General features: G+C 36.3%; 232 protein-coding genes, 2 tRNA genes, 1 other RNA gene, 3 pseudogenes, 2 riboswitches and 1 other annotated feature (2 of these 241 cut by a window edge). Of the genes and pseudogenes, 97 read left to right on the top strand and 141 right to left on the bottom strand.

Annotated features, from left to right (window positions below):
• The 7 genes from ABC346_RS04955 to ABC346_RS04925 all read left to right on the top strand — a co-directional run.
• Positions 1-736, top strand: the 3' portion of a protein-coding gene (locus ABC346_RS04955) for an NADH-dependent flavin oxidoreductase (protein WP_413233811.1). 386 nt of this gene lie to the left of the window's left edge; only the last 736 of its 1122 coding nucleotides appear in the window; its start codon lies off the left edge, out of view; its stop codon occupies positions 734-736.
• Positions 737-1306: 570 nt separating this feature from the next.
• Positions 1307-1717, top strand: coding sequence for a hypothetical protein (locus ABC346_RS04950; protein ID WP_413233810.1), 411 nt, complete (start codon positions 1307-1309; stop codon positions 1715-1717).
• A 96-nt stretch (positions 1718-1813) separates the two neighbouring features.
• Positions 1814-2122, top strand: coding sequence for a DUF3784 domain-containing protein (locus ABC346_RS04945; protein WP_413233809.1), 309 nt, complete (start codon positions 1814-1816; stop codon positions 2120-2122).
• A 113-nt stretch (positions 2123-2235) separates the two neighbouring features.
• Complete coding sequence (locus ABC346_RS04940; RefSeq protein WP_413233808.1) at positions 2236-3060, top strand: DUF4037 domain-containing protein; 825 nt, start codon at positions 2236-2238, stop codon at positions 3058-3060.
• 542 nt (positions 3061-3602) lie between these two features.
• The gene (locus ABC346_RS04935; protein WP_413233807.1) at positions 3603-3929 is read left to right on the top strand and encodes a PadR family transcriptional regulator; all 327 of its coding nucleotides are present in this window, start codon (positions 3603-3605) and stop codon (positions 3927-3929) included.
• Positions 3926-4273 carry a DUF1048 domain-containing protein gene (locus ABC346_RS04930; protein WP_413233806.1) on the top strand — a complete coding sequence of 116 codons (348 nt, stop codon included), beginning with the start codon at positions 3926-3928 and terminating at the stop codon, positions 4271-4273. Before ABC346_RS04935 ends, ABC346_RS04930 begins: the two co-directional genes overlap by 4 nt.
• A gap of 14 nt (positions 4274-4287) precedes the next feature.
• Positions 4288-4623 carry a DUF1048 domain-containing protein gene (locus ABC346_RS04925; protein ID WP_413233805.1) on the top strand — a complete coding sequence of 112 codons (336 nt, stop codon included), beginning with the start codon at positions 4288-4290 and terminating at the stop codon, positions 4621-4623.
• Between the two features lie 272 nt (positions 4624-4895).
• Here the strand turns inward: ABC346_RS04925 and ABC346_RS04920 are convergent, their stop codons facing one another.
• Positions 4896-5600, bottom strand: coding sequence for a CPBP family intramembrane glutamic endopeptidase (locus tag ABC346_RS04920; protein ID WP_413233804.1), 705 nt, complete (start codon positions 5598-5600; stop codon positions 4896-4898).
• Between the two features lie 85 nt (positions 5601-5685).
• Between ABC346_RS04920 and ABC346_RS04915 the strand changes: the two genes are divergently transcribed.
• The 7 genes and pseudogenes from ABC346_RS04915 to ABC346_RS04885 all read left to right on the top strand — a co-directional run.
• Positions 5686-6441 (top strand): MerR family transcriptional regulator, encoded by a 756-nt coding sequence (locus tag ABC346_RS04915; protein ID WP_413233803.1) that lies wholly within the window; start codon positions 5686-5688, stop codon positions 6439-6441.
• 141 nt (positions 6442-6582) lie between these two features.
• A complete protein-coding gene (locus ABC346_RS04910) occupies positions 6583-7074 on the top strand; it encodes a GNAT family N-acetyltransferase (RefSeq protein ID WP_413233802.1) in 492 nt (163 codons plus the stop codon).
• 124 nt (positions 7075-7198) lie between these two features.
• Positions 7199-8332: a hypothetical protein gene (locus tag ABC346_RS04905; RefSeq protein WP_413233801.1), complete on the top strand. Its 1134-nt coding sequence runs from the start codon at positions 7199-7201 to the stop codon at positions 8330-8332.
• 184 nt (positions 8333-8516) lie between these two features.
• Positions 8517-8969, top strand: coding sequence for a DinB family protein (locus tag ABC346_RS04900; protein ID WP_413233800.1), 453 nt, complete (start codon positions 8517-8519; stop codon positions 8967-8969).
• Between the two features lie 11 nt (positions 8970-8980).
• A complete protein-coding gene (locus ABC346_RS04895; protein ID WP_413233799.1) occupies positions 8981-9520 on the top strand; it encodes an alpha/beta fold hydrolase in 540 nt (179 codons plus the stop codon).
• 129 nt (positions 9521-9649) lie between these two features.
• The gene (locus tag ABC346_RS04890; RefSeq protein ID WP_413233798.1) at positions 9650-10492 is read left to right on the top strand and encodes an AraC family transcriptional regulator; all 843 of its coding nucleotides are present in this window, start codon (positions 9650-9652) and stop codon (positions 10490-10492) included.
• A gap of 27 nt (positions 10493-10519) precedes the next feature.
• A pseudogene (locus tag ABC346_RS04885) lies at positions 10520-10600 on the top strand (VOC family protein); the annotation flags it as partial.
• A gap of 371 nt (positions 10601-10971) precedes the next feature.
• On the opposite strand, the gene ABC346_RS04880 reads toward ABC346_RS04885, so the two are convergent.
• From ABC346_RS04880 to ABC346_RS04860, 5 genes are all read right to left on the bottom strand, one after another.
• A complete protein-coding gene (locus ABC346_RS04880) occupies positions 10972-11334 on the bottom strand; it encodes a YybH family protein (protein ID WP_413233797.1) in 363 nt (120 codons plus the stop codon).
• 215 nt (positions 11335-11549) lie between these two features.
• Positions 11550-12221, bottom strand: a complete 672-nt coding sequence (locus ABC346_RS04875) for a methionine ABC transporter permease (RefSeq protein WP_413233796.1) — start codon at positions 12219-12221, stop codon at positions 11550-11552.
• Positions 12196-13233, bottom strand: coding sequence for a methionine ABC transporter ATP-binding protein (locus tag ABC346_RS04870; protein ID WP_413233795.1), 1038 nt, complete (start codon positions 13231-13233; stop codon positions 12196-12198). Before ABC346_RS04870 ends, ABC346_RS04875 begins: the two co-directional genes overlap by 26 nt.
• 40 nt (positions 13234-13273) lie before the next feature.
• Complete coding sequence (locus ABC346_RS04865) at positions 13274-14095, bottom strand: MetQ/NlpA family ABC transporter substrate-binding protein (protein WP_413233794.1); 822 nt, start codon at positions 14093-14095, stop codon at positions 13274-13276.
• Positions 14092-15306 carry an iron-containing alcohol dehydrogenase family protein gene (locus tag ABC346_RS04860; RefSeq protein WP_413233793.1) on the bottom strand — a complete coding sequence of 405 codons (1215 nt, stop codon included), beginning with the start codon at positions 15304-15306 and terminating at the stop codon, positions 14092-14094. Before ABC346_RS04860 ends, ABC346_RS04865 begins: the two co-directional genes overlap by 4 nt.
• Before the next feature lie 26 nt (positions 15307-15332).
• A riboswitch (SAM riboswitch) is annotated at positions 15333-15452 on the bottom strand.
• Positions 15453-15896: 444 nt separating this feature from the next.
• Between ABC346_RS04860 and ABC346_RS04855 the strand changes: the two genes are divergently transcribed.
• Complete coding sequence (locus tag ABC346_RS04855) at positions 15897-18110, top strand: glycoside hydrolase family 84 protein (RefSeq protein WP_413233792.1); 2214 nt, start codon at positions 15897-15899, stop codon at positions 18108-18110.
• A gap of 64 nt (positions 18111-18174) precedes the next feature.
• On the opposite strand, the gene ABC346_RS04850 is transcribed toward ABC346_RS04855, so the two are convergent.
• On the bottom strand, positions 18175-19275 hold the full coding sequence (locus tag ABC346_RS04850) for a type I restriction endonuclease (RefSeq protein ID WP_413233791.1): 1101 nt from the start codon (positions 19273-19275) through the stop codon (positions 18175-18177).
• 217 nt (positions 19276-19492) lie between these two features.
• Here ABC346_RS04850 and ABC346_RS04845 point away from each other — a divergent pair, with 217 nt between their 5' ends.
• The 3 genes from ABC346_RS04845 (at position 19493) to ABC346_RS04835 (ending at position 20642) form a co-directional block, all read left to right on the top strand.
• Positions 19493-19771 (top strand): helix-turn-helix domain-containing protein, encoded by a 279-nt coding sequence (locus tag ABC346_RS04845; protein ID WP_413233790.1) that lies wholly within the window; start codon positions 19493-19495, stop codon positions 19769-19771.
• Between the two features lie 29 nt (positions 19772-19800).
• A complete protein-coding gene (locus ABC346_RS04840; RefSeq protein ID WP_413233789.1) occupies positions 19801-20229 on the top strand; it encodes a competence protein ComK in 429 nt (142 codons plus the stop codon).
• A gap of 83 nt (positions 20230-20312) precedes the next feature.
• Positions 20313-20642 carry a hypothetical protein gene (locus ABC346_RS04835; RefSeq protein ID WP_413233788.1) on the top strand — a complete coding sequence of 110 codons (330 nt, stop codon included), beginning with the start codon at positions 20313-20315 and terminating at the stop codon, positions 20640-20642.
• A 364-nt stretch (positions 20643-21006) separates the two neighbouring features.
• Here the strand turns inward: ABC346_RS04835 and ABC346_RS04830 are convergent, their stop codons facing one another.
• Positions 21007-21438 carry an SRPBCC family protein gene (locus ABC346_RS04830; protein ID WP_413233787.1) on the bottom strand — a complete coding sequence of 144 codons (432 nt, stop codon included), beginning with the start codon at positions 21436-21438 and terminating at the stop codon, positions 21007-21009.
• A gap of 1005 nt (positions 21439-22443) precedes the next feature.
• Positions 22444-22543, top strand: a riboswitch (purine riboswitch).
• A gap of 71 nt (positions 22544-22614) precedes the next feature.
• Between ABC346_RS04830 and ABC346_RS04825 the strand changes: the two genes are divergently transcribed.
• Positions 22615-23793, top strand: coding sequence for an MFS transporter (locus ABC346_RS04825; protein WP_413233786.1), 1179 nt, complete (start codon positions 22615-22617; stop codon positions 23791-23793).
• A gap of 196 nt (positions 23794-23989) precedes the next feature.
• On the opposite strand, the gene ABC346_RS04820 is transcribed toward ABC346_RS04825, so the two are convergent.
• From ABC346_RS04820 to ABC346_RS04805, 4 genes are all read right to left on the bottom strand, one after another.
• Complete coding sequence (locus ABC346_RS04820; protein WP_413233785.1) at positions 23990-25894, bottom strand: AAA family ATPase; 1905 nt, start codon at positions 25892-25894, stop codon at positions 23990-23992.
• Positions 25875-27482 (bottom strand): ATP-binding protein, encoded by a 1608-nt coding sequence (locus tag ABC346_RS04815; protein ID WP_413233784.1) that lies wholly within the window; start codon positions 27480-27482, stop codon positions 25875-25877. Before ABC346_RS04815 ends, ABC346_RS04820 begins: the two co-directional genes overlap by 20 nt.
• A gap of 96 nt (positions 27483-27578) precedes the next feature.
• Positions 27579-28532, bottom strand: coding sequence for an alpha/beta fold hydrolase (locus tag ABC346_RS04810; RefSeq protein ID WP_413233783.1), 954 nt, complete (start codon positions 28530-28532; stop codon positions 27579-27581).
• A 129-nt stretch (positions 28533-28661) separates the two neighbouring features.
• Complete coding sequence (locus ABC346_RS04805; RefSeq protein ID WP_413233782.1) at positions 28662-29000, bottom strand: winged helix-turn-helix transcriptional regulator; 339 nt, start codon at positions 28998-29000, stop codon at positions 28662-28664.
• A gap of 102 nt (positions 29001-29102) precedes the next feature.
• On the opposite strand from ABC346_RS04805, the gene ABC346_RS04800 reads away from it, so the two are divergent.
• A complete protein-coding gene (locus tag ABC346_RS04800; protein WP_413236510.1) occupies positions 29103-29486 on the top strand; it encodes a RidA family protein in 384 nt (127 codons plus the stop codon).
• Between the two features lie 97 nt (positions 29487-29583).
• Here the strand turns inward: ABC346_RS04800 and ABC346_RS04795 are convergent, their stop codons facing one another.
• On the bottom strand, positions 29584-30603 hold the full coding sequence (locus ABC346_RS04795; RefSeq protein WP_413233781.1) for an alpha/beta fold hydrolase: 1020 nt from the start codon (positions 30601-30603) through the stop codon (positions 29584-29586).
• Positions 30604-30737: 134 nt separating this feature from the next.
• Here ABC346_RS04795 and ABC346_RS04790 point away from each other — a divergent pair, with 134 nt between their 5' ends.
• Positions 30738-31634, top strand: a complete 897-nt coding sequence (locus tag ABC346_RS04790; RefSeq protein ID WP_413233780.1) for a LysR family transcriptional regulator — start codon at positions 30738-30740, stop codon at positions 31632-31634.
• A gap of 107 nt (positions 31635-31741) precedes the next feature.
• Here the strand turns inward: ABC346_RS04790 and ABC346_RS04785 are convergent, their stop codons facing one another.
• The 7 genes from ABC346_RS04785 to ABC346_RS04755 form a co-directional block, all read right to left on the bottom strand.
• Positions 31742-32434: a poly-gamma-glutamate hydrolase family protein gene (locus tag ABC346_RS04785; protein WP_413233779.1), complete on the bottom strand. Its 693-nt coding sequence runs from the start codon at positions 32432-32434 to the stop codon at positions 31742-31744.
• 186 nt (positions 32435-32620) lie between these two features.
• Positions 32621-33385 (bottom strand): MerR family transcriptional regulator, encoded by a 765-nt coding sequence (locus tag ABC346_RS04780; RefSeq protein ID WP_413233778.1) that lies wholly within the window; start codon positions 33383-33385, stop codon positions 32621-32623.
• Between the two features lie 13 nt (positions 33386-33398).
• Positions 33399-34394, bottom strand: coding sequence for an alpha/beta fold hydrolase (locus tag ABC346_RS04775; protein WP_413233777.1), 996 nt, complete (start codon positions 34392-34394; stop codon positions 33399-33401).
• 287 nt (positions 34395-34681) lie between these two features.
• Positions 34682-35455: an ABC transporter permease gene (locus tag ABC346_RS04770; protein ID WP_413233776.1), complete on the bottom strand. Its 774-nt coding sequence runs from the start codon at positions 35453-35455 to the stop codon at positions 34682-34684.
• Complete coding sequence (locus ABC346_RS04765) at positions 35452-36390, bottom strand: ATP-binding cassette domain-containing protein (RefSeq protein ID WP_413233775.1); 939 nt, start codon at positions 36388-36390, stop codon at positions 35452-35454. The genes ABC346_RS04770 and ABC346_RS04765 overlap by 4 nt, the downstream gene beginning before the upstream one ends.
• 279 nt (positions 36391-36669) lie before the next feature.
• Positions 36670-37272: a TetR/AcrR family transcriptional regulator gene (locus ABC346_RS04760; RefSeq protein ID WP_017798610.1), complete on the bottom strand. Its 603-nt coding sequence runs from the start codon at positions 37270-37272 to the stop codon at positions 36670-36672.
• A 129-nt stretch (positions 37273-37401) separates the two neighbouring features.
• The gene (locus ABC346_RS04755; RefSeq protein WP_413236509.1) at positions 37402-37659 is read right to left on the bottom strand and encodes a MerR family transcriptional regulator; all 258 of its coding nucleotides are present in this window, start codon (positions 37657-37659) and stop codon (positions 37402-37404) included.
• A 166-nt stretch (positions 37660-37825) separates the two neighbouring features.
• Between ABC346_RS04755 and ABC346_RS04750 the strand changes: the two genes are divergently transcribed.
• Complete coding sequence (locus ABC346_RS04750; protein WP_413233774.1) at positions 37826-38512, top strand: type 1 glutamine amidotransferase domain-containing protein; 687 nt, start codon at positions 37826-37828, stop codon at positions 38510-38512.
• A gap of 60 nt (positions 38513-38572) precedes the next feature.
• Here ABC346_RS04750 and ABC346_RS04745 read toward each other — a convergent pair whose 3' ends face one another.
• The 3 genes from ABC346_RS04745 to ABC346_RS04735 form a co-directional block, all read right to left on the bottom strand.
• The gene (locus ABC346_RS04745; RefSeq protein WP_413233773.1) at positions 38573-39697 is read right to left on the bottom strand and encodes a 5-methyltetrahydropteroyltriglutamate--homocysteine S-methyltransferase; all 1125 of its coding nucleotides are present in this window, start codon (positions 39695-39697) and stop codon (positions 38573-38575) included.
• A 105-nt stretch (positions 39698-39802) separates the two neighbouring features.
• Positions 39803-40711, bottom strand: a complete 909-nt coding sequence (locus ABC346_RS04740) for a LysR family transcriptional regulator (RefSeq protein WP_413233772.1) — start codon at positions 40709-40711, stop codon at positions 39803-39805.
• 53 nt (positions 40712-40764) lie between these two features.
• A complete protein-coding gene (locus tag ABC346_RS04735) occupies positions 40765-41124 on the bottom strand; it encodes a MerR family transcriptional regulator (protein ID WP_272029916.1) in 360 nt (119 codons plus the stop codon).
• 117 nt (positions 41125-41241) lie between these two features.
• Between ABC346_RS04735 and ABC346_RS04730 the strand changes: the two genes are divergently transcribed.
• Complete coding sequence (locus ABC346_RS04730; RefSeq protein WP_413233771.1) at positions 41242-41880, top strand: nitroreductase family protein; 639 nt, start codon at positions 41242-41244, stop codon at positions 41878-41880.
• Between the two features lie 199 nt (positions 41881-42079).
• On the opposite strand, the pseudogene ABC346_RS04725 reads toward ABC346_RS04730, so the two are convergent.
• From ABC346_RS04725 to rlmH (ABC346_RS04710), 4 genes and pseudogenes are all read right to left on the bottom strand, one after another.
• Positions 42080-42406, bottom strand: a pseudogene (locus ABC346_RS04725) (GNAT family N-acetyltransferase); the annotation flags it as partial.
• A gap of 15 nt (positions 42407-42421) precedes the next feature.
• The gene (locus tag ABC346_RS04720; RefSeq protein WP_413233770.1) at positions 42422-42607 is read right to left on the bottom strand and encodes a hypothetical protein; all 186 of its coding nucleotides are present in this window, start codon (positions 42605-42607) and stop codon (positions 42422-42424) included.
• Positions 42608-42880: 273 nt separating this feature from the next.
• Positions 42881-45991 carry a DEAD/DEAH box helicase gene (locus ABC346_RS04715; RefSeq protein ID WP_413233769.1) on the bottom strand — a complete coding sequence of 1037 codons (3111 nt, stop codon included), beginning with the start codon at positions 45989-45991 and terminating at the stop codon, positions 42881-42883.
• A gap of 60 nt (positions 45992-46051) precedes the next feature.
• Positions 46052-46505: pseudogene (gene rlmH / locus ABC346_RS04710) on the bottom strand (23S rRNA (pseudouridine(1915)-N(3))-methyltransferase RlmH).
• Positions 46506-46663: 158 nt separating this feature from the next.
• On the opposite strand from rlmH (ABC346_RS04710), the gene ABC346_RS04705 reads away from it, so the two are divergent.
• The 4 genes from ABC346_RS04705 to ABC346_RS04690 all read left to right on the top strand — a co-directional run bounded on the left by ABC346_RS04705 (position 46664) and on the right by ABC346_RS04690 (position 50667).
• Positions 46664-47293 (top strand): DUF3885 domain-containing protein, encoded by a 630-nt coding sequence (locus tag ABC346_RS04705; protein WP_413233768.1) that lies wholly within the window; start codon positions 46664-46666, stop codon positions 47291-47293.
• A 267-nt stretch (positions 47294-47560) separates the two neighbouring features.
• The gene (locus tag ABC346_RS04700) at positions 47561-48148 is read left to right on the top strand and encodes an RNA polymerase sigma factor (RefSeq protein ID WP_413233767.1); all 588 of its coding nucleotides are present in this window, start codon (positions 47561-47563) and stop codon (positions 48146-48148) included.
• Entirely contained in the window at positions 48108-48434 is a 327-nt protein-coding gene (locus ABC346_RS04695; RefSeq protein ID WP_413233766.1) for a hypothetical protein, read from the top strand. The genes ABC346_RS04700 and ABC346_RS04695 overlap by 41 nt, the downstream gene beginning before the upstream one ends.
• Positions 48424-50667 carry a hypothetical protein gene (locus tag ABC346_RS04690; protein WP_413233765.1) on the top strand — a complete coding sequence of 748 codons (2244 nt, stop codon included), beginning with the start codon at positions 48424-48426 and terminating at the stop codon, positions 50665-50667. The genes ABC346_RS04695 and ABC346_RS04690 overlap by 11 nt, the downstream gene beginning before the upstream one ends.
• A gap of 154 nt (positions 50668-50821) precedes the next feature.
• Here ABC346_RS04690 and ABC346_RS04685 read toward each other — a convergent pair whose 3' ends face one another.
• The 7 genes from ABC346_RS04685 to ABC346_RS04655 all read right to left on the bottom strand — a co-directional run bounded on the left by ABC346_RS04685 (position 50822) and on the right by ABC346_RS04655 (position 57701).
• Positions 50822-52183 (bottom strand): serine hydrolase domain-containing protein, encoded by a 1362-nt coding sequence (locus tag ABC346_RS04685; protein ID WP_413233764.1) that lies wholly within the window; start codon positions 52181-52183, stop codon positions 50822-50824.
• Positions 52184-52590: 407 nt separating this feature from the next.
• The gene (locus ABC346_RS04680) at positions 52591-52947 is read right to left on the bottom strand and encodes a hypothetical protein (RefSeq protein ID WP_413233763.1); all 357 of its coding nucleotides are present in this window, start codon (positions 52945-52947) and stop codon (positions 52591-52593) included.
• A gap of 364 nt (positions 52948-53311) precedes the next feature.
• The gene (locus ABC346_RS04675; protein WP_413233762.1) at positions 53312-53722 is read right to left on the bottom strand and encodes an immunity protein YezG family protein; all 411 of its coding nucleotides are present in this window, start codon (positions 53720-53722) and stop codon (positions 53312-53314) included.
• A 152-nt stretch (positions 53723-53874) separates the two neighbouring features.
• Entirely contained in the window at positions 53875-54621 is a 747-nt protein-coding gene (locus ABC346_RS04670) for a DNA/RNA non-specific endonuclease (RefSeq protein ID WP_413233761.1), read from the bottom strand.
• A gap of 375 nt (positions 54622-54996) precedes the next feature.
• Positions 54997-55230: a hypothetical protein gene (locus ABC346_RS04665; protein ID WP_413233760.1), complete on the bottom strand. Its 234-nt coding sequence runs from the start codon at positions 55228-55230 to the stop codon at positions 54997-54999.
• Positions 55230-57389: a T7SS effector LXG polymorphic toxin gene (locus ABC346_RS04660; protein ID WP_413233759.1), complete on the bottom strand. Its 2160-nt coding sequence runs from the start codon at positions 57387-57389 to the stop codon at positions 55230-55232. Before ABC346_RS04660 ends, ABC346_RS04665 begins: the two co-directional genes overlap by 1 nt.
• Positions 57390-57419: 30 nt before the next feature.
• Positions 57420-57701: a YwqI/YxiC family protein gene (locus ABC346_RS04655; protein ID WP_413233758.1), complete on the bottom strand. Its 282-nt coding sequence runs from the start codon at positions 57699-57701 to the stop codon at positions 57420-57422.
• A 450-nt stretch (positions 57702-58151) separates the two neighbouring features.
• Here ABC346_RS04655 and ABC346_RS04650 point away from each other — a divergent pair, with 450 nt between their 5' ends.
• Complete coding sequence (locus ABC346_RS04650; protein ID WP_413233757.1) at positions 58152-59321, top strand: DUF418 domain-containing protein; 1170 nt, start codon at positions 58152-58154, stop codon at positions 59319-59321.
• A 126-nt stretch (positions 59322-59447) separates the two neighbouring features.
• On the opposite strand, the gene ABC346_RS04645 is transcribed toward ABC346_RS04650, so the two are convergent.
• The 14 genes from ABC346_RS04645 to ABC346_RS04580 form a co-directional block, all read right to left on the bottom strand.
• Entirely contained in the window at positions 59448-60464 is a 1017-nt protein-coding gene (locus ABC346_RS04645; protein WP_413233756.1) for an oxidoreductase, read from the bottom strand.
• 355 nt (positions 60465-60819) lie between these two features.
• The gene (locus ABC346_RS04640) at positions 60820-61734 is read right to left on the bottom strand and encodes a PTS system mannose/fructose/sorbose family transporter subunit IID (RefSeq protein ID WP_413233755.1); all 915 of its coding nucleotides are present in this window, start codon (positions 61732-61734) and stop codon (positions 60820-60822) included.
• A 16-nt stretch (positions 61735-61750) separates the two neighbouring features.
• Positions 61751-62557 (bottom strand): PTS mannose/fructose/sorbose transporter subunit IIC, encoded by an 807-nt coding sequence (locus ABC346_RS04635; protein ID WP_413233754.1) that lies wholly within the window; start codon positions 62555-62557, stop codon positions 61751-61753.
• Positions 62558-62593: 36 nt separating this feature from the next.
• On the bottom strand, positions 62594-63562 hold the full coding sequence (locus tag ABC346_RS04630; RefSeq protein ID WP_413233753.1) for a mannose/fructose/sorbose PTS transporter subunit IIA: 969 nt from the start codon (positions 63560-63562) through the stop codon (positions 62594-62596).
• A gap of 479 nt (positions 63563-64041) precedes the next feature.
• Positions 64042-64410, bottom strand: coding sequence for a DUF956 family protein (locus ABC346_RS04625; RefSeq protein WP_017798636.1), 369 nt, complete (start codon positions 64408-64410; stop codon positions 64042-64044).
• Between the two features lie 152 nt (positions 64411-64562).
• Positions 64563-65399 (bottom strand): alpha/beta hydrolase, encoded by an 837-nt coding sequence (locus ABC346_RS04620; RefSeq protein ID WP_413233752.1) that lies wholly within the window; start codon positions 65397-65399, stop codon positions 64563-64565.
• A 24-nt stretch (positions 65400-65423) separates the two neighbouring features.
• Positions 65424-65705: a hypothetical protein gene (locus tag ABC346_RS04615; RefSeq protein WP_413233751.1), complete on the bottom strand. Its 282-nt coding sequence runs from the start codon at positions 65703-65705 to the stop codon at positions 65424-65426.
• 81 nt (positions 65706-65786) lie between these two features.
• Positions 65787-66437, bottom strand: coding sequence for a hypothetical protein (locus tag ABC346_RS04610; RefSeq protein WP_413233750.1), 651 nt, complete (start codon positions 66435-66437; stop codon positions 65787-65789).
• 344 nt (positions 66438-66781) lie between these two features.
• Positions 66782-67039 (bottom strand): hypothetical protein, encoded by a 258-nt coding sequence (locus ABC346_RS04605; protein WP_413233749.1) that lies wholly within the window; start codon positions 67037-67039, stop codon positions 66782-66784.
• Between the two features lie 164 nt (positions 67040-67203).
• Positions 67204-67632, bottom strand: coding sequence for a recombinase family protein (locus ABC346_RS04600; RefSeq protein ID WP_413233748.1), 429 nt, complete (start codon positions 67630-67632; stop codon positions 67204-67206).
• 306 nt (positions 67633-67938) lie between these two features.
• On the bottom strand, positions 67939-68886 hold the full coding sequence (locus ABC346_RS04595; RefSeq protein ID WP_413233747.1) for an SAVED domain-containing protein: 948 nt from the start codon (positions 68884-68886) through the stop codon (positions 67939-67941).
• Positions 68883-69365 carry a Mov34/MPN/PAD-1 family protein gene (locus ABC346_RS04590; RefSeq protein ID WP_413233746.1) on the bottom strand — a complete coding sequence of 161 codons (483 nt, stop codon included), beginning with the start codon at positions 69363-69365 and terminating at the stop codon, positions 68883-68885. Before ABC346_RS04590 ends, ABC346_RS04595 begins: the two co-directional genes overlap by 4 nt.
• Positions 69352-71058: a ThiF family adenylyltransferase gene (locus ABC346_RS04585; protein ID WP_413233745.1), complete on the bottom strand. Its 1707-nt coding sequence runs from the start codon at positions 71056-71058 to the stop codon at positions 69352-69354. The genes ABC346_RS04590 and ABC346_RS04585 overlap by 14 nt, the downstream gene beginning before the upstream one ends.
• Positions 71059-71061: 3 nt before the next feature.
• The gene (locus tag ABC346_RS04580) at positions 71062-72138 is read right to left on the bottom strand and encodes a cyclic GMP-AMP synthase DncV-like nucleotidyltransferase (protein ID WP_413233744.1); all 1077 of its coding nucleotides are present in this window, start codon (positions 72136-72138) and stop codon (positions 71062-71064) included.
• 189 nt (positions 72139-72327) lie between these two features.
• On the opposite strand from ABC346_RS04580, the gene ABC346_RS04575 reads away from it, so the two are divergent.
• Positions 72328-72873 carry a GNAT family N-acetyltransferase gene (locus ABC346_RS04575; protein ID WP_413233743.1) on the top strand — a complete coding sequence of 182 codons (546 nt, stop codon included), beginning with the start codon at positions 72328-72330 and terminating at the stop codon, positions 72871-72873.
• 13 nt (positions 72874-72886) lie between these two features.
• Positions 72887-73639, top strand: coding sequence for a helix-turn-helix domain-containing protein (locus ABC346_RS04570; RefSeq protein WP_413233742.1), 753 nt, complete (start codon positions 72887-72889; stop codon positions 73637-73639).
• 119 nt (positions 73640-73758) lie between these two features.
• On the opposite strand, the gene rlmH (ABC346_RS04565) is transcribed toward ABC346_RS04570, so the two are convergent.
• Positions 73759-74238 (bottom strand): 23S rRNA (pseudouridine(1915)-N(3))-methyltransferase RlmH, encoded by a 480-nt coding sequence (gene rlmH / locus ABC346_RS04565; protein ID WP_413233741.1) that lies wholly within the window; start codon positions 74236-74238, stop codon positions 73759-73761.
• A gap of 183 nt (positions 74239-74421) precedes the next feature.
• Here rlmH (ABC346_RS04565) and ABC346_RS04560 point away from each other — a divergent pair, with 183 nt between their 5' ends.
• Together ABC346_RS04560 and ABC346_RS04555 are read left to right on the top strand one after the other, a co-directional pair.
• Positions 74422-74937, top strand: coding sequence for a TetR/AcrR family transcriptional regulator (locus tag ABC346_RS04560; RefSeq protein ID WP_413233740.1), 516 nt, complete (start codon positions 74422-74424; stop codon positions 74935-74937).
• A gap of 410 nt (positions 74938-75347) precedes the next feature.
• Positions 75348-76301: an SDR family oxidoreductase gene (locus ABC346_RS04555; protein WP_413233739.1), complete on the top strand. Its 954-nt coding sequence runs from the start codon at positions 75348-75350 to the stop codon at positions 76299-76301.
• Between the two features lie 209 nt (positions 76302-76510).
• Here ABC346_RS04555 and ABC346_RS04550 read toward each other — a convergent pair whose 3' ends face one another.
• The 3 genes from ABC346_RS04550 to ABC346_RS04540 form a co-directional block, all read right to left on the bottom strand.
• Entirely contained in the window at positions 76511-77269 is a 759-nt protein-coding gene (locus ABC346_RS04550; RefSeq protein ID WP_413233738.1) for a putative hydro-lyase, read from the bottom strand.
• A gap of 193 nt (positions 77270-77462) precedes the next feature.
• Positions 77463-77942 carry a hypothetical protein gene (locus tag ABC346_RS04545; RefSeq protein WP_413233737.1) on the bottom strand — a complete coding sequence of 160 codons (480 nt, stop codon included), beginning with the start codon at positions 77940-77942 and terminating at the stop codon, positions 77463-77465.
• Between the two features lie 180 nt (positions 77943-78122).
• The gene (locus tag ABC346_RS04540; protein ID WP_413233736.1) at positions 78123-79157 is read right to left on the bottom strand and encodes an LCP family protein; all 1035 of its coding nucleotides are present in this window, start codon (positions 79155-79157) and stop codon (positions 78123-78125) included.
• A 383-nt stretch (positions 79158-79540) separates the two neighbouring features.
• On the opposite strand from ABC346_RS04540, the gene ABC346_RS04535 reads away from it, so the two are divergent.
• The 4 genes from ABC346_RS04535 to ABC346_RS04520 all read left to right on the top strand — a co-directional run bounded on the left by ABC346_RS04535 (position 79541) and on the right by ABC346_RS04520 (position 81925).
• Entirely contained in the window at positions 79541-79981 is a 441-nt protein-coding gene (locus ABC346_RS04535) for a hypothetical protein (RefSeq protein ID WP_413233735.1), read from the top strand.
• 506 nt (positions 79982-80487) lie between these two features.
• Complete coding sequence (locus tag ABC346_RS04530; protein ID WP_413233734.1) at positions 80488-80679, top strand: hypothetical protein; 192 nt, start codon at positions 80488-80490, stop codon at positions 80677-80679.
• 10 nt (positions 80680-80689) lie between these two features.
• Positions 80690-81121, top strand: a complete 432-nt coding sequence (locus ABC346_RS04525) for a hypothetical protein (protein ID WP_413233733.1) — start codon at positions 80690-80692, stop codon at positions 81119-81121.
• Positions 81122-81568: 447 nt separating this feature from the next.
• The gene (locus ABC346_RS04520; RefSeq protein ID WP_413236508.1) at positions 81569-81925 is read left to right on the top strand and encodes a DUF2200 domain-containing protein; all 357 of its coding nucleotides are present in this window, start codon (positions 81569-81571) and stop codon (positions 81923-81925) included.
• A 260-nt stretch (positions 81926-82185) separates the two neighbouring features.
• On the opposite strand, the gene ABC346_RS04515 is transcribed toward ABC346_RS04520, so the two are convergent.
• Positions 82186-83100, bottom strand: a complete 915-nt coding sequence (locus ABC346_RS04515; RefSeq protein ID WP_413233732.1) for a helix-turn-helix transcriptional regulator — start codon at positions 83098-83100, stop codon at positions 82186-82188.
• Positions 83101-83182: 82 nt separating this feature from the next.
• Between ABC346_RS04515 and ABC346_RS04510 the strand changes: the two genes are divergently transcribed.
• Positions 83183-83638 (top strand): VOC family protein, encoded by a 456-nt coding sequence (locus ABC346_RS04510; RefSeq protein ID WP_413233731.1) that lies wholly within the window; start codon positions 83183-83185, stop codon positions 83636-83638.
• Positions 83639-83707: 69 nt separating this feature from the next.
• Here ABC346_RS04510 and ABC346_RS04505 read toward each other — a convergent pair whose 3' ends face one another.
• The 4 genes from ABC346_RS04505 to ABC346_RS04490 all read right to left on the bottom strand — a co-directional run bounded on the left by ABC346_RS04505 (position 83708) and on the right by ABC346_RS04490 (position 88711).
• Positions 83708-84661: an ABC transporter permease gene (locus ABC346_RS04505; RefSeq protein WP_413233730.1), complete on the bottom strand. Its 954-nt coding sequence runs from the start codon at positions 84659-84661 to the stop codon at positions 83708-83710.
• Positions 84662-85711 (bottom strand): ABC transporter permease, encoded by a 1050-nt coding sequence (locus ABC346_RS04500; protein ID WP_413233729.1) that lies wholly within the window; start codon positions 85709-85711, stop codon positions 84662-84664. It abuts the gene before it with no gap.
• On the bottom strand, positions 85698-87242 hold the full coding sequence (locus ABC346_RS04495; RefSeq protein ID WP_413233728.1) for an ABC transporter ATP-binding protein: 1545 nt from the start codon (positions 87240-87242) through the stop codon (positions 85698-85700). Before ABC346_RS04495 ends, ABC346_RS04500 begins: the two co-directional genes overlap by 14 nt.
• Positions 87243-87592: 350 nt before the next feature.
• Positions 87593-88711 (bottom strand): BMP family lipoprotein, encoded by a 1119-nt coding sequence (locus ABC346_RS04490; protein ID WP_413233727.1) that lies wholly within the window; start codon positions 88709-88711, stop codon positions 87593-87595.
• A gap of 425 nt (positions 88712-89136) precedes the next feature.
• On the opposite strand from ABC346_RS04490, the gene ABC346_RS04485 reads away from it, so the two are divergent.
• The gene (locus tag ABC346_RS04485; RefSeq protein ID WP_413233726.1) at positions 89137-89478 is read left to right on the top strand and encodes a hypothetical protein; all 342 of its coding nucleotides are present in this window, start codon (positions 89137-89139) and stop codon (positions 89476-89478) included.
• Between the two features lie 74 nt (positions 89479-89552).
• Here ABC346_RS04485 and ABC346_RS04480 read toward each other — a convergent pair whose 3' ends face one another.
• Positions 89553-90092: a GNAT family N-acetyltransferase gene (locus ABC346_RS04480; protein ID WP_413233725.1), complete on the bottom strand. Its 540-nt coding sequence runs from the start codon at positions 90090-90092 to the stop codon at positions 89553-89555.
• A gap of 311 nt (positions 90093-90403) precedes the next feature.
• Entirely contained in the window at positions 90404-91462 is a 1059-nt protein-coding gene (locus ABC346_RS04475; protein WP_413233724.1) for an ABC transporter substrate-binding protein, read from the bottom strand.
• A 331-nt stretch (positions 91463-91793) separates the two neighbouring features.
• Between ABC346_RS04475 and ABC346_RS04470 the strand changes: the two genes are divergently transcribed.
• Positions 91794-91958, top strand: a complete 165-nt coding sequence (locus tag ABC346_RS04470; RefSeq protein WP_413233723.1) for a DUF2197 domain-containing protein — start codon at positions 91794-91796, stop codon at positions 91956-91958.
• A gap of 94 nt (positions 91959-92052) precedes the next feature.
• Here the strand turns inward: ABC346_RS04470 and ABC346_RS04465 are convergent, their stop codons facing one another.
• On the bottom strand, positions 92053-92238 hold the full coding sequence (locus ABC346_RS04465; protein WP_413233722.1) for a hypothetical protein: 186 nt from the start codon (positions 92236-92238) through the stop codon (positions 92053-92055).
• Positions 92239-92297: 59 nt separating this feature from the next.
• On the opposite strand from ABC346_RS04465, the gene ABC346_RS04460 reads away from it, so the two are divergent.
• Together ABC346_RS04460 and ABC346_RS04455 are read left to right on the top strand one after the other, a co-directional pair.
• Positions 92298-92540, top strand: a complete 243-nt coding sequence (locus tag ABC346_RS04460) for a hypothetical protein (protein ID WP_413233721.1) — start codon at positions 92298-92300, stop codon at positions 92538-92540.
• A gap of 292 nt (positions 92541-92832) precedes the next feature.
• Complete coding sequence (locus ABC346_RS04455) at positions 92833-93726, top strand: serine hydrolase domain-containing protein (RefSeq protein WP_413233720.1); 894 nt, start codon at positions 92833-92835, stop codon at positions 93724-93726.
• On the opposite strand, the gene ABC346_RS04450 is transcribed toward ABC346_RS04455, so the two are convergent.
• Positions 93719-94312, bottom strand: a complete 594-nt coding sequence (locus ABC346_RS04450) for a TetR/AcrR family transcriptional regulator (RefSeq protein ID WP_413233719.1) — start codon at positions 94310-94312, stop codon at positions 93719-93721. The genes ABC346_RS04455 and ABC346_RS04450 overlap by 8 nt on opposite strands.
• A gap of 155 nt (positions 94313-94467) precedes the next feature.
• On the opposite strand from ABC346_RS04450, the gene ABC346_RS04445 reads away from it, so the two are divergent.
• A complete protein-coding gene (locus ABC346_RS04445) occupies positions 94468-95208 on the top strand; it encodes a glucose 1-dehydrogenase (protein WP_413233718.1) in 741 nt (246 codons plus the stop codon).
• A 473-nt stretch (positions 95209-95681) separates the two neighbouring features.
• Positions 95682-97082 (top strand): right-handed parallel beta-helix repeat-containing protein, encoded by a 1401-nt coding sequence (locus ABC346_RS04440; protein ID WP_413233717.1) that lies wholly within the window; start codon positions 95682-95684, stop codon positions 97080-97082.
• Positions 97083-97148: 66 nt separating this feature from the next.
• On the opposite strand, the gene map is transcribed toward ABC346_RS04440, so the two are convergent.
• The 3 genes from map to ABC346_RS04425 all read right to left on the bottom strand — a co-directional run bounded on the left by map (position 97149) and on the right by ABC346_RS04425 (position 98401).
• Positions 97149-97889, bottom strand: a complete 741-nt coding sequence (gene map, locus ABC346_RS04435) for a type I methionyl aminopeptidase (RefSeq protein WP_413233716.1) — start codon at positions 97887-97889, stop codon at positions 97149-97151.
• 72 nt (positions 97890-97961) lie between these two features.
• A complete protein-coding gene (locus tag ABC346_RS04430; protein ID WP_413233715.1) occupies positions 97962-98168 on the bottom strand; it encodes a hypothetical protein in 207 nt (68 codons plus the stop codon).
• A gap of 65 nt (positions 98169-98233) precedes the next feature.
• Positions 98234-98401 carry a hypothetical protein gene (locus tag ABC346_RS04425; RefSeq protein ID WP_413233714.1) on the bottom strand — a complete coding sequence of 56 codons (168 nt, stop codon included), beginning with the start codon at positions 98399-98401 and terminating at the stop codon, positions 98234-98236.
• A 235-nt stretch (positions 98402-98636) separates the two neighbouring features.
• Here ABC346_RS04425 and ABC346_RS04420 point away from each other — a divergent pair, with 235 nt between their 5' ends.
• The 9 genes from ABC346_RS04420 (at position 98637) to ABC346_RS04380 (ending at position 108385) form a co-directional block, all read left to right on the top strand.
• Positions 98637-99446 carry a helix-turn-helix domain-containing protein gene (locus ABC346_RS04420; RefSeq protein ID WP_413233713.1) on the top strand — a complete coding sequence of 270 codons (810 nt, stop codon included), beginning with the start codon at positions 98637-98639 and terminating at the stop codon, positions 99444-99446.
• Positions 99447-99617: 171 nt separating this feature from the next.
• Positions 99618-100769, top strand: a complete 1152-nt coding sequence (locus ABC346_RS04415) for a Gfo/Idh/MocA family protein (RefSeq protein WP_413233712.1) — start codon at positions 99618-99620, stop codon at positions 100767-100769.
• Between the two features lie 14 nt (positions 100770-100783).
• Positions 100784-101962, top strand: a complete 1179-nt coding sequence (locus tag ABC346_RS04410) for a dihydrodipicolinate synthase family protein (RefSeq protein WP_413233711.1) — start codon at positions 100784-100786, stop codon at positions 101960-101962.
• Entirely contained in the window at positions 101959-102783 is an 825-nt protein-coding gene (locus ABC346_RS04405; RefSeq protein ID WP_413233710.1) for a sugar phosphate isomerase/epimerase family protein, read from the top strand. The genes ABC346_RS04410 and ABC346_RS04405 overlap by 4 nt, the downstream gene beginning before the upstream one ends.
• A 141-nt stretch (positions 102784-102924) precedes the next feature.
• Positions 102925-104016 (top strand): Gfo/Idh/MocA family protein, encoded by a 1092-nt coding sequence (locus ABC346_RS04400; RefSeq protein WP_413233709.1) that lies wholly within the window; start codon positions 102925-102927, stop codon positions 104014-104016.
• Positions 104013-105206, top strand: a complete 1194-nt coding sequence (locus ABC346_RS04395; RefSeq protein WP_413233708.1) for a Gfo/Idh/MocA family protein — start codon at positions 104013-104015, stop codon at positions 105204-105206. The genes ABC346_RS04400 and ABC346_RS04395 overlap by 4 nt, the downstream gene beginning before the upstream one ends.
• 331 nt (positions 105207-105537) lie before the next feature.
• Positions 105538-106560, top strand: a complete 1023-nt coding sequence (locus ABC346_RS04390; protein WP_413233707.1) for a TRAP transporter substrate-binding protein — start codon at positions 105538-105540, stop codon at positions 106558-106560.
• Positions 106561-106580: 20 nt separating this feature from the next.
• Positions 106581-107087, top strand: a complete 507-nt coding sequence (locus tag ABC346_RS04385; protein WP_413233706.1) for a TRAP transporter small permease — start codon at positions 106581-106583, stop codon at positions 107085-107087.
• The gene (locus ABC346_RS04380; protein ID WP_413233705.1) at positions 107078-108385 is read left to right on the top strand and encodes a TRAP transporter large permease; all 1308 of its coding nucleotides are present in this window, start codon (positions 107078-107080) and stop codon (positions 108383-108385) included. Before ABC346_RS04385 ends, ABC346_RS04380 begins: the two co-directional genes overlap by 10 nt.
• A gap of 124 nt (positions 108386-108509) precedes the next feature.
• Here the strand turns inward: ABC346_RS04380 and ABC346_RS04375 are convergent, their stop codons facing one another.
• A complete protein-coding gene (locus tag ABC346_RS04375) occupies positions 108510-109532 on the bottom strand; it encodes a YeiH family protein (RefSeq protein WP_413233704.1) in 1023 nt (340 codons plus the stop codon).
• 110 nt (positions 109533-109642) lie between these two features.
• Here ABC346_RS04375 and ABC346_RS04370 point away from each other — a divergent pair, with 110 nt between their 5' ends.
• The 3 genes from ABC346_RS04370 (at position 109643) to ABC346_RS04360 (ending at position 114067) form a co-directional block, all read left to right on the top strand.
• On the top strand, positions 109643-110518 hold the full coding sequence (locus tag ABC346_RS04370; RefSeq protein WP_413233703.1) for a LysR substrate-binding domain-containing protein: 876 nt from the start codon (positions 109643-109645) through the stop codon (positions 110516-110518).
• Between the two features lie 153 nt (positions 110519-110671).
• Complete coding sequence (locus ABC346_RS04365) at positions 110672-112273, top strand: FMN-binding glutamate synthase family protein (RefSeq protein WP_413233702.1); 1602 nt, start codon at positions 110672-110674, stop codon at positions 112271-112273.
• A gap of 72 nt (positions 112274-112345) precedes the next feature.
• Positions 112346-114067 (top strand): pyruvate oxidase, encoded by a 1722-nt coding sequence (locus ABC346_RS04360; RefSeq protein WP_413233701.1) that lies wholly within the window; start codon positions 112346-112348, stop codon positions 114065-114067.
• Between the two features lie 515 nt (positions 114068-114582).
• On the opposite strand, the gene ABC346_RS04355 is transcribed toward ABC346_RS04360, so the two are convergent.
• The 3 genes from ABC346_RS04355 to ABC346_RS04345 form a co-directional block, all read right to left on the bottom strand.
• Positions 114583-114813, bottom strand: a complete 231-nt coding sequence (locus ABC346_RS04355; protein WP_413233700.1) for a type 1 periplasmic-binding domain-containing protein — start codon at positions 114811-114813, stop codon at positions 114583-114585.
• Between the two features lie 537 nt (positions 114814-115350).
• Complete coding sequence (locus ABC346_RS04350; RefSeq protein WP_413233699.1) at positions 115351-115704, bottom strand: hypothetical protein; 354 nt, start codon at positions 115702-115704, stop codon at positions 115351-115353.
• A 205-nt stretch (positions 115705-115909) separates the two neighbouring features.
• Complete coding sequence (locus ABC346_RS04345; RefSeq protein ID WP_413233698.1) at positions 115910-116284, bottom strand: hypothetical protein; 375 nt, start codon at positions 116282-116284, stop codon at positions 115910-115912.
• Between the two features lie 320 nt (positions 116285-116604).
• Between ABC346_RS04345 and ABC346_RS04340 the strand changes: the two genes are divergently transcribed.
• Positions 116605-117879 carry a tetratricopeptide repeat protein gene (locus ABC346_RS04340; RefSeq protein WP_413233697.1) on the top strand — a complete coding sequence of 425 codons (1275 nt, stop codon included), beginning with the start codon at positions 116605-116607 and terminating at the stop codon, positions 117877-117879.
• A gap of 201 nt (positions 117880-118080) precedes the next feature.
• On the opposite strand, the gene hprK is transcribed toward ABC346_RS04340, so the two are convergent.
• From hprK to ABC346_RS04285, 11 genes are all read right to left on the bottom strand, one after another.
• On the bottom strand, positions 118081-119001 hold the full coding sequence (gene hprK / locus ABC346_RS04335) for an HPr(Ser) kinase/phosphatase (RefSeq protein ID WP_413233696.1): 921 nt from the start codon (positions 118999-119001) through the stop codon (positions 118081-118083).
• A gap of 106 nt (positions 119002-119107) precedes the next feature.
• Complete coding sequence (locus tag ABC346_RS04330) at positions 119108-120307, bottom strand: GTP-binding protein (RefSeq protein WP_413233695.1); 1200 nt, start codon at positions 120305-120307, stop codon at positions 119108-119110.
• A gap of 127 nt (positions 120308-120434) precedes the next feature.
• On the bottom strand, positions 120435-121610 hold the full coding sequence (locus ABC346_RS04325) for a GTP-binding protein (protein WP_413233694.1): 1176 nt from the start codon (positions 121608-121610) through the stop codon (positions 120435-120437).
• Positions 121611-121622: 12 nt separating this feature from the next.
• Complete coding sequence (locus tag ABC346_RS04320) at positions 121623-122435, bottom strand: FAD-dependent oxidoreductase (RefSeq protein WP_413233693.1); 813 nt, start codon at positions 122433-122435, stop codon at positions 121623-121625.
• Between the two features lie 81 nt (positions 122436-122516).
• Positions 122517-122786: an FAD/NAD(P)-binding protein gene (locus tag ABC346_RS04315; protein WP_413233692.1), complete on the bottom strand. Its 270-nt coding sequence runs from the start codon at positions 122784-122786 to the stop codon at positions 122517-122519.
• A gap of 26 nt (positions 122787-122812) precedes the next feature.
• Complete coding sequence (gene rpsN / locus ABC346_RS04310; protein WP_011067830.1) at positions 122813-123082, bottom strand: 30S ribosomal protein S14; 270 nt, start codon at positions 123080-123082, stop codon at positions 122813-122815.
• 22 nt (positions 123083-123104) lie between these two features.
• Positions 123105-123650, bottom strand: coding sequence for a dCTP deaminase (gene dcd, locus ABC346_RS04305; RefSeq protein ID WP_413233691.1), 546 nt, complete (start codon positions 123648-123650; stop codon positions 123105-123107).
• Positions 123651-123670: 20 nt separating this feature from the next.
• Positions 123671-125332: a nucleoside recognition domain-containing protein gene (locus ABC346_RS04300; RefSeq protein WP_413233690.1), complete on the bottom strand. Its 1662-nt coding sequence runs from the start codon at positions 125330-125332 to the stop codon at positions 123671-123673.
• On the bottom strand, positions 125322-126437 hold the full coding sequence (locus ABC346_RS04295; protein ID WP_413233689.1) for an NAD(P)/FAD-dependent oxidoreductase: 1116 nt from the start codon (positions 126435-126437) through the stop codon (positions 125322-125324). Before ABC346_RS04295 ends, ABC346_RS04300 begins: the two co-directional genes overlap by 11 nt.
• A gap of 53 nt (positions 126438-126490) precedes the next feature.
• The gene (locus ABC346_RS04290; RefSeq protein WP_413233688.1) at positions 126491-127462 is read right to left on the bottom strand and encodes a CobW family GTP-binding protein; all 972 of its coding nucleotides are present in this window, start codon (positions 127460-127462) and stop codon (positions 126491-126493) included.
• 120 nt (positions 127463-127582) lie between these two features.
• Positions 127583-127876, bottom strand: coding sequence for a hypothetical protein (locus tag ABC346_RS04285; RefSeq protein WP_413233687.1), 294 nt, complete (start codon positions 127874-127876; stop codon positions 127583-127585).
• A gap of 182 nt (positions 127877-128058) precedes the next feature.
• On the opposite strand from ABC346_RS04285, the gene ABC346_RS04280 reads away from it, so the two are divergent.
• Positions 128059-128322 (top strand): hypothetical protein, encoded by a 264-nt coding sequence (locus ABC346_RS04280; protein WP_413233686.1) that lies wholly within the window; start codon positions 128059-128061, stop codon positions 128320-128322.
• A 19-nt stretch (positions 128323-128341) separates the two neighbouring features.
• Positions 128342-128530: a DUF6366 family protein gene (locus ABC346_RS04275; protein WP_413233685.1), complete on the top strand. Its 189-nt coding sequence runs from the start codon at positions 128342-128344 to the stop codon at positions 128528-128530.
• A gap of 44 nt (positions 128531-128574) precedes the next feature.
• On the opposite strand, the gene ABC346_RS04270 is transcribed toward ABC346_RS04275, so the two are convergent.
• On the bottom strand, positions 128575-129795 hold the full coding sequence (locus ABC346_RS04270) for a hemolysin family protein (RefSeq protein ID WP_413233684.1): 1221 nt from the start codon (positions 129793-129795) through the stop codon (positions 128575-128577).
• Between the two features lie 204 nt (positions 129796-129999).
• Here ABC346_RS04270 and ABC346_RS04265 point away from each other — a divergent pair, with 204 nt between their 5' ends.
• A complete protein-coding gene (locus ABC346_RS04265; protein ID WP_413233683.1) occupies positions 130000-130179 on the top strand; it encodes a hypothetical protein in 180 nt (59 codons plus the stop codon).
• Positions 130180-130300: 121 nt separating this feature from the next.
• Here ABC346_RS04265 and ABC346_RS04260 read toward each other — a convergent pair whose 3' ends face one another.
• The gene (locus tag ABC346_RS04260; RefSeq protein ID WP_413233682.1) at positions 130301-131473 is read right to left on the bottom strand and encodes a TraB/GumN family protein; all 1173 of its coding nucleotides are present in this window, start codon (positions 131471-131473) and stop codon (positions 130301-130303) included.
• A 296-nt stretch (positions 131474-131769) separates the two neighbouring features.
• On the opposite strand from ABC346_RS04260, the gene ABC346_RS04255 reads away from it, so the two are divergent.
• Positions 131770-132318, top strand: coding sequence for a GNAT family N-acetyltransferase (locus tag ABC346_RS04255; protein WP_413233681.1), 549 nt, complete (start codon positions 131770-131772; stop codon positions 132316-132318).
• Positions 132319-132328: 10 nt separating this feature from the next.
• Here ABC346_RS04255 and ABC346_RS04250 read toward each other — a convergent pair whose 3' ends face one another.
• Complete coding sequence (locus ABC346_RS04250) at positions 132329-132673, bottom strand: YqzG/YhdC family protein (RefSeq protein WP_413233680.1); 345 nt, start codon at positions 132671-132673, stop codon at positions 132329-132331.
• A gap of 188 nt (positions 132674-132861) precedes the next feature.
• Positions 132862-134580, bottom strand: a complete 1719-nt coding sequence (locus ABC346_RS04245) for an ABC transporter ATP-binding protein (RefSeq protein ID WP_413233679.1) — start codon at positions 134578-134580, stop codon at positions 132862-132864.
• 215 nt (positions 134581-134795) lie between these two features.
• On the opposite strand from ABC346_RS04245, the gene ABC346_RS04240 reads away from it, so the two are divergent.
• The 3 genes from ABC346_RS04240 (at position 134796) to ABC346_RS04230 (ending at position 137248) form a co-directional block, all read left to right on the top strand.
• Positions 134796-136034 (top strand): Zn-dependent hydrolase, encoded by a 1239-nt coding sequence (locus ABC346_RS04240; protein ID WP_413233678.1) that lies wholly within the window; start codon positions 134796-134798, stop codon positions 136032-136034.
• Positions 136035-136193: 159 nt separating this feature from the next.
• Entirely contained in the window at positions 136194-136562 is a 369-nt protein-coding gene (locus ABC346_RS04235) for a DoxX family protein (RefSeq protein ID WP_413233677.1), read from the top strand.
• A 323-nt stretch (positions 136563-136885) separates the two neighbouring features.
• Positions 136886-137248 (top strand): cupin, encoded by a 363-nt coding sequence (locus ABC346_RS04230; protein ID WP_413233676.1) that lies wholly within the window; start codon positions 136886-136888, stop codon positions 137246-137248.
• 135 nt (positions 137249-137383) lie between these two features.
• Here the strand turns inward: ABC346_RS04230 and ABC346_RS04225 are convergent, their stop codons facing one another.
• From ABC346_RS04225 to yycF, 6 genes are all read right to left on the bottom strand, one after another.
• Entirely contained in the window at positions 137384-138586 is a 1203-nt protein-coding gene (locus ABC346_RS04225) for a S1C family serine protease (RefSeq protein WP_413233675.1), read from the bottom strand.
• An 84-nt stretch (positions 138587-138670) separates the two neighbouring features.
• A complete protein-coding gene (locus tag ABC346_RS04220; protein WP_413233674.1) occupies positions 138671-139456 on the bottom strand; it encodes an MBL fold metallo-hydrolase in 786 nt (261 codons plus the stop codon).
• Positions 139453-140400, bottom strand: a complete 948-nt coding sequence (locus ABC346_RS04215; protein ID WP_413233673.1) for a two-component system regulatory protein YycI — start codon at positions 140398-140400, stop codon at positions 139453-139455. Before ABC346_RS04215 ends, ABC346_RS04220 begins: the two co-directional genes overlap by 4 nt.
• 2 nt (positions 140401-140402) lie before the next feature.
• Entirely contained in the window at positions 140403-141710 is a 1308-nt protein-coding gene (gene yycH / locus ABC346_RS04210) for a two-component system activity regulator YycH (RefSeq protein ID WP_413233672.1), read from the bottom strand.
• Positions 141707-143545 (bottom strand): cell wall metabolism sensor histidine kinase WalK, encoded by a 1839-nt coding sequence (walK, locus tag ABC346_RS04205; RefSeq protein ID WP_413233671.1) that lies wholly within the window; start codon positions 143543-143545, stop codon positions 141707-141709. The genes yycH and walK overlap by 4 nt, the downstream gene beginning before the upstream one ends.
• Before the next feature lie 6 nt (positions 143546-143551).
• Complete coding sequence (gene yycF / locus ABC346_RS04200) at positions 143552-144253, bottom strand: response regulator YycF (protein ID WP_011067850.1); 702 nt, start codon at positions 144251-144253, stop codon at positions 143552-143554.
• Between the two features lie 505 nt (positions 144254-144758).
• On the opposite strand from yycF, the gene ABC346_RS04195 reads away from it, so the two are divergent.
• A complete protein-coding gene (locus ABC346_RS04195) occupies positions 144759-146864 on the top strand; it encodes an LPXTG cell wall anchor domain-containing protein (protein WP_413233670.1) in 2106 nt (701 codons plus the stop codon).
• Positions 146865-147004: 140 nt separating this feature from the next.
• Here the strand turns inward: ABC346_RS04195 and ABC346_RS04190 are convergent, their stop codons facing one another.
• From ABC346_RS04190 to ABC346_RS04150, 9 genes are all read right to left on the bottom strand, one after another.
• Entirely contained in the window at positions 147005-148294 is a 1290-nt protein-coding gene (locus ABC346_RS04190; RefSeq protein WP_413233669.1) for an adenylosuccinate synthase, read from the bottom strand.
• 323 nt (positions 148295-148617) lie between these two features.
• Positions 148618-149511, bottom strand: coding sequence for a glycine betaine ABC transporter substrate-binding protein (locus ABC346_RS04185; RefSeq protein ID WP_413233668.1), 894 nt, complete (start codon positions 149509-149511; stop codon positions 148618-148620).
• A 78-nt stretch (positions 149512-149589) separates the two neighbouring features.
• Positions 149590-150450, bottom strand: coding sequence for an ABC transporter permease (locus ABC346_RS04180; protein ID WP_413233667.1), 861 nt, complete (start codon positions 150448-150450; stop codon positions 149590-149592).
• A complete protein-coding gene (locus ABC346_RS04175) occupies positions 150443-151642 on the bottom strand; it encodes a quaternary amine ABC transporter ATP-binding protein (RefSeq protein ID WP_413233666.1) in 1200 nt (399 codons plus the stop codon). The genes ABC346_RS04180 and ABC346_RS04175 overlap by 8 nt, the downstream gene beginning before the upstream one ends.
• 344 nt (positions 151643-151986) lie before the next feature.
• The gene (locus ABC346_RS04170; RefSeq protein ID WP_413233665.1) at positions 151987-152568 is read right to left on the bottom strand and encodes a DUF2812 domain-containing protein; all 582 of its coding nucleotides are present in this window, start codon (positions 152566-152568) and stop codon (positions 151987-151989) included.
• Between the two features lie 211 nt (positions 152569-152779).
• Complete coding sequence (gene dnaB, locus ABC346_RS04165) at positions 152780-154144, bottom strand: replicative DNA helicase (protein ID WP_413233664.1); 1365 nt, start codon at positions 154142-154144, stop codon at positions 152780-152782.
• A 191-nt stretch (positions 154145-154335) separates the two neighbouring features.
• Positions 154336-154782: a 50S ribosomal protein L9 gene (rplI, locus tag ABC346_RS04160; RefSeq protein WP_413233663.1), complete on the bottom strand. Its 447-nt coding sequence runs from the start codon at positions 154780-154782 to the stop codon at positions 154336-154338.
• On the bottom strand, positions 154779-156755 hold the full coding sequence (locus ABC346_RS04155) for a DHH family phosphoesterase (protein WP_413233662.1): 1977 nt from the start codon (positions 156753-156755) through the stop codon (positions 154779-154781). Before ABC346_RS04155 ends, rplI begins: the two co-directional genes overlap by 4 nt.
• A 39-nt stretch (positions 156756-156794) precedes the next feature.
• Positions 156795-157727 (bottom strand): YybS family protein, encoded by a 933-nt coding sequence (locus ABC346_RS04150; protein ID WP_413233661.1) that lies wholly within the window; start codon positions 157725-157727, stop codon positions 156795-156797.
• Between the two features lie 256 nt (positions 157728-157983).
• Between ABC346_RS04150 and ABC346_RS04145 the strand changes: the two genes are divergently transcribed.
• The gene (locus ABC346_RS04145) at positions 157984-158469 is read left to right on the top strand and encodes a DUF1189 family protein (protein ID WP_413233660.1); all 486 of its coding nucleotides are present in this window, start codon (positions 157984-157986) and stop codon (positions 158467-158469) included.
• Between the two features lie 107 nt (positions 158470-158576).
• On the opposite strand, the gene ABC346_RS04140 is transcribed toward ABC346_RS04145, so the two are convergent.
• From ABC346_RS04140 to ABC346_RS04035, 22 genes are all read right to left on the bottom strand, one after another.
• Positions 158577-158768, bottom strand: coding sequence for an NUDIX hydrolase (locus tag ABC346_RS04140; RefSeq protein WP_413233659.1), 192 nt, complete (start codon positions 158766-158768; stop codon positions 158577-158579).
• The gene (locus ABC346_RS04135; RefSeq protein ID WP_413236507.1) at positions 158768-158950 is read right to left on the bottom strand and encodes an NUDIX domain-containing protein; all 183 of its coding nucleotides are present in this window, start codon (positions 158948-158950) and stop codon (positions 158768-158770) included. Before ABC346_RS04135 ends, ABC346_RS04140 begins: the two co-directional genes overlap by 1 nt.
• Before the next feature lie 139 nt (positions 158951-159089).
• Complete coding sequence (locus ABC346_RS04130) at positions 159090-159590, bottom strand: GNAT family N-acetyltransferase (protein WP_413233658.1); 501 nt, start codon at positions 159588-159590, stop codon at positions 159090-159092.
• A 320-nt stretch (positions 159591-159910) separates the two neighbouring features.
• Positions 159911-160234, bottom strand: coding sequence for a hypothetical protein (locus ABC346_RS04125; RefSeq protein ID WP_413233657.1), 324 nt, complete (start codon positions 160232-160234; stop codon positions 159911-159913).
• 105 nt (positions 160235-160339) lie between these two features.
• On the bottom strand, positions 160340-161584 hold the full coding sequence (locus ABC346_RS04120; protein ID WP_413233656.1) for an MFS transporter: 1245 nt from the start codon (positions 161582-161584) through the stop codon (positions 160340-160342).
• A gap of 179 nt (positions 161585-161763) precedes the next feature.
• Positions 161764-162765, bottom strand: coding sequence for a winged helix-turn-helix domain-containing protein (locus tag ABC346_RS04115; protein ID WP_413233655.1), 1002 nt, complete (start codon positions 162763-162765; stop codon positions 161764-161766).
• Positions 162766-162891: 126 nt separating this feature from the next.
• The gene (locus ABC346_RS04110; protein WP_413233654.1) at positions 162892-163878 is read right to left on the bottom strand and encodes a Gfo/Idh/MocA family protein; all 987 of its coding nucleotides are present in this window, start codon (positions 163876-163878) and stop codon (positions 162892-162894) included.
• Positions 163879-163902: 24 nt separating this feature from the next.
• On the bottom strand, positions 163903-164985 hold the full coding sequence (locus ABC346_RS04105) for a Gfo/Idh/MocA family protein (RefSeq protein WP_413233653.1): 1083 nt from the start codon (positions 164983-164985) through the stop codon (positions 163903-163905).
• A 23-nt stretch (positions 164986-165008) separates the two neighbouring features.
• Entirely contained in the window at positions 165009-165830 is an 822-nt protein-coding gene (locus ABC346_RS04100) for a carbohydrate ABC transporter permease (RefSeq protein WP_413233652.1), read from the bottom strand.
• A 13-nt stretch (positions 165831-165843) separates the two neighbouring features.
• Positions 165844-167169 carry a carbohydrate ABC transporter permease gene (locus ABC346_RS04095; RefSeq protein ID WP_413233651.1) on the bottom strand — a complete coding sequence of 442 codons (1326 nt, stop codon included), beginning with the start codon at positions 167167-167169 and terminating at the stop codon, positions 165844-165846.
• Positions 167170-167242: 73 nt separating this feature from the next.
• Positions 167243-168559, bottom strand: a complete 1317-nt coding sequence (locus ABC346_RS04090; RefSeq protein WP_413233650.1) for an ABC transporter substrate-binding protein — start codon at positions 168557-168559, stop codon at positions 167243-167245.
• A 125-nt stretch (positions 168560-168684) separates the two neighbouring features.
• A complete protein-coding gene (locus ABC346_RS04085; protein WP_413236506.1) occupies positions 168685-169437 on the bottom strand; it encodes an SDR family oxidoreductase in 753 nt (250 codons plus the stop codon).
• A 7-nt stretch (positions 169438-169444) separates the two neighbouring features.
• Complete coding sequence (locus tag ABC346_RS04080) at positions 169445-170428, bottom strand: LacI family DNA-binding transcriptional regulator (RefSeq protein ID WP_413233649.1); 984 nt, start codon at positions 170426-170428, stop codon at positions 169445-169447.
• 208 nt (positions 170429-170636) lie between these two features.
• A complete protein-coding gene (locus tag ABC346_RS04075; RefSeq protein ID WP_413233648.1) occupies positions 170637-171497 on the bottom strand; it encodes a MurR/RpiR family transcriptional regulator in 861 nt (286 codons plus the stop codon).
• 99 nt (positions 171498-171596) lie between these two features.
• Positions 171597-172961, bottom strand: a complete 1365-nt coding sequence (locus tag ABC346_RS04070) for an aspartate aminotransferase family protein (protein ID WP_413233647.1) — start codon at positions 172959-172961, stop codon at positions 171597-171599.
• A gap of 361 nt (positions 172962-173322) precedes the next feature.
• Positions 173323-173553: a 30S ribosomal protein S18 gene (gene rpsR / locus ABC346_RS04065; protein WP_095314025.1), complete on the bottom strand. Its 231-nt coding sequence runs from the start codon at positions 173551-173553 to the stop codon at positions 173323-173325.
• 66 nt (positions 173554-173619) lie between these two features.
• On the bottom strand, positions 173620-174105 hold the full coding sequence (gene ssb, locus ABC346_RS04060) for a single-stranded DNA-binding protein (RefSeq protein WP_413233646.1): 486 nt from the start codon (positions 174103-174105) through the stop codon (positions 173620-173622).
• A gap of 15 nt (positions 174106-174120) precedes the next feature.
• Positions 174121-174408, bottom strand: coding sequence for a 30S ribosomal protein S6 (gene rpsF / locus ABC346_RS04055; protein ID WP_413233645.1), 288 nt, complete (start codon positions 174406-174408; stop codon positions 174121-174123).
• A 190-nt stretch (positions 174409-174598) separates the two neighbouring features.
• A complete protein-coding gene (ychF, locus tag ABC346_RS04050; protein ID WP_413233644.1) occupies positions 174599-175699 on the bottom strand; it encodes a redox-regulated ATPase YchF in 1101 nt (366 codons plus the stop codon).
• Between the two features lie 217 nt (positions 175700-175916).
• Positions 175917-176120 carry a DUF951 domain-containing protein gene (locus ABC346_RS04045; protein ID WP_413233643.1) on the bottom strand — a complete coding sequence of 68 codons (204 nt, stop codon included), beginning with the start codon at positions 176118-176120 and terminating at the stop codon, positions 175917-175919.
• A 43-nt stretch (positions 176121-176163) separates the two neighbouring features.
• Positions 176164-177135: a mechanosensitive ion channel family protein gene (locus tag ABC346_RS04040; RefSeq protein WP_413233642.1), complete on the bottom strand. Its 972-nt coding sequence runs from the start codon at positions 177133-177135 to the stop codon at positions 176164-176166.
• Between the two features lie 26 nt (positions 177136-177161).
• On the bottom strand, positions 177162-178190 hold the full coding sequence (locus ABC346_RS04035; RefSeq protein WP_413233641.1) for a YkvI family membrane protein: 1029 nt from the start codon (positions 178188-178190) through the stop codon (positions 177162-177164).
• 84 nt (positions 178191-178274) lie between these two features.
• Between ABC346_RS04035 and yyaC the strand changes: the two genes are divergently transcribed.
• Positions 178275-178898, top strand: a complete 624-nt coding sequence (gene yyaC, locus ABC346_RS04030) for a spore protease YyaC (RefSeq protein WP_413233640.1) — start codon at positions 178275-178277, stop codon at positions 178896-178898.
• Between the two features lie 280 nt (positions 178899-179178).
• On the opposite strand, the gene ABC346_RS04025 is transcribed toward yyaC, so the two are convergent.
• From ABC346_RS04025 to rpmH, 12 genes are all read right to left on the bottom strand, one after another.
• The gene (locus tag ABC346_RS04025) at positions 179179-179883 is read right to left on the bottom strand and encodes a DUF554 domain-containing protein (protein WP_413233639.1); all 705 of its coding nucleotides are present in this window, start codon (positions 179881-179883) and stop codon (positions 179179-179181) included.
• Between the two features lie 484 nt (positions 179884-180367).
• On the bottom strand, positions 180368-181192 hold the full coding sequence (locus ABC346_RS04020; protein ID WP_413233638.1) for a ParB/RepB/Spo0J family partition protein: 825 nt from the start codon (positions 181190-181192) through the stop codon (positions 180368-180370).
• Positions 181173-181946: a ParA family protein gene (locus tag ABC346_RS04015; RefSeq protein ID WP_413233637.1), complete on the bottom strand. Its 774-nt coding sequence runs from the start codon at positions 181944-181946 to the stop codon at positions 181173-181175. Before ABC346_RS04015 ends, ABC346_RS04020 begins: the two co-directional genes overlap by 20 nt.
• A gap of 157 nt (positions 181947-182103) precedes the next feature.
• On the bottom strand, positions 182104-182976 hold the full coding sequence (gene noc, locus ABC346_RS04010; RefSeq protein ID WP_413233636.1) for a nucleoid occlusion protein: 873 nt from the start codon (positions 182974-182976) through the stop codon (positions 182104-182106).
• A gap of 205 nt (positions 182977-183181) precedes the next feature.
• Complete coding sequence (gene rsmG, locus ABC346_RS04005; RefSeq protein ID WP_413233635.1) at positions 183182-183898, bottom strand: 16S rRNA (guanine(527)-N(7))-methyltransferase RsmG; 717 nt, start codon at positions 183896-183898, stop codon at positions 183182-183184.
• Positions 183899-183976: 78 nt separating this feature from the next.
• A complete protein-coding gene (mnmG, locus tag ABC346_RS04000) occupies positions 183977-185866 on the bottom strand; it encodes a tRNA uridine-5-carboxymethylaminomethyl(34) synthesis enzyme MnmG (RefSeq protein WP_413233634.1) in 1890 nt (629 codons plus the stop codon).
• A 34-nt stretch (positions 185867-185900) separates the two neighbouring features.
• Entirely contained in the window at positions 185901-187280 is a 1380-nt protein-coding gene (gene mnmE, locus ABC346_RS03995) for a tRNA uridine-5-carboxymethylaminomethyl(34) synthesis GTPase MnmE (protein WP_413233633.1), read from the bottom strand.
• Positions 187281-187663: 383 nt separating this feature from the next.
• Entirely contained in the window at positions 187664-187855 is a 192-nt protein-coding gene (locus ABC346_RS03990) for a YozQ family protein (RefSeq protein ID WP_413233632.1), read from the bottom strand.
• Positions 187856-188046: 191 nt separating this feature from the next.
• A complete protein-coding gene (gene jag / locus ABC346_RS03985; RefSeq protein ID WP_413233631.1) occupies positions 188047-188664 on the bottom strand; it encodes an RNA-binding cell elongation regulator Jag/EloR in 618 nt (205 codons plus the stop codon).
• 15 nt (positions 188665-188679) lie between these two features.
• Positions 188680-189438 carry a membrane protein insertase YidC gene (gene yidC / locus ABC346_RS03980; protein WP_413233630.1) on the bottom strand — a complete coding sequence of 253 codons (759 nt, stop codon included), beginning with the start codon at positions 189436-189438 and terminating at the stop codon, positions 188680-188682.
• 79 nt (positions 189439-189517) lie between these two features.
• Entirely contained in the window at positions 189518-189868 is a 351-nt protein-coding gene (gene rnpA / locus ABC346_RS03975; RefSeq protein WP_413233629.1) for a ribonuclease P protein component, read from the bottom strand.
• A 129-nt stretch (positions 189869-189997) separates the two neighbouring features.
• A complete protein-coding gene (rpmH, locus tag ABC346_RS03970; RefSeq protein WP_011067894.1) occupies positions 189998-190132 on the bottom strand; it encodes a 50S ribosomal protein L34 in 135 nt (44 codons plus the stop codon).
• Positions 190133-190730: 598 nt separating this feature from the next.
• Here rpmH and dnaA point away from each other — a divergent pair.
• From dnaA to ABC346_RS03930, 9 genes are all read left to right on the top strand, one after another.
• The gene (dnaA, locus tag ABC346_RS03965) at positions 190731-192074 is read left to right on the top strand and encodes a chromosomal replication initiator protein DnaA (RefSeq protein ID WP_413233628.1); all 1344 of its coding nucleotides are present in this window, start codon (positions 190731-190733) and stop codon (positions 192072-192074) included.
• Between the two features lie 41 nt (positions 192075-192115).
• Positions 192116-192217 (top strand): hypothetical protein, encoded by a 102-nt coding sequence (locus ABC346_RS21240; protein WP_487247433.1) that lies wholly within the window; start codon positions 192116-192118, stop codon positions 192215-192217.
• A 43-nt stretch (positions 192218-192260) separates the two neighbouring features.
• On the top strand, positions 192261-193397 hold the full coding sequence (gene dnaN, locus ABC346_RS03960) for a DNA polymerase III subunit beta (protein ID WP_413233627.1): 1137 nt from the start codon (positions 192261-192263) through the stop codon (positions 193395-193397).
• A 290-nt stretch (positions 193398-193687) separates the two neighbouring features.
• Positions 193688-193909 carry a S4 domain-containing protein YaaA gene (yaaA, locus tag ABC346_RS03955; RefSeq protein WP_413233626.1) on the top strand — a complete coding sequence of 74 codons (222 nt, stop codon included), beginning with the start codon at positions 193688-193690 and terminating at the stop codon, positions 193907-193909.
• A 2-nt stretch (positions 193910-193911) separates the two neighbouring features.
• Positions 193912-195021, top strand: coding sequence for a DNA replication/repair protein RecF (gene recF / locus ABC346_RS03950; protein ID WP_413233625.1), 1110 nt, complete (start codon positions 193912-193914; stop codon positions 195019-195021).
• Between the two features lie 34 nt (positions 195022-195055).
• Entirely contained in the window at positions 195056-195337 is a 282-nt protein-coding gene (gene remB, locus ABC346_RS03945; RefSeq protein WP_413233624.1) for an extracellular matrix regulator RemB, read from the top strand.
• A 372-nt stretch (positions 195338-195709) separates the two neighbouring features.
• A complete protein-coding gene (gene gyrB, locus ABC346_RS03940) occupies positions 195710-197635 on the top strand; it encodes a DNA topoisomerase (ATP-hydrolyzing) subunit B (RefSeq protein ID WP_413233623.1) in 1926 nt (641 codons plus the stop codon).
• Between the two features lie 98 nt (positions 197636-197733).
• Entirely contained in the window at positions 197734-200253 is a 2520-nt protein-coding gene (gyrA, locus tag ABC346_RS03935; protein ID WP_413233622.1) for a DNA gyrase subunit A, read from the top strand.
• 73 nt (positions 200254-200326) lie between these two features.
• On the top strand, positions 200327-201439 hold the full coding sequence (locus ABC346_RS03930) for an HD-GYP domain-containing protein (protein ID WP_413233621.1): 1113 nt from the start codon (positions 200327-200329) through the stop codon (positions 201437-201439).
• Positions 201440-201486: 47 nt separating this feature from the next.
• Here ABC346_RS03930 and ABC346_RS03925 read toward each other — a convergent pair whose 3' ends face one another.
• Positions 201487-202443 carry a YaaC family protein gene (locus tag ABC346_RS03925; RefSeq protein ID WP_413233620.1) on the bottom strand — a complete coding sequence of 319 codons (957 nt, stop codon included), beginning with the start codon at positions 202441-202443 and terminating at the stop codon, positions 201487-201489.
• A gap of 240 nt (positions 202444-202683) precedes the next feature.
• Here ABC346_RS03925 and guaB point away from each other — a divergent pair, with 240 nt between their 5' ends.
• The 6 genes from guaB to ABC346_RS03895 all read left to right on the top strand — a co-directional run bounded on the left by guaB (position 202684) and on the right by ABC346_RS03895 (position 209364).
• Positions 202684-204153 carry an IMP dehydrogenase gene (gene guaB, locus ABC346_RS03920; protein ID WP_413233619.1) on the top strand — a complete coding sequence of 490 codons (1470 nt, stop codon included), beginning with the start codon at positions 202684-202686 and terminating at the stop codon, positions 204151-204153.
• A 271-nt stretch (positions 204154-204424) separates the two neighbouring features.
• Positions 204425-205768, top strand: a complete 1344-nt coding sequence (locus tag ABC346_RS03915; protein WP_413233618.1) for a serine hydrolase — start codon at positions 204425-204427, stop codon at positions 205766-205768.
• A 102-nt stretch (positions 205769-205870) separates the two neighbouring features.
• Positions 205871-206096, top strand: a binding site (T-box leader).
• Positions 206097-206184: 88 nt separating this feature from the next.
• Positions 206185-207459 (top strand): serine--tRNA ligase, encoded by a 1275-nt coding sequence (serS, locus tag ABC346_RS03910; RefSeq protein ID WP_413233617.1) that lies wholly within the window; start codon positions 206185-206187, stop codon positions 207457-207459.
• A gap of 152 nt (positions 207460-207611) precedes the next feature.
• Positions 207612-207704 (top strand) — tRNA-Ser (locus ABC346_RS03905).
• Between the two features lie 543 nt (positions 207705-208247).
• Positions 208248-209060 (top strand): pyrroline-5-carboxylate reductase, encoded by an 813-nt coding sequence (proC, locus tag ABC346_RS03900; RefSeq protein WP_413233616.1) that lies wholly within the window; start codon positions 208248-208250, stop codon positions 209058-209060.
• 13 nt (positions 209061-209073) lie between these two features.
• Complete coding sequence (locus tag ABC346_RS03895; protein WP_413233615.1) at positions 209074-209364, top strand: TIGR04104 family putative zinc finger protein; 291 nt, start codon at positions 209074-209076, stop codon at positions 209362-209364.
• A gap of 41 nt (positions 209365-209405) precedes the next feature.
• Here the strand turns inward: ABC346_RS03895 and ABC346_RS03890 are convergent, their stop codons facing one another.
• Entirely contained in the window at positions 209406-210092 is a 687-nt protein-coding gene (locus tag ABC346_RS03890) for a deoxynucleoside kinase (RefSeq protein ID WP_413233614.1), read from the bottom strand.
• Positions 210093-210112: 20 nt separating this feature from the next.
• A complete protein-coding gene (locus tag ABC346_RS03885) occupies positions 210113-210763 on the bottom strand; it encodes a deoxynucleoside kinase (protein WP_413233613.1) in 651 nt (216 codons plus the stop codon).
• Positions 210764-210945: 182 nt separating this feature from the next.
• Here ABC346_RS03885 and ABC346_RS03880 point away from each other — a divergent pair, with 182 nt between their 5' ends.
• Together ABC346_RS03880 and ABC346_RS03875 are read left to right on the top strand one after the other, a co-directional pair.
• Entirely contained in the window at positions 210946-212166 is a 1221-nt protein-coding gene (locus ABC346_RS03880; protein ID WP_413236505.1) for a Bcr/CflA family efflux MFS transporter, read from the top strand.
• 84 nt (positions 212167-212250) lie between these two features.
• Positions 212251-212323 (top strand) — tRNA-Arg (locus ABC346_RS03875).
• A 158-nt stretch (positions 212324-212481) separates the two neighbouring features.
• Here ABC346_RS03875 and ABC346_RS03870 read toward each other — a convergent pair.
• The 3 genes from ABC346_RS03870 to ABC346_RS03860 all read right to left on the bottom strand — a co-directional run bounded on the left by ABC346_RS03870 (position 212482) and on the right by ABC346_RS03860 (position 215476).
• Complete coding sequence (locus tag ABC346_RS03870) at positions 212482-212670, bottom strand: hypothetical protein (RefSeq protein ID WP_413233612.1); 189 nt, start codon at positions 212668-212670, stop codon at positions 212482-212484.
• A gap of 819 nt (positions 212671-213489) precedes the next feature.
• Positions 213490-214791: a hemolysin family protein gene (locus tag ABC346_RS03865; RefSeq protein ID WP_413233611.1), complete on the bottom strand. Its 1302-nt coding sequence runs from the start codon at positions 214789-214791 to the stop codon at positions 213490-213492.
• A gap of 67 nt (positions 214792-214858) precedes the next feature.
• Complete coding sequence (locus ABC346_RS03860) at positions 214859-215476, bottom strand: DedA family protein (protein WP_413233610.1); 618 nt, start codon at positions 215474-215476, stop codon at positions 214859-214861.
• 594 nt (positions 215477-216070) lie between these two features.
• Between ABC346_RS03860 and ABC346_RS03855 the strand changes: the two genes are divergently transcribed.
• The 3 genes from ABC346_RS03855 to ABC346_RS03845 all read left to right on the top strand — a co-directional run bounded on the left by ABC346_RS03855 (position 216071) and on the right by ABC346_RS03845 (position 219872).
• The gene (locus ABC346_RS03855; RefSeq protein ID WP_413233609.1) at positions 216071-217297 is read left to right on the top strand and encodes a dicarboxylate/amino acid:cation symporter; all 1227 of its coding nucleotides are present in this window, start codon (positions 216071-216073) and stop codon (positions 217295-217297) included.
• Positions 217298-217488: 191 nt separating this feature from the next.
• On the top strand, positions 217489-219204 hold the full coding sequence (acsA, locus tag ABC346_RS03850; protein ID WP_413233608.1) for an acetate--CoA ligase: 1716 nt from the start codon (positions 217489-217491) through the stop codon (positions 219202-219204).
• Between the two features lie 149 nt (positions 219205-219353).
• A complete protein-coding gene (locus ABC346_RS03845) occupies positions 219354-219872 on the top strand; it encodes a type 1 glutamine amidotransferase domain-containing protein (RefSeq protein WP_413233607.1) in 519 nt (172 codons plus the stop codon).
• 53 nt (positions 219873-219925) lie between these two features.
• Here the strand turns inward: ABC346_RS03845 and ABC346_RS03840 are convergent, their stop codons facing one another.
• Both ABC346_RS03840 and ABC346_RS03835 read right to left on the bottom strand, forming a co-directional pair.
• On the bottom strand, positions 219926-221215 hold the full coding sequence (locus ABC346_RS03840; protein WP_413233606.1) for a LysM peptidoglycan-binding domain-containing protein: 1290 nt from the start codon (positions 221213-221215) through the stop codon (positions 219926-219928).
• A 61-nt stretch (positions 221216-221276) separates the two neighbouring features.
• Positions 221277-221810 (bottom strand): cysteine hydrolase family protein, encoded by a 534-nt coding sequence (locus tag ABC346_RS03835; protein WP_413233605.1) that lies wholly within the window; start codon positions 221808-221810, stop codon positions 221277-221279.
• An 80-nt stretch (positions 221811-221890) separates the two neighbouring features.
• Here ABC346_RS03835 and tadA point away from each other — a divergent pair, with 80 nt between their 5' ends.
• From tadA to ABC346_RS03820, 3 genes are all read left to right on the top strand, one after another.
• The gene (gene tadA, locus ABC346_RS03830; RefSeq protein WP_413233604.1) at positions 221891-222391 is read left to right on the top strand and encodes a tRNA adenosine(34) deaminase TadA; all 501 of its coding nucleotides are present in this window, start codon (positions 221891-221893) and stop codon (positions 222389-222391) included.
• A 228-nt stretch (positions 222392-222619) separates the two neighbouring features.
• Positions 222620-222885: signal recognition particle sRNA large type (ffs, locus tag ABC346_RS03825), an RNA gene on the top strand.
• Positions 222886-223004: 119 nt separating this feature from the next.
• On the top strand, positions 223005-223922 hold the full coding sequence (locus tag ABC346_RS03820; RefSeq protein WP_413233603.1) for a glycine betaine ABC transporter substrate-binding protein: 918 nt from the start codon (positions 223005-223007) through the stop codon (positions 223920-223922).
• A gap of 3 nt (positions 223923-223925) precedes the next feature.
• Here the strand turns inward: ABC346_RS03820 and ABC346_RS03815 are convergent, their stop codons facing one another.
• Entirely contained in the window at positions 223926-224210 is a 285-nt protein-coding gene (locus ABC346_RS03815; protein ID WP_413233602.1) for a hypothetical protein, read from the bottom strand.
• 123 nt (positions 224211-224333) lie between these two features.
• Between ABC346_RS03815 and ABC346_RS03810 the strand changes: the two genes are divergently transcribed.
• The 8 genes from ABC346_RS03810 to ABC346_RS03775 form a co-directional block, all read left to right on the top strand.
• Positions 224334-225365 (top strand): NADH:flavin oxidoreductase/NADH oxidase, encoded by a 1032-nt coding sequence (locus ABC346_RS03810; protein WP_413233601.1) that lies wholly within the window; start codon positions 224334-224336, stop codon positions 225363-225365.
• A gap of 198 nt (positions 225366-225563) precedes the next feature.
• A complete protein-coding gene (gene dnaX, locus ABC346_RS03805; RefSeq protein ID WP_413233600.1) occupies positions 225564-227273 on the top strand; it encodes a DNA polymerase III subunit gamma/tau in 1710 nt (569 codons plus the stop codon).
• Positions 227274-227308: 35 nt separating this feature from the next.
• Complete coding sequence (locus tag ABC346_RS03800; protein ID WP_413233599.1) at positions 227309-227623, top strand: YbaB/EbfC family nucleoid-associated protein; 315 nt, start codon at positions 227309-227311, stop codon at positions 227621-227623.
• Between the two features lie 172 nt (positions 227624-227795).
• Positions 227796-228392, top strand: a complete 597-nt coding sequence (recR, locus tag ABC346_RS03795; protein WP_017798792.1) for a recombination mediator RecR — start codon at positions 227796-227798, stop codon at positions 228390-228392.
• A 33-nt stretch (positions 228393-228425) separates the two neighbouring features.
• Positions 228426-228638: a YaaL family protein gene (locus ABC346_RS03790; protein ID WP_413233598.1), complete on the top strand. Its 213-nt coding sequence runs from the start codon at positions 228426-228428 to the stop codon at positions 228636-228638.
• 172 nt (positions 228639-228810) lie between these two features.
• Positions 228811-229074 (top strand): pro-sigmaK processing inhibitor BofA family protein, encoded by a 264-nt coding sequence (locus ABC346_RS03785; RefSeq protein ID WP_413233597.1) that lies wholly within the window; start codon positions 228811-228813, stop codon positions 229072-229074.
• Between the two features lie 70 nt (positions 229075-229144).
• Complete coding sequence (locus ABC346_RS03780; RefSeq protein ID WP_017798795.1) at positions 229145-229342, top strand: sigma factor G inhibitor Gin; 198 nt, start codon at positions 229145-229147, stop codon at positions 229340-229342.
• 137 nt (positions 229343-229479) lie between these two features.
• Positions 229480-230686: the 5' portion of an aminotransferase class I/II-fold pyridoxal phosphate-dependent enzyme gene (locus ABC346_RS03775; protein ID WP_413233596.1), read on the top strand. The gene runs 215 nt beyond the window's last position; the window shows 1207 of its 1422 coding nt (coding positions 1-1207); the start codon lies at positions 229480-229482; its stop codon lies off the right edge, out of view.

Here is a 230686-nt window from a genome sequence, read left to right as displayed (position 1 = left end):
CGCAAATAACGAAGCTGCAGAGCCACGTCCTTTGAGAGAATCAGAAGTGGAGGAAATAATTGAAGCTTTTGGTGAAACGACACGTAGAGCTATTGAAGCAGGCTATGATGGCGTTGAGATTCACGGGGCTAATGGCTACTTAATCCAACAATTCTTTTCCCCATATTCCAACCGTCGTGAAGATCGGTTTGGAGGAAATTTGGAAAAGCGGATGACTTTCCCACTTGCTGTAATTGATAAAGTACAAAGCGTTGTGGCCGAGTATGCGGATGAATCCTTTATTGTAGGTTACCGCTTTTCACCAGAGGAGCCAGAAACACCAGGAATTACGATGGATGAAACACTTCAACTCGTCGATGTTATAGCAGATAAGAATTTAGACTATCTACATGTCTCCTTAATGGACTTCTTTTCCAATGCTAGAAGGGGTGTAGAAGATGTAAATAAGATGCGAATTAGCTATCTACTAGAAACGATCGATAATCGTGTACCATTAATCGGTGTTGGTTCGATCTATACAGCAGATGATGCCAAGAAAGCCTTTGATACAGGTATCCCGCTTCTCGCATTAGGAAGAGAGATTATCATCGATCCTGATTGGGTCCAGAAGGTCGCTGATGGAAGAGATAATGAAATTATTACCGAAATTAATAAAGAAAAACAAGAAGAATTAGTAGTCCCAGATTCACTTTGGAAAGTGATTATCCATACACCTGGATGGTTTCCTGGAATATAATAAAAGAACAAAGTCCGTTCCCTACAATGTTGTAGGGAATGGCTTTTTTAGTTTAGGAGAAGAAACAAGCGCATATGTAATATTGCTATAAGAAAACTGAAAATGTAGCTGCCAGTGAAAAACAAATGAGATGTTATACTATTGTTAGTGTATAAGGTTTTCGTGGATGGTGGCTCACTCCCTTTTAATGTAATAGAAAGGGAGTGAGAGGATGACAGTGTTTGAAACTCTTATGTTTTCTGTGGCGTTTGCCAGTTTGATTGTCGTAGTGCTGTCTTTTAATCAAAAAAATAACCACCCTATAGCCTGACCAGCAGTTAGTGATGGTTATTTTTTCTATCCGTTGCGGAGTCGCTCCCATTAAAGAGAATTGCGAGAAAAAACACTGTGATTACTAAACTAAATAGTACTCATCCACAATTCCAAGCTACAATATGCTGGTTCGCAGTATATTAGTGTAAAGAAAAAGCTTGCGACTATTTGCTTTGAATTCGTATGTATAGGTTGATACATCAACAATATTATCTTATCAAAGTGTATATGAAACAACTGTGTTGTGATGAAAGGAGGATGAAGCAATTGTTCATGGTTATTACTTTAATTTTCATTTTGACATTTATATATATTTTGCTGAAACAAGAAACAAAATGGGTGAAAATCTCTGTTTTTATGTATTTCTTGCTTCTATCTATTGTTTTTATGAGTGGACTTTTTTATATTCTGTCAGCCTATAATTTAAATGATAATCCTGTTGAAGGCGGATTTAATAAACAGTTTAACTGGGTGTATTATTTCTTGCACCTTTTCTTCATTCCACTATTTATTTTAATCGGATACAAATTATTTAAATTTACTAATAATACATTTAATAAAATATGGATAAAAATTGCCATGTATATATTTTGGATTGCTTTGTTATTAGGTGTCGGATATGTATCATCCTTTATATTTATATTGGTTTTTTATGGATTTGCACCATAATTAGCTACTTTCCATTAATGGGCCTACCGGGCCTACCATACATAGGGTACGAATGTAGAACAATCTATTGGAACATTTTATATTAGGAGGATAAAAATGATGGTAATGATGTTGGTCATTGGGTTATTTATAGTGTTTGGAATTTTTCTAATCAATGGCAAAGGCTCTTTCTTAATTGCAGGCTATAACACAATGCCTCCAGAAGAAAAGGAAAATTATGATACAGTCGCCCTTTGCAAGTTTATGGGGAAAATGATGTTCGCATTATCATTTTGTATGTTGTTATGGGCACTTAGTGATGCATATGAAGTTAACTGGTTGTTCTATATCGGTATTGCTTTATTTATAGTTATCGTTGTATTTATGCTTATTTACATTAATACTGGAAATAGATTTGAAAAATAGAATAGGTTACAGTTCAACATTTGAATATGAATTTTGAAAAGTAAATGGGACCTTTCTTGCTTTATCATGACTGAATAAGGACAAATAAATAATTTGATAGGGAGTTATCACGAATGGACTTATTTAAGAAAGCAATTGATATGTCTAAGATATATACAGAAAATACAAAAGTGGAAGCCATTATTTTGGCTGGATCAGTATCAAGAAACTTGCAAGATGATTATTCAGATATAGAACTGCATATTTTCTGGTCCTCCTCTCCAACAGATGAGGACCGCCAGTATCCCATCAAAAAAGTTAAGGGTACAATTTTATCGTATCATCCCTATGAAGAGGAAGAATGGTCTGAAGCTTATTTGAATCAAGATGGTATTAAGTTTGAGATAAGTAGCTTTTTGTCCACAACAGTTGAACGTTTTATTTCCGATGTGATGGATAATTATAGAACTGATTTAGAAAAGCAATGTCTTGTAGCATCAATTCATGATGGCATTAGCCTCTTCGGTAAAGAAAAGATTAATCAGCTTAAAAATAAAGTGGTAAAATACCCGTCAGGGCTTTCCAAGCAAATGATTTCGAAAAATCTCTGGTTAAGCAATGGATGGAATAACCGAAAAGCACTTTTAAGCCGGAAAGATTGGCTGATGCTCTATAATGTAATTTGTGGAGTACAAAAGAAACTGTTTGGTGTTTTATTTGGTCTTAATCATATGTATGTTCATCATCCTGATTATAAGTGGATGCAATACAATATAAAATCTATGCAGATTAAACCAGAAAATCTTTATGAAAGAATGACAAAAATTTTGATTGGTAACCCGAAAAATGCTATAGACGAATTAGAAGTTTTGATTGCAGAGGTTATAATGTTAGTTGAAGAATATAATCCTGAACTAAATATTAGTAATCAGAAAAATCATATTGGTTATACGAAATAGTTCTGACTCAAAATAATCGTATTGATTATGCAATACTCTCACTTATACAGGAACGTTTAAAATCTTTTTGACAATACTATAGAAAATACTTAGCTAAAAACCAAACTCTTTCTCAAAAGACTCCTATAAGACTTATTTTGTATAGGAGTCTTCTTGTTTCTACATTTGTCTTGCATGATATAATTTCTCACTGAAAGTTTTTCAACTATCTTTTTTAGATTTGCGATACAAATAGACAATTAATATATAACAATCACAAATACAGAACCATATACCAAATAACTTAAGATGATTGGCAGATATTGAGTAAGCGTCAACTTTACCACCTCAAATGTTCTAAAAAGAATTCTTTTCCACTAAAATATAAATTATTTATTTAATGATACAATTATTCGTTGTTATAACCTACATTCTCCCGATAATTATTTTATTGACCCTGGCACAAGAAATAATTCTTGCCAACCCCACTACTATGTTATACTATATACCAGTAATAAGTAATACTTATTATCAGTCATACAGAATAGAGAGGAGTGGCTATATTGGAAAATCTAACAGCTATGCTAAAAGGCGTGCTTGAAGGCTGCGTTCTTGAAATTATCAGCCACAAACAAACCTATGGTTACGAAATTACCCGGCAATTGAATGCACTTGGCTTTACAGATGTTGTAGACGGAACGGTGTACACGATTCTGGTTCGGCTTGAGAAGAATAAACTTGTCGACACCGAAAAAAAACCATCCGACATGGGACCACCTAGAAAGTTTTTTATGCTTAACGACGCAGGTCGTGAGGAACTACGGAAGTTTTGGGATAAATGGGAGTTTGTATCAACAAAAATTAACGCATTAAAGGAGGGAAAACAATGAACTTTTGGGAGAAAATTACGGGTAGCGACATGACGAAAGAAATGAAAAACTTTGAATCTCGAGCTAAAAATTTGCCATCTGACTATCAAGCTGCATGGGAAGAAATTAAAGCCAATCTTTGGCCGCACACAGATTTCACCGGACGTAACCTCATGCCAATACTTGACGGCGTGCTTGGCCTGCTCGAAGAAACAGCTTCGGAAGGGCAGAGTGTACAGGAGGCTTTGGGTGACGATATCAACGCTTTCTGTTCAGCGCTAATCGGTGAAGAAGGGGCAAAATCTTATCGCGACAAGTGGCGCAATCAACTCAACAATAATATCGCCAAAAAATTAGGCAAATAGGAGGGTGAATGAAGATGAGAATACAAGATATCATCGAAGGCAAAAAAGAGTGGCGAGCACACATGGCACGTGTAAAAGCACTACCGAAAGATTATCAAATTGTCTATAAAGAGATTCAAAAATACCTCTATAAAGTCGGCCCTGTTGAGCTAACCAATGGAATTGGTTTACTCTCTGGAATTATCGATCTTTTTGAAGAAGGCGCTAGCTTAGGAAAAAATGTGCTCGAAGTGACAGGAGAAGATGTAGCAGCTTTCTGCGACGAACTAATCAAAGATTCAAAGACTTACGCTGATATCTACCAGGAATCTGTTAACCAAAAAGTTAACGAAGCCATGAAAGAAGATTAGTATGTAAATTATCCTGATAATGTGCAATTGTGTATTATCTTCTTAATTTTGTATGCGTAGTTTATCGTAACCTTAAATGGTATAAAATCCTTCCTTTCCTATAGTGATTACACTCTTAAGTACGATATTACCGCATATCATCTCCATACTTCTAGATTATTAATAGCATAATCGAACTGGAGAGTTTCTACCTCCAATAATTGCAATCCACATGCAAACCAGGCGCAAACCCAAATTTTGGTGTGCGCCTCTCCTATTTTCTAAAATTATTATTATGCAGTCGCTGTCAAAAGAATTGCCAATCCGTTAAAAAGGGCATGAATAATCATTGCAGGATAAATAGACTTTGTTTTTTCATATGTCCATGCAAAAATCAGCCCCGACAAAAACGTGTATGGCAAGGAATTGAATGTTGGAATATGTACGAGCATGAAAATGAATGAGCTAATCAACATCCCCGCTAACAGGCCATACTTGGTTCTAATCCATCGATATAGAAATCCACGATAAAAAATTTCCTCATAAATGGGCGAAATAATGGCAGCTGATACAAAAGCAATCACGATATTCATCGTAGTTAATCTGGTTTGTAAACTGTCTGTCTTACTATTGTCCGTTCCAGAATTGAATATCAACTCCATGATATAAATTAGCAAAATGCTACCGATAATTAGTACTAATGTCCATCCGATTATCGGACCCCAATAAGATTTTTTAAATCGCTGAAAACCTACTTCCTTCCAAGAAAGGTTTTTTGGTCTAATCGCAATAAAATAAACGCCAAGCGTGAAGATAATCGACATAATCAAGCCGATTAACGTTCCCGAATACAACTCATTTTGAAAAATTTCAGTTAAATATTGCATCAACAGATATTCAATAAAAAATGGGATGAGTACTAAAACCAGCGTCAACAGCAATATTAATTCCTTCCAAGACCATGCACTTTGATTAAAATAAGATTTTTCAATTTTCATGAATTACCACTTCCTTTTTTATGCTATATTAAGTGTAATTGGTGACGTTGCGTAACCTGCAACAATTATTTTTGGAGGGATTAGGGTGAATTTTTATTCAACAGGGGAAGTTGCGAAAATGTTAGGAGTTTCGGTGCGGTCATTGCGCTATTATGACCAAATCGGATTAATAAGTCCAAACAAGAAAGATGATTATGGCAAACGATTTTATAGTGATGAGGATTTATTAACACTAAAGAAAATAACAATATTGAAAATGTCGAATTTATCACTAGACAATATTAAAAAAATACTTTCCGATATTACGATTGAGCAGTTACTTTATGTCCATAAAGATTACTTACAGCAAAAGATTGAGGAGCTTAACGCATCCGTTCATCATACGAACTCCCTTCTCAATATTATAAAGTTAGAAGGGGATTTAAAGTGGGAGCAATTAATCCCTTTGATACAAGAAAAACAAGCTAAGAACCGTACCGATGAGGATTGGAATCAATTTATTGATGATCAAGAACAGGAAACCTTGAAGGAGAAACTTCCAAAGTTAGAACAAGATAGTCCACAAGTAAAACAATGGATTAATCTGATTAGAAGAATTGAACTGTGTTTGAAACGGGGAGATATCCCAGCGTCTGAGGAAGGTCAGATTATTGCGGAAGATACGTTGATATTATCGGATGAACTATTTGCAGGAAATGAAGAACTGAGTGAAAAATTTTTTGAAATACGGAAGTCACCTGAAAAATCACAATCAATGAACCTCTATCCGGTAAAGGACGAAGTATTGGATTTTTTGGAGGAGGCAATGCAAGTCTTTCAAGATAAAGTGTTGGTGGACTGAGTAAGGGTTGCAAATTCAACGTTACAACAGGAGAGCAACAATCAAGTATTACATAAGGGCTATCTACACTAGAGTCATAATAAGCTAACTTCAAATCATCGAACTGGAATGCAAGAAAATAATTAAAAGGGGCATTTGTATATGTCTGCTGTGACACTTAAAGAGGTATTACAAACGGAAAAAACTATTTTAAAGAATCTTTACTCCTTGTATCTTCATGACCTCTCAAACTTCACTCCCATGATAGAAATTGGAGCAAATGGTTTTTTTGAATTCGAAGATTTGGAAAAGTTTTGGGAAGTAGATGGGCTTTCTCCATATTTTATACAATTAGATGATAGTATTATAGGTTTTATATTACTCTTAGAGCGACCTTTTCTAAAAAAAGAATACGACTTGGGAGTAAATGATATTTTTATACTTAATAAATACAGAGGGAAAGGAATTGGAAAGCAAGTCATTAAAAAAATATTTAAAGAAAGACAGGGAAAGTATTTTGTAATTGAACTTATTGAAAATAAGAGCGCCGTTTCATTCTGGAAAAAAGTATATGGTGAATGCAATATTCATTATGAAGAAAGACAAGACATAATTGATGGTGATCCATGTTTCATTCAAACATTTAAAATTTAATAGAGCGCCGCACGATATACAGATTCATTAACACAATTAATATGAGATAAACAGAAGAAATTCAATTTTCTCAGCACGAATATAATAAAGAATGGTATGCGAATAGAAAAGAGGTACTAATAATATGATAGAAATGCAAACAAAGAATGATAGAAAGCTCACAAATCAACTTTCAAAGTGGGCAATTGGTTTTCACATCGGTCTTATATCCGTTTTTTCTATCATTGGACTTGGATTTATCACCTTAGCGGTATTATCAATGGCGAATCAGTACACAAGCGTGTTTTTTATCGCAGGTATTTTGTTTATTTGTCTAGGCTGGTTTTGCTATAAAAACCTTCGAAAATACCTCGATTATGTTTTCAAAATAGAATTAAGACAGAAAGGATATTATGCGTATTTTAAAGATAAAAAGAAAAATGAAGAAAGTGAAGTATTTTTGACTTATGATCAGATGGAATATGTATTAATAGGGATGGATTACAAACTTATCCCAAGACATAAGTATCGACTAGGCGAGTGGACCGCTCGGCTTATTCCCCATAGGGCAGCAAAATTTATGTTCTTTGGCAAGAATTCGAACGATCAGGATAAAGTTCTTTCTTTTACTCATCTCGATCTTGCGACAACTAATGCTTGGATTGACATACTTCAGTCCAATAATGTGACGATATATCACACCGACATGGCTTTAAGCGCAACACCTCACACTACTGCTGGAATAGAATCAGTGCCCAAACATCCATATGAGGGTTCCCTTTTATTCAGGCCTGGGACTGAAGCTGAAGGTATCGACAATATTTTGTTTACAGATTCTCAAAAAAAGGTTTTGGAACAAAAAACAATCACCAATCGAAAAAAAGGCTTTTACTTAATTTTACTTCTTACTTTCCTGCAAATAATCATGATTTATTTCTGGTTCCCTACATGGGACATGGAAGCAGGTATATTTAGTGATGATTCAGGTGTATTTATGGCAGGGTGTTTTACTGTCATGGCTACATTCGCCATCTACATTTATAAGACAAAAGTTAAGTGGTATGAGCCAATTATAGATATGTTAATTCTCGGGGCTGGAATATGGCTAGGTACCATAATTGCACCTGTAACCCACCCCGACTTTCCATCAGCTGTAAAGGGCTACTCGATGACTATTATCATCATCATACTTATTGGATTTTACCTATTGAAATTATTTGATTGGAGGGATAAGAGAAAGAAAGAGAGGGCGATTAATAGACAAAAAAATGCCAGTTAATAAAACACCTGCAAATTAATATTGTGTCCTTGTGACCAAATAGTAGATTAGTGCATTCATTCTAGTGTTTATGTATTGACTATGTGTTTCCCCGAATATATAAACACCTAAATAAAGGAAAGTCGGTTAATGTTTTTAGGTTTTAATCTATTGGTATTCATACGAAATTTAGGAGGACTAACTTATGCAAAAAGTAGTTGAAAGAATAAATTATTGGATAGAAAAATTACCAGAAGAGTACGATTCTATGTTTGAAAAAGATATTTCTAATCGACCATTACCTCATAAATGGTCTAAAAAAGAAATTCTAGGGCATTTATGTGATTCTGCCATAAATAATATTGAGAGGTTTATAAAAATTCAATATGAAGAACAAGTATATGTTATTCAATCGTATAATCAAGACCAATGGGTAATGCTTCAGAATTATCAAGATAGACCAGTAGATGAAATAGTAACCCTTTTCCAGACATTAAATAAACAAATTGTTACTATCGTTCAAAATATTCCCGACGAAAAACTATCCAACCTTTGTGATATAGGGAATAATCAACATAAGACACTTGATTGGCTTATTCAAGATTATATTGTGCATATGGAACACCATATTCACAATCAAATTTTAATAAAAAAGTAGGAACTTAAAATATGAAGATAAATAAAAATAAGAAATTTAGACCTATGATAGTTCTACGGAATATTTTTTTAGCTATAGTAGTGGCATTTCTTATTTGGATACTTTTTAGCAACATAATGATGGCATATGAACAAAAACAGTACCCACCAGTTGGTGAATTAGTGGAGGTTAGTGATGAAAACATGCACATTTATTTAAGGGGTGATGGCGAGCATACGATAGTTTTATTAAGTGGTCTTGGAACTGCAGCACCCACATTGGATTTTGAACCTTTGGTAAATGAACTATCAAAGAATAATAAGGTAGTAGTGATAGAACCGTTTGGATACGGATGGAGTGAAATAACCGACAAGGAACAAACAGTGGAAAACATAGTAGAGGAAATAAGAATGGCTCTAAAAACCGCTAACATAGATGGACCATACATATTAATGCCTCATTCAATTTCTGGCATTTATACAATGTATTTTGCTAATAATTATCCAGAGGAAATTAAAGCGATCATCGGAATCGGACAGAAGATGAAGGAAGATTATTTTATTTTGGCGTAGTACCTATTATGAGAGGTCAAGGACTGGGGGCAAACATCCACAAAATAATACCCCTGCAAAAATGGTTCAAATTTTGTCGGGATCGGATTTCTCTACTTGCTAAAATGAGATAGATGGGAGGTCATTGAGGTGGATTCGATTCAAAACATGAACAAAGCGTTAGCCTATATTGAGGCCAATCTTGACGATGAAATAGACTTTCAGTTAGTGGCGAGAATTGCGTGTTGTTCGGAACATCAATTCAATCGATTGTTTTCTTTCTTAGCTGGAATTGGCTTAGCGGAGTATATTCGGAATAGACGTCTTACTTTGGCCGCGATGGAACTGCAGTCCAATGATGTTAAAGTAATTGATCTGGCTGTGAAATACAGATATAGTTCACCAGATTCTTTTTCGAGATCCTTTCAAAGTTTACACGGAATAACTCCCTCAATGGCAAAGGAAAACGGCAATCTTCTAAAAGCGTATCCGCCAATGACCTTCCAATTAACAATCAAAGGCGGTGGCGAGATGAATTTTCACTTTGTGATAAAGAAAGCTTTCAAAATTGTTGGAATCAAGGAGACAGTAGACACAACGGACGGCGAATTTTATCCTGAGATTTGGAATGAACTTGAGAATGATGACCTTCTAAACAAGCTGAAATCCTTATCAAATACGGATTTCCCAGAGATTCTGCATGTGAGTGCAAATATTACAGCCAACAGCCGGGATTATTATATTTCGGTTGCAACAACAAAGGATGCTCCACAAGAGTTTACGACGTTAGAGATTCCGGCAGTGACTTGGGTTATTTTCAAAACTTCAGGTCCACAGCCTGAAACTATGTTGAAGACCTGGGAGCGAATTTATGCGGAGTGGTTACCTTCGTCAGGTTATGAACTAGCTGAATCAATCGAATTTATCCGCGATTTGAATGATCCAAAAGATTTATCGGCAAATGAAATCTGGATTCCTGTGAAAAAGAGATAGGTAACTACAAGAAAAGGTGTGAGAATGATGAAACTAAATCATTTAAATCTGACAATGACTGATGTTTCAGCTTCTCGCGAGTTTTTAGAAAAGTATTTTGGGGTTATTAATTAGTAACACAAAGAAAAGAATAGCGGCCTACAAAAACGTTGGCTGCTATTCTTTTTTTCTTTTCTTTCTCCTTTGTTGTTCAATTGAAAAGAAAAATAAAGCCACAACAACTAGTAAACTTAAAAAGAATAGTAAGATACCATTCCAACTACCGTTAAATAAATTTATATTTATGGAAGTTGATATAAACATTAGCAAAATAATAAACATTAAAATTTGATCGGTCCTCAATTAATCACCTTGTCCTTTCTTATTTCTTAAATAGTTTCAACAATACAATTGCTAATAAAAATGTAAACTCATATTCAATAGATGAATCCATGTTTCCTTTATCTATTGTTCTACCATTGCACTTGATAATGTTTTCCTTATAACCTACTTAAATGTTCATGTATTAATCTCCACTCACCATCATGCAATGTAAAAACATTAGTCGCCCTCCCACTACCAGATACAAACTCTCCAAGGTAATATCCTTCGTAATGATATGTATAAATACAAGTAGCGACTTGATCACTAGCAGCAATCCATTGGACGTCTGTAGCAGAGTAAACTTCTTCTTTAATAGTATTCCAGGAATTCATAAAGTAGCTACCGATTTGTTCATTGGAAATACAATTTTGATCAGTAAACCAGTATAATGCTTGAGGGTGTAGTACTGCTTTTACATTATTAAAATCATGTGAGTTAGTGGCTTCAATATATTTATCTAGCGCTTCAATATATCCCATTGCTCATCACCTCTCCTTTAGTCATAGTATACCATTTCTCCTACCAACTTCACCCTACACCTCCAATTCTACCGAGGTGAACACCGAGATACGAAAATATACGATTAACATATTTATACTTTCTTTCTGACCCATACCAAAAAACACCTCCTTTTGGTTCTCTCATTCTTAATCGAAATGAGCGTCCAAAAAGAGGTATGTTGAGTCAAATTATATTAATCTTTTTTCAATCGTGCAGCAAAGTAATTGCCGAGTGATTGTAATCCTTGTACTAAAATAATCAGCAGAATAACGGTTACGTACATCACATCTACTTCATATCGTAAGTGACCATATCGATATGCGAGGTCACCGAGGCCTCCACCGCCAACTAAGCCCGCCATGGCAGATGCTCCGATTAGTCCAATAATCGCAATTGTTAATCCAAGTACAATAGCAGAGCGAGATTCCCGTACAAGTACATGCCAGACGATATGTCTCGTCTTAATCCCCATCGCTTCATATGCTTCAATGACACCGCGGTTTACTTCCAGTAAGGCAGACTCCATTAACCGAGCGATATAAGGAGCCGTATAAACGACTAATGGTACGATAACCCCTTTGACTCCAATTGACGTTCCGACAATGAATTTTGTAAAAGGGAGAATGAAGAATAATAGAATAATAAACGGCACCGAACGAATAATATTGATCACGATATTCAGCACATTATAGACGAACTTATTACTGAGCGCTTTCCCCGGTCTCGTTAAAACAAGCAGAATTCCCAGCGGTAACCCAATCAAGACGGAAATAGCAAGAGAAATACCGACCATCTGAAATGTTTGAATCGTCGACGTCCATAAATCTGAACCCCATGCATCAAGAAACGCGTTGATTTTCTCCATCGAACGTCACTCCTTCCACATGTACTTGTTGATCTTGTAAAAACTGGAATGCATCATTTATCTCCGCTTGTTCTCCTTTGAAGTGAACAAGCAGCTGACCGAATGCTTCTTCCTTAATTCGTGTAATACTGCCGGACAAGATGTTTGGATAGATATCATACTTTTTCGTTACGAGCGCAAGTGCCGGATCTCCTGATGATTCGCCGAAGAACGATAATTTGGCTACTTGCCCATTCTCACTCAAGCGATCGATTAAATCATCCGGAATATCATGCGAGAATAAACTATTCACAAAACGCTTCGTTGTCCGTTGCTGTGGTGAGATAAAAATATCTTTGGTATTGCCTTCCTCAATCACTTCGCCATTTTCCATGACTGCGACCCGATCGCAAATTCGCTGGATGACATTCATCTCATGCGTAATGAGCAAGATCGTAATCCCGAGTTCCTTATTGATTCGTAACAATAGATCTAAAATCGCTTCCGTTGTATCTGGATCGAGTGCACTTGTCGCTTCATCACTTAACAGAACTTCTGGCTCATGAGACAATGCCCGCGCAATAGCCACTCGTTGCTTTTGCCCACCGGAGAGCTCTGACGGGTATGCATCATGCTTGTCGGCTAAGCCAACGATATCCAAGTATTTCTGTACGCGGTCCTTTACTGCCTGTTTATCGAGGCCAGTTAGTTTCAGCGGAATCGCGATATTCTCGTAGACCGTTGCTGTTTTTAATAGATTGAACCCCTGAAAAATCATTCCGATATGACTTCTGGTTTCCCGGAGTTTTCCTGATTTCAACGTGGTTAATTCTACATCATTCACTTTGACCGATCCTTTGTCAGGCTGTTCCAGTAAATTTACACAACGAATCAATGTACTCTTCCCTGCACCACTATAGCCGATAACCCCATAGATTTCCCCTTTTTCAACGGATACAGAAACATTTTTCAATGCCTGAATATCTCCTTGTTTTCCTGAAAAAGTCTTTGTGATGTTCGTTAATTCAATCATTTGTTTATGCTCCTTCCGTTGCGCTCATTTCCTTACTCTCTTACCAAGAAGGAATGAGCGATCCACCAAATTCCTCTTCGATGAATGTTTTGACTTCTTCACTGCGATAAATATCTGCTAGTTTCTGGATGATTTCATCGTCTTCATTTTCTGCCCTCACCGCAGCATGATTAATGTAAGGAGAATCTTTCGGCTCAATAAAAATAGAGTCTTCCGTAGGGGTAAATCCAGCTTCGATAGCAAAATTTGTATTAATCGCAGCTGCATCCAATTCCTCTAACTGACGTGCAATCTGTGCAGGATCTAGTTCCACAAATTCATAGTTGCCGTTATTCTTTTCAATATCACGAACAGTAGAATTAATTCCTGTCTCCGGATCCAACTCAATTAAACCAGCTTGTTCAAATAGTAAAAGTGCACGACCGCTATTGGTAGGGTCACTAGGCAGTCCAATCGTTGCTCCCTCTGGCAATTCAGACACATCACCAACGTCTAATGAATAAATCCCCATCGGGAAAGTAACCGTATCAAAAGATTTCACTAAATCTAGGTTTCTATCTTCTTTAATAGCATTAAAATAAGGTTCCGTTTGGAAGATATTTAAATCAATCTCCCCTTCATCCAAAGCAACGTTTGGCATTACATAATCCGTGAACACCTTTGACTCGATTTCGATGCCTTCCTCTTCGGCTAGTTCCGTTACTTTTCCAAGAATCTCTTCATGTGGTCCTGCCGTAACCCCGATAACTAATTTTTCATCATCATACAATCCTTCACTTGCCCCGCTAGAATCTTCACTGCCACACGCAACCAAAAATGCTATTGCTAAACATACGATCGCTGTTAATAATCCTTTTTTCATGATGTTTTCTCTCCTCTTTTTTCCGTGTAATAGGCTTGATTATATTTCTCTACTTGCTGTAACGCATCTGCTAATGATTCCGCTGTAACTTCTTTATTCATAAAATGAATCGACTCTTGCGGCAGAATTACTTTCTGAATGATTTTCTCCATGAGCTCCTCATTGGTTATATCAATTCCGATACCCTGTAAACTAGACGGCAATTTCCATTGATCGTAAAAATCAAGTAAACGCAAAAGCTCATCCACTTTGTTTTCGAATGCTAGCTGGCCAAGGATTCCGTATGCCACAAGCTCTCCGTGCAAGAAGTCTTTTGCCTCGCTTGCTTCCGTTAATCCATTATGCAGTGAATGCGCTCCTGCAATTCTCCCTGCTTTATCACCAAATCCGCCTACCATTCCGCCCGTGATGATAATTGCTTCTATAACGCGGATGAATGCAGGTGTTACTTGTTTATCGCTGACAGCATCCAGTGCAGCTTTTCCGTCCTTCAGTAATACATCTCGACAAATACCTGCGGAGAATTGCGAAACTTTCACCGGCACAGGCGCTTCTTCATTCGGATAAAAACTCTCGATCAAAGCATCCGCTTCATAAAACTTTGCCAGCGTGTCGCCTATCCCCGCTCTTAAGTATTCGATAGGAGCCTGGGCAATAATCGCCGGTTCTACTAAAACAAGCGTCGTTGCTAACGGTAAATCCGTGTAATGTGTAAATGCTCCTTCATTGTCATAAAAGACACTGAGTGGCGTCCATGCAGCACAAGTAGCAGCAATTGTCGGGATTAAAATTGATTTAACATCTGCTTTCACAGCTGCAGCCTTCGTAATATCCAGCGCAGTCCCGCCACCAATACCAATCACCGCTTCAATAGAATCTTGATGAAGCTGTTCTGCTATTTCCTCTGCTTTTTCAACCGTGGTATGACCGTCAATAAAGATGATATGCGCTTCTACTTGATTCACTATCGATAAAGGTAAATACGGCTTTGCCGCCTGCCATGATTTCTTCCCTGCGATAACTTGTATATGCTCAACGGACAGTTCTTCAAGGAGTACAGGAATTTCCTCTAAGACATCAGAACCAATCCGATAATGACCAGGAGCTCCTTTTACAATCGATGTAGACATAAACCCTTCCTCTTTTCTCATGTTGTGAATTTTTTGGGAAACTAAAAATGCCTCCCGATTTGAATTCGAGAGGCATAACATAACAATATATAAGTCATTCATCACCTCTCTTATTTCTCAAAATACCATCCGTATTTTGCAGGATTTAGCACCTTTTCAACATTGGAAATAAAATGAACGGTTGCCGGGCGTCACAGGGCCAGTCCCTCAGCCACTCTCAATAAGAGATATTAGCGTATTTAATTTTAATTATCATACTATTACGGTTTTTATTAATTGTCAATAAGGGATTTGGGTTTTTTGAGTAAACGGGCAGCAAAAAACTACTATTCTTATACTGAGTATATTTTCTTAAAATTCAGTAAATATATTGACATAGGAAATTATAACTTTTAAGATAGACTCATATATAAATGAGAGCGCTTTATTATAGCGGGAATCGGATTCAGCCATTGGGGGACGTGTTCTACAAAAACTAGTGAAGTCACAGATAATCCTATTACATTTTAACAAATAGGATCATCGCTTCTAAACCTCGGGAGGTGTATTCTCCGCAACAATTCTAAGAAATAAACCAGGAGAAGCAGGAAAGCCATTCAAATCTAATTTTTCGATCCTTTACGCCTTTTTGAACTTGTACGACTAATACAAAAAAGAAGGGAATAAAGAAAATGAAAAAACAACTGTTATGGTATTCACCTATTATCGCTATGTTACTGTTTAGTTTTACAATAGAACCGTTCTCCTCACACATAAACGCGGAAAGTAAAAACACGGAAGTAGAATACGAATTTTACCCAACGCCCCAGAGTGTCGAATACATGGAAGGTGAGCTAACCCTCAACAAGGATATTCAAGTTGTTTATGATGACACGATTGATGATGCCACAAAGAAAAAAGTAACCGAAATATTCGCCACCAATAACCTGCCCATACCGGAAATCACAGATGAACCTTCCGAAGATACCATTACTCTTTTTGTCGGAACCGTAGAATCTGGTGGGCCAGCAGCAAAGAATGCGGAGGATACACTTAATTCGAATAATATGGACTTTGAGCAAATCGATGCTTATCAATTGAGAATTGACCATAATACGATCACAGTGATTGGAAAAGATACCGATGCTGCATTTTATGGGATTGCCTCGCTCGAAAAAATTCTCAACCAGCGTTCTGATAATCAAATTAAACACTTAGAAATTAACGATTATGCGAATACGAAAGTGAGAGGATTTATCGAAGGTTATTACGGCATACCCTGGAGTAATGATGATCGTAAATCTTTGATGGAATTCGGTGGACAATTCAAGGCGAATTCCTATGTCTTCGCTCCGAAAGACGATCCATATCATAGGGAACAATGGGAAGAACCCTATCCTGAAGATATGTTAGAAGAGATTGGCGAATTGGCAGAAGTTGGGCGTGAGAGTAAAACGCAATTTGTTTGGACCATCTCCCCGCTTGGCGAAGTTGCTGAAATTGCCCGTGAAGAAGGCGAAGAAGCTGCCATGGCATTACTCGATGAAAACACAGAAAAAATGCTTACGAAATTCGATCAATTATACGACGTAGGTGTGCGACAGTTTGGCGTTTTAGGTGACGATGTTGGTTCGCTGCCATTAGATTATGTCGCTGAACTGATGAATTCTGTTTCAGAATGGGCTGAGCAAAAAGGTGATGTGAGGGATACACTGTATACGCCTGCAGCCTATAATTCTGCTTGGGCTTGGGATGGCGGAGAAGAATTAAATAGACTCGAAGAAGCCTTTGACGAGAACATCCACATTCTTTGGACGGGGGAAAATACCGTCGCTCCGGTCGAGCAATATACCATCGACCGCTTTAAACATCGTGATAATAATGGTGTGGTACGTCGCGATCCACTTTTTTGGCTAAATTGGCCGGTGAATGACATTGATATGACTCGTGTGTTCCTTGGAAAAGGAGACATGCTGGAACCCGGTATAGAAAATCTTGCAGGAGTAGTAACCAACCCAATGCAAGAAGCTCAGGCCTCAAAGGTTGCGATTTTTGCCGTTGCGGACTATGCATGGAACACAGAATCCTTTGATGCTCCAACTAGCTGGGAAGACAGCATGAAGTATATTGAACCAGACGCAACAGATGCGTTCCATACGCTAACCCAACATATGGCGCATGCAGAGCCGCAGAATGGACTGGAAGCAAATGAAAGCGAACATATCAAACACTTACTAGAAGAAACATTGTCTCGCATCGATAACGATCAACCGCTTGGAGATGTTGCACCTGAACTACTAGATGAACTGAGTCTCATTGCAGCGGCAGGAGACGAATTTTTAGGAGAATCCAAAAACGAAGCATTGAAAGAGGAACTCGAGCCATTTGTCCACTCACTTCAAGATATGGTTCTAGCAAACATCGAGTATATCCAATTTTATCAAGACTTAGAGAATGAGGATATAGAAAGCGCGAAGGAACACTATATATCTGGTACGGTTTTACGAGATCAGAGCTTGAGTCATGAACGCCCAATGTTGGGTGAAGAAGATACCGTCTACGCTAAACCTGCCGGTAAAAAGCTACAACCATTTACAGATGATATAGAAGACTATGTTATCCAAAAAGCAAAAGAATTGATGGATGTAGGGGTGATGAAAGCATTCGTCGATCAATATGCTGAAATAGGGAAAATTGAACAAGGAGAAGACGTACGTTTATTGCAAACCCACCTGACTTCCATCGAACATTATGTAAAAGAAGAATCCTACAACAAAGCGATAAAACACATGGAATCCTTTAAAAGATTAGTAGACACATTCCTAGAAGAAGGAAAAATCGATCAACAAGCAGCAGCCCAATTAACGGAACTAGCTGATGTGTTAATCGAAAAGTGGATAAATTAGGCATGTGTTTATGAAGAACAAAGAGGTAGTGGCCGATTGAGCTACTACCTTTATTGATCAAGGATTATTGATATTGCTTAGCAACACTCACAATCTCTTCCTTGTATAAAAGTATATCATTTACACTTTTTAATTTATGTGTGGTTTTTAATTCATCATTCAATTGAATATATTTATTATTTGTATTAAAACCTAATCTACATATCCATTTACGTATATTATCATCTAAAAGCACATTAAAGTAACTCTTATTATCTCGGTAGTAGACTCTATTGGCCTCTATATTCTCTTGAAGCATTAATTTAATTAAAACATAACCTTCAATCTCTTCTTCTGTCGTAACAACAATGGGTTCATCTGCTACTTTTTCAAGTTCCTCAATTACCTCTGCTTCAGTCGATGAAGCAACCTCCACATCTACTTTTTCGGCCAAGCTAGCATCATTTCCATCCGTTGAACTTAATGCCTTTTGTAGCTTATCATTAACTTTTTCATTAACAAATTGATTAAGTGACTTTTTTACAATATCTCTAAAATTATCAATCACTTTTTTTGTCTTTACCCCTTGGTATACATCATTTAAGACAAACTTTATAAATTCTTCGCTAGGTTCTTCCCATTGTTGCGTCAAGAAATTCTTGATTTCATTAGAATACTTTAAATCAGATGCAGTCGTTAATACATTTTCTACATCAAAAAAATTCTTCCTGAATTTAGCTAATTCTAAAAAATGATTCTCTCTTATTTCTAGTAAATTAAATATAAAAAATGGCTTTTCATCCATCTTATTCGATTCCTCTAAGTCAGTATAGAACTTATATTCAATTCCATTCGTTAATATAGCAAACTTTGCTTTAGTGGTCCCGAAATATCGAAATAACTGTGAATCATGCTTATGTAATTTTTCGTGGACACTTTTAGCTTCAATTAAAATTACCGGATTTCCATGTTCCATTATTGCATAATCAATTTTTTCCCCTTTTTTAATGCCAACATCCGCTATAAATTCAGGTACAAATTCTTCAGGATTAAAAACATCATAACCTAGCGCTTGTATTAAAGGCATAATTAATGAAGTTTTCGTTGCTTCCTCTGTTTGAATGTTATCTTTAATCCTTTCAATTCTACTTGAGAGTGTCTTAATTTGTTGAATAAAACTATCCATATAACCCCTCCTTTTTTCCTATAAAAAATATATTATAGTAAAATTATAACAAATATAAATAATCTGTAAAATCATAATTTATAAATAATTTAATAACTACTTATCTTTTAAAGTTCAATATTCCTTTTTATTCTTTCATTCTTAAATAGGGTCTTGCGGGACGTGTTCTTTCCCTTTGCTGAACAGGATAATTTTTCTTAAAAAAGGAAGATTATACTTGCGATTTAATGAAGAATTACGTAAAACAATGGGAATACGAATGCGAAACGCTAGAGAAGAAAAAGGATTAACACAGGAACAAGTAGCGGAAATTAGTGATTCTGATGACAAACACATCGGAAAAGTAGAAAGAGGAGAGAAAACACCTTTAATATCAACCATGTATGGATTTTGGAAAGCAACTGATATAGATATGAACCAGCTCTTTCATGAATTACAAGAACTCGAGAACCAATTAGAGAAACAACAATCACTAGAAGAAGAGGATTTAGAATAACTTCATCTACTTTTAATGGTATTTCTTCTATGACTATGGCTATTTACCCTGCATATAGACCTGATGTTTCTTCTATTATTCTCGAGCAACGAAAATCAATAGAGCATAAGAAAACCCCTCTTCAACTCATTAAAGAAGGTTGTTTATATCATTATTCCACTTATGAAGGCAGAAAAGCTGCCACTTATTATCATACTGGTTTCAAACAAAAAGTACCTATTGTCATCAGCGTCGCCCAACAAATTATTGCTTTCCCCACCCGTGCTACTACGAATAATGAGTGTAGCTGGATCTTCTATCATCATGTTCAATCCATTCAACCGCAAACTACTCATGACCAAAGAAAATCGATTATCACATTCCGTAATGGAATCCAACTCCCTATTAGCATACCTGCCTCGTTTTTAAAACAGCAAATGACAAGGAGTTTAGCTTGTTACTACAGTTTACACAAATAATAATTTAGTCAGAAATTTCTTATTATTTATTGCGCAATTTCATATAAAGAGAGACAATAGTACTAGAAAAGAGGAGTGAGAAGATGAAAAATGAAAATAATATCGCCATTCCAGCAGAACTATTACAGGATAGAAAAGTAGAGATTACCTTTTTCTCAGAGATAAAAAAGAATCTAGGAATCCTTGGTTTATCTGAACAGACCGATGCTTATATATTACACCTGTATCGCTTGTTCTATAACGATTCAAAAGGTAAGTTTGAGCCAATTCAGCAATTAGAGGCATTTCAATTTCAAACAGAGTCACAGATGTATCAATTTATCGATAATCTACCAAATATCAGTGCCTTAGATATGATACTCCTCATGAATCCGAGTGCACCACCTAGGGAGCCGTTTTCGTTTTTGATGTAACTTTATAGTTAAATAGATAAATCTCATACTTCTCAAATAAAATTGTAAAGCCGGTAATATTTTACTACGTGTAAAATTCACCGGCTTTTGCTTTGAAAGTCTCGTCTCTGGATAAAATAGTTTTAAGAGTTATTCTTCAAAAATCAATATTAAGTCTTTTGGTAACAAATAATTCTTCATTTGTCGTTCCAACATCGTATTTAAACATCAAATCTGTTAATTGCTGACCCTCAATCCGTGTCAGGTTAATCATTAGTGTCCTTAATGGAGGAGACCTTTTCTTGCAAGTTATTATCCTTACTTTTGTACTCTTTGGGAGAATGCCTGAACCTTAGAATTACTATCCTCTGCCTTTCAATGATAACTAGAACTTTCGTTTTTGATAAGGCATACCTACTTCTTCTTCGCAATACTGTTTAAGGCTATACAGAAAAATAGCCCAATTATAATTACAAATGCGATAACATGTGGTAACATCCTTCCAATTCATCTGCCGAAATGTGATTGATGTCTTCCCATTATTTTCCTCGATATCAAAAGAAATAGTCGTACCTATCCATTCTGCATCTCCAGAATCAACACATTGCCACACAATTTTTTTATCGGTAACAAGCTCATCAATTCTCATCTTTGTTAAGTCATTTTCACCAAATCGGAACTCATTTATAAAACCTATATGATTATTAACTTTTAATTCACTTGTCCATATTTCCGAAAGGCCTTTCTCAGTAGTCAATGTTTCGTACACTAGCTCCGCTGGAACATTCACACTTTGTAGATGCTCAATATTCGCCATATCTCATTCTCCTTCATTTGAAGAATTTCAAATCCACTTTTATTTTACCTCATTACAGATAATTTGGTCTTATCGATTGCTATTTTTCGGATAACCTCCCTGTAGCTATTGCCTTCCTTTTTCACATTAAGTCAGTGTCAGTATTTTACAAATATCCTCACTCATCCCAAATGATCGAACTTTATTTAAAATGATCAATCTTTATTTAAAAGCCAGTCTTCGGCAACCGGGAGCGATAAATGAATAAGAAAGCCTTTTTTATAGGTAATGATGTAAGAATTTATAGGAAATTGTGTCTGATACTGGTTTAAAAATGATGTTGGAGAAGTAAAGAAGTAAAAAGATGTGTATAAGCATTGATTTCGTGCTATAATTAACATAGAAAGATTAAAAGTGCATAATATAATAAAGACCGCCCATGCTGATACATGGAACGGTCACAATAGACTGAACCCCGACAAGAGGGGTAGGTAGCTTAGGAAAATAATCCCTCACATACCGGCTAAAGTGCATGAGGGATTATTTTTTATGGTTATTATCAGAAACGATGAACGCTATTAACATCCCGAAGGATATCATGAGCGTTAGCGCACTAACAATGTCCATAGGCAAACACCTCCCTCCCTGGAAGTCTAATTAAGACTAACGGCAGATCGACAGTGCTACCAAACCCCTCATGCGAAGCCAATCTATTATTTTTTATTGTATCATAGTTTAATATAAAGTTAAGCTTTTACTAAATAGCACATCTTAAACAATCGGGGGCCGCTCGACAAGTTCTGTTATAAACGCTTTGGAGCATGAAATACAGGGAATTATCTAGCGGACAATCCTAACTTTACAACCGAGGATAGGAATGACGGAACCATGTATCTCGAAACCATCCTGTGAATACTCCTGCATGCGTCATGGAGAATGTTCAATTAAATGGAGTATCTTCCTAAATTATTAGAAATATCTCCCACTTGAAAACTCCCCAAAAACCTAGTAAACTATTCAAGTGTTCATTAAAATCTAATAGCACACTGTATAACCTCAAGAATATGGCTTGGGGGTCTCTACCAGGAACCATAAAATCCTGATTACAGAAAATGAGTCGATCATTTTTTGTAATCAGGATTTTTTTGTTTTCTAGTAGAAATTATTATTTTTATCAGAAAGGACGATAAACAGAATATGAATATAAAAGTATTTATATTAGCATTATCCACGGTTGCCGTTGGACTGGTGGAACTGATTGTTGGAGGAATACTCCCTACGATTGCAGAGGATTTAAATACCTCTATTAGTTCTGCCGGACAACTTATTACCGTGTTCGCACTTATTTATGCCATCTCCGGTCCAGTATTACTTGTTCTTACGAGCAAATTCGAACGTAAAAAAGTATATCTAATCTCCTTAAGTGTCTTCTTCGTCAGTAATATCATGACGTATTTCAGCCCTGATTTTACATTTATGATGATTGCAAGGGTCATAAGTGCAATGAGTACGGCTCTGATTGTTGTACTATCGTTAACGATTGCTGCGAAGATTGTTGCACCGGAACACCGAGCAAAGGCGCTTGGCCTTATCTATATGGGAATTAGTTCATCGCTTGTTATGGGTGTGCCACTTGGAATTCTCATTTCCGATAACTTCGGTTGGCGCGTGATTTTCCTTGGCATCGCGATTTTATCTGTGATTTCTTTTGTGCTTATTTCCATCTTTTTGGAGAAAATCCCAGGAGGGAAGACAGTCCCGCTTAAACAACAGTTAAAAGCGGTAGCTAGCTTAAAAATTGGCAGTGCCCATCTAGCAACCGTATTTATGCTGGCGGGACACTATACGCTATATGCGTACTTTACACCATTTTTAGAAACAGAACTCAATATGAATGCGTATTGGGTAAGTATTTGTTATCTATTATTTGGAATTGCAGCCGTAAGCGGAGGAGCATTCGGAGGATTCTTATCAGATTCGATCGGACCGAAGAAAAGTATCCTATTCGTCATCACGACGTTTGCTGCGATGTTATTCTTATTGCCATTCACGACCTTCTCTCTTGTTCTATTCATCCCAGTGATGATGGTTTGGGGAGCACTAAGCTGGAGCCTATCTCCACCACAACAAAGCTATTTAATTGATACCGATCCAGAAACATCCGACATTCAGCAAAGCTTCAACAACTCGGCATTGCAAATCGGTATTTCAATCGGATCAGCAACTGGCGGACTCGTATTAAACCAGACAGGAACCGTTACTAATGCGGCTTACTTCGGTTGCGCGCTAGTAATTGTATCGTTGTTGTTTGCTGTCTTTTCTTTAACTCGGAAGAAAAAGGGTGAAGATGAGGCGGTTGTGGTTATAAGTAATTGATATAAAGTGGTCTATACATTTTTGTACATCGTAAACATAACCGTCCGATACAAATTCTCCTTAAAGTTAGAGAGAGTTATTTCTATCTTTAAGGAGAATAACATTGTTTATGAGTTTTATAAAAACGATATCGTATCCTTGATTAACTTTCCATTATATGTTCTTTACTAATAGATTTTTTTGTATCTTAAAATCGTTAAAAATTCAAACCATTTGATAAATAAATTAATTTAATTATTTCTTCAACCTTTTCTTTAATATCAAGTTGATTATAATGTAGAACACTCCACTCTTCACACATTTTAATAGCTATTATATTTTTATCTTTAGCTATACTGCTAGCCAGTTTAGTGTATTCTTGATCATTTAACAAAGTACCATCTTCTCTTCTATACAAACTAGCAACAAATTCATCAAAGGAATCAAATTCCCCAAAAGAATCAGTCGGTTCAACATCCATAATAATATTTTCCCTTTTCTTTTTTCCTTTATCATCTTCTACCATAATATACCTTTTAACAAAATCCTTACTCGATAAAATCGAAAGTAGAAGTTCCTGAGGGATATAGTTTTCTATCTCTCTTCCTTGTGTAACCCATAGTTTTAAACTATGATGGTTCTGTGTTGGATTTCTTTCTCTTAGTTCATTTACTTGGTCAATTCTGTCACCAATATTTTTAACTCGTGTTTTTAATTCATCATTTTCTTGGGTTTTATCTGAATCACATATTATTACTGCATTCCTACCTAAATGAATCATATCTATACGCTCAGCAGGGTTAAAAATATCATAATTTGATAAGTTCGAACCCCCATATATTACAAAACTATAATGCTTACCTTCCCTTAATTTATGTGGTCCTGAACATAAATCCTGTATCCATTTTTTCAAATATACTCTATCACTTGGTCCTTCAACCCATATAATCATATTACTTTGTAACAACTGGGAGGCTCTAATGCCTAAATCATCCAGAAGAGAATGCTTCTGAATTACAGTATTACACGATGATATAACGGAAGGTGAACTGTTCTTTCGATGGACTTGATGTAGACTCCAATCGTCATCTATTTGATCTATTAATATAGAAGAATGAGTAGATATAAAAAATGTATGATTAGGGAACTTTACCTTTATAATATCTAATAATTTTACTAACCCATCAGGATGTAAATTGCTTTCTGGTTCTTCCATAAAGATATTTAAGTCTCTATCTTTATTAATATATAAATAAGAGAGAATCATAAAAAACTGTGAAACTCCAGTACCGAGTTGTTCTAAATAAGCACAAATTTTTTTTGAACCTCTCTCAATAAAAAACCTTACTTCATCCTTAGTGACATCAAGTTCTAACTCATTTTCTCCCAAAATATCTATTAAACACTCTTCAATTAGTTCTCTGTATTGTCTAAACTCGGTCGCTCTATCTTTATCATTATGCAAATTAATGATATTATTTATGATATTGCTACCATCGAAATCTGATTCTTTCATAGCAGAAGCTTCTCGACTATAGTGTCTTATTGGATCAATAAAAACCATACTACTTAAAGTTTTATACCATAATTTAAGTGTGTCAGATAAGTATGGCATACTAGAACGAATATCAATATATTGATCATCTGTTGAACTGTATATCTTTGGTTTATCAGTATAACTCTCAAGTAATGGTATTTGATCGTTATACATGACTGATAAAGAAGCTTTACTGCTCTTGACTTTATGTTGAGATTTTAGATGTATGTTTTCCCTTTCTTGAGTTAAGAGAGGTTTTTCAGAGAACCAAGTGTCTTCTTGGTCTATACTAAAAAACAAATCACATACTATATCTTCATTATTGTCAGCCCAAGTATCTCTTTTTGGAATATTGTAATCCAAGTTATTTATTAAATCATAATTTGTATAATCGACCATATCACTTGTAACATTAGAAAGAACCTTTTCTTTTAAATAAAACAAATATTTGAAAAGGTTGGATTTACCTGAATTATTTGGACCAATAAATAGATTTATTCTTTTTAGATTAACAATCTTTATGCCTTGTTCTGCATCAAAAGAACGCCATCCCTTTAAGTAAATATCACTTAGTTTCATATCCATTGACCTTTCTTCTTTGTATCCAACCTTTAATTATTTCACTAGTATCATACCCTTTAGGAATACCTCCACTCCATGCTTTATGAAACTGTACATCATTACTTCTTGGCCATGGAGACGGCTGGTCAAATAATACTTTACCTGGTAATAATACTGCATCACCTGTTACTAACGCTTCTCTATCTCTTAAGCTAGGGAAAATGTTAGATTGACTCCCTATAGTATCAGGTAATATTCTTTTCACTTTATTTTGATCTATATCACTTGTTAAGCGTAAAACTATAAATGTACCGCATTGAGACAATACAGTAGGAGAAACATTAGAAGGCCTTTGTGTTACCACTACTAAACTCAATCCATATTTCCTTCCTTCTTTTGCAACCTTTTCTATTCTCTGTAAACATAAAGTATAATCTGATGAAGATTCTTCTGGTATATAAGAATGTGCTTCTTCTAAAACTAATGCTAGAGGGAGATTCTCCGGGTCCATATCCCAATATCTAAAGTCAAAACAAAGTCTACTTAAAATTCCTACACATACCGACCTTACTTCAGCAGGGAGACCGCTTAAATCTAACAATGTTATATAGGTTGGATTCGTTTCCATTAATCCTAGCATTTTATCAAAATATGCAGCTAGACTTATCTCTATATCGATATCTCTTCTCAAGAAAGAATATCGGGTATCTTCATTTATACTATTTATCTTCAACAATAATTTATTCCATGGATCCTTTTTACTTTGTGTTGTCTCTGCTTCTTCTCTCTTTTTCACTTTTAAAATTAAATCATTTATATTAAAGAAAACTGGACTATCTACAGAGATTTTTCCCTTCTCTTCTTCAGGGACCTGTGCTCTTTTTAAATCTTCGATAAAAGTCTTTATAACCATTTTTTGTGTCGATCCTGCACTTGGATAATATATAGATATAAATTCCTCCAAATCAAAAAACCAATATGGTAATGAAAAATCTTCCCACTTAATTGAGTTGACTTTTTCTATCCATGGTTCTCCTTCAAATGCATGTGTATATTCATTATGTATATCAAAAACTAAAACCCGGGGATAAGGGTAATCTCTCAAAATTGACTGTAAAATAGTTGAAACTGTACTACTTTTACCACTACCTGTAGTCCCAAGAATTGCTGTATGACGTCCAAGCATTTTATCTAGGTCAATATATACATCACCAGCTCCACTTATAGAACGTTTACCAACTTTAAAAAATTTTTTATTATGGCTATCTATGCCCATAATTCTATTAACTTGTTCTCCGTTAAGTAAATAAACATCACATGCAATAGTAGGTAATTGTTCTACCCCCCTAGAAAATTCCCCATACACATCTATACTCCCAACTACAGAAAGTTCTACTAGTTTTATTTCTTCGTTTGCTTTATTTTCATCAATTGTTACCCTGTTTATTGAACAAATTGTATCACCATGCATTCCTCCACAATTCACAAAAGCCCCCACTTCCACATTTAAGTCAGGATTTGAAGTTTGTAGTATTTCAGCTTTTGCAAGTATGCTACTTCCATCTACACTTCGAACTTTTCCAAAGGCTTGTTTAGGTATTCTAAAAACCATTCTTAACCTCCTCCTTTTATTTAAGTATGACTTTTTACCTCCTAATCTTGTTTCTACTTATATCATCGTCATTTAAATCTACACATTAAAGTTTTTTTAATTAAGTACTTCCACCAACACTTCCATAAACCGCTCCTGCTCTTCTACAAACGGAGAATGCGCCGAATGCTCAAATGTATACATCTGTTTCGATGGAGCTTCAATCCTTTCGTAAAATCGCTTCGCTTCCTTATAGGAGGTTTGATAATCATACACGCCATGCACAATATATACAGGAACGTCAAAAGAAGGTGCCATTTCTGCCGCATCTGCATTAGCCAATGTTTCGCCTAACGCATTGTAACTCGCGAACATTCCCTTTAGTATATTCAGACGATCATTCCACGAATACTGCTTGCAAGCAATGATGTCTTTCACCCCTTGCCAGCTGGAATATCCCTCTCGTTTTGTGCCGCCGCCATATTTATTAAGATATCTTCCTAGTAATTTGCGATACTCCTGACTCTTATAGTACTCTTTATTGAATTTGACCGAACGAATATGTTTTTCTGCTTTTTCATCGGTTCGTTCAATCGCTGTCTCCAGTAAGAAATCATACGTATCCCTATTCGATTCATAATGTCTTCCCAGCTGTCCGATACCAATATACGCTTTGAATTGTTCCGGTCGTCGACTTGCCATGATACTGGCAACCAATGACCCCCAAGAGTGTCCGCACAAGTAAATTTTGTCTTGATTAAATTTCCGTTTTAAATGATTTACTATTACTAGACCATCAGCTACGATTCTCTCTAATGTGATCTCCCCTTGGGTAGACGCATTATACGACATGCCCGTACCTCTTTGTTCCCAGTAACACACGGTAAAATGATTCGCCCACGCTAGCCCTTCTTGTTTCACATTTGCATATTGCGGAAATCCAGGACCACCATGCACAAACAATAGAACCGGATTATTAAAATCCGTAGACTCGATAAACATCCCGCTCTTATGCCCGGCTGTATCTATATACTCTTTCGTTACATGGACGTTTTTATCTGTTGTATTCAACTAATCTCCCCCTAGATTGATTAGATTCTTATACACTCTTATTTGTATTTCTATATTCCTATTATCTTCGCAATCAAAACTAACAAACTATTGCTACATTTGATGTAAATTTTATCGTTTCCTATCAAACTAACTAGTCTGATGCTTTTCGCCCCAATCACATAACTGCTCCAACGCAGGTAATAAAGATTCCGCTTTTTCTGTAAGACTGTATTCTACCTTTGGTGGAACTTGTGGGTACTCTTTTCTTATGATCATTCCGTCTGCTTCCAATTCTTTCAACTGGGCGCTTAATACCTTGAATGTAATCGTACCTATTCTTCTTTTTATTTCATTGAAACGAGCGGGTTTTCCTTCTGCCAGCAAGTAAAGGATTAGCATTTTCCACTTGCCGCCAATTACCGATAATGTGTAGCCAAAAGGCGTTTCTTTTACATCTCCCCGTCCTTCATAATCCGCCATGCTCATGTGTGATCACTATCCTTTCTGATAGTACCTATCCTTAAAGTGCGTACTGTTTATTCGATTGTATTCATTTTATACTTAGCTTAATCTCAAGTAAAGGAGAGAATCACCATGATTAAAACGTACAACCACGATTTATGGGATCACGGAATATCTCAAGGATACAGTGTAAATGGCACCATCTACATTTCTGGGCAATTTTCACATGATAGCAACGGGGAATTTATTGGAGCTGGAAATATTGAAGAACAAACGAAGCAAACGCTTGAAAATCTCGATCGTGTCTTAGCAGAATTTGGGGTCACTAAGTCCAATCTCGCTTATGTAGAAATCTATTTAACCAATGCAGAAGAACATGGCGCGCAAGTCATTCCTATGTTCAAAGAATATATGGGGAATCATCGCCCAGCAGGAAGTCTCCTCGGTGTCACCTTCTTGGCGTCTGCAGAGCAACTAGTTGAAATAAGTGCTGTGGCACATACGGACTGAATCTCCAAACAAAAGTATCCTGCAGACTGTATATAATGTCTACAGGATACTTTTTATTTATTTTCATTTTCGAAAGAGGGATAACAATCGTTGGAATCTATCCATCCACATCAAGTGCCAACAAGTTTCTAAGGCTATCATCAATAAATCTATTATCCGCATGATTAATACCTCGCCCAGCAAAATGTCCCCAAATTGACTGAATGGGGCGAAGGGCTGCATGGGGCATCCGTTCTGCTTCATAACGATTATCCTCTACCGTACAAAAGAGATCCGTGCTCCCCGGCATAATGTAGGCATGGGCTTTAATGCCTTGAAGTGCCTGATCGAAATCGCCGTTATAGGTTGGGTCTGAGCTAATATCTGCATGTTGTCCTGTCCACAACATAGCGAGGACGTCATGCGGGTTCATTTTCATAAAGCTAGCTTCCCAGACGCCAGCGACAAAATCTACTAATGAGTTATAACCCATATCACGATAAAGTTCTTCTCGATAAAATGACTGTGATACGCCCCATCCTGCATACACATAGCCAACCGCCCGCATATCCGCCGAAGTTAGCTGGTCCAGTTTATTTGCATCGAGTCCTTTGGTGGCTAAGAGTGTCGCTTTCATCCCGTCCAGCACTACAAATGTATGAGGCCAGGTCTTGGCACTGCCTGCAAACGGAGCAATTCGTTCTACCATATTTGGATAGCTCGCTCCCCATTGAAATGATTGAATGCCGCCCATGGACCATCCGACGACGAGCGCGACTTTTTGAATACCAAATTTCTCGGTCAACAATCGATGCTGAAATGTCACATTTTCATAGATAGTAATCTGTGGAAAGTTGGCTTTGTCAAACGGGGATGGCGTATTACTCGGAGACGACGACAAACCGTTTCCAAGTAAATTAGGAACTATAATAAAATATTTTTCTGGATCTAATGCCATACCCTTTCCAATTAACCATTCATTCTGAACATGTTGATCACCAAAAGCGGTTGGATAGACGATCACATTGTCCTTTTTTTCATTTAAGCTTCCATACGTTTTATAAGCTAGAATTGCATTCGGCAATGTCACTCCTGATAACAATCTGACGTCACCCAATTTAAAAATTTCATAATCCATTGAATTGTCATCCCCTTCAAAATTAAGCATCATTTACTTCTTGTATTTAGTATATTCCTGTGCTACGCTCAAAAAAAGTGAATAAAAATCAAAGCAACTTTCAAAATTATTGAAAGCTAAAGGAGAAGAGTGCGATGGAATTGAGGCAATTGAACACGTTTCAGATGGTTGCATCCACGTTAAATTTCAGTCGAGCAGCGGAAGCATTGAATTATGTTCCTTCCAACGTCACGATGCAGATAAAAGCATTGGAGGAGGATCTTGGTGTACGGCTTTTTGATCGCTTGGGAAAACAGCTCGTTCTCACACCTGCTGGTAAACGATTTCTCATTCATGTCCAAGATGTGCTAAACAAGTTAGAAGAAGCACGTAGCGATGTTCTCGATACGGAAAATCTAACGGGTACGTTAACCATCAGCGCCAATGAAGTTCTCTGCGCCTACCGACTTCCCGACGTATTTCAATTATTTCGATCGCGTAATCCAGACGTACGCCTTATCTTTCGCTCTGTTCCAAATCAACAACTCAAGCAATCCCTTTACGATGGAGATGCGGATATCGTCTTTATATTAGATGAATCCACACGTTCAACTGGACTGAAAATCGAACCATTGCTGGAGGAAAATTTCCGTCTTTTTGCAGCTCCAGATCATCCACTCACGAAACAAACTAAGCTGAATTTGGAAGATTTTCATGGAGAAGTGTTTTTGACGAACGAAAAAGGCTGTACCTACCGAACCATGTTTGATCGAGGATTTGAACAAGAGGGTATTGATAGTATTACATATTTAGAGTTTCAAAACGCTGAAGCTATTAAGCAGTGCGCCATTTCAGGCATCGGTATTGCATTTCTACCTGAAATAACAACAAGAGCGGAAGTAGAACGAGGCGAACTCGTAGCTCTTCCATGGAACATCCCTGACTTACACGTGTACACACAGATGTTATGGCATAAAAATAAGTGGGTTTCTCCAATGATGGCCTCTTTTATAGAAATTGTAAGGGAAGTAATCAAGAAAGAAGATGAATAAAACTTTATTTAGGCGGTAACGGTTATAGAATATATGGCAGTACAACATGAACAACCACTTTTACATTCGGTGGTTGTTTTTTCCGAATAGCTAAGTAAATAGAACGTTCATAGCATCTCCAAATAATGATTGGTTCCTTCCTCTAGACTTTCCACCAATTCATCATATACATCCGTTGTATCTTCTGACCGATCACCATTTACAAAGAGAGAGTCACGTAATCCTGCCGTCAGCTCTAGCTGTACACCTTCTCCTAATTGTGTATCATTGACAATATTATCTTCACTCATCCCTGATATGTGACTAGGTGCATCTTCAACGGCGAAACCACGGTGCTGAAGGGCATCACGTATTGCGTCCCTATACGCTTCATTTCTACCGCCTAAGAATATCATCGATTCTTCCCCTTGGTATCCATGAATAGATAAGGCACTTACAGATTCTTGAACCATATTTCGTCCGATCGGTTCATCAAAAAGTGTGGATTCGATATGCAAAATCATGTTGCCTTTTGGCTTTATTCCTTCAAAGAGATAATAAGAAAGATCCATCCTGTCTGCCAATCCTTTTGCTACCTCTGAAGTTCCCGGTTCAATCCCTCCACCATGGATGGCTATTACAGTAATGTCGCTATCCCGCTGCGAATAATTGATTTCATAGTCTTCATGTAGTTCTTCATGTTCCTTCAATTCCTCATAGGAAGAATACCTCGAACTCAAATAAGATGTTCCTCCGTACAGAAATAAAAATAAGATGGCAGGTACGAAAACGATATACATAAATCTCTTATATTTTTTCATCGTAATCTCCTTGTTAATTACTAATTTTTTCCATTATAACAAATAAATTAATAATGTTAAGAAAAATGGTACCTGTCACATTGGGAGTTCAAAGGTATCAAGTGCCACCAACCACGCCTAGACGGAATGAAACTCTACTTTAATTTTTTACTAATTTTTCAATTTCTCCATCCATATAACGTAGTGTCAATCCTTTCTTCCCTCATAATATGATTTAAGAATATCTTCTAAATAAGGTTCTGCTTCATCAAGTAAGTCTTTTTCACCTTTATTCCATCTTTCCCGATGCTTATCTACTTGGAGAAAAGCATTCGTAACCTCTGATTTTCCTTTAGTCACTTTTTCAACCATATCAATCCACTCTTCAGCTAATTCAAATGCAAGACTAGAGTCTACAGGTACACCAGCACCTTTATATGAAACCGCCTTTATGGATAATTTTCGAAAAGTATTATAAAAACTGAAAACAAGTTGTTGAGAATCAAATACATCATTAAATATGGTTAACTGATCCTCTGAAAAAGGGTAGTTACTCCAAATGGAAATATCCACTTTATTTATACCCATCATAATTTTAGATAATAAATCCCAAGGAGGGGAATATCCCATTTCAATCAATCGTTTTGAAGTGGTTACTGCATCTATTTTCCCTTGAGTCTCTTCTAACTGTGAATATAAATAAATTTCTTGTTTAGATAATACATCTAGTAATGATTCTTCTTGGTCATTATAATTGATTTCTTCTTTTATCTGTTTAAGAGAAAATCCTAAATTACGGTAAAAAGTAATTTGTTCTAAAATACGTAATTCCTTAACAGTATAAAAACGTCGATTGTTTTCATCCCGACCTGCAGGTTTTAATACCCCTTCATTATCATAGTATTGAATAGTTCGCCTTGTTAACCCTGATATGTTTGAAATATCATTTACGTAATAGCGTTCCTTTTTCACAACTTTAGCTCCTTTATTTATTCATATTTATATCTACTTCATGTAAAAAATCTACTATGTTTTTAGCTAACTTTTCTGGGTATTCACCATTAATTGCATGAGAGGCATTTGAGAACATTACCATATGACTTAATGGATGTTGCAAGTTTTCTAATCCTACATCCATCGATTCTTGTGAATGATGCATCGTTGAGTCTTCAGCTAAAATACCCAGTACAGGCATTTTTAATTCCTTCAATTGTTCTTCTGTTATTTTCTCCGGTAAAGGAAGTTTACTTTTATAAGTTCGCATACTTGTTTCTATAAGCTTACTTATTGGTTCACTTCCATCTGTTTCTGCTCCACCTGCGATATAACTTAACATTTTTTCTCGGATTGATTGTGGAACTGCTGGAATGGAAGCCGGAATAGAGGCTAAGATCATCTTTAAAGGGATGGGTCCAAAAACGTATACTGGATCAATTAATGATAAAGATGCAATTTTTGTAGACTCATATAATGTGACATTTACTGCATTCCAACCACCAAATGATAATCCTGCAAGATGAATCGTTTCTTCAGGCAAATGTTCAATAACGTTGTTTAACCAAACAGCTTGATCATTAGCAGTTACTATACTTTTTGTTTGAACACTTAATCCTGGTTCTCCTAAAAGATCGATTGTGTATATGGTCCTATCTTCCATGAGATCTTTCAAATTTGGTTCCCACATGGGAGTAGGTGCTGATTTCCCTGGTAACAGTAATAATGGAATTTTTGATTCTGTACCTTCTTCTGAAAATTTATAAACCTTCACCTTTCCAAATTCAGTTTCTACCCAAAATTCTTTCGTCGGGTTGGGCAAATCTTTCATGGCAGTATCGTATGCTTGAGCAAACTCTCTTTCCCCTTCATCAGTTATAAAACCTCCCAACTTATCATCATCTCGAAATAATAATCCAATTATCGTTAGCACAACAAAAGATATTCCAACAATTATGATTAGTGATTTTATCCACTTCCTTTTCATAAACTCAACTCCATCATATATTTTCCTCCTATCATAATCTATTACGTAACGTTATATGCAAGTAGTGGAGAAATCTATTTTCTGCCCTAAAGGAAAAATAATGGGGGAAGTAAAAAACAAAATAATACTTTTTAGTTTAGTAATGAAATATCTTATAACACTCTAAAGTCAGCAAAATTCTTTAAAACGTTAATTACACAAATTCAGCACCTTTCAAATAACTGAAAGGTGCTGTTTAACGTTGCGTTGAAACAATTTCTAAGGTTAACTAACAAATCTGTATTTTGCTACTCACTTTTCTGCCTTTGAAATAAAATCGACGCTGCTATAAACGAAACAATAAGCAACCCACCAAACCAAGCAATCGTCAACCAGTGATTATTATCAATTGGAGTAGCGATTAAAAGGCCACGCAATGTTTCAATCAGTGGCGTCATTGGTTGATGTTCGGCAAAGGCATGGAGCCAAGCGGGCATCGTCTCTGTGGGCACAAAGGCACTACTAAGATAGGGTAAAAATAACATTGGAAATGCGAAGGAATTAGCTACTTCAACATTCTTGGTCATCAATCCAAAGACAACAAATAACCAGTTAATCGAAACCATATAAAGCGTTAAAACACCAATCACACCAAGCCAGTCTAGCCATCCGGCCTCGGGACGAAAACCAATTAACATAGCAACACCAAAAACAACTGCGGTGGCAATAACATTCCGGAGATACCCCCCGATCACATGACCAACCAATAAAGAGGAGGGGTGTAAAGGCATGCTTCGGAATCGTTCAAATAATCCTCCACTCATATCTTTTGTCACACTAACAGTGATTAGTGAACTCCCAAATCCAGCACAAGTGATAATGACACCTGGAACAACATAGTTCACATAGTCCGTACCTGTTTGAATAGCTCCACCAAATATATAAACAAATAAAAGCATAATCGCAACGGGTAGAGCTATTGCCATTAACAACGATTCCCCTTCTCGGAAAATATGTTTTAAACTGCGCTTTGACATCGTCCACCCATCTCGTATCGCCCATATCCATTTTGCCTCACTCATGTACTAACAACTCCGCTCTTATTTTGATTTGTCATTGTCATAAAAACATCCTCCAATGTTGGTTGACGAATATGAATCGTATCCGGTTCTATTCCATTTTCAAATAATGTATTTAAAAGTTCGCGCAACTCGTGAGATGAACGCATCGGTACGGATATAAGTAGTTCTTCCTGATTCATTTGACCAGAAATATATTTCTCAGCATGATAAAGAGTATCGAGATCCAAAAACGTTAATTCTATTTTTTCTTCTCCAATCACACTCTTTAATTCTTCAGCAGTTCCTTCTTTGACGATTTTTCCATTATCAATAATAGCGACTTTATCGGCAAGCTGATCCGCTTCTTCCAAATATTGTGTCGTTAAAAAGATGGTCACACCTTGGTGTGCCAGAGATTTTATAAAGCTCCACATATTGTTACGACTACGAGGATCTAAACCGGTTGTTGGCTCATCTAAAAAAATTACTTCAGGCGATGCAAGTAAACCAATCGCAATATCTAATCGACGACGCATCCCACCAGAATACGTCTTTACTTTCCTTTTCGATGCATCCTGTAAATCAAAATAGTCAAGAAGCTCTGCTGTTCGTTTTTGTACGAGTTTTTTATCTAGATGATTCAGCCTTCCCATCATCAGTAGGTTTTCCTCCCCCGTTAACAAATCATCCACAGCCACGTATTGTCCCGTTAGACTAATCAATTTTTTAACAGAATTTGCATCACGTTTTGTATCATAACCAGCTATTGTCGCTGTACCTCCATCCCCATGAATTAATGTTGATAAGATCCGAACGGTTGTCGTTTTTCCAGCCCCGTTTTCACCAAGTAACGCAAATATTGACCCACGTTGTACATCAAAACTCAAATCATCTAGCACCATTTGTTTACCGTACATTTTCTTTAAATTTCGAACCGAAATAACATTATCTTTCATCACTTAACCTCCTTATGATTGATTTATTCAGTCAATATAAACGTTAAAAAAATAAAACAAGTAATTAATTATATTGATTGACTTTATCAGTCAATATAATAACCACTATCTACCTCTTTGTCAATAACCTGCTCGTCCGTTTTTTCCTTTTGCTCCATAGGAGGTCTCGTAAAGTTTCCAACTCCGTGGTCGCGATCAGGATCAAATCATTCGTCCCTACTTCCAAATAAATTAAAAAATCCTGAAGCTCAGGATTTTCGTTTCTTTCATATAAGTTTTTTATCGTAAAGTAATCATTCGAGATAAGAGAGTCACCTTTTGTTCAATATTATCGTTCCACCAGTCCGGATCGTCCGCCATAATGCCGGAAATAACACTTAAAAAAAGCTCGACTAATTCCTCTGTATTGCCTTCAATAATTTCTCCTACTTGTTGCCCCTCTTTAAAAATCGGGATAAAAAATTCTATATAAACTTCTCCCACATTTGTATATAGTTCATGGATATGACTTGGAACACCTTTACTATTTTCTAGATGTTGAATGACACGAAACACCTGATTACTACCCGATGTTAGAGCAAATTTGGTAAACGTATGTATTTTTTCTATAGGAGAAAGACTATTATCATCTTTAAGTTTCTCTAGGAAATCTTGTGTCTCTCCTAAAGCAACAGCCCACTCAAGGCTTTCGTACAATACATCTTCCTTCGATTGAAAATAATGATAAACAAGCCCGTGACTAATACCGGCCTCTTTGGCAATCATACTAATCTTCGTCAGCTTGACCCCGTTCTCGGCAAACACCTTTATCGCAGCTTTCATAATTTGTATTTTACGTTCTTCACGAATCGTCTCTAACTTGGTATCACTAAAACGAGGCATTATCTCCAATCTCCTTCACCATAATCATTTTCAATGACTATCATAACAGATATTGCTGCGTATAAGAAAGTTTGATTTACGTTATTAAAATGGTCTCCAATGTATTTAAGCAAGCCCTCAACGTTTTATTTAATTCGACGTTAATTGCCTCTCCAATTTATCATCAATCTCATTAATATATTCCGTATACTCCTCGACCTTTTCTCTAAGCACCCGTTTATGTTCCAGTAAAATATTCTCTAGGCTCTCATCATTAAAGTGATTCACATCGATATTCTGTTTGATTTTACTAATCGGTACATTCAGCCTTCGCAAACAGGCAATCAGCTTAATTAATTCGATATTTTGCTCGTTATATACGCGATTATTTTGTTCATCTCGTTCGATATTTTTTATCAGACCATGTTTTTCATAATATCTTAGTTTACTTTGGATATATTAACTTCCTGTGATACAAATTCAATATCATATTGCTTCATAAGCATTTCACTTCCTTTAAACCATAGTTTAAGCGTTACAATGCAAATATACAAAAGTTAAGGAGGTTTATATAATGAAAAAAGTACTCATTGCAGTGACGAGTGTCGCAAAATATCCAAATCTTGAACGCCCTACCGGATTATGGCTAGGAGAAGCTGTACATTTTGCTGATGAAATGTACAACAAAGGATACGAAATTGACTACGTCAGCCCTGAAGGCGGCTATACTCCAATTGATCCAGAAAGCTTAAAACCTGATTTCATGAGTGAGTTAGATTGGAAATATTATCAGGATAAATCCTTTATGAACAAATTAGGCAATACCTTTAAACCATCCGAAATTAATGCTGCGGATTACGAAGTGATTTATTATGCAGGTGGTCACGGTGTTATTTGGGACTTCAAAGACAATCAAGAGCTTCAAACCATCTCAAGTGAAATTTACAATTCCAATGGTATCGTATCCTCTGTATGTCATGGCGCTATTGGCTTACTAAATATTCCTGGTAGCGATAACCAATACTTGATTGACGGTAAAAATGTCACTGGGTTTACCAATAGTGAAGAGGAAGCAGTAGGTTTAGCTGACCATGTACCTTATCTAACGGAAGATGCGTTGAAAGAACGAGGCGCCAATTTCAAAGGAGAAACGGACTGGTCTTCATTTGCCGTCGTGGACGATCGCTTAGTAACCGGACAAAACCCGCAATCTGTTAAAGCTGTAGCCGAGCAGGTATTACGTATTTTAAACGATAAATAAATGTACAGGAAAAAACATGAGTGGTAGTTGATATCACTCATGTTTTTTATATTTTACGATTTAATTATTCCACACATCTTCCGCAATCTTGATGATGTGTTTGATTTTATTCCATTGTTGCTCTTCTGTAATAATGTTGCCTTCTTCCGTACTGGAGAATCCACACTGCGGACTTAAAGATAAGTTTTCTAACGGAATCGACTTGCTCGCTTCGGCGATTTTTGCTTTAATCTTATCCGGATCTTCTAATTCTGGGAATTTAGAAGTGACTAACCCTAAAACAACCGTTTGTTCCCGCTGCGTAAAGCTCTTCAACGGCTCAAAATCACCCGAACGATTATCATCGTACTCTAAGAAAAGTCCATCTACATGTAAATTCGCAAATATCGCATCGGAAATTTGATCATACCCGCCGCTAGTAATATAAGTGGATTTAAAGTTTCCACGGCAAATATGCATGGTAATTATCATATCCACTGGTTTTTCCGAAATCACATCATTGATACAACGTACTCTTTCATCGATAATATCCTGCAATTCCTGCCCAGTTTTTTCAACAACTGCCTGAATACGCTCTTCCGAAACAAAATCAATCCACGACGTATCATCTAACTGCAAGTAGCGACATCCTGCATCATAGAAAGCTTGGATTGCTTGCTTATATGCTTCTACCGTGTCCGCATATAATCGCTCGGTGTTTCCATTGTAATACTCATCACCTTGCATTCTCGTGAATAACATATTCGGACTAGGGATAGAAAATTTGGCAACTTGACTGCCATCCCCATATTTATCTACCGCTTCTTTCAAAAATGTAAAATGCTCGACCATCGGATGCTGACCAAACGCGACTTTGCCCGCTACTTTAATCGCATTATTCTTGGTTTGGGCACCTTTAAAGTTACTAATATATTCCGTTTCAAAAAGTTCCACACCATCTAACCCAGCTAAGAAATCTAAATGCCACCATGCACGTCTGAACTCGCCATCGGTGATGGAATGAAGTCCTACGTCAATTTGCTTTTTAACGAGTTTTTCAATTTCTTGATCTTCTATCGCTTTTAAAGCATCTTTTTCCAGTTTTCCGTCCAAATAGGCTTGTCTTGCCTCTTTAATCGGTTCCGTTCGTAAAAAACTACCTACATGATCCGCTTTAAATGGAGCTTTTACCAGTGTTTGAGTCATCGCGTATCCCTCTCCCGTATGTTTGATTAGGAGGTAGTGTATCATAGAAACACACATATAATGTAACACTCAAAAACTATCGTCCGCTATAGCTTTAAACTATACCTAAGACTGATCTTCCGCAATAGTTTCTTTTAAATGCTGAATATACGTGTTGGCCAATTGTCCAATCGGTACATTCTTATGCGTAATATAGCCGACATTAATGCGTTCATCCAGCATCAACGGAATCGCGACAATATCATTATTCAATTCATGACTAATAACCCCTGTCGAAATCGTATAACCATTCAACCCGATAAGTAAATTAAACAACGTCGCACGATCGCTTACCTTAATATTTTTCGGCCTAGTGAGCGTACTCAAAATCTCTTCCGAAAAATAAAACGAATTATAATCACCCTGTTCAAACGACAAATAAGGATAGGGAACTAAATCTTCTAATGTCACATATTCTTGCTCAACAAGCGGATTTCTATTGCTCACAAACACATGTGGTTTTGCCTCAAACAACTTATGAAATAGTAAATTTCCTTCTCTTAAAAACTTATAAATCACCTTCTCATTAAACTCATTCACATATAAAATACCAATTTCACTACGCAGCTTTTGTACATCATCAATGATTTCATATGTCTTCGTTTCCCGTAACATGAATTCATATTCCTCTGGATCATAGTCTTCCAGCAGTCGTACAAACGCGCTCACCGCAAATGAATAATGCTGCGCGGATACAGAGAAATGCTGCTTAGGCAATTGTTTGTTAGCATAACGATTCTCCAACAACTCCGCCTGCTCCACAACTTGCCTGGCATACCGTAAAAACTCGGAGCCTTCTTGTGTAATCGCAATTCCCTTATTCGTTCGTGAAAAAATGGTTATCCCGACTTCCTTCTCCAGCTCCTTTAGCGCGTTCGAAAGACTCGGCTGACTAATAAACAAATTCTGTGCTGCCTTACTAATGGAACGACTTCTTGCCACTTCAATTACATATCTCAATTGCAGTAGTGTCATATTGGACCTTCCTTTGGGATTGTTGTTTTGGGTGCTAGTGAGTAGAAAGTATCTTAACACTCTGTTTGGAACTCTGCTTTTCCTTCCAAAATTTCATTCAAAAACTTTTTTGACCTTGTTAGTTGTTCTCGAATAGCATCAATTTCTCTGATTTTTTGTTCAAGCATTACCATCTTTTCATCGTACGATAAGTTAATCTGTTGATTTACCATTAAACTTAACTCCTCTATGGAAAAATCCGCAGACAAAATTGCCTTTACATCTTCTAGATACTCAATGATTTTCTCCGAATAAACACGATAATTATTTACATCTCGTTTTATATATCTCTCAGGAATGATGTTTTTACGTTCATAAAATCTTAATGTCGATATTGGCAAATCAGTTAATTTCGAAACCTCATTTATTTTCATCACATGACCTCTTTTACTATTGCTATGAACCTAAGTTCATAGTTCATAATGTGATTATGATAACCAAAGACATACAAAATGTCAAAATAATCTAACGTTATCAAAAGGAGAGATTTTATGTTTACTAATATTCTTAACAACGATTTCGTCGATATAGTCAAAGGGCGACGTTCTGTTCGTCATTATGATGAGAACGTTAAAATATCGAGAGAAGAATTAAACGAGATTATTTCAGAAGCCAGCTTAGCTCCGTCCTCTGCAAATATGCAATCTTGGCGTGTAGTTGTGGTGGATACTCCCGAAGGAAAGGAAAAACTAAAACCGCTTGTACGTTTCAATACATTACAAAACGATACTTCTTCAGCCATGTTATTAATTTTTGGTGATACTGAAAGCTATTTATATGCAGAAGAAATATATAATACAGCTGTCCAACAAGGAAAAATGCCAGCCGAAGTGCGAGATAGTCAACTCGAAACTATTCTGTCCTTGTTTCCAACTCTCCCAAAAGAAATGAAAGTGGAAATTGCAAAAATCGATAGCAGTCTGTTCGCAATGCAGTTAATGTTAGTAGCCCGTGCCCACGGTTACGATACGAACCCTATGGCAGGATTTGAAGCAGATCAGTTAGCAAAAGCATTTGATTTAGACGAAGAACGATATGCTCCAGTAATGATGATTTCAATTGGAAAAGCCAAAGTTGAGGGATATGAGTCAGTAAGGTTAGGGGCTGATCAAATTTCGTTTTGGCGGTAGGGGGAAAGAGGGCCAAGGAGATAGTTCAACAGACAGCTATGATTTGGTTTCAGTAACGTCTAGAGGAACAGTGGTGGGGCTTGTTTGTAAGTATTCCAATCCACCAAATATCATATTCTGCTCCTTCTATTTTGAATCATATACCCATTATTAAAAGAGCGCATTCTTTATCAATATGCGCTCTTCCTGATGCTAATTCTTAATTAAGCTTCTTACTCATGATTACACTTCTATAATTCGTTACTCCCCAATCAACGTATTCAATCATACGATATCCTCTTTTGGTATAAAAATTTCTTAAGTGGCTTGCACCTTCAGCAGTATCTAATGCTAATTCATCAACGCCCTCATCTTTGGCCTTCGACTCAATTATACTTAACATTTTTGCACCTAATCCAATAGATTGATAAGAAGGTAGCACACCAAACTGCTCTACAGCCCCAACACCTTTCGTTTCATACCATGTACTTCCTTTTTTAATTCCTGGTTTAGAATATGTAATCGTAGATATGATTTCATCATTTTTAAGACCAACTAAGCATTATGCTCCTAAGATTCTTTTACGAGTAATACTAGAATCTTGGTGCGTTGCAAGGTAACGAAAGCCCATTTCATCGAGCTGTTTATACGCAGAATTTAATACATACGTTAATTCATCAATATTATCTTCATCCACTTCAAAAGTACGAATAACAATATCACCGTAGGATAATAACTGTTTGTTCAAAAAATCGCTCCTATTTTATGAATATTAAAGATACCAGCAACTAACTTTGAAGCTCCTGAAAATTGTCACATTGTTAGACTTAAAGTCGATGGATCTATCATAGTAGAAAGTTGATTTAGCTTTACATTATTAATTTAAGTTAATTAGTATATGATGTTTTAGGTTTAAAACACGTAAAAAGTTTCAGTAATCTTATTTAGTTTACTTGTCCCGATAAATAACAAAAATAAAGTTAACGATCTAATTCGATCCTCAGCTCTCGCCTAAAATAGTTTAATAGACATTAGTGAAGTACCGGCACCTATTATATTCATCAATAATCGAAATCGTTTTATTTGCCACTTCACTACCAAGTGAAGCATACAATTTATTATCGCCTATCACATAGAATTCTTCTTTAGCACGTGTAGCTGCAACATTCATCATATTTGGATCGGAAACAGCCCAGCTTGCTGCTCCTCTGCTATTATAGTCAGCCCCAAGAACAAAATAGACAATTTTTGCTTCTTTTCCTTGAAAAGTATGCACAGTTCCAATGTTTGTTGTTTTCCCATTATCTCGTTTTGTGAAGTGAATTTGATCTAAAACTCTAGCAAGTTTGTAAGCAACATTTCTAAACGGGGATATAACATAGATTTCATCCGCTAAATCCGGATCTTCCTGTAAACGTTTATCAATCAGTTCCTTCAGTAAGTCAGCTTGTTCTTTAACAAATTTATCATTTGCTTGTCCTATTGAATCATACCAATGTGATTTCCCTTGTGACTCCTCTTTCCTTTTACCTTGAACCATCAACCCATCATATGATATTTCATTGGAAATGGTAAACATCGGATAGTTCGAACGTCTATGCACCCAAAGCGGTATACCAATCCATTCATCATCATTTCTTTGGTAACCATACTGACTTGTGGCATCCACTATTGTTTGAGTAGACGCATCAGCAGAAACAAATTTTTCATCAACATTGTGATATCTTCCAATCAAAGTCAGAACATTTGAATCTAACGTCAACACTGGTTTTATTTGTGAGGGATCCCCAACAACCATAACCTTTTTGCTTCTAAATATTGCACCAACACTAGCTTGTGGTAGTGCTTGACCAGCCTCATCTATGAATAGATTACCTATTGAATCTTCACTAACATTTTTAAACATTCGTCCAAAACTAGCAAAAGTAGTGCTGACAACAGGAATAGTGAAATTTAACCATTGCCATGATTCTGAAATTAACTGATGTCCATTCTTCTTTCCTACATATTCAGACTGTTTATTCCAAATAATCCTTGCAGCTTTCAAATTCTTCCTGTTTTCATAGAGAAATTGCTTTCTAACTTTTAATGCAGAAATAAATAACTCTGATTGTAAAATACGGAACTGTTTAGTAAACCATGGATTAGACTTTTGAAGTTCATCATAGGATAATGAAAAATCCAATTCCTTTATACTTTTATGAGATTTAAGTTTTTCCAATACCGTTATTTCGTGATGCACTTTTTTTAAATCATTATGTTGAGTAGTGATCCATCGATCGAAATCAACTTTTGCGTTCTTAATTTGTTTTTGAAAATACCCACTTTTTGTAGCATTTTCCTTTAACTTATTTTCGATTTGCATGCAGTCATTCAATAATTTAGTTTTCTGTTGAGAAAGATGGTTTAAATGATTATTTACTTTATTTAGTTTTTTAAAATGCTCTTCAACCTTTGATTTATTAAATAATTTCTGAAACCATAAAAAACTTGGTTTTTGTGAAGTAACTACATCAAAATTCCTTAAAGCTTGAGCTTGTACATTAGTTAAATCTTCAAGTTCAATAGAGGCCTTTGATAAATCTTCTTGCAAATTTACACTTTCTTGCCTCAGTCTTTGAAGTTCACCCTTCATCTTTTTTTTCTGTGAAATCATATTTGTCCGTTTCTTTTTTTCTTCTTGTCCAAAAGCAATGGTTAACTCTTTATGCTTGATTTTTAAATTCTGAAGTAAATACATTTTCTCACTAAATTTTTGAATTTTTTCTCTTTCAATTTTTAATTCATCATAAAGACGTGCGAATTCTTGATATACATCTGTATTTGCTTGATAATTTTCTTCTAAATCTTTTTCTATTGCCTCAATGTTTAAGAGTAACTTGTTAATGTTTGTTGACGCTCCACCTTCTAACGAGAATATACCCCAATTTTCCTCATTTAAAAGTTCACCTCTTATTTCACGATTCTTTCCAAAACCTTCTCCAGTTAATTTAGAATTAGAAACATCTTTGAAATAATTCGCTTCGGATAGTTGCTTTTGTAAATCGTCAGCAACCTTCTCAATCTTTGGCAACTCCTTAACAATGTTTTGAACTGCGCCATTGTTTGAACTTGCAACAATTATATTCTTATCTGAGATAGGATTAGGTAAAACTCCAAGCTTAGCACTTTGCCAATAAACTAGACTACCTTGAATATTTCTATTAGAGAGCTTTGAAATTTGTACTGCCTGTTGTACTACTAAATCAGCAAAAATATCTTTCAATAGCGTTGTTTTCCCAGTTCCTGGTGGACCATTAACACTACGAATATCATTTTTATCATTTAAAGCTAAATTTACCGCAACCTGTTGCATGAATGAAAGTGCAAATTTAGGATTACTTGGAAAACGACCTAAAGGATAAGATTTTGGTTGTAAAACCGTTTCAAAAATATGTGAGTTAAAATTAGATGACTCTCTATTACCATCTAGATTTCGTCTATCTCCCGAAAAACCTTTAAAATATCGATTTAAATTTTTATTAATGATTGTCTTTGCTTTGTTCAAATCTTTAATAAAAAAAGAATGTAGGTTTATATCGCCTTTTTCCAAGTTTTTCACAAATGCATAGCGAGAGCTTTCTTCGGAAAAATGATACTCTTCTAAAAGTTCAGCAAATGTAGTATTGAAATCCTCTGCAAATCTTCTGTTCAGATCTTCTCTAAATGAGTTTTCGAATTTTAAAAATTCTGCTGGCAGCTCAACATATTGTCTGATATAACCACTCATCGTAAAGAACAATTTGTCAGCTATAAAATTTAATTGATTATCAAAATATAGAGAGAAAGTGAATTTGTCAGAGTTACTAACCTCCTCGTCGGATTTATCAATTTTGTATTTCTTCCTTAATATATCAACAACTTCTTGAAAATTAAAAATACCAAAATATAATACTAAGCCCGATTTCTTAAAGAGCTCATCCGAGACATTTTGTTTTTCTTTTTGTTTGGTTAAAAATTCTGCAAAAAACTTTTTCCAGTCCTCTTCCTTTTTACGTAATGGCTTTAGTGATTTTTCTTTCTTATTAATAGAACCTTCGGATAGTTGCTCTATTGTAACCCAAGCATTTAAAATATCTTGTTTTTTGTTCATCTTCTCCCCCCAATAAAATACATTTATGTAAGAACGTATTTACTTATGATAATGTTCTCCTCAGTTTATCCGAAAACTCCGATAAACCTGCTCCAACAATAACAACCGCATTAACTGGTGAGGATATGTCATCTTGGAAAAAGACAATGCTAGGTCACTGTGTTTAACGTTCTTACTAATTCCTAACGATGCGCCAATCACAAATACAACTTTGCTTTTGCCATATGTCGCAAGCTCGTCCAATTTCTTTGCTCGGACCCTAACATCTTTCCTTCAATCTCTCATGTAATCACTAACGCATACGGTCAAATATGAGATAGAATTCGCTCGCCTTCTTTACGTTTAATTACTTCCATTTCCGCTTCACTCATCGTATCTGGTGCTTTTTCATCTGCTACTTATATTATCGACACCTTGGCGTATGCATTTAATACTTTTTTTATTCATCAATACCTTGTTTTAAGTACTTTTCCTTTAACTTTTCAACCGGCACGATCGTTATATTCGTATAGATCTTCCTTTACGTCTCATTTTTAATTTACCATATCACAATTAAATAATTTGCAACTCGCTTGAGATGACGTTGAAAATATTTTTCACAACTTCTTCCTCTCTAATCGCTTCTATGTATTATACTCAAGTTAGTATTACATCAAAGAATGAGGTGTTGAATTGAAGCTAAATGAATATATGGCTAAAACATTTCCCAATCTCGAACTCAGACCGGCTCTATTTTACAGTTGGGATATTGGTATACGTTTTGAATTAGGAGTGAACTATGATTCCGATAATGTCTATTACAATTGTCCGTACCTTATCGGCGTCTATCATAGGGCAATTACTTTATTTAATGCGCTACATTTACTCAATGATGATCTTTATGTTGTAGTCGATGTGGATGACTTTGCAGACAACGTAGCCTTTGAAAAGAAATTGAACGTCTTTTCGAAATTTGTAAAACAGAAGTCTAAATTACTTACATTACAACAAATTACACTTCCTTATGAAGACGGAGACCATAAAACGCATCGATTTTATCTAAAGTGTAAGACAGCTGACATTAAATACATTCAAATGATAAAGGCAATTTGTAATCAAGATATGGGAATGAAGCCTAGGATTTTTCATCGCGTCTATTTTATTAATACCCGCACCAACACTATTTTTCATATTTATGATGATAGAGGTTGTGATGTTATAGCGGCCAAGCCTAAAACGATAGAACATGTATATAAAGGTTACAACGATTGGATTTTAGATTACGACAGAGCTGAGATTGAGAAAGTATTTAATAGAGAGTAGATTACTGGATTAAAGCATGTTTTACATGTCTATATGGCAAACTGTTCATTTGTTTTCAAGGAAAAGTTAGGCAACTATCAGAATATAGTTGTCTAATCAATCTATGTTTCCTCTTTTAACCACCAATCACAAAAATATCCCAAACTATTTTGCAACTTTCCCGTCCCCAACAGCATCTATATATTATACTCAAATTAAATAAGCCCACCAATCATAGACCAAGCCCAACTTGCCGCTACATATAAAAAGAAAGGGGGAGTGGCTCGATTGCATCTTATCACGCGTTTAAAACAGAGAGAAGAAGACGCATTAACCGAAGTGATGAATACCTATGGCAATTACTTATTACGAACCGCCTTCCTGCTCGTAAAAGACCATCAAATGGCAGAAGAAGCTGTGCAAGATACATTTATCACTGCTTTTGAGAAGATTCATCAGCTGGAGGATGCCGCAAAACTGAATAGTTGGCTTACGACGATCATTATCAATCGCTGTCGCTCCCACATGCGAAAAAGCAGCTGGAAAAACCTCCTACCAACTATTGATTTTGACCTGTTCCAAGTCTTTAAAGAAGATACGTCTGCGGGTAATCCAGAAGACTTTCTCCTTCAGTGGGAAGGTAACCAACAACTGAGCGCGGCGATTCAACAATTGGATTATAAATACCGTGAAATCATTACGCTCTATTACTATAACGAAATGAAAATTAATGAGATCGCACTACATACCAATGCCAATGAAAATACGGTGAAGTCGAAGTTAAAGCGTGCACGTTTGCTATTAAAAGATATCTTACTGAAAGGAGAGGAATCCGATGAAGCGTCAACAGCAAACCATAAAACAACAGCTCGATAACGAATTAGAGCATCTTACATTTACCAAACAAAGGGTTGTCATCAACCATGTCCAACAACATACATGGCGACAAAAATGCGCCGCCATGTGGAATAAGGAAATCGAGGTTCCTCTTGTTCCGGTTACAACGGTAAGTCTTATCGTAATATTGTCCGTTGGAATTGCTTTTTCGAACGAACCAGATTCCACTCCTGCACACTCTTATTCCGATGAAACGATTAAGGTTGGTGGCAATGTGTACTGGAAGGAAGATTTCGAGGAGCTGGTGATGCAGTATGAAGATTAAAATGAAAGTGAAGCATCTGACACTAATCATTACGAGCGTGGTATTACTCACTTTATTAACGTTTTTCGTTATTCTTCCGCAATTTCAATTATATAGTGCCGAAAAACAAGCCAATGCAGATACGCCTAAAAGTAAGGCGGCGATCCTTCAGATTCTTGAAGATGACCGTATTTTTGAAAACCAGAAGTGGCGTATTATCGGAGAATATCTATTACAAGATCCTGAGCAAGGCACCTATGAAGTGGTTATTGCGCCTTCGTTCACGCAGATCAATAGTGGTTATTTCACATTTACATTGGAAGAGGTGCTTCCTTATGTAAAGGCATATGTAGACGAAGGACCAATTGATGATCATCTGGTTTCCGCAGCAGTACAGCTTGCTTCGTATTATGAGAAGCAAGGAGAGCTAGAACAGGCCAATAGTGTCTTTGAACGTACATTAGCACGAATATCTTCTATTAAAACAAGTTACGCGTATTTAGAGGAAGAAGCATACATTGCACAGATTGATTTCTTAATACGACAGGCGGATTATGAAGAAGCTACGCAACTATTAATAGATATCAGCAAGCCAATGAGCAGAGAGAATTACGATTTACAAGCGAGAATCCGAAAAAAACAAGCCGAAATAGCCATTGACGAAGGAAACACAGAATTAGCACTTGATATCGTCACGCATACGCTCACCGAATTCAAAGAGAAGGAAAAGGAAGAAAGAGAAGTAACAATGGACACGGGAGGGCATACCGCCGTTGTCTATGAATCGCTGTTAAATATGAAAGAAAGACTCGAAAACAAATCTGGTGAGGAACGAAATACGGTGACAGGCAGAGTAGTCTATAGTGATGGTACTCCAGCTGTGAATGTCGGAGTAATTTTAAAACATGAATCCGACATTCATTATAGCGGACTGATCGATGAACCTTACCGGGAACAGACGGATATCCAAGGATACTATACATTAGATAATGTAGCTGCCGGGAGCTATCAATTGGTACTTGGGTTTTCTTTTGAGCAGATTAATGGTTGGACCTACCCGGCAGAAATGACAGACTGGATTGATGTCGAAGTTGGCGATGAAATTGCCTACAATATTGAACTGCAACCTTTAATGGATATACACTCTCCGGTCAACCAAGAAACGATAAAGGATGAGCATATTCTTTTTTCCTGGGATCCGGTCAAGGGCGCTGCCTATTACCAACTTAATCTAGCCTTGGACCTTGATGGCGAAGGGGCGATTGGTAATATCTTTCGGTCACAAATTACCGATTCGCAACTGGAAGTCCCTGTCGAAGAACTATATAGTCAAACGGTCGGTATATCGTTTTCTGGGGATGATGCGGATTCGGTAGATCCACGATCTTTATTGGCTTTTTCCAATACAGAGAATCGCTTTTCTTGGACGGTAGAAGCCTATGATGCAGACGGTGACTTAATTACACAGAGCAATGGATATCGGTTAGGAGAAGACACAATTGGAAACCTTCCATTCTTTTACATTAAAGAAAGAAGTATGACCGAGGCAGATCAATTATTGCTAGATAAGAAACTGGAAGAAGCTCTAGAAACATATAAAGCAGATTACAAAGACAACCCTGATGATATGCATAGCTTACGGATGATTACTCGACTTATTGGATTGGAACGATTCGATGAAGATACTTATGAAATCGAGAGTGAAAAAGCAATTCCATATTTGATTGAATTAGCCGACCAAACAAACAGCTCCGATGCCATATTTAGACTGATGGAGTACTATTATGGGCTGGGTAAGTGGGATGCGTTTGAGCGTTGGTATGCGCCGTACACAACCTACGTCGATGAGAACGACGACCATGTAAATGGGATATACGCTACCGCCTTATTGAAACAAGGAAAATTAGATGAAGCCAAGGATACATTTGCAGCAGTTACAGAACAAAGCGATAATAATGATTTGGTTGGATACTGGCTCGCAATTGAGTTGTACGAAGGAACAGACTTCGCAGACATCTTAGATATCGCAAAAACATATCCAGAACGTCCTTTTGCGGAGGCAAAAGTGGATTGGGCAAGGATGATTCAAGCAATGGAAAAAGAAAGCGTTGAATTTGATAATTATCGTGATGAGATTGAGCACGTCCTTGATTTATTTTTCCACGAGGAATACGAAGAAATAGAACATTGGAGAGAAGCTACGGATATGAGAGCTTTGAAGGCGTTCGTGGAGGCTGTGATGGAAGTGGAGTGATAGGTAAAAAGAAAAGAAGCGCGTTGCTTCTTTTCTTTTTGTCTAAATCTTTCTCGTTATTACGGACAAAAATCGGGATACATATTGGACTGGCACCCTATGTATCCCCATTACATATGTTTCATCGAACACGACGAAGGTTTAACGAATAACCCTATTCACTATCCATTCGTAAAAGTTGTCTAAACCCAAAATGAAGACGGTCGTCTTTAAACTGCAATAAGTGCTCAGTCCCATGCATCGCTATGGTAATATCGCTTTTCCCCACAGGGCGGGTTGGAATTTCCGTTCCTAAATAATCTATAAAAATAGCTTCATCCTTTTCATAGACTTTGATCGTTTGCCCCTCATTAGAATGATACGTACCGGTGATTGCTTGGCGATCTGCTTCAGAGAGCACATAATCATCATACTCGATAGCTTTTTTATCAGGCTCAATACCTATCTCACTTTGTATCGCCCCTTTTAACAGCGCTTCAGCAGGAGCACCGGCAATATTCGTCAAACAAACACCCGCAATATCCTTCTCAGGCAATACGGAAAACTGCGCTGACACGCCTTTAATTCCTCCACCATGTTCAATTAACGTTGTGCCAAAAAAGTCAGGGATAATGATGACCCCGTAACCATAATGTAGGCCTGGCTCGACTTCAATATGCTGGGATGTTAGTTCATCAAGGCTTTCCGGACTTAAAATACCATTGCCATCATTTAAAAAGACATCTCCGAAGCGAAGCATATCATCCGCAGTTGATTTTACATAACCGGCTGCCCACATTGCAGGCGCATTCCACCATCCAGGCGAGTGTTCCACTGCTGGTGTCTCGGCAAGTGGGTTAACACTGTACAAACTTGTCGCACGATTATCCAATCGCTCCGGATCAAAAAAACTACTTTTCATACCGAGTGGCAGAAAGATATTCGTCTCTATATAGTGTGCATACGACTGTCCACTAACTCGTTCAATAATGATGCCAAGGAGAGCGTAGCCATCATTTGAATAGCTGAATGAACGACCCGGACGGTCAAGCGGGTCAAATTGAATCGTATTTAAATAGTTTATAAGATCTTCATAAGTATCAATGCTATCTTGCTCAGGATCGAGAGGGACACCTAGCTTAATCTGAAAATCGAAGGAACCATCTTCTTCCATTGATTGCTTGTTTGCGTAAAAAAGTGTGTTTAACGGTGGAATTCCGGATGTATGGGTCATCAGATGATGAAGTGTTATATCATCACTCCCTCTAAACGTCATCTCGGGAAGATATGTTTTAATCGTATCGTGGACAGATAGTTTGCCCGCTTCTTGCAGCTGAAGTATGGCGATGCAGGTCATAGACTTCGTAATACTTCCAATCCCAAAAATAGTGTCCGCTGTAACAGGTAATTCATTTTCTCGATCTCGGTAACCGAATCCTTTTTCATAACGTTGATGGTTTAATGCGACTATTGCTCCTGGAGTTTGATGTGCTTTTACAAGCGATTCCGAAAACTCTTCGTACTTTATTTTATCCAAGGTTAGATCCCTCCCTATTAGGTTAACTAATTATACGTTTTAACAGTGTTATAGTTTCAACCATCAATAAACTCATCAATATTTTGTAAAGTTTACATTACCCGTACCCTTACCAACTTCACACACACTACTTTTCATATATACAGCGTCTTTTGCTTTCCCCAAAGAAAATGAATGGCTCTGGTTCTAACTTTCGCCACCCATATGGCCAATCTCCTTGCTTATAAATCTCAAAGATTTTTCATACAAGTTATCTGTTATCCTATTAGCTAATCGGTTTAATGCACACATCGAAACAGGCAGATTTTATTTTTTACCACTTCTATCCGACGTGACGTAGAAACGCTGAACATTAACTTCAGCGTTTCTTGTGTTGACTTAGTCAATTTAGGTTACTAACCAATAAGTTAGTTATAGTCATCTGATTTCTGAAGTGCTTGCTTAGCTAAAGACAATAGTTTATCCAGTTCAGACTTCGTAAATAATTCCTGGTTTTCTGGTACTTTTAAGAGTAGTTCTGGAGATTTTTGTACAAAAACCTTATTTATTTCCACCTCTTCCTCGACACCTGAAGGCCATTGACCTGTTTCTGCGTAAATCATTACTTCACGAGCGTCTTGATATGATTTAAATGCTTTGTCCATATTTCTTTTAGAAATAGGATAATAAACAGGCTCATTATATGGTCCTTGCGCCCAAGAAATTTGATATTCTCCATCTTTCTCTATAATTGCAAAACCATCTCCACGATGTATTTTTTCCATTCTTTCTACCTCCATTGGTTTAATATATGTCAGAAACCGTATAATTACTAGATTTTATCTGGTCTATAACTGCTTCTGAAATTCCACCTTGTGTGTAAAACCTTGCCCAACCTGTAATTTGGGATAAAAAAAGACTCTAACCGCAACAACCAGTTAAAGTCATAAATAATGTAGGTATATTGAGATTCTGTGCAGATAGTGAGTAATAAATTGGTTAAAAAAAGCAGATGCTTCTTTTCTGGGAATGTAGAATTGACTGTATAAGTGAGAGCGTACGGCTCTTACTACGCAGTTTAGTTTACACTCCCATTTCTTTTTTCTAATACTCTCTTATTTTTCTAGAAATAAATGAGTTGAAATAACATTATTTTAAATACTTTTCTTCCCATTTATCTTGTTTTTCAACAGGGCTTATCTCAGAAATATCTTCATATCCATAATCAATATTCATCTTACCCGAATTATCTAAAATAAATGTAAGACTTGTCCATAGTTCATGACCCTGGTTGCTAAATTCATTTAAAAGTTCTTCAAAGCAATAATATAAGTCGTGTTTTAAGCCTTTATATTCTTTAATATTCACATCAAAAATATCAGGTATATCTATGTTGTATACAGGTGCACCCTGGTTTTCGGGGTAGTAATAAAAATAAACTTGTGAATACCCCTCTCTTATCTCAGCATATAAAAAAACTTTTTCCCAAGGTTCTGGAATCATGTCAACTAGTAAATTTGCAGCTTTTTGATATTGTATTTCCATTTTTCTTGTTTCCAATTTTATTTTCCTCCTTGATAGTTAGTTAGATTAGCCTCATATTTTTTACCATTTATTCTATACTCTACCTCAAATTTTAATGGACGAGACGATTCTTTATAAATAGGTTCAATCTTAACTGATACTTTTTTACCTTCTTCTAATGCTTTTTTTCAAGTACTTTCTAAATTTTTATACTCTCGTCTATTAAGTGTAGCATTCATAGGTACTAAATTATCTAAGTCTCCTGATCCCTTAAATATATTAGCTATTAAATGCCCTCCGTCATCATTAGGTAACCTATCTTTTTGTCCTACTGTCCTTTGTGCATATTGATTACGTTTAGCTTTTCCAAGTTCTAGATTAGCCTCTACATTAGATATTCTTCCCTTACTATCAGTTTTATAAAGGTAACCCTCTTTTGTAGAATACTCTACATTTGGTTTTAAAGATTTCTTTCCATTAACTTTGGTATATTGATCTCCATAGTCTACCTTTTTTGTTGCGGTTTTCACATCCCCACTACTACCACTCTTCTTCGCAGGAATCTCACCCTTGCTAGTCACTTTAAAGCCATCATATTCTTTCACTAGCTTGCCAGCTTTTCCAAATTTCCCGATTGGCAGTAGGAAAAATCCAGCCATGGCCTTTTCGCCAACAGTTGCTTCATCATCTACTAGAGTTTTTACGTCATCAAGGAATAAAAAGGCTACTACTGCTTTTCCACCTTGGAGGGTCTTCTCTCCTGCCCATGCTGCTCCATCAACTATTGCATCTCCTGCTTTAAAGGCGCCATCCCACATCTTCTTACTGGAATTCACCGTTTCATTTAACAGTTTTCCACCTATCTCAACCGTTCCATCCGCCACTTTTTTCGATAGAGCTACGGTATAATCCCATAAATTCTTTTCCTCTTCCACCGGCTCCAACCGTTCTTCAGGAATATCTCCTACAAAAATTTAAAAAGGCTAAACAAGAATATATATCTTGTCTAGCGCTTTTGTTTTCATAATCTAATAATAATTCCAAGTACTTACCATTTTTTACTTCACTTAAAGATTGGTTAATTCTATTTTTTAAACTCCATTTCTACCTCCCCTAACTCTATAAGAAAGGTTCTTCGTACTTTCAGGTAAATTAGTATCAAAATCATAGCCAATTTAGACCAATTAATTTTCACTTATTCTACCAATTAAGCCTAATAAAGTCCCTTTTTAAGACATCTGTGTGTCTATGATATTGGTAAAGACCCGTTCCAACTGCACTAATTTAATCCCAACGCCACCTTAAACTAATTATTTTTTTGCGTATTTTTCTACTTTTTTATAAAAATATTCACAGGCCTTATCTTCATCATCAAATATTTTTAAACCTGATTTTTTTCCTCTTTCACTATAATACACTTCCCAATTATCCCCATCTTTAGTTATACAATACTGTTCATTTGGAAGTCCTCCTTTTAATATCGAATAAATATCCTTAGGTACATTAATTTCTTGCAACTTTTGTTCTAGTTCTATTATTTTCATTATGGTGTAACCCTCCTTAGTATTCCTTCTTCTAATAAATTTTCAACTGTATCTGTCAATACATATTGAACTCCGCCTCCAACTTCATCAAACCAGGGTGCAATCTCTCCTCCCTTAACTTTAATAGGAGCAATGACTTCAAATACGGTATAAGGTTTCAAATCTGTACCTGGGGCAACAGCTCTCATTTCATAAGGAATATCTACTGGCGAAACAAATGTACCTGTGTCATAACCATATCTATCTATCCTAAATCCTGGTTGTAAAGTTTCTTCAATCGGTGTATTTAAAAACCCATCGTTTTTAGGCCAATTTATTGCACCAGTTTCTTGATCATAGTATTTAGGATTATCAAATACATCCTTATGTTTTAAATACACCTCATCATTTGGAGAGTATTTCCAACTAGATATTTTAGCCTTATCCGTTTCAGAAATTACTTGTTTAACATCACCTGTACCCTTACTCTCATTCGAACTCCCACTACTCCCCCCACTTCGAGGAGTATCCGTCTTAACTAAATGATAAGCTCCTGTTGCATCCTGTACAAGCCCGACTTCTGGCATTCTCACACGGAACCACTCGCGAATGTTGGTTAGTGTTGGTAATTTGCCAGGTACATACGTATTATTACTTGATACAGTAGAGTTAGTACTTGTCGAATCCTTGTCTTTCTTCGGTGCTGCTTGTGCACCTGTCGTTTTACTATTTGGAGTGGAAATACCTGCTTTAGGGCTTGGTGTCCGTATAAACATAAGCATACCCATTGAAATCACATGCGCAACATGTTCTTTTGAATTTGGATCATCAGGATTAAAGGCACCCTCAGCAAGATCCACTCCACCCATTGTTACCCAGTTGGCAAAATCCGCAGGCGAATTCAACATGTTTTCACTATAGCCTACCATCGAATTGTAAGTATTCTTTCCGCCATCTAAAGCACCAACGGTTAAATAGTTGGCAAAGTCATAAAAAGAATTCATCTTATTATCATTCAATTCCTCTAGATGATTACCAAACCCTTGAACGGCGTCTTTCCCTAGTTCGTAAGTTGAATCTAACGTTCTCATAAAGCTAGATCCAAATCTACTTAGAAAGCCCTTATCCTCTTCCACCGGCTTCAATCGTTCTTCTGGAATATCCCCCACAAAATGATACTTCATGACACCATCATGATCCATGAAGGAACGAACGATTCTTCCGTCTTGCAACGTAAGGTAGTTTCCATAGTATTCGCCTTTATAATCACGTACGGACTCGCTACTAACTACCTTCGCATCTAAGCTCTTGTACTCGTCTTCTAGCATGATTGGAGATGTCGTATCTACGATAGTTGCTAAGGCGCGCATGCGATAACTCATCGTCATACTCATTGTATCATTTAATTGTGCTCGTACAATTGAAGCAGCTGTATTTCCCATTGCAAGATAACTAGAGTTGGTTATCGATCTAAATATGTCTAAGACAACATCTTTCGGTATGGTTTTTTGTACAATTCCAGCAATCATTTGCTGGTGGACATCAAGTTGTGTAATCGAGTTTGTTTGGTAACTCGTCATAATCAATTGGCGATCTTTTGTTAACGATTGAATGTCAGTGAGGTAATTTTCTAGGAGGTCCACATCGTTTTCCGTAGTTGTTAATTTATGGGTTGCTTCTTGATCAAATTGATGAAGCTTTTCAATGGTTTTATTTACTTTGCTTTCTGTCTTTTCGACACTGTGTATGAATTGATCATCGGATAGATCTGACAGATGAATAATATCACGCACCGACCGTAAGATATCATTCGTTTCATCGGTTAGTTGTGCCGTTTGTTCTTTCGCTTTATTTAATTGACGCTTCATTTCTGTTTTTAGAAAATCCTCGTCAATAAATGCTTGTTCGGATCTGTCTAGCTCATACAATAACTGTTGAATTTGCCTTAGAATATCATGATACTCTCGAACAATTCCTTCTAAATAAACTGCTAGTGGTGCATGGATATCTTTATAAAAAGCCCTGATGGAAGATGCTGCTTGACCACTAAAATCGGACTCAGTATTCAGTATACTAGTAATTTTTCCGTGTACTTCTGCCACTTGTTCCGCTAATTCGGATAATAGTTTTGTCGTCTGTTCAATACCTTCATGAATCGTTGAAGCTTCTACTGTCTTCATTCCCCTTAATCCTTCCCTCCTACTCCCCCACTAGGATTCAATCATTTCAATCCCTTTTGCAGCCATTCTCTCTTCTTCTTCTAAGCTGTCTAACGCACGATAAGCAGAAGAAATATGCTTTGTTGAGATTTCTCGATATCGTTCGGTTAGTTCTCCCAAACGTCGATTTAGCTTGTTAATTTTCTCGACTACTTCTACGTTGTTGTTGCCGCGAATATCCGAGATTCCTTCTAACTTCACTTGGTTGACTGAAGTTTCATAGTCTTGAAGCTTTTGTTCTACCGGACTTCGATTCAATTTTATTTCAGCCATGTCTTCACTCCCTCGCCACTTCAAAATACGCATCTTATTTCATGGTAAAATTTAACTTATCTTTTATCTCTTTCTAGTATAAACATCCTTACTCATGATTCGAAGGGGAAATTTTGACTATTTTTTAAGGATTACGTATATAAAACAGACTTTCGAACTAGTTATTAAGAATGGTAACGGTCAGAAGCTTCTTTCTCGGCTCATCAACTGTGTATCCAGTTGATTCCTTTTTTCTAATGAAGCTATTGTTCTAATCATACTCAAATAAAAAGAAAACTGAAACTACCAAATAATTGAATAAAAGTAAAAAAATGGTTATAATCCAACTACATCGTTCCATACCATCCTAATCGTTTGCTAGAATTGAACAAGTTTATTTTTAATAACAATCTGAAATAAGTAATTTATAAAAAGGAAGTAAGAGGAATAAAAGAGAGGATTAATCAGCACATGTTCGTTACACCACAAAATAGAAAACCTGAGATAAAAAAGCGCGCCATTTCATTAGATTTAGCAAGAGGTGCTATCTTATTACTAATTGTACTTGCCCACGCGCCACTTTATTTATACAACGCTGATCCAGGGCTTATGCAAAGAGTTGCGAGTACGAACTTCTTTGATGAAATTGTAAACCTTTTTGGTATATTTTTTATTGATCATCGGGCGAGGGCAATGTTTGCCTTATTGTTAGGGTATGGTTTAGTCTTGTTATTTAATAGCCAACTTTCTAAAGGAAAAAGTAAGAAGGATGCTGCAAAATTAATACGAAGACGTTCCTGGTATTTGATCTTATTTGGTTTCATATTAGCAGTCATCATAGGCGGGCAAGATATCCTTATGGCTTATGGTTTTGCTGGGCTTATTGTTAGCACACTATTAAGTCGTAATCTTAAATCTATAGTACGATTATTTATCATTATTACTCTAATTTACTGTCTAGCTACTCCAATATTGTGGGGACTCGGTATGCTAGAATTCAAGAGTTACGGTTTCCCACTAGATCTATCAGCAACGGACACCTATGTAAATCGTACATTATCTCTTTTAGCTACTTTTCCAATCATTCCAATTATCATTCATCTAATGATTCCTATACTCCCATCCGTTTTGATAGGGATATGGTTAGCTAAAAAACAGTTATTGACAAAGCCAGAATTACATTTAAGATCACTTAAACTTATAAGTGTTATAGGCTTAACGATTTCGATATTAGGCGCATTACCACTATCCTTAATAGGGAGCGTGTGGCATCCAAGTTTCTTTGTATCAGGTTTACTATTTGGGCTCCATATATTAACTGGAATTGCAGGTGGGTTAGCCTATGCAGCAATTTTCGGATTAATTGGGGCTAAATTAAAAGAACCCGGTCCTATTAGTAATTCTTTAAAAGCTTTAGGAAAACGTTCATTAACATTTTATATATGGAATGAGGCTATGCTTGTTCTATTTTTATCACCGGTAGCACTTGATTTAGCAGGAACAGTCAATAACGGGATAGCCGCTCTTATTGCTGTGGGCATTTGGATGTTTTCCATTTTGATGGCGACTTTATTAGAAAAAAACAATATGAATGGTCCATTGGAAATTGTAATGAGGCGAATGATGTATAAAAATGCATAAACTTAACAACAACCGAGATAATTGAGATTATCTCGGTTGTCTTTCGTTTTGAGAGCATTCCTTCAAGGATGAATACGAATCTTAAGAATCTAGTATCTGTACTTACTGCATTGTACTCTCATCCTATCACGTCAAATCCTTCACACCTGTTTCCAATACTTCCATTTGAAGCAGTGTCTGTTCGTCTGTGATTGTTTTTTCTTTTCCATGGATGACCGCTTGATATAAATCATCATACACACGTCCATAATCTCCATTGACGGACTTCACTTTTTCCTCATGGATGGTACCTTCTGCATCGACATAGGTCAGTACGCCGTAATGATCGAGCGTATCGATACCAAAATCGTCGTTATTCGGCATGTAAAATAACTTCAAATGCTCTTCCTGACGATCTTTGGTTTGTTTCACAAAGCTGCCGTTCTTACCGTGAATAACGAAGCTTGGTCTTTCTTTCAATCTAAAGTAACTGGATTTCACCGATACTTTTAATCCGTCGTAATACAAATCGAGATCAAAGTAATCATTCATTCTTCCTTGTCCTAATAACTGCCTGACATCATAGTGAATATGATCGGGCTTGCCAAAATAGCTAAAGACCTGGTCGAGTGTATGGCACCCATGTCCATATAAAAAGGACGCAGCCGGATCAAATGTATCCATAGATTCAGGCACTTCTGGGCGATAGTAGTCGTAATGCATCTCCACTTCTAAAAGATCCCCAAGTTTTCCTTCTTCAATCACTTTTTGCACGGTTAAGAAATCACTGTCAAATCGTCGATTTTGATAGGCTTGGACCACTAATCCTTTCTCTTTCGCCAGTGCAAATATTTCTTTTGCCTGTTCAGAAGTCTCCATAAATGGCTTTTCTACTAAACAATGCTTGTTATGTTCAAGTACATTTTTTGCGTATTCATAATGACTGTCATGTTTTGTGCAGACGACAATCAGTTGAATGTCCTCATCCTGTAATAATTCATCTATATCCGAAGTATAATGTACACCCGGAATCTTGCCCCAGCTATCACGATCAGGGTTTCTGCGATAAATGGTTTTCACCTTGATATTATCTCTTTGCAATACGAACGGCAGATGATATCGATTCGTACTTTTGCCATTGCCAATATAACCAATAGTAAGCATAGCCAGCCTCCTAAAATTTTGTGTGAAGTTTGTAAGAAAAAATACCTCCTTGATAATAGTTCTATCATACAAGGAGGTACTTATCTATTAGTCAATCTCATAATCGTTAGTTCCTTTAAGAACGTTTGGTGATAGTTCTATGATTATAGCCAAAACTTGGCTTTGATTGAAATGAAAGACGGCGACTCCGGCAGGAATAGCACGAGCTGAAGATCCACATGAAAAGTGTTCTTCTTTTCATGTTAGCTGATGCCGTGCCTGCGGAAAGCGTCCGTCTGTAATGGAAATCAAAACAGCGAATATTTTAATTTCACGTTTTCTTTTATATGAAGAAAGACTAAATCACTGTTAATTCTTACATTAACCCAATAACATGGAAGACGATACCAACCACAAACAATCCAAGAATCATAATGATTGGAGAGACTTTCTTCCTTAGTAGCCACATACAGAGAAGCGTTAATAGCAACCCTGCTAAACCAGGAATTAAGCTATCTAAGTTATCCTGTAAGGTCGTGACATTCGTCTGGGTCAGTGATCTACCCTGTTCTTGCTGAATCAGTGCGGTTTGAATTCCTTCCGATCCTGCAGGCAAGCTATCCCAATCAATATAAGCACCATCGTCCAATTGAACCTCGGATACCGTTGGGGCAAATGAGACAGCTACCCACCTATTTACCAATGCACCGAGGATAAACATACCGAGTATAGAGGCGCCTTTGGTAATATCCTGAAGTAATCCGCCAGATAAGTCGTCGGTAATTTTGGAACCAGCTTTGTAACCAAGTTCTTGTGAATACCACTTGAATCCCATACGAATAAGATTCCATAATACAAAGTAAAGAATTGGTCCGAGTATGTTACCACTAAGTGCAAGCGATGCAGCTAATGCACCAAGGATTGGTTTCACTGTGAACCAGAACATAGGATCCCCGATACCTGCTAGAGGTCCCATCATACCAACTTTTACCCCTTGAATCGCCTTGTCATCCACGGGAGCGCCGTTTGCCCGTTCTTCTTCGAGTGCTAATGTTACACCAATAATTGGAGAAGCTACATATGGATGTGTATTAAAGAATTCTAAATGACGTTGTAGTGCTGCAGCACGATCTTCTTTTGTTTTATACAATCTCTTGATGGCAGGAATCATGGAAAATGCCCAACCACCGTTTTGCATACGTTCATAGTTCCAAGAACCTTGAATGAAAGTGGATCGCCACCAAATTGCAATCCGATCTCTTCTTGATAATTTCAATTCTTCTTGAGCCATTTTATGTCCCTCCTTTTTAATAGTTATCTATAATTTCACCTAGCGGATCACCAGTGTTTCCGTTGCCACCGTTACCTGAACCGCCTTGTTTTGAAAGTGCTAAGTAAATTAATGCTAGAGCTACACCGATACCACCAAGCCCCATTAGAGTGATGGATGGAATAGTTGCTAATACAAAACCGATTGCAAAGAACGGCCATACTTCTTTTGTCGCCATCATGTTAATAACCATTGCATAACCAACAGCTACTACCATTCCACCGCCGACTGCTAGACCGTCTGTTAACCAAGAAGGCATTGATTGAAGTAAATCTCTAACCGGACCTGCACCAATCGCCAAAATTAATGCAGCTGGGATTGCGATACGTAACCCCTGCAAGCAAATAGCGACAATATGCCAAAAATCAATTCTTCTAAGATTTCCTTCTCTGGCCGCCGCATCCATTAAGTGCACCAAACCAGTCGCAATCGTTCGTACGATGATTGTTAATAATAGACCTGCAACTGCAAGTGGTACTGCAATCGCGATTGCTGAAGATACACCTGCTTCACCCTGGCCACCTAACACGAGAATAATTGCCGATGCTACGGATGCCAGTGCAGCATCTGGTGCTACAGCAGCTCCAATATTTGCCCAACCTAACGCGATTAATTGCAGGGTACCACCTAAGATAAGACATGCTACTACTTCTCCTGTAACTAAACCGATTAACGTACAGGCAATGATAGGCTGATGGAAGTGGAATTCATCCAAGATTCCTTCTACACCAGCTAAAAATGCTACTATAATAATTAATATTATTTGAATAATAGTCAATTCCATAATCATTAATCCTCCTTTTTTTACTGATGATTAGGATTATTTCTGTTTGTTCAGCTCTGACTGAGCTCTTCTCATGATTTCATCCATGTTACCTCTAGAATCGTTCGGTACTTTACGCACGTCGAACTTCAAGCCAGCTTCTTTTAGCTTTTTAAATGCATCGAGATCGGCTTGGCTAAAGGCCAATACTTTATTCGGTTGCACTTTACCAGGGGAGTGTGCCATCGAACCAACATTGATCGTTTCTAATGGTACGCCGCCTTCTACCGCTCTGAGTACATCATGCGGGTTTTCAAAAAGAAGTAACGCTCGCTGACCGCCAAAATGTTGATCATCTTTGGCAAGTTCAATCATTTTATTAATCGGAACAACGTGTGCCTTCACCCCAGATGGAGCAGCTTGTTGGATTAATTTCTTACGTAGCTCATCTTTCGCAACTTCATCTGATACAACGATGATACGTGTAGGCAACGTATTCTTTGTCCAAGCAGTTGCCACTTGCCCATGTAACAAGCGAGAATCGATACGTGCTAATACATAATCAAATGTACCAGGAGCACCTGTATTCACTTGCTGCGCAGTATCTGCAGCAGCTTCCGCTGGTTCTAATTCTTCTGGTTTTACCTTAACTGCTTCTTTTGCTGTTCCTAAAATATGTACAGCAATTTCTTGGGCTGATTCCTTGGAAAAGCGTGTTGCAAAAGCTTCAATCAACATTGCTAAATTTAATCCAGCAACAATTGCCCATTTATCTTGGTGTGCTTCCATCAAGCCGCTTGCTTGGTTGAAAGGAGTTCCACCCCAAAGATCGACTAAGAATAATACTTCGTCTTGATTATCGAAAGAGGCGATTGCTTTTTCCATTTTTGCCCTTACATCATCAGGTCCTTCGCTCGGCATCAATGTAACTGCTTTTACATTTTCTTGTTTTCCAAAGATCATCTCTCCAGATTGCAAGATACCCTCAGCAAATTCACCATGAGTAGCAATGATAATTCCTACCATCCTTTTTACCTCCTATTCTTATTGTGAAAGCTTACATAACTATGGCATCCCTAAAGTATGTTTTATTCGCTTATCTAGAGCGGTTACACTTCTGATTAGAATAAAAAAGGCATGAGTAAAAAGATGATTAAATAAAGGTAGGGAAATAAAGGACCCTGACCCTCGTGTTAATCTAAACTTTTCACTCATGCCTGATCGAATCAGTAACACGTAAAATAATAAAGATAGCTATTTAAATTTTAATTTGAAACCGTTTTAATTTTACCGCTAAAAATAATCATTTAAAAAACTTTAAAGATTTCCTTAGGTGAATTATATCACAGCGATTTTCCCATCACAAGAAAATATTTTACGAGAATCGACCTATACATTACAAGGATCTAATTCTATTTTCTCAAACAAAAGCGCCTTTATAAGGATTCTATCACACTTTACCAATCTACTTTTTAAGCAAATCGAGTGCTTATAGATATTCAATTCTATTTCTTTTTACGCTTAAAATTGCGTTTAATCACATCAAAGAATCCTAAGGACTGAACCATACGATTCGGCTCAACATACTCACGAGTCGCCCGTAATACTTTTTTTGGATCTTTTGAAGAAAATGTATAAGTTCCATTTCGCTTCGTTTGGATAGCATAACGCGGGATCCATTTTCCTTTAAATAGAACCGAAGCAATCACATAATCTACTTCTTCCCAAGGAATTTGAATAAATTTACGCGCATCACGTTTGTTGTAGAACTCAAATCCTTTGTCTCCAATCATGATCTTGCCATAGTCTGTCAAATTTATATGTGAGGTCGCATCTATAACTAAATCGACCTTTGTATTAATGGATTGAACCATTTAATATACCCCATTTCTTTCACGCTTCACTTACTCATTATTATACACATTGTACCATTTTAAGCAAAAATACTTTGGGGAATTTGATGCAGTTTTTACATGAAAGTGGACGAGACGGTTCCTTGTTGACAGTCATAATTAAAAACACTCTATCAAGGTTGCATCAGCCAACGATACGCTTCAGCAAACAACGGCCCCCACGTCGATTCATGGTGTGTTCCATCTGGAATGACGTCAAATCGAATTCTGCTTTCCGCTACACCTGCTGTAATCAGCGTCTGACGAGCAAGGGTGACGTGCTCACAAGCAATTCGGTTAAAGTCTGGATTATCCGTCTCCTGTTCCCCGATGCTCAAATATATACGCAGTGAAGGAGAAATATCCGACTGTTCGATTAAGTGGAGAATCGCACCGCTGTCCTGCCACATCACGAAAGAAAAGCCACCCACTCGGTTGAACTGCTCAGGATAGCAGATGGCAGTGTAAAGCGATATGTATGCACCGAATGAGCTGCCACCAATCATTGTATGTTCCGGAGCAGAAAGGGTCCGATAGTGCCGATCGATATAAGGCTTGAGCGTCTCCGCAAGAAACGCAGCATAAGCCTCTCCCTTGCCCCCAAAACCATATTCCGGATTAATCGTAAAATTATATTCATTGTTGCGCTGGTCTCCTCCATGATCAATAGCAATTACGATAGTCTCAAGCACAGGTTCGTCCATCGTCATATGCTCCAACGTCTCATCAACGCCCCATTCCGTCCCCCAAGATGTCGCTTGATTAAATACATTTTGCCCATCATGCATATATAAAACAGGGTACCTGCGAGTGCCTTCGTTATAGCTTCTTGGCAAGTAAATCCATACTCTCCGTTCTGTGTTGAGCTGTGGAATTGGGAAGGCATTAATTATCCGAACATTGCCAGTTATGGAATGCATCTTATCGTCGTTCAGAACTTCTTCCCATGGCATATCAGTAGTTTCTATCATACATGATTCTCCCCCTTTTCATTTTTACTCTAACCCTGATTCGATCAGTTTCCAGACTCCTTCAAGTTCACGTTTCATATCAATGAGAAACCATCTTTCTGCATACGCTGGCGAGGAAAGCCAAGGGAATGCCAATAGAATAGCATGTAATTGTTCTTCATCTTCAATTCCACTTGCTTCTTTTAAGCTTCTCACTAAATCCTCAATTTGTCGGGTCCAAACAACTGGATTTCGATCGGTGTAGGTGGTATAAAGCTTGAACATTTCCGGTTCACGGATATAAGCCTGATATTTAGATTCGCTCAAACCCAAAGCCAATCATGAACAATTTTCTTTGTAGATGAATAATTTTCAGTTTCAAAAGGGACGTAACTAAACATATTATATTTAAAAATCTATTTTTTCTCCGTTAATACTGAACTCAATTATTTCAGCAATATTAAAATCATCTCTGTGTTCAATTATGTAAGCAATTTCGTAAGGTTCTCCATCTACATGTAGCTTTTGAGATACAGAAGTAGTTAAATTTTCCTCGTTTAATTCAGACCCACCGCTAATATGTTCTATATTTTCTCCTACGATGTTTTTTTCAAGAATTTCATTAGTTAATTTATGATTAGCCTCTGGCAAAATAGCATAATTCCCATTATCACCGTACCATTTTGCGTCAACAATCTCTAACCAATTAAACCACAGCTCTTCAGGATCTTCTCCGTATTCTTCAGCTATCTCGTATACAGTCTCCCAATCACCTGAGAAATCATCTATAGCATTTAATCTTGTCATAATTATATCGTACCACTCAAGGTCTTCTTCAGTAAGGTGTCTTAATCTAGTTACTTCTGGATAGAAGGTTGTTGTAATTTCGTCGGCTACAATACTTCTTTCTTCAGTTTCTTCAATTGCTTCTACAGTTTCTACTACGGTCTCTTCTATTGTATCCTCTGAGCTTTCTTCCGTATCGGTTGCTGCAGAACAACCAACTAGCATTAACCCTAACAATCCAATTAATAATAATTTATTAACAAAAAACCTCATTTTCTTCACCCCCTAAAATATTTAATCGAAAAGATCATAACTAATAGTTACAACCAATTGTTATTTTATCACTAAACTCATTGATATTTATGTAATATTTGCAAAAACGCTGTATACAAGCATCACAAGAAAAATTAACATAAAACTACCAAAAAACCTCATTTACTTGTGATACGGTTCTCCGTACGTCATTCACTAGTAAAACATCACCAAAAAATAAAGAAGGGGAAGAAAAAAGATTGTTTCCTTCCTCAAACCATAAAGTCATGGATTCAATGGTCTCCCTATCATTTTGTACTTCTATTTTTTTAATTAGAGAACGTAACAAGAATTTACGAGTCTTATTATCTGCAATTTCGTAGTCCGTTAAAGTCTTCTAAAGCCTGCAAAATTAAGCCTTCATAAATATTTAAAGATGTAGAGTGGTTCTTTATGTAGATATTATATTCCTCTATCTGTTTTTCAATTTTCTCCTCAACCACTTTGGAAATAATTGAATTATAACTTCTTTCCCCATCTTCATCATTATTTTTAATGGCCCTTCTCACCCTTGCAATAAGACTTGCCTCTTCCGATTCTTTTTCTTTATACTCTGATTTCAAAAATTCCAACTCACCAACAGATTCCTGAACACCTTCCGTTCGCTCTCTATCTATATTTTCTAGAATCCCAGATATTATCTGTGGATGTGTAAGTAATCCTTTAATTCTTTGAAGAACCTTCTTTTCAATATCCTCTTTAACGATTAAATTCGAATTACAGGCTGCTAGACCTTTTTGGTGGAAGTTTTGGCATTGATAATATAAGTAATAATCATCACTATTTCTTTTTTTATTTTTGACATAACCATTCCTTTTCCACACTGGGGGCACTTAAGTATTCCTGATAAGACAAATTCCCCCTCAAAATTACTTGTCTTAGGAAATTTTTCTTTATGCTCCCTTGTTAGCAATTGAACTCTTTCCCATAATTCTTCATCTATAATAGCAGGGTGTTCCCCTTTCACTAATTCAATGTTACTTTGCTTACCTCCTCTACTTTTTTCACTCCAATTTTTAAATTTCCCCCATCTGAACCCCTTGTATTCCTTCCAGTTAATTCTTTTAAAGCGTGTAAACATAAAAAGAAAATTATTATGTCGATATTCAACAATTTCATTTTCCTTTGTCTTTCTTGAGTAGTTTTTGTGATGCATGTGTATCTCCTCCATTATCTTTTGAATTTATTTACATGCGACTCTTCAAGATAATAGAGTAAAAACCTCGATTTCTATAGGTGAAAATATAGTAACAAAAATACGTAATGTCTAAGTATCTCCCCCTTCCTAATGTTGATTTGAGGACCTATTTACCACTGTTTTTTAGGTGATAACCCTATGATAAAAAATACTAACTAAACTTAATTTTAAATATGTCTCAACAACGATTTGGTGTACAATTTATGTAAAAAAAGAAGAACGATAGGAATGGAATCCTATTATTCTCCTTATACTCAATATATTCTAATTAAAAGTTATAATCTCTTCTGTTCTTAAATTAATTGCCCAATCATAAGCATTGTTATTGTAGTTATAAACTATTATTTCAGGGTGATAATGCTCAACTACTCTACCTAAACTAAAACTTAATGAAACAGGTGTAGTAGCAAATAAATGTACTTTATTAACGCCGTTTTCCTTTAATTTTGATAGTAATTCTAAAAACCTTTTTTGATATAAATCAATCTGTGCGTAATTAGTTATATTCCATCGGTTAGGACTTTCTACACCTAATGATACAACTTGAGAGGAACCAGATACATTCTTTATCTCCTCATCCCCTATTGAAAATGACTGTTCTATTTTTAGTACAACCTCATTGTTATACTTAATTTCCGAATTATAATTACTAACTATTTTCAGGTCAGTGTTATACTTTCTTTTTAATTCGTAAAATCCCTTCCCAAGGCACTCAGAGTCCTCTCCTTGATATTCGTAGAGAATTGCTTCATCCGTACTCTTAAAGTGATGTCCGTCTAAAAAAGCAAGTGGTACATGAGGAAATCCTAGGTATATTAATGAGTTAGAGTTTTTACTACGTTTTATTGCTGTTTTCATTTTGGATTTTTTCTTTTTTAGTACTATCTGGAGCTCTGAATAATTAATGCTTCCATCTACTTTAAACTTTTTTAGAAAGTTATGTGTTATATATAAACATCCCTGTTCTTGATATTCTCTCTTTACACTAGTAAAGTTGGCCTCTTTCTTTGTAAACGTAGCCAACATAATAAAATCTCTTTTCATAAAGCACAGAACATAATTAATTACCCAGTTATATGCGATTTGTAGCCACCCCCACTTTTTGTACAGAATAATACTAGAAAAGATCAATATAAGTAGCGTTATTATTGAAGTGATAGGGTCATTTTGTATAAGTTTAAATAATTCTGTAATCGAATTGATTACTTTCATTTATTATATGCTCCTTTAAATACTAATTCTATTTTTTCATTTTCACGGTTGCCAACCCAAACCCCATAAATGTTTATACCACCAATAATAAACACTAAATAATCAGAAAATGTTTTAGACTCCCTTAATAATCTTTTCCAGTTTCTAAGATCCTGCTGTGAATAGTGAGGGTCCATTTCAGGATGAGTATGCCATTCCCCGAGATACATTACAGTTCTATTGCTTTCTTTCCACTTCTTTTGTAATAAAGCGTTATGACTATCTTCCTTTCGTATAAACCTATACCTTGATTGGAAGTCCTCTTTTTGTGGAAAGGTGTAGTCCCTAATGACAGTATCTCTACTATCAGTTAATACTGAACCTATTAACATTCCTCCTGACTCTTTATCAACAGGACTTTCTTGTCGCATATTTTTAATTACTTTAATAACTTGCTCTTCAATTTGGATTACAACCTTTTCCCATTTAATACTGCTCATAATAAGCCACGTCCTTTAGATTAGAACAGGCCTTGCAACTTCTATTAATATATTCATAGTCATCCTGACCTAAAATATCCTTTGACTGATTATACCTATTAGAAGTCTGAAAACCGCTCTCTTCAAATGTTTTTGAGGATCCCTTCCATGACACGAGTGGATTTCCTTTAATATCATCCTCTAGAAATCTAAAAACTAACCTTGAAGCAAGCAATGCAGTTTCCATAGAATCAATACTTCCATAAGGTGTAAAAGCACCTGCACAACCATTCATATTTTTAATAAATGGCACCTCACTCTTACCAGCAAGAGATGAATACAACCTTAATTCATTATCTATCAAGCATTCATAACAGCCATTTCCTCCGTTATTAACTACAAGTGCATGTCCACCTATTCCATATGCTTCGACCCATGTAAAAATTGCAGGAGTTGATGATTCTAAAATAAGTTTATTTAGTCTTCTTTCTATATTGTGATCGCCAATTGCTACTAATATCAAATCAAAATCGTTTAGTTCTATTTCTCCATTTTCAATTGTATCTAGTACTTCATTCTCAATTGTTTTTATGTGTACATTAGGGTATCTATTTTCAAATTCTTCTCTTAGTAATTCCACTTTTGGTTTACTTTCAATAGATTTATTCATCCCAAGAAAATGTCGATATGAATTTTCGATTTTCATTCTATCATCGTCTACCAAGGTAAAATGCTTCATTCCAGAACGCGCTAACATAAATAATAAATCACTACCAACAGACCCGCAGCCTACTAATAAAGTGTTAAGAGGTTTCTTTATCCCACCTCCTCTTTCTATTAATGTGGTGTCATCATTTCTAAAAATAAACAGAGGTGTCACTATAAAATCATCAACAACACTGTCATCTATAAGCGGAATTACTTTTTTTGAGAGAGAATGATTTACCTTTTCGTACCATAATCCGATAATTGCTTGGTCACCTGTCAATAATGGAATTCTTAGCATATAAAAGTATCTTTTTTTATTCATTGAAAACTTTGTAATCTTCAACAGTGTATCCTTAGAAATATGATTTCTGATTAAATTTGTTATTTCTTCATTACTCCAAAAACGGTCAAATTGAGGAACCTTCCCCTTGTAAGTATAATCTAATGGAATATAATATGCTTTTTCCAGATTACGAGATTTAATGTTCGTATTTAATAACTTACCTAACAAAGACCTAGATTTCATATCGTTTGTTAAAAAAGCAAATGGTTTACCTCCCATTGCCAAAACAGAAATTTCAGTTGGTTCATCTTCTGGTGTATATACTGAAAAAACATGGTTTGTATTTTCTAATGTTCCAAAATAATAACTAAATTCTCTATGGTATTCTATTTGCGGAGAATTAGAATTTAATACCATTTCAACTCTATCAAAAACAAAGTCAAGTGTTCTTTCTGGAATATCGCTCCAAATCACACCCTCTTTTTCTAAAAAACACACTAGTCCACTGCTCATAACGTGTGGTATGTCCGGAATATGGTGATACTTTTCATTAATATGAACTATTGGTAATTGCATTGGAAACAAAGGACTAAATGTTATCGTTAAAGGTATTGGATACCCATTTCTCAATTCAAAAGAGAGTTCATAATGATATGGTTCAACCGAAATAACTTTGTCCAAATACTCTTTGTTTTGTAGTAACTTTCGAAAATTCATACTCATGAATTAATACCCTTTAGCAGAATTGGAAGAAGGCGCACTAGATAATGCAACTTGTTCATATCTTGCCTCTTTTGATTCAGGTATTGGAAATTTATCACCAAAATACTTTGGGCTAAGAATATTACATGCTTCGTGCGGGTCACTCTTACCTTCTGCTTCAATCAATGCATCTTCTAATTCACATAACTTCATGTAAAAAGAATCCATTTGGTTATTTGACATCTTAGAGAAGACATTACTATATGGTTGTACAGGTAAATTGTATTCAATAGTATTTAAACTTTTCTCCAAGTCGTAATCCCACTTTAATATAAATTTACTCTTTAATTTGCTTACAAAATCTTTTAGAGCACCCAGATCATCATCTTTTAGTTTTCCTGATAAAGAGTTATATGATTGCTTAAAAGAAAATAAATCGACTGCTGCAATAGTTATTCCTATACTTGGAGGACGCGAATTCCCTGTAGAGTTGAAGCAAACATCCTTCCACTTCTTCATGTATCTTACAACTCTCTTAAATTGCTTTTTTGCATCATCTGTAAATGAATTTTTGATATGATCGTTTAGACCTTCTGGATCAGCAAGATCCCAATATTTATTGTCTTTGTTAGCAAACTCTTTGCCCCAAGCAAGATACAAATTATTATTATACTTCGATTTTAAATACACTGGTAAATCGACATGATATAATGGTTCATCTTCTAATGAATAGGTTATGGTTACACAGGGGTTTTTTATCTTAGGTGGAGTATTTGTGTGGTTTTCAAGTATATCTTTAATCATCGTTTTAAGTTCGACACTGTCTGTATAATCTTCTTTATAAAGGTCAAAGATTACACCCTCGTCTATATCATAATCTTTATCTTCCGGTACAATCCCTAGATCTACAGCATAACTACCTTGGTCAATGAACTCTAGACTAGGAGCATCTTTTTCCATTTCTTCAAACTTGGTCTTAACACCGTTCTTTATTTTATCTGTAATGATATCTCTTTTTTCACGTAATCCTTTATTTTCCTTAAGACGTTTTAGTTTAATTGCATCATGGAACTCTTCAAATTGTTTTTGAATTTCTGCCATTTTTTAACCCCCAAAATAGTTTATTTTCTATTATTATAAGACAAAATCTGGTAATCAATAAGCTGATTAAGAATTTATAAACTCCTTTGAAAAAAAGTAAAATTGTATAGTTATATTGTACCATAAATTGTATAATAGAGTACAAACAATACGAACGTATTTTCGTAAAAAGAATTGGAAGGTTGCGATATGGATATATTTAATCAAATGTTTACAAGAAGTAAAACTTCTCCATTACAACGTAATTACGATATTGAATACGAGATAAAATATCATACTAATTTGATAACTAATAAAGGCTTTGAAATAATATCTAATATTCAAAATGAGGAATTTAAACTAATTTTGTATAGACACTTTTACGACGATACTCCGAAAGATAAAGAAAAAACAATCATCCTTGGCCTACGAGTCATTACTATGAAAGGCATTCTATATCCTGATCCCGTTTTAAAAGCCTTTTTCAATGATGACTTTACTGAAATATCTTTAGCAGATATCGATATCGAAGAGTACCTTTCTAATTACGGTTTTGGAAGCATATTATTAAGCACTCTTATTGAAATTGCGAAGAACAGAAAAATAAATAGTATCTCTGGCTGGATATCCAATGTTGATATTGATCATATAGAAAGATTGGTTCACTTTTATAAGAAGCACAATTTTGAGGTAATCTTAGATGACAATAAAAAAGACATTCTTAAAATTGGTATTTTAAGATGGCAACTTAAATAATGGAGGTGAGTTAATGGACAGCCTGTTAAGTAGTAATTCATTTGAATACCTTTTGGAGACAATCATTAAAAATGAGATATCTGTTTCATTAAACAATCTGTATAAGGATAATGATTTTTCCACCAAAAAATATTTAACTATCAAAGAAGTATCCTCATTAACCGGCATTGGCTCTTCCGTAATACGTCAGTTGACATTTTCGAGAGCAATGCCTCACCGAAAAGTTAAATCTCGAATTATTCTAGATGAAAACGAAATAAAAGAAACAATTGATAATTACTATAAGTTTGGTTGGACTGATCCAGATAATAAATGGGATGTGAATTCCGTTCAGTCTGAAATTGATAACTTCCACAAAACAAAGGGGGAGCCTACAATGATCGATGAAATAATTAGGAAAATAATAAGAGAAGAATTAACAATTTTTTCAAATGAAATAAAAAACTTTACAAAAAAAGACAAAGAAAGTTATTATGGCAGAACTGTTCTAACTATAAAAGAAGCAGCACATCATTTTCGAACGAGTCCGGCTACTATTTATAATTTAATTAAAGATGACGGAATGCCGCACTTTAAAATCCATTCTCGCCATTTTATTGTTCTTGAAGAGGCCGAAGCATATTTATGGAGAGAAACTGCAAAATCGTATGCTGAAGAGGGAAATATATATTGGCAACGAATTTTACAAAGGCTAGATTGGGAGGAAAAAGAAAGAAACGCCGCATATGAGAAGGCACTTAAAAGACTTGAAGAAAGTACATATTAAGTATTTAGAATTGCAAAGAGCACATTCTATAAAAAGGAGTGCGCTCTTTTGCCATAACAAATTACTAGATTTTTTCTATCCATTCTTTTTTATAACAATTTCCACCCTTTGTTTTACCACTATTTGTGATACGGTTCCCCCCGATTAATCCGAAAACTACGGTAAACCTGCTCCAACAACACCAGTCGCATTAACTGGTGAGGAAATGTCATCTTGGAAAACGACAATGCTAAATCACTTCTCTTTTGCACGTCCAGACTAATCCCGAGTGATCCACCAATTACAAATACGACTTTGCTTTTCCCATACGTCGCAAGCTCGTCCAGCTTCTTGGCTAGCTGTTCAGATCCTAGCATTTTTCCTTCGATCTCCAAGGTAATCACAAACGCGTCCGGGGCGATATGAGATAGAATTCGTTCGCCTTCTTTGCGTTTGACTTCCTTCATTTCCGCTTCGCTCATGGTTTCTGGTGCTTTTTCATCTGCTACTTCTATTATCGACGCTTTTGCATAAGCGTTTAAGCGTTTTTTATATTCATCAATACCTTGTTTTAAGTACTTTTCCTTTAATTTCCCAACCGATACAATCGTTATATTCATCAATATCTTCCTTTTCGACTCATGTTTCCTTTAGTTTACCATATGACAATCAAATAATAATTCTATTCACCTTTTAAGATAATACTATGATTCCCTACCTAGGAAAAAATTTGTATTTGCATTTAATCGAATTGTTAATTACAATGTAATTGATCAATAAATAACTAAAAGTGGGTGTCTGGTATGGTCAGGTCAAGCAAAGAAAATCGGAAGGAAGAAATCCTTGAAGCAGGATTAAAAGTATTTGCAAAAAGAGGTTATCATAACACAACTACCGCACATGTTGCAGAAAAAGCGGGCATATCCCAACCATATGTATTTAGATTTTTTAAAACAAAGGAAGAATTGTTTATTGCAGCTTTAGATCGAGCGTTTGAAAGGATTCTTCTGGCTTTTAAAAATGTCGATTCAAGTCCGGAACAGCTCGTTGATAAAATGATTGAAGCATATGAAGAACTTTCTGAATTGCACCCTAATGAAATCGCACTACAGGTGATAGGAATTTCGGTAACAGAAGAAGCTATACAAAGTGCAACAAAAAAAGGATTATCCAACATTCAAAACTACACTTTAGAACGATTTAAAGACGCTGGAATTGAGAATGTGGAGAGTGAAGTTACGACGTTCTTAGCAAGAGGAATATTATGCAATATTTCTTATTTCTTAGACCTCCCAGAACTTATAGCAAAAAGTAAATAATCGAGTCTAGATTATTTATTTTTTACAACTTTAGTTATTGATTAATCACTAACGAAATGTGAGGAGCTGAAGATATGAAATTAAACAAAATCGACTTTGTTTTTATTGGAATAATTGTCGTTTGTATCATTAGTTGGTGGGATTAATTTAATGCTTATTTTCAACATTTTAAAAAGGAGGTGATACAGATGATGAAGAATAATAAAGAAAATTCTATTTCCTCTTTATCCATTGGATTAAGTATAGTAACTATTATCATTGTATTGTTCACTTTTTGGGATTAAACAACGAATTGCATACTTACAATGTGATTATTTAGCGAAATTGTACAATAAAGGGTTTAAATTAATTCTAATTATTTTTTTGTATTATTTGTTATTGATTAATCACTAACTATAGGAGTGTTATAAATGAAAACAGCGATTGTACTAGGAGCAACTGGTGGTTCAGGACAAGTTATGGTTTCAGAATTATTGAATAGAGGGGTCGAAGTTATTGCTTTTGGACGTTCTCAAAGTAAACTGAAAGCATTAATAGAAGAACATGATAATAATCCAAAATTAACTTATGCACTGGGAGATATATTTGATTATCAAACAATTATAGAGGCTGCAAAAGATGTGGATGTTATTTTCCAATGTGCAAATGTTAAATATCAAGAGATGAAAACCAAACTCTTGCCGCTCGGGGAAAGTGTAATGAAAGCAGCAGATGCTTTAGGGAAACATATTGTTATGGTAGATGGTATTTATGTGTATGGACATCAAGTCGCTAAAGGGGATGAAAATCACCCACATCACCCACATACAAAAAAAGGGAAACTTAGAGTCGAATTCGAACAATTAATATTCAACAGCAAATGGAAAAACGCCAAAGCATTAATTGTTAGGTTGCCTGATTATTATGGCCCTACATCACAAAATTCTTACCTGCAACCGACACTGGAAGGAATTGCAGCCAATAAGACATCGATTTTTATAGGCAATTTGAAAACTCCTCGTGAATACGTCTATTTGCCCGATGCAGCTAGAATGATTGTAAATATAGCTGAAAAGGACGATTCGTACGGAGAGAACTGGAACATACCCGGGGCAGGGTTGATCTCCGGGAAAGAGATAATCAATATTTCTCGTCAAATAACTGACAATCAAAAAATGGTTATCCCACTAACTAAAAGTACAATTCGTTTTATTGGTTTATTTGATGAATTTATGAGAGAAATTGTTGAGATAATGTACCTTACTAAAGAAGGGTTTATCCTAAGTGGAGAAAAATATGAAAAACGAATCGGTATCATTCCAAAAACGCCTTTTAAAGAAGGTCTTAAAGAAACATTACGTGTATTAATGGCCAAAGAAAAATAGATAACATCTGCGTTTTAGGCAATAAAACGAATGAAGCTTGGCGGTCTTATGAAGAAAGACACAACATAAGCAATCTTTCATGTTGTGTCTTTCTTTGATTTTGTAATTACGTAGCTAGAAAAGTTCCCGAGCAACTATTCTTATACACTACTAATGAGGTTCAGACAAAAACTCCCAACTTATAAATAGAAAATTAACCTTAGAACCCATTACTGTTCTTCTAGCTGATCGGTTATCAGCATATGACCCGGAGCATGGGCAATCATGATTGGCGGCTTAACATTCAATCCAACATTCTGCGGGGTCACACCACATGCCCAAAACACCGGAGTCCTTTCCTCTTCATTAAAAGAAATACTTTCTCCATAATCTGGATTGTCTATATCTGTGATACCAATTTCTTCAGGATTACCAATATGAACCGGAGCCCCGTGAGAAGTCTTAAACATTTCCGTAATCTTAACTGCTTTATCAATCTCTTCTGACTTCAACGCCCGCATGCTCACGACGATGTTCCCTTCAAAGCGTCCAGCTTTTTCACAAGGAATGTTCGTCTTGTACATCGGCACCACCCGATCCTGTTCTTGGTGAAGAAGTCGAATGCCATTCTCAAGCAACGCCTTTTCAAACGTAAAGCTGCAGCCGATAAGAAACGTAACAAAATCCGCTTGCCATTCCTCATTTATATCCGTAACTTCTTTATCCAATTGACCGTTACGATAGATTCGGTATTTAGGCAAATCCGTACGAACGTCCGCATCAGCTATCTTCGGGGTTGGTACACCTTCTTCAAGCACATCAACAATCGGGCATGACTTTGGGTTACGCTGACAGAACAATAAAAATTCAAACGCGTACTCTTTCGGCAAAATAATCATGTTGGCTTGTAAAAAATTATCACACATACCAGACGTTGTGCCTGTGTACTGATTAGAACGAAATGACTCTCGCTGTTGCTTTGGGTGCAATGGAATCTCCTCCTATGTATGCGAACTTTACTTTTTTTTACTCTAACATATCTATCTATTTATTTGTTAAATGAGCCAACTGACTAGTACGAAACAAAATCTGCCATAAAGAATAAAAAAGCAGTACCACCCATAATCATGGGTAGTACTACTAATTATTTCAAAGTGTGCTTACAATAATGACTCTATCAAGTTAATTATTTATTTTTTCTTCTCTTTCATATTCTATTTGATAAACATATTCTATAAATTTTTCAAATGGTTCATCGTACACATATTTGAAAGACCACTTAAACATATTCGTTGCTAATTTATAAATGAAATTAGAAGGGATTAACGACACGTTTACAATGAACATGGTTCCTTCTGTAGTTTCCTCAAGAATATACTCTGTTTTACTGATTCCTTCTTTCGTTTCTGCTTCTACAATCAAATGGTTCGGCGGATCAAACTTCGTATACTTTGCTTGCATTTCATATACTTTTTTCCCTATTTTTTGTCTACTAATGTATGTAGAACCTTCTTTTATATCCTCTTCACTATAATCATATAGATTTTCAATAATTTGAGTGTTCCACTTAAGTACATGTTTATCTTTGTTTAGACATTCTGTTACTAGATCGATATGAGCATGTATCTCCGACTCAAATGTATAGCATTGTATTTCCTTCATACTTTTTCCTCTATTCTGTTTTTAAGTTCGATTTATTATACGTTAAACAGGAAAAATTTACTATACAGTTTGTATAAATAACCACTCTAAATACCTAAAATAAGTTAAAGGAAAATTACTCTTTCAATAAAAAAACAGCACTACCAGAACCTAGGTAATACTGTTTTTCGTTGTTGTGTTTTATAGATTATTTAATACTTCTTCTTCTTGATTATCCATTTTATTATCTCTCGGTCTATCAATTTCAAGATGTTCTTTCATCCTTATTTCAATATTACTCAAATTTTGCTCATCTAACATCCAATAATATACCCCATTAGACATATTATCACTCCCGCTCAAGTTAAGTGTGTTAATCTTCAAACCGTCTCCTTTTGCAACATAGGAAAACAAGCTCTTCATTTCTGAAAATGACATATTTGTAGCCATATTCTCACCAACTGATTTAATTACTTTATCTATATTAAATAGAGAGTCTACCGATAGAGTTTTATCTGCAATAGACTTAATTACTTCTTGTTGTCTTTTACCACGCTCGATATCGTTATCTTGTTTTCTTGTTCGAGCGAATGCTAACGCTTCTTCGCCATTGAGTGTTTGCTCTCCTGGCATTAAATGAATGGCATCCTTTTTATCATTAGAGTCTGATTCCGTGAATTCATAAGGTACATCGACTTCAATTCCACCGAGAGATTCCACGACGTCAACAAAAGAATCAAAATTAAGCTTTACATAGTAATCTACCGGGATATCAAGCATATTTTCTACCGTGTCAATTGTTCCTATCGTACCTCCAAAGGCGTGAGCGTGGGCAATTTTATCATTTTTCCCTTCGCTAGGTATGTAGACATAAGAATCACGTGGTATACTAAGTAAATCAACACTTTTATCTTTTTTATTTAGTGATGCAAGTAATAACGAATCCGTTCTTGATCTGTCTTCATTGCCTCTTTTTATTCCAGTATCCACACCCATAATTAATATGGTTATGTTGTCCATGTCAATTTCAACTTCCGAATCGCGTAGGTTAGATTTATTTCTTCCATTATCTTCATAAGAATCATCCATTACATTCTTTGTTGTACCGTAGATATATCCTGCATATGATAACCCTCCGACGATAAGTAATAGCATCGGAATCAACACAATGGCTATGATCTTTTTCGTTTTCTTTGGATTTTTTTCAACCCTAGTTCTATATTCTTTCCTCTTCATTACAGAAACTCCTTTTTGAGAAAAACTAATGTAAAAGTACTAGAGTATTAATTCTACTACTGTTTATTTAACATTCAAATTATGTATAGATTACAAAAATGAATAAATACGGAATAATTGTGGTAATTATGTGCATTGAATTACAGTATGATGCATTTTTAATTATATATGTTATTCTAATTCTTCTTTGTTCTTACGTTCCCAAACCAAATTCCTGTTCGAATTATCGTATAGAAATTTACAATAAGCATTGCACAAAAACGATGGTTATAAATAAAAGGTTACACTTCTCATTTTAGGGAATGGATACTGTAGATAAGTTGCTTCATGAATATTCACTTCTGACATTAAAACCTTTTTAAAGAAAGGATGGATACCCTTCTATGAGCTTCCTCGGGAAAAGTACCCTGCGCTATATTAACAGTCCTATCTTCACACCAACTATTGACCGATATATCGTATTTGGATATGCATTTATCGGGGCATTTGCTACCCCATTTCTGCGAGATTACTTTTCATTATGGCAAATGTTATTTATCTTCGTCATCTTTTTCATTATCAGCTTTTCGTTGCTTAAAATAATCGGAAAGAAATGGAGACAACGCAAAGGGATAGATATTAAAAATGTAAAGCCTAACAGGAAAGCAGAACGTACACTCATGAATATCTTAGTCAGTTTTTCAGTTATTCTTCTTATTATTACTCTAGTAATAAACTTAATAGCTAATTTCTTTAGTTGGTTATGGGTTGGCTCTCAACTGTTCCTTGTTTTATTCATACTCATTGTTCGCTATATGCATCTACGCAGGTTGGGCAATGACTAGTAGTGTCTTAGATAAAAGAATCATATAATTGAAGCATCAAACATGCACAAGAAGCATTTATACTAGCCGATTCCTCCAAATTCGATCAAGTTTCTCCGTTCAAATTTGCAGAAATGAATGATGTAACGATTATTACAGATCAAATACGAGAGAAATATCTTAGGTATCAAAATATTCATAGTTTAGAGTAGTTCTGATTAAGATAACCCTTCTAAGTCTCTTTTACATTAAAGAACTTAAAGGGTTTTTTTTGTTTCTTTGTGAGTATCTTTATACAAAAATGGAATGAATTGCTTTCAGGTAGCAGGGGTTCAAGCATATTTTTTCCGAATATCCCTTCCTATTTATACGACTTTATATCTAATGTTTTTTTAGGAACATAAAATAATAAAAAGGAATGAATAACGAAGATGTAGAAATTAATATATTAGGTTTATATGGTGTATATTCTACTTATGATTACTATCTTTCCGACTGTACCTCGCTGGATCTAAAAGGGGGATTGTATGAAAATAAAATACGCAACGATTGGAATCATTACAGGATTAATTATTATCGCTTTTATAAAATGGATCGGTGTACCCATTCCAAACATATTTTCATTATTAGGAGAGCCTACTCCGATGAAGTCTATACTCGTTATTATTTTCTTACTGGCACTTATGTACTTTCTGTTTAGAAAAAACACGGCGAATTGAGGAGGAAACAATGAAGAAAATGAAAGATGAACGCTTAATTATCAAAAACTTGAAAAATATTCGAGTTGCTTTTCTTGTACAAACGATTGGGATATTAGCTATTTTACTTTATGATGTGATAACAGTCGGATTTACAGAAGCCACCAGAAACCCACTGTGGTTTTTATTTATCATAACAGTCGTAGTATTAAGTTTCTTGAATATTGGAGTATCGATGGATGTCTATGATGATACGAAAATGCCCAAAAAGCCATTCCCCTATTATCTAACTGTTATGATTATCGCTTTTATCGGAATTGCTATAGGGCTAATCCAACTATTTTACAGCGGTAAAATTTCAGACGCTATTATTGTAGGTAGTGTAATATTTATATGTTTTCTCGTTCCCTTTACTTATGCCCATTACTTACGTAAAAAACGTTCAGAACAGCTTGATAAATAAATGCTGAACTTCTACATTATTTATTTTCAGGTTGCAAAGATTTCATCATAGATATGCTCCATTATATATTTCTATTCAAGTTATGGGTTTTGATTGAAATGGAAGACAGCGACTTCTGCTCAAAAATAACAGAATTTGAAGTAGAGCAGAAATCGAAGAATATTAGTGAATAGAAGACGTTTATTAACCAAACTTAAGCTTTTCTCTACTTTTTTAGTGAATAGAGCACTCATTTCCCAACGCAGAGTTACACTTCTCCTGTAAAGATACATCCTTAACACCGATAAAACCAACCGTCCGCAGGGGAAATCAAGCTTCCTAAAACTCAAATTGATCCAATCCAGTCACTATAACATTTCTTGGAATCACATCAATCGATTCATTCCCACCTCCTCCACCCATTTCATGATAAAATAAACAAAAACAACCAATGAGAGGATGTGTATGATGATTAAACATAAAATCTATACCATGAGTTTTGCAAGTGTCTATCCCCATTATGTCAAGAAGGCGGAGCGAAAAGATCGCACGAAAGCAGAGGTCGATGAGATCATCCGCTGGTTGACTGGATATAGCCAAGAGCAATTAGATGCGCAACTAGAAAAACAGACAGACTTTGAGACCTTCTTTGCCGAAGCTCCGGAAATGAACGATTCACGAGCTTTGATTAAAGGTGTCATCTGCGGTGTGCGAGTGGAGGATATTGAAGAGCCAACCATGCAGGAAATTCGCTATTTAGACAAGCTAATCGATGAATTAGCAAAAGGCAAAGCGATGGAAAAAATATTACGAAAACCAGCTTAAAGTAAAACTTCTTATGTAGAGTGGATAAAAAACCAATCATAATAGTGGAGCAAAAGTATTAACCAAAGATAAGTCCGTACAAACAGGTTTTGAAAATTCGTCTCAAGAAATAAACTCCGCTTATCCAAGGGCTGCTGGTGAGCCCCACATTTCGGGATCTCACCTATGCCTTGCTCCATTCGTCTGAGTACCAAATACCAAATGTTCAAGCACCGTTTTAACGCCAATATCTAGATTAACCAAATTGACCTAACCTCATTTTATTTGTAAAGATTCACTGTTTCTTCCAAAAATTTCACATAGCTAGTGATAAAGTTTCTTGGCTTTATAATTTTAATTTTGCTTCCAAATCCAGCTAAAAACTGATAGGCATATGAATTTTGAGGTAATTCAATTGTCGCAAGGTAACTTTCTGAAGTCTGTTGTTTAATGGTGTTTTTCCCATACCTCTCTATAAACCGATCTCTTACAGAAACATCTATCAAAATCTGTACACTCACTAGATGTAGTTGTTCGTAGTGTTGTATGGTCTTCTTAACTTCCTCATCTGACCCTGACCTCGGGACAAAAAATCCGTTTCTTTGTATATCTAATATCCTCGTCAATTTAAATGTTCGATAATCTTTTCTTTCTAAACTATAACCAACCAGATACCAATGCATCTCGCTCAAATGTATTTTATATGGTTCGATTACTCTATTCGATTTATTTCCTTTTGGGTCCACATACGCAAACGATAATAACCAATCATTTTCAATTGCATGCCTAATAAAATCTACATCTTCCTTGATTTGACTCCTTCCTGGCCATTCATAGAACGTTAAATCAAGTTTCGGAGAGAATTCTCTGATGGTCATTCCTTTAATTTTTTGAATCGTTGTTTGAATGTCTTGATTCGTAATCAGTTGCTCAAAACCACCCAATGCGACGAGTATATTTTCAATATCAATGTTATTCAATAATCGTTTGTCGAATTTATACTCTTCCATTAGCGCATACCCTCCATCAGCACCATATACTGCATAAATGGGAATACTTGCATATCCTAATGTTTCCATATCACGCTGAATTGTTCGCTTGGTCACATTGAACAGACTGCTAAATTGGGATGCAGAAACTACATCTTTTTGTAGCAAGATCATAACTATTGAGATAAGTCGCTCAATTTTTTTCATATACTCCTCCGATATACGACATACATATGTCATCTATATCTCATTATACTTCAATTGTAAAGAAAAAAGGAGGAATAATAAGATGAACACAATAGCTTATCTACAATTTGATGGGAAGGCAGAAGAAGCATTAATGTTTTATGAAAAAGCATTACAAGCAACAAGCGTGAAAAAGGTAAAGTTTGGTGCTTTCGGTCAAGATCCAAGTGCTCCATTAACAGAAGAAGAGCAAGATATGATAATGGAGTCTCGTATTGAGTTTTTAGGAAATGTTCTAATGATGTCTGATGTTTTACCTTCTATGCAAGCAGTAACTGGCAAAACATCAATAGGTAATAATCTCTTAATTAGTATCATTGATGCTGATCCGGAAATAAATAAACAAATATTTGAGGCTCTCTCTGTAGATGGTAAAATAATCATGCCGTTATCTTCTACACCATGGTCAGCAAATTTTGGAATGATTGTTGATAAATTTGGTGTCGTGTGGAAATTTAATAGTGAGGCAAGTAAGTTTCTCGATAATTTCATTAATTAAGCATGTATCAATAGAATAGCAAAGTAAAAAACAGACCTGCCCCCACGCAGGTCTGTCTTCTAAATAATATTATCTACTGCCTTTAATATACGGCACACCATTTGCTCGAGGTGCATCCGCTCTTCCGATAAATCCTGCTAATGCTAATATCGTTAATACATATGGTGCGATAAGAAGTAGCACTTGCGGGACATCTGCTAAGAATGGCACACCAGAACTTACCACACTCAGACTTTGTGCTAATCCAAAGAATAGCGCTGCGCCCATTGCTCCAAGTGGATGCCATTTTCCAAAGATAACGGCCGCGAGTGCCATGAATCCTTGTCCAACAATGGTTGAGCTTGAGAAATTAGACGCAATCGTTAGTGCAAATACTGAACCACCTAATCCCCCCAACACACCAGAGAGAATAACCGCAACATAACGCATTCTTTCTACTTTTATTCCATTTGTATCGGCAGCCATTGGATGTTCTCCGACTGCACGAAGACGTAGGCCAAATGGCGTCTTATATAAGACATACCATGCGACGAACGCGAGAATAATTGCTAAGTAAGATGTAACATAGACACCTTGGAAAAAGATTGGTCCAAGAACCGGAATCTTTTCAAGTAGTGGAATATTCGTTGTGTAAAATGGTTGGCTTACCATGTCGGTTTGCCCTTTATCATACCAAACCTTCGTCAAGTAAACTCCAACACCGAGCGCAAGCATGTTAATAGCCACACCACTAACCACTTGATTCGCGTAAAACGTAACAGATGCTACCGCATGAATGATAGAGAATAATCCACCAATTACCATTGCTACAACAATTGATACCCATGGGGTCCACGTTCCAAATACATCGGCAAACGTCAGGTTAAATACGATACCAACGAACGCCCCCATAACCATTAAACCTTCTAATCCAATGTTCACGACACCAGATCGCTCACTGAATACCCCGCCTAACGCTGTTAAAATAAGAGGTGCTGAATAAAATAGAACCGTTGGAACAATGGATTGTAAAATATCTAGCATCTATTTTTCCTCCTTTTTAAAGCGCAGTGCTACCCAGCGAATAAGATAACTTGATGCTACAAAGAAAATAATTAATGCAATAATGATGTCTACCAATTCTGTCGGTACACCTGCAGCTGTCGGCATTTCTCCGGCACCTTCTTTTAACGCTCCGAAAAGAATTGCCGCTAACACAACCCCTATCGCATTATTGGATCCAAGTAGCGCTACTGCTATTCCATCAAATCCGAGATTGGTAAATCCAGCCATCACAGAAATGTTCCCGTAAGTACCTAGCCCTTCCATTGCACCAGCAAGACCTGCAAATGCTCCACCAATTACCATGGATAGGATGATATTTTTACTCACATTCATCCCAGCATAATTCGATGCATGAAGGTTGTGGCCAACAGACTTCAATTCATACCCATAGGTTGTACGCTCAATGATAAACCACATGATGAATGCAGCAATTAGTGCAATCAGAATACCATAGTGAACGCGAGAGTAAAATGTAATGCTCTGTAACCACTCGGATGCTAAAGAAGCCGTTCCTGCAATGGAATCTGTGGTTGTATTTTGATCGGTTAATACATTTCGTATAATGTCATTTGTGATAAACAATGCAATATAGTTCATCATAATCGTGATGATAACTTCATGTACACCTAATTTCGCTTTTAACAAACCAGGCAAAAATCCCCACAAACTACCAGCCAATGCACCAGCAATAATCGCAAGTGGTAGATGGACAATCATCGGTGCATCGATCGCTAGTCCAACCCAGACAGCAGCTAGCCAACCAACAATTACTTGTCCCTCTGCACCAATATTAAATAACCCTGTTTTAAATGCAAAAGCAACGGCAAGACCAGTTAATATTAATGGTGTTGTTCTACGGATGGTTTCGCCAATCGTATAGGCATCGCCAAATGCACCATTCCATAATGCAGCATATCCTTGAATCGGATCATGGCCAGAAAACAGCATGATGAGAGCTCCTGCCAGTAAACCAATAATAACCGAAATAACCGGAACTAATAATCCAAATAATTTATTATTCGATGTCATCGCTTGTCTCACCTGCCTTGTCCACTTTGCTTCCTGCCATTAACAGACCAAGCTCTTGTTCATTCGTTTCTTCTGGTTTTACATCGGCAACAATCTTGCCATCAAACATCACGGCAATACGATCACTGACATTCATAATTTCATCTAATTCAAACGAAACGAGAAGGATCGCACGTCCTTTATCCCGTTCCTCAATCAATTTCTTATGAATAAACTCAATTGCACCAACATCCAACCCCCTCGTTGGTTGTGCAGCAATTAACAATGCCGGCGAACGATCGACTTCACGGCCGATAATCGCTTTTTGCTGGTTTCCACCAGATAATGCTCGTGCTTTTGTATAGACACTCGGCGTACGTACATCATAATCTTCAATAATGCTTTTCGCTTTTTCAAATATCGATTTATAATCCAGTACTTTCGCTTTCGAGAACGGCTTTTGATAATACGTTTGCAGAACAATATTTTCTCCAATCGAATAATCCAATACAAGTCCATATTTATGGCGATCCTGTGGAATATGTCCGATACCACTTTCCGTAATTTTTCTTGGCGAAAGATTTGCAATCGGTTTATTATGTAATTGAATCGATCCTGACTTTGTTTTTCTCAGCCCAGTAATCGCCTCAATTAATTCTGATTGTCCATTGCCGTCTACACCGGCAATCCCAACAATTTCCCCGGCACGAATCGTTAAATCCAGCCCTTTTACCAAATCTACTTTTCTCGCATCTCGTACAAAGAGATTGTTAATTTCGAGAACATTTTCTTTCGGTTCTGATGGAGTTTTTTCGGTTTTAAAACTCACTTCACGTCCTACCATTAACGATGCTAATTCAGTAGTGTTGGTATCTGCTACGGTAACAGTCCCAATGCCTCTCCCTTTACGAATGACGGTACAACGATCGCACACTTCCATAATTTCTTTCAATTTATGGGTAATTAAAATAATCGATTTACCTTCTTTAATTAGGGATCGCATAATTACCATCAATTCACTGATCTCCTGTGGTGTTAATACAGCCGTTGGCTCATCAAATATGAGCACCTCTGCTCCACGATAAAGTGTTTTCAAGATTTCCACACGTTGTTGCATCCCAACAGAAATATCGCTAATTTTCGCATCTGGATCAACACGAAGCCCATATTGATCAGATAACGCTTGTATTTCCTGTCTTGCTTTTGATAAATCAATCTTGCCAAACTTATTGGTTGGCTCACTACCGAGCACAATATTCTGTGTAACTGTAAAAGGTTCGACTAACATAAAATGCTGATGCACCATGCCAATCCCGAGATTATTCGCAATATTGGGATTGGTTATGCTAACCTTTTTCCCATTTACTCGAATTTCGCCCTTTTCCGGTTGATACAATCCAAATAATACATTCATTAATGTCGATTTACCCGCTCCATTCTCACCTAAGAGAGCATGAATTTCCCCTTTTTTCAATTGCACAGTAATATTGTCATTAGCAACAATACCTGGAAATTCCTTTCTGATATTCAACATTTCAATTGCATAATCCACTCGTTTTCACTCCTATAATAAAACGTTTGATTCACAACCTCGAACAGCAAGGAATATACAAATTAATTATAAGAAAAAGGCTTTTACTAACTAATAACATAGCGCACATAGAAACGTAGTGACTGGACGGCATCAACATCATGATGAAATGTAACCTATGATGACTTTCACTCTATGGTAAAAGGGATACGAAGTCTCTGCTAAAAATCAAACCATCTATGCTTCTTTGTCGGAAGCAAGAGATGGTTCAAGATCGCTCGTTTCACATACTCTAAGCTAAAAGCAGGAAAAACCTTTTTCATTGTATTTTAAATAATATTTTTATATCTCTCTAACACACTACTTATTTCTTATAATGAATCTAAAAATGTAGTTAATTCTTCTTCTGTATGTGGAACTTCAATGTCACCGTTTAAGATTTTCTCTTGATATTCTTCCACTGCAGAAATGATATCCTCCGTCATTGCTTCTTCATTTGTAGTAGCAACCGTAATCGCATCATCTTCAATTCCATACTCTAGAATTTCTCCACCAGGGAAGTCTCCATTCATACCACGATTAGCAAGGTCTTGTACAGCAACGTCTACACGTTTTACCATAGAAGTTAACGTTACATTATGATCGCCGATCACACCTTCTTCGTGCTGGTCACGGTCAACACCGATTACCCATACATCGCGGTCTGCGTCATTCTGTTTAATATCTTTTGCTTGGTTGAATACACCGTTACCAGTTGCACCAGAAGCATGATAGATAACATCTACGCCGCTGTCATACATGTTTGTTGCAATCAATTTACCTTTTGCTGCATCAGCAAATGATTCTGCATACTGTACATCAACTTCGATATCAGGATTTACAGATTTAACACCTGCAATAAATCCGGATTCAAATTTTTTAATTAACGGAGAATCTACTCCACCAACGAAACCTACTTTATCTGTAGTTGTTTTCATTGCTGCAGCTACGCCAACCAAGAAAGAACCTTGGTGCTCACTGAATGTAATACCTACTGCATTATCCGCTTCTACTACATCATCTACTAAAGCAAAATGAGTATCTGGAAATTGCTCTGCAGCTTTTTGAATATCTTCTTTCAACTCAAATCCAATTCCATAAACTAAATCATATTCATCACGTACAAAACGAGTTAAGTTTGGCATGTAATCTGCCTTGTCCGAAGACTGCGCATAATCAAATCCATCACCTTTAGATAAACCGTTTACTTCTCCCCATGCAGAAATACCTTCCCATGCAGATTGGTTAAATGATTTATCATCTACTCCACCGATATCTGTTACCATGGCAATACTATAATCGCCACTAGCAGTTGCTTCACCTTCACCGCTTGTATCTTCTTCTGTTCCTTCTGCACCACTTTCTTCGCCTTCATCCGAACTACCGCAAGCAGCTAAAAACAGACCTAAAGTTAAAACCAAAACAAACAACAAAAACTTATGATTCTTCATCTTTTTCCCTCCTGTTTTGAGTTTTTATGTAGGAATAAACGCCCGATAATAACTAGACCATTCCTTTTTACTTCGATCTTTATACTCAATTATTCTATTTATCTATGAGTATATAGCAATAAATTGTCCCCTTAAAATAAACAATTAGAAACATTGCTAAAAGAATCCGAAATACAAAATTTATATTACCACTATTACTTGGAATTTGAAATACTATTGTAAAAAATATTTTTCAAATTGTTATCTTATTGTTAACATATTGTCAAATAGAAGTTACTAGTCCTATGTCCCTAGCAACTTCTTCTATCTCTATAGACTTTTAGAAACTTAGGATGAAAAAGGAAAAAATGATTAGGTAATCCTATTTAGGGAATTGTTCGATAAAGAAGCAGTTAGAAATCACATTTTAGTAGGAGGAGGCATAGATGAGTATATTATTGTATTTTATTACACCTTTTATAATTGCTACAATCATACATTTCATTATGCATGAGAAGTATAAGCATACAGAAAAAGTAGATAAAGGTTTTGTTCTCATCTACCATAAATTAACGTACCGCAGAAAAATGTTTCGATCCTTATGGAATATTCCCATTTTTATCTTAGTGTATATTGGTGTATATTGGGTCACAGATTTAACCCCAACCGAATATACCGTTCTTGGAGTGATGTTTATATTACTTTGCCTGCTAGACTTCTTATATAATATTGTAAAGTGGCGGAAACATGAAAAAGGACAAGTTTTTAAGAGAAAGGAGAGAAAGTAAGAATCAATTTCTCTTTCTTTAAAATGAAGTTGTTTTATTGTTTATTTCCATCAAAAAATCAGAAATCTATATTCTTAATTTTTTTCGCGTTTTTTTAAATCCGATTTTAGCATGCCGAACACTATACTGTCCGTCCACTCCCCTTTATTCCAAAAATCCTGTACAAAGTGGGCTTCTTTCCTCATCCCAACTCTTTCACAAAGATTTCGGGATGCTATATTTCGTGCATCTAAATTTGCTTGAATACGATGAACTTGTACATCTTCAAATAAATAATCGATTAGAGCATTCACCGCCTCAGTTGCATATCCTTTTCCAGACACAGATTTTGAAAACGTATAACCAATTTCAACAGTATCTTTCATATCTGTGTACCATACCGATACATCGCCAATAACTTTAGTGCCTACTAAAACAGCTAAGTTCAAGGTATTTTCATTAGTTAATTGATTATGGTTTAATTTCCTTTCAAATCTCCTTTCTTTATTTTCATCTGTCCATTTGTCATGCAAAAGAAATTGACACGTCGTATCATCATTATAAATCTCAAACACATCATTCAAATGATGTGTTTCAAAAGGTTTCATCAATAATCGGTCAGTTTGTAATTTCATTAAACCACATCCTTTTAGAGTAAATATCTAAATTTTCCATCTATTATTAATGATAAGTATAGCACAGTTTGTTGCTATGTTTCTTCATCACGTATAATTCCTCAATATTACCTGCTACAATGCAAAAAACATCACACGATGTACACCTTTTTTTATAACGTATTGATGTTTATAAAGATTACATGTCTCTACTCTACTTCACAAAATTATTAAAAGGGGCTATCGTGGCTTTTTATGCCACAAACGCCCCTTTTTCGTTCAATATACCATTTAAGAAAAAACAAATTATTTTACCTTCATCATTATACTTTTTACTCCTCAGCGTTATTCAGCGCATCACTAATTAATGCTAAGTACTCATCGATTGTATAAGATATAGCAAGTGGATTCGGCGTGCCTGCTGCGCCCAACTCAGAAGTACCATTAATAAAAGCAACCGATCCTTGCTTAATCGCTGGGATTTGTCCAAGAATAGGATCATTTTGAATGGTTTCCACTAGTTCTTCATCACCATAACCAAGGAAAACATCGACATCATTTAAAATATCTGCATTTTCTGCACTAAGGTTCAATGAATAATCCGTTTCATTTTCTAGCTCATTTAAAATCTCTTCAGGAAATTCCATTTCTAATTCTTCCGTTAAGAACTTAACACGTGTATCCGTTGGCGTATACAAGTGCATGCTCGACGTATCTGTTGCAGAGAAGTTAACCCAAGCTACTTTCTTCCCGCTAATTTCAGGATACTCTTCTAGTTTTTCATCGATTAGATTATCTGTTTCCTCAATTAATTCTTCACCTTTTTCCCTCATACCCATGCCTTCTGCACTCATCATAACTTGCTCACGCCAAGAAGTCGTCCATGGTGAAACAGGGTATGCTACTACAGGAGCTATTTCCGTCAATAAATCGTAATCCTCTTGTGTAATTCCTGAATAAGCTGCCAGAATAACATCTGGATTACTATCTGCAATCGCTTCAAAATCTAACCCATCCGTATCTTGGAATACATTCGGATCTTCTGCATTTAATTCTTCCAGTTTTTCCGCAGTCCACGGCAATAAACCACTATCATCTTCCACACCAAAATTGGCTGCAGAAAAACCAACTGGAACAACACCAAGTGCTAAAGCAACATCCTGATTCCCCCATTGGATAGTAGTAACACGCTCGGGTGTTTCTTCAATTACCGTTTCACCAAATGCATGCTCAATAACGATTGGCTCTGAACTTTCTGTAGTCTCTTCTGTACTGTTATCTTCTGTATCCGCATTTGCTGAGTTGGCGTCATCATTAGACGAACACCCCATAAGTAAACCAAAAATTGCAACTACTAATAATATGTAAAGCATAAAATGTCTCGGTTTCATCTGTTATATTTTCCTCCCACTTTTTTGATAATGATAATCATTATCACTAACATTACTTTATAACTATAAACTTGTCAAACTATTTTTAATTTAAAAGCCTGTGATATCTTGAAAGGATTTGATTATTGTGAAAAAATAAAGTGAAGCTTCAGTCAGCGGGGATGTTACTACCCAAGGAAAATCAAATTACAATCTATATTTTTGAGAACTTTTGATAGTTTTTGTGGCTACATGTAACTGCAAAGAGGATGGACTTACATATGTTAGATGTATAATGAGATTTAGATTCTTTGATAAAACCTTAAAGGTTACGTATCAATAGGGGGTAACAATGAATTACTATGAGGCACTTTGCTATAATTGTAAAAAAATTTTCAGAGTATACGAGGGTTCACTAACATATAAGCAATTTAAGGAAAGAAGCAATAGGATTTTTTGCTGTGAAGATTGTAGTCATAAGATACGTATGGAAGCAATCAAAAATTTCTTTAGATAATTTAATGATGAACGTCTTTCTAATAGATTTTTGATACAACAAAAATTCATGCGTTCGATGCTGTAAATATAGCATTACAATCAGATTAATTGCTTTATTGTTTTTGACTATCTTTCCACTTGTACGGAATATTTATCCACTCCCAAGTTATGTAACCTACGTATAGAAAAATTGGAAAAACAGTAGTATACAGCCAATCGATGCGATCATCAAAGATGATTTGTTTAAGCAGCAGAAATATAAAACCAAAAATAAGTATGCCGAGGTATTTTTTAAACATGCACTTCACTCCAGTAGGTTTGTTTTATAGATGATATATATAGGAGGTATTCGATGTAAATGCATTATTTAGCGATAACATATGATATATGTGAACACAATCATTTCGTTGAAGAGATGAATGAATATCGTTTAGAACCACGTGTTGAGATCAAACAACAACTAATGAATTTAGCTAAAAAAGATGTAGCTCCCCTTATTAAAGTATATCAATCTATTACTAGTGACTTTAAAGAAGTAACTTTATATCAAGAATATACATTCAAGGAATACGAATGTGGATGTTATAGCATAAAAGTATAGATAAATGATTTATTTCATATGTAAAAACCCGAATATTACTCTGTTTGCTTTGCCGACGGACGATTTTAACAGCTAGCAGACATGGAGGAATCTAAACTCTATAATGTAATAATCAGTGCTCTATTTACGAAAGTAAAAAGTGTTTTGCTTGTAATTTGATTTTGAGGCGGGTTTTATTTACTAGAAATCTTACATTTCGCTCGTGTTTTGGTTAATAGACGGGCTCTATTCACGTAATTACTATAATACTTTATTAATGGGGAGAATTAAGTAAAAGGAGCTAAGAATTTGTATGGAATACTTAATCGAATTCGAAAAGAAAATAAAAAAAGACCATATTGATAGCGTTCTTGTTCAAAGCAATAATCGTATTATATTTGAATACTATCGAAATAGAAAAATGAAAGAAAAGCAACACAAAATTTATTCTATAACCAAAAGTGTTTTATCGATATTGGTTGGGATAGCGGTAGACAAAGGTTTTATTAAAGATATTAATACATCAATAGTTGATTACTTTCCAGAAAATAAAGATGATGCAAAAAAGGACATCACCATCAAACATCTACTCACGATGACTTCAGGGCTACACTCGCCAGGTAATAACCGTATGATACCGAGTAAAAACTGGGTCAACTTCGTACTGCAACAGGAAATGATCCATCCTCCAGGAAATGAAATGGTGTACAGTTGTGGCTCTTCCCACCTACTTAGTGCCATTCTACAATCTACTACTGGAATCTCTACAGAAGAATTTGCAAAAAAACACTTATTTACTTCTCTGGGAATCACAAATTATAGGTGGAACCAAGATGCACAAGGGATAAGCATTGGTGGGTTCGGTCTATCAATGAAAACGAGTGACATGCTAAAAATTGGCTCCCTCTATTTAAATAAGGGGAGATGGAAATCTAAACAAATCGTATCTACTAGATGGGTGGAAGAATCTACCTTTCCTAAAGTGAGAATTGATGATACTTCCGCATACGCATATCATTGGTGGAATATGACTTTCGGCAATCATACAGATAATATCTTCTGTGCATCTGGGTACGAGGGACAGTACATTATTGTAGCACCTGAATACAAATTGGTAACGGTTTTTACAAGCAGTATAAAAGATGAATCATCAAGACCATTAGGCTACTTCGAGAACGATATTTTACCTTATATAGTATTTAGGTAGATTTAAGAATCATATTATTTCTTGGAGTATATTTGATAATTTGAATTAACTGCTTTGCAAGATTTTGAGGTGTATAATAGAAACCTTCTTGTACCCAATGAACGATTAGACCAGTTATTGCATGAGCGTAAAAAATGGAGTGTAACGTTAAATTTATTTTTGATGAATCACAAGTATAATCATTTAATGCGACTCTTGTAATCTCTTGAGTTAATTTATACTGAAAAAGAGGGAGTTGTTGTGATTTTATTAATATTTCATAAGTATTTTTATGTTCATAGACTGCATTAAAAATGGTTATACTGTCAGGTTCAAATTCATCCATAATAAAGGATTTTTTTTGCTGGTAAGGTTCACGATAAGCTGTAATGAGATCTTTAATGACATAATCCATAACGTCTTCACGTAAATGATCCATAGACTTATAGTGATTATAAAAACTTGTTCGATCTACCTTGGCTTCTCTTGTAAGATTGGATACCTTAATGTCTTCATATGCATACCTTTTCAAGTTAGATATAAATGCATTTCGCAAACGTCTACGTGTCCTTTCGACTCGTCTATCTGGATAAGTTGTATGAGACATAATTCTCCTCCTTAATAATCTACAAACAGGACTATAGTGTTGAATATATTGAATTTTCAGTTGTTTTTGTAGTTATATATAATTATACTATAAATGACAAAAGTAACACAGTTTTAAATGTAAGCGCTTAACGATATTTGAGGAGGGATTTTTTTATGGGACGTTTAGATGGAAAAGTAGCACTAATAACAGGAGCTGCCAGAGGGATGGGTGCTTCCCACGCAAAAACATTTGCAAAAGAAGGAGCAAAAGTTGTTATCACTGATATTTTGGAAGAAGAAGGAGAAAAAACAGCAAAAGAGATTGGAGATTCAGCCTTATTTATAAAGCATGATGTTACAGATCCTGACGACTGGAAAAAAGTAGTAGAGAAGACGGAAGAACATTTTGGAAATATAACTGTTTTAGTTAATAATGCTGGAATAGTTATAAATGAACCAACCCTTGGAGTATCATTAGACAATTACGAAAAAACGTATAAAATCAACCAACTTGGAGTATTTTTGGGGATGCAGAACGTAATACCTTCTATGCAAAAAGCCAAGAAAGGGTCTATTGTTAATATTTCTTCCATTTCAGGAATGGTTGGTCAAGCTGAATCCATAGCATATAACGCTACAAAGTTTGCTGTAAGGGGAATGACTAAAACAGTTGCAGCGGAATTTGGAAAAGATGGAATTAGAGCCAATTCCATTCATCCAGGAATAATCAAAACTCCAATGACGGAAAAAGCAGAACTTCAAGAGCTTTTAGCACAAATGTCTGCAATGATTCCAATTGGAAGAACTGCTGAACCTCAAGAAGTTAGTAATCTCTGTTTATATCTTGCATCTGATGAATCTAGCTACTCATCTGGATCCGAATTCATTGTAGATGGAGGATTAATTTGCACATAAAATCCAGTAAATATGTTGGAAATTTGCATAATCTATACGTTTACTAAGTACAGACAGATACTAATACTTATCACAAAACCATACAACAGTACAGTGCTAATAAATAAAGAGCACTGTACTTTTTTATTTGCTTTTCGGTAGAAATGAATAGTATGAAACTGCCTAGCAGAGAAAAAACGAAGACTCCTGTGCGAAAGCGAGGTGTGAAGACCCCGCAGAATAAGCGATTTCCTTTTTCGAGGAGGCTGAGAGCAAGCCCACGGAAAGCGAGGTGTTTTTCCGCAACGACTGCTTACATCAAAATGACCTCTAATTTGCTATCCATAGGTATTGTTAAACAGCTGTTTTTCGCAATCTTTATTCCGTTTATGATCTCATTAATTATGGTTAAAAATACCTTTCCTGCGGTGCAATTAGTTTATAATAAAGTGTATAATTAACTATTATTACTCCAAGAAAGAAGAATGATTCTATTGAGAAAATTTATCATCATTATTTTATCCATAACAACGATTATCACTATTTTTCTATTAAACAACCCTTCTGCCAAGGCGGAGAATGCGATCTATGTAGCTACAAACGGAAACGATCAAAACGACGGTACGAAATCCAGTCCATTTCGAACACTAAACAAAGCTGCATCACAAGCAACAAGCGGAACTACCGTCTACATTAGAGAAGGAACGTATCAAGAGCAACTTTATATCAAACATAGTGGGACAAAATCAAAACCTATTGTTTTCACTGCTTACAATAATGAGGACGTGACGCTTACTCGTGAAGATGACGTAAATGTAGAAGGAGATACTGCCTTAATTATGATCGATAGCAAGAATTATATTACCATCAATGGGTTAACCTTGGAGAATCTATCTACAAATCTGGCAGATGAAACCGTAATGGGGATTTTTATCACGGGATCAAGCAGTCATATTACCATTGAAAATAACCACGTTCGGAATATCGAAACGCATGCAGAGGATGGAAATGCTCATGGGATTGCCGCTTATGGAACCCAAAAAATGACTGACATCTATATCAAAAATAATCTCTTGGAAGATTTAAAGCTTGGCGCAAGTGAGTCCCTTGTACTTAATGGCAATATTGAAGGTTTTTATGTAGAAGATAATACCATTCGCAGGAGCGATAATATTGGAATTGATCTGATTGGCTATGAGGGAGTGGCAACTGAAAAGAATGCTGACTATGTCCGAGAGGGAACGGTTCGAAATAACCATATCTATGACGTATCCTCTTACGGAAATCCTGCATATGGAGAAGATTACTCTGCTGGAGGGATCTATGTCGATGGCGGAAAAGATATTTCCATTGAGAAAAACACCATACATAACGCTGATATCGGTATTGAAGCCACCTCAGAGCATGCCGGAAAGTATGCAGAGAATATTAATATTATCGATAATATTGTTTATAACAACAATCTAACTGGTATATCCATCGGCGGATATGATGAAGATCGTGGCGGGACTATCAATTCAACCATTGCCAGGAATATCATGTATCGTAACGACACAAAAGGGTTAGGCGGTGGTCAGCTCCTATTACAACATGATACGAAAAATAATTTCATTGAAAAAAACATACTAACAGCTGGACCGTCTCACCTATTTATCGCAAATTATTTTACAACGAACGCGTCTAATTCTCTTCGTAGGAACGTTTTCCATAAAGAAGAAGGAAAGGATGGCATTTGGGTATGGAAAGACGAGGAACTTACTGTTTTCTCCGATTTTGTAGATGCTTCCAACAGTGATATCCAATCCAGTTATATCGATCCAGATTATGAAAATGAAGACGACTATAATTTTGAGTTGAAAGATGATTCACCCGCTAAGGAGATAATTTTTGAGTAACCGTAAAAAGAAATAATGTTTTACCTATGTTACGCAACAATCGCTCCTTATTGCGGTTTAGTGCTCTTAAAGTGTCGTAATAATTGGACCTTCTTTTGTAACAATAATGGTATGTTCGTATTGCGCTACCGCACTTTCAACCGTTAGGAAGGTCCAGCCATCTTCCGCTTGATAGACTTGTTCTTCAAATGTAGAGATAAATGGCTCAAAGGCAATCACCATGCCATCTTTTAAAATTTCATTATCCCAGCGAGAAAAGTAACTGAAAATATGATCTGGCGCTTCATGTATAGAACGACCAACTCCATGTCCAGTAAGATTCTTAATCACGGTTAAGCCATGTTTTTTTGCCACACTGTGTGCAGCTTTTCCAAGTGCACTTGTGCTCGCACCCGGTTTTGCCTTCTCCAGACCAGCCTCGAATGCTTCTTTCACAACGTCACATACTTTATATGACATGTCCTCCCCTTTCCCAGCTACAAAGGAGATTCCCGTATCTGCAAAGTAACCGTTTTTCGAACCGGAAACATCAATGTTCACAATATCGCCTTCTTGAATCACCCGCTCGCCTGGAATCCCGTGCGCTACTTCTTCATTGATGCTGATACATGTATATCCCGGGAAATCGTATTCTCCTTTTGGTGCTGATTGAGCTCCTGCCTGTTCAAACATCGTTCCCGCCATCTCATCAAGTTCTTTTGTTGCAATTCCCGGCTTTGCAGAACGAACTAATTCATCCCGAATCGCTCCACAAATTTTACCTATTTCTTGTAATCCATTAAAATCTGCTTCCGTCTTTGCAATCATTATATACACCTACTTTTTTACATATGTTATGATCGTTGGTCCATTTTGGATCCTATTCTATTATAGACAATTTTAATTTTCTTCTTTATTTTTTAATACTGTATACATAAATGGCCCAGCAAAAAATAATCCCCCTACAGCTGACCCTAAGAATACAGCTAAATAGGACAACATTTCAATTTCCCTACCCCAAAAATAATCTATCATAATACGTACGATCGTTATAGAAGCCGGGAGCAACAGGGCGGCAAACAACATTATTTTTACCCCTTTGGACATGTTATAACCTCCTTTTTATACATAAAGCATATTCGATAGAAGGACTTTATTGTCAAAGAAAAACTCTACTTCTTCCAAAGCGTGATTTGTTCTTCCGCATAGTACATTTGCTGAGAACCGCCGAAACGTACTAAATATCTTTCGCGCTTTTCATCGATGTATACCACTGTGCCGACCACTGGCATGTGTTTATCATCAACTGTTACCATATCTCCAATTTTGAATTTATCCATTTGAACCGCTCCAATTCTTATCTCTACCTTATTTTCTACAACCCTTTCAACTTCAACGCTTTTATTTATTATACTAAACTTCTCGCTGTTTTTTAATCTCCATAACCGGTTTTCACATACTTCAGCACCCACATTATAATAACAAACAAAAACAACAAAAATTAAAAACAAACAGAATAAATGATATACTTAAACAAACATAAATAAAGATATGTTATTCGAGGGGGGAAGTTTCTTGAAGGCAGATAAAGACCGACAAGCATTAATCTCTTTATATGAAAGTAAGCACAATGAAAAAGAAAAAGTCAAATCGCATGAACATGATACGTATCAATTATTATATACACTGAAAGGCACGGGAGTATGTACCTTACATCATCAAGAGCATGTGATTGAACAAGATAATTTTATTATCATCCCTCCTGCAACGGAACACTCAATTGCTGCGTCATCAAAAATGACCGTCTTGGTGCTTGAATTTGAGACAGATATATTTGACTCGAATGTACAAACAGAACTAATTCCAGAAGTATTTCGATTAGCGCGTGTGCAAAAACTCAGTACATTTGATAGTAGTGAGATTCGTCAGCTACTACGAAAAATGCTGTATGAACAATCGTATGGTGACAAGTTATGGGAGACTGGTCTAAAGATTTATATGGCAGAGCTATTTTTTATCATTGCCCGTTCATTTCACGAACCTTCCCAGACCGATATCAACACTTTGCGTGTCGAACAGCTAAAACATTATATTGATACACGTTATTTTGACATTAAAAATGCAGAAGATATTGCAGATCGAATGGGTATCAGCAAACGTTATATACAAAGTATTTTCAAAGAATATTATAATAGCACTCCCATGCAATACTTGACGGAAGTCCGGCTCGGCTTAGTGAAACAGATGTTAGTCGAAACTGATAAAGATATTGTTTCGATTTGTTTTGAAGTTGGGTTCGAATCGCTATCCACCTTTTACCGATTATTTAAAAACAATGTTGGAGTTCCGCCAAATATGTATCGGATAACGCAAAGAGAACGTTAGAATTCACAATACACAGAGACTATTATCTATAGGAATTCCGGACGCTTATTCAACATAGTATATCACCTGTTTTTAAATGAGTTCCGAAAATGAGAATTTGTTTCCCCTTCTAATAAGACACCTTATATGGTTATGTTTACACTTAACGTAATCAGTTTAGGAGGGAATTACATGACTACAAAAAAGATTGGAATCATTATGAACGGTGTTACTGGACGTATGGGAACTCGACAACACTTAATACGTTCCATTATTGCAATAAGAGACCAAGGTGGCGTACAGCTGGCTAATGGAGATTACCTTGTGCCTGATCCGGTTCTTGTTGGCCGTAATGAGAATAAATTGAAAGCGCTTGCCGATGAACATTCTATTGACCGATGGACAACTAATTTGGAAGAAGCATTGGCAGATGAACATAATATTATTTACTTTGATTCACAAACTACCTCCCGTCGTGAAAAAGCAATTAAACAAGCAATTGAAGCAAATAAACATATTTATTGTGAAAAACCAACCTCGACATCACTGGAAGGATCATTAAGATTAGCGAAACTAGCAAAAGATGCCGGCGTCAAAAATGGCGTTGTTCAAGATAAATTATTTCTTCCAGGCGTGATGAAGCTAAAAAGACTTATCGATGCTGGGTTCTTTGGAGATATTCTGTCTGTTCGTATGGAATTTGGTTATTGGGTTTTTGAAGGCGATTGGCAGGAATGTCAACGTCCATCCTGGAATTATAAAAAAGAAGAGGGTGGTGGCATTATCGTAGATATGTTCCCACACTGGCGCTATGTATTAGACCACTTATTCGGTTCGGTGCAAGCACTATCCGCTGTTGCTACTACACATATTACCAAACGTGTAGATGAAGAAGGAAATACCTACGAGGCTACTGCAGATGACGCTGCTTACGCGACCTTCGAATTGGAAAATGGAGTAATTGCCAGTGTCAACTCTTCTTGGGCAGTCCGCGTAGATCGTGATGACCTATTAACCATACAGATTGATGGAACCGAAGCAAGCGCAGTAGCTGGTTTACGTGATTGTAAAACACAGCATCGTGTAAATACACCAAAGCCAGTTTGGAATCCAGACCTTCAAAACACAATTGATTTCCAAGGACAATGGGAGGAAGTACCGGATAACCAAGTATTTGAGAATGCATTTAAAATCCAGTGGGAAATGTTCTTAAAACATGTATCTCAGGATGACACTTTCCCATGGGATTTATTAGAAGGTGCAAAAGGTACACAACTTGCAGACTTAGGCTTACAATCTTCACAAGAACGTCGTTGGCTTGAAGTACCAAGCTTGGAAGTCTAAAGGAGGATGTCATAATGAATATTTATTTACCTCATTCTGATGGATCGACGTATCTATATGAATTAGTTAATCGAGAACCTTTACCAAAACCAGATAAAAATTCCTTCCATTCACGAGTTGCCTATTCAGCTGCGCATGTCGTAGCGGATCCGTTTGGCAGCAATGATCCTTTACAGGAACCTGCGATAGATTGGGAGCTTACGATGCACTATCGTCATTACCTCTGGTCCCTCGGCATGTCTGTTGCTGAAGCGATGGACACGGCACAACGCGGCATGGGACTTCACTGGGAACATGCCAAAGAACTGATTACCCGCTCGGTGAAAGAAGCAAAAAGCGTCGGTGGAAATATCGCAAGCGGCGCTGGAACAGACCATCTGGCTCCTAGTCCAGAGGTACGTTTAGAAGATGTCATTCATGCGTATGAAGAACAGGTAGCCTTTGTAGAAGGAGCAGGCAGTAAAGTAATTCTGATGGCTAGTCGTGCGCTCGCTGCTTGTGCCACTTCTGCTTCGGATTACGAATATGTATATAATCGTATTCTAAGTCAGGTATCTCAACCAGTGATTTTGCATTGGTTAGGAGATATGTTCGACCCGAGTCTAGCTGGATACTGGGGACATGATAACTTGGACGACGCCATGGACGTCTGCCTTCGGATTATTCATGCACATGCAGATAAGATTGAAGGCATTAAACTTTCCTTATTAGATGAGCAAAAAGAAATTACAATGCGCAGAAAGTTACCAGAAAGTGTGCGGATGTATACGGGAGATGACTTTAATTATACGCGACTCATTGAGGGAGATAACCAAGGATACAGCGATGCTTTACTGGGAATTTTTGATGCGATTGCTCCGGCAGCTTCCTCTGCTTTTCAAGCGTTAGACCAAGGAGATCTAGAAACCTATCGCGAACGATTAGATAAAACGACGCCACTCGCTCGTCATATCTTCCAGAAGCCAACATTTGCATACAAAACAGGAATTGTCTTTCTTGCTTATTTGAACGGTCATCAGCCTCATTTTCGAATGATTGCTGGAGCAGAAAGTGCACGATCTATTCTACACTTCACAAAGCTCTTTGAACTTGCAGATCAAGCGAATGTGCTAACTGACCCAGAGCTTGCTATTACACGCATGCAACCAATATTAGAACTAGCTGGGATCAAGCAATTGGAGGCTAGAAAATGAGTGAAACTAAATTAGATTTACAGCGACTAAGCCTGAATCAAATCACAACGGAAAACTGGTCATTAGAAGAGGCTATCAATGGCTGCGTTGATCATGAAATCCCTGTGATTTCCGTTTGGCGTCATAAAATTGCAGAAGTAGGATTGAAAGAAGCGAAAAAAATGATTACTTCATCCGGACTGCATGTTTCCAGCGTTTGTCGGGGTGGCATGTTTCCTGCAGTTACTACCTCAGAACGGAGGGAACGGATCGAAGATAATAAAGTAGCAATTGAAGAAGCAGCCGAATTAGGGACAGATGTACTCGTACTTGTCTGTGGCCCAGCACCACATAAAGATATCGAAGAAGGCCGCAAATGGGTGCAAGAAGGCATCGAGAAAATTATTCCATTTGCAGAGCAGCATAATGTGAAATTAGGAATTGAGCCGCTTCATCCTATGTTTGCTGCTGATCGTTCCGTCATCACTACTTTAGGGGAGGCAAACGCACTTCAACGATCCCTTAGTTCTTCTCAAGTCGGGGTTGTTATCGATGCCTTTCATGTGTGGTGGGATCCTTTCCTATATGAAGAGATTGAAAAAGCCAAAGGGACCATTCTCGGCTATCATGTGTCCGATTGGAAAGTTCCGCTTCCAGATCTATTTAAAGGTCGCTCGATGATGGGGGATGGGGTCATTGATTTACCACGAATCCGAAGTGCAGTAGAAAACAACGGTTACAACGGACCCATCGAAGTGGAGATCATAAACCAAGCCATCTGGGATATGCCCGGAGATGAAAGTTTAGAGCTGATCAAAGAACGCTTCTTAACTACTGTTTAACAGGGGGGTCACTACCCGTTACTTGCATCCAGAGGCTCACCAGCTGCCTCTGGATAAGCGGAGTATATACCTGCAGCGGATTTTTGATTCCCATTCAACGTAAACGTTTATCCCAATATTTTTAAAGGAGGGGTTCATACGATGGAGTCAACACATCACACTGAATTTGAACCGATTCATCATCTGGAAAATCCCGTTAAACCAAATACGTTGTTTATCGCTGCTTGTGGATTAGAACATGGCCACATTTATAATATGTGTAAAGGAATGAAAAAAGCAGGAGCTGTGATTAGTTGGGTGTATGATGAAGATCCTAATAAAATAGCTGCTTTTCAAAAAGAGTTTCCCGAAGCAAAGACAGCTTCATCTCTAAACGAAATCTTACAAGATCAAGTGATTCAAATGGTTGCCTGCGCTGCCATTCCATCTGAGCGCGGTGACATTGGATTACGTGTACTAGATGCAGGCAAGCATTTCTTTTCAGCGAAAACCCCATTTACAACCCTTGAGCAACTGCAAGCAGCAAAGGAAAAAGTGAAGGAAACAGATCTAATATGGGCTGTGTTTTATAGTGAACGACTGCAAGTAGAATGCAGTGGTTTTGCTGAACAATTATTGGAACAGGGAGCGATTGGTGATGTCATCCAAGTAATTGGATTAGGACCCCATCGTTTGAACATCGCAAACAGACCAGACTGGTTCTTTCAAAAAGCTTATTATGGAGGAATTATAAGTGATATCGGCAGTCACCAAATTGAACAATTTCTCTGCTTCTCCCAGGCTAAAGACGCAACCATTCAAAGTAGCACAGCTCGAAACTTCGCCCACCCAGAGCATCCAGAATTTGAAGATTATGGGGATGTTCATTTAATTGGAGATAATGGTGCCATAAATTATTTCCGTGTCGATTGGTTCACACCAGACGGATTAAGTAATTGGGGAGATGGACGTACGACCATCTTGGGGACAGACGGTTATATTGAATTACGAAAATATGTCGACATTGCGAATAACTCGAATGGTGAGCGTTTATATTTAGTCAATCATGGTGGTGAAAGGTTGTACGACGTCAAAGGGAAAGTTGGTTATCCTTACTTTTATCGATTAGCACAAGACATTCTAGAGAACACTTCTACGGCAATGACGCAGGAACATGCATTTAAGGCAGCCGAACTTTGCCTGTTAGCACAACACCATGCAGATACACAGAAGAAAGAAGGTGACAATCATTGAGACAAACATGTGATATCGTCTTAGTTGGTATCGCCGGATATGGCGAAGTATACTTACAAGCTTTAGAAGAAAAAGGATACTTGAATTGGGTTCAGGGTGTTGTCGATATACAGCCTAAACGTAGTACTTATTATTCCAAACTAAAAGCATTACGTATTCCTTGTTATCCGTCTCTTGAAGAATTTTACCAACATACCTCTGCCGACTTAGCAATTATTTCTAGTCCCATTCATTTACATGCACAGCAATCGATAATTGCAATGGAAAACGGCAGTCACGTTCTTTGTGAGAAGCCAATTGCTGGGTCATTGAAAGAAGCAAATCAAATGCGCGAATCAAGAGATAAAACCGGACGCTTTTTAGCGGTTGGGTTTAATTGGTCGTTCAGTACACCCGTGCAACAAATAAAAAAGGATATACAAGAAGGACGCTTCGGGAAGCCATTACGTGGAAAAAGCATCGCGCTTTGGCCACGTAATAAACAATACTTCGAGCGTTCCAATTGGGCAGGCAAACGCCTCGGACCAAACGGAGAAGCGATATACGATAGCATCGCTAATAACGCCGCATCCCACTTTCTTCATCATCTCCTTTATATATTAGGAAATACTACCGAACAAAGCGCGAAAATAAAGAATCTAGAAGTAGAGCTATACAAAGCGAATCCCATCGAAACTTTTGATACTTGTGCGTTGCGAGCGAACACGGAACAGTCTGTAGAGTTGGTATACCTTGTTTCTCATGCAGTCGAATCTACGATTGGCCCCAATGTTACTTTAGAATGTGAGAACGCTACGATTACCTATGAAGTAGGAGGCGATATGCAAGCTGCATTTAAAGATGGAACAACGAAAAACTACGGAGATCCAGAGGCCGCGCATTCTCAGAAGTTAGATGTGTGTATTCAAGCTGTGTTAAACGAAGAAACTTCCATCCCTTGTAGTATAGAAGCTGCCTATTCACAATTACTTAGTATTGAATACATACATCGCTCGATCTCGACAGTCCCGTATTTTCCTGCATCAATGATAAAACAAGATGCTCATACACAACAAACATACGTACTCCAATTAGAAGAGAACTTTTTATCTTGTTATAAAGCGTATAAGCTCCCAAGTGAGATGAACGTTTCTTGGGCGCAACCACCAACAACGATTCCAATTCCGGAAAATAGCTACCCATTCGATTAGCAAGAAATGATTTAAATGTCCGGACTATACATAACAAGCAGTTCGGACATTTTTGCGTCCTAGTCCCGCTTGTCTCCATTTTCTTTATTTCTGAAATTGAGATAGTAATTCTTATATTAATAAGACATCATTTTTGAAAGCGCTTAATATATAATTATCTGAAAATATTACTCTATTTATTCGCGATGAAGTGACTTTCATTCCAATGATCTCAAAAATGGATAGCGAAATTTATCCAGGGTGTTAATGCCCGAAAAGCCCTCTCTTCTATAAGTTCTTCTTCGAGACGTTTACTCATCGTGATTAAAACAATGATGGAAGGAGTTTGTACATGAAACTATGCTCAATAAAAAGAAGTCTACTGGTTAGTATGTTGCTGTTAGCAGTTTTCTTTCTACATGCTTGTTCTTCTTCAGAGAATGTAGCTTCTGGTCAAGAACAAACAACAACATTGACACTAGCTCATATTCATAATGAAGCGAGTCCTGTGTATCAAAGTTTAGAAGAGTTTGCAGAAAAAGTAGAGAAGAAAACAAATGGTTCAGTAAATATCAAAATCTATACAGATGGAGTTCTAGGAGAAGAGACTAAAGTCATGGAACTTGTACAAAATGGCGTTATCGATATGACCAAAGTAAATGGCGGTGTAATATCTCAATTTGATGAGACATTTTCTGTTTTTAGCCTCCCTTATGTCTTCTTAGATGATGCACATTTTCGCAAATTTATGGAAACGGATACAGTGAGCCAGATGTATGAAGATCTAGAAGAAGTGCAATTACGTGGAGTCACCTTTTATGATGCTGGCGCGCGAAGTTTCTATACTGCAGAGACAAAAATTGAAACGCCTGAGGACTTGAGAGGACTTAAAATTAGAGTAATGAACAATGTGACCGCCATCGAAATGGTCGAATTACTCGGTGCTTCACCAACACCAATGGGCGCAACCGAAGTATATACGAGCTTGCAACAAGGAATTATCGATGGTGCAGAAAGTAGTCCAATTGCATTAACCGACGCCAACCATGGTGAAGTTGCGAAACAATTTTCATTTGATGAGCATACGAGAATACCAGACTTCTTGATTATGAGTGATGCAGCATGGAATAAATTAGATGCAACGGAACAACAGGCTTTAATTGAAGCCGGCCAGGAAAGTACGGAATCTCACAATGAAAGATGGGATCAGATGATTGAAGACAGCATGGCTCAAGCTGAAGAAGAAATGGGTGTAGAATTTTCCAATCCTGATCAAGCACCGTTTCGCGAATTAGTAGAACCACTGATAGAAGAAGAAAGAGAAGCGAATGATGTGATTGACGCATTGCTTAACGAAATAGAAGCGATAGAGTAACGAAATTTGGAGGGGTTCATGTGAAAAAGATAAAACGCTGGATTGATTTAGGACTGTTAACCATTGCCAGCATCTTAATATTATTTCTAGTTGTCGCAGCAATATGGCAAGTGTTCACTCGATTCGTATTGCAAGATCCTAGTATTGTCACGCAGGAAGTATTACGATTTTCTTTAATCTGGGTAGCAGTAATCGGCGCTGCTTATGCATTTGGCCAAGACGAACATTTATCCCTTACGTTTTTACGGGATAAGATAACTGGGCAAGCGCATAAAACCTTACGTTGGTTCATTGATCTACTCGTCATTGTATTTGCATTATTTGTGATGATAATTGGAGGGTTTAATATCGCACAAGCAACGATGGCAGAACTCTCACCAATATTAAATATGCCAATGGGATTAGTATATGGTGTTCTTCCAATCTGTGGGGTCATCATCATTTTCTATCAAATCATTCATATTTCAGAGCGCCAGGGCATTGAACGCTCCAATTCGTTTGAAAAGGGTGAGAATACATGGATGTAACCGTCTGGACAGCCATTATATTATTTGGGTCATTTTTCTTACTCTTATTTATTGGTGTACCGATCGCTGTAAGTATCACTATTTCTTCTTTTGTTTCCATTTTAATTCTAATGCCTATCACACCATCTTTATTAGCGGTGTCTCAACAAATTATTACCGGTCTAGATAGTACCGTGTTATTAGCGCTAGTTTTCTTTATGTTGGCTGGAAGTATTATGAACAATGGCGGGATTGCCGATCGGCTGATTAATTTAGCTAAGTTAATTGGTGGAAGAATGTCTGGGTCCCTCGCTCATACGAATATTATTGGAAATACATTGTTTGGTGCGATATCAGGCTCAGCAATTGCCGCAGCGGCAACGATGGGACGGATTATGCACCCTCAAGAGAAAAAAGCAGGATATGATCCTTCGTATGCAGCAGCTGTAAATATCGCTTCCGCACCGACTGGATTAATTATCCCTCCAAGCGGGATGCCAATAATTTACTCTCTATTAACCGGCGGAACATCGATTGGCGCTTTATTTATCGCAGGATATTTGCCAGGTCTGTTGATGATTGCGTTACTCATGATTGTAGCCTATTTAATAGCTAAAAGAGCTAAATATCCTGTTTCCAAACCAATCAGTGGTGGCGAATCATTCAAGGTAATTATTCAAGCGATCCCTAGCTTATTATTAATTATTATTGTTATAGGTGGAATTGCCGGAGGGATTTTCACTGCAACAGAAGGAGCAGCAGTGGCTGTACTATATGCCGCTATCCTTAGCGTTTTTTACCGTCAGTTAAAACTAGCCGATATCCCTAAAATACTTAGAGAAACGACGATTTATTCTGGTATTATCATGTTATTAATAGGAGCATCCACCGCGATGTCCTGGGTGCTTGCGTATGCAGGTATACCACAGGCAATTACAAGCAGTCTATTAAGCATTACCGATAATACAGTTATTCTATTATTAATCATGTTAGTCATTTTACTTGTGGTTGGAACATTTATGGATATTGCACCCGCGCTATTAATTTTCACACCGATCTTCTTCCCGGTGGCAACGCAAATGGGCATCGATCCCGTCCATTTTGGAATGATTATGGCAGTAGCTCTTGCGATTGGAGTAACTACTCCGCCAATTGGGACCGTGTTATTTATCGGAAGTAGTGTCAGCGGTGTACCTATTGAGAAAATCATACCGAAGCTGCTGATCTTCTACATCCCATTAATTGTAGCGTTATTACTCGTTGCGTTTATTCCGGAAATCAGCTTGTTCTTACCACGGTTATTTGGTTTATTAGATTAGGTGATATTTCATTAATAAAGATATTGCAGGATAAATTAACCGAGCCACGTTTAGATTCGTAGCTCGGTTATTAATACATATCTCTACCTAACTCGTTTCTACTAAAACAAACTTTCCTTAAAGTCTATCCTAACCCCATCACGTATATCAAACTATATCCGCATCCGATTAAAACCAACGTTCCAAGTAATGCAGCCAAAAAGACATGTAAGCCAGACTTCTTAAATACAGAGAACTCTACATTTAAACCTAATCCAGCCATTGCCATACTTAACAGCAGATAAGCTGCCGCAATAAGCAAATTCACGACACTTCCAGGTAAGAATCCGATTGTATTAATTGCGCTCATGGCAAGAAAACCGAATATAAACCATGGTATAGGGAGCGTTTTTAAGGAAAAACGTTGCTTATCGTTTTGAGATTCTCTTCTCTTAACATAGATACCGATTAATATAGCTACTGGTACAAGTAAGGCTACTCTCGTTAGTTTTACCACAATAGCAATATTCTCCGCTTTTTCTCCCCCAGCAGTGGAAGCAGCTACTGCATGAGCGATTTCATGCAATGTCCCACCTGCAAAAATCCCGTACTGATAATCGGTAAATGGTAGCAAAGGATACATCAATGTATAAATAAATGTGAACATCGTTCCGAGCACAGCAATAACAGCGACACTGACTGCTGTCGTGCTTTCTTTCGCTTTTACTAAAGGGGCAATGGCAACAATCGCAGCAGCTCCACATATTGCCGTTCCACAAGCTGTCAATATACTTAAAGTCTTATCAACACGAAACAACCTCGCTAAGCTATAGACGGTCACCAATGCAATCGTTAATAGCAATCCAGCATATAGGAAAGCGTGTAGACCCGCATCATGCATATCTGATAGATTCAGACGTAATCCTAATAATATAATCCCTACTCTCAACAACTTTTTACTGGAAAATTGCACGCCAGATCGATGAGAATTTTTTATACCAATGGTATGTCCCCATATCATTCCTATCATAATCGCTAGAACAAGTTGTCCGACGATATCGAGATAAGGAATCTTGCCCAGCAACGCTGCCATCAGGGCAATTACAAGCGTAATACTTATACCTACATAAAAGGAACGCGTCTTATCATCTGGATGTAATTGCTGCATCTTGTACCTCCTTCACTGTCTATAAACAGTATAGGTCGGCTTCTTTTATTTTTGAAATAAATATATATAATAGTATTTATTAATAAACTTAATAAATGAGGGATATAACCATGCATATGGAAGAACTGGAGACCTTTATTGTACTATCGCGCGAGAAAAATTTTACACGAACAGCAACAAAACGCGCATTGTCTCAACCGACAGTTAGTGTGCATATTAAAAACTTAGAGAATGAATTTGCAACTTCACTTATCCAACGTACGACGAAGCGTGTTCATCTTACACATGAAGGGGAGTTATTTTATGAACATGCATTGAAAATATGGAATCAATATCAACAGCTAAAAGAGCAGCTTTACCAAAAGAAACAAACCGCTTCTGGTCTTATTCGAGTAGGAGCTAGTTTTACCATTGGTGAATACTTGCTTCCAGAAGTGATGGCGTCATTACAAAATCAATACGAGCAGTTAGACTTTCATGTAACGATTGGCAACACCGAGAAGATCATTGACTCTGTTCGCAGACTTGAGGTGGACATCGGGCTGGTGGAAGGATCTAACTACACGAAGGACGTGTTACAAACAGCGTTTAAAGAAGATCGCCTTGTCATAGTTTGTTCCCCCGAATATGAGACTAATTTTAAAACATTAGCAGATTTACACCATCATAAATGGGTTATAAGAGAAGAAGGTTCTGGTACACGACAATACTTTGATCACCTCATTCAATCGAATGGAATTAAAGTAAAATCAACATTGGTTATTAGTTCGACACAGGGGATAAAGAATAGTGTTACCAATGGATTAGGTTTAGCTTTATTATCTGAAGCAACCATCAAAGAAGAGTTAGCGCATGGTACGCTGAAAATAGTTCCGATTGAATCTCTATATGAAAAACGAGATTTTTCCTATGTCTTAACGAAGGGATTCCAATTAAACCGAAATACGCAATTATTAATTAATGCATTAACAAATGGAGACGATTAGTGGAATTCTTTTCGTTATAGGTAAGCAGGTTATCCATGTGTATTCCTTTTCTAAACGGGTAATTACATAACAGAGAGAATAAAACTTCATTCATTGAAGTATTACTGCTCGCTACATACGTGCGGGAAAGTCACCTCAAAGGAGATGTATTCCATGGAGTTTACCGCTACAAATATCATTTTGTTAGCGACGTGTTTGCTTGTGCTTACCATTATTATTATTCCTTTAATCATGTTTGCCTACATATATTTGAAAGACCGAAAACAGAATCAGCATGCGATATTGCGTAACTTCCCTTTACTCGGGAAGGTCCGTTATATTTTGGAAAAAACCGGTCCAGAACTCCGACAGTATTTATTTGATGCGGATCGATCTGGAAAACCTTTTTCACGTAAGGACTATCAAGATATTGTCATGCCCGCAAAATATCAAAAGAACATGCTCGGATTCGGTTCGATACGTGACTTTGAAAAGGCCGACTTCTATGTAAAAAATGCGATGTTTCCAAAACAACAGAGTGAACTTGAAGTAGATAACGAGAAAGAGATTGATTCAAAAGTTTACGAGATTCAGGAGGATAACCTTCTCAACCGGAAGGAAAAGCTTCAAGATGAATCTATAAAACCATGGTTACTTACTGATGACAATGCAGTGGTGATTGGCCCTTCTTCCCGTGCACCCTTCCGTGTAAAAAGTTTGGTCGGCATGTCCGCAATGAGCTATGGTTCCCTCGGAGAACATGCGATTACAGCACTTTCAAAAGGAATTGGCATGGCTGGCGGTGCGTGGATGAACACTGGGGAAGGTGGCCTATCCGATTATCATCTAAAAGGGGATACCGATATTATCGCGCAAATTGGACCAGGGCTATTTGGCGTGCGTTCCAAAAATGGAGAGTTTAGTTGGGATCTTTTTAAAAAGAAAGCAGCAATACCGCAAGTGAAGGCTTTTGAACTCAAACTTGCGCAAGGAGCGAAAACACGTGGTGGACATGTGGATGCAGAAAAAGTCACAGAAGAAATTGCTAGTATTCGCAACGTCGAGCCCTACAAAGAGATTAATAGTCCGAACCGATTCCATGAATTTGATGATGTACCGACTATGTTTTCATTTATGGAAAAAATACGGCATCAAACCGGTTTACCGGTTGGAATGAAGATTGTTGTCGGCAGTTCCAATTCCTTTGAAGAGATTGCATCTTACATGAAAGAATCAGGTATGGGGCCTGATTTTATTACCGTTGACGGCTCAGAAGGCGGCACCGGTGCTTCCTTTCAAGAACTGGCGGACCGTGTTGGATTACCAGTGAAATCGGCAGTGATGATTGTGGATCAAACTTTGAAAAAATATGGGGTTCGTGACCGTACGAAGATTATTGCTTCCGGAAAACTATTTACCGCAGATCGCATCGCAGTGGTTTTAGCAATGGGCGCTGACCTCGTCAATATTGCACGCGCATTTATGATTTCAGTCGGATGCATTATGGCACAGATTTGTCATACGAATCGTTGTCCTGTAGGCGTCGCAACGACTGACCCGAAATTACAGGAGGCACTCGTCATTGATGAAAAACAATATCGTGCACTAAATTATCTTGTGACCCTTCGCGAGAGCCTGTTCCGTATTTCAGCAGCAGCAGGATTAACCAGTCCAACGGGATTTAATCATGAACATATTTCTTATATGGATGAACATCATCAAGTGAAAAGCTTAGCCGAATATTATTCACAGGGAACGTATTCAACATCACGTTAGTTTGATATCGAGCATTTTGTGGAATAGTTGTTAATACGAATCAAACAAGCAACCTACAAAGGAGCCATGTATATGTTTGAAGACCGCGCAGGAAAAGTATTAGTAGATTTATTATCCGAATGGGGCGTTGACCATATTTACGGGATGCCCGGAGACTCGATTAACCAATTGATGGAAGAATTACGCAAAGAAAAAGATAAAATGAAGTTTATACAAGTCCGTCATGAAGAAGCAGGAGCACTTGCAGCCGCTTCTTACGCTAAACTCACTGGAAAACTTGGCGTATGTCTATCAATCGCCGGTCCAGGAGCGATTCATTTACTAAACGGCTTATATGATGCCAAAAAAGACAGCGCACCAGTACTCGTGCTAGCTGGACAAGTACCAACAGACCAGATTGGAACCGATGCATTCCAAGAGATTAACATGCAACGTATGTTTGAGGATGTCGCTGTATTTAACGAACAAGTGGTGTCAGAAGAACAATTACCAGCGCTCGTCAATCAAGCGATTCGCAATGCCTATGCAGAAAAAGGACCTGCCGTTCTAACCATACCCGATGATATCCCAGCTGCAAAAATCAAGAAACAAGTACAAAGGAACGCAGCGATATACGAAGAACCCGAACAAGTACCAAGCTCCACGGAATTGGAAAAAGCACTAGAACTGACCGAAAAAGCAAAGAAGCCAATTATTTTAGCAGGAACCGGTACGAAAGGGGCAAAGCAAGAACTCGAACAGTTTTCTGATAAGATTGCTGCTCCGGTCGTCGTTTCCTTACCAGCAAAAGGCGTTATAGACGATGATCATCCGAACTGCTTAGGCAATCTCGGAATGATTGGAACTAAACCAGCCTATGAAGCGATGGACGATACCGACTTGCTTATCTTAATCGGAACGTCTTTCCCATATGTAGAATTTTTACCAGAAGATGTCGCTTGCATCCAGATTGATAATAACCCGCTGAAAATAGGAAAGAGATATCCGGTAACCGTCGGGATTGCTGGTGACGCAAAAAAAGCATTAACTTGGTTAAACGAACGAATTACACGGACGGATAATCGTGATTTCTTAGAAAATAGTCAGGATAAAATGGCGAAATGGTGGAAAGAAATGGACGACGACGAACAACAAACGTCGACTCCAATCAAGCCTCAGCAAATCATTGCTGAAGTACAAAAAGTTGCAGAAGATGATGCTGTGCTCTCTGTAGACGTAGGAAATGTGACAGTATGGGCTGCCAGACACTTTCGTATGAAAACAACACAGAAATTCCTCACATCCAGTTGGCTTGCAACTATGGGATGTGGATTACCAGGTGCTATCGCCAGTAAAATCGCATATCCCGACCGTCAGGCAATTGCGTTATGCGGTGATGGTGGATTCTCCATGAATATGCAAGACTTCCTAACGGCTGTGAAGTATAACTTACCAATGGTTGTCGTTGTATTCAATAATGAACGCATCGGCATGATTAAATACGAACAAGAGGCAAAAGGAAACCTTGATTATAAAACCAACCTCGAGAGCTTTAACTTCGCCCAATTCGCAGAAAACTGCGGCGGAAAAGGGTATCGCGTAGAGAAATTTGAAGATCTTGGTCCTTCTATACGAGCAGCAGCATCCTTCAATAAGCCCGTTATTGTTGATGTCTGCATTGAAGATAAACCGCCAATCCCAGGAAAGCTTTCGTACGAACAAGTGACCAGTTACTCCAAACAAACGATTAAAAAGCTATTTGAAAAAGGAAAACTGGAAGTTCCGCCAATTCGAAAAGGATTGAAACGGATGTAATTACTCTAAAGAAGCAAGCGACTACTCGTTTGCTTCTTTTTGTTGTTATTCTATTAACCAAAACGGTCTCCTTTATCTGGATTAATGGTGATTAAAACTCGTCTATCTCCCCACACGTCACCGATCCTCTATTATATTGGCTTTTAGAACCGCTCTTTTAACCACTTTTTCGGGTTTCTCATCCTTTTTTGGGTTTTAGAACCGCTCTATTAACTACTTTTTCGGATTTCTCTACCTGTTTTGGGTTTTAGAACCAGTCTATTAACTACTTTTTTCGGTTTTCTCAACCTGTTTTGGGTTTTAGAACCGCTCTATTAACTACTTTTTCGGATTTCTCTACCTGTTTTGGGTTTTAGAACCACTCTATTAACTACTTTTTTCGGTTTTCTCAACCTGTTTTGGGTTTTAGAACCGCTCTATTAACCAAAACAGCCTTGATTTTACTAAATTGGTCAATAGATCTACTCGATTCCGCTAGAACATCTTCTTTTTTTCACAAAAGCAACTCAATACCACTAATCCTCTGGATAGGAAACCTCCGGATATAATTGCTTAACTTGGTATTCTTCTATTTCCTCCGCTTCTATATGTTTAATAAGCAACTGGACTAAACTCTCTGCGATTTTTTCAGAAAGAACTCCAACTGTATGTACCGGTGTATCAACAGCATCAAACTTTTTAATATTATCATAGGACACAATCATCGGTTTTTCCGCTTGTCTATCTATATGATGTAATAAACCCATTGTTATATCGTAACTACCACATATAATTCCTTTTGAAGTGTATTATTCGCGAGAAATTTTCTTATCGAATTGCTTGTTACCTCTTCGGACAACCCTTCTGAATCGATTAGTCGATAGCTGACTTTCTTTTCTTCACAATAATGAATAATCCCTCCTTACAAACATTTATAACCATAACGATATAACTTTATTTGCAACACCTACTACAAACACTCCTGCAAATATCCCGATGCCTAAACGACAAGCCATTTTTCTCGATTCTAATTGAGGTTTCATACCATATCCCTCCAAACCTGAATATAATGTTACCTACCATTCTAAATAACCATACATATTAGTTCAATTGTGTACCTACGCAAAACTCCTCTTATTTTGTTGCATAAGGCTTTTCAGCCACTCTATTCAGTAAAATGACATCACCTTCTACGCGCTAGAAGTAAGGTGACACTCAGAATTTAAAAAACAGACGAGGCAAATCCTGTTTTCACATATTAATTCCCATACAAAAAAGCCTTGCAATACTTAAAAGGCTTTAATTTATTCTTCTATAACAATCGTATACTTATTTTCTTCACCATTATCAGATACGCTTATTTCCTCTTCATGAATCCATTCTTCATTTTTCTGGAACGCAAAGTGATACGTTTTTCCGACAGTTAAGTCTGCTTCAATGACATTACTATGCGTACTTTCTTCTATTATCATCCCAATATCTGATACCGGTTCATCATCAAATCTTTCCGTTACCACTGTGGTAACACCTCTTATCGGCTCAGAATAACGATCTATTAATGTAAACTGGACCGTCGCTGTTTCACGTGAAACTTCTTCTTGCCTACAACCAACCAGCAATATCATTAGAATAAACATGAACAGAATAATTTTTCGCATTCGCAATTCACTCCTACTTAGAAAAGAGGATCGTTATTTAGTGATTCCCTCTAAAATAAACCAAAATTAACTTTTTCCAGTGACTTTATTAAGTATAGTATTATATTCTAATTTTCACCTATATTTTTTCATACAAAAAGACAGGCCTCTCTTAAAGCTACCTGTCGAGTTATTACGGATTAGTTTTAATACGTAATCAGCTTATTTAGTTCTCTCCCTCATAGGAATCAATAATCTCATACGCTTCATTTAAAGCAGCTTCTAATTCGCTAACGTATTCGACTAAATAAGTAATATCTGAATATAATAATTCATTATCACTTATTAGATACTCCATTTCTTCTTCCAATGAAACCATTGATTCTTCCAGACTACTGTTTTCTTCCTCAATAAGTTTGTTTTTTTCTTCTAACGCTTCATTTTTTTCTTGCAACGTAGTGTTCGCTTCTTCCAGCGCTTCCAATTCATCAGAGTCGTCCATTACAAAAAAAGTAATCCCAAAAGCTGCCACAACCGTTACCACGAACCATATCCAAATATTTTTATAAAACGGTTGCTTTGCGTTTTCTGTCTTCGTCATTTATTCTACCCCTTTATAAATAATTGCTTAATCATACTAACTAATGTATGTAAGGGGAAAACAAATCCGTGATTAATTCACAATATTCTGATTATAATATCCTGTTCACTGATTTCGTAGCCAACTTTTCGAATATTAGCTACAATAAAGGAAGACCCTAGTGGTGGCACCCTTTGGTTAGCGAAACTTATCCGTTTGTTAGCGCCCATTCGCTCCATTAGCTTCTTTTCCAGACATGGATGATGAGATTTACGGACAATTAGTTCCTTTGCTAAAGAGGACAGGTTATTAAAAATGATACTTATATGAAGGATGATTCGATGGCAAATACAGATACGAACGTTGTGAAAATCGCACAACTAAAGACGCTCGTCCTAAACGAGGAATTAGAAAAATCCATTGCATTTGCAGAGCGAGAAATCAATTCCCAACCCGATAACTCTATTGGGTACGTATTAAAAGCATTGCATCACTATTACATAAATGAACAAAAAGAAGCGCTATCCTGGGCTAATCAAGCATATGAATTAGCTCCAGAGAGTGAAGATGTACTTACAGTTGTTCTTGCTTTTTACCATGAGACTGAATTACAACCAGAGAAGTGGAAAAACCTCACTAAAACCGCTGTACAGCTTTATCCTAATAATGATTATTTCCATTTTATGCATGCACTGATTCACTTAAATGTTGATTTTGAGCAATCTAAGAAATCATACCAAGAAGCAATCCGTTTAAATCCAAATAATGCTAATTACCTTGCTCATTACGCATATATGCTTTACTTTTTGAAAGAAAAAAAAGAAGCGAAAAAATATGAGAAAGCCGCATTACAAAAGGAACCAAACAACCCAGCAATCTTAAATCGTTTTGCGCTAACTGCTTATGATCAAAGAAAATATAAAAAAGCACAGATACTTATTACAAAAGCGAGACAACTTGATCCTAAAAACGAAGTAATACGGACCTCATTCAAAAAGATACACCCGACAGAAAATGGCGTTGTTCGTGGAAAACGAGAAATTAATAATGCGATTCAAAATGCATTTGCCGCTCCAGGTGTTTGGATATGGAGAAATGTATTTAGAGAAAACGTATCTGCCATGTTAGTCACTTTTTTGGTCTTTGTTACAGAATTTGTCTTACTGGGGCTTTTAACAGGAAGATATGGATTAGCGCTTGTTGTGATCTACCTTATCTGGGGTTATATCAGTCAACAAATTACCAGAGCAAAGTTACAGAAAGCAGGTTTTACCGGGGGAGAGCTTACATTATTATGGGGACGTGCTCGAACACAAAGTAATATTTTCGCTGACAATGAAGCAAAACTACAACCGAAATTACCAAGTACCGATTTGGAAAAAGTCCTCGTTCATTTATGGAATTCCGACAGTGATACCAACGTAATTAATTTAGATGTTATTGCTATAGACACAGCACCTAAAGAATCCATTTCAACTTCCTTAGACGGTGATCAAGAAGTAGCTGCTACAACGACAACACCGTCATCAGAAAAAGGATACGCTCCTTGGCCTACAGTAGTACTGATTCTACTATTTATCGCTGCAATTGCAATACAATTCGGAACGATGTATTAAACCCTTAAAAACATGTGACATCTGAAGATGGGGAGGAAAATCAATACATAGAGCAGTTCTATTTACCAAAACGTCCTTTAATTCCTTGAATTTTTCGTTTTTAGAACTGTTCTATTCACCATAAATTCCTCTCTTACTCTGTATTTTCGTTTTTAAAAATGCTCTACTTTAGAACTGCTTCAATATAAAAACAAGATGGGGTCAATCATCCCCATCCTGCCATTCGATTCTATTCATAAAGTCTTCTGCTGCATTATAACCTTGTTGTTGCAGATACCAATTATTCGCTGCCGCTTCTATTAATCCAGCAACGTCACGCCCTGGTTGCAACTGAATTTCAATGCTTGGCACAGGAACACCCATGTAATCCCGGTACTGCGTCTCAAACTCCAGCTCATTATGTAGCGAATCCTTTTCCCACTTCGATAGTTTTATATCCAGTGATATACGTGTCTCATCTTGGAAAGCTCTACTTCCATACGCTCGTACGACATTTAATAGGCCAACACTTCGTAATGCCAGAAACTCCTTGTTCTTATCATTATGCGTGCCAAGTATTGTTTTGTGGCTTAGCCGCTTCAGCACGACGATATCATCGGCTACCAAACGATGTCCACGACCAAGTAGAGTATGGGCTAGTTCACTTTTTCCGACACCAGATTCACCGCGAATCAAAATACCAATTCCAAGTACATTCATACAAACTCCGTGAACTGCAATTTCTGCTGCTAGTTTTCTTGTAAGATAATGATCCACCTTCGCCATAAAATCTACCGTTGTTTCTTTCGTTCGCAACAATGGTATTTGTTCTGCATGACAATATTTTTTCAAGTATGTTAGTCCATCTTGATCTGACGTTACAATAAAGCAAGGTGGATGATAATTTACAACATTTCCTATCCGCATATCACGTTCCTGCTCATTAAGCTGATGGAGGTAGTTAATTTCTTTTTTCCCTAATATCTGCACCCGCTCCATTGGAAAGAAATCAAAATAACCGATAAACTCAAGGCCTGGGCGGTGTGTACGAGACTTAGCAATGGTCCGCTCTAAATGCTCATCTCCCGCTAACACTTCTAAATTAAATTCTTCTACTAGTTGTTGTACCTGAATGGATTTCACTCCGTTGCACTCCTCTGCGTTCCTAATGCTCTCCTTTCATTATAACGAATCCAGGGGGAAAGATACAGAAAAGGAGCCATGAAATAAGCTCATCGTTCGGTTCACCCTACTGAGTGTTTACTTCCCATACAAAAGGATCGTTCATCGTTGACCAATCCTTTCTCATTTCTTCCTGTGTCAATAAGCAATCATCAAGCTCTTTAATTATTGCTTCTTTAGGCAGATCTACTCCGATGAATACAAGATTGGTTTTTCGATCACCATATGACTCATCCCAATCCTCCCGTAAATTAGGATTGTTTTTTAAGATACGGTTTTTTTCTCGCTTGGATAAAGAGTCCACCCAGTATGATATTGGCTCTATGGATACTGATGGCCCTGCTTGAGAGAGTAGAAGTGCTAAATCATTTCTAGTTGCACACCAAGAAATTCCCTTTGCACGCACGACTGCCATAGGCATTTGACTAATCCACTTATAAAAACGTTCCGAATGAAAAGGAACTCTCCTGCTATAAACAAAAGAATGAATACCATACTCTTCTGTTTCCGGAGTATGCTCTTCTGGACCAGCCATTAATTCTTTTAACCACCCTGCAGATTGACTTGCCTTCTCAAAACTAAAACGATTTGTATTTAGTATTTCTTCTGGGTTAATTTCACTATAGTTTGTCTGAATAATTTTGGCATCTGGCTGTAATGTTTGTATTACTCTAGTCAATGATTCTAGCTGTTCTTCACTCACCATGTCAGATTTATTAATAATTAAAACGTCACAAAACTCAATTTGATCGATAAGTAAGTCTGCTAGATTACGTTCATCTAATTCTCCTACTGCCTGTTTACGGTCGATTAATTTATCTACTGATTCATAATCATGCCAAAATCGATACGCATCTACCACTGTCACCATCGTATCTAATCGACAGAAATTCGTAAGATCGATACCCATTTCTTTGTCAATGTAAGAAAACGTTTGAGCAACAGGGATTGGTTCACTAATTCCTGATGATTCAATAACGATATAGTCAATATCTCCATTTTGTGCGATTTTCTCCACTTCAATTAGCAAATCTTCTCTTAGCGTACAGCAAATGCAACCATTAGACATCTCAACTAGATTCTCTTCCGTTCGGGAAAAATCACCTCCTGTTTCCACCAGATCTGCATCAATATTGACTTCACTCATATCATTTACAATGACAGCTACTTTAAGATTATCCCTATTATTTAAAATATGATTTAATAATGTAGTTTTTCCTGCACCTAAATATCCGCTTAACACAGTAACTGGGATTTTTCTTTTCATATTGTTCTCCTTTACTTTTTCAAATTTTAATAGTCGATAGATTGACTTCCATGAAGTAGAGGCACCAGCCTACAAACGTAATCATTACGATTTAAATATTAAAAAATACTCTTCTTAGGAAATTTTCCTAACTAAAAGCCGGCAATGGATCTATCAATTTGTTCCAATCGGATTCCATTTCCAAATTCGTCAATAAACATTTATCTAGATCTTTCATGATTGCTTGCTTATCCATCTTTATCCCGATAAAAACTAACTCATTCATCCTGTCCCCATACTTACTATCCCAGTTATCTAATAGATTAGGGTCTTCATTAATCAATGACTCTTGCTCTTCTTTTGGATACGTTGCAATCCATTTACCCGCTCCTTGAATAGAGAGTGAGGTGCCAGCTTGTGAGAGTAATCCGGTAACATCGTTTCTTGAAGCTAACCAGAAGAATCCCTTTGCCCGGATAATCGTATTCGGCCAATTGTTCAACCATTCATTCCATCTTTCTGGATGGAAAGGTCTATTACGGCGATACACAAAAGAACTTATCCCATATTCCTCCGTTTCTGGAATATGCTCTTCATTTAGCTCTTTTATCCAACCAGCCCCTTGGCTAGCTTTTTCAAAATCAAACAAACCCGTATGGAGTATAGCTTCTAATGGTACGACACCATACTTCGTTTTAATAATTTGTGCTTCAGGATTTAATTGCTTAAGAACTGCCATTAATTCTTCCATGTGTTCTTTATCGACTAAATCTACTTTATTTAATATGATTATATTTGCAAATTCGATTTGATCGATGAGTAAATCAATTACTTCTCTTTCATCGCTTTCATTTACTTCTTGATTACGATCTAGCAAACTGTCTCCAGATCCATAATCATCCCAAAAGCGATTTGCGTCCACAACCGTTGCCATCGTATCCAATCTACAATGATCACTAAGATTAATTTTCAACTCCTCGTCCTCATACATAAAACTTTGAGCAACTGGAATTGGTTCTGAAATACCCGAAGATTCGATAACGATATAATCGATATCCAGTTTAGTAAGATTATCTACTTCCTGTATCAAATCTTCTCTTAAAGTACAGCAGATACAACCATTCTGTAACTCTACTAGCTTTTCTTCCGTTCTGCTAAATCCTCCCATCTTTACCATACTTGCATCTATATTTACTTCACTCATATCATTCACGATGACAGCTATTTTTAGATTTTGTTTGTTATTTAATAAATGGTTCAGCAGTGTTGTTTTGCCGGATCCTAGATATCCGCTCAACACCGTGACTGGTACTTTCTTAGACAATTGATTTTCCTCCTATGCGGTTTGTACAATTCGTTCGGTAGCCTTTCTCGCCCCAGCAATATTACGTGAAACTGGCCCTATCTCCAGTTCTGCTAACGCACCTGCAACAAATAGACCATTTTTCCACTCTAATGAGTCGGAGACGATTGGAAACCCACAAGGAGCGCAAGGTAAACCTATATGATCGATGGCATCTTTCAACCATTCTCGTCCCGGCAAAATAGACTCAGAACCAGTTGATAATAGAACTTCATCACCACTTAGCACTTCATCTTGACTCGTTATAAGTTGGATCCCTTGATCTTCTAATTTTGCAGAGACAATCTCTCCATTATAAACATGCAATTTCCCGGCATTTATTTGTTTTTTTACATTTAAATAGACATCCTTTGTAATGGAGCCGCGATACCTAGCCTCTTGGATCACTTCACGCCTTTTCCTATAACTCGTTAATTTATGAAAGCTAGCTAAAAACTTGGGACCAAGCCACCCCGGATCACTGTCAAAACGGTGGATGCGAAACGGATGACGTTTTATTAAAATAACCGAATGAACATCTTTTTGTTTTGACAAATTGGAAGCGAGTTGAGTAGCTGTCATGCCACCACCAACAACGATAATATTCCCTCTGTTAGGGAAGTCTTCTTCTTTCCATTCAAATATATGATTCATACGCTCATTGTCTTTTAATTTTTGTGCCCAACTAGGGTAATGCGGCGCATTATTCACACCTATGGCTAAGATAACACGTTCACCATAGAATATCTGACCTTCTTCTTGTACACTAACTTCCCAACCATCATTACGTTTTGCAAGCTTATTCACATTACCTTGTTTCCAGCAATCTCTTACACCTGTTTTATTCACCAAATTTAAACTATGATCATTAAAAAGATCTAGACGAGGTCAACCATATTTTCCTTTAAAAGGTTGTGCAAAATCATGTAGCTTCGCAAACTTCTTCAAACTATATGGGTCTGCGTCTAGATGATGTACTACCGGTGACCTTAAATACTGCATACCGATTTTACTCGTAGTTCGTTGCCACATTTCTAATGGCTCAGCGTGTGGGTCAATAATAAGCAACTCTTCTGTGGTTACTTTTTTCTGTATAAGTAATCGAGAGGCTACAGAGCATCCCTGTACACCTCCGCCAACAATAATCCATTTATACATAAGACAGTAGCCTCTCCTTTTTTAAATTACCAACTTGATTTCTTCACGCCTGGAATTTGTCCTTTATGCGCATACTCTCTAAAAGCAATTCTAGACATTTTAAACTGTCTCATATATCCTCTTGGTCGTCCTGTTACTTCGCATCTCCCGGTTAACCGAGTCGGTGAAGAATCACGAGGTAATTTTCTTATTGCCTCATAGTCACCTTTTGCCTTTAACTCCCTACGAAGTTCCGCATACTTTTCCACCATCTGTTGTCTCTTTCTCTCTTTTGCTATTTTTGATTTTTTAGCCATACTAATATCACCTTTCTTATTTTTAATTTAGATTTTCTCTATCCATATGGATAGCACTTGTAGTTGTACTTTGTTGTTTACTATACTTTCCTTGATAAGCAGTTGTCGGCTTATCAACTTCCGCAATAACTAATTGGCATATTCTCCTTCCTTCTACTAATTCAATAGGAAATCGATTTGAATTATATAGTTCTAATGTAATTCTGCCTTCAAATCCAGGATCAACCCACCCTGCATTCTGTACGAATAAACCCAATCTCCCTATAGAGCTTCTTCCTTCCACAAATGCAGTAAATTCATTGGATAATCTCACCCATTCCTTTGTTGTTGCTAACATAAATGAATGAGGAGGAATCATAATCGAATCACTTTCACCAATGAATATATCTTGGTAAGTTCCTTCTTCTTTCATAGAAATTTTACTTGTTATATATTCATTTAATACTTGAAAATGCTGTCCAAGTCTTAAATCAATAGATGCAGGTTGAATATTTTCATAATCTAATGGTTCAATTAATACCTCTTTTTTATCTAGTTTTTCTCTGATTGTTTCACTAGATAGAATCAATCCTTATCACCACCTTACAGTTAGTTATAGATTGCATATAAGATCATCGATAAAATAAACGTGCTTACAATCGATGTAATAAATTGTTTGGAAAAAGTACTTAATGCATATTTATAGCCTAATTCCTTTGTTATCGAATACAGTGTGACCAAGCAAGATGAAATGGTAGATGCTAAGTAAACGACAATAAATAATTGCCAAACTTCAATTGATTGTAATAGAGAGCCTTGTCCTTCGTTTAAAATCATCATTCCATCTTTTCGAAAGATAGAAAATACGACACCTGGAGCAACTTCTGCTGGTAACGAAAATATTCCTAATAATGGCGCTATGCCTACCGATAAAATATCGATTACATCAAAATAGTTAAGAGCAGAAGCAATCAGACATATCAATATAAAGATAGGCATTGCTTGGAGAAGAAATTGCTTCACAATCGTTTTAACACGAAATACAGTCCCTCTCCATGTCATTCGTTGTAAATATGGAAGAGAACTCACCATTGCAGATGGCGCATCATTTTTTTGCCATAATCTCGTATGGAGTGCCCCAACAAAAAACAGAACGAGAATATAAGGAACAAATAATAAAGGGTATCCAGCTGCTCCAAATAATGATAAAGATGCCCCAATCTGATAACTACACGCAGAACCAAATGAAATCATGGAAATACATGCGCCTCTAGTACAGCTACTACAACTTCTACTTTGCATTACTGCCACTACATTACAACCAAATCCGGTTAATACTGGAATTAAATCTCTACCAGTTAATCCTATTTTTCTCAAGTATGGATCCAATGCATGAGTAATATGTTCTTGTATGCCTGTCTCTTCTGTTATCGATGTACTTATACCCATAAGAATAACGACTGGAAAAGCCCACAGGAACGAGAACCATCCAAGTGTCAGCACACCATATTGACCGATAAATAATTCTTGTGTCCAATCAGAATAATTCATAAAAATATTTTCCAGCGGCGCAATAATAATATTTTCGGTGATTGGCTCGAAGTAACTGGAAAATAGATAAGCCAGGAAGACCGGAAAAGCAAACATACAAATCATTAATACTATAGATATCAAGGGACCAAAGCATCGATGCACCATCAAAGCTTCAAACCAATTATCTCTTTTACTTTCTTTCTCTGATGGAAGAAATTCCAATATATGTCTGTTTAGCTTCCATTCTGAAGAAAGAGAAAATGACTCTAGAATGTCCTTTAAATCAACGGAATCCAGCAGCCGACTATTACACCAGTTGACTGGTACGTTTAATAGACCTCTAATGAACTGTTTCTCTTTTTCCGTCGGATGATATTTATCTTTATGCGTCGCGATAACTGTGATATTTTTCCCTCTCAAGTTCAACTGATCTTCCAATAATTGAAGTTCCTCTTTTAAACGAGAACCTTTCACCACAAGAATCAGTTGGTCTAAATCCTCCGTCTGCTCTAACGTCATTTTCGTTGTATAGCTGTCATCTTCATAACGAATTCCCGGAGTATCCACAATTTGAATCGTAGGTGCTTCTTTTATAAAACCAGCAGTAAGTACGACTGTAGAACCTTTTATATTCGTTTCCACGCCTGCTTGATTTCCTGTTAATTGCCTAAATATAGCAGACTTACCTACAGATTCTAGACCCACTAAAGCAAATGTTTGTTTTGAGTTAGCACTCACAACGTTCTCCACAATTGGAAAGATCATATAGGTAGAAATTTTCATTTTTGTACATTTCTAGAACATCTGTATTTAAAGCTAATCTCATTGCAATTTCTTCAGCTACCACAGCAAATCTTTGTCGAAATTTATAAATATAACAAAACACATGACTCCCATGCCTTAATTCGGGACCAGCAAGAAAAAGATTATTGCATTTTGTAGATTCATCCTTATCATTAACTAATGGCTCACCATAATTTCCATATTGAAAAAGGTTGGAGATACGTGACGTACTTCCTTTAAATCCAGTTGCTAAAATTGGTCGTTGTGAAGTTGTGAATCTCCTGCCTCCCTGTGTATATACACGATATTTATCATCTTTCTTTTCCACAGAAACAACGGTTTGGTTCTGTACTAAATCTATTCTTCCATTCATCATTGATTCGCTTAATCGCTTATAGGTATATGGCGTTAAAGCCGTACTAGGATCACTACTATCAATCTCCCATGTCGGGGTTTTTGCAATAAGTGTGGAACTTTTCTGTCCTTTATCTAATTGACAAACGGCGTCAACTCCACTTTCATACCCACCTATTACGATATATTGTTCTGAATCCATTTCTTCCCATGATTGAATTTGGCTACTATGAAGACAGTGCTCTGCTCCAGAAATAGCTTCTACATCCGGATACTGATACTCACCAGCTGCCCAAATAACAAACTTACTTAATACCTCTCCTTTTGATGTCTCTACTTCAAAAAGTTGATCCTTTCTTTTATTCAGATTATATACTTCTACTTCCTCTTCTACTGGTAGATCATAATGCTCCACTAGTAAGTCTAAGTATTCCGCATAATCTTCTCCGGTGGGGTGTTCTTCATCTAATGTATAAGCTGGCGAGGTTTTTGGAGCAATCGCATTTAAATCCGTCTGCCCGAATCCTTGCGCTGGAAAAGAAGGAGTGATAAACCTCATTTCTTTTGGCCAACGATTGAAGGTCTCTCCTATGGTTCCTTTATCAACTATACAAAAACTCTCACACCCCATCTGTTTCAGCAATATTCCTATACCTATTCCTGATGCTCCAGCTCCAACGATTAGAACATCATAGTGTTTAACCATCTTATTCCTTCTTTCTACATCGTAACGATTACGATTAAACTTTTAAAATTTTTTTACCTTGAGATACACTTTTGAAATTGTTCCTTCAATTTTTGCTTGTTTAAGTCTTTTCCGATAAATACCATCTCGCTTCTTGGTGAAGCATCTCCCCATTCGGTTTGTTCCTCTGCTGCAAACAACATATGAACACCTTGGAAAATATACTTTTTCTTTTTTCCATTGATATATAAAATACCTTTGTAACGGTATAGACTTTCTCCAAGTATTTGAACTAGATAAGAGAACCACAGATTTAGTTTTCCTAAATCTAGAGGTTTTGTTTCTATTAACGATAAAGAAGTCACGTTATCATGATGGTGATGGGTCTCATGTAAAAATGTAGGACGCATTTGTAATTTATCCTTTAAATCGAATGAATAAAGATTAGTAACTTTATTTATATCAATATTACTGTTTGTTGTTTCATATATAGTAGCAAACGGATTTATCTTTGTTATTCTCTCTTTCAACATTTCTAACTGATCACTAGAAATTAAATCCATCTTATTCAACAAAATATTATCTGCAAATGCTACTTGGCTGAGTGATTCATCTTTCTGATCTAAATGCATGGAAATATGCTTACTATCCACTATCGTACAGACACTATCAATGTCGAATGCTTCCATCATTTTCGGATCCATTAAAAATGTTTGAACAATCGGTGCCGGATCTGCTAAGCCAGTTGTTTCTATTACTACTCTATCGAATTCAATCATTTCTTGTTCTCTTGTAAATAAAAGCATCGATAATGTGTCAATTAAATCTTTGCGTACATTACAGCATATACATCCTTGATTGATTTCAATAATCTCTTCTTTTGTCTTTTCTATTAATTGATCATCAATACCAATATCACCATATTCGTTTACGATAATAGCAATTTTTTCATTTGTTTGATGGAGGAGGTGGTTTAAAAAACTTGTCTTACCTGCACCTAAATATCCTGTCACTATAGTAACCGGCGTCCTTGCATTCTTTTCCATATTTTTAAAGCTCCTCTAAAATGAATTCTTAACAAATCGTAATCATTACGAATAAAAAACCAAAAAAATATGAACCCATAGGCAAGTTCAATGTAATATCAAGTACAGTGGATAAATTTCTTATAATTTACTTTTCCAGTAAAGAAATGTTTTTCTTTTTTCTAGTTTTCTTGTCACTTTTTCATCGATATCACTTAACTGTTCTAATAATTCTTCTAATGATACACCCAGCTTCTCCGCAATCCTTTTATGAGGAGAGTAAATCGAAACTAAATTCCTCAGTTGTTCATAGGTATCCGCCTCGTGAATCAGAATATCTTCTATTTCTATAAATGCTTGGTAAATTTGTCTCTCCTTTTTTGGTAATTCATTTACTATGTTAGAAATCAGCTCTTCTTCTAGATGTTCATACACGCTAACACTCCTTAACACAAAACGTAATCATTACGATTTAAAGAACACTATATCATTGTATGATTCTTTTTACAAGAAAATAACCACATATTTTTAGAAACGATTATAATGGGAGGATTTACGTTCATCTTTTTTTATGCCAATATATACTGTATACAACAAGAAATTGAGGAGTACTCGTCATGAAAAAAATCACGCATCTTATTCTGTTTATCATTAGTATCGCCATCATGATCGGTATCTCATTTATTCCTGCACTTCAAACAGTTACTACAAATGGTGATCAATACCTAGGCATTCCTGCATTTTGGTTAGTTATCTATACAAGTGGAAGCTTTGGGTTTCAATGGGCAGGTTTTTTACTTAATCTCCTCGTGATATATGTCATCGTCCTCGTTGTTACGAAGGTTTATCAATTATTCTATCGATTCATCACATCTTCATAAAATTAGGGGAGTGAAACAAATGAATAATGGCCAAGAGCGACCGGAACAACAAAGAGAAAAATTAAGACAAGAAGAGTTAAAGCATCCTGCTAGCAGTTCACAAGGAAGTAACCTCGCTGATCTTGTTGGTGGTATGGGGTGGAAAGGAACGTTAATCCTACTCCTTATTCTTCTCCTGATTGCTGTCGTTGTATCTTTCATTATGTAAAAAAAGAAAAGCAACTGTACTAGTTGCTTTTCTTTTATATCTATTTATTTTATAATCTGTACGCGACTGATATATCGAGAATCTACTTCTAAGATGTGGAAGGTTAAGTTCTCTCTCTCTAACACATCTCCTTCTTTTGGAAACTCTGTAAAGTGCGTTAATAAATAAGCAGCTAGTACATCTTCATCCTCAGGAATATCTGTATCAAACGCATTATTTAATTGATGCAGTGTAATTTTTCCATCACATATAATTTGCGTATCAGTTAATTTCTCAATTAATGCATCTTCTTTTGCATCCATTTCATCTTCAATTTCTAAACCAATCATCGCTTCAATAATATCTTCATGCGTAACAATACCTTCCGTACCACCATACTCATCTAGCACAATGGCCATATGTTTCTTTTCTTGAGTCATTTTACGGAATACCCACTCAATATTATTAAATTCATAAATATAAAGTGGATCTGTATCGCTAAAGTTTGAAAAAGGTTGCCCCTTATCATCCGTCCACGCAATTAAATATTTGGAATGAAACACACCAATGATATCATCAATATCTTCATCATAGACAGGATATCTTGTAAATGGATTCGCAAGTACAAGTTCTTTTACCTCGTCGTATGTAGCCGTATTTTCTAAAGCAACAATTTCTACCCTTGGTGTTTTTAATACGTCTTTTACATTTAAGTTATAAAAATCAAGCGCTCCACGGATACGAGAGCTCTCCTCTTTACGGAATGTTCCTTCAGAGTCAGCGATATCCACAATTGCTCGAAGTTCTTCTTTTGAAACAGACTCTGTTTGTGCTTGTCCTTTAGAAAGAAAGTTCGTGATGAAACCGGTCAGTCCATTTAATAAAATTGTAATTGGTTTTAAGACGGTCACTACCAGTCGAATAATTGGATACACAAGGTTAGCTATTTGATTCGGAAAACTTGCCGCAATTGATTTTGGAATTACTTCTGAGAATATAATAATAGTGATCGTTAAAATTGCAGAAGCTAGTCCTACATTAAAACCATACTGCACAGCCATCATCGTTACCAAGGTTGGCAACACGATGTTAGCAATGTTGTTCCCTATTAAAATAGCCGTGATAAATTCACTCGGCTTCGATACTAAATTCAGCAATTTTTCCGCTTTTTTGTCACCATTATTCGCTTTTGATTGTAATTTCATTTTATTTGTAGCCGTTAATGCGGTTTCACTTCCAGAGAAGAAAAATGAAACAAATAATAAAAATATGATCGCAATGATCACGAGTTAATTCCTCCCAATTCCATATATTGAATATTAATACTATCATAACGGATTTATAGTCATCTACGCTATTATAATGTATTGATGTAGCATCTTTTTTTATATTATTTTCATAAACTGTCAAATTTAACCCTATTTCATGTTTGATACGTAGAAATAGCGTAAATATACTTAGTAAGAATGTTAAAAAGCAGGTGTATTAAATTGAGAAAAAAGCAAGACCTACAAGAAAAAATTGATCAACTTGAAAGACGTATGGATCATGCTTCTGAGAGCAAGTTGAATCATAATCAGTTCATGAAATTATCGAAAGAAAAAGATACACTCATGAACGAATTAGCACAACTAAAACAGGCAGAATTAGAAGGACGCGTATCGTATTAACGCGTTCTTTTTTCATATAAACACTATAAAAAAAGTTCCTCCACTAAAAAATATGAAGGAACTTATTTCTTTTCTGAATTAAACAAGTCGATTTAGGACGCAGAACTGATTATGAATTTTATCAACCAAATAAGTTATTAATAAATACTCGAACAACGTCAACTCCACCTATAAATGTACCAAGTGAGCTACCTAAATTGGCTAAAACAACGACGAGCAAGATTCGTGTTACTTTGTTTTGCCAAAACCCTTTTACGGAGTGGACATCATCCGCCAGTTGATCAAAATCCCCAACATTTGGTCGTTTAAAATAGGCTTGAACAAACCCTGCAAACCACCCGGCAGCAAGCAATGGATTCAATGATGTAATTGGAGCAGCGACAAATGCAGTTAAGATTGCTAACGGATGTGCAAATGCTGCTGCAGCGCCAATCGCAGATAATGATCCATTCCATAATATCCAGCTTAGCGTTTGTTGCCAACCAGCTTGCGGGTTCATCATAAAGGTATAGGCGATAATTGCAATAATTACAATTGGAATCGACCATCCTATGATTTTTGGAACGTTGGATTTCTTTGGTCGCTCCGTTAATTTATTCAGGTCATGTTCCTTTTCAATTTCTTTTGTAATTCCCGGAACATGCGCTGCTCCAAGTACAGCAACAATTTTTTCTCCAGGGGCTTCTTTTATTTTTTGTGAAAGGTATTGGTCACGCTCATCAATTAATGGTTTTTTCAAATCTGGGAAGTATTCGGTAAATTCTTTGAGCATTGCATTAATCGTATCTTGTTGCTTCATTTTCTCCATTTCTTGCTCTGTAATTTCCTCATTACTAAAAATACTACCTACTACTTGCATCATTAACATTGCTTTTCCTTTTAGGTTAATATTTCCCCAAATACGTGCAAATGTAATTTGAATATCACGATCGGCTAATACTAATTCTGCATTATGTTCTTTCGCCGATTCAATTCCTTGAATCATTTCCTCGCCCGGGCGAATACCAAATTGTTTTGCCATTCTTTTTTGAAAGGAGGAGATCGCCAAGTTCATCAATAGCATAACCGCTTTTTTATCTTTAATGACTTGAAAAATGTCTGTATCCTTCCACTTATTTCCTTCCATCACTGATTGATATCGTTGTGCATCAAGCTCAATACACACCGCATCTGGTTGTTCTTGATCAATGACTGTTTTTACTTGTTCAGCACTGTTTTTTGAAACATGCGCTGTTCCAATTAAAATATATTCCTTATTTCCTCTATGTATCCGTGTAATAGTTTCTTCCGACATGGTAGGACCTTCCTTATCTAATATGAAATAGAGTCTATCCGTGGATTTTACAAACAATTAGTAACTGATTACAGCTGCGATTCTCATTTTTTGGTGAGGAGCTATAAATTTCACATACACTATAATTAATCTTTTTGTTCCAATTCGCTACGTGTTTACATAGCCTATCATATCTATTGTAATACATTTCTGTCTAGTTCGTGAACTTCAATGCTGTTTATCTTACTTATAATGTAGATCACATAAAATCTTTTTATGTTAAAATAATGATACCTAAGCTAGGGGGCATGATACGTATGTTCAGCTATGTAATTGATAATCAAACCAAGCTTCGTCAACTAAAACTAAAAGACGCAAAAGATATGTTCAATGTTATAGATCAATCACGTGATTATTTGCGAGAATGGCTTCCTTGGGTGGATACTACCAAGAAAGCGGAGGACAGCCTTTCATTTATTGATCAAACAATTCGAAATGCAGAGAATCAACGAGCTTTAACGTTGGGTATTTTTGTTGACAAAAAGTTTGCAGGGTTAGTGGGATTTAATTATTTTGATTGGCATAATAAAATTGCTCCAATTGGTTATTGGTTAGCACCTCAATATCAAGGAAACGGTATTATGACAGCGTCTGTCCGTTCATTGATTGATATCGGTTTTCATGAAATTGGTTTAAACCGGATCGAAATTCGAGCAGCTGTTCAAAATCAAAAAAGCCGCTCTATACCAGAACGACTTGACTTCAAGGAAGAAGGACTCATTCGCCAAGGAGAATGGCTATATGATCATTATGTCGATCTAATCATGTACGGAAAGTTAGCAAGTGAATGGTATCGATTCAGATAAGCCTAAATCATTATCTTGATGTCTCTTTAAATTGGATATTTGTTATTTTTTCCGTATCGGTATCAAAATGAATATCAATAATGACACCGAACTCTTTCGTCTCTCCTTCAAGCCATAGTTTGAAAGTTTCTATCGTCTCTTGATTGTTTGTTTTTCTGCCAACATGTAAGTAATCCACTACTTTATCTTCAGGATATTTGGCTTTTACTTCTTGTACGGCAATTCTGCCCCATTTCGCATAAGCAGGATCTGGTGGAGCATCATTTCCCGGTGCTCCAAGCGCACTCATCGGAAGCATCAAAGCTAATACCACTATCATCAAAAAACTTAAAAATAACTGCTTTTTATCCTTCATTTTATAAAAACCTCCTGTTTGATAAGCATCACCTATAGCATTTCTCATCATCAGAAAATTATGTTTGAAGAAGGATGATGCATCAATTTTTATTCCCCGGGAAATATCGACAAGTAAAAAAGCTTCCAAATAGAGCTGCCAGGATTCACACATTAAAAAATGCCGACATAGCGTCGACATTTTCTATTTTATTTCTTCATTTGTACATCATGTAAATGCGCGAATAATCCGCGTTTTTGCAACAAGTCTTCATGTGACCCTTCTTCTTCAATTCCATTTTTAGTAACGACCATGATTCGATCTGCTTCCTTAATCGTTGCAAGTCGATGGGCAATTACAATCGTTGTTCGGCTTTCAGCAAGCTCATTCAATGCTGTTTGGATAATCATTTCTGTTTCTGTATCCAATGCGGAAGTCGCTTCATCTAAGATTAAAATTGGCGGGTTCTTCAAGAACATACGCGCAATCGCAATCCGCTGTTTCTGTCCACCTGATAGTTTTAAACCACGCTCTCCAACTTGCGTTTCATATCCATTCGGAAGTTCATTAATAAAATCTTCCATATGGGCACGTTTTGCAGAAAGCTCGATTTCCTCATTGGTCGCATCTAATTTCCCGTACGCAATATTTTCTCGTAATGTTCCAGTAAATAGAAATACGTCTTGCTGTACGACACCGATTTGACTACGTAACGATTCTTTCGTCATATCACGAATATCGATACCGTCAATTGTTATGGAACCCTTGGTTACATCATAAAAACGTGGAATTAATGCTGATATGGTTGTTTTACCAGCACCAGATGGTCCTACAAATGCAACGGTTTCTCCCGGGTTTACGGTGAAGCTCATATTGTTCAATACCGCACGATGAGATTCTTCATAACCAAACGTTACTTCTTGAAATTGTATATTACCTTTTAATTCATCAACTTCCACAGCGTCTTCTTTATCTTGTACATCTGGATTCACTTTCATTAAATCTGTAAATCGTTTAAATCCAGCCATTCCTTTTGGATATAATTCTAATAAAGCAGTAATTTTGTTGATTGGTGTTGTTAAGACATTGACAAATAAAATAAAACTAACTAATTCCCCAGCTGTGAGTTGCCCTTGATACGTTAACCACGCGCCAATTACTAATACGGCTAACGTCATTAAACGCATTAATAAATAAATGTTGGAATGGACAATTCCCATTACCTTATAGGCCCCAACTTTTGCTAAACGGAACTTTTCATTATCTTTTTGGAAACGTTCTTTTTCAAATGTTTCATTCGTAAACGATTGTACGACACGGACACCTGATACCGCATCTTCCACACGTGCATTCACATCGGCAATATTTCCGTACATTTTCTTCCAAGCTTTATTCATGCGAATATTTCCATATGTAATCAAGAAGATTAAAATTGGCACTAAAATTAAGATAATCATCGCCAATAATGGATTTATCGTAAACATAATAATGAAAGCACCGATAAAGGTCATAATCGATATGAAAAAGTCCTCTGGTCCATGGTGGGCAAGCTCTCCTAGATCAAATAAGTCATTTGTAATTCGACTCATAATATGTCCGGTTTTTGTATTATCAAAAAATCGGAATGATTGTCGCTGCACTTGATAAAACAAGTCTCTTCTCATATCTGTTTCTATATTAATACCAAGCTTATGTCCTAAATAAGCGACGACATATTGTAAATACGTACTTATGATATAAACCAATAATAGCAGGATAGCTACCGTTACAACCGCATTCCAGTCTTCTCCAGGCAGTAGCCGATCAATAAACCATTGTACAGCAACTGGAAAAGCAAGTTCTAATAATGCGACAAATACCGCAGCTGAAAAATCTATAATAAATAAGCGCTTATGTGGCTTATAATAAGAAAAAAACCATTTTAACATTCCTGTGAACCCCCTCTTTTAGACACCTAAATGAAATTATATAGTTTATTTCAATCCGTGACAATATACTTATTCGACAATTATTTACTTTGTTCGAAATTGCTTGACGAGATTGTCCACCATTATGTATTTTTAATTGTCATATTAATCAAATAGTATTACCATTAATACCATCACTTTTTTTCGTGTATCTTATAAAATGGAGGAGAATTAACATGACCAATCTTCAAACTCGAATTGAAGAACAAATTGATAACATAAGTAAATTTACAGCTACTCCAGGTCAAGGAACAACAAGGCTCACTTATAGCCAGGAAGACAAACAGGCACGGGAATATATCAAAAATAAAATGATGGAATATGGTTTACAAGTTCGTGAAGATGGCTTTGGAAATATTTTTGGAAAATTAGATGGGACTATACAGGATGCTCCAAGTATTCTGATTGGTTCTCATTTTGATTCTGTTCCAAATGGTGGTTCTTATGATGGTCCAGCAGGAGTAGTAGCAGGTCTAGAAGTTTCTGCATTATTTAAAGAAAATAACCTTAGACCAAAATATCCGCTAGAAGTCATTGCTCTTATTGAAGAAGAAGGATCAAGGTTTGGCGGAGGATTGATGGGGTCAAGAGGAATGACTGGTTTACTTCGTGAAGAAGATTTTCAAGAACTCACGGATCAAAACGGTGTCTCCACCTTAGAGGCAATGAAGGAAATCGGACTAGACCCATCACTCCCCAAAAAGAGAGCCCCGGAAACAATCAAGGCGTATCTAGAATTGCATATTGAACAAGGACCTATTTTAGAAGATAAAAAAATTCCAATTGGTGTAGTAGAAGCAATTGTCGGTCTAACTCAATTTGAAATTACGGTGGAAGGTCGAGCAGGACATGCCGGTACAACACCAATGGATCGTCGTTCAGATGCTTTAGTGAGTGCAGCACATATTATCGCTCAAATTCCTTCCCTGGCTAAGGAGGAAGGTGAAGGTACCGTTGCTACTACAGGAAAACTAAATGTTTTTCCGAATGGTTCCAATGTCATTCCCAGTAAGACTGTCTTCACAGTAGATATCCGTTCTGGCAAAGAAGAACATATCAAGAATGTAATTCGTAATTTGAACGAATTGGTAGATTCCTTCAATAAAGATGAGATACAAATCACGGTTAGTCAGCAATTATATATGGAGCCGAGAGCAATGAATCCAAATATTATCTCCCAGCTAAAGAAAGCTAGCAGTAATTTAGATATACCTTATTGTTCTATTAATAGTGGAGCTGGTCATGACGCAATGGTTTTAGCTGAAGTTGCAGATGTCGGCATGCTTTTCATCCCTAGTAGAGATGGAGTTAGTCATACCCCAGAAGAATGGTCCGACTCACTAGATATTGCCAAAGCCGTTGAGATTTTATTTGAAACTGCCAAGAAATTAACAGAGGTTGAGGTGTTTGATTAATGAAGCAATAAAAAACAATTATATAGAATTAATAGCCATTCGCCATAAATTATAGCGTCATAACAATATACTTATTCGAAATGTTTACTTTCTTTATGATTGCTTGGCAAGTTTGTCCACAACCTTGCATACAGTGAAATAAGAAGGGAGGTTATACTTTTGTTACCGAATAAGTTTATTTGTTATGTATTGGGGTATGTATTTATTATATCTGGTCTAATAAAACTCATCGACCCAACCAGAAGAGGAATGTTCCATGAATTAGCACTGCCTTTTCCGGAAACCCTATTCTTTCTTGTCGCTATGATTGAATTTCTAGCAGGTATGTTACTCATCGGCCGGATCTATCTTCATCTAGCCATTCCACCACTTATATTCATCATGATTGGCGCACTATTTTTTGCAAAAATCCCGATCCTTTGGACAGAAGGTCTATTATCTTTCTTATTTGCTTCGCGTTTAGACATAGTTTTACTGGTTTTACTAGTATTGCTTTGGCAACACGTAGGCAATTGGAAAAAAATATAGATTTTACGCACATGCATTTGTGGAAAACATCTGCGTAAGTGTAAAAATCTGTTTATATCCTCCAAATCATTGTAAGTTATCCACAATTTTATACACATATGCACAAATGTTCGTAGTTATTTTGTGTCCGAACATATCTTCTACACCAAATATAGATTTTCTTATGAAAGTTATCCCCGTATTGTGAATAAGTTTCAATTTCTGTGGATAAATAATTTGAATTCACGTACATCAAGGCTGTTAACGATTCCAGAACACCACAAGGGTTTTTCCATTACTATGTCGAAAAATAAATGTATCCTATTTGAAAGGAAGTTATCTGTTTGAAGATTTATTGTTTTAATAAACAATACGGTCAGCATATTACCCATTTCGATTCAAATTTTATTATGACTAGAATACTTCAGACCAATTATGAGACGAGAATTGGATGCATGCATCTAGAGAACAACGGCATCATTGGATATCATCAAGCATCCGTAGATCAACTACTTCTTATCGTCAACGGAGATGGGTGGATTCGTACCTCAGATACAGATCAAACAGCTATTCATTCTGGACAAGCGGTTTTCTGGAAAAAAGGAGAATGGCATGAAACAAAAACATCAACTGGCTTAACCGCTATTGTAATTGAAAGTTCTCCACTAAATCCCGACCTATTTTTAACACAATTAGCAAAGAAATAATAATTATCCACAGAAAAAGGCGCTACTGCGAGATACACTAGTTAAAGAATTACTTGGAAAAATGATTTTTCCATAGCTTTAGTCAGTGCTCACAGAAAGCGCCTATTTTACTTTAATTAAGTTTCACGCTATCCCTTATTGACTTCCCAATGTTATAGTCGCATTCATTTGACGACCATCTCGATAAAATGTCAGTTCGACTTCATCGCCAATTTCTTTTTCTTGATATAATATCTTTCTCAAATCAATCATATTATGAATTGGCTCTCCATCCATTTCAACGATGACATCTAATTCTTGTAAGCCTGCTTTATCTGCAGGAGATAATCGTTCCACTGTCCATACATATACTCCACCAGTAACTTCGCGTGGTAGATTTAATGAGTTTCTCCATTCATATTGCGGGAGTTCCTCTAAGGAATAAATTTCTACTCCTAAATATGGACGGGTTACTTCACCTGTTGTTTCAAGCTCTTCAATTACAGGAAGTGCGCTATCAATAGGAATGGCAAAACCAATACCTTCCACAGCATCTTCATTAATCTTCATCGAGTTAATCCCGATTAATTGCCCATTAATATTTATAAGTGCTCCGCCACTATTACCAGGGTTAATTGCAGCATCAGTTTGGATGACTTCTGCTTGCCAATCTGCACGCCCATCCATATCAAAATCCATTGGAATAGTACGTTCCTTCCCACTTATTACACCTTGTGTTACTGTACTAGAAAGATATAACCCGAGAGGATTTCCAATAGCAATTGCTGGCTCACCAACTTTTATCGTTGATGAGGTTCCCATTTCAATCACTGCATCTACTTCCAATCCATCCATTCTTAACACCGCTAAATCTGTAAATATGTCGCTTCCGATAATCTCTGCTTCAATATGTGTTTCATCATGCATAACCACTTCAACAGTGTCCGCTCCCTCAATAACATGATGATTAGTAACGACGTAAGCAGTATCCCCCTCCAGTTTGTAGATAACACCTGAACCGGTACCAGCTTCGACACCATCTTCTTGTGACCAAAAATCATTTCCTTGTTGAAAATTTGTAATACCAACCACTGCGGGAGTGACTTCGCTAACTACATCGGTCAATTGTGTGGATACATCTACTTGTAAAGGTTGAACATTCGGTGAAGGCTCTAAATCTGGATTATTTTCTTCTGTAGAGGTCGCTTGATTAGTATCTCGACCATCTTCGTGATTCAAAAAGAGGTCAGGGACAATAACTAATATCACTATCCCACCGAGTACAATACCTGTTAATAATGGAATAAACCAGGTACTTTTTCGTTTCTTTTTTTTATAAGATTGGTCATAATATCCCATATATCGATCTCCTTATCGGTTTCTATACCTAAGTATTCCCTAAAGATCGTAAAACATAAACCTTTTAAATCCGAATTCACTACCTTAACCAACTTCGTATAAAGGCGTTGCCAGTCTTGGGTCTGTATGATGCAATTCCACCTGAATTCCTCGTTCATCCAGCACTTGTTTAACCGACATATGAGCAAGATCTTTCATATTATTATCCAAACTTAAATGAGCTAAATAAATCCGCTTCGTACGATTTGATATGATATCGGTAAGTGCAAGACCACAATCCTCATTCGATACGTGACCCGAATCTCCGAGAATTCGTCTTTTGACACTCCACGGATACGGTCCCATACGAAGCATACCTACATCATGGTTTGCTTCAAATATATATGCATCGGCATCTTCCACCGTTTTCTTAATTCGCTCCGATACATAACCTAAATCCGTAACGAGCGCTACTTTTTTCCCATCATGACGGAATGTATAAAACATCGGCTCCGAAGCATCATGGGATACACCGAACGACTCCACCTCCAAATCTCCGAAACTGCGAACAGATTCCATATCAAAGGTAAATTTCTGATCAAGTGGAATTTTACCTATCGATTGATCCATCGCATGCCACGTTTTTTCATTTGCATAGATTGGTAGTTGGTATTTACGTGCTACAATTCCTAATCCCTTAATATGATCACTATGCTCGTGCGTCACAAGAATACCATCTAATTGTTTCGGATCTACCTGAATGCTTTGAAACAACTCATCTATTTTTTTGCCACTTAATCCTGCATCCACCAGCATCTTTTGTTGTTCTGTTTCTATATAAAATGCGTTCCCAGTACTGCCTGAGGCTAGTACACTAAAACGTAGGGTCATTCATCTTCACTCCCGATTTCTTCCAGCTTTCCTTCCATCAGTTGTATGATGTTTTCTCTAATTTCGTTTTCCTCATCTAATCGTCTTGCTTGCACTAAAATATTTTCATTAATGGTATCCGTAAAAAATTTCGTATAGTCCCCTGGATAAATAATTCCTTCAAAACCATTAACAAAATAATCAACCGTGTCCTCAATGGTCACTTTCCAAGTGGGGGCAAAGACAATTTCTCCACCATCTTCAGGATCAATACGAGAGTAATATCCTATATCAATTTCACTCACTTCCTGATCTTGCCTCAGGTAACTACTATTATTGCTCCGTAACAAATAGCCAATAGCCGTTTTGGGAGACACAATCGATCTATCCCCTTGTTTCTCATGATCTCCAAGCATGGTTTGCGTATAATGTGTGATTTCGTTGTCATCATTTAAATATAAGAGTAATATTGCTTGCTGATTAAGAAATAATGGTGCACCTTCTTTTGTTTGAAAGAAAGCAATAATATTTAAATCTTTATTCCATGTACCATAGGTATACTGACCAGCCTGTATGACATAAGGTGCAACAATACTTTGAAGCATTTCTCTTTCCGCACCTTCTTCTGGCATCTCAATAGGCTCTTCAAATTGTGCAAAGAGAAGTGTCTTATCTAAGCTCATAGTCGCTTCTACTCCATCTATACTATTTAGTTCTTCTACTTCACTTGATTTAAATAAACGCTGAGCCACGGATAAATAGCTTAAATCAGGAACTTCTCTATTAAGAATAGCATCATCAATTTGAATGTTTTCTGATTCCAATTCTTCATCTAACGTCGGATCATCGCTACTTAAAGATGGTAAATCATATTGGTCTTGACGTTGAACAAATTGAAAAAGCAAATAAATATTTAGGACAAGGAAACTGAGAATAAAAAGTGTTTTTATATGAGACCATTGCATCCTCAATCCCCTCCTCTAGCCGCATCACCAGGCTGATTATACGGTACGGCCGACCAACTATTATTAACTTTCATAAACCATTCTGGTTCCATTGATACATAGTCCCCATTATCATCTGTTTCCACTTGAATTTTGTAGCCAACTTTCAGATCGTTAATGGCATCCATATCAATTTTTGGAATAATCGCCAAATCTTCTAATAGCTCTTCGCCGCTACGCATTTCTTTTTTTGTTTTTGTAATTATATCTGTCGTGTCGAGATAAATAGCCGGACGTTTGTACTCTAATAAGTGTTGATTACTATGCGTTTGTTTTATCGTTGAGATATCTGATGAGGAACCTTGAAATACTGGGTATCCCTCATAATACATTTGATACGTTATGGTATCATCATTATCAATATTCATTAATCGGAAGTCCTCGGTGAAACCAGAATGGCCATTTATATTCTGTATACTATTTTCAATTAAATTCAAGTCTGGCATTGATTCCGTTTGTTCTAAATATATATATTCCATTACATTGCGTTCAATCGTCAATTGTCGCACATCCGTCGCATATAAGTAGCCATTCCCCGGCGTCGCAGATCCTCTTATTCCAGAAGTGTTTTCAAATAACATTTCTTGAAGTACGGATTTGTCCATCTGCTCAAAGAAGATCGATAATGGATGCATCGCTGGTACTTCTCTTGGAATATAAATATTCGTTTCTGTACTTTCTATTAACGTCATTGCTTGATAGTCTTCCGATTGTAACCTGTTCATCTCATCCCAAACCTCTTGATATCTCGAAGTACTCGTTACCTCTGCCTCCACCTTTTCACGTCCATCAACGGAAATAAACTCCAAATTTAAAGACTTCGAATTTGGATCGAAGGTAATATAAAATCGATCAATTGAAAATGTAGGAAATGGTGCTGTTTCATCTTCAAATTGTAAAATACGATCAAATAATAAGAATGGTACTTCTTGTGGAAAGATAACTTCAATCTCATAGTTAGATGATGTTCTTTCTTCTTCTACTGGTAATCTTTCCATTTCAGTAATGCGAAATTCCTGCAAACGGTCATAGAATTGTTCCTTTAAATTAGGGTTCGCATGCGTATAATAATTTCCCTCTTGTTTAAAAATGATATCAGATGGCATGATGATTTCATCTACTGACTTTTCTACACCACGCAAGGCTGCTTCTACAGATCGTTCATTCAAAGGATCATAGTCAGCTTGATAATTCCACATACCAAATGTCAGAATCATACTTGTCCCAATCAACACGACTAAAAGTAATGATTTAGCTGTCTCTAGTTTCATCTGACATCCCCCCGCTTCGAGCTCATCAGTGGTAATGTGAATAAAATTGTAGTTCCTTTACCTTCACTACTTTGAGCCCATATTTGACCATGATGTGCTTCAACCAATTCTTTGGTAATTGCTAGCCCTAAACCAGTACCTCCAAGTTTTCGGTTTCTTGCTTTATCCACGCGATAAAACCTTTCAAATATTTTATCTAATTTATCGTAAGCAATCCCCATTCCTTGGTCTTGTACACTTATTAATAAATAATGGCGTCTAATATCTAACTTAACTCTAATTTTTCCTCCATCTGGAGAATACTTCATTGCATTGGTGATGACATTATCCAAGACCTGTGTAATTTTATCCCGATCCATCCAAACATACGCTTTCGTATTTGGAATTATTTTTTCCATATGAATGGATTCTGGCATATTCATATCATAGCGATCTAATACTTGGTATAGATAACTTGTAAACTCTTCACGTTGTTTATGCATTGGAAGTTCATCTGAATCCATCTTAGACAGTTGTAGTAAATCATTAACCATACGGATCATACGATTAGTTTCTTTTTGGGTCACATCTAAAAAGCGCGGTGCAATTTCTTTGTTTTCCCAAGCACCATCCGACAATGCTTCTAAGTAACTCTTCATTGTGGTTAAAGGTGTTCTAAGCTCATGTGATACGTTGGAAACAAAATCACGACGTTCTTGTTCCATTTTCTGTTGTTCGGTAACATCACTAATAACGGTAATAAATCCTGTAACCTCTTCTTCTTCATCGACCACGGTTGTGAAATTGGCACGAATAAGGAATGGTGTGTCCTCATTACTAAAGTCAATAATCATGGAACCATTACTATGTAATTCACTTAGATCAATTTCACTTCCTTCTAAGTGTAAGACATCAATAATGGAATCTCCTATTAAATCTTCTGGATTTTCTCCTATTAATTTAGCCGCCGCATCATTCATTAATGTGACCGAGCCATCGTTATCTGTTGCTATGACACCATCCGACATATTGGCAAGTATCGAGCTGAGCTTTCGCCGTTCTTCTTCAATGGTCGCATAAGAATGCTTCAGCCTACTATTGAGATCATTAAACGTCTCTGCTAGTTGCCCGATTTCATCTTTTCCATATACATTTACCTTCTGTGTAAAATCTCCGTTTGCCATGATTAAAGCTTGTTCACGCATCTCCATAATTGGTCTTGTGATTGTACGTGCTACCAATATCCCAATAATAGCCGAAATTGTAATAGCAAGAATGGAACCTTGAAGGAATATATTATTTATCTCCTCGATTTGGCCATACACTTCTTCTAAGGAAGACTTATAAAAGATTGCCCCGACAGCCATTCCGTCCTCGCCCATTATTGGCTTTACATATACATAGACCCTGCTATCGGTTTCTTTTTCATGGAATATATCATCATCCGTAGAGTTAAAAAGTAGAGCATCTCGAACCATTGAATTGTTTAATTTTTGACCGATTTGATTTTGGTCATCCAATACATTGGTACCTCTAACTCTACTCTGATTATCAACAACATTGATGGTGGTTGAAGCATTTCCTCTATTAATATCATTAATAATCCGTCGAATCTCTTCTTCTAATGACTCTACTGTCCCACTTTCCTCAGATCGATCTCGTGCAAAAGCTTGCTCTAAATTATGACTAAGCATTTCTACACGTTCGCTAACAGATGTCTTGAAATTTCTTGTTAATTCATCATTTAAGCGATCCGTAAAGAAGGATCCTATCACTTGCACAGCTATAATCAAGAGTAAAATATAAATAATTATAAATTTTAACTGTATCGATCGAAAGAATCCTACTTTATTCATATACAACTACTCCTGCTCAGGATTACGTAAATAATAGCCCACACCTCTTCGGGTTACAATCCATAAAGGATTACTTGGGTTCTCTTCAATTTTTTCACGAAGACGACGAACGGTAACATCTACTGTACGTACATCACCGAAATAATCATATCCCCATACGGTTTCTAATAAATGCTCTCTTGTCATCACTTGTCCTATATGACGCGCCAGATAGTGTAGAAGCTCAAACTCACGATGTGTAAGTTCAATTTCCTCTCCTTTTCGCGATACAACATACGCATCAGGGTGTACGATAAGATCACCAATAACGATATCTTTCGTTGTTTTCACCGTTTCATCTGGTACTTGTTCACGACGTAAATTCGCCTTGACACGCGCAATAAGCTCTCGATTACTAAATGGCTTTGTTACATAGTCATCTGCACCAAGCTCCAGTCCTAAGACTTTATCGATTTCGGCATCTTTTGCTGTAAGCATGATTACAGGTATATTTTGTGTTTTCCTTACTTCTCTTAATACTTCATTTCCGTCTTTCCCCGGAAGCATAATATCTAAAAGAATTAGGTTCGGTTTTTCACTCTCTGCTAATTCTATCGCTGTATCTCCATCATTTGCTACGACAACTTGGTAGCCTTCTTTTTCTAAGTTAAATTGTAATATATCTGCAATTGGCTGCTCATCATCTACTACTAGTATTTTTTGACTCATTTTAGCCACATCCTTTTCATCCAAAAGTTACACAAACTTTTCTTCTATTTTAACGCAAAATGACATTAATGTCTTGTACACTGAATAACTATTTGCAATTAACACGAAAATACATTTCATAAGTTCTTAAAACACAATGATAACCTGTAAGGCATTACAAATTTCATTCATATTTTACATTATTTACTCACCTATGCTGATTATCAAAAATGTTTCACGTGTAACAATACATAGGGTAGTATAACATATCATATCGCAACGTATCGGTCAGTATTTACTATACCAAGATAAAATAGTGATTAAGTAAAGCAATCTTCTCTACTAAAATGACTACGTTTTTAATACTTGAGAAATAGGAAAATACAACTACTCCATATCTATTGACTTAGTTAATTTAGTTTACTAAACTAAATATAGTTCGACAAAATAGTTTGAATTTATACATTATTTTAAATTTAAAGTAGTTTGCGGACAAATATTATATTTAGTAGAAAGGAGTGTTTTTATGCTGAAAAAGTTATCAACATTTGGTCTTGTTCTATTACTCACATTTTATCCTGTCGCTGCTTTTGCAGAAACAAATGTGGATTTAGGTCAAGATAACAAGACCACTACCGATGAAGATAACATTGAGGCAACAACAACTGGAAATAGTACATCTAAAGAAGAAACTACCAAAACAGAAGGTATTTCCGATAATACTGGATCTGATAATCCAGAAAGCACAGAATCATCAGACCTAGAGGAAGATTCTACTTCTACTCCAAAAGAAGTAGTAGAATCTACTTCCGAAAAATCTGAGCAAGAAGTAAATACGGAGGAAGTAGAAACTGACTCAGCAAACGTTGAGAGATCAGAAACGGATGAATCTGAGCCAGAAACAGAATCAGAAATTGAAGAAGAAACATCTTCTGTATTAGCTCAAGATGATTCAGAAGAAACAGAAGAAATCGTTGAAACGCAAGAAGAAGAATTAAATTTAAATGATGTATTTGGTTCAGCAAATGGCGATATTACGTATGATATTAATAAAGGACGTTACGTTCTAGATTTGCAGGCCAGTATAACTAACTATCATACAAATCAAGAAATTAATAATAAGTGGTTAGCCTTCACCTTGCCAGATGGTGTTAGTGTCCCTAACGGAGAACTTCCAAATGGAGTCGTGGGTATATTTATAGCCGGTAAAACTGGACTAGCTGTTAAAATGCCGGACATCGGACCCTCCAGTAGCGAACGCGTTTATTTAGATATTCCTCTAACCGGAGTTGATAATGATAATGATCCACATTATAACACGTATCTACTAGATATTGATGTAGAAGCGAATAATTATACTGAAATTGGACAACTAAATGGCCAAAGAGACATCGACTTCTCTGTAATGGAAGAGACACCTTCCATTGATTTAAAAGGCTCCATTCATGGTGATACGGAATATGATAGAGAGAATACGTATCATTTTCTTAATGTGACTGTTGATGTGGAAAATGCAGGATATGAAGAACTAAACGATATTTATGTTGGGTTTAAATTACCAGAAGACGTGATGATAATCGATGATGAAAATACACCTGACAACATGACAATAATAGACCGAGATGAAAAAAGAGAGGTTATTCTAAAACTACCTAACCTAAGTAAAGGTGCACAAGAAAATATTACCTACAAGATACCAGTTATTGGTGTATCAGATGCGGTAGTGGTATCCGATACAATTACAGCTTTCCGTGTTTACGATAGTTCTTATGATGTAATAGGTGCATTTGAAGGTCAAATCAATGTTGATTTTTCAAATATGGATCTGGAGTGGCATTTCAATGCTGTAGGTGAAATCATTTCTGATTATCCAGGCACTACAGGAAATGAAGTTGGTTTCCGCTTTAATTATGATATAAGAAATCTTAATTTAGATGACGTTGAAGGGGTTGAGATTAAATTCGAAGTACCTGATGGAATCGAAATTCTTGAACCTGAATACGTCGGAGGAATTGGTGTAGATGTTAACTGGAACGGTAACACGGCAATAGTTAATATAAATGACCTTTCAGGTACCAGCGGTTATAAAGGATACTTCACCGCAATCGGGGTAACAAACCTATCCATCGATCAATTAAGAGAGATTGAAATAACGGTCACACTATTCCGTGACGGAGATACTATTGTCGAAACATTACGAGTGCCTTTTGAATTAGGCCAATACGATGATGATCCGATTGATCCAGAAGATCCAATTGAGCCAGGTACAGATGATGACGGTACTACAGATCCTGGTGACCAAGATCCTGGCGATGACGGCGCAAATCCAGGTAACAACAATGATAATGGAAGCGATAACGATGGAACAAATAATGGTTCAGATAATGGATCAGATGATAATATAGATAATATAGATAATGGATCGGGTACAGATAATACCAATGATAATAATAATCAAGGTTCTGATGGAACAAATAGTGGTGCTGGTTCTTCCGATGATAACGGTAAAAGTGGTACTTTACCAGACACAGCTACCAATATATATACACTACTATTGATTGGTTCTCTTTTCATTATCACTGGTGTATCATTGATGTTCATCCGAAAAAAGAAACTTTTAGTAAAAATATAATAGTACTATAACTATTTAGATTATCAACAGCATGAAGAACTTATAGTGATTTTAACAAATCAAAAAGAAGCAATAACCAATACTACTGGATTGGCAATTGCTTCTTTTTTATTTAATATATACAATTTTTGTTTATTAAATTATGGGCGATACACACTACGTACAACATTTGTTTGAGAACGATCAGGTCCAACAGAGAATATAGATAAAGGAATCTCTGTTAATTGCGATACTCTCTCTAAATAGTGACGTGCATTCTCTGGTAAATCATCTAAACTTTTCGCTCCGGTAATATCTTCTTCCCAACCTGGCATTTCTTCATAAACTGGTTCACATTCTGCAAGTACTTTTAAACTTGCTGGGAATTCTTTCATGATTTCCCCTTTATAACGATAGGCAACACAAATTTTCAATGTTTCAATACCTGTTAATACGTCAATAGAGTTTAAAGATAAGTCAGTTATCCCACTCACTCGACGAGCATGTCGAACAACAACACTATCAAACCAACCAACGCGACGAGCACGACCTGTAGTAGTACCATATTCACGTCCTACTTCACGAATTTGATTGCCGATTTCATCGTGAAGTTCTGTTGGGAAAGGTCCATCACCTACACGGGTAGTATATGCTTTTGATACACCAACTACATGATTTATTTTCGTAGGTCCTACCCCAGATCCAATTGTTACTCCACCTGCAATTGGATTGGAGGAAGTAACAAACGGATACGTTCCCTGGTCTATATCTAGCATAACGCCTTGTGCACCTTCAAATAACACTCGTTTACCTTCATCAATTGCATCATTTAATACAACAGAAGTATCGGTTACGTAAGGTGCCATCTTCTGTCCATACTCATAATATTCTTCTAAAATATCTTCTACTTGAATAGGGTCTGCTTCATATACTTTTTCAAATAGACGATTCTTTTCTCTTAAATTCTGTTCCAACTTTTCACGGAAAGCATCTTTATCCATTAAATCTGCTACACGAATACCAACACGTGCCGCTTTATCCATATACGCAGGGCCGATTCCTTTTTTCGTTGTTCCGATTTTATTTGCACCTTTTTCTTCTTCTTGAAGAATATCTAGTTTCAAATGATATGGAAGAATAACATGTGCACGATTGCTTATACGAAGATTATCGGTAGATACATTACGTTCATGAAGATACGCAACCTCTTCAACAAACGCTCTCGGATCAATTACCATTCCATTACCTAATACACAAATCTTATCATCAAAGAAAATACCCGATGGAATCAAATGTAATTTGTACGTCACGTCATCAAATTTAATTGTATGTCCAGCATTATTACCACCTTGATATCTTGCAACTACTTCTGCATTCTGTGAAAGAAAATCTGTAATCTTACCTTTCCCTTCATCTCCCCATTGGGTACCTACAACAACTACTGAGGACATAGTGCACCTCCATAATGAATTTATTATAATATACTTACTTTTCACAGCTACATAACTTCCGTAATTGATCCACGCTTCATTCTTATTTTATGTCTTGAGGCGGTCTTTACGAAGGTAACTTCACTATGGTAAATTATTTGTCTTTTATTCTAACCACTAGTCATTTTATCAATACAAATCTAAATCGTCAATGCAAAATACGAACATTTACACGTTTTATTTAATTAATGTACGGAACATGCTATATATTTCACAATAAAAAAGGTTTCTATTACCATATTGATAATAGAAACCTTTTAACTGGTTCAAGACCAAAATTTATTTTATTGCTCTACATCTTTTGTCCATTCGTCAACTTTATCTTGGTTAGCTTCTACCCAATCAGCAGCTGCTTGCTTCGGATCAGCACCCTCACTGATTTCAAGCATTACTTCTTCCATAGCAGCAGTATCCCACTGGAAGTTATCGAGTACTGTGTATGCTTCTGGCATATCTTCTTCTAGACCTTCACGAACCATCGTTTCAATCGTTTCAGCGTCACCAAATACACCTTCTGGATCTTCAAGATATTTTAAGTCGTATGCTTGGAATTTCCAATGTGGAGACCACCCTGTTACAACAATGTCTTCTTCATTGTTAATTGCACTACCTAGCTCAGTAGCCATGGCACCACTAGAAGACGTTTGAACAGTCCAACCATCTAGATTATCGTAAGTTTCTACAGCTTCTTCCGATGCGGCAACAACACCTGCACCTGGCTCAATACCAGTAATCGTTTGCCCAGCTTCATCAGAAAGGTCTTCAATGGAATTAACATCCATATATTCCGGAACAACTAAACCAATTTTTGCTCCTTCTAAGTTTACACCAAGACTCTCAACTTGTTCGCCATAAGCTTCATATTGCTCAGCATGCGTATTTGGCAACCATGCTGCTACCATGCCGTCAGCTTCTCCATTTGCTACAGCTTCCCACATAATTGCATTATCAAGTGGAGTTAATTTTACATCATAACCTAAGTCTTCTAATACTTTACCTATCACATGTGTAGATGCTACTTCCGTATCCCACTCTACATATGCTAATTCAATTTCCTTATCTTCTCCAGCTGAATCTCCTTCACCATTTCCACTATCGTCACTTCCGCAACCTGCAGCAAATAACGATAATGCTAGTCCTGAAATTAGACCCGCACGTTTTAAGTTCCATGTAGCCATAAAATCGCTCCTTTTTTAGTATAGATTAGTTATATAAACTCTCCTCATGAAATACATAAAGAGAGATGACCCACAAGGTTATTCTTTATCTTTGTTCATATTTTGTGTAATACGATCAATAATAATCGCTAGAATAACAATTCCAATACCTGCTACGAAACCAGGTCCTACAGATGCACGTTGTAGAGAAGAAAGTACCTGACTTCCTAAACCGGGTGCACCGATCATAGATGCAATTACAACCATGGATAGTGCTAACATTACTGTCTGATTAATTCCCGCCATAATTGTCGATTTCGCCATCGGTAACTCGACCTTAAATAATTTCTGGGCTCCCGTACTACCAAATGATTCAGATGCTTCTACAAGATCCTTCGATACTTGACGAATACCTAGATTCGTAAAACGAACGGTAGGTGGTGTTGCAAAAATAAGTGACGCAAACACACCTGGCACCATTCCAATACCGAAGAATGCAACAGCAGGAATTAAATATACGAATGCCGGCATCGTCTGCATAAAGTCTAGAATTGGTGTAAATATGGTATTGGCAATCTTACTTTTCGACATGAGTATTCCAATCGGAACACCTATAATAACCGATAGTAAGCTTGCTAATAATACAAGTGTAACAGTGGACATTAGCGCATCCCATAAACCTTGATTGTATACGAACCAAAGCCCAACAATCGAAAATGCTGCTAAACCAAATTTCTTACCTGATACAAAAAATGCTATTACAGCAACAATTAGGATAAATAGTACTGGTGGAATTTCTACAAGTAATTCTCCAGATACATAATCCATAAAATCACCAAAATATGTCTTCAATGGTTCAAAGACAAATGCAAATGTCTCCTGAATCCATTCTGTTGCACTCTCTGTCCATTGTGCTAATGGAATTTGTGGTACAACATCAAGCATGCTTTCATTACTCATCTGTATTCACCTCTCCATCTCCAGCAAGAGCGGCAAGCACAGCGCCACGAACGATAATACCTTCTAAACGATTATCCTCACTTACCACTGCTAATGGAACAGGTGAATCATAGATCATTGAGAAAATTTCCTGCATAGCAGTATCTGGACTTACTTTTAAGATATCTGTTTTTAGAATGTCTTCGATAGTATTGCTTTCCTGTTTTCTTGCTGCTGATGCATCATCTGCAGTTACATATCCTTGTAGACGGCGTTTTCCGTCTACAACAAGAATGCTTGAAATACCTTCTTTTCGCATTCTTTCAAGGGCCGCACGCGGACCATGCTTCTCTAAATTTATCGTTTCTGGGCGTTTCATAATATGATGTGCAGTTAAAATCTTAGAACGGTCTACATCTTCAACGAATTTTTCTACATAATCATTCGCAGGATTCATCAAAATTTCTTCTGGAGAACCAATTTGAACAATTGCACCATCTTTCATTAATGCAATTCGATCTCCTAAGCGTAATGCTTCATCCAAATCATGCGTGATAAAGATTATCGTCTTCTTCATAGATGATTGTAAATCAATTAATTCGTCTTGCATTTCTTTACGAATTAAAGGGTCAAGCGCAGAGAACGCTTCGTCCATAAGAAGTACTTTCGGGTCGTTAGCAAGTGCACGCGCCAAGCCAACACGTTGCTGCATACCACCAGATAATTGACCTGGCTTTTGATGAATATAGTCCCCTAATCCTACTAATCTCAATGCCTCTTCCGCACGTTTATGTCGTTCCTCTTTATCTATTTTTTGTACTTCTAAGCCAAATTCTGCATTTTGCAAGATTGTTCGATGCGGGAACAATGCAAACTGCTGGAAAACCATTCCTAATTTTTCACGACGAACTTGACGAAGTTCTTTCTTATCCATTTTTGCTAGGTCTTGCCCTTCGATAAGGATAGAACCTTCACTTGGTTCGATTAAACGATTCAATAAGCGAACCAATGTGGACTTACCACTCCCGGAAAGTCCCATAATCACAAATATTTCTCCCTCTTCTACAGAGAAGCTCGCACGGTTTACACCAACCGTATTGCCAGTTTTCTTAAGAATCTCTTCTTTCGTTAAACCTTGATCAAGCATTTTTATAGACTGCTTTGCGTTTTTTCCAAAAATTTTAGATAGGTTTTTTGTTTCAACTACTGGCATTATTTCACCTCTATTTCTTTATTTTTTATGGGTAGATTTGCATATTACTAAACGATCAGATGTGTAATAAATAAAAATAAATGAATCTTTTGGACTCATTTATTATTCGTTTCGGTATCGTTAAACCGCCCCTTTATGAACGCACTTTCGCTATTATATACAAAATATAATTCTCTAACAAATACAATAAAAGCTCGTCTTTCACACTATTGTATTAAAATTAAATCTGTATTTAACTTAATGAAGACATCCATATTATATCGTCCATATCCTCTTATATACTTCCCTTCATTTGAAATACGAAACCTGATTTTGTTATCTAATTGTAATTTTGTTATATTCTATTAATTTCTTTCACTATTTCGTAATTTTTGAATTCGCCATTTATAGATGGCGTACGGGGTAAAAGTCACCGAAAATCCGATAATTAGAATACAAAGTACACCCATAAGTAGATTTCTTACTATATTCCATTCAATAAATACCCATCCGAGGAATACCAAAAATAATGCAATAAAGATACTCACACTATATTTTCTAAAATAAAAACTTTCATTACGAAATCGTATTTGTAATTCTCTTGGATTTCTTTCTAGCTGTACTACACCGGCAGGAGCAAAAAACAAATGCAAACTATTTGTGGTATCGACTAACTTCCATCCATCCTTGTAGAATACTTGATAATATCTTTCCGTTGGATTTGGGTGGGAATCGAAATAATATCGAATGGATTTCGGCTCCACCTCTTCTAATATGTAAACAAGACCCCCTAACCATATTTTCTTAACTAGCCAACCTTCTTTTGCTAGATTCTCCAACTTCTCTACATTTCGCTCCTCTGCAAATACAAATGGATTGCTCCAAATAAGTTTACTATTTTTCAGATTTTCTTTTATTTTGTTTAGATTTTCTTTTAATTTGTTCATCACTATATTCCTCCCTCTAAGATAAGTGGTAGTCCCTTTTCTATCTTATTCCCTGACGAAATTAATTTTCCTCCTATTTTTTCCATTTTCGTTTGCTATAATTCACACATAACTTCTTTTCAAACATAAAATTATACAGTAAATACAAAAAAGAACTATGCTCCGAAACTAACAAATCTCACTCGGATCATAGTTCAAATTGCATTGATACTTACATCGCCGGAGGGATGTCTCCTTCCTGATAACGATGGTCCAAATCAACGAATTTATTATATTCTTTTACAAAGGCTAGTTCTACCGTTCCCGTAGGACCATTACGTTGTTTTGCAATAATAATTTCTATTATATTTTGTTTTTCTGTTTCTTTATCATAATAATCATCACGATAAAGGAATCCAACAATATCAGCATCCTGCTCAATACTTCCAGACTCACGAATATCGGACATCATTGGTCGTTTATCTTGTCGTGATTCTACACCACGAGATAACTGAGATAAAGCAATTAACGGAACTTCTAATTCTCTTGCTAATGATTTTAATGCACGTGAAATTTCAGATACTTCTTGTTGTCGATTCTCTTTTGAACTTCCACTTCCTTGAATCAATTGCAAATAATCGATTAAGATCATGCCAAGTCCATGCTCTTGTTTAAGACGACGACATTTAGAGCGAATCTCGTTAACGCGTACTCCTGGCGTATCATCAATATAAATTCCGGCATTGGATAATGAACCCATTGCCATAGTTAGCTTACCCCAATCATCTGCTTGTAACTGACCATTACGCAACCGCTGTGCATCGATATTTCCTTCAGCACATAGCATACGTTGAACGAGTTGGTCTGCTCCCATCTCTAAACTAAAGATGGCTACATTTTGATCTGTTTTTACCGCTACATTTTGTGCAACGTTCAATGCAAATGCTGTCTTACCAACAGAAGGTCGGGCAGCGATAATAATAAGGTCATTGCGTTGGAATCCTGAAGTAATTCGATCTAAATCCATGAATCCCGTCGGCACTCCTGTAACATCTCCATGTTGTTGGTGCAATTGTTCAATATTATCGTATACATCAATCAAAACATCTTTGATATTTTTAAAAGCACCAGAATTCTTTCTCCCAGACACTTCCAAAATACTTTTTTCTGCATCATTTAACACATCTTCAATTTCATCTTCTTTTTCAAATGAAGAGGTGACAATATCCGTTGCTTTACGGATTAAACTGCGTAACGTAGACTTCTCTTCAACTATTTTACTATAGTATTCTATATTTGCAGCTGTAGGAACACTTTCTGCTACCTGTGTTAAATACGTAACACCGCCTGCCTCTTCCAATTGCTTCCGATCATTCAAAAATGTTGTCACTGTCACAACATCGATAGGTTCACCTTTATCGGATAAGCTCATCATTGCAGCAAATATTCGTTGATGACTAGCTCGGTAAAAGTCCTCGGCAATCAATGTCTCCGATGCAGTTACGTAGGCTTGTGGCTCTAAAAAAATCGCACCTAGCACCGATTGCTCTGCTTCGATATTATGTGGTGGCGTACGGTCATTCCACGATGCACTCATCGCATTCTCCTCCTATTAACAATTAACAAAACCTAAATAATGAGATTTATATAGTGCTCATGTCCATTACGTCTAGTATATAAACAAAGATTATTTCGGACAAATACACACACTTCACCATGATTATTTTTCTAAAGATAGCGAAGAAATCGGCGCCTAGCATGCCGATTTCTTTTTTCTCTTCATCTTATTTATTTCTCTGATACATGAACTTTAATGGATCCTGAAACCTCTGGGTGAAGTTTAACTGGTATGGTTGTATATCCTAATGAACGAATCGGTTCATCCAATTCAATTTTTCGTTTATCAATTTTATGACCAAATTGTTTTTTCAATGCTTCTGATATTTGTTTACTAGTAATAGACCCAAACAGACGTCCATTATCCCCTGATTTCGCTTCTAATTCCACTGCAATCTCAGCGAGCTTATCTTTTAAATTGATTGCATCTTCTTTTTCCTGCTGCTCTAGTTGGTCCGCTTTTTGTTTTTTTGCTTCTAAAGCTTTCATGTTTCCAGATGTTGCTTCTTCCGCTAAGTTATTTTTTAACAAGTAGTTACGTGCATAACCATCTGGCACATTTTTCACGTCGCCTTTTTTTGCTTTTCCTTTAACATCTTTTAAGAAGATTACTTTCATTCTGATGCTCTCCCCTCTTCATATTCATCTATAATCTCGATTAAATCTGCTGCTGTTGCTTCAATTGTTGAATCTTTTATTTGCGTAGCAGCATTCGTTAAATGACCGCCACCATTCATTTTTTCCATAATTACCTGTACATTGACATCACCAAGTGACCTTGCACTTATTCCTATTTTACCATCAAACCGTTCAGAAATAACAAATGATGCGCTTATTCCCGTCATGGTTAGTAATGTATCTGCCGTTTGTGCAATTAATACAGGACTATATGATTTTCCCTTTGGAGCCTTCGCAATTGCAATATGTCCGTGAATTATTTCAGAACGCTCGATAATTTGGCTTCTCTCAATATATAATTCTAAGTCTTCTTTTAAGAACCGTTGTACTAAGACTGTGTCCGCACCCTGTGCTCGTAAATAGGATGCCGCATCAAATGTTCTCGACCCTGTCCGTAACGTGAAGCTCTTCGTATCAACAATAATACCAGCAAGTAACGCTGTTGCTTCTAGCATCTTCAGTTTTGTTCCTTTTGGCTGATATTCAAGAAGTTCTGTTACTAACTCCGCTGTCGATGATGCATATGGTTCCATATATACTAATGTCGGATTATCAATAAATTCTTCTGCTCTACGATGATGATCTATCACAATTTTATACTCGGTTTTATTTAATAAACTTTCGAAACCGACCATACTTGGTTTATGCGTATCTACAATCACAAGCAGACTTCGTTGTGTCATTCTTTCTTCTGCTTCTTCAAGGTCAATAAAGTTTTCCCATAGACTTTCATCAGAGCGAATGGTTTCTATCATCCGATTGACACTTGTTTCCATATCATCTTCATCAAAAACAATATATCCAGGAATTCCATTCGTCTTGGCAATGTTCATGACACCGATTGCCGCTCCAATCGAATCCATATCAGGAGATTTATGTCCCATAATCATTACATTATCACTTGCTTTCACAAGTTCTTTTAAAGCATGGGAGATGACTCGCGCACGAACTCGGGTTCTTTTTTCCATTGGGTTCGTTTTACCACCATAAAAACGTACTTTCCCTTGTTCATCTTTTATGGCTACTTGATCTCCGCCTCGACCCAATGCTAAATCTAAACTCGATTGAGCAACTTCTCCAAGTTCAGGTAATGTCATGTTACCAACGCCTATTCCCACACTTAATGTGACAGGGTTATTTTCGACACCTTCCATTTCTCGGACTTCATCCAATATATCAAACTTAACTTTTTCCAACTGTTGTAATATTTTCTTTGTGCCTACCGCTAGAAAACGTTCTTGAGAAGTTCGTTTTAAGTATAGGCCATAATGACTGGACCAGTTATTTAAAATGGTTGTTACTTGCGAGTTTAATTGACTTTTTGCTGTATCATCCATGTTTTGTGTGATTTCTTCATAATTATCTAAGAAAATAATTGCAAGTACTGTCTGTTCATTATGATATCGTTGTTTCAATGCTTCCTGATCCGTACGATCCATAAAATAAAGGAGCTTTTCCTCTTTTTTAATTACGGTTAAAAACATATATCCTGCTAGTTCAATCCATACTTCTTCTTTATTTTCCTTAATCATCGGAATGAGATCCTCTGATAACAGATGCAAGGATTCTCCTACAAGCGTTTCTCTGTCTTCACTAAATTGATTCATATAAGGATTGGACCATTCAACTTGAAATTCATCATTGAATAGTACAATTCCAAAAGGCATTTCCAATAACGCTTCCTCACCTACTTTTTTTACTCGATGAGAAATCGTTGATATATATTCTTCTGCTTCATCCAGAAGAATTTGTTCGGTTCGAATACTATAATAAAAAGAAGCAGCCAAAACGATGGTCATTATAAGACCGATTATCCATTGGAAATACCAGAGTGCCACAAGCAAAATAACGGATACTCCATATACAACCCATACATGTTTGCTTAGTGCTGGCTTATTGTGTAAATCTGGCATAGCTTTCAGCTCCTTCAAAACCACCAAGTGTCTGTTGGTTTACTTCTTCTCCAAACGATCTCTTAAGTTAAATCCTACATCAATTATACCTAAGATTCGGATGAAATAAAGAAGAAATTGTGGGAATACAAACGTAAGAATAACAATTAAAACTGGAATAGCTTTTGACATCTTTTTTGCATGTGCATAGAAGAAGATAAAAGAAATCCCTTGTATTGCTAATAGCATTCCAACAATAAAAAATAGGTTTTGTAAACCGACGTACAATGTGGTACCTGGATCCTGGTTAAAGAAAGATACAATAAACGCTAAAAAGTATATCCAAATAATCGAACTAGGAAACCTTATATCACGTATTGGTGGAAAACGAAGCTTCTGTTTCGTTTTCCGGTTGATAAATTTATAGCTTATCCATTGGACAATCAATGCAAGAATGGCTGCAGCAGCTACTAAGAAGGATGGAAGTAACTCTGTCATCATTTGTATTTGTGTTTCTGCAACTTCCTGAATTTGTTCCGATTGTTCTGCAAGACCCATTTCTTCGATAAATGCAGTACTTGTTTCAACAGAATCTTCTACGACCGTTTCAAATTGATTCACTAAATTTACATCTAAGAACATTTGTGTGAATCCGAATGTAAACAAAATTCCCATGATAAAACCAAAAATTCCTCTAGCTAACGTATCATAAGGAGTAACACCTTTATACATTGCATTTCCAATCATTATTCCGCCAAGACCCATCATCACAACCAATGGTATTGCGATAACTGTCATGATAAGCAAGGATATCAATAACGCCAATGCCAACATCATAAATCCTGACTTCAGTCCATATTTTCTTGTAAATAGAACAAAAGGTATTGGTAATAAAAATATTGATATAATAGGTAAGAATAAGAAAGAGGCTAATATGATTGTAAATATAAATAGCATCAATGCTCCATCTTTTATTTGTTTGGTTTGATTCATTTCATGCACCTCGTTCTAACTATAGTGTTATGTTTAAATGGCATATTATATAATGATAACATGATTTTCTCTTGAAGGCTTGTCGAATCTTGTTATCAAAGTATTTCCCAGGAAATAAATGTCTCATCCAATATTCTCTACAATTATTGACAAGATTTGTCACAAACCTGCTAATAATTTCTATTTTTTATTGCCTTTTTTGAGCATTCATCGATTATAATAGAATAAATAGACTTTTGTTATAAGGATGGCTCGTATGATTTTCCTCGAAATATTAAAACACAGTATAAAATTACCGCAAAAAAAAGCCATGTTTCAATTAAACCGAATTGCAATGGATATGATCGTAATATATTTAATTATCATGTTAGCGATTGTATCGATACCAGAATGGATAAATCGATTGAATCATTCTACTGGAATTGGCACAGATATGAATATCATATTTCAGTTTATCTATTTCTTTATGTTTTATTATTTAATTATGACCGTATTTGTATTTATTGCTATTTCGATCATTGCATATATAGGAAAAGGTATCACTCATCTTATGAAACGCAAATTAACTTATGGATTACTCTGGAAAATGAGTGCTTGTACTGTTACAGTCCCGTTTTTATTATTCACGATAATCTCATTTGTTTGGCAGGTCAATGATTCTTTTCTCTTTTTTACATTTTTATTTAGTCTAGGATTATTATTTATTATGATTCAGCATTATCCTAAAAGAAGAAAGCCATAGTAGGTCACTCTTTTTACCAAAATTACATAATAACAATGTCAAAATCGCACATCTTTTTCCACACTAAAAAAGGAATGAATCCTTTTAGATTTTCATTCCTTCGTTTCTTATTGACGTTGATAAACAGTTAGCCTACGTTCGGAAGGTTTATTTTTTCTTTCATCCCAATAGATCTGATATTCAAAAGAATCCTTCGCCAGTATATGTTGAAGACGAACTCTTATATCTGGGTGAATCAATATTTCATCCAAGCGATTAATGGGATGCCATAGACATCTACCTTCCGTCCCAGCTTCCATTAACTCACACCAGTAAAGTCATTCGAAAAATAATCCAAGTAAACAAACTGCTCACGTTTTTGTTCGTTTATATACCCAGATATACTTACTAGCTCCAATTGGTCTAGCTTTAATCCCGTCTCCTCATAAACTTCCCGCTTTGCAGATTCTTCGAATGTCTCTGGAAACTTGGTGGAACATATCCATCGAAATCTCCCTTATTCCTCTCCAATAATAAAATATTATTATGCGAATCAACGATAACTACTAAATTCCAAAAATGATAATTGATATTCATCTTCATTGCACCGTCCTTTTATCGTCTAATCTTAGTAAAAAGGATTATAATTGAACCGAATACACGCATACTTGCTTATCTTTTAGGATAATTTCTTTTTCTACATTCATCATTAGTTTCTTTGCGACTTTTCGAGATGCAATATTCTCACGTTGTATTAATGAAATGACACGATCAGCTTCTATGTTTTGCCGTGCAAATGCGAACAATGCTTGTGCTGCTTCCGTAGCATATCCTTTTCCCCAATGCTTTTTAGCAATCCAATATCCTATCTCGACCTCACTCTTCCCCTCTACAGTTTGTGGAACGAGCCCCGCATGTCCAATCCGTTCATTTTGTTTGTTTATAAGAACTTGTAGGCCAAAACCATTCCCTTTTTTATATGTATCATAGATCCGTTGGAGAAAAGCGTTAGAAGCTTTATCGTCTTTTACGCCGCCGTCTCCAATAAAACGAACTACTACTGGATCCTGTAATAAAGATTGCAGAAAAGGAAAATCTTCGTCTCGATAAAGGCGAAACGTTAATCGATCTGTATGTAGCATATATTCACATCCAAAACAGATTTATTGTCTTTCATATTATCATGTACACTTCTTTATGGATATAAGATTTCAAAAAATTCTACATAATATCTTTAAATTTCACTAAATTATACAATTAATTAATTTGAATTCTAGTTATAAATATCATGAATTTATTAATATCGGAATGATTTTAAGGGGAAATTTGGTTTAAAGTACAGATCTAATATTCAATTATTCAAGGGGAGTAATTATAATTTAAAAAGCCAGACCAAATCCAATTCAGTTAGAATCCGATCATAGTCTGGAATTTTTTTCGAACATGATATTGTAATAGCTTTTTATGCAGCAGTTTGGGTCACGTTACTTTTTGACTTAACAAATGTAAGAATTCCATCGATTAGTAGACAAATAAATGCAGCCCAGTGTAGCATCATTCCAAGTCCTGGAATAAACCCAACAGTGCTGGCAATTATCCCAACGACAGGTCCCCAAATCGGTTTATTAGCATTCTTTGAAAAAATTAATGTAATAATATGATAAACTAACATAAATAATAGCGGTGTCCAATAAAAAGCTAATATTATAGATCCCCCTAAAGCAGGAATCCCTAAAATAAATTCAAAACCAGAACCAACGATTTTTAACACTCCTGATAATACCATTTTCTCACCCCACATCCATTTATTTCAAATTAATAAGTATATATTACCATAATAATATTCTATTTCAATATAAAATAAGAATTTTTTACCATGTTTCTTTTTAAATCAACCAGTTTTTCGTTTCTTATTATGCCATTGTTCTCTAGTTATCATTATAAATGTACTAGAGCAGACTAAAAGAAGAAGACCTGTTACCTTAAAAACTATTTGTATATTCCAAACTTCAATTAGAATTCCTCCTAAAATTGGTGCAATAAGTATAATTGCGTTCGTTAATGAATTATATATACCGGATACTCGACTAATATTGGCTCTCGTCGTTTCCTTTTGCAGAATATAGTTAATTCCAATAGAATAGAATCCTACTCCAAGTCCTATAATGAATCCTAATAATATTGGTACAAAAGAAGATATTCCAACTGATAAATAACCCATTCCTCCATAGCCAATACCTATACATAGGTAACTTCCTCCAAGTAAAAATCTATAATCAATTCTTTTCAAAGTATAGTTAACAAGCATCATGGAAACTAACGCACCGAATCCAGAAGAAGCCATTACCCAGCCAAGTAATTCTGGTTTTCCGATAGAGAATTCTCGTAATAGAACAGTTAATTGTACATCCGTCATTTGGATCGCTAAATATCCTATTATCGAATAAGAAATACTTATTAATAAAACTCTACTTAAAAATACATATTTCCACCCTTCTTTAAGATTTAACCATAGTCCTTGCCGTTTCTCTTGATTAGCAGATTCCGTTTTTTCTTGTCCTACCTTTTCTCGCAGCTTCCAAACTATAATTGCTGAAATAAAATAAGCTATTGCATTTATTAAAATACATATTTTAGGAGAGAAAAATGATGCTAGTGCACCTCCTAGAATTGGCCCAATTAATTTAGTAACCTCATTTATCATTCCATTTAATGTTATTGCTTTTACAATATACTTTTCTTCAACGATCTCTTTGACAAGCGATTGTTGAGATGGAAAATGAACAATCGTAAAAGTTGAACGTAAAAACAACAAAATTAACCCAAAAGTTGGAGAAGATACAAATAATAAAATAACAGATAGTATACTTACGCTTACATCAGAAAAAATCATCAGCTTTACTTTATTGAAGCGATCCGCTAATACACCTGCAAATTGACTAAAAAGTGCATGTGGTAACGCATAAGCTATTGGTATAAAGGCAATTACAAGTGGACTGGAGTTCCATATATACCCAAACAGTATCATCACTGCCACCATATCCAACCATCGACCGAACATGGATACCGAGTATGATGTAAATAATCTTAAGAACGCTTTGTTATGAATTAATAAATAAAATTTTTGCTGTCCCATTTTCTCCCCCTTATAGTAAGTCAGTACCTATTATAGAGGGGAAATATCAGAGGAGTATCAGAGCTCTTCCTTAAACTGTTTTTCCAATTCTTTTCTTATTGTATCTAGTTTAAATTGCTTTCTTAAATTCTCCCAATCACTTAATAACTGCGAAGTAACGGAGAGTTCTTGTTTGTCTTTTAAAAGAATAGTGCAATGTAAAACACAAGTAAGTAATGTTGAAGGAATCCGGCATATTTTGCTGTTTTCACACCTTCATATATACGTTCTCTTCCTTTTAATGTGTTGTCATTATTGATATGTATAACTCCTTGCAAAACCTGAAAAAGAGAAATCTCCCGTTGAAATGGAAACTTCAAAAAAAATATATCTAGTTGGTTCATTAATTTTTGAATACCTTGATTGTCAGCACTTATTATTAAAAGAATAAGTTTATAAAGCTGTAAAAAAGGATAAAAACCATGCTTTGAAGATATATTGAGACTCATTGCTTTATTCATTGCCTTTTTATTTTGTCCATCAAGTATGTAAAGTAATATAGGGGTTAGATAATATAGTTCATCTTTATTTATTCTTGAAAAAAGTCCTTTTTGTTTTATCCGATAAAAATAACTTAGCGTCTTTTTTACATTTTCACACGATAGAAGATATATATGTAAATATAGTAAGCTTTTCTCTTTAAAAGGAATGGTCTTATCTTTAGTAATTATAAGTAAGTCTCGACTTGTTAACCACGAAAGCTGTTGAAATTCCTTTGACTCTTCTATACCTAAATCCTTATTATTATGTTGTAATATTTTTAAAGCTGGACCATTTCCATACAATTGATATGTTTTCATGAGTTGTAAAGATAGTTCATTAAACTCTTTATTGTTTAATAAAGCTTGTGCATTACTCTGTTCTTCTACATTTAATGCATATCCATATCCTCTAACCGTTTTTATCGTTACTAGATCTTTGAGAGGCGTTAATTTCTTTCTTAACCGAAAGATATGATCATCGACTGTTCGATCGACAGGATATTCATTTTCCCAGACATTATTAAGAATTTCTACACGAGTAAAAGCTCTATTCATTCTATGATATAAAAAGAATAACAGCTCATACTCTTTCCTAAGTAATTGGATATGTATATCTTGATAATGAATAGAATAGTTCTCTTGATTGAAGATTAGTCCCATCATTAACACCCCAAACTTCAAGTTCGTTACAATTATTATATTCTAGTTGGCTTGTTATTTCAGTACCTTATACAAAAGAAAAATGAACACATCGTTTAACAAAATGCTCATTTTTCAGTATTACTATCAACGAATTTCTACCCGTTTCTTTTGTTTATGCGATAAGGCAGCAGCCTGGTTGATTACGGTTAATTGTAAAAAATCCTCCTTAGTAATGGTTGGCGTACTATTGGTTTGGATAGCATCAACCCACTGTTTCATTGGCGATGCTACTTGTTTTGGTGCTTCTAGTTCCAACCATCCATCGTCCTGGTGTTGCTTACGTTTGATTTTTACTTTTCCTTCTTCTGCTAAGAATGTTCCTTCTGTACCATATAATTCTAACTGAAATGGACTGCCATGAGATAAAAAACTAGTCTCGATTATTCCGATCGCTCCTGACTCGTATTCTACAGTCACAACTGCAGAATCATCCACTTCATATTGATCACTTAGGGATTGCAAATGGGCATATACTGATGTAGGATTTCCCATAAGACGGTTGGTGAGATAGATAGGGTGCGCACCTAAATCTACTAATGCACCGCCACCAGCTAGTTGTTTATCATAAAACCGATCAGGCAACCACCCTATTTTTTCTCCTCCTCGGGTTACTGCACCATCATGCGCTAATCGGCACCGAATCATCGTTATTTTTCCAAGCAATCCTTTTTCTACTACGTCTTCCGCACATAAAAACTCTTTTTCTGTTAGTCGAGGTAACGAAACCATCAACTGAACATTGGATTCCAATTTTGCCTTCCATATTTCTTCACTTTCTTCTACAGTTAACGCAAGCACTTTCTCTGTATATATATGCTTCTTATACTGACATGCTTTCCGTATAATTTCTGGGTGCAAGTTGGTAGAGGTAGTAACAATAATCGCATCAATATCATCGTCTTTCATTACATTATCGATATTTTCTTCAAACGAGACACCTAACTCATTTGCCCATTGTTTACCACGTTCTATACTATCATCCCATACCTTTTTAATTTGCATGTCAGTGTTTTCCATAGCTTCTTTTGCATAGTCATCCGCATGTACATGCCATCGACTTAATAACGCCACTCGTATAATAATCCTTCAACTCCTCTAATTAAAATATACTGCTTTTCCTGTTTTCGCAGATTGATAGATTGCTTCTAGAATCTGGGTCACTACTAGTGCCTCTTTCGGCTGCACTGTGACCTCTTTTTCATTGATAATCGATTCAATCCACCGTCTTGCTTCTAGTTCTGCGTCGCTTTCCGTATCCCCATCATAAAAAGCTACGCCACCTGGTCCAAGGTTTACGTTTTTCGTGTATAATTCACCTAAATCCTCCCCGTGGAGACGTAAACCATCTTTCATATCCGCTCCACCTTCTGTACCGCTTAACGAACACTTTGCCTCATCGACATCTAACGAATTCAGTGCCCAGCTTGATTCTAAGATAATCGTCGCACCATTTTTCATTGTAATAAAGCCAAATGCTGCATCTTCTACTGTAAATTCATTTGGATTCCATGGCCCCCAAGGATTAGCAGCATCTTTTTTCTTTCCCAATTGGTGATGTGTTGCTCCCATAACTGACTTTGGTTCATAATTATCCATCATCCAAAGCGTAAGATCGAGTGCATGTGTGCCAATATCAATTAATGGTCCACCGCCTTGCTTTTCTTCATCTAAAAACACACCCCATGTTGGTACAGCGCGCCTACGAATGGCATGTGCTTTTGCAAAGTAAATGTGACCAAGATCCCCACGCTGGCAAACTTTTTTCAAATATTGACTATCCGGACGAAAACGATTGTTGTAACCTATCGTTAGCTTCTTATTATATTTTTTTGCAGCTTCTACCATTGCCTGTGCTTCTTCTGCTGTTTTTGCCATCGGTTTCTCACACATCACATGCTTGCCACCACGTAGAGCAGCGATGCTAATCACAGCATGTGAGTTATTCGGCGTACACACGTGAACTACCTCTACAGAGGATTGCTCAATTAACTGAACGTAGTCTTCATAAATTACAGCATCTTCCGTTCCATATTCTTTTGCTGCACGCTCTGCTTTTTCCCGATCAATATCACAAAAAGCTACAATCTGTACATGATCTAACTTTGATAAGCTCGGTAAATGCTTGCCAAAAGCTATTCCACCACAACCAATAATCCCTACTTGAATGGTTCTTGTCATGTTACATTCCTCTCCTTCTGTTTTTATTCTTTTACAGACCCTGACGTTAATCCCGATACAATTCGACGCTGGAAGATTAATACAAGTACTACTATAGGAATCGTTACAATCACCGTCGCAGCAGAAATATCTCCCCATGGAATCGAGAATTCACTTTGGTACATGGAAATTCCGACCGGTACTGTTCGCCACTGGTCATCACTATTAATCGTTAAGGCAAATAGATATTCATTCCACGCAGCAATAAATACGAGAATTCCCGTCGTAAATATACCAGGTGTTGCAAGGGGCAAAATTATTTTTCGAAAGGTTTGAAACGGACTAGCCCCGTCTAACTTCGCGGATTCCTCCAATTCATAGGGGATCTTCTTAAAGAAAGTAGAAAGAATCCAAATTGCCAATGGCAAACTGATCGTGATATATGGAATAATTAACCCTAGATAACTATTTCTCAAACCGAGATTTGTCACCAGATTAAACATCGGTGATATAATCGCAATCTGTGGAAACATCGATGCTGCTAAAACAAGGCCTAGAATTAATCCTTTCCCCTTGATTGGGAGTCTTGTAACGGCATATGCCGTAAATGCTGCGAAGGTTAGCGATAATACCGTCGTTAACAAGGAGACCACAAAACTATTTAACATGTACCTTAGTAGGGGTCGATTCGTTAATGCAGCTTCATAGGATGATAATGTTGGATTACTCGTAAACCATTTAAATGAAGAAAAAATTTCATTAACTGGTTTTATCGAAGTTAAAAAGACCCAAATAAATGGAAACATCACTAAAAATACGAAAAATACTAAGAAAATGTAAAAACCGACTGTGCCTCTTTTTTTCATGCTACTCTCCTCCTCACTTCGTTCTACCTGCAAACAAGTCGGATCCAATTAATTTGACGTAAATAAAACTAATAATCCCTACACATAGGAAAACGATGACAGATAAGACAGATCCTTCTCCGAAATTTTGCTGTGCGAACAAGGTTTTATACGCATACACCGATATAGATTCGGTAGCATTTGCCGGTCCACCGCCAGTTAATACATAAATTAAATCAAACACTCGAAAAGCATCTAACGTTCTAAATAACAAAGCTACAAGAATAGAAGATTTTAATAATGGTAATGTAATCTTCCAAAACTGTTGAAATTTATTTGCACCATCTACATCCGATGCTTCGTACAACGACTCTGGTATCGTCTGTAGTCCCGCTAAGATAAGCAAAGCCATATACGGCGTTGTTTTCCATACATCTGCGAGAATAATCGAGAACATACCACCATCTGATGTGGACAATAGCCATGATGCATCCGGAATGATATGTAGTGCTTCTAAATAATGGGCCACAATTCCAGATTGGCCGTCAAAAAGGAAGCCCCACATCATTGCTGCTACTGCTGTTGGAATTGCCCATGGAATCAATACGGAAGCTCGTATAATACCTCGTCCTTTAAATGCCCGATTAATTAGTAAAGCAATACAGACACCAATCACTAGCTCTAACGCTACTGTAATTATGGTAAAGAACGTTGTATTCCATAAAGCTCCCCACATTCTGCCATCCTGGAGATACTTCCCATAATTTTTAAATCCAATAAAGTTGGACTGTAAAATTGTTTCGCCAGTGGCTCCTGTTAAATCTGCAGTTTGTTCTATACTTTGACTTAAGGTTTCATCTGCTGTTGTTTCTGCGATTTCCATCAATGATGCTTGGTAATCTAACAATTCTTCTCGATAACGATCTGCAAAATCATTTTCAATCTTCTGATATTTTAATTCTGAGTCCGTCACAGGCTGATAACTCATCAATAATTCATCGACTTTTTCTACTTTTTGTTTGGTTTCTTCATCTGCTAATAGTTGCTCATGTTGATAGCTAATCCTTTCTTTCATTTCCTCAATCTTAGCTACTGCATCACTATCTACCTTCGTTGCCAAATCATCTAATTGATTATCTAAGTAATAATGGTTATCTACATATCTTTCTAAGTCTATATTGGCACTAAGCATTAATTCGGAACGATTGGGATCATTTAATCGATAATCAAACAAACTATTCCAAAATGATTGCGCAACTGGCCAAAGAACAACAATACATACGAGAATCAATGATGGCAATACCATTGCGTATCCTAATTGTTTCTCACTTAAGTGGAAGCCACGTTTATTTTTCTTCATATTTTACCTCCTTTACTTACTATCTAGAAAGGCAAGATGAGAGAATCCCCATCTTGCCTTATTAACTTTCGTTTTATTCATTCATTGCAGCTTCCATTTTGGTTTGCATATTCGTTGCAGCATCTTGTGCTGATTGATCTCCTGTTAACACTTTTGAAATTTCAATTTGCATAATATCAGAAATTTCCGGATAGATTGGAGACACTGGACGCGGAACAGCAGTCTGTAATACTTCTCTAAACTCAGGATTAGCAAATAAGGAACTTACTGCTTGCACCTCTTCATCATCATAAAGTGATTCAATCGTTGGTGCACGACCGCCTTCTACTGCAGATATCTTTTGTCCTTCAGGTCCAGAAATAAATTTAACAAACTCCCATGCTTCTTCTGGATGCTCAGAGTATCGGTTAATCATCGTCATCCAGCCTCCAAGTGCAGAAGCACTACCTGCATCTCCTGCTGGCATAGTTGTCATTTCTACATTACCTACAATAGATGAACGTTCTTCATCATTGGAAGATGACATCAAATATGGCCAGTTTCGAGCAAACACAGACTTTCCTTCAATCCATGCATTTTCTGTTTCAATTTCCATAAAATTAAGTATATTAGACGGTACAAAATCAGAGCCAACAACCTCTTTCATTTTTTCTAAAGCCTTCACTGTCTCTGGGCTGTCAACGACTACTTCATTATTCTCATTAACCACTTCTCCACCATATGAAGCGATAAATTCTATTGCATTTGTAATTAGTCCTTCATATTGGGCAGATTGCATTAAGTATCCAAATTCAGTACCTTCTTCCCCTTTCAGTTCCTCTGCTTGAGCAATTAAGTCATCCCATGTTTCTGGGGGAGTATCTACAATGTCTGTACGGTAGTAAAGCACCCCAGCATCTGTATACTGTGGCATTGCCCATTGCTTTCCATCAAATTTCCCTGCCTGTACCGTTCCTGGAAAATATTCTTCCAAGTTAATTCCATCTTTTTCAATAAAGCGATCTAACTCTAACGCATAATTTGCTTGTGCAAATTCCGCTGGCCAGATAACATCGGCATTAAATACATCTATTTCCGTACTTTGCGAACTGAATGCGGTTACATATTGATCGTGGGATTGACCTGTATCGGATGGCATCTCACGTTGTTCTACTTTTATATTCGGGAATTTCTCTTCAAATGCTTTGATAACAGCGTCACTAGCAGGAGTTGTATCGACACCTCTTGCATAAACAATCGTTACTTGCTCTTCTTCACCATTTGCTTCTTCGCTGTTATTTGAATCGTTTTCACCTGTTGGTTCATCTGAGGATGAATTATTGCATGCGACTAAAACTAACGTCAAACCAAGTAATAACAAGATTCCAAGCATACGTTTCGTTGATTTCAACTTAAATCCCCCTTTGTTTTGTCGATTTCATCACACAAAAAAGTCTGCGAAAATGAAATCGTTTACATTTGAGTTTATTATAACTCTTCATAAATCGTTGTCAATATGTTTTTAAAATTTTTAGATTATTCTCTCAAGAAACCACCTTCTGAGTTAATCACTTGACCCGTGATCCATGCAGCTTCTTCACTAGCTAGAAATGCGATTAACTTCGCTGCATCCATCGGTTGACCAATCCTTCCAGAAAGAAATTTTGATTCCAGTTTCTTTTTTAATTTTTCATTCATCCAACCTGTATCCGTTGGACCTGGATTTACTGCATTAACCGTAATTCCAATTGGAGCTACTTCTGCAGATAAGGTTAGGGTAAATGCAGATATTGCGCCTTTTGTTGCTCCATAAGCAAGTTCTTCTATCATCGGACCTTGTGCCTGACCAGAGGTTAAATGAATAATCCTACCATCTTTTTTCTCCGCTTCTTCCAATTGACGTGCAAACTCTACACTTAACATCATCGTTTGGCGCATATTTACTTGATAATGTTTGTCAATAATCTCTGGTGTAAGTTTTCTATAGCCATCTCGAGTAGAATGGGCCGCATTGTTGACTAGAATCGACGGAATTCCAATACTACTGGTTACTGTGTTTAATATATTCTTATAAGCATATACTTCAGACAGGTCAACCTCCATCGATTCACACGACACACCTTTATTTCTAATTTCTTCTTGAAACGCATGAGCCCAATCCTCTTCAGATTGATAATGAGTAAAAAAGATGGAACAACCTTGTTCCGCCAACTTTTTACATGTTGCTGCCCCAATACCATTTTCATGACTTACCCCTGTAACAGCTGCTATTTGTTTAGTAATCGTTATCTCCTCCTTATGTAGATTCTCGAATAATTAATTCATGCTCTAATAAATGACTTTCTACTTTCTCTCCTTTTATTTTTGCAATTATCATTTCTGCAGATATACTTCCCATTCGGTACATCGGTTGTGCTACTGTCGTTAATGCGGGATATGTCATGTTGGAAAAACTAATCTTATCAAAACCAATAATAGCAATTTCATCTGGTACAGAGAGACCCGCCTCATGAATCTCCTTCAATGCCCCTATCGCAAAAACATCGGATACTGCAAAAACAGCATCTGGCTTTTCTTTTTGTTCCAAAAGCATTCGCATCGCCTGTTGTCCATTTTCAAAGCTTAATCCTTTTATATTGTACATATAACAAGGATTAACAGAGCGATTATATTCCCTAAAAGCCCTTTCATATCCAGCCCGTCTTTCTCTAGCATATAAAAACTTTTCTTCTGAATTAATGAGGGCAATTCGTTGTCTACCAATCTTTATTAAATGCTTGACTGCCTGATAAGCAGCTAATTCATTGTTAATAGACACGTAGGAAATTAACCCGTCCTTATCAAACTCACTACACTGTACAATCGGATGTTGATCTGCTAACTGCAGAACATTATCTCGATTAATCGTAGGATCCATTAAAATAATTCCATCTGCCATTCGGTTTCGAACAAGATTAAAATAAATTGCTTCTCGTTGCGGATTAGAATCAGTTTCACATAGCATAATATTATATCCTTCTTTAATCGCTGTATCTTCAATTCCATTAATAATTTCGGTATAAAATGGGTTGGAGATGCTAGGAATAAGAACTAATAATAAGCGACTTTCTGAATTTCGTAAATTTCTACCTAAAACACTTGGTTCATAATTCAACGCTATAATTGCTTGCTCAACTTTAGATCGTGTCACTTCTCTTACTTTATGACGATTATTAAGCACACGAGAAACCGTCGCTACAGAAACACCAGCTTTTTTTGCTACTTCTAGAATCGTTGCCAAAGAATCCCCCCTTATAATGTAATCGATTACAAAAATTTTACTTTTTTCACAAATTTTTGTCAATTATATTTTAAAACGAGTTACAAATGGTTCTTGTAACTATAAATAGATTAATTTTAAAAAGCTGACTTAAATTTAATGCTCAAGTCAGCCTTAATTAATTATTAGCCTGAACAGCTATCAAGTATATTTACTCTGTCTTAACTAACTATTCCTGCATCTTCCCGTTTTGGAAAATGTCAAAGTGATCCCATATATCTTCTAATACATCAAGGTGAGAATGTATATCCGCTTCTTTTTCTTTACCTACAAACATAACAAGAGCATTAATTAAGCTTAATGGTGCGACGAAGGAATCAATCAGAGAAGGCATTTGGCTGGAAGCCGTCAGCGGAATATCAGCATACGGAACTAATGGTGAAAGCAAATTATCTGTAATAGCTATGGTAGTAGCATGTTTTTCTTTTGCAAAGGAGAACATTTGAACCGTGCTCTTCGTATACCGAGAGAAACTAATCCCAATAACGACATCCTGTTTATTTAACTGATGTAGCTTATCAGATGATATCTCTAATGATTGTAGTAACTCTACATGTTCTAATATCATTTCAAGATAATACTGCAAAAACACACCAAGAGCTGTAGCACTGCGATTTGCGACAATGTATATTCTCCTTGCGCTATTTAAGTTTTCTACCGCTTTATGAAAAGCTTGTTCGTCCAAAGTCTCCATCGTTGTATGTATGTTTGCAATGTCATCTTGGAAGACTTCGTATACGCCCAATGGTTCTTGGTTATATACTTCTTGCGAGATTTTAAGTCTTTCCGATGTTGTAAGTTGTTCTTTTACTGAGTTCTGCAATAACTTATGCATCTCCGGATACCCTGAATAACCAAGCCAAGTCGCAAACCGAACAACCGTCGCATCACTTACCCCGGCTTTTTTAGCCAGCTTACCAACAGTTAGAAAGGGTACAGTAGTTTGATTTTCTAGTATATAGGTAGCTATTTTTACTTGGGATTTACTCATTTCATCTATTTTTCCTGCAATTCGTTGATACACATTCATAAGCATACTCCTTTTTCTTTGTTTTTATTTTTTATTTTAACGTAATAAAAGCCCCGAACAAAATATCATTTGATCTGGGGCTCCTGGCTATTTATCTGTCTATTTGTTTAATACTCGCTGAATAGCTTCTTCATGTGCTTTCACTGTACGTTCAATATCTTCCTCCGTATGCACAATAGACATGGAATAACGATTTAATGGTTTCGTATAAACTCCTAAATTCAATAACTCATAATCAATTTCTTTTCTTAACTTCATATTAGCCTTTTCTAAATCACGATAATTTTTTATTGGACCTTCTGCTAAAACAATATTAAAAATACTACCTTCACCAATTGTCTGCATGATTATACCATGCTTCTTATACACTTTTTCAAGCTGTTCTCGTAAAGCATAGGTCATCGCAAACAATTCGTCCATGGTTCCTTCTTTTTCCAATTCGTTTATCGTCGCTAATCCAGCCGCTAATATCGTTGGATGACCATTATACGTTCCACTATGATAAAGAGGCTCTTGCTTATTCGAATTGTCTAAACCGGCTGTCAATATGTCACGGCCGTCTTTAGCTGAAGTAATCATCATAATCTCTTTTTTACCACCAATAGCTCCAATAGGAAATCCTCCACCAAGAACTTTACCGAGCGCTGTAATATCAGGAGTAATCCCATAAATTTGTTGGGCTCCTCCAGTTGATAATCGAAATCCAGTTTTCACTTCATCAAAAATAAGTAATATACCAAGTTCTGCTGTTATTTTACGGAGTCCGTTCATAAATTCCTGTTCAGCAGGAATAAATCCACTTTGGATCGGCTCTAGAATAATACTTGCTAATTCGTCTGCATGTGCTCGTAAAATCTTCTCCGTAGATTCTAAATCATTAAACGGTAAAACGATCGTGTTTTCTAAATAGTAATCTGGTAATCCTCTTGATTCGCCTATTGCTTTTGGTTCAGTTTGATCGCCGGCTACTTCCATATCAGGATTTACACTTACTAATACTTGATCATACCCGCCATGATAATGCCCTTCAAACTTAGCAATTTTTTGTTTTCCTGTATATGCAACTGCTGTACGAATTGCAAGTAAGGTTGCTTCCAACCCGGAATTTGTATAACGCACCATTTCGATACTCGGATACAATTCTATTAATTTCTCCGCCATCGTGGTTTCCATTTTATGAGGTGTACCAAAAATAGTAGTACCAGATTCTAGCATTTGTGCTGTCACAGCATCAAAGACCTGCTTGTGACCATGCCCTAAAATGAGGGCGCCATAACACAATAAATAATCAATATATTCATTACCATCTACATCATATAATTTACTGCCTTTTCCCTTTTCCATTATAAGTGGATGTGGATCAAAATATTTAATATTGGCAGTAACCCCTCCTGGAATTACTTCTGAAGCTTTTGAAAATAGTTCAGCTGATTTTCTCGTTGATTCGGACAATGGTGATGTCATCACAGATGTCTCCCTTTTTAGAAATTTAAATTTCATTATAATACATAATATGAAATATTAATTTCAAAGTCAACTATTTTTTGCAATAAAGAGGAACTTCATTAAGCGGGTTTTCGTTCCAGCCATGGAATGTTAGTACCACAAAGGCATGACCTAAAGTCCATTGAACGGAATCAAACATTACGGGCAGTTTTATCCTCTTCTTATCCTCTAAGCCATTAGTTATCTTCTCAAAAGGCCAAGTATTACTGTCCGTTACATGGGATAAAAGTTGACCAAATTACCTATTAGACATATCTATTTCATAACAAAAAAACAGCACTACAAGGTAAATACCTAAATAGTGCTGTCCTTTATAGAATCACTCTGCAACGTACGGCAATAAAGCCATTGTACGAGCACGTTTGATTGCGATTGTTAATTTACGTTGATATTTTGCAGAAGTTCCAGTCACACGACGAGGAAGAATTTTTCCACGCTCAGAGATGAAACGTCTTAATAGATCAACATCTTTGTAATCGATGTGCGTAATTCCGTTCGCTGTGAAGTAACACACCTTACGACGTTTTGCACGTCCGCGACGAGCTGCCATATTAATACACTCCTTCACTTAAAGATTTAATTTCAAAAAGTTTATCCGTTATGAACAAACATTATATTAAAACGGTAAATCATCATCAGAGATATCAATTGGTTCTCCATTATTTTTAAATGGATCCTCTTGATCTTGGTTCTGATTAGATGCATATTGGTTTTGATTTTGATATTGGTTCTGATTTCTGTTTTGCTGGTAACCTCCAGATGAATCCTGTCCACCTTGAGAACCCTTTGTTTCTAGGAATTGAACACTATCTGCTACTACTTCAGTAACGTAGACGGTTTTTCCATCTTGGCCATCAAAATTTCGCGTTTGAATACGGCCGTCGACACCAACCATACTACCTTTTTTCATATAATTGGCTAGGTTTTCAGCTGGACGTCGCCAAATCACACAATTAATAAAGTCTGCTTCGCGATTTCCTTGCTGATTCGAGAAAGGTCTGTTTACAGCAATGTTGAAATTGGCAACTGCAACCCCATTTGGTGTATAGCGTAAATCAGGATCCCTCGTTAACCTGCCTACCAGTACGACACGATTTAACATCAGAACCACTCCTTATTATTGTTCATCTTTAATTGCCATATGACGGATAATGTCTTCGTTGAACTTCGCAAGGCGGTCAAATTCATTAATTGCTTCTTCACCACTTCTGAAGTTAAGAATTACATAGTATCCATCACGGTAATCGTTGATTTCGTATGCAAGACGACGCTTGCCTTTTTCGTCAACTTTATCAATTTCCGCGCCATTATCAGTTAGAATTGTGTTGAAACGCTCGATTAAAGCAGTTTGCGCTTCCTCTTCTATGTCTGGGCGGATGATATACATGATTTCGTATTTTCTCATCCGTTACACCTCCTTTTGGTCTTAGCGGCCCTTATTATTGGAAGTACGATTACTATCCTCATAAGAGCAAGGAATAATCAAATTCTAATTACTCACAATGTAGTATTATATCAAATATTTTATTCCTTGACAAGTGCTCGGAAAACTAATCCACGCTATATAAAATGGGAATTTCTAGTTACTCATAGTATTACACATTGAATCGGAAATGAATAACATCTCCATCTTGTACGATGTATTCTTTTCCTTCTAGTCTTACTTTTCCTCGTTCCCGTGCTGTTGCCATATTTTCTGCATCAACAAGATCTGTATAGGAGACGGTTTCTGCACGAATAAATCCTCTTTCAAAGTCCGTATGAATAATTCCTGCTGCTTGTGGTGCCTTAATACCTTTACGGAATGTCCAAGCACGCACTTCTTGTTCTCCAGCAGTAAAATACGTAGCTAGTCCAAGTAAGTTATACGATGCTTTGATAAGCTGATCTAGGCCAGATTCATTGATTCCTAAATCCTCTAAGAACTCTTCTTTTTCCTCAGGCTCTAATTCCGAGATTTCTTCTTCGATACGAGCACAAACAATAATCACTTCTGCATTTTCATCTGCAGCATGCGCTTTTACTTTTTGTACATATTCATTTGCATCAGGATCTGCGACTTCATCCTCACTCACATTTGCAACATATAATGTTGGTTTACTTGTAAGTAGGTGCAAGCCTTTCACAATTTTCCATTGCTCCTCTGAAAACTCTAATGCACGAACAGGCTTATCATTTTCTAAGCCTTCTTTCACGATAGCTAATACTGCTTGTTCTGCTACAGCATCTTTATCTTTTTGTCGAGCTAGCTTCTCTACACGCTGATATCGCTTATTAACGGTCTCTAAATCGGCTAGAATTAACTCTAAATTAATAATTTCAATATCATCAATCGGATCGACCTTACCAGAAACATGCGTAATATTCTCATCTTCAAAGCAACGGACAACCTGACAGATTGCATCTACTTGACGAATATGAGATAAGAACTGGTTTCCAAGCCCTTCTCCTTTACTAGCGCCTTTAACAATTCCTGCAATATCTGTAAATTCAAATGCAGTAGGTACTGTTTTCTTTGGATTTACAAGTTCGGTTAATTTATTTAATCGTTCGTCAGGTACTTCCACGATTCCTACATTTGGATCAATCGTTGCAAATGGATAATTTGCAGCTTCTGCTCCTGCTTGTGTAATCGCATTAAAAAGTGTTGATTTCCCAACGTTCGGAAGACCTACGATTCCTGCTGTTAATGCCATATTTCTTTTTCCACTCCTTAAGGATTCCATTCATATGAAGGCTTTCATTAATCCAATTATAGATATTAGACATAAAAAAAACAAGCAAGTAAAAAACAAAAACAGGCATGAATCCATGCCCGTTTTTGCTTTACCCTCATACAATTTTAAAAAACATTTCTCTATATACACCTATTATACTATTTATCTACAGTTTTAGTCAATTTTATCTAATTATTTATTCCTGGTTATTTGCTTTTTCTAGTACTTTTTTCATTTTTTTAGTGAAATCTCTTCTTGGAATCATCACACTATGTTGGCATCCTAAACATTTAATTCGAATATCCATCCCCATTCGAATAATTTTCCAGCGATTTTCTCCACATGGATGTGCTTTTTTCATTTGAACAACATCATTTAGGCCGAATTCTTTCTCCATCATGCGTATCTCCTTTTTTCTTATCATTATAGCAATTCGTTACGCATTATTCATCATCATGTGCTCTAGATCGTTCTAATTCACTTCGTACTTCACCTTTAGATACTTCACGTCCTTGTACACCACGAATTTCATCTCGATCGATGGTCAAACGCTCTTTTTCTTCTTTTGAGTACATAATGATTCTAGATGCTGGTAACTCTATACCAGACTTAAATAATTTATCTTGTAGTTCTTTACGGATATTTCGTTCTGCTGCCCACTGGAATCCTGGAGATGTATCTGCAATAATACGAATAACATAATGCGAAACATCTAAACTTTGAACTCCAATAATTTGCGGAACTTCTAATAGAAATTCATATCTATTTGGTAGTTCTGCAGCAACTTCTTCAATTACTTTTTCTGCTTCATATACATCACTTTCATACGGTATATTTACATCAACAATAGCTAGTCCATTATGAATGGAATAATTGGTTACTTGAGTCACGTTCCCATTCGGAACTACATTTAATTCCCCAGTCCAGCTAAGAATTTTAGTCGTACGTAATCCAATTTCCTCTACAGTTCCTTCAATTCCTGATACCGCTACATAATCTCCGACAGAGAATTGGTCTTCAAAAATAATGAAGAATCCAGAGATGATATCTCGAACAAGGTTTTGTGCACCAAAACCAATAGCTAAACCGGCTACACCAGCACCAGCGAGTAATGGGCCGATTTCGAAGTTGAACACACCTAAAATCATCACAATTGCTAAGAAATAAACGACATAAGCAACGACGTTTTTAATTAGTTTTTTTAATGTATTTTCTCTTCGCTCCGTAATTCGAATAGGACCGGTTTGTCGTTGTACAAAGAATTTATCTACAAATTTCCTCGTAACTTTTACAATCAATAAAGCTAGTAAAATAATAACTACAATTTGTAATGCACCTTTAAAAATTTCCATCCATAAATCTGGATTACTTAAATAATTCCAAAGTCTTGTCAATTGTTGATTCAACAAATCCATTGTTACCTAACTCCTTTTCTCGTTGTCTATGTTCTTTTTTGTCTATTTACTATCCCCCACAATGGGTAAAGTAATAGTCTTGCAAGTACATAAAGGTTTAATATGGCATAAATAGGATATAAAACACTAATAAGGTTTGAAAATCCAAAAGTAGTAAGTGGTATCATAATAATTAATGTCACCAAAACAATCAAGTACATCGGCTTTTGGATATAGTACTGTACCCTTGTAGCTATTCCTAAAACACCGGATGCAGCTGTTGTAAATATTGCAAACCATAACAGAATAGACATAATGATTACCATACTTAATGGGTAATGTTTTAGAATGGCAAACAAAGGAATTTCATATAAAATAATCTCATCTGCAATTTGAATTAAGCTATTGTTATAGATATAAGATACCGTCCCTAAAGCAAGTCCACTTCCAATACAAGATATTATAATTTCTTTTTGACTCGTCACTTTATTACCTATAGCTCCTAATACAGCAATAAGCGGTAAAATATTTAAAGCTGTAAATGGAAATGCAGCCATCCAATTCCGTTGTTCCTCCCAATGGGAAAGTAAGTGAAGATCTTGATCAACTGTAAATTTTAATAATACTAATAGCAACCCTCCTATTAATATCGGTAAAATAAATTGATTGATCGTTAATAAGCCATTAATTCCTTTTCTAAATAACAGTACAAGGATGGTTACAATTAACACTATACCCCAACTATAATGTAAGTTAAACGCTTGACCTGTAGCACCGCTTCCAGCAATCATAATCATCGTAGTTGTAAATAAGTACAGCATAATTAATATATCGAATGTTTTTGTTAACTTCACTCCTACAATCTCTTTGAGTACCGGTAAATAGTTAGTTGATTGCAAGCGATAACTAATTTGCATAATTACCATACAACAAAATGAAAAGAGTATAGCAAACAGTAAAATAGCTAGTCCACTTTCATGGCCAAAAAACTGCCAAAGCTCTCTCCCTGATGCATAGCCTGCTCCTATTGTTGTTCCTAAAATGAGTGTCATCCACTTTAGGCAAGATCTCCACATATACTTTCCTCCAATTCATATTTACACGTATAGTTCGAACAAAAAAGCCGTATACTATACCAATATGATTTTGGAGGATAAGCTATGAATCTAAAACAACGATTTGGCCAAGAATCTTCATTATTACGATTACATTATAAAGAAAATAATTTACCTTCTTTGATGTGTCAACATATTATGAATTGGTTTCCCTATCAGCCTCGAGAGTATGTAGCCGTTTTTATTGGAACGGATCGTTCTACTGGAGATGCATTAGGTCCACTAGCTGGAATGTATTTTCAATCGTATAAACCAAGGCATATTCGAGTTTATGGTACGATTCATGAGCCAGTACATGCAGTAAATTTACAAGAATCGTTGGATCGAATTAATAAGCTTCACAACAACCCGTTTATTATCGCCATAGATGCCTGTCTGGGACGCAGTACATCGATTGGACATATTATCACTGAAAAGAAGTCATTGCAGCCAGGGACAGCCTTAAATAAGACATTACCAGCTGTTGGAGATATATGTATTACTGGAGTAGTTAATGTAAGTGGATTTATGGAACATTCTATTTTGCAAAATACAAGATTGTCTGTAGTGATGGATATGGCAAAGCAAGTATCTGCCATCTTAGAAGATATTGATGATCAGTTAACTTACGCACGCGTACCAACCGTAATACAAGCTCGAAAAGACAATACCAACCCAGAAATAATTTGATGTGTTTTTTATTGGTTTCATTTTGCATCGATAGTGGTCTTTTATTAAAAACAAATAGCTTGAGGAAATAATACTGAACAGAAGAACTAAGAAAGAATTATTTTGTAATCATCGCTATGGAAATATACTCTGCTTTCCTTGGGTTTGGGTGGCTGTGAGCCTATGGTTACTGGTCGCAATTCATGGACTCAGATAGGTTTCCTCCCAAGAAGTCTATGTATATTTCCTTATGAGATCCATCTTCTTTTTAAAATTACACTTTTGCTGACTCGACCTTTTCCTATATTAATTGCACGATACTATAAATAATAATAACTGTTCCGATAGAAGGTAATAGATTTCCAATTCTAATCTTCGTTATATTTAATAGATTTAATCCAATTGCTACGATTAACAATCCACCTACTGCTGTCAACTCAACAATTAGTCCATCCAGAAATACAGGTGATACCCAATTCTCAATTTGAGTTGCAAATAAAGCGATTAAACCTTGATATAGAACAACCGGAATAACCGATAAGATAACTCCAAAGCCTAGAGTAGTCGTTAGGACAAGGGATGTGAATCCATCAATAACACCTTTTGTTATCAATACTTCGTGATCCCCACGAATTCCACTATCTAATGCACCTATAATCGCCATCGCTCCAATACAGAATATTAAAGATGCAGTAACAAACCCTTGAGCAATGCTTGTTTCCTCACTCTTTGTCGATACTCTCTGCCCTACCCATTCACCAAGTTGATTCAAACGCTCTTCTAATCCAATTGCTTCACCTATTAATGCCCCCGTTAGCAAACTAAGCAATACGATGATAATTTGATCTGTTTCAAATGCCATCTGTAAACCTATAAGAAAAACGACCAGCCCTATTCCATTCATCACTGTTTCTTTATACTTTTCAGGGATTTTCGTGAAAAACAAGCCAAGTATACTCCCAATTACTATTAATATCCCATTTACTACTGTACCTAGTAAGACCATATGTACTTCTCCTATTAATCATTGATGTTTTTAATATTGTTTCACGTGAAACAATTTGTCTGATTTTGTAACGTAAGGCTTTTTAAAATACAATTGCTAAAATTGTTAAGTGAAATGAAAAATACATTCAACTTCAATGATAACGATTTTTGCTAACCCGGAATAAGGTTCTTAATTATTCCGAGTGGATACTCTCCTTAGATTGCTCCATAACATTACTCTGAATATTACTGCTTTATCATTGATGTTTTAATATTGTTTCACGTGAAACAAGTTCGCCCAAGTATTGTAAAATAAAATGAAATGAAAAATAACAAATCGATACATTATAAGTAATGTATCGAGGATAGAAAAATAGACGTTTCCTGTGGGAACAGTCCTTGCTGAAGATCGACTTGGATACGTCTACTTTCTTTTCCAAGTTAGCCAGAGGAAATGCCATGGAAAGCGCCTATTTTTTTAAGCTACCGTGTTACAGAAACTTTTATTTATCAAGATACTCTATAATACGATTTAAATCATCATCATTGTAGAATTCGATTTCTATTTTCCCTTTTCGTTTCCCTTTATGAATATGTACGGCAGTACCAAGTACATCTCTTAGTGCAGATTCACGTTCTTGAATGAAAATATCTTTTTTAGGTTTTTGTTTTGGTTTGGTTGGTTTTTCATTCATTTCGACGATTGCTTTTTCTACTTGACGTACATTCCACTTTTCTTTACGAATCCGTTGTACTAGTGGAAGTAAATATTCTTTCTTTTTTAATCCTAATAAAGCTCGTCCGTGTCCCATCGATAGTTCACCATTATTGATATAGGCAACTACCTGATCAGGTAAAGATAATAATCGAACCATGTTTGCTATATGAGAGCGACTTTTACCTAATCGTTTAGATAACTCATCTTGGGTTAACTTTAATTCTTCAATTAAATTAGCATATGCTTGTGCTTCTTCGATTGGAGTAAGATCTTCACGCTGTAAATTCTCTAACAGTGCAAATTCCATCATTTTTTCATCATCTAGCTGTTTAACGACCGCTGGTATCGTTTTTAACCCAGCTTCTTTTGCAGCTCGGAAACGTCTTTCGCCAACAACAATTTCATAACCTTTTATACTTTTTCGTACTGTAATTGGTTGAATAATTCCATACTCTTTTATAGAATTTTTTAATTCATCGATTGAATCCGTATGAAATGTTTTTCTTGGTTGATATGGATTTGGTCGACAGGATTGAATATCAATATCTTGTACTTCATCCCCGCTATGCTGTATTAATGCATCTAACCCTTTACCTAACCCTCTCGCCATTGGCCATCACTTCCTTCGCTAGATCAATATAAACCTCTGCTCCTCTGGATTTAGGATCATAAGAGATAATAGGTAATCCGTGACTCGGTGCTTCTCCTAAACGAACATTTCTAGGAATAATTGTTTGATAAACTTTATCCTGAAAATATTTCTTCACTTCTTCAATAACTTGAATTCCCAGGTTAGTACGAGCATCAAGCATCGTTAATAACACACCTTCAATCATTAATTGTTGATTTAGATGCTTTTGAACAAGTCTTATTGTATTTAATAACTGGCTTAAACCTTCTAGTGCATAATACTCACACTGAACAGGAATTATCACTGTATCCGAAGCAGTTAACGCATTAATCGTTAATAGACCTAACGAAGGAGGACAATCAATTATGATGAAATCATACTGATCCTTCACTGCTTCTAGAGCTGTTTTTAAGCGTATCTCCCTAGAGATTATTGGTACTAACTCTATTTCAGCCCCTGCAAGCTGAATTGTCGCAGGAATAATATCTAATTGCTCCATCTCTGAATGAACAATTACATCTTCCGCTGTAGCATCTTCCACGAGAATATTATAAATACATTGACTAACATCTGCTTTGTTTACACCGACCCCACTTGTAGCATTTCCTTGTGGGTCTGTATCAACTAGTAACACTCTATTTCCTAAAGATGCCAGACAAGCACTCAAATTCACGGATGAAGTTGTTTTCCCTACGCCACCTTTTTGATTTGCGATGGAAATTATTTTACCCATGTTGACACCTACCTAACTATATAAACTATATTACCACTAATTAAAGAACTGCGACTAATAAATCTACGAATTTAGTGAAATTGTAATATCAATAGCAAAGAAATACCCATCTTATTAATTTAGATGGGCTGCAAAGATGCTATAAAAATGATAAATTCTACTGATTCTTTTTTGGTATTTTTATAGTTATTTGATAATAATCATCTAACTCTTTTTCATCTGATTCTACTTCCACACCTGTATCAGATACCATATTAAGTGATTGACGAATCGTATTCATTGCGATTCGTATATCTTTATTTACACCTTTAAATTTTGGTTTTGGTTTTTTCTTTTCTTTTGGTTCATTCATTTGGGCAATTCGATCTTCCGTTTGTTTAACGTTTAACCCTTTTTCTAAAATTTCATGTAAAATAGCAAGTTGTTGCTCTTCTTTTTTTAATTTTATCAGCGCTCGGGCATGTCTTTCTGATATTGCTTTATCCAATAAGGCTGTTTGGACTTCTTCAGGAAGTTTTAATAACCTTAGTTTATTTGCAACCGTCGATTGATTCTTCCCAAGTCTCTGTGCAAGTGCTTCTTGTGTTAATGAATGCAATTCTAGTAATTTGGCATAAGCTACTGCCTCTTCAATTACAGTTAATTCTTCTCGTTGTAGATTCTCTATGAGTGCTACAGAAGCGGTTTCCGTATCTGTCATATCTCGAATAATCGCAGATACTTGCTCCCAACCTAGATGTTGAACTGCACGCCATCTTCTCTCCCCTGCAATTAATTCATACGAACCTTCTTCCTCTAACTTTCGAACAACAATAGGTTGAATCATTCCATGTGTATGAATGGTTTGTGCAAGTTCTTTAATTTTTTCTTCCTGAAAGATTGTACGTGGTTGATAACGATTGGGATGAATGTTATCTACATTTATTTGAATGACCTCGTCAGCAGTATATTCTACTTCATTTTCTACTTCATCCGTATCGATATTCTCCTTTTCACTTTTTCCAAATATACGATTAAAAGGATGCACCAATTCTTGACACCACCTTCAAAATTTAACAAACTATAAATCTTCAATTGATTATCTATGTAAAAATGTTTCACGTGAAACATTAATGAATTTTTTAGATTACAGTACGTTTTTCACTTATCTTAGCTAAACCTATTTTACCATATCTATCGATGAAAAAGTATATAATAGAATACAACAAATGATAAATAAAAATTAGTTTTTTGTCTTATTCTATTGGCTCTTTATTTGGTAGGCCAGCTTTTCGTGGATATTTTTTCGGTGTTTGACGTTTTTTTGAAATTATTATAATCGATCTTTCACTTTTTTCTATTGGTAAAGAGAACGTATGAACATCTTCTACTTCCCCACCCAATAATTCAATAGCAGGTTTTCCAACTTCTAATTCATCTTTTGCTTGCGCACCCTTCATGGCTATGAATACACCATTCTTTTTAACAAGTGGTAAACAAAGCTCACTTAGTACTGACATACGCGCAACCGCACGAGCTGTTACTATATCAAAGCTTTCACGAAACGTTTTATTTTTTCCGAAATTTTCAGCTCTATCATGATAAAATGCAACATTTGATAATTCTAATTGGGTTGCTAAGTGGTTTAGAAATGTAATTCTTTTTTTCAAGGAATCCACAATGGTTACTTTTAATTGAGGAAAGACGATTTTTAATGGAATACTAGGAAATCCCGCTCCTGCTCCAATATCACAAATAGAAGTTTCTTGGTTAAAATCATGATAAAACGCAGCCGTTATGCAATCATAAAAATGCTTAACATACACTTCTTCTTTATCTGTAATTGCAGTCAAATTTACTTTTTGATTCCACTCTACCAATTCCTGGAAATAAATGGAAAATTGTTCTGTTTGTTTTTCAGATAACTCAATTCCCTTTTCTTTTAATGCTTGTACAAATTGTTCTTGTTTCATGAGATCCTCCCTTAACACTACTTTTATAAGGAAAAAGCGACGCATACTTGTGACGCGCCGCTATATAATCATTAATCATTAATCATTCGCTACTTTTGCAATACTTCCTTGTTCAATATATACAAGTAATATGGAAATATCAGCAGGATTTACTCCAGATATACGTGATGCTTGCCCAACAGAGAGTGGACGTACTTTTTTCAGTTTTTCCACTGCTTCTGTAGCTATTCCATTAATTGCATCATAATCAATATGTTCAGGTATCTTCTTATCTTCCATTTTAAGCATTCGTTCTACTTGTTCTTTTGCTTTTTTAATATACCCTTCATATTTGATTTGAATAGCAACCTGTTCTTTCACTTCTTCTCGGAGTTCCACATTACTTTCGATCATTTGATCGACGATATCATACGATAGTTCTGGACGCTTCATTAAATCATACGCTTTTATGGCTTCTTTTAAGCGGGATGCTCCAGCATTTTCCATGATTTCTTGAATATCTTCCGTTGGCTTAATGATAATTTTGTTTAATCGTTTCTTTTCTGCTTCAATTTGCTGTTTTTTATCGGTAAATCGTTGATAACGTTCCTCGGTAATCAGTCCGTAATCATATCCGATTTCTGTTAGGCGCAAATCAGCATTATCATGTCGTAATAATAAACGATATTCTGCTCGAGAAGTTAGCAGACGATAAGGCTCATTGGTACCTTTTGTAACTAAATCATCAATCATAACACCGATATATGCCTGTGAACGATCCAAAATAATAGGTTCTTTATTTAATGACTTCGCTGCAGCGTTCATTCCTGCCATTAATCCTTGTCCCGCTGCTTCTTCATAACCTGAAGTACCATTGATCTGACCAGCTGTAAATAATCCTGGCAAACGTTTCGTTTCTAAGGTAGGCCATAGTTGAGTTGGCACAACTGCATCATACTCAATAGCATAACCAGCACGCATAATTTCTGCATTTTCCAAACCAGGAATGGATTTAATCATTTTATGCTGAATACTTTCTGGCAATGAAGTAGAAAGTCCTTGAACATACACTTCTTCGGTATCTCGTCCTTCTGGTTCTAAGAAGATTTGGTGACGTGGTTTATCATTAAAACGCACGATTTTATCTTCAATTGAAGGACAATAACGAGGGCCTGTTCCACGCTTCATTCCAGAGTACATCGAAGATAACCCTAAATTATCATTAATCACTTGGTGGGTAAATTCATTCGTATACGTTAACCAACAAGGGATTTGATCTGTTATTTGCTCTGTAGTCTCATAAGAAAATGATTTCGGATTGTCGTCTCCTGGCTGTATCTCTGTTTTTGAATAATCGATGGTATGACTATTAACTCTTGGTGGCGTACCAGTTTTAAAACGAGTTAAATCAAATCCATGCTTCTCGAGATCCTCAGACAATTTAATTGAAACGCGTTGGTTATTTGGGCCACTCTCATATTCGAGATCCCCCATTAATACTTTTCCTCGCATAAATGTACCAGTCGTTACAATAACAGAATCAGCATAATAGGCTGCATGTGTTTCTGTAATAACACCCTTACAAATTCCATCCTCAACAATTAATTCATTTACCATACCTTGACGTATTGTAAGGTTTTCCTCATTTTCCATTAAATGCTTCATTTCTTTCATATATATCGGCTTATCCGCTTGTGCACGCAATGCTTGCACTGCTGGACCTTTACCTGTATTCAACATACGCATCTGAATGTAACTTTTATCAATTACTTTCCCCATAATTCCACCAAGCGCATCAATTTCACGAACAACGATTCCTTTGGCTGGTCCACCGATGGATGGATTACATGGCATAAAAGCAATCATATCTAAATTAAGTGTCAGCATTAACGTCTTTGCGCCCATACGAGCAGCAGCATACGCTGATTCTACTCCCGCATGTCCAGCACCAACAACGATGACATCATAATTACCTGCATTATAGGTCATGTTTTCTCTTCCTTTCTTTAAAAATAATCCGATCTTATTTTCCTAAACAAAATTGTGAGAATAACTGATCAATTAGGCTATCACTAGCAGTATCACCGATAATTTCACCCATAAATTCCCATGATCTTGTCACATCAATTTGAACGATATCCATTGGCATTCCTAATTCAATGCCTTCCATTGCATCTTCTAATGCTTGTTTTGCTTGTTTTAGTAGCTGTATATGCCGAACATTCGATACATACGTCATATCACCAGTATCTATATCCCCGGTAAAGAACGTATCAGCTATGGCTTTTTCAAGCTCATCTACTCCTTGTTCTTCTAGTAAGGCAGTAGTAACCATTGGTCGATCTTTTGCAAATTTACGTACTTCATCTAAATCCAATTGTTGCTCCAAATCTGTCTTATTGATAATCACAATATATTCTAATCCATCTACCGCTTCAAATAATTTCTTATCCTCGTCGAATAATGGTTCATTATAATTAAGCACAAATAAAATTAAATCCGATTCTTTCAACACTTGTCTCGAACGATCAACACCGATTCTTTCTACGATATCCTCGGTCTCTCTAATTCCTGCAGTGTCTACTAAACGCAATGGAACTCCACGTACATTAACATATTCTTCAATTATATCACGTGTCGTTCCTGGTATTTCTGTTACGATTGCTTTATTTTCCTGCACAAGCGTATTCATTAAAGAAGATTTCCCCACGTTTGGACGACCAATAATCGCAGTAGACAAACCCTCACGTAAAATTTTACCTTGTTGTGCTATTTGCAGTAGTTTATCTAACTCATCCCGCACTTCTTTTGATTTCTCCTTCATCATTGCATGTGACATTTCTTCTACATCATCATATTCAGGATAATCAATATTTACTTCTACATGAGCAACCGTTTCTAACAATTCTTGGCGCAACTGCTGAATTAATTTCGATAATCTTCCATCCATCTGTTTTAATGCAACAGACATTGCCTTATCTGTCTTTGCACGAATTAAATCCATCACCGCTTCTGCTTGAGATAAATCAATTCTTCCGTGTAAAAACGCACGTTTCGTAAATTCACCTGGTTCCGCTAAACGCACACCTTTTGCTAAGACAATTTCCAACACACGATTAACAGAAACCAGACCACCGTGACAATTGATTTCTACCACATCTTCACGTGTAAATGTCTTTGGTGCACGCATAATAGAAACCATGACTTCTTCTGCAACCTCATTCGTACTAGGGTCAATTATTTTCCCATATTGGATCGTATGTGAAGGGACCTCTTGTAAATTCTTACCTTCAAATATTCCTGAAGTAATCGCAATTGCTTCTGGCCCACTTAAACGAACGATTGCAATAGCGCCCTCTCCAACAGGAGTCGATATCGCCGTTATTGTATCTGTATCCAACATTTTTGTCACCTCCACACTTTTTCTCATATATATTAGGGTGAATCTTCTCTACAACACATCCTCAAGACTTGGAGAAAAAACACCTTAAAGTCTTAGATTGAACGTAGACATACACACCTCATCATTCTCGCTAAACCTTTAATAAGCGATTAAAAAAACCATTGATAAAGGTCTCACTATATCTATTAAAATTACATCATTAAATTTGTTGTCACTAACAAACTAGAATAACACAATTACATAAAAAAATAAACTTATCCACATAAATAATTTGTTGCCTTTTCATGTCTAAGTTATACACATGTGGATAATTAACTTTTAAAGCGATTCACATTTACCAATAAAAAAACACCCTTAATTATATAAGGATGTCTTAAAAATTTCTATTTCTTTCTCGGCAATTTTTCTTGTTTTTGTTGTTGATCATCAATTGTGCCTTCCATATACGTGTCTGACACTTGTTCATGTGACATTGCCATTCCTTGAGATAATTGATCCTCTTTATAATAATCGGAAAACTGATATGTTTTATCAGCCACGCTTTTAGATCGTTCTGTTTTTTTATTTGACACCATTCTTCACCCTCTCTTTTATACGAGATAAGTTTATTATGTGTGAGAAGCTAGCGTATTACCCTAAATTATTCATTTCAAAAAACAATTTAGTCCAAAATCCCATGTAAACTAAAAAACCAGACCGTAATCCTAAATAATTTCTAGATTACTGCCTGGTTTAATAACAATTTTTACCTTATTTGATAGCTATCTTATGATGGTTTAATAACAATATGTCGATGTGGTTCTACACCATCAGAATACGTTGAAACATCTTCTTGATCTTGTAATATACTATGAATAATTTTTCGTTCAAATGCTGGCATAGGCTCTAGAACAACTGTTTTCTTTGTTCTTAAAGCTTTATCTGCCATGCGAGCAGCTAATGTTTCCAATGTTTCTTGTCGTCTACCTCGATAACCTTCTGCATCTAGTGTTACCGTATAATACTCATCACTATGTCTGTTAATCGCTAAGTGGACTAAATATTGAAGTGCGTTCAATGTTTGTCCTCGTTTACCGATTAATACTGCGATTTGATCGCCATTCATCGTATAAGTGACGTGATTGCCATCAACGGTGGTATCTAAATCGATAGAGAGATTCATGTTGCTAGTTACTTCTTTTATAAATTTTTCCGTCTCTTGCACGGGATCTTTCGCTATACAAACTTTGACAACTGCGCGTTTAGATCCAAAGATGCCTAGTACACCTTTTTTTCCTTCATCAATGACATCAATTTCTACTTGATCTCTCGTTGCATTCAATTGAGCTAATGCAGATTGAATTGCTTCTTCAACTGATTGACCGCTAGCAGTTACTTCTCTCACTATCTTTCCCCTCCATTATTTCTTAGCCATCATTGGCTTATTAATAAGAAGCGTTTGGAATACCATAAATACGTTACCTGTTACCCAGTATAATGCCAACGCTGCTGGGAAGAAGAATGCCATTACACCAATCATAATTGGCATGACGTATAACATAATCTGCATTTGTAATTTCATTTGCGGATTACTATTCATGGATGAATTGGTTGACATCATAATTTTCTGTTGCAGGAACGTAAAGAATGCAGTTAATATCGGTAAAATATAATCTGGTGATCCTAATTGGAACCATAAGAAACTGTGTGTACTAATTTCTGGCGTACGCATAATCGCATGGTACATGGCAACAAATATAGGCATCTGTACCAGAATTGGTAAACACCCTGCTAATGGGTTAACTCCATTTTTCTGGAATAATTCCATTGTTTCTTGTTGTAACTTCTGCTGAGTATTTGCGTCCTTAGACGTATACTTCTTTTGAATTTCTTGAAGTTTCGGTTGTATTTCTTGCATCGCTTTTGAACTCTTAATTTGTTTAACATTTAATGGCATAAGTAATAAACGAACAAATATAGTTACAATTATAATCGCAAGTCCATAACCTTCATTAAATACTCCTGCTACTGCTGTGATTAACCAAGAAACTGGATATACAAAAATTGTATTCCAAATACCATCACTATCAGATGTTATCGGTTCATTAATTTCAGTACAACCGGAAAGTAACATCATTAGTGCTATTAAAGCGACTATAATTCCAAATTTTTTACGCAACGTTTTTCCTCCTTAACGCTTTCCTTGCTTACTTGTTATTCTAGCTTAATTGTATACATTATTCTATCTTAAACTTGTTTTACCTTTTTGTATTTTTAAGTAATCCTTCTTTATATAAAAGATGAGATAAGCTTCTTTTGATTTCTCCGCAATTCATGGTTCTTGTTGGATTTCTAGCAATAATAACGATGTCATAGGCTGATTTTATATCCGGCTCTAGTTCATGAAATGATTGACGTAAACAACGTTTTATTCTATTTCTCATTACGGCGTTACCGATTTTTTTCCCTACAGAAAGGCCGACCCGAAAATGACTTTGATCTACTTTTTTTCGATAATATATAACCAATTGCCGATTCGCGAATGAATGACCTTTTTTAAATGTATATTGAAATTCTTCATTTTGTTTTATACGATATTGTTTTTTCAACGTCATCACCTTTAACCCACATTCAACCGCCTAAGCTTGTACTTATTTATTAGTATGTATCCATTTATATGCTTTGTAACCCCTTAAATCTATCTATAACAGAAAAAAAACCACTGATTTTTCAGTGGCTTATGCAGATAATACTTTACGTCCTTTGCGACGACGACGAGCTAGTACATTACGTCCATTTTTAGTGCTCATACGTGCGCGAAAGCCGTGAACTTTTTTGCGTTTACGATTATTTGGTTGAAATGTTCTTTTCATGTCTATGCACCTCCTAGGAGAATTCAATTCATATTTAAACTCTTTCATCTTATAACTAATCCATTAGACAGTCCTTGATATTATACGAAAAAAACAAACTACTTGTCAACCACTATTTAAATCCTCTTTTATCCACAAGTCTTGTTTATTAATTTTTACCAAAAATTGATTATCCACACAAGAAATTTACAAGATAATCACAAAATATAGTGATGTTTATAACTTTTCACCACAAGCGCTTGAATATGTGGATAACTATGTAAAACCCATTGATTTTCTGCTCTTTATTTGGTATTATATTTATGTTTTAACCTGTGGAAATAAAAATCCATCATCTGACTTATGCACATAATGTGGATAATCTGTGGATACTTATTCAACCTTCGTTAATAATGTTTTCAACAGGAATGTGGATAACGTTTATAATTCTTCCAAAGCTAATTATGCTCTTATTTTACTATCCACAGTAAATTCAATTAAATTAAGTTTTTCATCTATGCTTTTATACATAGATAAAGATAATAATGCCTTTCCATCTATTTAGGTTGAGAGAGGCTTTTTCTGTCATGATTAAATTAGGAAAGGAGTGAGCATTACTTTGGAAAATATTGAAGAACTATGGAGTGCAACATTAAAAAAAATCGAAGAAAAATTGAGTAAACCTAGTTTCGATACGTGGCTTAAAAATACCAAAGCAGAAGCATTAGAAAGAGATACTCTTATTATTTCTGCACCTAATGAATTCGCAAGAGATTGGTTAGAAAATCAATATACTAACCTAATTTCACAAATGTTACTCGAAGTTACTGGCTCTGAACTAAATACAAAATTTATTATTCCAGATTCATTAGAGGAAATTGAAGAACAAAAACCAATGCCAAAACCAAAACAGTCCGCAGATTCTGGAGACTCTCCAAAATCAATGCTTAATTCAAAATATACATTTGATACATTTGTTATTGGCGCCGGAAATCGTTTTGCCCATGCCGCTTCATTAGCTGTAGCAGAAGCTCCTGCAAAAGCTTATAATCCTTTATTTATATATGGAGGAGTTGGCTTAGGAAAAACACATTTAATGCACGCGATCGGTCATTATGTTCGAGATCATAACCCAAATGCCAAGGTCGTTTATTTAACATCAGAAAAATTTACAAATGAGTTTATTAACGCAATTATGGATAATAAATCCAATCATTTTCGAAATAAATACCGAAATATTGATGTTTTATTAATTGACGATATTCAATTTATTGCTGGAAAAGAATCTACACAAGAGGAATTTTTCCATACTTTCAATGCATTGCACGGTGAGAGTAAACAAATTATTATCTCGAGTGATCGGCCACCAAAGGAAATTCCAACTTTAGAAGATCGATTGCGTTCACGTTTTGAGTGGGGATTAATTACCGATATTACTCCTCCAGACTTAGAGACACGGATTGCTATTCTCAATAAAAAAGCAAAAGCAGAAGGTCTTGATATACCAAATGAAGTGATGCTCTATATTGCAAATCAAATTAACACTAATATCCGCGAATTAGAAGGTGCTTTAATTCGAGTTGTAGCTTATTCATCATTGGTTAACCAAGATATCGATGCTTCGTTAGCAGCAGAAGCTTTAAAAGATATTATTCCGAGTAGTAAACCAAAAGAAATAACCATACCAGCAATTCAAGAAATTGTTGCAGAACGCTATCACATTCGTTTAGAAGATTTTGCAGCAAAAAAACGGACAAAGTCTATCGCATTCCCTAGACAGATAGCAATGTATTTATCAAGAGAATTAACAGATTCTTCGTTGCCAAAAATCGGAGAAGAATTTGGTGGTCGTGATCACACAACTGTCATTCATGCTCATGAAAAAATATCTAAAATGCTAGAACAAGACACGGAATTAGATAGAGATATCGAAGAATTAAAAGAAAAGCTAAAATCAATATAGAGATATCCCCATGTGTACACTGTGCAAAACCTGTCACACTCATGCACAGTTTATCCACATGTGGAAAACCTTTAGTGAAATGTATAAATAATAGTTATCCACATAATCACAAGCCCTATTATTATTATTACTGTATTTTATAAATAAAAATAATAAATATAACTTCCAAATTAGGAGGGAAATGAAATGAGATTTACAATCCAACGAGATAAGTTAATTAATGGTGTATCAAATGTAATGAAGGCCATTTCTTCAAGAACGGTAATTCCTATATTGACCGGAATGAAAATAGAAGTGAAAAATCATGGAGTTACATTAACAGGAAGTGATTCTGATATTTCAATTGAGTATTATATTCCAACGGAAGAAGATGGCATAGTACATGTAGAAAATATTGAAGAAGGTACCATCATACTCCAAGCAAAATACTTTCCTGAAATAGTTAGAAAACTACCAGAAAGTACGGTTGATATTGTAGTAGATGACCAATTAAATGTAAGAATTACATCTGGGAAAGCAGAATTTAATTTGAATGGACAAAGTGCGGAAGAATATCCACAGCTGCCAAAAGTTCAAACAGAAAATAGCTTTGAATTATCCATTGATCTTTTAAAAAGTATGATTAAACAAACCGTTTTTGCGGTATCCACAATGGAAACTCGTCCAATATTAACGGGTGTAAATTTGAAACTTGTGGATAACTTACTTTCTTTCACAGCAACAGATAGTCACCGATTAGCAAGAAGAGAGATTCCAGTTTCTAATGCTCCTATAGAAATTTCACAAATTGTAGTACCAGGGAAAAGTCTAAATGAATTAAATAAAATTCTCTCAGATTCTGAAGAAACTGTAGAAATTAGTGTGACAAATAATCAGATTTTATTCCGTACAAAGCACTTAAACTTCCTTTCTAGACTTCTTGATGGAAATTACCCTGAGACTTCTAGACTGATTCCAGAACAGAGTAAGACAAAAATTCAAGTAAAAACAAAAGAATTATTAGGGACAATTGATCGTGCTTCACTTTTGGCAAAAGAAGAAAGAAATAATGTAGTAAAATTTAACGCACCAGGAAATGCAATGATTGAGATCTCTAGTAATTCACCAGAGGTAGGAAATGTTGTTGAAGAAATAACAGCTGATCAAATGGAAGGTGAAGAGGTTAAAATTTCATTTAGTTCTAAATATATGATCGATGCATTAAAAGCAATCGAATATGATGAAGTACAAATTGAATTCACTGGAGCAATGCGACCATTCATAATTCGACCAGTTGGAGATGACTCTATTCTACAACTAATCTTACCTGTGAGAACTTATTAATCAATCAAATAATATGGAAAGAAGCTCTTTCAACAAAAGGGCTTCTTTTCATTTAGGTAGAGTACTCAGAAAATAGTCAATCAAAATTCAATCATGTACGCAATCTTTTCTGTTTTCTTGTCTTTTTGAAGTAAGTAAAAATATTAAAATCAAAAATTAAGCCATTTTAAGGCGTTTTTGTATATTTTGAGAGGTAAACTTCCTTTTCGAGCAAATCTTTAGTAGAATAGATATATAAGACTTTTAAAGTATATACGGTTTTAAAATACTAACAGAATTTGGTGATAATTATGCATGAACAAATACAAATAGACACGGAGTATATTACTTTAGGACAATTGATTAAGCTTTTAAATTTCTTGGAATCTGGAGGGATGGTTAAGACTTTCCTTCAAGAAGAAGGTGCCTTAGTAAATGGACATCTCGAACAAAGGCGAGGACGAAAGTTATACCCGAAGGATGTCGTTGAGATTACTGGCATTGGTTCATATATCGTGATTAAAGAGGACTGAGCATGCATATTGAAAAATTAGAGCTAATGAATTATCGAAATTATGACCAGCTGGAGATAGCATTTGATGATCAAATTAACGTGATTATCGGTGAAAATGCTCAAGGTAAAACTAATTTAATGGAAGCTATTTATGTACTATCATTTGCACGCAGTCATCGTACTCCTAGAGAAAAAGAATTAATTCAATGGGATAAAGATTATGCTAAAATAGAAGGTAGAATCACAAAAAGAAATCAGTCTGTACCCTTGCAAATCTCCATAACTTCCAAAGGAAAAAAAGCAAAGGTCAATCACCTTGAGCAACATCGTTTAAGCGACTATATTGGATCGGTAAATGTCGTGATGTTTGCTCCAGAAGATCTGACAATTGTCAAAGGTGCTCCCCAAATTCGACGACGCTTTATGGACATGGAACTTGGTCAAATACAGCCAACCTATATTTATCATTTAGCGCAATATCAAAAAGTGTTGAAGCAACGTAACCATTTATTAAAACAATTACAACGAAGACCAAATCCAGATACAACGATGTTAGAAGTATTAACCGATCAATTGATTGAACATGCTTCTATTTTATTGGAGCGGCGTTTTATTTACTTAGAATTGTTAAGAAAATGGGCACAGCCAATTCATAGAGGAATCAGTCGAGATTTAGAGCAACTCGAAATACAATATAGTCCAACAATTGAAGTATCAGAAGAAGCAAATAAGGAAAAAATAGGTAATATCTATGAAAGTAAGTTTTCAGAAGTAAAACAAAAAGAGATAGAACGTGGTACCACTTTAGTTGGCCCACATCGAGATGATCTAATTTTTTATGTGAATGGAAAAGATGTTCAAACTTTCGGATCACAGGGTCAGCAGCGCACAACTGCGTTATCCATTAAGTTGGCAGAAATAGAGCTTATTTATCAAGAGGTTGGTGAATATCCTATTCTGCTGTTAGATGATGTTTTAAGTGAATTAGATGATTATCGCCAATCGCATTTACTTAATACCATTCAAGGTAAAGTTCAAACATTTGTATCAACGACAAGTGTCGAAGGTATTCATCATGAAACTTTACAACAAGCAGAAATTTTTCGAGTTAAGAATGGAGTAGTAACTTAAAATTGCAGAAATAAATTAAAGGAAGTGACGATTTATGTTTATCCATATTGGAAACGGAAATGTCATTCGAACAAAGGAGATCGTATCCATTATTGATTGCAATCTACTTTCGTCATCTTCCATTGTTGATGAAATGATTGAGGCTTGGGAAAAAAATAAAAAAGTTTCTGGCCCTAGAAAAAATGCTAAATCGATTATGCTAACGGAAGACCATATATATTTTAGTTCATTGTCCGTTGCAACGTTAAAAAAACGATCAAGTATGATTTCCACGATTAATAAACTGGATGATTATTCTGATGAACTATCCATTTAATCGTTTTAAATATAGATAGAAAAAGATAAATCGGAATGAATAGATTTGAAAAACCGCTTCAGAAATATACTCTGCTTATCCTAAGGCGGCTGGTGGGCCTCCGGATGCCAAGCATTCCGGGGTCTCCCCTAGTTCTTCCTCCCACAGGAGTCTCGTATATTTCTTACGCTTATTCTATCTATCATTTTAAGCAAAGCTTATTATTAGTCCCAACCGCTTCCTTTATTTTCATAATAGAGGAAGCACCGTTCCCAAAAGATATAGGGGAATCAACAAGCATGTTTATTTTTAGCAAAAGCTTCCCAATAGAAGGACGCCGACAAAGTTCGGTTTCCTATTTTAGTGTATTTCAACAGAAATGAGTGTGAGAAGATGTCTATGGAAGATAAAATTACGGAAAACCAAGAATATGGTGCAGATCAGATACAAGTTCTGGAAGGATTAGAAGCAGTAAGAAAAAGACCTGGTATGTATATTGGATCTACTAGTGAAAAAGGGCTTCACCATCTAGTTTGGGAAATTGTTGATAACAGTATAGACGAAGCATTGGCAGGTTATTGTGACCATATTCAAATAGTGGTTGAAGAAGATAACAGTATTACAGTAAAGGATAATGGACGTGGTATTCCAGTTGATATCCAACAAAAAACTGGAAGACCTGCACTTGAAGTAATTATGACTGTACTCCATGCTGGTGGAAAATTCGGTGGAGGCGGTTATAAGGTTTCTGGTGGTTTGCACGGTGTAGGGGCATCGGTTGTAAATGCACTTTCTAGTGAACTAGAAGTGTACGTACATCGTGATGGGAAAATTCATTTCCTATCTTTCAAAAAAGGTGTTCCTGATGGAGAAATTGAAGTGATCGGAGAAACAGATATTACTGGTACCGTCACTCACTTTAGACCAGATTCTGAAATCTTCACAGAAACAACAGAATATAACTTTGATACACTGGAGCAACGTCTTCGTGAGCTTGCGTTTTTAAATAAAGGATTACAAATATCTATTGAAGATAAACGTACAGACAAGGAACAAGTAACGTACCATTATGAGGGCGGAATAAGTTCTTATGTTGAATTTATCAATAAAAATAAAGAAGTTCTTCATGAACCTTTCTTTGCCGAAGGAGAAGACCAAGGGATTTCTGTAGAAGTAGCAATTCAATACAATGATGGATTTGTAAGCAATTTATACTCGTTTGCGAATAATATTCATACGTATGAAGGCGGGACACATGAAGTCGGTTTCCGTAGTGGTTTGACTCGTGTAATCAATGATTATGCGAAGAAAAACGGTTTAATCAAAGATGGTGAATCTAATCTTTCTGGAGATGATGTTCGTGAAGGAATGACAACTATTGTCTCTATCAAGCATCCAGATCCACAATTTGAAGGACAAACAAAGACGAAGCTTGGTAATAGTGAAGTACGTGCGATTACAGATGGAGTCTTTTCTGAAGCATTTTCGAAATTTTTATATGAAAATCCTTCTATAGCAAAAATTATTGTTGAAAAAGGGTTGATGGCGTCACGGGCACGTCTTGCAGCCAAAAAAGCAAGAGAACTTACACGTCGTAAAAGTAACTTAGAGATATCTAATTTACCTGGTAAATTAGCTGACTGCTCGTCTCGAGATGCCTCTATAAGTGAACTATATATTGTAGAGGGTGACTCAGCTGGTGGTTCCGCAAAATCAGGAAGGGATCGCCATTTCCAAGCAATCCTCCCACTGAGAGGTAAGATTTTAAACGTTGAAAAAGCACGATTAGATCGTATCTTATCTAATAATGAAGTACGTGCGATGATAACAGCTTTAGGAAGTGGTGTTGGTGAAGAATTCGATATTACTAAAGCACGTTACCATAAAATCGTAATTATGACGGATGCGGATGTAGATGGCGCACATATTCGAACATTATTATTAACTTTCTTCTACCGGTATATGCGTCCACTTATTGAACATGGCTATATTTATATCGCACAACCACCGCTTTATCAAGTAAAGCAAGGGAAAACGGTAAATTATGCGTATAACGACAAAGAATTGGATCGGATACTAGATGAAATTCCAAAAGCACCAAAACCTAATATCCAGCGTTATAAAGGTTTAGGAGAAATGAACGCAGATCAATTATGGGATACTACGATGGATCCTGATTCTCGTACACTCTTACAAGTAGAATTAAGCGATGCGATTGATGCTGACCAAGTATTCGATATGTTAATGGGAGACAAAGTAGAACCCCGTCGAATCTTTATCGAAGAAAATGCACAATATGTGAAGAACTTAGATATTTAACTTTAACATTTGCATGTTTCATATAAAGGATTAGATAACGGAAGATCGATTGAAGGAAATCACTAAGGTGCAATTAGTGATTGGGAGGTAATGAAAGAATGGCAGATATAAATCGTCCGAGAGTATCGGAAATAAATATTAGTAATGAGATGCGTACGTCATTCCTCGATTATGCGATGAGTGTAATTGTATCTCGTGCATTACCAGATGTACGTGACGGAATGAAACCAGTTCATCGTCGTATTCTATACGCGATGAACGATTTAGGTATGCATTCAGATAAAGCATATAAAAAGTCAGCGCGTATTGTTGGTGAAGTTATTGGTAAGTATCACCCGCATGGTGATTCTGCTGTATATGAAACGATGGTACGTATGGCTCAGGATTTCAGTTATCGATATATGTTAGTTGATGGGCACGGAAACTTTGGGTCCGTAGATGGAGATTCAGCAGCAGCAATGCGTTATACTGAAGCTCGTATGTCAAAAATATCAATGGAATTACTTCGTGATATTAATAAAAATACGGTTGATTATCAGGATAACTATGATGGAACAGAAAGAGAGCCTATAGTATTTCCAGCACGTTTTCCCAATTTACTTGTAAATGGTACATCTGGGATTGCGGTTGGTATGGCGACGAATATCCCACCTCATCATTTAGGTGAAACAATTGATGCTGTATTGGCAGTCAGTCAAAATCCTGATATTACGATTGAAGAAATCATGGAAAATCATCTTCCAGGTCCTGATTTTCCAACTGCTGGTATTATCTTAGGACGAAGCGGTATACGAAAAGCATATGAAACTGGTAAAGGATCAATTACTATTCGTGCGAAATTGAATATCGAACAAGGTAAAAATGATAAAGAAACGATTATCGTTACTGAATTACCTTATCAAGTAAATAAAGCAAAACTGATTGAAAAAATAGCAGAATTAGTACGTGATAAGAAAGTGGAAGGTATCACCGATCTGCGTGATGAATCTGATCGTAATGGTATGCGGATTGTGATTGAATTACGTCGTGATGCGAATGCGAATGTCGTACTTAATAATTTATATAAGCATACTTCGTTACAAACTACCTTTGGCATTAATACGTTGGCACTAGTAGATGGACAACCAAGAGTTCTTAATATAAAGCAATGTCTTAGTTACTACTTAGAGCATCAAAAAGTTATTATTAAACGTCGGACGCAATTTGAATTAAATAAAGCAGAAGCACGTGCGCATATTTTAGAAGGTCTGCGTATAGCACTTGATCACTTGGATGAAGTAATTGAGTTAATCCGTAGTTCGAAAACTGCAGACATTGCACGTGAAGGTTTAATGGAACGGTTTAAATTAAGTGAAAAACAAGCACAAGCTATCTTAGATATGCGTCTTCAACGTTTAACTGGTTTAGAAAGAGAAAAAATTGAAGATGAATATAAAGAGCTTCAGGCTTTGATTGACGAATTAAAAGCAATTTTAGCGGATGAAGAAAAAGTTTTAGAGATTATTCGCGAAGAATTAACGGAGATCAAAGAAAAATATAAAGAGGATCGAAGAACAGAAATAGTTGCAGGTGGAGCAGGATTCTTTGAAGATGAGGATCTTATCCCAGAAGAAAATATCGTAATAACGTTAACACATCAAGGTTATATCAAACGATTACCTGCATCTACGTACCGCACACAAAAACGTGGTGGACGCGGAATACAAGGAATGGGTACGAATGAGGATGATTTTGTCGAACATTTAGTATCTACATCCACGCATGATACCATACTCTTCTTTACTAACAAAGGGAAGGTATATAAGGCGAAAGGATATGAAATTCCAGAGTTCAGTCGAACTGCGAAAGGTATTCCGATTATCAACCTCCTTCAAGTTGAAAAAGGCGAGTGGGTAAATGCCGTAATTTCTGTTGATCAATTTGATGAAGAAGCATACCTATTCTTTACGACAAAACATGGAATTGCAAAGCGCACATCACTTGAGAAATTCCGTAATATCCGTAAAGGTGGATTAATTGCCGTTAACCTTCGAGAAGACGATGAATTAATTTCCGTTCGTCTGACAGATGGCCAAAAAGAAATGATGATTGCAACGAAGAATGGTTATCTTATTCGTTTTGAAGAGACACAGATCCGTTCTATGGGACGAACTGCTGCCGGTGTAAAAGGAATATCTTTACGCGGTGATGATGTCGTCGTTTCCATGGAAATTATTGAACCAGGATCTAAAATTCTTCATGTTACCAACAAAGGATTCGGTAAACAAACCGATGAAGCTGAATATCGTCGGATTAATCGTGGAGGTAAAGGGGTATTTACTTGTAAACTAGATGAAAAGACGGGACATGTTGTTGCTGTAAAAGCAGTAAATGGTGACGAAGACTTAATGTTAATTACCATTGCCGGTGTATTAATTCGAATACAAGTTCAAGATATTTCACAAACAGGTAGAAATACAAAAGGGGTTCACTTAATTCGACTGCAGGATGATGAAGAAGTAGCTACGGTTACTCGTATAGAAAAAGATGACGAAGAAGATGTTGAGGATATTGAAGTAGTAGAAGGAGAAACAGAAACAACGGATTCATCAACAGAGTCAAATGAAGATAATGAATAGTTAATGAAGTGCTGTCTCTTATTTTAAATGGAGGCAGCACTTCCATATTATCTATCTTAGGGGGAAATGATATATGAAAATGAAGACTTCACATCTCATGCCTGGCTACGTATTACAAAAAGATATCATCGGTAAATCCAATCGGCCGATTGCGTTAAAGGGGACAGAGCTTACGGAACATCAAATCCAAATGATTCGTAAATTTCTTGTTGATACTGTCGAAATTGATGAACCGTTATCTGGAAATAAACCAAGTAAGAAAGTAAAAAAAGAAACAGAAGAAGAAAAAGAAGCGGTGGTTAATATCCGTTCTACCTCTTTACAAGATAAGGGAAATGAACACTTTTTGAAAGAATATAAAAAAGCTGTAAATGCTTTTAAAGGACAATTTCAACAATGGCAACAATCGATGCCCATTTCTATACCGGATTTAAGAGATGCTATTATTCCTTTGCTGGAGCAATTAGATAATCTAGATGCCCACGTGATTTTTTCCCTGCATAAATATGCACGTTCTGAAGAATACATTTTTCATCATAGTGTGGCAACATCATTGATATCTGCATTTATTGCGAAGGAAATGGGGTATCGACGAGGCGAATGGATTCAAGTTGGTTTGGCTGGAGCTCTATGTGATTGTGGAATGGCTAAATTGGATACGGATGTAATTGAAAAACAAGGTCCTTTAACATCAGAAGAATTCAAAAATATCAAAAAACACCCACAAACAAGTTATGTCATGATCAAAGACCTTCCATCTTTAACAAGTGGTGTTCAGCTCGCTGTCTTGCAACATCATGAACGAGGCAATGGTGAAGGATATCCTTTAGGCATGACATTAAACAAAGTTCATCCTTATGCTCGAATTATAGCAGTCGCAGATTCTTATCATGCAATGGCGACAACGACTTGTTACCGCAAGGCAAGAAATATCGTTAATGTAATAGAAGAATTACATGTTAGTACCATTCGATTATATGATTCAGACGTGGTGAACACATTCATGAATATATTCTCGAATTGGTTGGAACATTCACAGGTGATACTGAATAATGGAATTCCTGGCGAGGTCGTGTTTGTAAACAAGAATGAACCAACACGCCCGATTGTAAAAAGTAATGAAAGTGATGATATATTCTCATTAGAGCAACTTCCTGAATTATATATTGATAAGATAATTGGCTAGGATGAGGAGCTTATTCTATTTATATGGTACCTCTATTTAGAGAGTACTTACTTTCCGTTAGATGCGGAATAAATAGAGTGGAGCTCTTTTTCTATTAAATAAGGAATTTTCCTTCTTGTTATTTCTAAAAAATGTTCAATCATTGGATAAGCACTATCTGCTTTTGATACCATTAACTCTCCCCACCACTCTGTCTCATAACGACAAAGCATACTCAAATTATACAAAATTAAATAATGTGTGATTATTTCCGAGTACGGTAAGTAAATATCCCGAGAAGTAGGAAAATACAATTGCTGATTATCCATATGAACAAAAAAAGGACCATTGGCATGCACTATCTTTTCTGCTAAATCAATTTTAAACGAGGAAGATTGTTCACTAATCTCTTTAATCGATGGAAGAAACGGACGAATTCGCTGCACAAATGCGTTTCGTGTTAAATGAAAATGATCTAATATCGACATAGGAAATAACAAGTGGTCGCTATTTATTTCTCCTATATTAATTAATGTTTTCTTTTGTTGATATCCCCATAACAATTGTAATTCAGGTATGTTAGCTAATAATAATCGCATCGAAGCCTTCTCCAAAGGAAAAGAATTGAAATGATACATATGTTTTGTAAAATAAGGGAAAAGTCCTTGTTGTTGAATTTTTACTTCGTCATCGAAAAACTGATAATCCTTTCTCTTTCGCTTTCTAGACGTTACTCCATGAGCAAGTAATGCAGTACTCTCCGGGTAATTCGGTCGTTTGGTAAGAATCCATCCCTTTAATAGATGGACCATGCCATAAAAATAGAGAACCGGTCTCACAATCGGGCTGCTTTCTTCACCACTCTTGTAAAACTGTAATCCATGTTGAATATAGTGCATAAACGCCGTGCCATTCTGATAGCTTTTTTTCGTTTGTTCATCGATATTTTGGTAACATTTATGTAAAAAGGATTGTGCATTTTCTTGCGCACTTAAATGTATAAATAACTGATTTGCTTCCGTCATTATCCAACCCCATAACTATCATAATATTTAGAATTACAGTTCTTCTTTTTTTACAAATTTATCTTCTTGAAAAAGCAAAAAATATAGAGTAATGTAAATAAAAATAGCTTTGTTAATACTTTTAGTTTGAACGAGATTACTGGCATTATTCATGCCTAGAAAATGATATTATCCGCATGTAGCAATAACTGCAAAAGCGGTTAAAATATGGGAATTCAAATATAAAAGGAGGAAGTAAAAATGAGAGAAGACAAGTTTGCAAAAGAAGGATTAACCTTTGATGATGTATTGTTGATGCCTGCAAAATCAGAAATATTGCCAAATCAAGTAGATTTAAGTGTTGAATTGACTTCTACGCTAAAATTAAAATCCCCATTCATTAGTGCAGGAATGGATACAGTTACGGAAGCTGAAATGGCAATTGCAATGGCACGTCAAGGTGGATTTGGAGTTATTCATAAAAATATGTCTATTGAAGATCAAGCGGAACAGGTAGATAAAGTAAAACGCTCTGAAAGTGGCGTTATTACGAATCCATTCTTTCTAACTCCAGAGCATCAAGTATATGATGCAGAGCATTTAATGGGTAAGTTTCGTATTTCTGGTGTTCCAATTGTAAACAATATCGAAGAACAAAAACTTGTCGGTATTTTAACGAATCGTGATCTTCGTTTTATACAAGATTATTCGATCTCTATTTCAGAAGTAATGACAAGTGAAAATCTTGTAACTGCACCTGTCGGAACAACATTAGAGGAAGCAGAAAAATTACTTCAGAAGTATAAAATTGAAAAACTTCCACTGGTAGATGATCAAGATATATTAAAAGGACTTATAACAATTAAAGATATTGAGAAAGTCATTGAATTCCCAAATTCAGCAAAAGATGCTCAAGGTAGATTAATTGTAGGAGCGGCTGTTGGAGTAACCGGCGATGCGATGAAACGTATCGAAAAGCTTGTTAGTGTTGGTGTTGATGCAGTTGTCATCGATACAGCTCATGGACATTCACAAGGAGTACTTGACCAATTAAAAAATATTCGTCAAGCATACCCAGATCTTCAAATCATTGCTGGTAATGTAGCTACAGCAGAAGGAACAAAAGCATTAATCGAAGCAGGTGTATCGGTAGTTAAAGTTGGAATTGGGCCAGGATCTATTTGTACAACTCGTGTTGTAGCTGGAGTAGGGGTACCACAAATTACTGCAGTTCATGATTGTGCTTTAGCAGCTGCTGAGTATGGCGTGCCTGTTATTGCAGATGGAGGCATTAAGTATTCTGGCGATATTGTAAAAGCACTAGCAGCTGGTGCACATGCAGTTATGATCGGAAGCATGTTCGCAGGAGTATCGGAGAGTCCAGGAGAAACAGAAATCTTCCAAGGACGTCAATACAAAGTATATCGTGGAATGGGATCGGTTGGTGCCATGGAAGCTGGCTCAAAAGATCGCTACTTCCAAAGTGAATCAGAAAACAAAAAACTTGTACCAGAAGGAATTGAAGGTCGTGTAGCTTATAAAGGGCCATTAAGTGACACATTCCATCAACTTGTTGGTGGCTTACGCTCTGGTATGGGATATTGTGGTACAAAAACAATAGAGGATCTTCGTAATGATGGTCAATTTATTCGTATCACAAATGCTGGATTACGTGAAAGTCATCCACATGATGTACAAATCACGAAAGAAGCACCAAACTATTCGTTATAAAATGAAATTGTACGGATGAAATATAGGAAGGTAAAGTAAATATCATCACTTTTCAAATGAGCTGTGCGTCAATTTCATAATTGCCGAGTTTCATTAGATAAAACATTAAATTTTCCTTTGCCATACAATTGCCATATTCCTATATTAAAATAGATGGGGGGACAATCCTCATCTATTTTTTTTATGTCTGCTATGTTAAAATATTAAAGGTGCTAAGCAGAATACATAGTATAATGTAATATAGCGATACTTATTATGGAGGTACAAGAAATTGAGAAAGAATTTAAAGAAAGTTTTACTGTTAGCGGTAGCAAGCATCCTCGTATTTACATCCATGTTGACAGCTACAAAATCTGTCCAAGCAAACGAATTAGACCTAGTATCTGAATCTGCAATACTCGTGGATGGAGAAACAGGAAAGGTCCTGTATGCAAAAAATCCTGATGTTGCATTACCTCCTGCTAGCATGACAAAAATGATGACAGAATATCTTGTTTGGGAAGCAGTAGAAAATGGCGATATCACATGGGATACAACTACAGAAATAAGTGATTATCCATATAGCATATCAGCAAATAATTCCTTTTCTGGTGTTGGATTAAAACAACAGCAGGAATATACAGTAAAAGAATTATATGAAGCGATGGCGATTAATTCCGATAATGCAACAACGATTGCATTAGCAGAACTAATTGCTGGTTCAGAATCTGAATTTGTAAAGATGATGAATGAAAAAGGCGAAGAAATGGGTCTTCAGGAATTTAAGTTTGTAAACTCGACTGGACTGGATAACGAAGATTTAGGAGATAATTATCCGGAGGGAACGAACCCAAATGATACGAATCTATTATCGGCCCGTTCAGCAGCTTTATTAGCCTATCATTTAGTTAATGACTATGAAGAAGCATTAGAAATTTCTAGCATTCCGCAAACGACGTTTGGTGGACAAACTATCAATAACTGGAACTATATGCTTTCACATGAAGGAGATAACCTAGCATCGTTTTATTATGAAGGTGTAGATGGGTTAAAGACAGGCTTTACGGAGTTAGCTGGTTATAGTTTTACAGGAACAGCGGAACGTAATGGACAACGATTAATTACCGTTGTAATGAAAACTGGAAGTGAAACCGAACGATTTGAAGAGACTGCGAAGTTATTAGACTATGGTTTCTCTAATTTTGAAAATACAGAGCTATTTTCAGCAGGCTATCAAGAAGAAGGATATGAAACGGTACCAGTAGCAAAAGGTAAAGAAGACCAGGTGTCAATATCAATTCAAGATAGCGTGAATGTCCCTATTAAAGCAGACGAAAAAGATTTATATCGTTTAGAATATAACATAGATCAAGATAAATTGAATGAAGATGGTGAATTAATTGCTCCTCTAGAGGCGAATGAAGCAATCGGAACAGCTAAGCTTGTCTATGATGGGGAAACAGAAGACTATGGTTATATAAGTGATGCTGGTTCGAATACAGGAGAATTTACACTTGTAACAGATGAGGCAGTTGAAAAATCAAATTGGTTTATGCTAACACTACAAGCAATTGGAGACTTCTTTGTAAATATATTTACAAGTGCCGTGGATTGGATTAAAGGTTTATTTAGCTAATCCTTTCTGTTTGGAACGATACGAACTAGGCAATCTTATTAACTTTTGTATAAGGTCTTGCAATGTTGGTAAAAATTGATTATGATATACCTTAATAAACGTAGAGATGTAATGATAGGAAATAGTAGTGATAGTTTGATCTATAGAGAGTCAATGGTTGGTGGAAATTGACGTTCAACTATAATGAATCCATCCTTGAACATGCTTATGAAAGAATCTATTCTGTAAGTAAGCACGGTAGACACCGTTAAAAGTTATTAGAGCCGGAAGGTATACATATGCCTTCAATCAGGGTGGCAACGCGGGAAATAACACTCTCGTCCCTTTTTCACAGGGACGGGAGTTTTTTAATTTGGTCAGTTAAACCTGTTTTACTATCAATACTTATTTCTATATATAAAAGGAGGAATTAAAACATGTTAGATATGAAATATCTAAGACAAAATTTTGAAGAAGTACAGCGACGACTACAGCATCGTGGAGAAGATTTAGCGGATTTAGATAAATTTGGTGAACTAGACACGAAACGTCGTCAATTAATTGCAGAAACAGAGAAGTTAAAGGCACAACGAAATGAAGCTACCAAAAAAATATCTGAACTAAAAAGAGAGAAAAAAGATGCAGAACCTGCAATTAAAGAGATGCGAGAAGTTGGCCAAGAGATCGCTGCATTAGATAAACAACTGAAGGAGATAGAAGAAAAGCTAGAACAAATAATGCTGTCTATTCCAAATCTCCCTCATGAGAGCGTTCCAGTTGGCGAAGATGAGGAAGATAATATTGAAGCAAGAAAATGGGGAGAGGTGCCTAATTTTGCTTTTGAAGCACAACCTCATTGGGATATTGCGACCAATCTAGACGTTTTAGATTTTGAGCGTGCTGGAAAAGTAACAGGAAGCCGTTTTGTTTTTTACAAAGGCTTAGGTGCAAGATTAGAGCGAGCATTATGGAACTTTATGATGGACTTACATGCAGATGAACATGGCTATCAAGAGATGCTTCCACCATACATTGTAAATCGAACAAGTATGACTGGCACAGGACAGCTACCTAAATTTGAAGAGGATGCGTTTAAATTAGAAGAATGGGATTATTTTATGGTTCCGACAGCGGAAGTACCAGTGACAAACTATCATCGAGAAGAAATTCTTGGCATCGATGATCTTCCTAAAAAATACGTAGCATTTAGTGCCAGCTTCCGTTCTGAGGCGGGATCTGCTGGACGTGATACACGCGGATTAATTCGCCAGCATCAGTTTAATAAAGTAGAACTAGTTAATTTCGTGAAACCAGAGGATTCTTATGAAGTATTAGAAAGATTAACAGGAGAAGCCGAAAAAGTATTACAACTTTTAAAGCTTCCTTACCGTGTTATGAGTATGTGTACTGGAGATTTAGGGTTTACTGCAGCGAAGAAATACGATATTGAAGTATGGATTCCAAGTCAGGAAACATACCGAGAAATTTCTTCTTGCTCTAATTTTGAGGATTTCCAAGCCCGTCGTGCAGGTATTCGTTTCCGTCGTGAAGCAAATGGCAAACCGGAATTTGTGCATACGTTAAATGGTTCTGGTTTAGCTATTGGACGTACAGTAGCAGCAATCTTAGAAAATTATCAGCAAGAAGATGGCACTGTCGTCGTACCTGAAGTTTTACGCCCATACATGGGTGGAAAAGAAATTATTGGGTAAACTAACACTATCTATCTTTCCTGGTCTTTGGTTAATACCTTAGATCAGGTGAAGATATATGAATTTAAGATTTTTTACAGGTTTTATCATTTTTTTTCTATAATTTGTTGACAATGCTCGAAAAAGCATGTTATATTATTTCTTGTGTTCAGGGAGGTATACCCAAGTCCGGCTGAAGGGATCGGTCTTGAAAACCGAGAGGCGGGTCAAACCGCGCGGGGGTTCGAATCCCTCTACCTCCTCCATTTTAAATTAGCGCATAAATATTGGAGATAAAAAAACCCGTTGCGATTGGCATCGGGTTTTTATTATGTATTATTTTTCATCTGAGCGTATCTTGACAAAACGATAGGAAAGCCTTATAGTACAAATCAATCTAAGCAAATAAGTACGTGGAACGGACCAGTAATACAGTTAAAAATTGTATGTAGAGAATGGAATCCATAGGCTGGAAGATTCCTACAATTACCTGTATGAACCTAACCGGGAGTATGTTAGTGTAATGCTAACCGCAGTGAACTGCGATATCAATGGAGCTGGGTAATGAAATACCAATAAAGGTGGTACCGCGGATAACTGATTCCGTCCTTTTACAAAGGATGTGTAATCAGTTTTTTTTATTAGCTATCTTTAAACCGAATACACTTAGCTTTCCTCAGACGAATGTCGAGCCTTCTCGGGATTTGCTCTATAGGATCTCGTCTAGCGCTATCTTCCAACAGGAGTCTACGTGTATTCGTTAGTACTAAGTCATAGATAAATGAAACATATTAAGGAGGATATAGAATATGGAGCAAACTATTGCATTTATGGGAGCAGGTTCGCTTGCAGAAGCGATTATATCTGGAATTACGAAAGCTCAGATTGTACCAAATGAAAATATACTCGTAACCAATAAAAGTGATATAAACCGATTAAATCGTATCGAAAAAGGATATGACATACAAATAAATACCAATCAAGAAGAAGTAATCAAACAAGCAGATATCATCATTTTAGCCATGAAACCGAAAGATGCTGCTGCATCACTATCTTTTATTAAAGATTATATACAATCGAATCAAATGATCATATCTGTAATTGCAGGATTAACAACCGAAAGAATGGAAGCAATTTTAGGTAAGGAAATACCGGTAATCAGAACTATGCCAAATACTTCCGCATTAATTAGCCATTCAGCCACTGCAATTGCTAAAGGGACATATGTATCTGATGAGCAATTAACGATTGCTGAGAAGCTTTTTCAAACAGTCGGAATGACAACCATTATAGAAGAAAAAGATATGCATACCGTAACTGCGATTGCTGGCAGTGGACCAGCGTTCTTTTACTATATGGTAGAAGCAATGGAAGAAGCTGCTACGGAAGCAGGATTAGATTCAGAAGTGGCATCCCAACTATTAGCTCAAACCGTCATCGGTGCAGGAAAAATGTTAGAATTATCCGGGGACCCAAAAACATTACGTAAAAATATTACAAGTCCAGGCGGAACAACTGAAGCAGGTGTCCAGCAGTTAATGAGTGAAGATTTTGCAACCATTGTCCAGTCTTGTGTCCAGCGAGCACGAGAACGTTCCATGGAACTTGCTGCGAAATCATGAAGGGAGAAACGTCATGCAAACACCATCCTGTAAATATTGTGATAAACAGTGGAGTTATGCTGAAACATTTAAAAATATCTTTAAACCACGTATGATATGTTCACATTGTGGGGAAGAAAATTATTACCAATCCGATAGTAAAAATAGTTGGATTACATTATTTGGAATACCGATTGTTTTAATTGTTGCTCTATTATTAGATTTATCGACAAGTTTAATTATATTTATTTCCGTAATATTGGTGCTTGTACACATTGTTCTTTTCCCGTATCGTACAAAATTAAAGAAAAAAGATAAAAACTAACAAAAAACGTGTAGAAATAGAATGTTCTACACGTTTTTTCATTAGTTGGTGATAATTTCACCTTTTTTATATTTTCTAGAAAGTTGAATGGAACGTCCTATCTTTTCTAAGATTAACGCTAGGGAATCATCTTCTTTCATTAAATCATAATCAGAGATATTGATGCGTAATACCGGACAAGCATTGAAATTATCTATCCAGTCACTATAACGGCGATACATTTCTTCCCAGTATTCAATCGGCGTATTTTTTTCCATATCACGTCCACGACTTTTAATTCGCGATATAACTTCATCAAAAGATCCCTCTAAATAGATAAGCAGATCAGGATGAGGAAAATATGGCGTCATTACCATCGCGTCAAATAAGCTTTTGTATGTCTCGTAATCAGTAGGATTCATTGTTCCATTATCATAATGCATTTTTGCAAAGATACCTGTATCTTCATAAATGGAACGGTCTTGAATAAATCCACCACCGTATTCAAATATCTTTTTCTGTTCTTTAAAGCGCTCTGCTAAGAAATAGATTTGCAAATGGAAGCTCCAACGTTCAAAGTCATTGTAGAAATCACTTAAATAGGGATTGGAATCCACTTTTTCAAATGAAGTCTTAAATTGTAATGCCTCTGCTAATGCATTGGTCATTGTCGATTTTCCAACTCCAACTGTACCTGCAATGGTAATAATGCTGTCATTTGGAATTTGGTATTTTTCACGTAAGTTCATTTTGTTTCTCCCTTTTTTGGTTAGTTAGATGGTAATGCATTACAATGTTCGTGAATAAGGCTTTCGACATCACCGATAATTTTTTCTAAATGATCTTGAAATTGAACGAAATCCATTTGATCTCCATCAATACGCAATACAGGGATATGAGGATGAGTACGTTCAAATTCCAGCATAAATGCCTCATAATCAGCAGATAGTTGTCGTAAGTATTCTGGGTCAATTTGCTGTTCTACCTCACGTCCACGCATACGAATGCGTTTAAGAATGGTATCTAAATTTGCAGTAATGTAGATAAGTATATTTGGTGTTGGCATGTCTTCTGTTAATATTTGATATATCTTTTCATATTTCTCTAATTTATCTTGTTGTAACGTACGTTTCGCAAAGATCATATTTTTCGTTATATGGTAATCTGCAATTACTGGTTGCTTTTGGTTTAAATAATCTCGATTAATGTCTTCGAGCTGTTTAAATCGATTGCATAGAAAGAACATTTCCGTTTGGAAACTCCACTCATCGATATTGTCATAAAACTTTCCGAGAAATGGATTCTCTTCTACAATTTCTCTTAATAAATGAAATTCAAAGTGGTCCGATAGTTTTTTTGCTAGGGATGTTTTTCCAATACCAATCGGTCCTTCGATGGCGATAAAAGGCACATCTGTCATTGGTTTTCCTCCTATTTCCCACAGACATAAAACACGCTACTTATTTTATCATAAATCGACATTATCTACTACAGTCCAACAAATAGTATTCATTTCTTGACAGAAAGGGAATGGACGATTAAAATTCTTCCATTAAGGAGTGATTGCTTATTTCTCACGAACAACAAGAAAAACCAAACTCTATATTACATAATCCTACTGGAAAAACGCGGATTGGATTAGCGTTGTTACTAGGATTACTGGCTTTTTTAGGACCGCTTAATATCGATATGTATTTGCCAAGCTTCACGGGAATTTCAGCAGATTTCGGAGTGAACGCTACACTTGTACAGTTTAGTTTGACGGCATGTTTGATTGGACTTGCTATTGGTCAATTGGTAGTTGGACCAATTAGTGATGCACAAGGCCGGAAGAAGCCATTGTTAATTGCAACTTTCCTATTTGCTTTATCTTCTTTACTTTGTGCATTTGCACCAAATATTACAACACTAATTGTTGCACGTTTCTTGCAAGGATTAACTGCTTCTGCAGGAGTTGTCTTATCTCGTGCGGTAGTACGTGATGTATTTACAGGTAAGCAGCTGACGAAGTTTTTTGCACTATTAATGGTAATTAATGCGATTGCACCAATGATTGCACCTATGCTCGGTGGAGGAATATTGGCTTTTCCATCCACAAATTGGCAAACTATCTTTTATTTTCTCGCTTTTATTGGAATTTTAATTGTGGTGATTGTAGCTATAAGGTTAAAGGAAACCTTGCCTCCAGAAAAACGTATTCCGAGCTCGATTGGCTCTTCTGTGAAGACGATGGGGAGTTTACTCAAGGATCGCTCGTTTATCGGCTATGCACTAGTGGTTGGATTTGTACATGGGGGAAGTTTCGCTTATGTATCCGGTACGCCATTTGTGTACCAAGATATTTATGGTGTTTCGCCACAGGTATTCAGTGTCTTATTTGGGATCAATGGACTTGCTATTATTACCGGCAGCTTTATCATTGGGCGTTTTAGTGACATTATCTCAGAGAAAAAACTGCTACAAACAGCGGTCACAGTTGCACTAACTGCGACATCACTTCTTTTAGTAATGACAATAATTAAAGGTCCGTTAGCGTCATTAGTAATTTTAATCTTTATCTACATGATTACGATGGGGATGACGATTACAAGCACGTTTACTTTAGGAATGGCCAAGCAGGGGCATCGTGCAGGAAGTGCGAGTGCCGTATTAGGTATGCTTCCAATGTTACTTGGAGCGCTATTTTCTCCACTTGCTGGTATTAATGAAGCATCTGCTGTTCCAATGGGTACGATATTGTTTACAACGTCTCTTATCGGTTTTATTGCTTTCTTTACATTGGTTAAAAAGGATGAAAATGAAGAGAAAACTGAAAAAGGTTAGCAAGAAAGCTCCACATTCAGTGATTTGTCAGCTTTTCAAATAGAAGAGTATTTAGTATAATAGCTTCTGTTATTACCTTTTTTTGCCCTCGTAGCTCAGGGGATAGAGCATCGGTTTCCTAAACCGTGTGTCGCAGGTTCGAATCCTGCCGGGGGCGTTGGTTTTAATTTTAGATGTGCTCTTATACTGTTTCTTTATAAGCAAATAGAAACGAAATAAATTGGAGGTTAGTACCATCACTTACTTTTGGATAATAAAATTAAAGTAAGTTTTTACTTCGTAGTAATAAGAACTTCTTGATTATCTATAATAGAATTAATTGTTCGTGTTAGTATTTGCCTTTTTAAATATATGAAGGTTGTTAATCAGTAGTACAAATGAAGGGATAAATATAATTCTCCCAATAAACCAACCTATTTCTCCATTTTTCAAATCAGCAAAATAACCCCAAATCATTGCAATTAAAACACCTGTTATAAGTAATTTAATATTTGATTTTTTCAATCTTCTACCTCCATTATAGTAACGTGCATTAGAAACATTTTAACATATAAGAACTCTGTTTATTTATAAAAATTTGAATTAGTTGAATATTTTCTATGAAATAATGAAGTAATAAACATGAAATCGTTAACGAAAATATGAAATTTGAAAGTAACTTCGTATGGGGACTGAAACATATGGAAATGTCTTTAGGTTTAATTATAATACTTAGCCTAGTTTTTTTTCTTTATTCTTTATGTTGTTATTGAAACAGCGGTAAGAAGAGGGATTGCTTCTTCAAAGACGATCGGAATAATAGAAGAATTATATAAAAAGTAAAAGAAGATGATTAAGTTTTATACTAAAACTAATATAATATTTCTGGAAAAACAAATATTATCGGGTGCTTTCTTATAAAGATTTAGGTGTAATGAATTACAAGGGATAAAAAAGCTTAAAATCCAATCTACAACCGATTATTATAGTTATAGATTGGATTTATAAGCCGAAATGTAAGGAGTACATTTCATGCAACAATTGCTACTTTGAATGCTTGAGAGCTGTTTTTAGTTCAGCAATTTGATCGTTAAGTTGTGTAATCTGCTCAACAGTTAGATAATTTAACGATGATTTTAACTTTATAAGGTAAAACAAGTCTCTAAGTAGCAATGTTATTTCAGTGGAGTTCAATTTCATAATATCGCTCCTTGAAATACGTTTACTTTTAGTGTTTTCCCACTTTATATAGGTTGAAACTCCTATTTTAATTTGTTTGATTGGCAGTAAAAAAATTAAAAAGACTTCCTTATAATTTTTTAGAAGTCTTTTTAAACTTATAACTTAGTTTTTAGGTTTAATTATTTTGAGTCGCTTGATTCGTTGACCGTCTTTTTCTACAAGAATTATTTCATGATCATGATAATTCATTACTGTTCCAAGTTCTGCGCCTAAATTATGAGCAAAAAACCAACCACCAATTGTATCAATATCTTCACTTTCAATCACGATACCTAATCTTCGCTCAATGTCTTTTAAAGTTACTTTTCCAGTTACAAGAAAAGTGTGATGATTAACTTCATCTATTTCTGCTATTTCATCTTGATCAAACTCATCATGAATTTCTCCAACTATTTCTGATAGAATATCTTCTACTGTGATCAAACCAGAAGTTCCTCCAAATTCATCGTTAACTATTGCCATATGAATTCGTTCTTTCTGCATTTTTAATAGTATTTTATTAATTGGAGTAGATTCAGATACATGAAGAATTGGGCGAATATAGCGTTTAATTGAAGATGGTTCGTTTCCATCTAATTGATCTGTAAATACTTCTTTTAAATTGATTAGCCCTATAATATTATCTTTATTATCTTCTGCAACGGGATAACGTGTGAATTGTCCTTCTCGGATAATACTTAAATTTTGTTCAAGAGAATTATCTACAGAGAAATAAGTCATCTCTGTACGAGGAACCATAATTTCTTTTGCAACTCGTTCATCAAATTCAAATATATTGTTTACATAATGTAACTCCGATTGATTAATTTCTCCGCTTTTATAGCTATCAGTAAGAATAAGTCGAAGTTCTTCTTCGGTATGTGTTTCACTACCTTCACTCATAGATTTTAATCCTGCTGCTTTGGTCAAAAGTCGAGCAGAACCATTGAGTAACCAAATAAATGGGAATAGTAAACGATAGAACCATATGAGAGGTCTGGATATCGCTAAAGTTACTTTTTCAGCTTTTTGGATCGCAAGTGTTTTTGGAGCTAATTCCCCAATTACCACGTGTAGAAATGTAGCAATTGTAAAGGATATAACAATAGAAATTGTTGTTACAAGACCTTCACTAATGTTTAGTTCACCGATGATTGGATGCAACATTCTTTCAAATGTAGGTTCAGCCAATCTACCGATACCTAATGCAGTTATTGTAATTCCTAACTGACAGGCAGATAAGTATTCATCCAAATTCGATGTGACTTTTTTTGCATAAATAGCAGACTTTTTTCCTTCATCAATAAGTGGCTGTAATTGTGTACTTCTTATTTTTACAATCGCAAACTCTGACATTACAAAGAATGCAGTTAATGCGATTAAAACAGCAACCCCGAATAGATTAATGATAATTGATATGTCCAATAATTTTCTTGTACGAGCAGAACTGCTTGTACAAGAATTCACCTCCTGATGTTTTTATTACCTGATGTTAATTGTTTTTCATTATTCTTTTACGTATAAACCAAATGATAATTACAATAATCATTAAAATTATTAAAACGTAAACTATATTGGAGTAGATATCGAGAAAAGTTAATATAGATTGCCAGGATTCGCCTAATATTGCTCCGATATACACGAGCACAATATTCCAAATAGCACTACCAAGTGTAGTTAGAAGTAAAAACAATCCGAAATTCATATGTGTCATGCCGGCTGGTAATGAAATCAGGCTCCTTATAAGTGGCACAAAACGGCAGAAAAATACTGCCCAACTTCCATATTTGGAGAACCACAAGTCGGCTCTTTGAATGTCATCCATTTGTAGTCTTAGAATATGTCCCCATTTGGAAATGATACGCTCTAATTTTTTTATGTCTACAAGTCTGCCAATTCCATAAAGAACTATTGCTCCGAGTACCGAACCAATAGTTGAGGCGACAGTAACTCCAAGTATTGAAAGAGAAGAGTAAGTTGTCATGAATCCACCAAAGGTTAAAATAATTTCTGAGGGGATAGGGGGAAATATATTTTCAATAAATATAAGAAAAGATATACCGAAATATCCAAATTTCTCCATTATATCTGTAATCCAAGATGATTCCATTTATGTTCTCCTTTTATAGACATACATTCAATGTAACATGAAAATCAGTCTAAAAAAGTAGTTTATTAGAGGGATACTGTCGACTTGAAAGATTGTAAATTTCTTTACAAAGTGTATCTATGCCTTATAAATAACTGGTTACATCTAAATAATAATCTTGATGTAGACGTTTATTGTAAATAAAACTTAACATACTTGTACAGATGAATGAATAGTAATAGATAAAATAAGGTATGTAAATCTTAGTATTAAAGGACCTTGTCGGAATTTTTAATGAGGTGAATGGAGAATATGGAGGAGGTGTTTTAGAACCGTAGGAAAAGATTAGTCTGTCCAAAATATATTGTTTTATGATAGAATATTGTTTACCGGTTATAAAAACCGTGTGTAGCAGGGATTGTAAACCCTGCCGGGCACAGGATGTAATTTATTTTCTCACCTATTCATAAGTAAGACACCAATTCAAATAACTCCTTCCACAAATTAACATCATATGGTTTATTATCCCAATGCCCAAGCTGAATAACTAATGTATAGAGAGGATATCACACATATAAGTAAGAATTTTCAGAAAAGAAAGGATGGAATTACACCATGAGTTTAACTAAAAAGATACTAATTGCGCTCATTGCAGGTGCTGTTGTTGGAGGTATTTTAACTTTTACACCTGATTCATTTTTTGGACCTGTAGATAAATATTTTCTAAATCCAATTGGTCAAATATTCTTAAATCTAATTATGATGCTTGTTGTACCGCTTGTATTTGTGTCGATTACTCTAGGAACAGCTGGATTAGGTGAACCAGCTAAACTAGGGAAAATTGGTGTAACTACAGTTGGATTTTTCTTATGTACCACTGCTATTGCAATTGTAATTGGTTTAGGGTTGGGGTATCTCATACAACCAGGAGAAGCAGGAATGTTCGATACGGAAAATGCGAACTATGAGCCAAGTGAAGCTCCTCCAATAATGGATACATTAATCAACATCATCCCAGAAAACCCAATTGCAGCAATGTCATCGGGCGAGATGTTGCAAATAATTGCTTTTGCAATATTTATCGGTGTCGCTTTAGCTTACCTAGGAGAGAAAACACAGGGAATTTATAATCTATTTGAACAAGCAAATGAGATATTAAATTGGTTAGTTATGGTAGTAATGAAATTTGCTCCTTATGGCGCTTTTGCTTTAATTGCTTCTGCCATTGGTGGTGCTGGTCTAGACGCAGTAGGGTCTATGCTTAGCTATATGTTAACAGTTATACTTGGATTAATCGTTCATGGTCTATTAGTATATGGTTTAGTTATTTGGTTCTTAGGAAGACAGAATCCATTTACTTTTTATAAAGGATTTTTCCCAGCGATGTCCGTTGCATTTAGTACATCAAGTTCCAATGCAACATTACCACTTTCCATGAAGACCGCACAGGAAAATCTAGGGGTGAAGAAAGAGATCAGTAGTTTTGTTCAACCTCTAGGTGCAACGATTAATATGGATGGTACTGCCATCATGCAAGCCGTTGCGACTGTCTTTATCTCGCAAGTATATGGTATACCATTAGGTTTTCAAGAATTATTAATGGTTGTATTAGTTGCAACATTAGCAAGTGTTGGAACAGCAGGAGTACCAGGTGTAGGATTAATCATGTTAGCAATGGTATTAAATCAAGTTGGTTTACCGGCCGAAGGTATTGCATTAATCATTGGTATTGATCGTATTTTAGATATGCTACGTACATCTCTTAACATTACTGGTGATGCAACAATTGCATACGTACTTTCTGAGAGAGAAAAACGTAAAGAAGCAGCTAACGCGAAATAGTAAAACAAATTGGTAGGGAGCAAACCATTCGCTTTTAGAATGGCTTTCTTCCTATTTTTTTGCAAAATGCGGACAAGGGACTTTAAAAAATTCACAAAATGTTCTAAAATAGAAAACAGTTACTTAAATGTTTAAATAATTTTGTGTAATTAGAATTGTAATCGTTTGCAAAATAATAGTGAGGTGATTAAATGGATATGCAAGTAGTACCTGCACGTGAAGGTAACCATAATTTAAAGAATTATGAAGCTTTTAGAAAGGATTTTTCATGGGAAGAGGTCAAGAAAAACTTCTCTTGGTATGAAACAGGAAAGGTGAATATGGCTTATGAAGCCGTAGATAAGTTTGCAGCTGATTCAGAGAAAAAAGATCAAGCAGCATTATTATACTCTGCTCCTGACCGTGAAGAGAAAGTAACTTTTGAACAACTTCGACTAAAGAGTAATCAATTTGCAAATGTACTAAAGAAATATGACATCGAAAAAGGCGACCGTGTCTTTTTATTTATGCCGAGAAGTCCAGAATTCTATGAAGCATTCTTTGGAATTCTAAAGATTGGAGCCATCGCTGGTCCATTATTTGAAGCGTTTATGGAACAGGCAGTAGGAGATCGATTGGAAGATAGTGAAGCTCGAGTATTAATTACAACACCAGAGTTATTATATCGTGTACCACAAGATAAACTCCCGCATTTAGAAAAAATTGTACTTGTGGGTGATAGTTCAGAAGCAGATGATAAATTTATTCATTATGATGAAGAGATGAAAATAGCTTCGGAAGAATTTGATATTGTCTGGGTTGATTTAGAGGATGGAATGTTATTACATTACACATCTGGTTCAACAGGTAAACCAAAAGGGATTCTTCATGTGCATAATGCCATGATTCAGCATTATGCTACAGCTGAATGGGTGCTCGATTTAAAAGAAGATGATATTTACTGGTGTACAGCAGATCCGGGTTGGGTAACTGGTACAAGTTATGGAATCTTTGCTCCATGGCTCCACGGAGTAACCAACGTTATTCGCGGTGGTCGATTTACACCAGAAGATTGGTATCAAACATTACAAGATTATAAGGTTTCAGTCTGGTATACGGCACCAACTGCACTACGAATGTTGGTAAGTCACGGCGAGGACACGGTGAAAAAATATGATCTTTCTTCTGTACGACATATCCTTAGTGTCGGCGAACCATTGAATCCGGAAGTAATTACATGGGGTCTAAAAGCTTTTGATCTCCGAATTCATGATACATGGTGGATGACAGAAACAGGTGCACAATTAATTGTAAACATTCCATCCCTTGAAATTCGCCCAGGATCTATGGGAAAACCAATCCCTGGCGTAGAAGCTTCCATTGTTGATAATGAAGGTAATGAAATTCCTCCAAATCAAATGGGTAACCTTGCTATTAAAGAAGGTTGGCCTTCAATGATGCGGGAAGTATGGAAAAATAAAAGTAAATACGATAGTTATTTTGTAAATGGCTGGTATGTGTCTGGTGATAGTGCTTACCGTGATGAAGATGGGTATTTCTGGTTCCAAGGTCGTCTGGATGATGTTATCAATACATCAGGAGAAAGAGTAGGCCCATTTGAAGTAGAAAGTAAATTAATTGAACACCCTGCCGTTTCTGAAGCTGGAGTTATCGGTAAGCCGCATCCAGAACGTGGAGAAATAATTAAAGCATTTATTACCTTAAATACGGGGTATGAAGATAGTGAAGAATTATTAGAGGATATTCGTCAATTTGTCAAAACAGGCTTAAGTGCTCATGCAGCTCCAAGAGAAATTGAAGTGAAAGATAGTATACCGAAAACGAGAAGTGGAAAAATTATGCGTAGACTTCTAAAATCTTGGGAACTTGGCTTGCCAACAGGAGATACATCTACTTTAGAAGATTAATAATAGGTATTAGTAAAGGCTGGGACATAATATCCCAGCCTTTACTATGCAATTAAGCGATATGGTATTAAAAAAGTTAATGATGTTTAATAAAAATATGAGTTGGGTATCAACTATTATGTAAGTCATTTTAAAGGAGTGGATAAATAATGAAAAAACGTATAGCAACTGTAATAACAGATATGTTCGAAGATGTGGAATATACAGACCCTGTCCAATCCTTTAAAGAGGCAGGACATGAAGTTATTACAATTGAAAAAGAAAAAGGGAAAACCGTAAAAGGGAAATCTAATGATACAACCGTAACCATCGATGAAAGTATCGATGATGTAAATCCAGAAAACTTTGATGCATTATTCATACCTGGTGGTTTTTCTCCTGATATTCTTCGTGGAGATGACCGATTCGTAACATTTGCGAAGCATTTTATGGACGAGAAGAAACCGGTATTGGCGATTTGTCACGGACCACAGCTATTAATTACTGCTAAAACTCTAGAAGGAAGAGGAGCAACTGGCTATAAATCTATTCTTGTAGATATGGAAAATGCAGGTGCAAAAGTGAAGGATGAGGAAGTAGTTGTTTGCCAAAATCAATTGGTAACTAGTCGTCAACCAGATGATATCCCTGCATTTAATCGAGAATCATTAAAAGTTCTCGAAGGATAAATAATCATTGTATAGGAAAGCCGCAAAACTCCTTGCGGCTTTTTTTATATCTTTTATTCTAGTTTGGTAATGGTAAATTGATCGTTTAATAGTAACCAATTTTGCGGGAAGGCTAACCCAAGTTTCCAATAAGCAATCCCAAGCAAGTTGAATTCACGAATCAAATCGAATTTACCTTGAATCGAACGAGCATCCTCAAACCAAACTTCATGATTAGCACCAGAACTGTCTGTGTATGTGAAAAAAGGTGCTTGAGCTACAGGATCAAATTGTATAGCAGCATTATTTTCGATAGCAATTTGTATTGCTTGTTGTGGACTGACTGCTTGAGCCGGTCCACCACCCTCTACAAAAGGAAGTGTCCAATCATACCCATATAAATTTTGTCCCATTAAGATTTTTTCAGGAGGGATAACGGAAACAGCATATTCGATTACATCACGTACCGAATTTAATGGTGAAACTGCCATTGGAGGACCGTAGCTGTATCCCCATTCATACGTCATTAGAACAACAAAATCTACTATTTCTCCATGTGCGGCATAATCATGCGCTTCATACCATTGTCCTGTTTGAGTACCGCTTGTTTTGGGAGCAAGAGCAGTGGAGACGAGTAAACCTTCCTGCGATAAACGTTCTTTTGCAGTACGAAGGAATTGATTATAAGCTTCGCGATCATCTCCTGGCAGAAATTCTAAGTCAAAATGCACATCTCTAAATCCTTGTTGAAGTGCCGTATTGATAATTTCTGTTAGCAATGTATTTTGTACAGCGCTTACTGTAAGGATAATATGACCGAGTTCATCGCTGAACGCGCCCTCTTCCAAATTGGTTACAACCATGGCCATTGCTGTGTTATTTGCATCTGCTGTTTGAAATAAATTACCAGCGGGAGGTGCCTTTAATGTACCGTCTCGGTTCACTTGGTAGCTAAATAGCGCAAGGTAGGTTAAATATGGAGATCTATTTTCTGCTGCGGTTTCTAGAGATTGGGATACAGTATCTCCGATTGGTTCTACATAAGCATAGGAAGTGATTGGTCGTTTTTCGATAGGCGGTATATAAATCCGCATACCAGGTGACAATGTCTGATCTATAGACAATCCATTTATCCGTGCGATTTCTTGAACCGTAAAACCAAATTGATTCGCAATGGAAGTTAATGTGTCACCAGGTTGAACAAAATAAAACTGGCCAACAATTGGAATAACAAGTGCTTGCCCAATAGCAAGTGCATCAGGAGAAGTTAAATCATTTGCTTCTATAATATCAGCGACGGAGGATTCATATGTATTAGCAAGTTGATATACACTATCTCCTTGTTGCACAACGTGAATTTGCAAAGGAACTACCTCCTTACATAGAGTCTCTAACTATCTATATGAGGAGGGTAGATTTATTATGCTAAACTGGAGATATATCTGCTTTCATTACCGATTCCATTAAATATAGAGCATAGTCATTATTTTCTTGTTGTTCAGAAGCCATACAGTTCTTTGGAATGGACATACCGATTTTGTACATATAAGCATCTTTTGCACTAAATAAAATGCAAATATCACCTGCTATTCCAGAAAGAATTACATGATTTCTCTCCAATTCTATAAGTAAGGAATGAAGTGGAGTTTGAAAAAATGCAGAATGTTGTGGTTTGATCAAAAAGTAATCATGCTTATCTGGTTTTATCTGATCGATTATTTCTCTACTCTTATCATTGGTACAATAATCAATTATCCTGTTAAAATCAGCTTGCCACAAACCATAATGATCATTAACATAGATAATAGGTAAATTGTTTTCCTTGGCAAAGGAGCGAAGTTTAACGATATTAGGTAAGACTTGTTTGGTATAGTGAAGTAAATCATCTCCACCATCAAATTGAAAATCATTGATTAAATCGACAAAGACTACTGCAGTATTTGTAGATGAAAAATCCATAATGTCCCTCCTTTGATATTCTAATGTTATTATTACCGTTCAACTCTAGATTAAAACTCTAAATAAAGCGATGTGATACAGTGAAAGAGGAAATATCAGTGAGCCAAGATGAGTTATTTATGGCAGCTGCAATAAGAGAAGCAAGACGAGCATGGATCCTGAATGAAGTCCCGATTGGAGCGGTGATTGTTCATGAAGGAGAAATTATTGGAAAAGGATTTAATCTCCGTGAGTCGATGCAAGCTACCCTTACACATGCTGAATTATTAGCCATGCAAGAAGCGAATAATGAAATCGGCAGTTGGCGACTAGAAGATTGTACGTTGTATGTCACATTAGAACCGTGTCCAATGTGCGCAGGAGCGATTGTTCAATCCAGAATGAAACGAGTGGTGTACGGAGCACCAGATCCGAAAGCAGGTTGTGCAGGGTCGCTAATGAACTTGTTAAATGAACCTCAGTTTAATCATCAAGTTGAAGTGACTTCTGGTATTTTAGAGCAACAATGTAGTACAATTTTAAAAGAGTTTTTCAAAGAACTAAGAGAAAAGAAGTCTAAAGATATTTCAACAGATAGCTAGGGAGGTTTATCCCGCATGTAATGGGCAATAATACCATTATTTTAAGACGATGAGGCAAAGCCCAAGCGAATAAGTGGTGGATAAACTGCTCGGTGTGATTCTGTTCCAGTGCCATTAGGTCCCGCTCTTGTGATTCGAATAGTCAGAGAAGAAAGAACGATAACCCATACTGGATGAAGTATCACTTTATCATTGCATTTTTGTGATGCTGACTTTATAATAGAAAATACGTGCTAAGCGGGGAGGTAGCGGTGCCCTGTACTCGCAATCCGCTATAGCGAGGCCGAATTCCCACTCGAGGTGGGACGACTTTATGGTCTGACTTAAGGGATTGGTGTTGACGCCCGGGTCCTGCGCAACAGGAACCCACGAATCCTGTCAGGTCCGGAAGGAAGCAGCAGTAAGTGGTTATTCTTGTGTGCCGCAGGGAAGCCTAGGCTGAGCCATGAACTTATGTAGCGCATAGGGTCGTTTCATCGAAAGTGGGTGCACGTATACATATATATACTTGTTACTTGAATATTTTTTAACATTATGAGTAAATTTAAATGAATAACATTTTGAGGCTGATTAAATATATCAGCCTTTTTAATTTTTATAAAGGGGTGCTTTAATGTTTAAGCAAAAAAGAAATATGATTGTAGGAGTTATCAGTAGTTTAATTTTAGTGTTACTATTAGCTGCATGTGGATCGGATGATACAAGCAATGATAGTGCAGAAGAAGAAAGTTATAGTGAAGCAGTGGAGCATACAATCACTGGTATTGAGCCTGGGGCAGGAATCACGGTAACAACAGAAGCAGCAATGGAAGCGTATGATCAGTTATCTGGATGGGAACTAGAGCAATCTTCAACAGCTGCAATGATTGTGGAATTGGAAAAAGCAATTGAAAATGAAGAGCCAATTGTTGTAACTGGATGGAATCCACATTGGATGTTTGCTAAATTTGATAATCTTAAGTACTTAGAAGACCCACAAGGTATTTACGGAGATAAAGAAGAAATACGTAGCTTAGCAAGAGAAGGATTTGAAGAAGAAAATCCAAATGCATATAAATTAATTGACCAATTCAACTGGAGCGTAGAAGACATGGAAAGTATCATGTACGAATCATCGGAGACTGGTCAAGATATAGCAGAAGTATCGAAACAATGGGTAGAAGATAATCCTGATAAGGTAGAAGCTTGGACAGAAGGTGTGGAAGATGGAAATGGAGAAACGGTTGAATTAGTGTCTACTCCATGGGATTCCGAGCGTGCTTCCTCCAATGTAGTAGCAGAAGTACTTCGCTCTAAAGGATTTGAAGTGAAAATCACCGATGTTGATGTAGCTGTAGTATTTGAAGCTATCGCAAATGGTGATGCTGACGTAACATTAGCAGCATGGATGCCATATACACATAAAGACTTTTATGAAAGCATAGAAGGACAATTTGTAGATATGGGAGCAAATCTTGAAGGTGCAAAAATTGGACTTGTCGTACCGGATTACATGGATATTGACTCCATTGAAGATCTAGAAGCAAAATAAATATTAGAATTTTTTAACCGAACGAGGTTGGGACATAAAAAAGTTTTGTTTAAAAGACGGTTGAAAGCTAGAATAAGCGTAAGAAATAAACGGAGACTCCTTGAAAATAAAAATCAATTTTCTGCGTGCGATGCAATGCTGACGAATCCTTCCTTGTCCTGTGGGAGGAAGGCCTAGTTGAGATCCCGATGCATGAGCAACCGGAGGCTCATCAGCCGCCTTAGGATAAGCGAAGTATATTTCTGAAGCGGGTTTCAAAAGCAAATCATTCGGATTTATCTTTTGCATGAATACTTTTGTCCCAGCCTCTTTTTGAGCAAAACTATTATCACGGTAAAGCAGATAAATTGCAATACTACCAAGGGCTAAGTAAGATGTAACTTAATTACATTCCTTAAAAGAGGTGGTTATATGGCTCAATTAGATACCGAATATAAGGTAAAAGGATTGTCTTTAAAAAATAAAATTGTGATGGCTCCAATGTGTCAATACTCTGTAGATGCAAAGGATGGAATCCCAAATGATTGGCATTTTGTTCACTATGTATCACGAGCTGTTGGTGGAGCAGGATTAATTATTGTAGAGATGACAGATGTCGATCCTGATGGTCGTATTACAGATTATGATTTAGGGCTATGGTCAGATGACCATGTTCCAGCATATCGTCGTATTGTGGATGAAGTGCATCGTCACGATACGAAGATTGGAATTCAAATCGCACATGCTGGCCGTAAAGCAGAAGATGCAGAGCCACCTGTAGCACCATCTGCAATCCCAGTAACACCTGAAAGTAAAGTACCTCGTGCGTTGACTACGGAAGAAGTAAAACAAACTGTTAAGCAGTTCCAAGATGCTGCTAGGCGTGCAGTAGAAGCGGGATTTGATACGATTGAAATTCATGGTGCGCATGGATATTTAATTCATCAATTTCATTCCCCATTGATTAACAAACGAGATGACCAATATGGAGAAGATTTATCCTTATTTGGAGTGGAAATAATTCAAGCAATAAAAGAAGTGATACCAGAAGATATGCCACTCTTAATGCGTATTTCAGCGATGGAATATATGGATGGTGGATATGATTTAAATCATTCTGTAGAAATTGCTAAAAGATATCAAGAAGCTGGTGTGGATGTATTCCATATTTCTAGTGGTGGAGAAGGACCTCCAGGAAAAAGAAAACCTGCCAATCATCCAGGCTATCAACTCCGATTTGCTCGTACATTTAGACAAGAATTAAATGTACCTATTATTGCTGTTGGTGTATTAGAGAATTCGAAAGTTGCAGAAGCAGCGCTTGGTAATGAAGATGCAGATTTAATTGCCATTGGACGTGGAATGTTAAAGGATCCTTATTGGGCGATACATGCGATTGAAGAAATTACTGGGATAGCGGTTCCACCTAAACAATATGAACGGGCATTTCCGCGAAAAAAATAATTGTTTCCAGAAGAAGCTATAACGAATGGGATAGGCTATATTAGTGAATATGATGCTAATATAGCTTTTTCGTTATATAGGAACAAAAAATCATACATTGCTATACGGATGTTCTGCTCTTTTCTTAATCTCCAAGGTTCACATAAGACCCTTTCATCGGGTATAATGAAAATTAGATTAATAAGGGGAATGTAAACTATGAGTTATCAAGCATTATACCGTGTATGGCGGCCACGAACATTTGAAGATGTAGTAGGACAAACACATATTACTCGAACATTGCAAAATGCGATTGAACAGGATAAATTTTCGCATGCTTATTTATTCTCTGGTCCACGTGGGACAGGGAAAACAAGTGCTGCAAAAATATTTGCACAAACTATCAATTGTGAGCATGCCCCTGTGAAGGAGCCTTGTAATGAATGTGTAGCATGTCGAGGTATCCAAGATGGATCAATATCTGATGTAATTGAAATTGACGCAGCTTCCAATACAAGTGTAGATGATATTCGTGATATTCGTGATAAAGTGAAGTATGCGCCAAGTACGGTGCCGTATAAAGTGTACATTATTGATGAGGTACACATGATATCGGTAAATGCATTTAACGCTTTACTGAAAACGTTAGAAGAACCACCGAAGCATGTTGTGTTTATTCTTGCAACAACAGAACCACATAAAATCCCCTTAACGATTATTTCTCGCTGTCAACGTTTTGACTTTAAACCGATCTCCAATCAATCGATTGTTGGACGAATGCAAACAATTATGCAAGCAGAAAGTATTCAAGTCACGGATGAGGCTTTAGAGTCTGTTGCGCTTGCTGCAGAAGGTGGAATGCGAGATGCTTTAAGTATATTGGATCAAGCCATTTCTTACAGTGAAGAGCAAGTCACATTAGAAGATGTTTTAGCAGTTACAGGTGGCGTATCGCAAGTAGTTCTTCATAAAGTCGTTTCTGCGATGAATGAAAATAATGTCCAAAATGTATTAGTAGCATTGGATGAGATGATTCGAACTGGTAAAGACCCGGGGAAATTTGTACAAGATTTAATTTATTTTATGCGAGATCTTTTATTGTATAAGAGCTCTTCATCTTTATCCGATATGCTAGAAAGAGCTGTAGCGGATGATTCATTCAAACAATTGTCAGAACGTGTATCCAACCAATGGATTCAACGCTCGATTATTGAATTGAATCAATGCCAGCAAGAAATGAAATGGTCTAATAGCCCGAAAGTATTTATCGAGATTGCATTATTAACAATCACTAATTATGGACAAGAACAAGTTGCTCCAGAGGGCATTCATACAACATCTACTGTTGAATCCGAAGTGGTATTACAATTACAAAGCAAGATGCAACAGTTGGAAAAAGATATTACTACATTAAAAGAAAATCCACCTGCATCTGTTACACCTAGTACACAAACATCGACCGAGCGAAAAAGACCGAATACGAGATCATCGAAAAATAGTTATAAGATTCCATATGATCGAATTCGTGATACACTAGGAAGAGCGGAGAAGAGTGAATTAAAAAATGTACACGCGCACTGGGCTAATTTCTTAACCAAATTAAAAACAACAAATGCACCAGCGCATGCCACAATACAAGATAGTAAACCAGCTGCTGCTTCGGATGATACATTGATTGTTGCATTCAAATACGAAATCCATTGTTCTTTATTTTTAGATCACCGAGAAATGGCTGAGTCTTTACTTGGGGGAATGGATAAACAACGTACTATCATCCCTATTCCAGAACAAGCGTGGAACGAAGTACGTAATGATTATATTCAAAATCAGGATAAATCAAAAGAAGAATCTGAAGAGCAGCAATCAGATCCTGTAGTAGATGAAGCGAGGAAGCTATTTGGTGATGACCTGTTAGAAATACATGATTAAATTATATAGATAACTATTACAAGGAGGTATTTTCCATGAAGGGAAATATGAACAATATGATGAAGCAAATGCAAAAAATGCAAAAGAAAATGATGCAAGCTCAAGACGAGCTACATGAAATGACATTCGAAGCTACTGCTGGTGGTGGAATGGTAACTGTAAAAGCAAACGGCAAGAAAGAAATTATCGATGTAGAAATTAAAGAAGAAGTGGTAGATCCAGATGATATCGATATGCTTCAAGATCTTATTCTAGCAGCAACAAATGATGTACTTAAACAAATTGATGATAAAACAAACGATACAATGGGCCAATTCACCAAAGGCTTAAATATGCCAGGAATGTTTTAGAAGCTAAATAATAAGGCATACAAAGACAAGGCGTCTGGCTAATGCGAGACGCCTTATTTTGGCAGTTAAGAAAGTACAAATCTTTCTTTCTGCATTAATTGCAGCAGGTATTGGTATTTTACCAAGGAGTTCAACCATAAAATAATTTTGTGGTTGTGTAGGAGGAAACATCATGTATTATCCAGAACCTATCACTAAATTAATAGATAGCTTCTCCAAGTTGCCAGGTATCGGCCCAAAAACAGCCGCTCGTTTGGCTTTCTTTGTGTTGAATATGAAAGAGGATGACGTATTAAATTTTGCTAATGCATTAGTTAGTGCAAAACGAGAATTATCTCATTGTACTGTATGTGGACATATAACGGATCAAGATCCATGTGCGATCTGTACGGATACAAGTCGGGATGGCTCAATTATTTGTGTTGTTCAAGATCCAAAAGATGTGATTGCAATGGAAAAGATGAAAGAATTTCATGGGAAATACCATGTGCTTCATGGTGCTATCTCACCTATGGATGGAATTGGACCGGAGGATATCAATGTTCCTGACTTAATCAATCGCTTAAAAGATGAGGAAGTAGAGGAACTTATACTTGCAACCAATCCTAATATTGAAGGAGAAGCAACTGCAATGTATATTTCACGATTAGTAAAACCTTCTGGAATTCGAACGACGAGGATTGCCCACGGGCTGCCAGTAGGTGGAGATTTAGAATATGCCGATGAAGTAACATTATCAAAAGCATTAGAGGGTAGAAGAGACGTTTAATAATGCAGGAATGTAGGGGTTAGGTGAAGGGTTATGGGGAAAAAACTTAGAAAACGAGATGTAGATCAAGAATTATTAAATTCTCTGTACCATGTAGATCATGAATGGAAACAACTTCAGAACATTGTAAGACAAAGTATTGAACCAACACAAAGTGGTCAGCATGAAGAAAAGTTAGCAAAAGCTAAATATATGTTTCTTATTCGTGAAGCACGTATACGTAAAGTAAGTGCGTTACGTGTATAGTTTCATAAAATGAATGGAAAATATAGAAGTTGAAAGATAACATGCTGATGAATAAGTCTTAGCGTGCCAACTTCATTGTGCGTTCTGCGCTTTTCTTAGAAAATATAGTTCTATCAATCGATTTTTCTTCATACGTTACAGTAAAGAGATATGGAGAAGAGGTTGATGTGAGATGAGTTCGACCATATTTATAAGCATTATTGTTGGATTAATAGTTATTCTATTACTCGTTGGAGCGCCTGTGAAGCCAATGAAGTATATTGGACAGGCTACCATTAAACTAGGAATTGGAATGTTGTTCTTATTTTTTATTAATGTGTTTGGAGGAGCAATTGGCCTCCATATTCCGATTAATCTATTTACCGTATTTGTATCAGGATTCTTAGGCGTGTTTGGAATCGGCTCACTTGCTGCCATTCATCTCTTTGTATTGTAAAAGCTTTCAAAGATTTTGGGTATACTTTCCGTTAGATTAGGAGATACTAGCTTTTAACGGAGGTGGAGAAATGGAGCATACAAACGTCTTTGAGCTAGAGTGTTGTGGGATATGTGAAGAAAGAAAAAAAGAAGGTATTCACCTGTACACGATGTTCATATGCACGGAATGTGAGTATAACATGATCCATACAGAACCTAGAGAAGAAAAATATAATTATTATTTACGTAAATTAAAAAATATGAATCAACCAAAATTATATTCATAGTTCAAAATTTAAAACGATGGAATAGTAAAAAGTCTTTGTTTACAAAGGCTTTTTTTGTGCGTGAAAAACAGTAATTCATCCGTTTTTGACATAGCTTTGTGTTTTTCTTATTGTATAGGATAGAGGAAATAAGGGAGATGAAGAAGTTGGATCAATCTTGTATGCCATTAGTAGATCATTTGAAAAATTTCAGTTTAAAAAAAACGTTATCATTCCATGTTCCAGGGCACAAGCATGGATTGATTTTTCCTGAAGCAGCTAGAGGACTTTTTTGTTCTATATTACCTGTAGATGTAACGGAAATAGCTGGGATGGACGACTTGCATGCACCTAGTCAAATCATTGCAGATGCAGAATATTTAGCAACAGATTATTTCAAATCGGATCACACCTTTTTTTTAGTTGGTGGATCTACAGTAGGAAATTTAGCAATGATCATGGCGGCTTGTAATCCGGCAGATGAGGTAATTGTTCAACGAAATTGCCATAAGTCAATAATGAATGGTTTAGAACTTGCAGGTGCAAAACCAATCTTTATAGCTCCAGAGTGGAGAGATGATCTACAACGATATGCTGCACCATCCTACGACACAGTAAAACAAGCAATCTTGAGATTTCCGAATGCAAAGGCCCTTATTCTCACGTATCCAGACTACTTTGGAACGACTTTTGATATTCAGTCCATGATTGAATTCGCACATATCAATCATATTCCTGTATTCGTTGATGAAGCACATGGTGTCCACTTTTCATCGTCAGAAAAATTTCCAGTATCGGCATTGCAATTAGGAGCAGATGTTGTGGTACAATCTGCACACAAAATGGCTCCCGCTATGACAATGGCTGCGTATTTACATATAGGCACTTCACGTATAGAAAAACATCAGCTTGCTTATTATTTGCAGATGTTACAGTCGAGTAGTCCATCTTATCCTATAATGGCTTCTCTAGATGCAGCTCGATATTTTTTAGCACAATTATCGAATAAAAACATTCAAGACATCTTAGTCAGTGTAGGAGAAGTCAGAAACATATTCTCTCAAGCATCCTTCTGGGAATGGATACCTAGTGATGATCCGTTAAAATTAACGTTTCACGTGAAACAAGGATATAAAATTAATGAGATAGAAACGATGCTTGAAAATCATGGGATTTATCCAGAGTTAACGACAGAAAATCAATTTTTATTCATACATGGTCTTGCGCCTTTTGTACAACAAGGTTATTTGAAAAAAACAATACAATTGGTAGAGGAACAATTAAAAAATTCAATGAAACATGCTACAATAGAAGGGGCAAGGCTTTTAACCAATCCTATAGAGGAACTAGCGTTGTCGTACCAAG

The sequence above is a fragment of the Oceanobacillus phoenicis genome (genome assembly GCF_047238145.1).
Lineage (GTDB): Bacteria > Bacillota > Bacilli > Bacillales > Amphibacillaceae > Oceanobacillus.
Note: the sequence above shows the minus strand (reverse complement) of the source record. Positions and strands in the feature narration are given on the sequence as shown.

What these genes read in the sequence shown, in the direction of transcription:
- ABC346_RS04950 (WP_413233810.1), top strand. Translation starts at nt 1,307, where the DNA reads ATGAAGCAATTGTTCATGGTTATTACTTTAATTTTCATTTTGACATTT.
- ABC346_RS04945 (WP_413233809.1), top strand. Translation starts at nt 1,814, where the DNA reads ATGATGGTAATGATGTTGGTCATTGGGTTATTTATAGTGTTTGGAATT.
- ABC346_RS04940 (WP_413233808.1), top strand. Translation starts at nt 2,236, where the DNA reads ATGGACTTATTTAAGAAAGCAATTGATATGTCTAAGATATATACAGAA.
- ABC346_RS04930 (WP_413233806.1), top strand. Translation starts at nt 3,926, where the DNA reads ATGAACTTTTGGGAGAAAATTACGGGTAGCGACATGACGAAAGAAATG.
- ABC346_RS04925 (WP_413233805.1), top strand. Translation starts at nt 4,288, where the DNA reads ATGAGAATACAAGATATCATCGAAGGCAAAAAAGAGTGGCGAGCACAC.
- ABC346_RS04920 (WP_413233804.1), bottom strand. Translation starts at nt 5,600, where the DNA reads ATGAAAATTGAAAAATCTTATTTTAATCAAAGTGCATGGTCTTGGAAG.
- ABC346_RS04910 (WP_413233802.1), top strand. Translation starts at nt 6,583, where the DNA reads ATGTCTGCTGTGACACTTAAAGAGGTATTACAAACGGAAAAAACTATT.
- ABC346_RS04905 (WP_413233801.1), top strand. Translation starts at nt 7,199, where the DNA reads ATGATAGAAATGCAAACAAAGAATGATAGAAAGCTCACAAATCAACTT.
- ABC346_RS04900 (WP_413233800.1), top strand. Translation starts at nt 8,517, where the DNA reads ATGCAAAAAGTAGTTGAAAGAATAAATTATTGGATAGAAAAATTACCA.
- ABC346_RS04895 (WP_413233799.1), top strand. Translation starts at nt 8,981, where the DNA reads ATGAAGATAAATAAAAATAAGAAATTTAGACCTATGATAGTTCTACGG.
- ABC346_RS04880 (WP_413233797.1), bottom strand. Translation starts at nt 11,334, where the DNA reads ATGGGATATATTGAAGCGCTAGATAAATATATTGAAGCCACTAACTCA.
- ABC346_RS04875 (WP_413233796.1), bottom strand. Translation starts at nt 12,221, where the DNA reads ATGGAGAAAATCAACGCGTTTCTTGATGCATGGGGTTCAGATTTATGG.
- ABC346_RS04870 (WP_413233795.1), bottom strand. Translation starts at nt 13,233, where the DNA reads ATGATTGAATTAACGAACATCACAAAGACTTTTTCAGGAAAACAAGGA.
- ABC346_RS04865 (WP_413233794.1), bottom strand. Translation starts at nt 14,095, where the DNA reads ATGAAAAAAGGATTATTAACAGCGATCGTATGTTTAGCAATAGCATTT.
- ABC346_RS04860 (WP_413233793.1), bottom strand. Translation starts at nt 15,306, where the DNA reads ATGTTATGCCTCTCGAATTCAAATCGGGAGGCATTTTTAGTTTCCCAA.
- ABC346_RS04855 (WP_413233792.1), top strand. Translation starts at nt 15,897, where the DNA reads ATGAAAAAACAACTGTTATGGTATTCACCTATTATCGCTATGTTACTG.
- ABC346_RS04850 (WP_413233791.1), bottom strand. Translation starts at nt 19,275, where the DNA reads ATGGATAGTTTTATTCAACAAATTAAGACACTCTCAAGTAGAATTGAA.
- ABC346_RS04840 (WP_413233789.1), top strand. Translation starts at nt 19,801, where the DNA reads ATGACTATGGCTATTTACCCTGCATATAGACCTGATGTTTCTTCTATT.
- ABC346_RS04835 (WP_413233788.1), top strand. Translation starts at nt 20,313, where the DNA reads ATGAAAAATGAAAATAATATCGCCATTCCAGCAGAACTATTACAGGAT.
- ABC346_RS04830 (WP_413233787.1), bottom strand. Translation starts at nt 21,438, where the DNA reads ATGGCGAATATTGAGCATCTACAAAGTGTGAATGTTCCAGCGGAGCTA.
- ABC346_RS04825 (WP_413233786.1), top strand. Translation starts at nt 22,615, where the DNA reads ATGAATATAAAAGTATTTATATTAGCATTATCCACGGTTGCCGTTGGA.
- ABC346_RS04820 (WP_413233785.1), bottom strand. Translation starts at nt 25,894, where the DNA reads ATGGATATGAAACTAAGTGATATTTACTTAAAGGGATGGCGTTCTTTT.
- ABC346_RS04815 (WP_413233784.1), bottom strand. Translation starts at nt 27,482, where the DNA reads ATGGTTTTTAGAATACCTAAACAAGCCTTTGGAAAAGTTCGAAGTGTA.
- ABC346_RS04805 (WP_413233782.1), bottom strand. Translation starts at nt 29,000, where the DNA reads ATGAGCATGGCGGATTATGAAGGACGGGGAGATGTAAAAGAAACGCCT.
- ABC346_RS04795 (WP_413233781.1), bottom strand. Translation starts at nt 30,603, where the DNA reads ATGGATTATGAAATTTTTAAATTGGGTGACGTCAGATTGTTATCAGGA.
- ABC346_RS04790 (WP_413233780.1), top strand. Translation starts at nt 30,738, where the DNA reads ATGGAATTGAGGCAATTGAACACGTTTCAGATGGTTGCATCCACGTTA.
- ABC346_RS04785 (WP_413233779.1), bottom strand. Translation starts at nt 32,434, where the DNA reads ATGAAAAAATATAAGAGATTTATGTATATCGTTTTCGTACCTGCCATC.
- ABC346_RS04775 (WP_413233777.1), bottom strand. Translation starts at nt 34,394, where the DNA reads ATGAAAAGGAAGTGGATAAAATCACTAATCATAATTGTTGGAATATCT.
- ABC346_RS04770 (WP_413233776.1), bottom strand. Translation starts at nt 35,455, where the DNA reads ATGAGTGAGGCAAAATGGATATGGGCGATACGAGATGGGTGGACGATG.
- ABC346_RS04765 (WP_413233775.1), bottom strand. Translation starts at nt 36,390, where the DNA reads ATGAAAGATAATGTTATTTCGGTTCGAAATTTAAAGAAAATGTACGGT.
- ABC346_RS04760 (WP_017798610.1), bottom strand. Translation starts at nt 37,272, where the DNA reads ATGCCTCGTTTTAGTGATACCAAGTTAGAGACGATTCGTGAAGAACGT.
- ABC346_RS04750 (WP_413233774.1), top strand. Translation starts at nt 37,826, where the DNA reads ATGAAAAAAGTACTCATTGCAGTGACGAGTGTCGCAAAATATCCAAAT.
- ABC346_RS04745 (WP_413233773.1), bottom strand. Translation starts at nt 39,697, where the DNA reads ATGACTCAAACACTGGTAAAAGCTCCATTTAAAGCGGATCATGTAGGT.
- ABC346_RS04740 (WP_413233772.1), bottom strand. Translation starts at nt 40,711, where the DNA reads ATGACACTACTGCAATTGAGATATGTAATTGAAGTGGCAAGAAGTCGT.
- ABC346_RS04735 (WP_272029916.1), bottom strand. Translation starts at nt 41,124, where the DNA reads ATGAAAATAAATGAGGTTTCGAAATTAACTGATTTGCCAATATCGACA.
- ABC346_RS04730 (WP_413233771.1), top strand. Translation starts at nt 41,242, where the DNA reads ATGTTTACTAATATTCTTAACAACGATTTCGTCGATATAGTCAAAGGG.
- ABC346_RS04715 (WP_413233769.1), bottom strand. Translation starts at nt 45,991, where the DNA reads ATGAACAAAAAACAAGATATTTTAAATGCTTGGGTTACAATAGAGCAA.
- ABC346_RS04695 (WP_413233766.1), top strand. Translation starts at nt 48,108, where the DNA reads ATGAAGCGTCAACAGCAAACCATAAAACAACAGCTCGATAACGAATTA.
- ABC346_RS04690 (WP_413233765.1), top strand. Translation starts at nt 48,424, where the DNA reads ATGAAGATTAAAATGAAAGTGAAGCATCTGACACTAATCATTACGAGC.
- ABC346_RS04680 (WP_413233763.1), bottom strand. Translation starts at nt 52,947, where the DNA reads ATGGAAAAAATACATCGTGGAGATGGTTTTGCAATTATAGAGAAAGAT.
- ABC346_RS04665 (WP_413233760.1), bottom strand. Translation starts at nt 55,230, where the DNA reads ATGAAAATAATAGAACTAGAACAAAAGTTGCAAGAAATTAATGTACCT.
- ABC346_RS04660 (WP_413233759.1), bottom strand. Translation starts at nt 57,389, where the DNA reads ATGAAGACAGTAGAAGCTTCAACGATTCATGAAGGTATTGAACAGACG.
- ABC346_RS04655 (WP_413233758.1), bottom strand. Translation starts at nt 57,701, where the DNA reads ATGGCTGAAATAAAATTGAATCGAAGTCCGGTAGAACAAAAGCTTCAA.
- ABC346_RS04650 (WP_413233757.1), top strand. Translation starts at nt 58,152, where the DNA reads ATGTTCGTTACACCACAAAATAGAAAACCTGAGATAAAAAAGCGCGCC.
- ABC346_RS04645 (WP_413233756.1), bottom strand. Translation starts at nt 60,464, where the DNA reads ATGCTTACTATTGGTTATATTGGCAATGGCAAAAGTACGAATCGATAT.
- ABC346_RS04640 (WP_413233755.1), bottom strand. Translation starts at nt 61,734, where the DNA reads ATGGCTCAAGAAGAATTGAAATTATCAAGAAGAGATCGGATTGCAATT.
- ABC346_RS04635 (WP_413233754.1), bottom strand. Translation starts at nt 62,557, where the DNA reads ATGGAATTGACTATTATTCAAATAATATTAATTATTATAGTAGCATTT.
- ABC346_RS04630 (WP_413233753.1), bottom strand. Translation starts at nt 63,562, where the DNA reads ATGGTAGGAATTATCATTGCTACTCATGGTGAATTTGCTGAGGGTATC.
- ABC346_RS04625 (WP_017798636.1), bottom strand. Translation starts at nt 64,410, where the DNA reads ATGGTTCAATCCATTAATACAAAGGTCGATTTAGTTATAGATGCGACC.
- ABC346_RS04620 (WP_413233752.1), bottom strand. Translation starts at nt 65,399, where the DNA reads ATGATAGAAACTACTGATATGCCATGGGAAGAAGTTCTGAACGACGAT.
- ABC346_RS04610 (WP_413233750.1), bottom strand. Translation starts at nt 66,437, where the DNA reads ATGAGGTTTTTTGTTAATAAATTATTATTAATTGGATTGTTAGGGTTA.
- ABC346_RS04600 (WP_413233748.1), bottom strand. Translation starts at nt 67,632, where the DNA reads ATGCATCACAAAAACTACTCAAGAAAGACAAAGGAAAATGAAATTGTT.
- ABC346_RS04595 (WP_413233747.1), bottom strand. Translation starts at nt 68,886, where the DNA reads ATGAAAGTAATCAATTCGATTACAGAATTATTTAAACTTATACAAAAT.
- ABC346_RS04590 (WP_413233746.1), bottom strand. Translation starts at nt 69,365, where the DNA reads ATGAGCAGTATTAAATGGGAAAAGGTTGTAATCCAAATTGAAGAGCAA.
- ABC346_RS04585 (WP_413233745.1), bottom strand. Translation starts at nt 71,058, where the DNA reads ATGAGTATGAATTTTCGAAAGTTACTACAAAACAAAGAGTATTTGGAC.
- ABC346_RS04580 (WP_413233744.1), bottom strand. Translation starts at nt 72,138, where the DNA reads ATGGCAGAAATTCAAAAACAATTTGAAGAGTTCCATGATGCAATTAAA.
- ABC346_RS04575 (WP_413233743.1), top strand. Translation starts at nt 72,328, where the DNA reads ATGGATATATTTAATCAAATGTTTACAAGAAGTAAAACTTCTCCATTA.
- ABC346_RS04570 (WP_413233742.1), top strand. Translation starts at nt 72,887, where the DNA reads ATGGACAGCCTGTTAAGTAGTAATTCATTTGAATACCTTTTGGAGACA.
- rlmH (WP_413233741.1), bottom strand. Translation starts at nt 74,238, where the DNA reads ATGAATATAACGATTGTATCGGTTGGGAAATTAAAGGAAAAGTACTTA.
- ABC346_RS04560 (WP_413233740.1), top strand. Translation starts at nt 74,422, where the DNA reads ATGGTCAGGTCAAGCAAAGAAAATCGGAAGGAAGAAATCCTTGAAGCA.
- ABC346_RS04555 (WP_413233739.1), top strand. Translation starts at nt 75,348, where the DNA reads ATGAAAACAGCGATTGTACTAGGAGCAACTGGTGGTTCAGGACAAGTT.
- ABC346_RS04545 (WP_413233737.1), bottom strand. Translation starts at nt 77,942, where the DNA reads ATGAAGGAAATACAATGCTATACATTTGAGTCGGAGATACATGCTCAT.
- ABC346_RS04540 (WP_413233736.1), bottom strand. Translation starts at nt 79,157, where the DNA reads ATGAAGAGGAAAGAATATAGAACTAGGGTTGAAAAAAATCCAAAGAAA.
- ABC346_RS04535 (WP_413233735.1), top strand. Translation starts at nt 79,541, where the DNA reads ATGAGCTTCCTCGGGAAAAGTACCCTGCGCTATATTAACAGTCCTATC.
- ABC346_RS04530 (WP_413233734.1), top strand. Translation starts at nt 80,488, where the DNA reads ATGAAAATAAAATACGCAACGATTGGAATCATTACAGGATTAATTATT.
- ABC346_RS04525 (WP_413233733.1), top strand. Translation starts at nt 80,690, where the DNA reads ATGAAGAAAATGAAAGATGAACGCTTAATTATCAAAAACTTGAAAAAT.
- ABC346_RS04520 (WP_413236508.1), top strand. Translation starts at nt 81,569, where the DNA reads ATGATTAAACATAAAATCTATACCATGAGTTTTGCAAGTGTCTATCCC.
- ABC346_RS04515 (WP_413233732.1), bottom strand. Translation starts at nt 83,100, where the DNA reads ATGAAAAAAATTGAGCGACTTATCTCAATAGTTATGATCTTGCTACAA.
- ABC346_RS04510 (WP_413233731.1), top strand. Translation starts at nt 83,183, where the DNA reads ATGAACACAATAGCTTATCTACAATTTGATGGGAAGGCAGAAGAAGCA.
- ABC346_RS04505 (WP_413233730.1), bottom strand. Translation starts at nt 84,661, where the DNA reads ATGCTAGATATTTTACAATCCATTGTTCCAACGGTTCTATTTTATTCA.
- ABC346_RS04500 (WP_413233729.1), bottom strand. Translation starts at nt 85,711, where the DNA reads ATGACATCGAATAATAAATTATTTGGATTATTAGTTCCGGTTATTTCG.
- ABC346_RS04490 (WP_413233727.1), bottom strand. Translation starts at nt 88,711, where the DNA reads ATGAAGAATCATAAGTTTTTGTTGTTTGTTTTGGTTTTAACTTTAGGT.
- ABC346_RS04485 (WP_413233726.1), top strand. Translation starts at nt 89,137, where the DNA reads ATGAGTATATTATTGTATTTTATTACACCTTTTATAATTGCTACAATC.
- ABC346_RS04480 (WP_413233725.1), bottom strand. Translation starts at nt 90,092, where the DNA reads ATGAAATTACAAACTGACCGATTATTGATGAAACCTTTTGAAACACAT.
- ABC346_RS04475 (WP_413233724.1), bottom strand. Translation starts at nt 91,462, where the DNA reads ATGAAACCGAGACATTTTATGCTTTACATATTATTAGTAGTTGCAATT.
- ABC346_RS04470 (WP_413233723.1), top strand. Translation starts at nt 91,794, where the DNA reads ATGAATTACTATGAGGCACTTTGCTATAATTGTAAAAAAATTTTCAGA.
- ABC346_RS04465 (WP_413233722.1), bottom strand. Translation starts at nt 92,238, where the DNA reads ATGTTTAAAAAATACCTCGGCATACTTATTTTTGGTTTTATATTTCTG.
- ABC346_RS04460 (WP_413233721.1), top strand. Translation starts at nt 92,298, where the DNA reads ATGCATTATTTAGCGATAACATATGATATATGTGAACACAATCATTTC.
- ABC346_RS04455 (WP_413233720.1), top strand. Translation starts at nt 92,833, where the DNA reads ATGGAATACTTAATCGAATTCGAAAAGAAAATAAAAAAAGACCATATT.
- ABC346_RS04450 (WP_413233719.1), bottom strand. Translation starts at nt 94,312, where the DNA reads ATGTCTCATACAACTTATCCAGATAGACGAGTCGAAAGGACACGTAGA.
- ABC346_RS04445 (WP_413233718.1), top strand. Translation starts at nt 94,468, where the DNA reads ATGGGACGTTTAGATGGAAAAGTAGCACTAATAACAGGAGCTGCCAGA.
- map (WP_413233716.1), bottom strand. Translation starts at nt 97,889, where the DNA reads ATGATTGCAAAGACGGAAGCAGATTTTAATGGATTACAAGAAATAGGT.
- ABC346_RS04430 (WP_413233715.1), bottom strand. Translation starts at nt 98,168, where the DNA reads ATGTCCAAAGGGGTAAAAATAATGTTGTTTGCCGCCCTGTTGCTCCCG.
- ABC346_RS04425 (WP_413233714.1), bottom strand. Translation starts at nt 98,401, where the DNA reads ATGGATAAATTCAAAATTGGAGATATGGTAACAGTTGATGATAAACAC.
- ABC346_RS04415 (WP_413233712.1), top strand. Translation starts at nt 99,618, where the DNA reads ATGACTACAAAAAAGATTGGAATCATTATGAACGGTGTTACTGGACGT.
- ABC346_RS04410 (WP_413233711.1), top strand. Translation starts at nt 100,784, where the DNA reads ATGAATATTTATTTACCTCATTCTGATGGATCGACGTATCTATATGAA.
- ABC346_RS04405 (WP_413233710.1), top strand. Translation starts at nt 101,959, where the DNA reads ATGAGTGAAACTAAATTAGATTTACAGCGACTAAGCCTGAATCAAATC.
- ABC346_RS04400 (WP_413233709.1), top strand. Translation starts at nt 102,925, where the DNA reads ATGGAGTCAACACATCACACTGAATTTGAACCGATTCATCATCTGGAA.
- ABC346_RS04390 (WP_413233707.1), top strand. Translation starts at nt 105,538, where the DNA reads ATGAAACTATGCTCAATAAAAAGAAGTCTACTGGTTAGTATGTTGCTG.
- ABC346_RS04380 (WP_413233705.1), top strand. Translation starts at nt 107,078, where the DNA reads ATGGATGTAACCGTCTGGACAGCCATTATATTATTTGGGTCATTTTTC.
- ABC346_RS04375 (WP_413233704.1), bottom strand. Translation starts at nt 109,532, where the DNA reads ATGCAGCAATTACATCCAGATGATAAGACGCGTTCCTTTTATGTAGGT.
- ABC346_RS04370 (WP_413233703.1), top strand. Translation starts at nt 109,643, where the DNA reads ATGCATATGGAAGAACTGGAGACCTTTATTGTACTATCGCGCGAGAAA.
- ABC346_RS04365 (WP_413233702.1), top strand. Translation starts at nt 110,672, where the DNA reads ATGGAGTTTACCGCTACAAATATCATTTTGTTAGCGACGTGTTTGCTT.
- ABC346_RS04360 (WP_413233701.1), top strand. Translation starts at nt 112,346, where the DNA reads ATGTTTGAAGACCGCGCAGGAAAAGTATTAGTAGATTTATTATCCGAA.
- ABC346_RS04355 (WP_413233700.1), bottom strand. Translation starts at nt 114,813, where the DNA reads ATGGGTTTATTACATCATATAGATAGACAAGCGGAAAAACCGATGATT.
- ABC346_RS04350 (WP_413233699.1), bottom strand. Translation starts at nt 115,704, where the DNA reads ATGCGAAAAATTATTCTGTTCATGTTTATTCTAATGATATTGCTGGTT.
- ABC346_RS04345 (WP_413233698.1), bottom strand. Translation starts at nt 116,284, where the DNA reads ATGACGAAGACAGAAAACGCAAAGCAACCGTTTTATAAAAATATTTGG.
- ABC346_RS04340 (WP_413233697.1), top strand. Translation starts at nt 116,605, where the DNA reads ATGGCAAATACAGATACGAACGTTGTGAAAATCGCACAACTAAAGACG.
- ABC346_RS04330 (WP_413233695.1), bottom strand. Translation starts at nt 120,307, where the DNA reads ATGAAAAGAAAAATCCCAGTTACTGTGTTAAGCGGATATTTAGGTGCA.
- ABC346_RS04315 (WP_413233692.1), bottom strand. Translation starts at nt 122,786, where the DNA reads ATGTATAAATGGATTATTGTTGGCGGAGGTGTACAGGGATGCTCTGTA.
- rpsN (WP_011067830.1), bottom strand. Translation starts at nt 123,082, where the DNA reads ATGGCTAAAAAATCAAAAATAGCAAAAGAGAGAAAGAGACAACAGATG.
- ABC346_RS04295 (WP_413233689.1), bottom strand. Translation starts at nt 126,437, where the DNA reads ATGGTTAAACACTATGATGTTCTAATCGTTGGAGCTGGAGCATCAGGA.
- ABC346_RS04290 (WP_413233688.1), bottom strand. Translation starts at nt 127,462, where the DNA reads ATGGAAAAGAATGCAAGGACGCCGGTTACTATAGTGACAGGATATTTA.
- ABC346_RS04280 (WP_413233686.1), top strand. Translation starts at nt 128,059, where the DNA reads ATGAAAAAAATCACGCATCTTATTCTGTTTATCATTAGTATCGCCATC.
- ABC346_RS04275 (WP_413233685.1), top strand. Translation starts at nt 128,342, where the DNA reads ATGAATAATGGCCAAGAGCGACCGGAACAACAAAGAGAAAAATTAAGA.
- ABC346_RS04260 (WP_413233682.1), bottom strand. Translation starts at nt 131,473, where the DNA reads ATGTCGGAAGAAACTATTACACGGATACATAGAGGAAATAAGGAATAT.
- ABC346_RS04255 (WP_413233681.1), top strand. Translation starts at nt 131,770, where the DNA reads ATGTTCAGCTATGTAATTGATAATCAAACCAAGCTTCGTCAACTAAAA.
- ABC346_RS04250 (WP_413233680.1), bottom strand. Translation starts at nt 132,673, where the DNA reads ATGAAGGATAAAAAGCAGTTATTTTTAAGTTTTTTGATGATAGTGGTA.
- ABC346_RS04245 (WP_413233679.1), bottom strand. Translation starts at nt 134,580, where the DNA reads ATGTTAAAATGGTTTTTTTCTTATTATAAGCCACATAAGCGCTTATTT.
- ABC346_RS04240 (WP_413233678.1), top strand. Translation starts at nt 134,796, where the DNA reads ATGACCAATCTTCAAACTCGAATTGAAGAACAAATTGATAACATAAGT.
- ABC346_RS04225 (WP_413233675.1), bottom strand. Translation starts at nt 138,586, where the DNA reads ATGGGATATTATGACCAATCTTATAAAAAAAAGAAACGAAAAAGTACC.
- ABC346_RS04220 (WP_413233674.1), bottom strand. Translation starts at nt 139,456, where the DNA reads ATGACCCTACGTTTTAGTGTACTAGCCTCAGGCAGTACTGGGAACGCA.
- ABC346_RS04215 (WP_413233673.1), bottom strand. Translation starts at nt 140,400, where the DNA reads ATGCAATGGTCTCATATAAAAACACTTTTTATTCTCAGTTTCCTTGTC.
- yycH (WP_413233672.1), bottom strand. Translation starts at nt 141,710, where the DNA reads ATGAAACTAGAGACAGCTAAATCATTACTTTTAGTCGTGTTGATTGGG.
- walK (WP_413233671.1), bottom strand. Translation starts at nt 143,545, where the DNA reads ATGAATAAAGTAGGATTCTTTCGATCGATACAGTTAAAATTTATAATT.
- yycF (WP_011067850.1), bottom strand. Translation starts at nt 144,253, where the DNA reads ATGAGTCAAAAAATACTAGTAGTAGATGATGAGCAGCCAATTGCAGAT.
- ABC346_RS04195 (WP_413233670.1), top strand. Translation starts at nt 144,759, where the DNA reads ATGCTGAAAAAGTTATCAACATTTGGTCTTGTTCTATTACTCACATTT.
- ABC346_RS04190 (WP_413233669.1), bottom strand. Translation starts at nt 148,294, where the DNA reads ATGTCCTCAGTAGTTGTTGTAGGTACCCAATGGGGAGATGAAGGGAAA.
- ABC346_RS04185 (WP_413233668.1), bottom strand. Translation starts at nt 149,511, where the DNA reads ATGGCTACATGGAACTTAAAACGTGCGGGTCTAATTTCAGGACTAGCA.
- ABC346_RS04180 (WP_413233667.1), bottom strand. Translation starts at nt 150,450, where the DNA reads ATGAGTAATGAAAGCATGCTTGATGTTGTACCACAAATTCCATTAGCA.
- ABC346_RS04175 (WP_413233666.1), bottom strand. Translation starts at nt 151,642, where the DNA reads ATGCCAGTAGTTGAAACAAAAAACCTATCTAAAATTTTTGGAAAAAAC.
- ABC346_RS04170 (WP_413233665.1), bottom strand. Translation starts at nt 152,568, where the DNA reads ATGAACAAATTAAAAGAAAATCTAAACAAAATAAAAGAAAATCTGAAA.
- dnaB (WP_413233664.1), bottom strand. Translation starts at nt 154,144, where the DNA reads ATGAGTGCATCGTGGAATGACCGTACGCCACCACATAATATCGAAGCA.
- rplI (WP_413233663.1), bottom strand. Translation starts at nt 154,782, where the DNA reads ATGAAAGTAATCTTCTTAAAAGATGTTAAAGGAAAAGCAAAAAAAGGC.
- ABC346_RS04155 (WP_413233662.1), bottom strand. Translation starts at nt 156,755, where the DNA reads ATGCCAGATTTACACAATAAGCCAGCACTAAGCAAACATGTATGGGTT.
- ABC346_RS04150 (WP_413233661.1), bottom strand. Translation starts at nt 157,727, where the DNA reads ATGAATCAAACCAAACAAATAAAAGATGGAGCATTGATGCTATTTATA.
- ABC346_RS04145 (WP_413233660.1), top strand. Translation starts at nt 157,984, where the DNA reads ATGATTTTCCTCGAAATATTAAAACACAGTATAAAATTACCGCAAAAA.
- ABC346_RS04140 (WP_413233659.1), bottom strand. Translation starts at nt 158,768, where the DNA reads ATGGAAGCTGGGACGGAAGGTAGATGTCTATGGCATCCCATTAATCGC.
- ABC346_RS04130 (WP_413233658.1), bottom strand. Translation starts at nt 159,590, where the DNA reads ATGCTACATACAGATCGATTAACGTTTCGCCTTTATCGAGACGAAGAT.
- ABC346_RS04125 (WP_413233657.1), bottom strand. Translation starts at nt 160,234, where the DNA reads ATGGTATTATCAGGAGTGTTAAAAATCGTTGGTTCTGGTTTTGAATTT.
- ABC346_RS04120 (WP_413233656.1), bottom strand. Translation starts at nt 161,584, where the DNA reads ATGGGACAGCAAAAATTTTATTTATTAATTCATAACAAAGCGTTCTTA.
- ABC346_RS04115 (WP_413233655.1), bottom strand. Translation starts at nt 162,765, where the DNA reads ATGGGACTAATCTTCAATCAAGAGAACTATTCTATTCATTATCAAGAT.
- ABC346_RS04105 (WP_413233653.1), bottom strand. Translation starts at nt 164,985, where the DNA reads ATGACAAGAACCATTCAAGTAGGGATTATTGGTTGTGGTGGAATAGCT.
- ABC346_RS04100 (WP_413233652.1), bottom strand. Translation starts at nt 165,830, where the DNA reads ATGAAAAAAAGAGGCACAGTCGGTTTTTACATTTTCTTAGTATTTTTC.
- ABC346_RS04095 (WP_413233651.1), bottom strand. Translation starts at nt 167,169, where the DNA reads ATGAAGAAAAATAAACGTGGCTTCCACTTAAGTGAGAAACAATTAGGA.
- ABC346_RS04075 (WP_413233648.1), bottom strand. Translation starts at nt 171,497, where the DNA reads ATGAATGTGTATCAACGAATTGCAGGAAAAATAGATGAAATGAGTAAA.
- ABC346_RS04070 (WP_413233647.1), bottom strand. Translation starts at nt 172,961, where the DNA reads ATGACATCACCATTGTCCGAATCAACGAGAAAATCAGCTGAACTATTT.
- rpsR (WP_095314025.1), bottom strand. Translation starts at nt 173,553, where the DNA reads ATGGCAGCTCGTCGCGGACGTGCAAAACGTCGTAAGGTGTGTTACTTC.
- ssb (WP_413233646.1), bottom strand. Translation starts at nt 174,105, where the DNA reads ATGTTAAATCGTGTCGTACTGGTAGGCAGGTTAACGAGGGATCCTGAT.
- rpsF (WP_413233645.1), bottom strand. Translation starts at nt 174,408, where the DNA reads ATGAGAAAATACGAAATCATGTATATCATCCGCCCAGACATAGAAGAG.
- ychF (WP_413233644.1), bottom strand. Translation starts at nt 175,699, where the DNA reads ATGGCATTAACAGCAGGAATCGTAGGTCTTCCGAACGTTGGGAAATCA.
- ABC346_RS04045 (WP_413233643.1), bottom strand. Translation starts at nt 176,120, where the DNA reads ATGATGGAGAAAGAATTCGGCCTAAATGATGTTGTTCAAATGAAAAAA.
- ABC346_RS04040 (WP_413233642.1), bottom strand. Translation starts at nt 177,135, where the DNA reads ATGGATTTGTTGAATCAACAATTGACAAGACTTTGGAATTATTTAAGT.
- ABC346_RS04035 (WP_413233641.1), bottom strand. Translation starts at nt 178,190, where the DNA reads ATGTGGAGATCTTGCCTAAAGTGGATGACACTCATTTTAGGAACAACA.
- yyaC (WP_413233640.1), top strand. Translation starts at nt 178,275, where the DNA reads ATGAATCTAAAACAACGATTTGGCCAAGAATCTTCATTATTACGATTA.
- ABC346_RS04025 (WP_413233639.1), bottom strand. Translation starts at nt 179,883, where the DNA reads ATGGTCTTACTAGGTACAGTAGTAAATGGGATATTAATAGTAATTGGG.
- ABC346_RS04020 (WP_413233638.1), bottom strand. Translation starts at nt 181,192, where the DNA reads ATGGCGAGAGGGTTAGGTAAAGGGTTAGATGCATTAATACAGCATAGC.
- ABC346_RS04015 (WP_413233637.1), bottom strand. Translation starts at nt 181,946, where the DNA reads ATGGGTAAAATAATTTCCATCGCAAATCAAAAAGGTGGCGTAGGGAAA.
- rsmG (WP_413233635.1), bottom strand. Translation starts at nt 183,898, where the DNA reads ATGAAACAAGAACAATTTGTACAAGCATTAAAAGAAAAGGGAATTGAG.
- mnmG (WP_413233634.1), bottom strand. Translation starts at nt 185,866, where the DNA reads ATGACCTATAATGCAGGTAATTATGATGTCATCGTTGTTGGTGCTGGA.
- mnmE (WP_413233633.1), bottom strand. Translation starts at nt 187,280, where the DNA reads ATGTTGGATACAGATACAATAACGGCGATATCGACTCCTGTTGGAGAG.
- ABC346_RS03990 (WP_413233632.1), bottom strand. Translation starts at nt 187,855, where the DNA reads ATGGTGTCAAATAAAAAAACAGAACGATCTAAAAGCGTGGCTGATAAA.
- rpmH (WP_011067894.1), bottom strand. Translation starts at nt 190,132, where the DNA reads ATGAAAAGAACATTTCAACCAAATAATCGTAAACGCAAAAAAGTTCAC.
- ABC346_RS21240 (WP_487247433.1), top strand. Translation starts at nt 192,116, where the DNA reads ATGCACAGTTTATCCACATGTGGAAAACCTTTAGTGAAATGTATAAAT.
- dnaN (WP_413233627.1), top strand. Translation starts at nt 192,261, where the DNA reads ATGAGATTTACAATCCAACGAGATAAGTTAATTAATGGTGTATCAAAT.
- yaaA (WP_413233626.1), top strand. Translation starts at nt 193,688, where the DNA reads ATGCATGAACAAATACAAATAGACACGGAGTATATTACTTTAGGACAA.
- recF (WP_413233625.1), top strand. Translation starts at nt 193,912, where the DNA reads ATGCATATTGAAAAATTAGAGCTAATGAATTATCGAAATTATGACCAG.
- remB (WP_413233624.1), top strand. Translation starts at nt 195,056, where the DNA reads ATGTTTATCCATATTGGAAACGGAAATGTCATTCGAACAAAGGAGATC.
- gyrB (WP_413233623.1), top strand. Translation starts at nt 195,710, where the DNA reads ATGTCTATGGAAGATAAAATTACGGAAAACCAAGAATATGGTGCAGAT.
- gyrA (WP_413233622.1), top strand. Translation starts at nt 197,734, where the DNA reads ATGGCAGATATAAATCGTCCGAGAGTATCGGAAATAAATATTAGTAAT.
- ABC346_RS03930 (WP_413233621.1), top strand. Translation starts at nt 200,327, where the DNA reads ATGAAAATGAAGACTTCACATCTCATGCCTGGCTACGTATTACAAAAA.
- ABC346_RS03925 (WP_413233620.1), bottom strand. Translation starts at nt 202,443, where the DNA reads ATGACGGAAGCAAATCAGTTATTTATACATTTAAGTGCGCAAGAAAAT.
- guaB (WP_413233619.1), top strand. Translation starts at nt 202,684, where the DNA reads ATGAGAGAAGACAAGTTTGCAAAAGAAGGATTAACCTTTGATGATGTA.
- serS (WP_413233617.1), top strand. Translation starts at nt 206,185, where the DNA reads ATGTTAGATATGAAATATCTAAGACAAAATTTTGAAGAAGTACAGCGA.
- proC (WP_413233616.1), top strand. Translation starts at nt 208,248, where the DNA reads ATGGAGCAAACTATTGCATTTATGGGAGCAGGTTCGCTTGCAGAAGCG.
- ABC346_RS03895 (WP_413233615.1), top strand. Translation starts at nt 209,074, where the DNA reads ATGCAAACACCATCCTGTAAATATTGTGATAAACAGTGGAGTTATGCT.
- ABC346_RS03890 (WP_413233614.1), bottom strand. Translation starts at nt 210,092, where the DNA reads ATGAACTTACGTGAAAAATACCAAATTCCAAATGACAGCATTATTACC.
- ABC346_RS03885 (WP_413233613.1), bottom strand. Translation starts at nt 210,763, where the DNA reads ATGACAGATGTGCCTTTTATCGCCATCGAAGGACCGATTGGTATTGGA.
- ABC346_RS03860 (WP_413233610.1), bottom strand. Translation starts at nt 215,476, where the DNA reads ATGGAATCATCTTGGATTACAGATATAATGGAGAAATTTGGATATTTC.
- ABC346_RS03855 (WP_413233609.1), top strand. Translation starts at nt 216,071, where the DNA reads ATGAGTTTAACTAAAAAGATACTAATTGCGCTCATTGCAGGTGCTGTT.
- acsA (WP_413233608.1), top strand. Translation starts at nt 217,489, where the DNA reads ATGGATATGCAAGTAGTACCTGCACGTGAAGGTAACCATAATTTAAAG.
- ABC346_RS03845 (WP_413233607.1), top strand. Translation starts at nt 219,354, where the DNA reads ATGAAAAAACGTATAGCAACTGTAATAACAGATATGTTCGAAGATGTG.
- ABC346_RS03835 (WP_413233605.1), bottom strand. Translation starts at nt 221,810, where the DNA reads ATGGATTTTTCATCTACAAATACTGCAGTAGTCTTTGTCGATTTAATC.
- ABC346_RS03820 (WP_413233603.1), top strand. Translation starts at nt 223,005, where the DNA reads ATGTTTAAGCAAAAAAGAAATATGATTGTAGGAGTTATCAGTAGTTTA.
- ABC346_RS03815 (WP_413233602.1), bottom strand. Translation starts at nt 224,210, where the DNA reads ATGCAAAAGATAAATCCGAATGATTTGCTTTTGAAACCCGCTTCAGAA.
- ABC346_RS03810 (WP_413233601.1), top strand. Translation starts at nt 224,334, where the DNA reads ATGGCTCAATTAGATACCGAATATAAGGTAAAAGGATTGTCTTTAAAA.
- dnaX (WP_413233600.1), top strand. Translation starts at nt 225,564, where the DNA reads ATGAGTTATCAAGCATTATACCGTGTATGGCGGCCACGAACATTTGAA.
- ABC346_RS03800 (WP_413233599.1), top strand. Translation starts at nt 227,309, where the DNA reads ATGAAGGGAAATATGAACAATATGATGAAGCAAATGCAAAAAATGCAA.
- recR (WP_017798792.1), top strand. Translation starts at nt 227,796, where the DNA reads ATGTATTATCCAGAACCTATCACTAAATTAATAGATAGCTTCTCCAAG.
- ABC346_RS03790 (WP_413233598.1), top strand. Translation starts at nt 228,426, where the DNA reads ATGGGGAAAAAACTTAGAAAACGAGATGTAGATCAAGAATTATTAAAT.
- ABC346_RS03785 (WP_413233597.1), top strand. Translation starts at nt 228,811, where the DNA reads ATGAGTTCGACCATATTTATAAGCATTATTGTTGGATTAATAGTTATT.
- ABC346_RS03780 (WP_017798795.1), top strand. Translation starts at nt 229,145, where the DNA reads ATGGAGCATACAAACGTCTTTGAGCTAGAGTGTTGTGGGATATGTGAA.